This is a genomic window from Cytobacillus spartinae (assembly GCF_042865285.1).
GTDB classification, from domain to species: domain Bacteria; phylum Bacillota; class Bacilli; order Bacillales; family Cytobacillaceae; genus Robertmurraya_A; species Robertmurraya_A spartinae.
In genome coordinates, this window is the sequence record NZ_JBIACK010000002.1 from 171,648 (window position 1) to 402,333 (window position 230,686).

Annotated in this window: 224 protein-coding genes, 1 tRNA gene, 1 riboswitch and 1 other annotated feature (2 of these 227 only partly in view); of the genes, 164 read left to right on the forward strand and 61 right to left on the reverse strand. The window is 36.3% G+C overall.

Annotated features, from left to right (window positions below):
* From ACFYKX_RS06820 to ACFYKX_RS06840, 5 genes are all read left to right on the forward strand, one after another.
* On the forward strand, nucleotides 1-302 hold the 3' end of the coding sequence (locus tag ACFYKX_RS06820; protein WP_389359377.1) for a sensor histidine kinase. Its footprint begins 820 nt before the window's first position; only the last 302 of its 1,122 coding nucleotides appear in the window; its start codon lies off the left edge, out of view; it ends in the stop codon at nucleotides 300-302.
* Complete coding sequence (locus ACFYKX_RS06825; protein ID WP_389359379.1) at nucleotides 295-927, forward strand: response regulator; 633 nt, start codon at nucleotides 295-297, stop codon at nucleotides 925-927. Before ACFYKX_RS06820 ends, ACFYKX_RS06825 begins: the two co-directional genes overlap by 8 nt.
* A 138-nt stretch (nucleotides 928-1,065) precedes the next feature.
* Nucleotides 1,066-1,998: an ABC transporter ATP-binding protein gene (locus tag ACFYKX_RS06830; RefSeq protein ID WP_389359381.1), complete on the forward strand. Its 933-nt coding sequence runs from the start codon at nucleotides 1,066-1,068 to the stop codon at nucleotides 1,996-1,998.
* A gap of 12 nt (nucleotides 1,999-2,010) precedes the next feature.
* Complete coding sequence (locus ACFYKX_RS06835; protein WP_389359383.1) at nucleotides 2,011-3,252, forward strand: ABC transporter permease; 1,242 nt, start codon at nucleotides 2,011-2,013, stop codon at nucleotides 3,250-3,252.
* Nucleotides 3,249-4,343 carry an ABC transporter permease gene (locus tag ACFYKX_RS06840; RefSeq protein WP_389359385.1) on the forward strand — a complete coding sequence of 365 codons (1,095 nt, stop codon included), beginning with the start codon at nucleotides 3,249-3,251 and terminating at the stop codon, nucleotides 4,341-4,343. The genes ACFYKX_RS06835 and ACFYKX_RS06840 overlap by 4 nt, the downstream gene beginning before the upstream one ends.
* A 53-nt stretch (nucleotides 4,344-4,396) precedes the next feature.
* Here ACFYKX_RS06840 and ACFYKX_RS06845 read toward each other — a convergent pair whose 3' ends face one another.
* Entirely contained in the window at nucleotides 4,397-4,960 is a 564-nt protein-coding gene (locus ACFYKX_RS06845) for a DUF2777 domain-containing protein (RefSeq protein WP_389359387.1), read from the reverse strand.
* 308 nt (nucleotides 4,961-5,268) lie between these two features.
* On the opposite strand from ACFYKX_RS06845, the gene asnB reads away from it, so the two are divergent.
* Both asnB and ACFYKX_RS06855 read left to right on the forward strand, forming a co-directional pair.
* On the forward strand, nucleotides 5,269-7,116 hold the full coding sequence (gene asnB, locus ACFYKX_RS06850; protein ID WP_389359389.1) for an asparagine synthase (glutamine-hydrolyzing): 1,848 nt from the start codon (nucleotides 5,269-5,271) through the stop codon (nucleotides 7,114-7,116).
* 224 nt (nucleotides 7,117-7,340) lie between these two features.
* Nucleotides 7,341-8,171, forward strand: a complete 831-nt coding sequence (locus tag ACFYKX_RS06855; RefSeq protein WP_389359391.1) for a phytoene/squalene synthase family protein — start codon at nucleotides 7,341-7,343, stop codon at nucleotides 8,169-8,171.
* Between the two features lie 120 nt (nucleotides 8,172-8,291).
* On the opposite strand, the gene ACFYKX_RS06860 is transcribed toward ACFYKX_RS06855, so the two are convergent.
* Both ACFYKX_RS06860 and ACFYKX_RS06865 read right to left on the reverse strand, forming a co-directional pair.
* Nucleotides 8,292-9,644 carry an MATE family efflux transporter gene (locus ACFYKX_RS06860; RefSeq protein WP_389359393.1) on the reverse strand — a complete coding sequence of 451 codons (1,353 nt, stop codon included), beginning with the start codon at nucleotides 9,642-9,644 and terminating at the stop codon, nucleotides 8,292-8,294.
* 255 nt (nucleotides 9,645-9,899) lie between these two features.
* Nucleotides 9,900-11,657, reverse strand: a complete 1,758-nt coding sequence (locus ACFYKX_RS06865; protein WP_389359825.1) for an alpha-glycosidase — start codon at nucleotides 11,655-11,657, stop codon at nucleotides 9,900-9,902.
* Nucleotides 11,658-11,896: 239 nt separating this feature from the next.
* Here ACFYKX_RS06865 and ACFYKX_RS06870 point away from each other — a divergent pair, with 239 nt between their 5' ends.
* A complete protein-coding gene (locus tag ACFYKX_RS06870; protein WP_389359395.1) occupies nucleotides 11,897-13,390 on the forward strand; it encodes an alpha-amylase family glycosyl hydrolase in 1,494 nt (497 codons plus the stop codon).
* A gap of 223 nt (nucleotides 13,391-13,613) precedes the next feature.
* Here the strand turns inward: ACFYKX_RS06870 and ACFYKX_RS06875 are convergent, their stop codons facing one another.
* The gene (locus tag ACFYKX_RS06875) at nucleotides 13,614-14,483 is read right to left on the reverse strand and encodes an SDR family oxidoreductase (RefSeq protein WP_389359397.1); all 870 of its coding nucleotides are present in this window, start codon (nucleotides 14,481-14,483) and stop codon (nucleotides 13,614-13,616) included.
* Between the two features lie 123 nt (nucleotides 14,484-14,606).
* Nucleotides 14,607-15,098 carry a YajQ family cyclic di-GMP-binding protein gene (locus ACFYKX_RS06880; RefSeq protein WP_389359399.1) on the reverse strand — a complete coding sequence of 164 codons (492 nt, stop codon included), beginning with the start codon at nucleotides 15,096-15,098 and terminating at the stop codon, nucleotides 14,607-14,609.
* Between the two features lie 277 nt (nucleotides 15,099-15,375).
* On the opposite strand from ACFYKX_RS06880, the gene ACFYKX_RS06885 reads away from it, so the two are divergent.
* The gene (locus ACFYKX_RS06885) at nucleotides 15,376-16,242 is read left to right on the forward strand and encodes a CvfB family protein (RefSeq protein WP_389359401.1); all 867 of its coding nucleotides are present in this window, start codon (nucleotides 15,376-15,378) and stop codon (nucleotides 16,240-16,242) included.
* 221 nt (nucleotides 16,243-16,463) lie between these two features.
* Here ACFYKX_RS06885 and ACFYKX_RS06890 read toward each other — a convergent pair whose 3' ends face one another.
* The gene (locus ACFYKX_RS06890; protein WP_389359403.1) at nucleotides 16,464-16,595 is read right to left on the reverse strand and encodes a DUF3941 domain-containing protein; all 132 of its coding nucleotides are present in this window, start codon (nucleotides 16,593-16,595) and stop codon (nucleotides 16,464-16,466) included.
* Nucleotides 16,596-16,685: 90 nt separating this feature from the next.
* The gene (locus ACFYKX_RS06895; protein ID WP_389359405.1) at nucleotides 16,686-17,546 is read right to left on the reverse strand and encodes a DegV family protein; all 861 of its coding nucleotides are present in this window, start codon (nucleotides 17,544-17,546) and stop codon (nucleotides 16,686-16,688) included.
* 123 nt (nucleotides 17,547-17,669) lie between these two features.
* On the opposite strand from ACFYKX_RS06895, the gene ACFYKX_RS06900 reads away from it, so the two are divergent.
* Both ACFYKX_RS06900 and ACFYKX_RS06905 read left to right on the forward strand, forming a co-directional pair.
* The gene (locus tag ACFYKX_RS06900) at nucleotides 17,670-18,494 is read left to right on the forward strand and encodes a YitT family protein (RefSeq protein WP_389359407.1); all 825 of its coding nucleotides are present in this window, start codon (nucleotides 17,670-17,672) and stop codon (nucleotides 18,492-18,494) included.
* A gap of 18 nt (nucleotides 18,495-18,512) precedes the next feature.
* A complete protein-coding gene (locus ACFYKX_RS06905) occupies nucleotides 18,513-19,289 on the forward strand; it encodes a BsuPI-related putative proteinase inhibitor (RefSeq protein ID WP_389359409.1) in 777 nt (258 codons plus the stop codon).
* A 75-nt stretch (nucleotides 19,290-19,364) separates the two neighbouring features.
* Here ACFYKX_RS06905 and ACFYKX_RS06910 read toward each other — a convergent pair whose 3' ends face one another.
* From ACFYKX_RS06910 to ACFYKX_RS06920, 3 genes are all read right to left on the reverse strand, one after another.
* Nucleotides 19,365-19,550 carry a DUF3813 domain-containing protein gene (locus ACFYKX_RS06910; protein WP_389359411.1) on the reverse strand — a complete coding sequence of 62 codons (186 nt, stop codon included), beginning with the start codon at nucleotides 19,548-19,550 and terminating at the stop codon, nucleotides 19,365-19,367.
* Entirely contained in the window at nucleotides 19,551-19,703 is a 153-nt protein-coding gene (locus ACFYKX_RS06915) for a hypothetical protein (protein WP_389359413.1), read from the reverse strand.
* Between the two features lie 124 nt (nucleotides 19,704-19,827).
* Entirely contained in the window at nucleotides 19,828-20,649 is an 822-nt protein-coding gene (locus tag ACFYKX_RS06920) for a Cof-type HAD-IIB family hydrolase (RefSeq protein WP_389359415.1), read from the reverse strand.
* Between the two features lie 293 nt (nucleotides 20,650-20,942).
* On the opposite strand from ACFYKX_RS06920, the gene ACFYKX_RS06925 reads away from it, so the two are divergent.
* From ACFYKX_RS06925 to ACFYKX_RS06935, 3 genes are all read left to right on the forward strand, one after another.
* Nucleotides 20,943-21,731, forward strand: coding sequence for an alpha/beta fold hydrolase (locus ACFYKX_RS06925; protein WP_389359417.1), 789 nt, complete (start codon nucleotides 20,943-20,945; stop codon nucleotides 21,729-21,731).
* Between the two features lie 83 nt (nucleotides 21,732-21,814).
* Entirely contained in the window at nucleotides 21,815-22,123 is a 309-nt protein-coding gene (locus ACFYKX_RS06930) for a metal-sulfur cluster assembly factor (RefSeq protein WP_389359419.1), read from the forward strand.
* 213 nt (nucleotides 22,124-22,336) lie between these two features.
* Nucleotides 22,337-23,458: a TIGR04053 family radical SAM/SPASM domain-containing protein gene (locus ACFYKX_RS06935; protein WP_389359421.1), complete on the forward strand. Its 1,122-nt coding sequence runs from the start codon at nucleotides 22,337-22,339 to the stop codon at nucleotides 23,456-23,458.
* A gap of 27 nt (nucleotides 23,459-23,485) precedes the next feature.
* On the opposite strand, the gene ACFYKX_RS06940 is transcribed toward ACFYKX_RS06935, so the two are convergent.
* Complete coding sequence (locus ACFYKX_RS06940; protein WP_389359423.1) at nucleotides 23,486-24,181, reverse strand: Crp/Fnr family transcriptional regulator; 696 nt, start codon at nucleotides 24,179-24,181, stop codon at nucleotides 23,486-23,488.
* A 343-nt stretch (nucleotides 24,182-24,524) separates the two neighbouring features.
* Here ACFYKX_RS06940 and moaA point away from each other — a divergent pair, with 343 nt between their 5' ends.
* Nucleotides 24,525-25,541, forward strand: a complete 1,017-nt coding sequence (gene moaA, locus ACFYKX_RS06945; RefSeq protein ID WP_389359425.1) for a GTP 3',8-cyclase MoaA — start codon at nucleotides 24,525-24,527, stop codon at nucleotides 25,539-25,541.
* A 435-nt stretch (nucleotides 25,542-25,976) separates the two neighbouring features.
* Here moaA and ric read toward each other — a convergent pair whose 3' ends face one another.
* Complete coding sequence (ric, locus tag ACFYKX_RS06950) at nucleotides 25,977-26,678, reverse strand: iron-sulfur cluster repair di-iron protein (RefSeq protein ID WP_389359427.1); 702 nt, start codon at nucleotides 26,676-26,678, stop codon at nucleotides 25,977-25,979.
* 260 nt (nucleotides 26,679-26,938) lie between these two features.
* Between ric and ACFYKX_RS06955 the strand changes: the two genes are divergently transcribed.
* The 4 genes from ACFYKX_RS06955 to ACFYKX_RS06970 all read left to right on the forward strand — a co-directional run bounded on the left by ACFYKX_RS06955 (nucleotide 26,939) and on the right by ACFYKX_RS06970 (nucleotide 30,174).
* Nucleotides 26,939-28,204, forward strand: a complete 1,266-nt coding sequence (locus ACFYKX_RS06955) for a molybdopterin molybdotransferase MoeA (protein WP_389359429.1) — start codon at nucleotides 26,939-26,941, stop codon at nucleotides 28,202-28,204.
* Complete coding sequence (gene mobB / locus ACFYKX_RS06960; RefSeq protein WP_389359431.1) at nucleotides 28,198-28,722, forward strand: molybdopterin-guanine dinucleotide biosynthesis protein B; 525 nt, start codon at nucleotides 28,198-28,200, stop codon at nucleotides 28,720-28,722. Before ACFYKX_RS06955 ends, mobB begins: the two co-directional genes overlap by 7 nt.
* Nucleotides 28,723-28,886: 164 nt before the next feature.
* Nucleotides 28,887-29,306 (forward strand): respiratory nitrate reductase subunit gamma, encoded by a 420-nt coding sequence (locus ACFYKX_RS06965; RefSeq protein ID WP_389359827.1) that lies wholly within the window; start codon nucleotides 28,887-28,889, stop codon nucleotides 29,304-29,306.
* A 145-nt stretch (nucleotides 29,307-29,451) separates the two neighbouring features.
* The gene (locus ACFYKX_RS06970) at nucleotides 29,452-30,174 is read left to right on the forward strand and encodes a YwiC-like family protein (protein ID WP_389359433.1); all 723 of its coding nucleotides are present in this window, start codon (nucleotides 29,452-29,454) and stop codon (nucleotides 30,172-30,174) included.
* A 63-nt stretch (nucleotides 30,175-30,237) separates the two neighbouring features.
* Here ACFYKX_RS06970 and ACFYKX_RS06975 read toward each other — a convergent pair whose 3' ends face one another.
* Nucleotides 30,238-30,930 carry a Crp/Fnr family transcriptional regulator gene (locus tag ACFYKX_RS06975; protein WP_389359435.1) on the reverse strand — a complete coding sequence of 231 codons (693 nt, stop codon included), beginning with the start codon at nucleotides 30,928-30,930 and terminating at the stop codon, nucleotides 30,238-30,240.
* A gap of 360 nt (nucleotides 30,931-31,290) precedes the next feature.
* Between ACFYKX_RS06975 and argC the strand changes: the two genes are divergently transcribed.
* From argC to argF, 7 genes are all read left to right on the forward strand, one after another.
* Nucleotides 31,291-32,325, forward strand: coding sequence for an N-acetyl-gamma-glutamyl-phosphate reductase (argC, locus tag ACFYKX_RS06980; RefSeq protein WP_389359437.1), 1,035 nt, complete (start codon nucleotides 31,291-31,293; stop codon nucleotides 32,323-32,325).
* Between the two features lie 11 nt (nucleotides 32,326-32,336).
* Nucleotides 32,337-33,569 carry a bifunctional ornithine acetyltransferase/N-acetylglutamate synthase gene (gene argJ, locus ACFYKX_RS06985; protein ID WP_389359439.1) on the forward strand — a complete coding sequence of 411 codons (1,233 nt, stop codon included), beginning with the start codon at nucleotides 32,337-32,339 and terminating at the stop codon, nucleotides 33,567-33,569.
* Nucleotides 33,570-33,581: 12 nt separating this feature from the next.
* Nucleotides 33,582-34,355 carry an acetylglutamate kinase gene (argB, locus tag ACFYKX_RS06990; RefSeq protein ID WP_389359441.1) on the forward strand — a complete coding sequence of 258 codons (774 nt, stop codon included), beginning with the start codon at nucleotides 33,582-33,584 and terminating at the stop codon, nucleotides 34,353-34,355.
* Nucleotides 34,352-35,509: an acetylornithine transaminase gene (locus ACFYKX_RS06995; RefSeq protein WP_389359443.1), complete on the forward strand. Its 1,158-nt coding sequence runs from the start codon at nucleotides 34,352-34,354 to the stop codon at nucleotides 35,507-35,509. Before argB ends, ACFYKX_RS06995 begins: the two co-directional genes overlap by 4 nt.
* A gap of 79 nt (nucleotides 35,510-35,588) precedes the next feature.
* Nucleotides 35,589-36,665 (forward strand): carbamoyl phosphate synthase small subunit, encoded by a 1,077-nt coding sequence (locus ACFYKX_RS07000; protein WP_389359445.1) that lies wholly within the window; start codon nucleotides 35,589-35,591, stop codon nucleotides 36,663-36,665.
* Entirely contained in the window at nucleotides 36,658-39,765 is a 3,108-nt protein-coding gene (locus ACFYKX_RS07005) for a carbamoyl phosphate synthase large subunit (RefSeq protein ID WP_389359447.1), read from the forward strand. The genes ACFYKX_RS07000 and ACFYKX_RS07005 overlap by 8 nt, the downstream gene beginning before the upstream one ends.
* Nucleotides 39,762-40,721 carry an ornithine carbamoyltransferase gene (argF, locus tag ACFYKX_RS07010; RefSeq protein ID WP_389359449.1) on the forward strand — a complete coding sequence of 320 codons (960 nt, stop codon included), beginning with the start codon at nucleotides 39,762-39,764 and terminating at the stop codon, nucleotides 40,719-40,721. The genes ACFYKX_RS07005 and argF overlap by 4 nt, the downstream gene beginning before the upstream one ends.
* Nucleotides 40,722-40,788: 67 nt before the next feature.
* Here the strand turns inward: argF and ACFYKX_RS07015 are convergent, their stop codons facing one another.
* A complete protein-coding gene (locus ACFYKX_RS07015; RefSeq protein ID WP_389359451.1) occupies nucleotides 40,789-41,601 on the reverse strand; it encodes an undecaprenyl-diphosphate phosphatase in 813 nt (270 codons plus the stop codon).
* Between the two features lie 205 nt (nucleotides 41,602-41,806).
* On the opposite strand from ACFYKX_RS07015, the gene ACFYKX_RS07020 reads away from it, so the two are divergent.
* A complete protein-coding gene (locus ACFYKX_RS07020; RefSeq protein ID WP_389359453.1) occupies nucleotides 41,807-41,986 on the forward strand; it encodes a YjzC family protein in 180 nt (59 codons plus the stop codon).
* Between the two features lie 110 nt (nucleotides 41,987-42,096).
* A complete protein-coding gene (gene clpB, locus ACFYKX_RS07025; RefSeq protein ID WP_389359829.1) occupies nucleotides 42,097-44,694 on the forward strand; it encodes an ATP-dependent chaperone ClpB in 2,598 nt (865 codons plus the stop codon).
* A gap of 57 nt (nucleotides 44,695-44,751) precedes the next feature.
* Here the strand turns inward: clpB and ACFYKX_RS07030 are convergent, their stop codons facing one another.
* The gene (locus ACFYKX_RS07030) at nucleotides 44,752-44,943 is read right to left on the reverse strand and encodes a YjzD family protein (RefSeq protein ID WP_389359455.1); all 192 of its coding nucleotides are present in this window, start codon (nucleotides 44,941-44,943) and stop codon (nucleotides 44,752-44,754) included.
* A 330-nt stretch (nucleotides 44,944-45,273) separates the two neighbouring features.
* On the opposite strand from ACFYKX_RS07030, the gene ACFYKX_RS07035 reads away from it, so the two are divergent.
* The 4 genes from ACFYKX_RS07035 to ACFYKX_RS07050 all read left to right on the forward strand — a co-directional run bounded on the left by ACFYKX_RS07035 (nucleotide 45,274) and on the right by ACFYKX_RS07050 (nucleotide 48,392).
* Nucleotides 45,274-46,011 (forward strand): serine aminopeptidase domain-containing protein, encoded by a 738-nt coding sequence (locus ACFYKX_RS07035; protein WP_389359457.1) that lies wholly within the window; start codon nucleotides 45,274-45,276, stop codon nucleotides 46,009-46,011.
* Nucleotides 46,012-46,220: 209 nt separating this feature from the next.
* Nucleotides 46,221-47,051 (forward strand): hypothetical protein, encoded by an 831-nt coding sequence (locus ACFYKX_RS07040; protein ID WP_389359459.1) that lies wholly within the window; start codon nucleotides 46,221-46,223, stop codon nucleotides 47,049-47,051.
* A gap of 187 nt (nucleotides 47,052-47,238) precedes the next feature.
* A complete protein-coding gene (locus ACFYKX_RS07045; RefSeq protein ID WP_389359831.1) occupies nucleotides 47,239-48,186 on the forward strand; it encodes a BMP family ABC transporter substrate-binding protein in 948 nt (315 codons plus the stop codon).
* 32 nt (nucleotides 48,187-48,218) lie between these two features.
* Entirely contained in the window at nucleotides 48,219-48,392 is a 174-nt protein-coding gene (locus ACFYKX_RS07050; protein ID WP_389359833.1) for a ComZ family protein, read from the forward strand.
* Between the two features lie 90 nt (nucleotides 48,393-48,482).
* Here the strand turns inward: ACFYKX_RS07050 and ACFYKX_RS07055 are convergent, their stop codons facing one another.
* Entirely contained in the window at nucleotides 48,483-48,932 is a 450-nt protein-coding gene (locus ACFYKX_RS07055) for a hypothetical protein (RefSeq protein WP_389359461.1), read from the reverse strand.
* A 172-nt stretch (nucleotides 48,933-49,104) separates the two neighbouring features.
* Between ACFYKX_RS07055 and ACFYKX_RS07060 the strand changes: the two genes are divergently transcribed.
* The 10 genes from ACFYKX_RS07060 to ACFYKX_RS07105 all read left to right on the forward strand — a co-directional run bounded on the left by ACFYKX_RS07060 (nucleotide 49,105) and on the right by ACFYKX_RS07105 (nucleotide 59,455).
* Nucleotides 49,105-50,037 carry a beta-ketoacyl-ACP synthase III gene (locus ACFYKX_RS07060; RefSeq protein WP_389359463.1) on the forward strand — a complete coding sequence of 311 codons (933 nt, stop codon included), beginning with the start codon at nucleotides 49,105-49,107 and terminating at the stop codon, nucleotides 50,035-50,037.
* Between the two features lie 46 nt (nucleotides 50,038-50,083).
* A complete protein-coding gene (gene fabF / locus ACFYKX_RS07065; RefSeq protein ID WP_389359465.1) occupies nucleotides 50,084-51,322 on the forward strand; it encodes a beta-ketoacyl-ACP synthase II in 1,239 nt (412 codons plus the stop codon).
* 266 nt (nucleotides 51,323-51,588) lie between these two features.
* Entirely contained in the window at nucleotides 51,589-52,302 is a 714-nt protein-coding gene (locus tag ACFYKX_RS07070; protein WP_389359467.1) for a DUF2268 domain-containing protein, read from the forward strand.
* A gap of 169 nt (nucleotides 52,303-52,471) precedes the next feature.
* The gene (locus ACFYKX_RS07075; RefSeq protein ID WP_389359469.1) at nucleotides 52,472-53,497 is read left to right on the forward strand and encodes an ABC transporter ATP-binding protein; all 1,026 of its coding nucleotides are present in this window, start codon (nucleotides 52,472-52,474) and stop codon (nucleotides 53,495-53,497) included.
* Nucleotides 53,497-54,510 (forward strand): ABC transporter ATP-binding protein, encoded by a 1,014-nt coding sequence (locus tag ACFYKX_RS07080; RefSeq protein ID WP_389359471.1) that lies wholly within the window; start codon nucleotides 53,497-53,499, stop codon nucleotides 54,508-54,510. Before ACFYKX_RS07075 ends, ACFYKX_RS07080 begins: the two co-directional genes overlap by 1 nt.
* Before the next feature lie 35 nt (nucleotides 54,511-54,545).
* Nucleotides 54,546-56,279: an oligopeptide ABC transporter substrate-binding protein gene (gene opp4A / locus ACFYKX_RS07085; protein ID WP_389359473.1), complete on the forward strand. Its 1,734-nt coding sequence runs from the start codon at nucleotides 54,546-54,548 to the stop codon at nucleotides 56,277-56,279.
* 33 nt (nucleotides 56,280-56,312) lie between these two features.
* The gene (opp4B, locus tag ACFYKX_RS07090; protein ID WP_389359475.1) at nucleotides 56,313-57,278 is read left to right on the forward strand and encodes an oligopeptide ABC transporter permease; all 966 of its coding nucleotides are present in this window, start codon (nucleotides 56,313-56,315) and stop codon (nucleotides 57,276-57,278) included.
* A 13-nt stretch (nucleotides 57,279-57,291) separates the two neighbouring features.
* Nucleotides 57,292-58,212 carry an oligopeptide ABC transporter permease gene (gene opp4C, locus ACFYKX_RS07095; RefSeq protein ID WP_389359477.1) on the forward strand — a complete coding sequence of 307 codons (921 nt, stop codon included), beginning with the start codon at nucleotides 57,292-57,294 and terminating at the stop codon, nucleotides 58,210-58,212.
* Between the two features lie 146 nt (nucleotides 58,213-58,358).
* Nucleotides 58,359-58,613 (forward strand): hypothetical protein, encoded by a 255-nt coding sequence (locus tag ACFYKX_RS07100; protein WP_389359479.1) that lies wholly within the window; start codon nucleotides 58,359-58,361, stop codon nucleotides 58,611-58,613.
* 95 nt (nucleotides 58,614-58,708) lie between these two features.
* Nucleotides 58,709-59,455 carry a YjbA family protein gene (locus ACFYKX_RS07105; RefSeq protein WP_389359481.1) on the forward strand — a complete coding sequence of 249 codons (747 nt, stop codon included), beginning with the start codon at nucleotides 58,709-58,711 and terminating at the stop codon, nucleotides 59,453-59,455.
* 68 nt (nucleotides 59,456-59,523) lie between these two features.
* Here the strand turns inward: ACFYKX_RS07105 and trpS are convergent, their stop codons facing one another.
* Nucleotides 59,524-60,516, reverse strand: coding sequence for a tryptophan--tRNA ligase (trpS, locus tag ACFYKX_RS07110; protein WP_389359483.1), 993 nt, complete (start codon nucleotides 60,514-60,516; stop codon nucleotides 59,524-59,526).
* A gap of 151 nt (nucleotides 60,517-60,667) precedes the next feature.
* Nucleotides 60,668-60,915: a binding site (T-box leader), on the reverse strand.
* A 53-nt stretch (nucleotides 60,916-60,968) separates the two neighbouring features.
* Complete coding sequence (locus ACFYKX_RS07115; RefSeq protein WP_389359485.1) at nucleotides 60,969-61,331, reverse strand: DUF3899 domain-containing protein; 363 nt, start codon at nucleotides 61,329-61,331, stop codon at nucleotides 60,969-60,971.
* 285 nt (nucleotides 61,332-61,616) lie between these two features.
* Between ACFYKX_RS07115 and ACFYKX_RS07120 the strand changes: the two genes are divergently transcribed.
* From ACFYKX_RS07120 to ACFYKX_RS07145, 6 genes are all read left to right on the forward strand, one after another.
* Nucleotides 61,617-63,305 (forward strand): peptide ABC transporter substrate-binding protein, encoded by a 1,689-nt coding sequence (locus tag ACFYKX_RS07120; RefSeq protein ID WP_389359487.1) that lies wholly within the window; start codon nucleotides 61,617-61,619, stop codon nucleotides 63,303-63,305.
* Nucleotides 63,306-63,453: 148 nt separating this feature from the next.
* Entirely contained in the window at nucleotides 63,454-64,383 is a 930-nt protein-coding gene (gene opp3b / locus ACFYKX_RS07125) for an oligopeptide ABC transporter permease (RefSeq protein ID WP_389359489.1), read from the forward strand.
* The gene (gene opp3C / locus ACFYKX_RS07130; RefSeq protein WP_389359491.1) at nucleotides 64,383-65,408 is read left to right on the forward strand and encodes an oligopeptide ABC transporter permease; all 1,026 of its coding nucleotides are present in this window, start codon (nucleotides 64,383-64,385) and stop codon (nucleotides 65,406-65,408) included. Before opp3b ends, opp3C begins: the two co-directional genes overlap by 1 nt.
* A gap of 16 nt (nucleotides 65,409-65,424) precedes the next feature.
* Nucleotides 65,425-66,459 carry an ABC transporter ATP-binding protein gene (locus tag ACFYKX_RS07135; RefSeq protein WP_389359493.1) on the forward strand — a complete coding sequence of 345 codons (1,035 nt, stop codon included), beginning with the start codon at nucleotides 65,425-65,427 and terminating at the stop codon, nucleotides 66,457-66,459.
* A 24-nt stretch (nucleotides 66,460-66,483) separates the two neighbouring features.
* The gene (locus ACFYKX_RS07140; protein WP_389359495.1) at nucleotides 66,484-67,422 is read left to right on the forward strand and encodes an ABC transporter ATP-binding protein; all 939 of its coding nucleotides are present in this window, start codon (nucleotides 66,484-66,486) and stop codon (nucleotides 67,420-67,422) included.
* Nucleotides 67,423-67,852: 430 nt separating this feature from the next.
* Nucleotides 67,853-69,049 (forward strand): putative glycoside hydrolase, encoded by a 1,197-nt coding sequence (locus tag ACFYKX_RS07145; RefSeq protein ID WP_389359497.1) that lies wholly within the window; start codon nucleotides 67,853-67,855, stop codon nucleotides 69,047-69,049.
* A gap of 197 nt (nucleotides 69,050-69,246) precedes the next feature.
* On the opposite strand, the gene ACFYKX_RS07150 is transcribed toward ACFYKX_RS07145, so the two are convergent.
* Complete coding sequence (locus tag ACFYKX_RS07150; protein ID WP_389359499.1) at nucleotides 69,247-69,432, reverse strand: hypothetical protein; 186 nt, start codon at nucleotides 69,430-69,432, stop codon at nucleotides 69,247-69,249.
* A gap of 299 nt (nucleotides 69,433-69,731) precedes the next feature.
* Here ACFYKX_RS07150 and ACFYKX_RS07155 point away from each other — a divergent pair, with 299 nt between their 5' ends.
* From ACFYKX_RS07155 to ACFYKX_RS07175, 5 genes are all read left to right on the forward strand, one after another.
* The gene (locus ACFYKX_RS07155) at nucleotides 69,732-70,307 is read left to right on the forward strand and encodes a GNAT family N-acetyltransferase (protein ID WP_389359501.1); all 576 of its coding nucleotides are present in this window, start codon (nucleotides 69,732-69,734) and stop codon (nucleotides 70,305-70,307) included.
* 485 nt (nucleotides 70,308-70,792) lie between these two features.
* A complete protein-coding gene (spxA, locus tag ACFYKX_RS07160) occupies nucleotides 70,793-71,188 on the forward strand; it encodes a transcriptional regulator SpxA (RefSeq protein WP_389359502.1) in 396 nt (131 codons plus the stop codon).
* A 498-nt stretch (nucleotides 71,189-71,686) separates the two neighbouring features.
* On the forward strand, nucleotides 71,687-72,349 hold the full coding sequence (gene mecA, locus ACFYKX_RS07165) for an adaptor protein MecA (RefSeq protein WP_389359504.1): 663 nt from the start codon (nucleotides 71,687-71,689) through the stop codon (nucleotides 72,347-72,349).
* Nucleotides 72,350-72,430: 81 nt separating this feature from the next.
* Nucleotides 72,431-73,948 (forward strand): cardiolipin synthase, encoded by a 1,518-nt coding sequence (gene cls / locus ACFYKX_RS07170; protein WP_389359506.1) that lies wholly within the window; start codon nucleotides 72,431-72,433, stop codon nucleotides 73,946-73,948.
* 107 nt (nucleotides 73,949-74,055) lie between these two features.
* Nucleotides 74,056-75,231 (forward strand): competence protein CoiA, encoded by a 1,176-nt coding sequence (locus tag ACFYKX_RS07175; RefSeq protein ID WP_389359508.1) that lies wholly within the window; start codon nucleotides 74,056-74,058, stop codon nucleotides 75,229-75,231.
* A gap of 20 nt (nucleotides 75,232-75,251) precedes the next feature.
* Here ACFYKX_RS07175 and ACFYKX_RS07180 read toward each other — a convergent pair whose 3' ends face one another.
* Complete coding sequence (locus ACFYKX_RS07180; RefSeq protein WP_389359510.1) at nucleotides 75,252-75,545, reverse strand: hypothetical protein; 294 nt, start codon at nucleotides 75,543-75,545, stop codon at nucleotides 75,252-75,254.
* Nucleotides 75,546-75,892: 347 nt separating this feature from the next.
* Between ACFYKX_RS07180 and pepF (ACFYKX_RS07185) the strand changes: the two genes are divergently transcribed.
* The 4 genes from pepF (ACFYKX_RS07185) (at nucleotide 75,893) to ACFYKX_RS07200 (ending at nucleotide 82,027) form a co-directional block, all read left to right on the forward strand.
* On the forward strand, nucleotides 75,893-77,710 hold the full coding sequence (gene pepF, locus ACFYKX_RS07185) for an oligoendopeptidase F (protein WP_389359512.1): 1,818 nt from the start codon (nucleotides 75,893-75,895) through the stop codon (nucleotides 77,708-77,710).
* A 210-nt stretch (nucleotides 77,711-77,920) separates the two neighbouring features.
* Entirely contained in the window at nucleotides 77,921-79,657 is a 1,737-nt protein-coding gene (locus tag ACFYKX_RS07190; RefSeq protein ID WP_389359514.1) for a LytS/YhcK type 5TM receptor domain-containing protein, read from the forward strand.
* Nucleotides 79,658-80,386, forward strand: coding sequence for a LytR/AlgR family response regulator transcription factor (locus ACFYKX_RS07195; RefSeq protein ID WP_389359516.1), 729 nt, complete (start codon nucleotides 79,658-79,660; stop codon nucleotides 80,384-80,386). It begins immediately after the preceding gene.
* Between the two features lie 192 nt (nucleotides 80,387-80,578).
* Nucleotides 80,579-82,027 carry a carbon starvation CstA family protein gene (locus tag ACFYKX_RS07200; RefSeq protein WP_389359518.1) on the forward strand — a complete coding sequence of 483 codons (1,449 nt, stop codon included), beginning with the start codon at nucleotides 80,579-80,581 and terminating at the stop codon, nucleotides 82,025-82,027.
* Nucleotides 82,028-82,728: 701 nt separating this feature from the next.
* On the opposite strand, the gene ACFYKX_RS07205 is transcribed toward ACFYKX_RS07200, so the two are convergent.
* The 4 genes from ACFYKX_RS07205 to ACFYKX_RS07220 form a co-directional block, all read right to left on the reverse strand.
* Entirely contained in the window at nucleotides 82,729-83,604 is an 876-nt protein-coding gene (locus tag ACFYKX_RS07205) for a ClpXP adapter SpxH family protein (RefSeq protein WP_389359520.1), read from the reverse strand.
* Nucleotides 83,601-84,008: a globin domain-containing protein gene (locus ACFYKX_RS07210; RefSeq protein WP_389359522.1), complete on the reverse strand. Its 408-nt coding sequence runs from the start codon at nucleotides 84,006-84,008 to the stop codon at nucleotides 83,601-83,603. The genes ACFYKX_RS07205 and ACFYKX_RS07210 overlap by 4 nt, the downstream gene beginning before the upstream one ends.
* 336 nt (nucleotides 84,009-84,344) lie before the next feature.
* Nucleotides 84,345-84,956: a lytic transglycosylase domain-containing protein gene (locus ACFYKX_RS07215; protein WP_389359524.1), complete on the reverse strand. Its 612-nt coding sequence runs from the start codon at nucleotides 84,954-84,956 to the stop codon at nucleotides 84,345-84,347.
* A 21-nt stretch (nucleotides 84,957-84,977) separates the two neighbouring features.
* Nucleotides 84,978-85,559 carry a CYTH domain-containing protein gene (locus tag ACFYKX_RS07220; protein ID WP_389359526.1) on the reverse strand — a complete coding sequence of 194 codons (582 nt, stop codon included), beginning with the start codon at nucleotides 85,557-85,559 and terminating at the stop codon, nucleotides 84,978-84,980.
* A 252-nt stretch (nucleotides 85,560-85,811) separates the two neighbouring features.
* Here ACFYKX_RS07220 and ACFYKX_RS07225 point away from each other — a divergent pair, with 252 nt between their 5' ends.
* The 4 genes from ACFYKX_RS07225 to ACFYKX_RS07240 are packed head-to-tail and all read left to right on the forward strand — an operon-like array spanning nucleotide 85,812 to nucleotide 88,629.
* Nucleotides 85,812-86,189: a UPF0738 family protein gene (locus tag ACFYKX_RS07225; RefSeq protein ID WP_389359528.1), complete on the forward strand. Its 378-nt coding sequence runs from the start codon at nucleotides 85,812-85,814 to the stop codon at nucleotides 86,187-86,189.
* A 58-nt stretch (nucleotides 86,190-86,247) separates the two neighbouring features.
* Nucleotides 86,248-86,883, forward strand: coding sequence for a GTP pyrophosphokinase (locus ACFYKX_RS07230; protein WP_389359530.1), 636 nt, complete (start codon nucleotides 86,248-86,250; stop codon nucleotides 86,881-86,883).
* Nucleotides 86,795-87,709 carry an NAD kinase gene (locus ACFYKX_RS07235; protein WP_389359835.1) on the forward strand — a complete coding sequence of 305 codons (915 nt, stop codon included), beginning with the start codon at nucleotides 86,795-86,797 and terminating at the stop codon, nucleotides 87,707-87,709. Before ACFYKX_RS07230 ends, ACFYKX_RS07235 begins: the two co-directional genes overlap by 89 nt.
* Nucleotides 87,710-87,735: 26 nt before the next feature.
* Entirely contained in the window at nucleotides 87,736-88,629 is an 894-nt protein-coding gene (locus tag ACFYKX_RS07240; RefSeq protein WP_389359532.1) for an RluA family pseudouridine synthase, read from the forward strand.
* Between the two features lie 22 nt (nucleotides 88,630-88,651).
* On the opposite strand, the gene prpE is transcribed toward ACFYKX_RS07240, so the two are convergent.
* Nucleotides 88,652-89,392 carry a bis(5'-nucleosyl)-tetraphosphatase PrpE gene (prpE, locus tag ACFYKX_RS07245; RefSeq protein WP_389359534.1) on the reverse strand — a complete coding sequence of 247 codons (741 nt, stop codon included), beginning with the start codon at nucleotides 89,390-89,392 and terminating at the stop codon, nucleotides 88,652-88,654.
* Between the two features lie 459 nt (nucleotides 89,393-89,851).
* On the opposite strand from prpE, the gene mgtE reads away from it, so the two are divergent.
* Nucleotides 89,852-91,231 carry a magnesium transporter gene (gene mgtE, locus ACFYKX_RS07250; protein WP_389359536.1) on the forward strand — a complete coding sequence of 460 codons (1,380 nt, stop codon included), beginning with the start codon at nucleotides 89,852-89,854 and terminating at the stop codon, nucleotides 91,229-91,231.
* Between the two features lie 12 nt (nucleotides 91,232-91,243).
* Nucleotides 91,244-93,106, forward strand: a complete 1,863-nt coding sequence (locus ACFYKX_RS07255) for a monovalent cation:proton antiporter family protein (RefSeq protein WP_389359538.1) — start codon at nucleotides 91,244-91,246, stop codon at nucleotides 93,104-93,106.
* A 46-nt stretch (nucleotides 93,107-93,152) separates the two neighbouring features.
* Here ACFYKX_RS07255 and ACFYKX_RS07260 read toward each other — a convergent pair whose 3' ends face one another.
* The 4 genes from ACFYKX_RS07260 to ACFYKX_RS07275 form a co-directional block, all read right to left on the reverse strand.
* On the reverse strand, nucleotides 93,153-93,866 hold the full coding sequence (locus ACFYKX_RS07260; protein WP_389359540.1) for a hypothetical protein: 714 nt from the start codon (nucleotides 93,864-93,866) through the stop codon (nucleotides 93,153-93,155).
* Nucleotides 93,856-94,425 (reverse strand): sigma-70 family RNA polymerase sigma factor, encoded by a 570-nt coding sequence (locus ACFYKX_RS07265; protein WP_389359542.1) that lies wholly within the window; start codon nucleotides 94,423-94,425, stop codon nucleotides 93,856-93,858. The genes ACFYKX_RS07260 and ACFYKX_RS07265 overlap by 11 nt, the downstream gene beginning before the upstream one ends.
* A gap of 74 nt (nucleotides 94,426-94,499) precedes the next feature.
* Nucleotides 94,500-97,169, reverse strand: coding sequence for a M1 family aminopeptidase (locus tag ACFYKX_RS07270; protein ID WP_389359544.1), 2,670 nt, complete (start codon nucleotides 97,167-97,169; stop codon nucleotides 94,500-94,502).
* On the reverse strand, nucleotides 97,166-98,056 hold the full coding sequence (locus ACFYKX_RS07275) for an ABC transporter permease (RefSeq protein ID WP_389359546.1): 891 nt from the start codon (nucleotides 98,054-98,056) through the stop codon (nucleotides 97,166-97,168). Before ACFYKX_RS07275 ends, ACFYKX_RS07270 begins: the two co-directional genes overlap by 4 nt.
* Nucleotides 98,057-98,259: 203 nt before the next feature.
* On the opposite strand from ACFYKX_RS07275, the gene fabI reads away from it, so the two are divergent.
* A complete protein-coding gene (gene fabI, locus ACFYKX_RS07280) occupies nucleotides 98,260-99,030 on the forward strand; it encodes an enoyl-ACP reductase FabI (RefSeq protein ID WP_389359548.1) in 771 nt (256 codons plus the stop codon).
* A gap of 138 nt (nucleotides 99,031-99,168) precedes the next feature.
* Here the strand turns inward: fabI and ACFYKX_RS07285 are convergent, their stop codons facing one another.
* Nucleotides 99,169-100,116 (reverse strand): EAL domain-containing protein, encoded by a 948-nt coding sequence (locus ACFYKX_RS07285; protein ID WP_389359550.1) that lies wholly within the window; start codon nucleotides 100,114-100,116, stop codon nucleotides 99,169-99,171.
* A 225-nt stretch (nucleotides 100,117-100,341) separates the two neighbouring features.
* On the opposite strand from ACFYKX_RS07285, the gene ACFYKX_RS07290 reads away from it, so the two are divergent.
* On the forward strand, nucleotides 100,342-100,974 hold the full coding sequence (locus ACFYKX_RS07290; RefSeq protein ID WP_389359552.1) for a CotO family spore coat protein: 633 nt from the start codon (nucleotides 100,342-100,344) through the stop codon (nucleotides 100,972-100,974).
* Between the two features lie 81 nt (nucleotides 100,975-101,055).
* Here ACFYKX_RS07290 and ACFYKX_RS07295 read toward each other — a convergent pair whose 3' ends face one another.
* A complete protein-coding gene (locus tag ACFYKX_RS07295) occupies nucleotides 101,056-101,547 on the reverse strand; it encodes a CotY/CotZ family spore coat protein (RefSeq protein WP_389359554.1) in 492 nt (163 codons plus the stop codon).
* 134 nt (nucleotides 101,548-101,681) lie between these two features.
* Between ACFYKX_RS07295 and ACFYKX_RS07300 the strand changes: the two genes are divergently transcribed.
* From ACFYKX_RS07300 to ACFYKX_RS07410, 23 genes are all read left to right on the forward strand, one after another.
* Nucleotides 101,682-102,038, forward strand: a complete 357-nt coding sequence (locus tag ACFYKX_RS07300) for a DUF1360 domain-containing protein (protein WP_389359556.1) — start codon at nucleotides 101,682-101,684, stop codon at nucleotides 102,036-102,038.
* 460 nt (nucleotides 102,039-102,498) lie between these two features.
* A complete protein-coding gene (locus ACFYKX_RS07305) occupies nucleotides 102,499-102,963 on the forward strand; it encodes a YhcN/YlaJ family sporulation lipoprotein (RefSeq protein WP_389359558.1) in 465 nt (154 codons plus the stop codon).
* 26 nt (nucleotides 102,964-102,989) lie between these two features.
* A complete protein-coding gene (gene spoVAC / locus ACFYKX_RS07310; protein ID WP_389359560.1) occupies nucleotides 102,990-103,469 on the forward strand; it encodes a stage V sporulation protein AC in 480 nt (159 codons plus the stop codon).
* Nucleotides 103,469-104,488 carry a stage V sporulation protein AD gene (spoVAD, locus tag ACFYKX_RS07315; RefSeq protein ID WP_389359562.1) on the forward strand — a complete coding sequence of 340 codons (1,020 nt, stop codon included), beginning with the start codon at nucleotides 103,469-103,471 and terminating at the stop codon, nucleotides 104,486-104,488. The genes spoVAC and spoVAD overlap by 1 nt, the downstream gene beginning before the upstream one ends.
* Nucleotides 104,489-104,506: 18 nt before the next feature.
* On the forward strand, nucleotides 104,507-104,863 hold the full coding sequence (spoVAE, locus tag ACFYKX_RS07320; protein WP_389359564.1) for a stage V sporulation protein AE: 357 nt from the start codon (nucleotides 104,507-104,509) through the stop codon (nucleotides 104,861-104,863).
* 149 nt (nucleotides 104,864-105,012) lie between these two features.
* The gene (locus ACFYKX_RS07325) at nucleotides 105,013-105,141 is read left to right on the forward strand and encodes a YjcZ family sporulation protein (protein WP_389359566.1); all 129 of its coding nucleotides are present in this window, start codon (nucleotides 105,013-105,015) and stop codon (nucleotides 105,139-105,141) included.
* A 482-nt stretch (nucleotides 105,142-105,623) separates the two neighbouring features.
* Entirely contained in the window at nucleotides 105,624-106,832 is a 1,209-nt protein-coding gene (locus tag ACFYKX_RS07330; RefSeq protein ID WP_389359568.1) for an acyl-CoA dehydrogenase, read from the forward strand.
* 69 nt (nucleotides 106,833-106,901) lie between these two features.
* A complete protein-coding gene (locus ACFYKX_RS07335) occupies nucleotides 106,902-107,675 on the forward strand; it encodes an SDR family oxidoreductase (protein WP_389359570.1) in 774 nt (257 codons plus the stop codon).
* Between the two features lie 32 nt (nucleotides 107,676-107,707).
* Nucleotides 107,708-108,460, forward strand: coding sequence for an SDR family NAD(P)-dependent oxidoreductase (locus tag ACFYKX_RS07340; protein WP_389359572.1), 753 nt, complete (start codon nucleotides 107,708-107,710; stop codon nucleotides 108,458-108,460).
* 160 nt (nucleotides 108,461-108,620) lie between these two features.
* Entirely contained in the window at nucleotides 108,621-110,237 is a 1,617-nt protein-coding gene (locus tag ACFYKX_RS07345; protein ID WP_389359574.1) for a long-chain-fatty-acid--CoA ligase, read from the forward strand.
* Nucleotides 110,238-110,414: 177 nt separating this feature from the next.
* Nucleotides 110,415-110,981, forward strand: a complete 567-nt coding sequence (locus tag ACFYKX_RS07350) for a TetR/AcrR family transcriptional regulator (RefSeq protein WP_389359576.1) — start codon at nucleotides 110,415-110,417, stop codon at nucleotides 110,979-110,981.
* Between the two features lie 106 nt (nucleotides 110,982-111,087).
* Nucleotides 111,088-111,972, forward strand: a complete 885-nt coding sequence (locus ACFYKX_RS07355; RefSeq protein WP_389359578.1) for a 3-hydroxyacyl-CoA dehydrogenase family protein — start codon at nucleotides 111,088-111,090, stop codon at nucleotides 111,970-111,972.
* The gene (locus tag ACFYKX_RS07360) at nucleotides 111,972-112,751 is read left to right on the forward strand and encodes an enoyl-CoA hydratase (RefSeq protein ID WP_389359580.1); all 780 of its coding nucleotides are present in this window, start codon (nucleotides 111,972-111,974) and stop codon (nucleotides 112,749-112,751) included. Before ACFYKX_RS07355 ends, ACFYKX_RS07360 begins: the two co-directional genes overlap by 1 nt.
* 15 nt (nucleotides 112,752-112,766) lie before the next feature.
* Complete coding sequence (locus ACFYKX_RS07365) at nucleotides 112,767-113,171, forward strand: acyl-CoA thioesterase (protein WP_389359582.1); 405 nt, start codon at nucleotides 112,767-112,769, stop codon at nucleotides 113,169-113,171.
* A 42-nt stretch (nucleotides 113,172-113,213) separates the two neighbouring features.
* Nucleotides 113,214-114,272, forward strand: a complete 1,059-nt coding sequence (locus tag ACFYKX_RS07370) for a phosphotransferase family protein (protein WP_389359584.1) — start codon at nucleotides 113,214-113,216, stop codon at nucleotides 114,270-114,272.
* Between the two features lie 83 nt (nucleotides 114,273-114,355).
* Nucleotides 114,356-115,114 (forward strand): 2-phosphosulfolactate phosphatase, encoded by a 759-nt coding sequence (locus ACFYKX_RS07375; protein WP_389359585.1) that lies wholly within the window; start codon nucleotides 114,356-114,358, stop codon nucleotides 115,112-115,114.
* Nucleotides 115,115-115,146: 32 nt separating this feature from the next.
* Entirely contained in the window at nucleotides 115,147-116,922 is a 1,776-nt protein-coding gene (locus ACFYKX_RS07380; protein ID WP_389359586.1) for an acyl-CoA dehydrogenase family protein, read from the forward strand.
* Nucleotides 116,923-117,232: 310 nt separating this feature from the next.
* The gene (locus tag ACFYKX_RS07385) at nucleotides 117,233-118,009 is read left to right on the forward strand and encodes an SDR family NAD(P)-dependent oxidoreductase (RefSeq protein ID WP_389359588.1); all 777 of its coding nucleotides are present in this window, start codon (nucleotides 117,233-117,235) and stop codon (nucleotides 118,007-118,009) included.
* Nucleotides 118,010-118,211: 202 nt separating this feature from the next.
* The gene (locus tag ACFYKX_RS07390; protein ID WP_389359590.1) at nucleotides 118,212-118,991 is read left to right on the forward strand and encodes an enoyl-CoA hydratase/isomerase family protein; all 780 of its coding nucleotides are present in this window, start codon (nucleotides 118,212-118,214) and stop codon (nucleotides 118,989-118,991) included.
* Between the two features lie 99 nt (nucleotides 118,992-119,090).
* Nucleotides 119,091-120,074, forward strand: a complete 984-nt coding sequence (locus tag ACFYKX_RS07395) for a quinone oxidoreductase family protein (RefSeq protein ID WP_389359592.1) — start codon at nucleotides 119,091-119,093, stop codon at nucleotides 120,072-120,074.
* 89 nt (nucleotides 120,075-120,163) lie between these two features.
* Nucleotides 120,164-121,846 carry a long-chain fatty acid--CoA ligase gene (locus ACFYKX_RS07400; protein WP_389359594.1) on the forward strand — a complete coding sequence of 561 codons (1,683 nt, stop codon included), beginning with the start codon at nucleotides 120,164-120,166 and terminating at the stop codon, nucleotides 121,844-121,846.
* On the forward strand, nucleotides 121,843-122,844 hold the full coding sequence (locus ACFYKX_RS07405; RefSeq protein WP_389359596.1) for a phosphotriesterase family protein: 1,002 nt from the start codon (nucleotides 121,843-121,845) through the stop codon (nucleotides 122,842-122,844). Before ACFYKX_RS07400 ends, ACFYKX_RS07405 begins: the two co-directional genes overlap by 4 nt.
* Before the next feature lie 171 nt (nucleotides 122,845-123,015).
* Nucleotides 123,016-123,270 carry a stage VI sporulation protein F gene (locus tag ACFYKX_RS07410; RefSeq protein WP_389359598.1) on the forward strand — a complete coding sequence of 85 codons (255 nt, stop codon included), beginning with the start codon at nucleotides 123,016-123,018 and terminating at the stop codon, nucleotides 123,268-123,270.
* Between the two features lie 91 nt (nucleotides 123,271-123,361).
* On the opposite strand, the gene ACFYKX_RS07415 is transcribed toward ACFYKX_RS07410, so the two are convergent.
* Complete coding sequence (locus ACFYKX_RS07415) at nucleotides 123,362-124,276, reverse strand: glycerophosphodiester phosphodiesterase (protein WP_389359600.1); 915 nt, start codon at nucleotides 124,274-124,276, stop codon at nucleotides 123,362-123,364.
* Between the two features lie 227 nt (nucleotides 124,277-124,503).
* Here ACFYKX_RS07415 and ACFYKX_RS07420 point away from each other — a divergent pair, with 227 nt between their 5' ends.
* The 6 genes from ACFYKX_RS07420 to ACFYKX_RS07445 all read left to right on the forward strand — a co-directional run bounded on the left by ACFYKX_RS07420 (nucleotide 124,504) and on the right by ACFYKX_RS07445 (nucleotide 130,458).
* Nucleotides 124,504-125,265 (forward strand): MgtC/SapB family protein, encoded by a 762-nt coding sequence (locus ACFYKX_RS07420; RefSeq protein ID WP_389359602.1) that lies wholly within the window; start codon nucleotides 124,504-124,506, stop codon nucleotides 125,263-125,265.
* A 46-nt stretch (nucleotides 125,266-125,311) separates the two neighbouring features.
* Nucleotides 125,312-126,445 carry an ABC transporter ATP-binding protein gene (locus ACFYKX_RS07425; protein ID WP_389359604.1) on the forward strand — a complete coding sequence of 378 codons (1,134 nt, stop codon included), beginning with the start codon at nucleotides 125,312-125,314 and terminating at the stop codon, nucleotides 126,443-126,445.
* A complete protein-coding gene (locus ACFYKX_RS07430; RefSeq protein ID WP_389359606.1) occupies nucleotides 126,442-127,371 on the forward strand; it encodes a carbohydrate ABC transporter permease in 930 nt (309 codons plus the stop codon). The genes ACFYKX_RS07425 and ACFYKX_RS07430 overlap by 4 nt, the downstream gene beginning before the upstream one ends.
* A complete protein-coding gene (locus tag ACFYKX_RS07435; protein WP_389359608.1) occupies nucleotides 127,368-128,180 on the forward strand; it encodes a carbohydrate ABC transporter permease in 813 nt (270 codons plus the stop codon). Before ACFYKX_RS07430 ends, ACFYKX_RS07435 begins: the two co-directional genes overlap by 4 nt.
* 21 nt (nucleotides 128,181-128,201) lie before the next feature.
* Complete coding sequence (locus ACFYKX_RS07440) at nucleotides 128,202-129,563, forward strand: ABC transporter substrate-binding protein (protein ID WP_389359610.1); 1,362 nt, start codon at nucleotides 128,202-128,204, stop codon at nucleotides 129,561-129,563.
* A 163-nt stretch (nucleotides 129,564-129,726) separates the two neighbouring features.
* Nucleotides 129,727-130,458, forward strand: coding sequence for a glycerophosphodiester phosphodiesterase (locus ACFYKX_RS07445; RefSeq protein ID WP_389359612.1), 732 nt, complete (start codon nucleotides 129,727-129,729; stop codon nucleotides 130,456-130,458).
* A 109-nt stretch (nucleotides 130,459-130,567) separates the two neighbouring features.
* Here the strand turns inward: ACFYKX_RS07445 and ACFYKX_RS07450 are convergent, their stop codons facing one another.
* On the reverse strand, nucleotides 130,568-132,859 hold the full coding sequence (locus ACFYKX_RS07450) for a UvrD-helicase domain-containing protein (RefSeq protein WP_389359614.1): 2,292 nt from the start codon (nucleotides 132,857-132,859) through the stop codon (nucleotides 130,568-130,570).
* 205 nt (nucleotides 132,860-133,064) lie between these two features.
* Here ACFYKX_RS07450 and ACFYKX_RS07455 point away from each other — a divergent pair, with 205 nt between their 5' ends.
* Both ACFYKX_RS07455 and ACFYKX_RS07460 read left to right on the forward strand, forming a co-directional pair.
* Nucleotides 133,065-133,346, forward strand: coding sequence for a hypothetical protein (locus ACFYKX_RS07455; protein WP_389359616.1), 282 nt, complete (start codon nucleotides 133,065-133,067; stop codon nucleotides 133,344-133,346).
* Nucleotides 133,347-133,581: 235 nt separating this feature from the next.
* Complete coding sequence (locus tag ACFYKX_RS07460) at nucleotides 133,582-134,478, forward strand: MBL fold metallo-hydrolase (RefSeq protein WP_389359618.1); 897 nt, start codon at nucleotides 133,582-133,584, stop codon at nucleotides 134,476-134,478.
* 49 nt (nucleotides 134,479-134,527) lie between these two features.
* Here ACFYKX_RS07460 and ACFYKX_RS07465 read toward each other — a convergent pair whose 3' ends face one another.
* From ACFYKX_RS07465 to ACFYKX_RS07475, 3 genes are all read right to left on the reverse strand, one after another.
* Nucleotides 134,528-134,950, reverse strand: coding sequence for a GNAT family N-acetyltransferase (locus ACFYKX_RS07465; RefSeq protein ID WP_389359620.1), 423 nt, complete (start codon nucleotides 134,948-134,950; stop codon nucleotides 134,528-134,530).
* A 5-nt stretch (nucleotides 134,951-134,955) separates the two neighbouring features.
* A complete protein-coding gene (locus tag ACFYKX_RS07470) occupies nucleotides 134,956-135,468 on the reverse strand; it encodes a YjcG family protein (RefSeq protein ID WP_389359622.1) in 513 nt (170 codons plus the stop codon).
* A gap of 221 nt (nucleotides 135,469-135,689) precedes the next feature.
* Nucleotides 135,690-136,415 (reverse strand): alpha/beta hydrolase, encoded by a 726-nt coding sequence (locus ACFYKX_RS07475; protein ID WP_389359624.1) that lies wholly within the window; start codon nucleotides 136,413-136,415, stop codon nucleotides 135,690-135,692.
* Between the two features lie 224 nt (nucleotides 136,416-136,639).
* Here ACFYKX_RS07475 and ACFYKX_RS07480 point away from each other — a divergent pair, with 224 nt between their 5' ends.
* From ACFYKX_RS07480 to ACFYKX_RS07495, 4 genes are all read left to right on the forward strand, one after another.
* Entirely contained in the window at nucleotides 136,640-137,191 is a 552-nt protein-coding gene (locus ACFYKX_RS07480; RefSeq protein ID WP_389359626.1) for a phosphatidylglycerophosphatase A family protein, read from the forward strand.
* Nucleotides 137,192-137,414: 223 nt separating this feature from the next.
* Nucleotides 137,415-138,413, forward strand: a complete 999-nt coding sequence (locus tag ACFYKX_RS07485; protein ID WP_389359628.1) for a TAXI family TRAP transporter solute-binding subunit — start codon at nucleotides 137,415-137,417, stop codon at nucleotides 138,411-138,413.
* Between the two features lie 283 nt (nucleotides 138,414-138,696).
* Nucleotides 138,697-139,221 carry a DUF1850 domain-containing protein gene (locus ACFYKX_RS07490; RefSeq protein ID WP_389359630.1) on the forward strand — a complete coding sequence of 175 codons (525 nt, stop codon included), beginning with the start codon at nucleotides 138,697-138,699 and terminating at the stop codon, nucleotides 139,219-139,221.
* Nucleotides 139,214-141,172, forward strand: a complete 1,959-nt coding sequence (locus ACFYKX_RS07495; RefSeq protein WP_389359632.1) for a TRAP transporter permease — start codon at nucleotides 139,214-139,216, stop codon at nucleotides 141,170-141,172. The genes ACFYKX_RS07490 and ACFYKX_RS07495 overlap by 8 nt, the downstream gene beginning before the upstream one ends.
* Nucleotides 141,173-141,398: 226 nt before the next feature.
* Here ACFYKX_RS07495 and ACFYKX_RS07500 read toward each other — a convergent pair whose 3' ends face one another.
* Nucleotides 141,399-141,626 carry a hypothetical protein gene (locus ACFYKX_RS07500; RefSeq protein ID WP_389359634.1) on the reverse strand — a complete coding sequence of 76 codons (228 nt, stop codon included), beginning with the start codon at nucleotides 141,624-141,626 and terminating at the stop codon, nucleotides 141,399-141,401.
* A 1,113-nt stretch (nucleotides 141,627-142,739) separates the two neighbouring features.
* On the opposite strand from ACFYKX_RS07500, the gene ACFYKX_RS07505 reads away from it, so the two are divergent.
* The 9 genes from ACFYKX_RS07505 to ACFYKX_RS07545 all read left to right on the forward strand — a co-directional run bounded on the left by ACFYKX_RS07505 (nucleotide 142,740) and on the right by ACFYKX_RS07545 (nucleotide 150,496).
* Nucleotides 142,740-143,486 carry a 2-phosphosulfolactate phosphatase gene (locus tag ACFYKX_RS07505; RefSeq protein ID WP_389359636.1) on the forward strand — a complete coding sequence of 249 codons (747 nt, stop codon included), beginning with the start codon at nucleotides 142,740-142,742 and terminating at the stop codon, nucleotides 143,484-143,486.
* A gap of 30 nt (nucleotides 143,487-143,516) precedes the next feature.
* Nucleotides 143,517-143,741: a hypothetical protein gene (locus ACFYKX_RS07510; protein ID WP_389359638.1), complete on the forward strand. Its 225-nt coding sequence runs from the start codon at nucleotides 143,517-143,519 to the stop codon at nucleotides 143,739-143,741.
* Nucleotides 143,742-143,855: 114 nt separating this feature from the next.
* Nucleotides 143,856-144,401 (forward strand): GNAT family N-acetyltransferase, encoded by a 546-nt coding sequence (locus tag ACFYKX_RS07515; RefSeq protein ID WP_389359640.1) that lies wholly within the window; start codon nucleotides 143,856-143,858, stop codon nucleotides 144,399-144,401.
* A gap of 258 nt (nucleotides 144,402-144,659) precedes the next feature.
* Complete coding sequence (locus ACFYKX_RS07520) at nucleotides 144,660-145,901, forward strand: ATP-binding protein (RefSeq protein ID WP_389359642.1); 1,242 nt, start codon at nucleotides 144,660-144,662, stop codon at nucleotides 145,899-145,901.
* 220 nt (nucleotides 145,902-146,121) lie between these two features.
* Complete coding sequence (locus ACFYKX_RS07525; protein ID WP_389359644.1) at nucleotides 146,122-146,694, forward strand: sigma-70 family RNA polymerase sigma factor; 573 nt, start codon at nucleotides 146,122-146,124, stop codon at nucleotides 146,692-146,694.
* Entirely contained in the window at nucleotides 146,675-148,033 is a 1,359-nt protein-coding gene (locus ACFYKX_RS07530) for a DUF4179 domain-containing protein (RefSeq protein ID WP_389359646.1), read from the forward strand. The genes ACFYKX_RS07525 and ACFYKX_RS07530 overlap by 20 nt, the downstream gene beginning before the upstream one ends.
* Nucleotides 148,034-148,163: 130 nt before the next feature.
* Nucleotides 148,164-148,643 (forward strand): GNAT family N-acetyltransferase, encoded by a 480-nt coding sequence (locus ACFYKX_RS07535; protein ID WP_389359648.1) that lies wholly within the window; start codon nucleotides 148,164-148,166, stop codon nucleotides 148,641-148,643.
* A 95-nt stretch (nucleotides 148,644-148,738) separates the two neighbouring features.
* Nucleotides 148,739-149,104 (forward strand): hypothetical protein, encoded by a 366-nt coding sequence (locus tag ACFYKX_RS07540; RefSeq protein WP_389359650.1) that lies wholly within the window; start codon nucleotides 148,739-148,741, stop codon nucleotides 149,102-149,104.
* A 156-nt stretch (nucleotides 149,105-149,260) separates the two neighbouring features.
* Nucleotides 149,261-150,496 carry a CNNM domain-containing protein gene (locus ACFYKX_RS07545; protein WP_389359652.1) on the forward strand — a complete coding sequence of 412 codons (1,236 nt, stop codon included), beginning with the start codon at nucleotides 149,261-149,263 and terminating at the stop codon, nucleotides 150,494-150,496.
* Between the two features lie 208 nt (nucleotides 150,497-150,704).
* On the opposite strand, the gene ACFYKX_RS07550 is transcribed toward ACFYKX_RS07545, so the two are convergent.
* Complete coding sequence (locus ACFYKX_RS07550; RefSeq protein WP_389359655.1) at nucleotides 150,705-150,839, reverse strand: hypothetical protein; 135 nt, start codon at nucleotides 150,837-150,839, stop codon at nucleotides 150,705-150,707.
* A 176-nt stretch (nucleotides 150,840-151,015) separates the two neighbouring features.
* Between ACFYKX_RS07550 and ACFYKX_RS07555 the strand changes: the two genes are divergently transcribed.
* A tRNA-Val gene (locus tag ACFYKX_RS07555) sits at nucleotides 151,016-151,088 on the forward strand.
* Nucleotides 151,089-151,184: 96 nt separating this feature from the next.
* Here ACFYKX_RS07555 and ACFYKX_RS07560 read toward each other — a convergent pair.
* Complete coding sequence (locus ACFYKX_RS07560) at nucleotides 151,185-153,932, reverse strand: alpha-amylase family glycosyl hydrolase (RefSeq protein WP_389359657.1); 2,748 nt, start codon at nucleotides 153,930-153,932, stop codon at nucleotides 151,185-151,187.
* A gap of 427 nt (nucleotides 153,933-154,359) precedes the next feature.
* A complete protein-coding gene (locus tag ACFYKX_RS07565) occupies nucleotides 154,360-154,911 on the reverse strand; it encodes a GNAT family N-acetyltransferase (protein WP_389359659.1) in 552 nt (183 codons plus the stop codon).
* A 144-nt stretch (nucleotides 154,912-155,055) separates the two neighbouring features.
* Here ACFYKX_RS07565 and ACFYKX_RS07570 point away from each other — a divergent pair, with 144 nt between their 5' ends.
* The 6 genes from ACFYKX_RS07570 to ACFYKX_RS07595 all read left to right on the forward strand — a co-directional run bounded on the left by ACFYKX_RS07570 (nucleotide 155,056) and on the right by ACFYKX_RS07595 (nucleotide 161,565).
* On the forward strand, nucleotides 155,056-155,538 hold the full coding sequence (locus ACFYKX_RS07570; RefSeq protein ID WP_389359661.1) for a PaaI family thioesterase: 483 nt from the start codon (nucleotides 155,056-155,058) through the stop codon (nucleotides 155,536-155,538).
* Nucleotides 155,539-155,565: 27 nt separating this feature from the next.
* Entirely contained in the window at nucleotides 155,566-155,877 is a 312-nt protein-coding gene (locus ACFYKX_RS07575; protein WP_389359663.1) for a hypothetical protein, read from the forward strand.
* Between the two features lie 19 nt (nucleotides 155,878-155,896).
* A complete protein-coding gene (locus tag ACFYKX_RS07580; protein WP_389359665.1) occupies nucleotides 155,897-157,108 on the forward strand; it encodes an MFS transporter in 1,212 nt (403 codons plus the stop codon).
* Between the two features lie 35 nt (nucleotides 157,109-157,143).
* A complete protein-coding gene (locus ACFYKX_RS07585; protein WP_389359667.1) occupies nucleotides 157,144-158,928 on the forward strand; it encodes a S9 family peptidase in 1,785 nt (594 codons plus the stop codon).
* Nucleotides 158,929-159,415: 487 nt separating this feature from the next.
* A complete protein-coding gene (locus ACFYKX_RS07590; protein ID WP_389359669.1) occupies nucleotides 159,416-160,906 on the forward strand; it encodes an alanine/glycine:cation symporter family protein in 1,491 nt (496 codons plus the stop codon).
* Nucleotides 160,907-161,043: 137 nt separating this feature from the next.
* Nucleotides 161,044-161,565 (forward strand): mismatch-specific DNA-glycosylase, encoded by a 522-nt coding sequence (locus ACFYKX_RS07595; RefSeq protein WP_389359671.1) that lies wholly within the window; start codon nucleotides 161,044-161,046, stop codon nucleotides 161,563-161,565.
* A 13-nt stretch (nucleotides 161,566-161,578) separates the two neighbouring features.
* Here ACFYKX_RS07595 and ACFYKX_RS07600 read toward each other — a convergent pair whose 3' ends face one another.
* Nucleotides 161,579-162,505, reverse strand: a complete 927-nt coding sequence (locus ACFYKX_RS07600; RefSeq protein ID WP_389359673.1) for an endonuclease I family protein — start codon at nucleotides 162,503-162,505, stop codon at nucleotides 161,579-161,581.
* A 175-nt stretch (nucleotides 162,506-162,680) separates the two neighbouring features.
* On the opposite strand from ACFYKX_RS07600, the gene ACFYKX_RS07605 reads away from it, so the two are divergent.
* The 6 genes from ACFYKX_RS07605 (at nucleotide 162,681) to pepF (ACFYKX_RS07630) (ending at nucleotide 171,381) form a co-directional block, all read left to right on the forward strand.
* The gene (locus tag ACFYKX_RS07605; protein WP_389359675.1) at nucleotides 162,681-164,213 is read left to right on the forward strand and encodes a M1 family metallopeptidase; all 1,533 of its coding nucleotides are present in this window, start codon (nucleotides 162,681-162,683) and stop codon (nucleotides 164,211-164,213) included.
* A 171-nt stretch (nucleotides 164,214-164,384) separates the two neighbouring features.
* Nucleotides 164,385-165,068: a response regulator transcription factor gene (locus tag ACFYKX_RS07610; RefSeq protein ID WP_389359677.1), complete on the forward strand. Its 684-nt coding sequence runs from the start codon at nucleotides 164,385-164,387 to the stop codon at nucleotides 165,066-165,068.
* A gap of 1 nt (nucleotide 165,069) precedes the next feature.
* Nucleotides 165,070-166,071, forward strand: a complete 1,002-nt coding sequence (locus ACFYKX_RS07615) for a sensor histidine kinase (protein ID WP_389359679.1) — start codon at nucleotides 165,070-165,072, stop codon at nucleotides 166,069-166,071.
* Between the two features lie 96 nt (nucleotides 166,072-166,167).
* Nucleotides 166,168-166,851 (forward strand): ABC transporter ATP-binding protein, encoded by a 684-nt coding sequence (locus ACFYKX_RS07620; protein ID WP_389359681.1) that lies wholly within the window; start codon nucleotides 166,168-166,170, stop codon nucleotides 166,849-166,851.
* On the forward strand, nucleotides 166,848-169,442 hold the full coding sequence (locus ACFYKX_RS07625; RefSeq protein WP_389359683.1) for an FtsX-like permease family protein: 2,595 nt from the start codon (nucleotides 166,848-166,850) through the stop codon (nucleotides 169,440-169,442). The genes ACFYKX_RS07620 and ACFYKX_RS07625 overlap by 4 nt, the downstream gene beginning before the upstream one ends.
* 154 nt (nucleotides 169,443-169,596) lie before the next feature.
* Nucleotides 169,597-171,381, forward strand: coding sequence for an oligoendopeptidase F (gene pepF, locus ACFYKX_RS07630; RefSeq protein ID WP_389359685.1), 1,785 nt, complete (start codon nucleotides 169,597-169,599; stop codon nucleotides 171,379-171,381).
* Nucleotides 171,382-171,688: 307 nt separating this feature from the next.
* Here the strand turns inward: pepF (ACFYKX_RS07630) and ACFYKX_RS07635 are convergent, their stop codons facing one another.
* Nucleotides 171,689-173,734: a molybdopterin oxidoreductase family protein gene (locus ACFYKX_RS07635; RefSeq protein WP_389359687.1), complete on the reverse strand. Its 2,046-nt coding sequence runs from the start codon at nucleotides 173,732-173,734 to the stop codon at nucleotides 171,689-171,691.
* Between the two features lie 182 nt (nucleotides 173,735-173,916).
* On the opposite strand from ACFYKX_RS07635, the gene ACFYKX_RS07640 reads away from it, so the two are divergent.
* The 7 genes from ACFYKX_RS07640 to ACFYKX_RS07670 all read left to right on the forward strand — a co-directional run bounded on the left by ACFYKX_RS07640 (nucleotide 173,917) and on the right by ACFYKX_RS07670 (nucleotide 183,782).
* Complete coding sequence (locus ACFYKX_RS07640; RefSeq protein ID WP_389359689.1) at nucleotides 173,917-175,398, forward strand: PAS domain-containing sensor histidine kinase; 1,482 nt, start codon at nucleotides 173,917-173,919, stop codon at nucleotides 175,396-175,398.
* Between the two features lie 180 nt (nucleotides 175,399-175,578).
* Nucleotides 175,579-177,060, forward strand: a complete 1,482-nt coding sequence (locus ACFYKX_RS07645; RefSeq protein WP_389359691.1) for a PAS domain-containing sensor histidine kinase — start codon at nucleotides 175,579-175,581, stop codon at nucleotides 177,058-177,060.
* The gene (locus ACFYKX_RS07650; protein ID WP_389359693.1) at nucleotides 177,057-177,707 is read left to right on the forward strand and encodes a response regulator transcription factor; all 651 of its coding nucleotides are present in this window, start codon (nucleotides 177,057-177,059) and stop codon (nucleotides 177,705-177,707) included. Before ACFYKX_RS07645 ends, ACFYKX_RS07650 begins: the two co-directional genes overlap by 4 nt.
* 256 nt (nucleotides 177,708-177,963) lie before the next feature.
* Nucleotides 177,964-178,680 carry an ABC transporter ATP-binding protein gene (locus ACFYKX_RS07655; RefSeq protein WP_389359695.1) on the forward strand — a complete coding sequence of 239 codons (717 nt, stop codon included), beginning with the start codon at nucleotides 177,964-177,966 and terminating at the stop codon, nucleotides 178,678-178,680.
* Nucleotides 178,652-181,138: an FtsX-like permease family protein gene (locus ACFYKX_RS07660; RefSeq protein ID WP_389359697.1), complete on the forward strand. Its 2,487-nt coding sequence runs from the start codon at nucleotides 178,652-178,654 to the stop codon at nucleotides 181,136-181,138. The genes ACFYKX_RS07655 and ACFYKX_RS07660 overlap by 29 nt, the downstream gene beginning before the upstream one ends.
* Entirely contained in the window at nucleotides 181,131-181,937 is an 807-nt protein-coding gene (locus ACFYKX_RS07665; RefSeq protein ID WP_389359699.1) for a hypothetical protein, read from the forward strand. Before ACFYKX_RS07660 ends, ACFYKX_RS07665 begins: the two co-directional genes overlap by 8 nt.
* Nucleotides 181,938-181,988: 51 nt before the next feature.
* On the forward strand, nucleotides 181,989-183,782 hold the full coding sequence (locus tag ACFYKX_RS07670) for an ABC transporter ATP-binding protein (protein WP_389359701.1): 1,794 nt from the start codon (nucleotides 181,989-181,991) through the stop codon (nucleotides 183,780-183,782).
* Nucleotides 183,783-183,826: 44 nt separating this feature from the next.
* Here the strand turns inward: ACFYKX_RS07670 and ACFYKX_RS07675 are convergent, their stop codons facing one another.
* Complete coding sequence (locus ACFYKX_RS07675) at nucleotides 183,827-184,555, reverse strand: MurR/RpiR family transcriptional regulator (protein ID WP_389359703.1); 729 nt, start codon at nucleotides 184,553-184,555, stop codon at nucleotides 183,827-183,829.
* A gap of 190 nt (nucleotides 184,556-184,745) precedes the next feature.
* On the opposite strand from ACFYKX_RS07675, the gene ACFYKX_RS07680 reads away from it, so the two are divergent.
* The 3 genes from ACFYKX_RS07680 (at nucleotide 184,746) to ACFYKX_RS07690 (ending at nucleotide 187,039) form a co-directional block, all read left to right on the forward strand.
* Entirely contained in the window at nucleotides 184,746-186,074 is a 1,329-nt protein-coding gene (locus ACFYKX_RS07680) for a 6-phospho-beta-glucosidase (protein WP_389359705.1), read from the forward strand.
* Between the two features lie 465 nt (nucleotides 186,075-186,539).
* Nucleotides 186,540-186,683 carry a hypothetical protein gene (locus ACFYKX_RS07685; protein WP_389359707.1) on the forward strand — a complete coding sequence of 48 codons (144 nt, stop codon included), beginning with the start codon at nucleotides 186,540-186,542 and terminating at the stop codon, nucleotides 186,681-186,683.
* 200 nt (nucleotides 186,684-186,883) lie between these two features.
* Complete coding sequence (locus tag ACFYKX_RS07690; protein WP_389359709.1) at nucleotides 186,884-187,039, forward strand: hypothetical protein; 156 nt, start codon at nucleotides 186,884-186,886, stop codon at nucleotides 187,037-187,039.
* 339 nt (nucleotides 187,040-187,378) lie between these two features.
* Here ACFYKX_RS07690 and ACFYKX_RS07700 read toward each other — a convergent pair whose 3' ends face one another.
* Together ACFYKX_RS07700 and ACFYKX_RS07705 are read right to left on the reverse strand one after the other, a co-directional pair.
* Nucleotides 187,379-187,540 carry a hypothetical protein gene (locus ACFYKX_RS07700; protein WP_389359711.1) on the reverse strand — a complete coding sequence of 54 codons (162 nt, stop codon included), beginning with the start codon at nucleotides 187,538-187,540 and terminating at the stop codon, nucleotides 187,379-187,381.
* Between the two features lie 25 nt (nucleotides 187,541-187,565).
* Nucleotides 187,566-187,697, reverse strand: coding sequence for a hypothetical protein (locus tag ACFYKX_RS07705; protein WP_389359713.1), 132 nt, complete (start codon nucleotides 187,695-187,697; stop codon nucleotides 187,566-187,568).
* A gap of 334 nt (nucleotides 187,698-188,031) precedes the next feature.
* On the opposite strand from ACFYKX_RS07705, the gene ACFYKX_RS07710 reads away from it, so the two are divergent.
* The 5 genes from ACFYKX_RS07710 to ACFYKX_RS07730 all read left to right on the forward strand — a co-directional run bounded on the left by ACFYKX_RS07710 (nucleotide 188,032) and on the right by ACFYKX_RS07730 (nucleotide 192,922).
* Nucleotides 188,032-188,295 (forward strand): CD3324 family protein, encoded by a 264-nt coding sequence (locus tag ACFYKX_RS07710; protein ID WP_389359715.1) that lies wholly within the window; start codon nucleotides 188,032-188,034, stop codon nucleotides 188,293-188,295.
* Nucleotides 188,296-188,444: 149 nt separating this feature from the next.
* The gene (locus ACFYKX_RS07715; RefSeq protein WP_389359717.1) at nucleotides 188,445-189,080 is read left to right on the forward strand and encodes a FusB/FusC family EF-G-binding protein; all 636 of its coding nucleotides are present in this window, start codon (nucleotides 188,445-188,447) and stop codon (nucleotides 189,078-189,080) included.
* Between the two features lie 403 nt (nucleotides 189,081-189,483).
* A complete protein-coding gene (locus ACFYKX_RS07720; protein ID WP_389359719.1) occupies nucleotides 189,484-189,753 on the forward strand; it encodes a hypothetical protein in 270 nt (89 codons plus the stop codon).
* Nucleotides 189,754-189,943: 190 nt separating this feature from the next.
* Nucleotides 189,944-191,095, forward strand: a complete 1,152-nt coding sequence (locus ACFYKX_RS07725; RefSeq protein WP_389359721.1) for a lactate 2-monooxygenase — start codon at nucleotides 189,944-189,946, stop codon at nucleotides 191,093-191,095.
* A gap of 156 nt (nucleotides 191,096-191,251) precedes the next feature.
* A complete protein-coding gene (locus tag ACFYKX_RS07730; protein WP_389359723.1) occupies nucleotides 191,252-192,922 on the forward strand; it encodes a DUF6044 family protein in 1,671 nt (556 codons plus the stop codon).
* A 38-nt stretch (nucleotides 192,923-192,960) separates the two neighbouring features.
* On the opposite strand, the gene ACFYKX_RS07735 is transcribed toward ACFYKX_RS07730, so the two are convergent.
* Nucleotides 192,961-193,593 carry a YitT family protein gene (locus ACFYKX_RS07735; RefSeq protein WP_389359725.1) on the reverse strand — a complete coding sequence of 211 codons (633 nt, stop codon included), beginning with the start codon at nucleotides 193,591-193,593 and terminating at the stop codon, nucleotides 192,961-192,963.
* 169 nt (nucleotides 193,594-193,762) lie between these two features.
* Between ACFYKX_RS07735 and ACFYKX_RS07740 the strand changes: the two genes are divergently transcribed.
* The gene (locus ACFYKX_RS07740; RefSeq protein WP_389359727.1) at nucleotides 193,763-194,212 is read left to right on the forward strand and encodes an Lrp/AsnC family transcriptional regulator; all 450 of its coding nucleotides are present in this window, start codon (nucleotides 193,763-193,765) and stop codon (nucleotides 194,210-194,212) included.
* A 48-nt stretch (nucleotides 194,213-194,260) separates the two neighbouring features.
* Here ACFYKX_RS07740 and ACFYKX_RS07745 read toward each other — a convergent pair whose 3' ends face one another.
* A complete protein-coding gene (locus ACFYKX_RS07745; protein WP_389359729.1) occupies nucleotides 194,261-195,274 on the reverse strand; it encodes an LLM class flavin-dependent oxidoreductase in 1,014 nt (337 codons plus the stop codon).
* Nucleotides 195,275-195,410: 136 nt separating this feature from the next.
* On the opposite strand from ACFYKX_RS07745, the gene ACFYKX_RS07750 reads away from it, so the two are divergent.
* The gene (locus tag ACFYKX_RS07750; protein ID WP_389359731.1) at nucleotides 195,411-196,001 is read left to right on the forward strand and encodes a molybdopterin-dependent oxidoreductase; all 591 of its coding nucleotides are present in this window, start codon (nucleotides 195,411-195,413) and stop codon (nucleotides 195,999-196,001) included.
* Nucleotides 196,002-196,028: 27 nt separating this feature from the next.
* On the opposite strand, the gene trhA is transcribed toward ACFYKX_RS07750, so the two are convergent.
* Nucleotides 196,029-196,676, reverse strand: coding sequence for a PAQR family membrane homeostasis protein TrhA (trhA, locus tag ACFYKX_RS07755; protein WP_389359733.1), 648 nt, complete (start codon nucleotides 196,674-196,676; stop codon nucleotides 196,029-196,031).
* Nucleotides 196,677-196,829: 153 nt separating this feature from the next.
* On the opposite strand from trhA, the gene ACFYKX_RS07760 reads away from it, so the two are divergent.
* Nucleotides 196,830-197,402: a DUF1836 domain-containing protein gene (locus tag ACFYKX_RS07760; RefSeq protein ID WP_389359735.1), complete on the forward strand. Its 573-nt coding sequence runs from the start codon at nucleotides 196,830-196,832 to the stop codon at nucleotides 197,400-197,402.
* A 95-nt stretch (nucleotides 197,403-197,497) separates the two neighbouring features.
* Here ACFYKX_RS07760 and ACFYKX_RS07765 read toward each other — a convergent pair whose 3' ends face one another.
* Nucleotides 197,498-197,773, reverse strand: coding sequence for a YqhV family protein (locus ACFYKX_RS07765; RefSeq protein ID WP_389359737.1), 276 nt, complete (start codon nucleotides 197,771-197,773; stop codon nucleotides 197,498-197,500).
* 162 nt (nucleotides 197,774-197,935) lie between these two features.
* Here ACFYKX_RS07765 and ACFYKX_RS07770 point away from each other — a divergent pair, with 162 nt between their 5' ends.
* The 3 genes from ACFYKX_RS07770 (at nucleotide 197,936) to ACFYKX_RS07780 (ending at nucleotide 201,104) form a co-directional block, all read left to right on the forward strand.
* On the forward strand, nucleotides 197,936-198,769 hold the full coding sequence (locus tag ACFYKX_RS07770; RefSeq protein WP_389359739.1) for a manganese catalase family protein: 834 nt from the start codon (nucleotides 197,936-197,938) through the stop codon (nucleotides 198,767-198,769).
* 420 nt (nucleotides 198,770-199,189) lie between these two features.
* Nucleotides 199,190-200,467, forward strand: coding sequence for a Na+/H+ antiporter NhaC family protein (locus tag ACFYKX_RS07775; RefSeq protein ID WP_389359837.1), 1,278 nt, complete (start codon nucleotides 199,190-199,192; stop codon nucleotides 200,465-200,467).
* A gap of 70 nt (nucleotides 200,468-200,537) precedes the next feature.
* The gene (locus tag ACFYKX_RS07780) at nucleotides 200,538-201,104 is read left to right on the forward strand and encodes an LOG family protein (protein WP_389359741.1); all 567 of its coding nucleotides are present in this window, start codon (nucleotides 200,538-200,540) and stop codon (nucleotides 201,102-201,104) included.
* Nucleotides 201,105-201,210: 106 nt separating this feature from the next.
* On the opposite strand, the gene ACFYKX_RS07785 is transcribed toward ACFYKX_RS07780, so the two are convergent.
* Both ACFYKX_RS07785 and ACFYKX_RS07790 read right to left on the reverse strand, forming a co-directional pair.
* Nucleotides 201,211-201,690 carry a DUF2512 family protein gene (locus ACFYKX_RS07785; protein WP_389359743.1) on the reverse strand — a complete coding sequence of 160 codons (480 nt, stop codon included), beginning with the start codon at nucleotides 201,688-201,690 and terminating at the stop codon, nucleotides 201,211-201,213.
* A gap of 81 nt (nucleotides 201,691-201,771) precedes the next feature.
* Entirely contained in the window at nucleotides 201,772-202,527 is a 756-nt protein-coding gene (locus ACFYKX_RS07790) for an AAA family ATPase (RefSeq protein WP_389359745.1), read from the reverse strand.
* Nucleotides 202,528-202,794: 267 nt separating this feature from the next.
* On the opposite strand from ACFYKX_RS07790, the gene ACFYKX_RS07795 reads away from it, so the two are divergent.
* The 14 genes from ACFYKX_RS07795 (at nucleotide 202,795) to abc-f (ending at nucleotide 216,821) form a co-directional block, all read left to right on the forward strand.
* On the forward strand, nucleotides 202,795-203,358 hold the full coding sequence (locus ACFYKX_RS07795) for an HAD-IA family hydrolase (protein ID WP_389359747.1): 564 nt from the start codon (nucleotides 202,795-202,797) through the stop codon (nucleotides 203,356-203,358).
* A 210-nt stretch (nucleotides 203,359-203,568) separates the two neighbouring features.
* Nucleotides 203,569-204,912 carry a spore germination protein gene (locus tag ACFYKX_RS07800; protein WP_389359749.1) on the forward strand — a complete coding sequence of 448 codons (1,344 nt, stop codon included), beginning with the start codon at nucleotides 203,569-203,571 and terminating at the stop codon, nucleotides 204,910-204,912.
* A 14-nt stretch (nucleotides 204,913-204,926) separates the two neighbouring features.
* On the forward strand, nucleotides 204,927-206,033 hold the full coding sequence (locus ACFYKX_RS07805; RefSeq protein WP_389359751.1) for a GerAB/ArcD/ProY family transporter: 1,107 nt from the start codon (nucleotides 204,927-204,929) through the stop codon (nucleotides 206,031-206,033).
* Complete coding sequence (locus ACFYKX_RS07810) at nucleotides 206,030-207,130, forward strand: Ger(x)C family spore germination protein (protein WP_389359753.1); 1,101 nt, start codon at nucleotides 206,030-206,032, stop codon at nucleotides 207,128-207,130. The genes ACFYKX_RS07805 and ACFYKX_RS07810 overlap by 4 nt, the downstream gene beginning before the upstream one ends.
* Nucleotides 207,131-207,154: 24 nt before the next feature.
* A complete protein-coding gene (locus ACFYKX_RS07815) occupies nucleotides 207,155-209,017 on the forward strand; it encodes an electron transport protein (protein WP_389359755.1) in 1,863 nt (620 codons plus the stop codon).
* A gap of 14 nt (nucleotides 209,018-209,031) precedes the next feature.
* Nucleotides 209,032-210,174 carry an alcohol dehydrogenase catalytic domain-containing protein gene (locus ACFYKX_RS07820; protein ID WP_389359757.1) on the forward strand — a complete coding sequence of 381 codons (1,143 nt, stop codon included), beginning with the start codon at nucleotides 209,032-209,034 and terminating at the stop codon, nucleotides 210,172-210,174.
* Between the two features lie 108 nt (nucleotides 210,175-210,282).
* Nucleotides 210,283-211,008, forward strand: a complete 726-nt coding sequence (locus ACFYKX_RS07825; RefSeq protein WP_389359759.1) for a protein-glutamine gamma-glutamyltransferase — start codon at nucleotides 210,283-210,285, stop codon at nucleotides 211,006-211,008.
* A gap of 151 nt (nucleotides 211,009-211,159) precedes the next feature.
* Nucleotides 211,160-211,468: a metal-sulfur cluster assembly factor gene (locus tag ACFYKX_RS07830; RefSeq protein WP_389359761.1), complete on the forward strand. Its 309-nt coding sequence runs from the start codon at nucleotides 211,160-211,162 to the stop codon at nucleotides 211,466-211,468.
* Nucleotides 211,469-212,025: 557 nt separating this feature from the next.
* Nucleotides 212,026-212,226 (forward strand): hypothetical protein, encoded by a 201-nt coding sequence (locus tag ACFYKX_RS07835; RefSeq protein ID WP_389359839.1) that lies wholly within the window; start codon nucleotides 212,026-212,028, stop codon nucleotides 212,224-212,226.
* A 174-nt stretch (nucleotides 212,227-212,400) separates the two neighbouring features.
* Nucleotides 212,401-213,432, forward strand: a complete 1,032-nt coding sequence (ytvI, locus tag ACFYKX_RS07840) for a sporulation integral membrane protein YtvI (protein ID WP_389359763.1) — start codon at nucleotides 212,401-212,403, stop codon at nucleotides 213,430-213,432.
* Nucleotides 213,433-213,638: 206 nt separating this feature from the next.
* Nucleotides 213,639-214,040, forward strand: coding sequence for a hypothetical protein (locus ACFYKX_RS07845; RefSeq protein ID WP_389359765.1), 402 nt, complete (start codon nucleotides 213,639-213,641; stop codon nucleotides 214,038-214,040).
* Nucleotides 214,041-214,307: 267 nt separating this feature from the next.
* Nucleotides 214,308-214,412: a YjcZ family sporulation protein gene (locus tag ACFYKX_RS07850; protein WP_389359767.1), complete on the forward strand. Its 105-nt coding sequence runs from the start codon at nucleotides 214,308-214,310 to the stop codon at nucleotides 214,410-214,412.
* Between the two features lie 136 nt (nucleotides 214,413-214,548).
* A complete protein-coding gene (locus tag ACFYKX_RS07855) occupies nucleotides 214,549-214,704 on the forward strand; it encodes a YjcZ family sporulation protein (RefSeq protein ID WP_389359769.1) in 156 nt (51 codons plus the stop codon).
* A gap of 413 nt (nucleotides 214,705-215,117) precedes the next feature.
* A complete protein-coding gene (gene abc-f / locus ACFYKX_RS07860; RefSeq protein WP_389359770.1) occupies nucleotides 215,118-216,821 on the forward strand; it encodes a ribosomal protection-like ABC-F family protein in 1,704 nt (567 codons plus the stop codon).
* Between the two features lie 51 nt (nucleotides 216,822-216,872).
* On the opposite strand, the gene ACFYKX_RS07865 is transcribed toward abc-f, so the two are convergent.
* Genes ACFYKX_RS07865 through ACFYKX_RS07885 form a run of 5 tightly spaced genes read right to left on the reverse strand, consistent with a single transcriptional unit; the run spans nucleotide 216,873 to nucleotide 220,449 of the window.
* Nucleotides 216,873-217,646, reverse strand: a complete 774-nt coding sequence (locus ACFYKX_RS07865) for a TatD family hydrolase (protein WP_389359771.1) — start codon at nucleotides 217,644-217,646, stop codon at nucleotides 216,873-216,875.
* Nucleotides 217,647-218,384: an ABC transporter ATP-binding protein gene (locus ACFYKX_RS07870; RefSeq protein ID WP_389359772.1), complete on the reverse strand. Its 738-nt coding sequence runs from the start codon at nucleotides 218,382-218,384 to the stop codon at nucleotides 217,647-217,649.
* A gap of 2 nt (nucleotides 218,385-218,386) precedes the next feature.
* Nucleotides 218,387-219,148, reverse strand: a complete 762-nt coding sequence (locus ACFYKX_RS07875) for an ABC transporter permease (protein WP_389359774.1) — start codon at nucleotides 219,146-219,148, stop codon at nucleotides 218,387-218,389.
* Nucleotides 219,145-219,438 (reverse strand): thiamine-binding protein, encoded by a 294-nt coding sequence (locus ACFYKX_RS07880; protein WP_389359776.1) that lies wholly within the window; start codon nucleotides 219,436-219,438, stop codon nucleotides 219,145-219,147. Before ACFYKX_RS07880 ends, ACFYKX_RS07875 begins: the two co-directional genes overlap by 4 nt.
* 12 nt (nucleotides 219,439-219,450) lie before the next feature.
* The gene (locus ACFYKX_RS07885; protein ID WP_389359778.1) at nucleotides 219,451-220,449 is read right to left on the reverse strand and encodes an ABC transporter substrate-binding protein; all 999 of its coding nucleotides are present in this window, start codon (nucleotides 220,447-220,449) and stop codon (nucleotides 219,451-219,453) included.
* Nucleotides 220,450-220,565: 116 nt separating this feature from the next.
* Nucleotides 220,566-220,675, reverse strand: a riboswitch (TPP riboswitch).
* Between the two features lie 174 nt (nucleotides 220,676-220,849).
* On the opposite strand from ACFYKX_RS07885, the gene ACFYKX_RS07890 reads away from it, so the two are divergent.
* Complete coding sequence (locus tag ACFYKX_RS07890) at nucleotides 220,850-221,440, forward strand: cell wall hydrolase (protein ID WP_389359780.1); 591 nt, start codon at nucleotides 220,850-220,852, stop codon at nucleotides 221,438-221,440.
* A 359-nt stretch (nucleotides 221,441-221,799) separates the two neighbouring features.
* Here the strand turns inward: ACFYKX_RS07890 and ACFYKX_RS07895 are convergent, their stop codons facing one another.
* Together ACFYKX_RS07895 and ACFYKX_RS07900 are read right to left on the reverse strand one after the other, a co-directional pair.
* On the reverse strand, nucleotides 221,800-221,943 hold the full coding sequence (locus ACFYKX_RS07895; protein ID WP_389359782.1) for a hypothetical protein: 144 nt from the start codon (nucleotides 221,941-221,943) through the stop codon (nucleotides 221,800-221,802).
* 59 nt (nucleotides 221,944-222,002) lie between these two features.
* Nucleotides 222,003-223,085: an FUSC family protein gene (locus ACFYKX_RS07900; RefSeq protein ID WP_389359783.1), complete on the reverse strand. Its 1,083-nt coding sequence runs from the start codon at nucleotides 223,083-223,085 to the stop codon at nucleotides 222,003-222,005.
* A 324-nt stretch (nucleotides 223,086-223,409) separates the two neighbouring features.
* Here ACFYKX_RS07900 and ACFYKX_RS07905 point away from each other — a divergent pair, with 324 nt between their 5' ends.
* Entirely contained in the window at nucleotides 223,410-223,979 is a 570-nt protein-coding gene (locus tag ACFYKX_RS07905; protein ID WP_389359784.1) for an RIO1 family regulatory kinase/ATPase domain-containing protein, read from the forward strand.
* 112 nt (nucleotides 223,980-224,091) lie between these two features.
* Here the strand turns inward: ACFYKX_RS07905 and ACFYKX_RS07910 are convergent, their stop codons facing one another.
* The 3 genes from ACFYKX_RS07910 to ACFYKX_RS07920 form a co-directional block, all read right to left on the reverse strand.
* Entirely contained in the window at nucleotides 224,092-224,280 is a 189-nt protein-coding gene (locus ACFYKX_RS07910; RefSeq protein ID WP_389359786.1) for a hypothetical protein, read from the reverse strand.
* A 139-nt stretch (nucleotides 224,281-224,419) separates the two neighbouring features.
* Nucleotides 224,420-224,632 (reverse strand): hypothetical protein, encoded by a 213-nt coding sequence (locus ACFYKX_RS07915; RefSeq protein ID WP_389359788.1) that lies wholly within the window; start codon nucleotides 224,630-224,632, stop codon nucleotides 224,420-224,422.
* Nucleotides 224,633-224,784: 152 nt separating this feature from the next.
* A complete protein-coding gene (locus ACFYKX_RS07920) occupies nucleotides 224,785-225,699 on the reverse strand; it encodes a hypothetical protein (RefSeq protein WP_389359790.1) in 915 nt (304 codons plus the stop codon).
* Between the two features lie 162 nt (nucleotides 225,700-225,861).
* On the opposite strand from ACFYKX_RS07920, the gene ACFYKX_RS07925 reads away from it, so the two are divergent.
* From ACFYKX_RS07925 to ACFYKX_RS07945, 5 genes are all read left to right on the forward strand, one after another.
* A complete protein-coding gene (locus ACFYKX_RS07925) occupies nucleotides 225,862-227,004 on the forward strand; it encodes a hypothetical protein (RefSeq protein ID WP_389359792.1) in 1,143 nt (380 codons plus the stop codon).
* Nucleotides 227,005-227,106: 102 nt separating this feature from the next.
* Nucleotides 227,107-227,763, forward strand: coding sequence for a PIG-L deacetylase family protein (locus ACFYKX_RS07930; protein WP_389359794.1), 657 nt, complete (start codon nucleotides 227,107-227,109; stop codon nucleotides 227,761-227,763).
* A 41-nt stretch (nucleotides 227,764-227,804) separates the two neighbouring features.
* Nucleotides 227,805-229,091: a glycosyltransferase family 4 protein gene (locus ACFYKX_RS07935; RefSeq protein ID WP_389359841.1), complete on the forward strand. Its 1,287-nt coding sequence runs from the start codon at nucleotides 227,805-227,807 to the stop codon at nucleotides 229,089-229,091.
* A 1-nt stretch (nucleotide 229,092) separates the two neighbouring features.
* A complete protein-coding gene (locus ACFYKX_RS07940; RefSeq protein ID WP_389359796.1) occupies nucleotides 229,093-230,262 on the forward strand; it encodes a carboxylate--amine ligase in 1,170 nt (389 codons plus the stop codon).
* A gap of 5 nt (nucleotides 230,263-230,267) precedes the next feature.
* On the forward strand, nucleotides 230,268-230,686 hold the 5' portion of the coding sequence (locus ACFYKX_RS07945) for a hypothetical protein (RefSeq protein ID WP_389359843.1). It continues 646 nt past the right edge of the window; the window shows 419 of its 1,065 coding nt (coding positions 1-419); the start codon lies at nucleotides 230,268-230,270; its stop codon lies beyond the right edge, outside the window.

The window sequence follows — 230,686 nt, forward strand, 5'->3', positions numbered from 1 at the left end:
TATCTAATCAAAATAGTGTTGTTTTATATCGAGTACTTCAAGAGTCGCTAACGAATGCTATGAAATATGGACATTCCCGGGAGGTCATTGTTACGCTAGGAATTTCAGCAATAGGAGAATTGCTTTTTACAGTAAAGAACGCTTATCACCATTCCTCACAACAAATTCATGAAGGTTTTGGTTTAAAGAATATGAGACTCAGAGTTAAGGAGGTTGGCGGAAGACTAGAAATCTATCAAAGTGATGACTCTTTTGTTATTGAGGGATATATCCCACTTGAGGAGGGGAAAAAGAGTGATTAGAATTCTGTTGGTTGAGGACCAAAGTATTATAAGGCAAGGATTAAAAATGATTATAGAACAAGATCCAGAATTTAAAATTGTCGGGGAAGCGGAAAATGGTTTACTCGCTGTTCAATTCTTGGAGACGAATGCAGTGGACATCGTTCTAATGGATATCCGAATGCCTGTTATGAATGGAATTGAAACATCACATAAGATAAAAGAAAGATGGCCCCAAACAAAAATCCTTATTCTCACAACCTTTAATGATGAGGAATATGCTTTACAATCTTTACGAGAAGGCGTTAATGGCTTTTTGTTAAAGACGTCGGATGGCCGAAAACTGATTAGTTCAATTCGGAGTTGCTTGGATGGGGGAATGGCTATTCATGAACAAGTTGCTGCGAAAGTAATGCCGAGGCTATTAGAGAAAACACAAAATGAAAAAATCACTGTTGACCTTACCCCTAGAGAGATAGCTATAACAAAGTTAATTGGAGCTGGGAAAACCAATAAAGAGATAGCTAATGAATTATTTCTTTCCGTTGGGACGGTTAAAAACCATATTACACAAATTTTACATAAGCTAGACTTAAGGGACCGCACACAACTAGCCATCTATGCAGTTAAAAATGATATTCTCTAAGCGGAGGTTATGTCACTTGGCATAACCTCTTCTTTTTGCAAAATTTCTAAAATGACCGAGGTCATATTTAGAAATGACTCTAGATAGTTCCAGCTCAATCAGTAAACGGATATAGTGAGATTAATAGGAGGGGTCATTATGTTGGAAGTTGTTGAATTAACAAAAACCTTTAAAAATAAGAAAGCTGTTGACGGAATAAACCTTTATTTAGAAAGAGGAGAGACAGTTGGTTTGTTAGGTCCCAATGGTGCAGGGAAATCCACAGCCATTTCTATCATTTCCTCACTTATTAAACCAACTAGTGGTGACGTTCGAGTACAAAATAAAAGTATCTTAAAGTCACCTGAGACGATTCGGAATATTCTCGGGATTGTTCCACAAGAGATTGCCTTATATCTGGAATTAACTGCAAGAGAAAACTTAGAGTTTTTTGGTAGAATCCATAGAATTCAAAAAAAGGATTTGAAGAAAAAGGTAGATGAAGTGTTAGAACTGATTGGTTTAGAAGACAGGCAAAAGGACCTTGTTAAAACCTTTTCAGGTGGGATGAAGAGAAGGTTGAATATAGGAGTGGCACTCCTACATGAACCAGAGCTAATTATTATGGATGAACCGACAGTAGGAATTGATCCACAATCAAGAAATTATATTCTTGAAACGGTTAAAAGATTGAATACGGAAAAAAATATGACAGTCTTATACACTAGCCACTATATGGAAGAAGTAGAGTATCTCTGTAATCGCATCTACATTATGGATCATGGTGAAATAATCGCTTCAGGAACAAAGGATGAAATAAAAAGCATTTTGTCCTCAGAGCAATCCATTTCCATTAAAGTCGATATGTTAAAAGGTGAATTTATTGAGGCATTAGAGGCAGTTCCTAATGTAAAAAGAGTTTCTGTGCATGATCCTGCTATCACCGTAATCGTTCCTAAACAAGTCTACATTTTAAAGGATATTTTTAAAATTGCGGAAGATACAAATACCCAAATAACCGCAACAAATATTGAAACTCCGTCTATTGAAGATGTGTTTTTGCATCTAACGGGGAGACAATTAAGAAACTAGCGGAGGGATTATATGTTATTTCAAATAATAAAAAAAGACTTGCTTATGTTTTGGAGACGACCCCGAGAGTTAATTATATTGCTACTAATGCCCTTTGTCTTAATTTCCATCTTAGGAACTGCATTGGGTGCCATTAATAATGGTGATGTTCCGGAGCTTAATATTAAGGTGGCAATCGTTGGTGATGATGAAGTACTAGAGGGTGAACTTAAAGAAGTTGAGAATCTAGGATTAAGTAGCGATATTAAGTCTATAATCGAAAATCGAAATCCTATTAAAATCCTAATTGAAGATGTACTAGGGAGCGAGGAACTCAAAGAAAGTGTAGATGTAGACATATACCATCATGACTTGACACATGAGGAAGAACTCAAATACACAGGAGTAATTGAGATTCCTGCAGACTTTAATACAAAATACTACAGTAGTTTACTATTGCAAGAAGGGTCTACACCACAAATAAATCTTTATCTAAACGAGTCTACCTCTTTTGAAGGAGAAATACTCAAGGAAATAATCACTAGCTTTCAAGAGGAATTGTCGTGGTGGACTACTCTAGGCGCCTTAGGAATGAACATAGAGGAGATTGAGAACAAGGCCTCTAGTAATCTTGGGGAAGTTAAGACAGTGTCTGAGCGAAAGACCATCGATTCTGTAACATACTATGCAATTGGAATGAGCGTCATGTTTATCTTTTATGTAGCGTCAACTGCCTCTACCTTTGCCTATGAGCAGAAACATAATTATACCTTCGGACGGCTTCTTATCGCAAATGTACCAGGGTCTGTATTTTTTACTGGTATTTTTACATCAACGGTATTAGTTGCCTTTATTCAGATGAGCATTCTATTTGGACTGTCAGCTCTCATTCATGATGTTAGATGGCCGAGTGTAATAGATTTTATTGTTATAACCCTTCTACTTTCTATGATGATTGGAAGTTTTGCTGTACTTTTATCAGCCCTAAGTTACCGAATCAATTCTGATTCTGTGTCTAGCCAATTCTCTAATTTTCTTATACCAATTTTAGCTTTTATGGGAGGAAGCTATTTTCCAATTAGTAGACTTGGGAGTTTCTTTGAAGTTCTTTCTACCTATTCACCCGCTGGTGCTGGTATTTCTGCCTATTTCAAAATTATGCAGGGTTACTCCTTGTCAGATGTCACTGGGCAAATCATGGTACTGGTTGTCGTTTCGGTTTTGCTACTAATAGTCGCTACTAAGATCCAACCAAAAAGAGGTGAGATGATATGACAGGAGTTCTATGGGGGAAAATGCGATTATTAATTCGAAAGCCGTTGCCTCTACTTATCACTACTATTATATGTATTGCATTTGCCTATTTAACAGGGTTATCTACTTCGTCAAAAATTGAAGTCCCAGTGCACAGCTCACTACCTACTGAAACATTAAATGATATCGTCCTTAAACTAAATGAGTCAGACACCTATGAGTTCGTTCTTTATAATGAGGATGAAGTTAAGAATAAAGTTGCTGAAGGAAAAGCAGAGGCTGGGGTTTTGCTCGAAGAAGGGTCTTATACGCTTTATCAAGCGGGTGAAACACAAAACTTTCGATTGATTAATCAATATGTTTATCAGTTTTATAGAAAAATGCTGCAAGAAGAGGTTATGAAGGTAGTAACAAATAAAGAAGAGACAGAGAAAGTCCTTCTAAGTCTAAAAGAAAATCCTGCCTTTACTCTCTCTTTGAATTCATATAAAAATGAAACGGATTGGGTATATGACCAAAGTCTTCAGGCATTGTTTGGATTTGCATTATTCTTTTCGATTTTTACCATTGGGTATAATGTTGTTGAAATTTTAAGGGAGAAACAAATGGGGATATGGGATCGTCTTATATTGTCTCCGACAACGAAGACCAAAATGTACTTAGGGAATCTTTTGTATAGTTTCTTTACTGGATATTTTCAGATTGCACTTATATTCATCGTCTTTAGATTTGGTACAGGGGTAAATTTTTATGGAGGATTTATTAAAACCCTAATTCTTATTATTCCGTTTGTCTTCTCGATAGTCGCTTTATCTATTTTGCTAACAAGCTTGGTTAAAACCATGGGCCAATTTAATGCCTTAATCCCATTAATTAGTGTGAGCTTCGCGATGATAGGAGGAGCTTACTGGCCAATTGAGATCGTAACCTCTGAACCATTGTTGATCATATCAAAGTTTGTACCCATAACCTATGGTATGGAACTATTAAAGGGTGTAACTGTTTCTGGCTTATCCATTACCGATTTGTTATATCCTGTTTCCATTCTACTTCTGATGGGAGTGGTCATGATGGGAATTGGAATACGATTAATGGAGAGAAGGCATATATAAGTTCATAACATAAAAAGCGCCATCATGGCGCTTTTTGTAGTTGGGTTTCATATTTATGACGAAAGCTTTTCAATAATTGTTCTTTTTCCATCATTTAAAGTAAATTCAAATCGGTCACTTACATTCTCATAGTAACAAAAGTGATGTTGAACGCTGCATATATCTTCTTGATTATCAAATATCATGAAATTAACACCTTGTTTGCGCTCACTTTCTCTTAATAAATTCAAGTGATTGTAGCAATATATACAATCGTAAATAGAGAATTTTAATGAGTTGAGGTGTGTAATGAATTGGTAAAAAGCATCATCTGAGATTTCCTCTAACATTCTTTCTAATGAGTAGATCAAGTGTTTCCGAATTCTTACTGAATCTTGATTCTTAAGGAAAATCACTTCATCTGCAAAGCCAATTTTACCATCTTCAAATAAGATTCCTTTTTTCCAACGATTATAGTGAAAAACTTCTATTTCTTGATGGAGGAATTCGTCTAATAATGATGCTTCTTCCGTTTCGTCATCGAAGAAAACCCATTGGTTATTAATGCATTCAACGGAGCCCTCCGTAAATGCTCGGGTTTGAAATTCAAATAGTTTCAATCGTTGCTGTCTATTCATCGTTAACCTCCGTAATTCATTCCTCAACATCCTTTGTAGACATAAACGATTCTTTTTAAACTCTTGTGCCTAAAATTAGGACAATTAACCATTTTATTAGCCCAGCATAGGATGTATATATATTTCATGTTAGGCTCTTCACGTAAACGCGTTAAATAAGCTTAAACGGTATCGTGCCTAACCTCATGTGCTGACTATTCGTTCAATCACTGTGTAATTAACATACGGTATTCTCTAGAAAGAACATTAAATTTTTCGCAGACTACGCAAAAATTTTACACACTTCCCGCTTAGAAAGGATGATGACAATGTGTGGAATAACAGGCTGGGTTGATTTTCAAAGAAATATAAAAGCAGAAGAAGATACAATTGTGAAAATGGTTGAAACTTTAACAAAGCGTGGTCCAGATGATACGAATATATGGACTGATACGCACGTTGGGTTCGGTCACAAAAGGCTTATTGTCGTTGACCCAGAAGGCGGAAAACAACCAATGGCAAAAACGAAAAATGACCAACAGTACATGATCTGTTATAATGGCGAACTTTATAATACAGAAGATATCCGAAAAGAACTTCTAATAAAAGGGTATTCTTTTAAGGGTCATTCTGATACAGAAGTACTGTTAACTGCCTATATAGAGTGGGGAGAAAAATGTGTTGATTATTTAAATGGGATTTTTGCTTTTGCTGTATGGGATCAGAATAAAAATCAGTTATTTATAGGAAGAGATCGTCTAGGTGTAAAACCACTATTTTATGCTGAAGTAGGTAAGGGAATATTATTTGGCTCGGAATTAAAAGCAATTCTTGCCCACCCAGATATGAAAGCTGAAATTGATCGGGAAGGGTTAGCGGAAGTATTCGGATTAGGTCCATCGAGATCTCCTGGTACAGGTGTATTTAAAGGAATCAAAGAGCTTCGTCCTGCTCATGCTCTAAGACTTTCTACAAATGGTTTGAAGGTGTGGAGGTATTGGGACGTAGAAAGTAAGAGACATGAAGACTCCTTAGATGAGACCGTTGCAAACGTACGATATCTTTTTACCGATGCAGTTAAAAGACAATTGGTATCAGACGTTCCTCTTTGCACATTCCTGTCCGGAGGTGTAGATTCTAGTGCAATTACTGCCATTGCCGCTAAACAATATGAGCAAGAGGGGAAAGGGCAGCTTCATACGTATTCCATTGATTATGAGGGAAATGATAAATTTTTCGAAAAAAATGAATTCCAGCCAAATTCGGATGGGGCTTTTATTAAAAAGATGACGGAAACGTTTAATACTGTCCACCACAGCTCGATTATTACTCAGGAACAGCTTGCTGAACATCTTATTGAAGCCGTTCATGTTCGAGATCTACCGGGAATGGCAGATGTAGATTCATCGTTACTATGGTTCTGTAGAGAAATAAAGAAGGACTTTGTAGTAAGTCTTTCAGGCGAGTGTGCAGATGAGATTTTTGGTGGATATCCTTGGTTTCATAGAACGGATGACTTAAATCGTAAGGGATTCCCTTGGATGAGGTCTATTCATGAAAGGCAAAGCTTATTAAAAGAAAATTGGCGTAACAAATTAAAGTTAGAAGAATATATGCTGCAGAAGTATAATGAAACCATCTCTGAAACTCCTAAGCTAGAAGGGGAAAGTGTAGAGGAAGCAAAAAGAAGAGAACTGTTTTATTTAAATATGCACTGGTTTATGACGACTTTACTTGACCGAAAAGACCGGATGAGTATGGGTGCTAGCCTTGAAGTCAGGGTTCCATTTGCAGATCATCGATTAGTTGAGTATGTATGGAATATTCCATGGGAGATGAAAATGTACGGAAACAAGGAAAAGGGAATCTTAAGAAAAGCGTTAGAAGGAATATTGCCAAATGAAGTTCTTTACCGTAAAAAGAGCCCTTATCCTAAAACCCATAACCCTGCCTATACAAAAGAAGTTCAAAGTTTATTAGGAGAATTGTTAAGTGACAAAGGCTCTGTTTTATATGAATTCTTTGACAAGGACAAATTAAACCAAATTGTAGAGTCAAAGGGAGAGGCCTTTAAAGAGCCATGGTTCGGTCAATTAATGACAGGTCCACAGCTACTAGCTCACTTAGCGCAAATTCACATATGGTTTAATGATTACAACATCAATATTGTAGAATAAGTTCTTACTTTTTCTTAGTCTATACGTTCAGTATAGGCTTTTTTTTGTGCCTCTGATGTTAAGTGTACTCAAAAGTGAGGATAATAAGCATTTAAAATATAAAAGCATAAAGTAAACTTTTTTAAAAAAAACGTTTAAGACAACATTCTATAGTGGAATAGAAAGTTTAGTTGTCTTCAGAGTCATGAATCTTCAACAAGAAATAAAAAAGGATGTGTTAAAACATGAATCAATTAAAATTCTCTTACGATTATTGTGAACGAATGATTGGGATAAACGGCCTTGTTATATATAAAATTTTTAAGGACTTTCCAGAAGACTCTAGGAAGGCGCTTTCAGCGGTTCTTGCCTTTTGTAATAGGCTTAACCTAATTGTTCTTGAAAGTAATAACCCAAAGAAAGAATTACTTAAATTTGAACATGAGTTAGAACAGTTTCACAATGGAACACTACCTCAAGACCCTATGTGGATAGCCCTTGAGGATGTGTTTGAGAAATATGATTTAGAGATTCAGCCGTTTAGAAATCTCATATCCGGTCAAAAGCAGGACCTAATCAAAAATCGAATTCTATCAGTTAATGAGCTATTAGACTATTGTTATGATACTGTAGGTTCCATGGGATTGATGTTATTACCCATCTTAGCTCCCGAAAAGAAGTATGTACTGAAAGAAGAAGCTCTTAAACTCAGTCTAGCCATTCAATTGTCCAATATATTAAGAGATATTGGTGAAGATTTTATGAAAGGAAAGATCTATTTGCCAAAAGAATTATTTATAAAACATCAATATTCGTTTAAAGAATTTGTAGAAGGCGAAATCAATTCATCATTTATAAACTTATGGGAAGAAATTGCCTTGATTGCAGAATCCTATTATGAAGAAGGACTTCGTTCCATACATGAGTTCCCAACATATTCTCGAAACCTCGTTAAAGGAACCGTATACTTAAACAGAGCCATTTTAGATGAAATTCGAAACAATGGATATCAAGTATTTAAGAAACAAAATTATGTGACCAATGAAGTGAAAGATAGAGTGAAGAGTATTTTATGATAAGGAAAGCGCAAGCACCTTGCTAAGTGTTGGAGCTAGAAACCATCTAACTAGAAAAACTTATACTTCTTACTTAGTTAAAAAGCCGCCCAAAAAGGCGGCTTTAGATTTATATTGTAGTTATACAGCCTTAGCTTCAACAAAGGACTTCTTATGCCAAACTTTAGATCTCCATCTCCAAAGCATAAGTAATCCTCTCAACCATTCATCCGCAATAAACGCAATCCAGATCCCAACTAGACCAAGTTCAAAATAGATTCCTAGTATATAAGCTAACGTTACACTTACTCCCCACATGGAGATAATCCCCATGTAGACAGGGAATTTTACATCACCTGCTGCTCTCAGTGAACTAATTATGACTAAATTAAACGAACGTCCTGGTTCTAATATAATCGTTAGTAGAATGAGAGTAGTTCCGATACTAATAATTTCTTTATTATCCGTGAAAATACCTAGTAAATTCTCGGAAAAGAACGAGAATAGAAGAGCCATTAAAAATGATATTCCAATGGCTAAATATAGGCTGTTTAGACATCTTTTATATGCTTCATTAAGCTGACCCGAGCCAACCATATACCCAATCATAATCTGCGTTCCCTGGCTAATGGCTACCCCAAATAAGAGAATAAACATCATAAGATTTTGGACGTAAACCTTTGAAGTAAGCGCTTCTGTTCCGAGCATGGCGATAAAAAAAGTAATAACCATTTGTGAAGCATTCCAAGAAAGTTGTTCGCCCGCTGAAGGAATCCCAATGTTTAATAGTTTTTTTATATGAACTTTTGGGAATGAGTACAGCATCTTAATGGGCAATTTACCATCAATTCTTTTTAATAAAACAATAACAGATACAACTAGCCCTAAAATCCGACTTACTGTTGTAGAAATAGCTACTCCTTCAACGCCTAATACAGGAAAGCCAAACGGACCAAAGATAAATAAATAGTTTCCAACCACATTCAGTATATTCATCCCAATTGTGATATACATGATATCTCTAGTAAACCCGTAGCTTCGAACAATTGCTCCAATTGTCATAATAAGCGATTGAATAAAAGAAAAACCACCTACAATTAAGAGATAAGATTTCGCCTCATCCATTAGCTCAGTAGGGATATTCATGAGTAGAAGAATGGGCTTACCGAAGATGAAAATTAGGACACTGAGGAGAAGCCCAAATAATAGATTTGCACCAATTGAAACAGCAGAAATTTCTCTTGCTGTTTTTTGTTGATTGGCTCCTAAATTCTGTGCAATTAATATAGATGTTCCTGTTGCAACAAAACCAAACATTACAATAATAAGAGCGAGAATTTGATTGGCCACTCCAACAGCTGCAACGGAATCATCTGAGTACTGTGATAACATGAGGGTGTCTGCACTCCCCATTAACATATGAAGCAACACTTCGATAAAGATAGGCCACGTAAGGGCAAATAAGGTTAACTTTCTTTTATTGGTTGTTGTCATTTTTCGGGTCCTCTCTAGAACAAACACATGATGTAAGGTATTCTATTTGTAAACTTTCAGAATAAAACTATACTCGCTTTCCTTAAAAACTGTCAATCAATTTCCTGTAAAAAACGATAAAGGCTGTTAAAGGATTGAAAGGTCTATTGAACTTAAGAAAATGATAAAGCCGAGACTCTATGCCTTCTGATTTTAAATAGCGTCTCGGCAATTTCATGTGTTTATGGTAATTACACACAACTAAAAGTTCAATGATTAAAAAGACAATATAGAATAATCATATGGACCTAGATCAACTGATAAGTGGTGTGCTTCGGCTGCATATTCGCTATTGTCTTTCAGGTTCGAAATCTTTTTTCCTTTTAGGGACAATGGAATTGGGTATTTTTCCTGCATGTTGGTTGGATTAATAATCACCAGAATAGATTGATCGATTCCTTTTCTTAAGTAAGCTAGTGAGGACAGGCCCTCATGGGGTTCTAAAAAGGTAAATGAACCTTCGTTAGCTAGCACTCTTATTGTTTTTCTTAAGTGAATAAGAAATTTTACGTGTGAGAGCAATTCTTTATTCCATTCTTTTTGATCCCAAGGCATACACTTTCGGCAATCTGGATCATTTTCTCCGCTCAAGCCAATTTCGTCTCCGTAATAGATGCATGGACTTCCAAGAAAAGTTAATAAGAACGTAAAGATTAACTTTACTTTTTCTACTCGACCATCGCACTCTGTAACAATGCGGGAAGTATCATGACTCCCAATAATATTGAATATTCCTTCGTTTACGGTGTCTGGATACAACTGCATAACGGTAGTCATGTTTTCAACAAACTGACGAGTATCAATGAGTTCCTTTGCGAAGAAATGAATCAGGTTTGTTAAAAAGGGATAATTCATGACGGAATCGAATTGGTCCCCGCGCAGCCACGGCATGGAATCGTGCCAAACTTCCCCGAGGATAAATACATCAGGTTTTATCGCTTTTACTTTTGTGCGAAATTCTCTCCAAAATTGATGGTCGATTTCATTTGCCACATCTAGCCTCCAACCATCGATATCAAATTCTCGAATCCAATAGCAGCCTACTTCCATTAAATAGTCTTTTACTTCCTGATTTTGAGTGTTTAGTTTTGGCATAGTTTCAACAAATGAGAATGTGGCATAATTTGGTCTTTCTCCACCTTTTAAAGGAAAGTCACTGGTATAAAACCAATTTTTATAAGGAGATTTCTCGCCATTCTGTAAGACATCTTGAAAGGGTTTAAAATGATAACCACTGTGATTAAACACAGCGTCTAGCATCACTTTAATCCCATGTTTATGACATTTACGAACTAATAATCGAAATGTTTCCTTGTCACCAAATTGAGGATCAATTTCAAAGTAGTCAATCGTGTCATATTTGTGGTTGGAATAGGCTTTAAAGATAGGTGTAAAGTAGATGCCTGAGATTCCTAACTCTTTTAAATACTCAATATGATTCATGACTCCTTGGAAATCTCCACCGAAATAATTTATTGCTGTAGGTGATTCGCTGCCCCAAGCTTTTGTATCTTTCGAATCATTTGTAGGGTCTCCATTTGCGAATCTTTCCGGAAAAATTTGATACCAAACCGTGTCCTTCACCCATGAAGGGGGATGAGATACCTGATTTTGATGTAAGTAAGGAAAACAAAAGTATAAACCTGGGTCTCCTGGTTGAGTAGGGTAAAATCCTTTTTCTGTGTAGATGATTTGTTCTTCATTGCTTATTAACTTAAATCCGTATCTTAAACGCCGATATTCAGGTTTAACAGCAATTTTCCAATAATCAAAAAGAGAATCAGTACCTGCCTTTTCTAACTGATCTGTATAACAAATCCAATGATCATTTTCCCATTCGTACTGGTCTCCATAAATGAGTTCAATGTTTTGAACATTGCTACGTTTCGTTCGAATTTTAATATGAAGAGTGTCTTTACTGTAAGGATATGCGAATTGATCTGTTGGACGATGATAAACAGAAGATTGTTCAATCATTTAAACACCTCAAAATTATCAATTGATGACAAAATAACAGATAAAAAGGTGATGTTCAAGGTGACGTAAAATCCTTTTCTTTTCTGAATTTTTGGAATCTAAATGAATTCGACAAAAAAACTCATTATTGTTTGACTCTTTAGGACATAAAAGGCTAATCTTATAGGCGAGTATGAATTAATGAACCGCAATATTTTCAGTAACAATACATATCGAATTTTTAAGGAGGAGCGGAGATGAAAAATTTTTTAGTCATTCTTTTGTTGATTCCGTTTCTTGGTTTTTACACTTCTTCAGTAGAAGCCACCAAGAAAGAAGAACGAAAATGGCAAGATGAAACGGTTTATTATATAATGATTGATCGTTTTAATAATAGTGATTTTACTAATGACTATGATGTAGATGCAAATGATCCTATTGCCTATCATGGCGGGGATTTTAAAGGGATTATCGATCAACTGGATTACATTAAGGATATGGGATTTACAACCATAGCACTTTCACCCATATTTGATAATGAGGAAGACGGTTATCATGGCTATTGGATTAATGACTTTTATAACACGGAAGAACATTTAGGAACACTTGAGTCCTTTAAGCAACTTGTAAAAGAAGCCCATAATAGGGACTTAAAAGTTATCATTGATTTTGTCGTTTCCCATGTAGGACAAACTCATCCTTGGATTGAAGATAAAGCAAAATCAGCATGGGTAAAGGGAAAGGTTACAGAGTCTAAAAATGTCTGGGTAGAAGGTTTACCACAATTAAACTTAGAAAACACAGAAGTCGTTAATTACTTAACGGAAGCTGCCAAATGGTGGATTACAGAGACAGATATAGATGGTTATCGTTTGGAACAATTAGAAAATGTACCTGCAGATTTTTTGAATGATTTTTCAAAATCTGTTAAAGAAGAAAAAGAGGATTTTTTCATTTTAGGGGATAAGGCAGAGCTTCAGAATACAGAAGACCATATCACAGGATATTACGATTATGAACTTCAAGAACCACTATCAAAAGTTTTCTCGAAGCCAGATCAATCACTCCAACCTGTTCATAGCTTAGTTGAAAACTATGTTGAAAAGGAAGATAACCCTTATTTAAGGGGAGTGTTCCTAGATAATCAGCACACTATTCGTTTTACTAGAGGAGCGGTCAATCTAAATGAACACCCAGGCCCACGACTAAAGATGGCATTAACGAATCTATTTACGATTCCTGGAATTCCAATCGTATATTATGGGACGGAAATTGCTTTAGATGGGGGACTCGGGGATGATAACACTAAACAAATGAACTTTATGACTGACAAAGAGTTAATTGAATACATTACGAAGATTGGTGAACTAAGACAACAATTGCCGGCATTGACACGTGGAACATACGAACTATTATATGAAAAGGATGGAATGGTTGTTTATAAACGTGAAGTCGAAGAAGAAACAGCTATTGTGGCCATAAATAATACAACAAAAACACAAACCGTAGAACTCACAGGTTTGCTAGAAGGTAACAAGGAGCTGCGAGGTCTTCTAATTGGAGATTTAGTAAGAAGCAATGGTGATGAATATAAGGTGATTCTAAACCGTGATGAGGCTGAGATTTATGTACTCACTGATAAATCGGGTTTAAATATCCCGTACTTGGTTGTAATGGGAGCCGTGTATGTAGCCTTTATAGGATTTGTTATTTTATTATGGAGAAGAGCAAAGAAAAAGCGAGCATCATAAATTAAGGCTCTTTTCGTAAACTTTGTTGCTATTTAAATACATTAAACTGCTTTTGAACGGATTATGGTGCTGTTTTCTTTACTTTGCGAGAACAGATGCCACGAAACTGCATAGAATCCGTGTTGGAGCACATATACGAATAGCAACAATCTATGCGAAAACAGCCTAAATTACTTAAGGCGAAGCTAACTAGGGAGCTTCGCCTTTTTATTAACTAAAATGATTAACCGTTTATAACGGTTCCTCCGTTTACATGAAGCACTTGCCCGCTCACATAACTGGAGTCTTCGCTGGCTAAATACACATAGGTTGGTGCAAGTTCATAAGGCTGCCCCGCTCTGCCCATCGGAGTATTGCTTCCAAATGTTGCAACTTCACCTGCTGAAAATGTAGATGGGATAAGCGGAGTCCAAATGGGCCCAGGAGCTACTCCGTTCACTCGTATTCCTTGATTCGCCAAATTGATAGCTAATGAACGGATAAACGAGACAACAGCCCCTTTTGTTGAAGAATAATCAAGTAGCTTTTCGTGTCCTTTATAGGCTGTAATGGAGGTTGTATTAATAATAGAATCCCCCTTTTTTAAATGGGGAAGGACAGCCTTTGTTAAATAAAAATAAGAAAATATATTGGTCCTAAATGTACGTTCAAGTTGTTCTGAAGTGATATCTATAAGACTTTTTTGAGGATGCTGTTCAGCCGCGTTATTTACTAAAACATTAATCTTTCCAAACTGACTTATCGTTTTGCTAACAATATCTTTACAAAACGTCTCGCTCCCAATATCTCCTGAAATTGTCAAGCAGCGTCTTCCTTCTGATTCAATTAACTTTTTTGTCTCTTCTGCATCTGAATGTTCTTCCAAATATGAAATAACGACATCAGCACCTTCTTTTGCAAAATAAATGGCTACCGACTTGCCGATCCCACTATCTCCTCCTGTGATAATGGCTACTTTATCTTTTAGCTTGCCTGACCCTTTGTAATTGGGGTCTATGGAAACAGGGAGTGGCTGCATTTTATTCTCCACACCAGGCTGTACATCTTGGTGCTGAGGAGGAAACGTTTGTTTTTGGCTATTGCTATTACTCATAAAAAAAACCTCCATGTCTGGCTTGATATTTTTTTAGTATGAGGAAAAACAAAGAACTTATAAGTATGGAGGATTTTTTACAACAAAAAAGGCGAACAAGATATGTTCACCTAATGAATGAAATTAGCGGTAATTTACAAATTGCACATCTACAGTTAAGTCAGCTTCTTTAACTGCTGCAATAATCTTTTGTAGGTCATCACGGTTTTTACCAGTAACACGTACTTGGTCATCCTGGATTTGGCTTTTAACTTTTAAACCGCTATTTTTAATGATCGTATTAATTTTTTTGGCATTATCCTTATCAATACCTTGAACAAGTTTTGCTCGTTGTCTTACAGTACCTCCAGAAGCACCCTCGATTTTACTGTAATCCAAATTTTTGATCGGAACGCCTCTTTTGATTAGTTTGCTAAAAAGAACATCTTTAAGCTGATCTAATTTGTACTCATCATCTGAAACAAGAACTAGTTCTTCTTTATCTAGAGTTACATTGCTTTTACTACCTTTAAAGTCATAGCGAGTCGTAATTTCTTTCATGGTAGCAGTAATCGCATTTGTCACTTCAGGTAGTTCCACTTTCGAAACAATATCAAATGAACTTTCTTTTGACATATGTAAACCTCCCAAAATCAAATTAAATAAAAATAATATTGTTCAACTTTATCAGTATGTACATATAGCTACTAATTAAGTTTCACTTTATAGCTACATTATAGTAAAATATAGCAGTTCAAACAACTTTAGGTAAAGTCAGTTGGGGTTAACAAATACCAGTAGAAAATTTCAAAGAAGCTAGAAATAAAACTGTCACCGGTCACAATGCCTAATTGTTGGCTAAGAAGGTTAAGTTATAAATAAGTATTAGAAGAAAAGAGGAGGAGTTTAGTAAATGCCATTAAGAGAATATATAGGACAAGTAATCAATCTTGAGGTAGTTCGGAAAGCTGATTTTGGATTTTTCCTCTCCGATGGAGAAGAGGATGTTTTATTACATCAGAATGACACAGAAGGAGAGGTTATAGAAGGAGAGCACGTGGATGTTTTTCTATATACCGATTCGCAAGGACGAATAACTGCTACAAATATTATCCCGTCGATTACTGTTGGTACATATGATTGGGCAAAAGTTAGCGATGTAAACCGCGATCTTGGTGTGTTTATTGATATCGGCGTTAAAAAGGATATGCTTTTAGGAAGAGAGGACCTTCCAGTCCATAGATCAGTTTGGCCAGAAGAAGGTGATTTGCTTTATATAACCCTGAGGGTAAATCGTAATGACCGCATCTATGTAAAACTGGCAACTGATCCCATTATTCAAGAAAAAATGATTACAGCAACGAAAAAAGACTTTAATAAAAATATTCAAGGACATATCTATCGTACTGCAAAAGTAGGAAGCTGGATTTATACAGCTGAGGGCTTCAAAGGGTTTATCCATGAGTCTCAACGTAGTGTGGAGCCTCGCCTCGGACAAAAAGTAGAGGGGCGTATCATAGACGTTAAAGAAGACGGAACGATAAATGTTTCATTAGTGCCGCGGAAACAGGAAGCCTTGGATGAGGACGCAGAGCATATTTATTCTTACTTGATGTCAAGGAACGGAGCAATGCCTTACACGGATAAAAGCATGCCTGAAGATATTGAGGAGCGTTTTAATATGAGCAAAGGTGCATTCAAGCGAGCACTGGGTAGGCTAATGAAGGCAGAGAAGATTTATCAAGAAAATGGCTGGACCTATAGTAAAGAGAACAAGTGATAGGAATTGGGAGGTACTTGTTCATTTTTGTAGTAGTTGGTAATAAACTGCTAAAAATTGGTAAAAATTTAAGAAAGTTGGTAATAAGTAGTTCAAAGTGGGTAATATATTCAGAAAGTTAGTAATAAGTACCCTTATTCACCATCAGACCATTTAGACATTGGCTAAAATTAAAATAAAAAAGGGTTGATACCGCTGTTTTGGTATCAACCCTTTTCTTTTTACAGGTGATCTGTCTTCTTAGAATACTGACGTTTCCCTGCTTTTCTATTTTTTTCACGCATCATATTTTTCTCATGACGCAAGGCGTTGTTATCTTTGGCCTTTTTATCGTTATCAGAAGTATGTGGCACTATGATACTCCTTTCCTCTAACGTAATTTGCTGTAGGAATAACAGCTTCACTATATTGTCTGTCATTACGAAAAGGAGTATGTATGATATTTATGATGGCAGCTTACTTAAGAAAAAAACAGAAATGGTACCTGGTCCTGTATGGGAACCAACTGCAGCACCAATCGATGAAATATAAACATGCTCGGCACCGAACTCTTCTTGGATTAACTTCTTCATCTCTAAAGCGGTCGCTTCATCATCTGCATGACTTATTCCAATCGTTTGGGCATTTAATGAGCTTCCTCGCTCCTTCATTACTTCAATAATTCTTCGAAGTATTTTCTTTCTACCACGGATTTTTTCAATTGGGACAAGTTTTCCATCTTCAACATTTAATAATGGCTTTATGTTGAGTAACCCACCTAGAAATGCTGATGCTTTTGATACTCGGCCACCTTTTGCAAGATGATCTAAATCATCAACTGTGAAAAGATGCTCCATATGTTCACAATGGTACTTAATCTTAGTGATAAGTTCATCTTTAGATGAGCCCTCTCTAACCAGTCTGACAGCCTCCATCACGACAAGTCCGCATCCTAAAGAAGCACACTTACTATCAATAATCGTTAAATCAAAATTTGGATATTCTTCTTTTACTTGATCGCGAATCATGACCGCCGTTTGATAAGTACCAGAAAGTTCTGACGAAAAAGCGATATAAATTCCGGCTTCATTATTTTTCGCCATATCGGTAAAGACTTCTTCAAAACGAAGAGGTGAGGCTTGTGAAGTTTTCGGGATATGCCCCTCCAGAATGGCTTTATAGACAGCGTCTGGGTCAATTGTAATTAAATCCTCATATTCCTGGTCATTTAAGTGCACCTTTAATGGAAAAAGGGTGACAGCGTTCTCATTATAAAAAGATAAAGGTAAATCACTTGCACTGTCAGCTAATATTTTTACTGACATATCATACACCCGCTTTCAAACTCATATTGCTTTAAGTGTATAGAAATTAGGGTAAAAATACAATTAATTGTATTGAGAATCGGTAAATTAGGGAAAAGAAATAATAGAAGGTTGGTGAGAAGATTGTTTCAAACTAAAAAACTAATTGTGGTAATCATCGGGGCTATTTTAAATGCCATTGCAATGAATTTCTTCTTAATCCCCGCGAATGTATATGCAAGTGGATTTACAGGGGTTGCTCAACTACTATCGAGTATTTTTGGTAGTTACGTTTCAACAGGTGTTCTATTATTTATTTTAAACATTCCGGTTACGATTTTAGGATGGAAAAAGGTAGGCAAAGAATTTACTTTGTACAGTTTTATTAGCGTGGCACTTATGTCATTTTTTCTAGAAATTATACCAATTTTAAGACTCTCAAATGATATCCTATTGAATGCTGTTTTTGGTGGAGTAATTGCAGCAGTTGGAGTAGGAATTACGTTAAAATGGGGTGCTTCAACAGGTGGAATGGACATCATAGCGATGGTTTTATCGAGAATGAAAGATAAACCAGTAGGTACATATTTTTTCACACTTAATGCAATCATTATAGTAACAGCTGGTTTTTTGTATGGATGGGAGAAAGCACTGTACACACTTGTAACTCTATATGCATCGACGAGAGTTATTGACGCCATTCATACAAGGCATGAAAAGTTAACTGCCATGATTATCACAAAGAAATCTGACGAGTTGAAAAAAGCGATTTATTCAAAGATGGTTCGAGGAATCACCACGGTCCCTGCAAAAGGTGCATTTACAAATGAAAGTAAGGAAATGATGATGGTCGTTATTACTCGTTATGAATTATATGATTTAGAACAAATCATTAAAGAAGTTGACCCAAATGCGTTTACGAATGTCGTACACACAGCTGGAGTTTTTGGTTTCTTTCGCAGGGATTGAAGTTAGGAGGGTAAAAATTTGCAACGTTTATTAGCCGTTCTTTTAATAGTCCTTTTTTCTTTTCCCAATATGACATCTGGCTATGAAGAACAGAAGAAACAGGAGAACTTTGTCTTCTATGTCATTCCATATGCTGGGCCGGAAAAAGTCGAGTTAGAATTAGTTTTAAAAAATGAGGGGGAAGAACCAATCATGTTTGAGTTCTTAACTTCTCAGAAATATGATATTAAGGTGATTGATTCCAAAGGTGAAGAAGTGTATGTATTCTCAGAAGGAAAAATGTTCACTCAAGCTCTTGAAAAAGTAAAGTTAAACTCGAAGGAGCAAAAGAGATGGACGGTAAGCTGGGACTACCAATATAAAAATAAACGGGTCGAAGAAGGGGATTACAAAGTAAAAGCAGCATTAACTGCCGTAAGAATTAATGAGGAGCCAGTAAAGAAACGCGAGGCGCTCTACTCGGAGGCAGAGATGCATATTCCAAGTGTGAACCCTGTTTTTCAGGATGTGTCAGTAAAAGGGCAAAATGGGTCTTATTCGGTTAAAGGGAAAGCTAGACCAACCCAAGGAAAGATGTACTATACAGTAGAGGATGGACATCAGGAATATATAAGTGAGACGGAAATTAAAGTTAATAGTAAGTACCCTGAATGGGAAACCTTCGACATCAACGTGAAAATTGATAAGGAAAAGCTTCCAAAAAATGCTACACTTATTTTAAATTTATATGAGCGTAGTGAAAAAGAAGAAATGATCCTTCATACGTACCCCGTAATATTACAGAATTTTTATTAAGGTTTTTTGTAGTTACGGTGTTTACTACAAAATAAAATGGCTGGCACCAATTGTGCCAGCCATTTTTACTGTCTGTTAAGTTAATTGATCAAGCTCGTTTTGCATTTGTCTTAGCTGCGCTTGCTCAGCGCTTGTAGAGTTAGCGTATGCAGATGATAAAGCATTTTTAGCTCTATCTATAGCAGTGTGTTGACCACTGCCTGTTGCATTCTTCGCTAAGTCGACAGAACGCCTTGCCTCCAGAAACAAACGGTTAACCATTTATATTCCTCCAAGTGAGGATTTTTTTACATTAGCCATTTTTTGAGCTTCAGCTTCTGCATATGTGCTGTGATAAGGGATGCGTTCATCGTGCTTTGACACCGTATTTACACTATATTGTACAAAGCGCTTTGATTTATTACTTTTGCCCATTGCAAATCCCTCCCGAGCTTGTTTGAAACAGCTTTGCTGCTTCATTAACTAGTATGTACTAACTCGTCCAAGGATAAAATGGGAACATAATGGTCGAAATTGAAATTATTTTTATATAGTATATTTAATCTTTTACACGTAAATTTAAATATTCATTTAAATATTTGCCTATTCCATCTTCTTCGTTAGAAAGAGTAATTTCATTAGCTAATGATTTTAGTTGTTGAATCCCATTTCCCATAGCAATTCCCTTTCCTGCAAATTCAATCATTTCTAGGTCATTGTCTTCATCACCGAAAGCAATAATACGTTCCTTTGGTATATTAAAATACTCTGACACTTTTTTAAGGCCAACTGCCTTATTTAACCCTGATTTAACAATCTCAATAACATGCCACGGTGCTGCCCAACGTCGGTGATCAATCACTTCAGCATGAACATCGGATAGGTGATCACGAATTGATTTGACATGTTCGTCATCTGCATGAATAAGCATACTTGTTGGTGAGTCCTTTAAAAAGTTTCTTAGGTCTCCTGTTGTGATAGAAGGTTTACCGAAACCAAAAATATCCAACAATTTTTCATCATGGTAATGGAAATAAACATCATCAATCACTTCAGCAATAATATTCTTAAAGGTAAAAGAATTGCATGCATCCACAATATCCTTTGCTACCTTAAGGTCCAACGGAGTGTGATAAGCACCCCACTTATCTTCAAGTGGATGATGAATAAAAGCACCATTGAAATTAACGATTGGAGTATCCAAATTTAGCTCTTGATAGTACATCTCGCTAGAGCGGAAGGGTCTTCCTGTTGCAATCATAACAATATGACCTTGCTCACGAGCCTCTTGAATCACATTCTTCGTATATGTGGATATCGTTTTATCATCTTTCAAAAGAGTACCGTCTAAATCTAATGCAATTAAATGTTTTTCTCCCATATGGTTCTCCTTCTAAATTTAGATGAGGTTTCATGTTCGATTAGCCCCCAGTTGTTTTTAAGTGGATAGCCTAGAGTACTTATCGCCAATAAGTTAACCATCATCCAATTTTTTAATGTAAAGTTTTAGTAAAATAATGATACACATGTTAAACTTATAATAGAAAGATTTTACAATTAAATTCTTTTACCTATTTTTAATTTCTCACATATTTATTATGTTAACAGTTTTCTTTTTCTTTTGTAAAAAATAAAGCCTATTTTAATTCAGTATAAAAAGTGAGGGGAATTAACTTGATAGTAGTTAAGAATGAAAAGATTGGCAGTGTACCGACATTGCACTTGGCTCCACAAAATCAACTACATGGAAAGCTTCCGTTAATCATGTTTGTACATGGCTTTACGAGTGCAAAGGAGCATAACCTTCACTATGCTTATTTGTTAGCTGAAAAAGGCTTTAGGGTCGTACTTCCTGAAGCACTCCATCATGGTGAGAGAAGTGTAGGGTTAAGTGACCACGATTTAAATATTCGATTTTGGGAAATAGTACTTACGATGATAGATGATTTAGATATCATAAAAAGTTCCCTTGAAGAAGAGAATTTAATTGATTCCGAAAATATAGGCTTAGCAGGTACCTCGATGGGTGGGATAACTACACTAGGAGCCTTGACGAAATATCCTTGGATTAAAGCAGCAGTTAGTTTGATGGGAATGCCTTATTATGAAAAATTTGCTCTTTGGCAAATAAGCGAACTTAAAAAGCATGGAGTGAGCCTACCATTAGCACAGGAAGAGTTAGATACGTTATTTGGGAAATTACGGACTCTAGATCTGAGCTTGCAGCCTGAAAAACTTGAAAATCGACCATTGTTATTTTGGCATGGCAAGAAGGATACAGTTGTCCCTTACTCTTATACTTATCAATTTTATGAAAGCATTAGACCTTCTTATGATAAAAATCCCGAAAACCTCTACTTTATATCAGATGAACATGCTGATCATAAAGTAAGTAGGGAAGGGGTACTCAAGACGGTCGAATGGTTTGAAAAGCATTTATCCATGATTCATATCACTACTTAAGACCAAAAATAAGTGTATCCTTTTTATATTACTACTCATATTTGTTATGATGGTAATAAGGAATATGAAAGGAGTGTAAAAGTATGGATCAAGAATTAAAAGATAGTATTATGTCTGCTCTTGAACTTGTAGTAGACCCAGAGTTAGGTGTGGATATCGTTAACTTAGGGTTGGTTTATGATATAGAAATGGACGATGCAGGAAAAACAGTTGTCACGATGACCTTAACTTCAATGGGTTGTCCATTAGCTGGTGAAATCGTTCAGCATGTTAAAGAAGCTTTGGCAGATATACCAGAAGTAAAGGAAACAGAGGTTAATATTGTTTGGAGTCCACCATGGTCAAAAGATAGAATGTCTAGATACGCTAAAATAGCATTAGGAATTCGCTAAAAAGCAGGTTAAGCCTGCTTTTTTATTTTGAGCCTATATGTACACGAGCCTCTAGCAATTTCAACTACATAACATAATACCTTCACACTTTTGACAAAAAGAAGGATAAAAAGCGCTTCTTTGTGATGTATTTCACTTTATAGGAAATGAAGTCACTTTATAATACAAAGTAAGTAAGATTTACTTTTATACAGCTACAGGAGGCGTTTTACAATGTCCTTTAATAGAGACTTTAATAAAGATCCGTTTATCGTTATATGGGAGTTAACCAGAGCGTGCCAATTAAAATGTCTTCATTGCCGCGCAGAGGCACAATATAAAACGGATCCAAGGGAACTTACATTTGAAGAGGGAAAAAACCTTATAGATCAAATATATGAAATGAATAATCCAATGCTTGTTTTTACAGGTGGGGACCCGTTAATGCGTAAAGATGTATTTGATATTGCTGAATACGCAGTTAAAAAAGGGGTCCGTGTATCTATGACTCCTAGTGCCACACCAAATGTAACAAAGGAAGCGATAGAAAAGGCAAAGAATGTTGGGCTTTCGCGCTGGGCTTTTAGTTTGGACGGGCCAAATGCGGAGATTCATGATCACTTTCGAGGGACATCTGGTTCTTTTGATTTAACCATTGAGAGAATCAAATATTTACATGAACTAGAAATCCCTATTCAAATTAACACGGTTATATCGCGTTATAACTATGATTATTTGGATGAGATGGCTAAGCTAGTTGAAGATTTAGAATGTGTACTATGGAGTGTCTTTTTCCTAGTACCTACAGGACGAGGTCAGGAAAAAGATATGATTTCGCCAGTGGAACATGAAAAAGTGTTTATTTGGCTACATCAATTAAGTAAAAGGGTACCTTTTGATATTAAAACAACTGCTGCACAGCACTATCGAAGAGTATTCATTCAGCAAAAAAAGCGTGAAGAGCAAGAGCAAAATAAAGAAATTCAATATTTAGATGCTTTGACACAGCAAGGATTAACTGGATCTATTGATGGTTTAGGAAGGGCGCCTAAGGGAGTAAATGACGGAAACGGCTTTGTATTTATTTCTCATATAGGGGATGTTTACCCTAGTGGCTTATTACCTGTTAAGGCGGGGAATGTTCGGGAGCAACCATTAGCGGAAATCTATCGTGAATCCCCTATTTTTAAAGATTTACGGAACCCAGACAAATATAAGGGAAAATGTGGTCAGTGTGAGTTTAGATATGTATGTGGTGGGTCTCGCTCACGAGCTTATGCGATGACAGGTGACTATTTGGAAAGTGAACCTTTCTGTGTGTACGTTCCTAAAGCTATGAGAAAAAAGGAAGCATAAGAAAAAGGAGTGCTACAAAAGCACTCCTTATTCAATACTACAATAAATCGCTGGACAATTTTCACATCCAATAGCATCCTTTAAATACTGCAAGTCATGAACAAAAATATTTCCTTTTTTCATCGAGATGATATGGTCATTTTTAAGTTCATTTAGTATGCGGTTAGTGCTTTCTCTTGAGGTTCCACAAAAGTTTGCTAGTTCTTGATTCGTTAAGTGCAAATCAATTAAAATGCCATCTTTTTGGTGAATCCCATAGCTGTTTGTCATTCGAATTAATGTAGAAAAGAGTGCTCCTTTTTTACCATTCAAGACAAGATCACGGAACTTTGTCTGGGTTTTTCGAAAGTGGTCACTCATCCATTTCATAAATTCAAAAGCTAACTCACTATTTTGAAAGATTTCTTTTTCAATGACATCCTTTTTAATTGCAATAACTTCCCCTTCTTCAAGGACTTTTGCACTTAATAAATACTTTGGATTATCTGTAAATAATGTTAGTTCACCACATAAGTCATGTTCTCTACAAATTCTAAGTGAAAGTTCCCTCCCGTCAGAGGTAATCTTGCTGATTTGAATTTTTCCAGAGAGGATGACGTAAAGTTCTTCTGCTTCCATCCCTTCTTGAAAAAGGAATGTATCTTTCTTTGTTTTAATTACTCTATCTGCTAGATGAAGAAGCTCCTTTATTTCAACTGATTGAGTAGACTTAGTTAACGGCATTTTGTTTCCCCCTTGTTTGATAAAGATAATATATAAGCACATAATGGATTCTTTGTTTTAATAACCATAAGGATGAACGAAAACAAGTTTAGGGTCAATATAGTGCAAGTCGATTTAACAATATGTTCACCTTTTTAATATTATTAAGGGGTAGTTGTGTGACGAATTCTTGAACTTTGTTAAAAGTGACAACATGATGACAAATTCTGTGGTTTCTCCTATTTATATATTTTTTATGGTGTAATAGATATACAAAAATCAATGTGAGATTATTAACAGATATTTACTAGCATTACATTTAAACTTACTAGTAAGAACACTCTTACTTCTGGAGTTGACCAAAATGAAAACACAACCTACTTTAGATAAATTAAATAGACCACTAAAAGACTTACGTATTTCTGTTATAGATCGATGTAATTTTCGTTGTCAGTACTGCATGCCTGCGGATGTATTTGGACCTGACTTTGCATTTTTACCGCGAAGAGAGCTTTTAACTTATGAAGAAATTGAAAGATTGGCTAGACTATTTGTTCAAATTGGAGTTGAAAAAATACGTCTAACCGGGGGAGAGCCTCTTTTAAGAAAAGACTTATCGGTCCTCATACAAAAGTTATCAAGCATTGACGGTTTAAAAGATATTGCGTTAACAACAAACGGCGTCCTACTCACCAAACATGCTCAATCGCTTAAGGAAGCAGGATTGAAGCGTGTAAATGTAAGTTTGGACAGTTTGGATGATGAGCTATTTGGTGAAATTAATGGGCGAAATGTCGGAACCAAGCCCGTAATTGATGGAATTAAAGCAGCACAGTCAGCAGGCCTAGGTGTGAAAATTAACATGGTAGTCAAAAAAGGGTTAAATGACACAGAAATTGTTCCGATGGCAAAGTTCTGCAAAGATAACGGCCTTCAACTACGATTTATTGAGTTTATGGATGTAGGAAGTACAAACGGATGGAAAATGGATGATGTTGTTACCAAAAAGGAAATCTACACTCTATTAAGCGAACATTATTTATTAGAATCAGTAGATCCTGATTATTTTGGTGAGGTGGCAAAACGCTATCGTTATCAAGGATCAAATGTTGATGTAGGATTTATCCCATCTGTTTCAGAATCCTTCTGCTCAAGCTGTACAAGGTCGAGACTTTCTGCAAATGGTCAACTGTTTACCTGCTTATTTAATGGTAATGGCCATGATTTAAGAGACTTTATGAGAGCTGATGCAACAGATGAAGAAATTATCGATAGAATTGTTTCTATCTGGAATGGACGCACAGATCGTTATTCTGACGAGAGATCAGCTGAAACAATCGCCAATCGTAAGAAAATAGAAATGTCATATATCGGTGGATAAACTCCCTTTTTTAGGGGGTTTTCTTTTTGTGAGTGTAGATGAAAGACAAAATGGTTGAAAACTGAGAAGAGGATGTCCTTCATACTGTTGATGAAAGACAAAAGCAAAGAGAGTGAGAGGGAAATGTCCTTCATACTGTTGATGAAAGACAAAATGCAGAGAGAGTGAGAGGGAAATGTCCTTCATACTGTTGATGAAAGACAAAATGCAGAAAGAGTGAGAAGGAAATGTCCTTCATACCTGTTATGAAAGACAAAATACAGAAAGAGCGAGAAGGAAATGTCCCTCATACCTGCGATGAAAGACAAAACGTAGAAAGACCGAAAAAAACTGTCCCACATACTCACTAACGATCATATACAAAACAGATTAACGCTAAAAATAAAAAAGTCCTTCATAGCCACGGACTACGAAGGACAGCCGATCTATTCTGATTTAAGCTTCCATATACCTTGGGAACAAGATATTGTTTTCCAGGTGAACATGCATAAATGTATGTTCTTCCAGCATCTCCAAACGCTTATATACTAGACGGTAAGTTCCGCATGCGTCCATTGGAGGAGTAAAATCTGAGGTAATCTCTCTTAATTCTTTTAGAATGGAGCCAGCATGGTCATGCTCTTTTTCTAATTCACTAATACGACTAAGCATTTCCTCGCGGTTTTCTACTTCAGGATCTTCAAGGGAAAGTAGCATTGGGAAAACCATTTCCTCTTCCTTAGTTGTATGTTCCAATAACTCATTTTTCAATTCGTAGAATAAATCATACACTTTCATCAGTTCAGGACGATGTCCTCCATGTACTTTTGCCACTTTTGTTACATATGGACTTAGAAGTGTTAATTCTTCTCTTAATGTTTCATGATAATGTTCTTTAATATGGTCAATGATTTCATCCGATTTTGAATCAGTCCAAACACCGATATTCTCCTGTGAGTTTTTACTTGCTTCGAAAATTTGGTATAACTCTGACATTAAATTTTCCATATTTACTTCTCGCTCGGCTGCCGCATCTTTTAATGGGATGTTTCCTCCACAGCAAAAATCAATTCTATATTTTTTGAAGATGTCACTTGTTTTAGGAACTTCATTCACAATATTTTTGACTAAAGTAGATTCTGAAAATGGATATTGCATACGATAACCTCCAAAAATTTGATTTATTTATTTAACACCTTAAGAATAATGGATATTAGCAATTCATGTGGTGATGCTCATCACACTTAAAAGAATTCTTTTCTAATTAGCGTGTACACTAATTTCTCTTGATTAGGAAAAAATAACGCTAATTGTACAAATTGTTAAGTTTGTCATGTTAGTCATCTTTGTGTAAGGTTTATAATATTAGAAGGTATGAAATTAAAGGAGACCTGAGCATTAAAAGGGAGATGGATGTTTTGGTAGAAATGAGAAAGCCTATTCCAATCGGCGAAGCCGTTTTAAGAGTAATGAACCATAAGCTGCAAGGGAAAATAGAATATGTATCAATTAATGAAAGTTTTGGACGCTATTTATCGGAAGACATTGTTGCGACAAGCGATGTCCCTCATTTTGATCGAGCACCATACGATGGGTTTGCCGTACGTTCAATCGATACTATAGAAGCATCATTAACAAATCCTGTTGAATTTGAGGTAGTTGACCATATTGGTGCAGGTGCTGTTACGAACAAAGAGATAGGCCCCTTTCAAGCAGTTAGAATCATGACGGGTGCGCAAATGCCTCATGATTGTGATGCTGTCATTATGCTTGAATTAACACAATCAAGTGAGAGACATGGGCAAAGTTTCTTTACGATAAAAAGGTCCTATAAAAAAGGTGATAATGTTTCCTTTAAAGGAGAGGACGCTAAGAAGGGGGAAGTTCTCATCCGAAAGGGAACGCAAGTCAATCCAGGTATACAAGCAGTGTTAGCTACATTTGGGTATGCGAAAGTGCCAGTGGCTAAGAAACCTGTTATTGGATTGTTTGCAACGGGTACTGAACTATTAGAAGTAGAGGATGAATTAGTCGAAGGAAAAATAAGAAATAGTAATTCCCATATGATTTGTGCTCAAATCGAAAGAGTGGGGGCAGAAGCTCTTTATTTTGGTAAGCTTCCTGATGAGTTTGAAACCTGTTATCAAGCAGTTAAAGACGCGATTCATAAAGTGGATCTCCTCATTACAACTGGGGGCGTTTCGGTAGGAGACTTTGACTATTTACCTGCTATTTATGAAAAACTAGGTGCAGAAGTATTATTTAATAAAGTGGCTATGAGACCGGGGAGTGTTACAACGGTAGCAAGTTATGAAAATACACTTTTATTTGGGCTATCGGGCAACCCATCGGCCTGCTACGTCGGATTTGAACTATTCGCAAGACCCATTATTAGAACGATGCTTTTCACAAAACAGCCTCATTTACGAAAGGAAAAAGCAGTGCTTTGGGAAGACTTCTCAAAGGCAAATCCATTTACTCGTTTTGTAAGGAGCCAGTTTTCTGTGTTGGATGGAAAGCTAGTGGTTTCGCCTAGTGGAGTAGACAAATCTAACATTGTGATGAGTTTAGCGGGTGCGAATTCATTAGCCATCCTACCAGGGGGAACGAGAGGATTTAAAAAAGGAGACCTTGTAGATGTTCTTCTGTTGGAGGATCATATTGGAAGCGAATGGCCATGGTAAGACCGGTTATTTTTCAAATTGTTGGTTTTCAAAATAGTGGGAAAACAACATTTGTAAATAAACTCCTACAAAAATTGAATGAAAACGGGATAAACGTAGTTACAATTAAGCATCATGGTCATGGTGGAGTGCCTCAACTTAACGAAGGAAAAGACTCTGCTCAACATGTAAAATCAGGGGCCACCGCTTCCTTAGTGGAAGGGGAGGGGCGGTTGATTTTACATGCAGAAAGACAAAACTGGTCGTTAGAAGAAAAAATACAGTTGCTATCAATTTTTTCTCCCGATGTGATCTTGATTGAAGGGCATAAACATGAAAAATTCCCAAAAGCGGTGATTGTAAGAAGAGATGATGATATTCAACTCATAAAAACACTTACAGGCATAGAGGTAATTTTTTATTGGGAACAGGAACTTCAAGACTTAAGAACCTTTAATAAACCTTCTTACCATGTAGATCAGTCGTTAGGGATGGACTGGATTGTGCAGTATTTAAAAAATCAATTAATAAATTCATAATTGCTTCAAATTTGATCATCTTGTTCATAAAAAAGTTAAAAAAAGTTTCGAAATTTGTCATATATGTAACTTTTATCACTGTTTCAACCATACCTCCAAGCTAAAATGATAGGCAAGGGGACCTATTATGTTTGTTTATATAGCTGGAGGTGAGAATTGTGGAAATGTTTCACATCATTTTATGGATTATTTATCCGTATTCTGTTGTAGCGATACTAGGGATGGGAATCGTGTGGCAGATTGACGCAACAAAGATTCATGAAGAACACTGTTCTATAATGGAGGAGAATCCAATTTTAAGGCGCACGGTATGGAGTTTAATGACATTAAGTATTCTTTCAGGGATAGGTGTTGTTATATTTTATAGTATTTCAGATGAGCCTTTACGGTTATTTCATTGGGTTGTGAGTTTAATTGCCTTAGCACCGGATATGGAACTGATTAAAAACATTTCCTACCTTTCTCGCATTCATTTAATGCTTCTATTAACATTTTTATTGATGTTATCGTTCTCAAGACAGATTTCCTATTTTTTGAGACCACATCGATACTTTAAAAAATACATACTAAAGAGAAGTAGTTAAACCATCAGGTGCCTGGTGGTTTTTTTCGTACAATCACGCAAATATGACACTTGTGTGGCGTTCGCAAATTTGTGATGTGCTTCACTTACTAGATAATTTCTTTGCACTATATTATAGATAGTCAAGTACAAGGAGTGGTTGTAAGATGAAGCTTTTTTTACCGAAACAGCATGGTGCTTGGGCAATGTTAATCATACCATTTTGGCTTGGAGTGATATCAACAAGCTTTATTTGGGAGCATATCCCGTTTTTTATAGGTTGGCTATTCTTATATTTAGCCACATATCCAATGCTATTGTTATTTAAAAAGAAAAAAATTCCTTTTTATATGAGATGGACGTTAATTTATTTGATTCCTGCACTCATTTTACTAATAATTCCTTTGGTTCACAGACCTTCAATCATCTATTTTGGTATAGCGATGTTTCCATTCTTTATTATTAACGCTTATTTTTCTAGCAAGAATAAAGAAAGAGCGTTTCTAAATGATCTTAGTGCTATCACTGTATTTGGAATTGCAGGGCTTGCTAGCAGTTACTTAGTGACAGCTGATATTCATTCATTGGCTTTACTTGCTTTTGTAACCACCTTCTTATTCTTTGTAGGTAGCACATTTTATGTGAAAACAATGATACGAGAGAAAAAGAATCAACTATTCAAATATTTATCATGGGGGTATCATGTACTGGTATCAATTGTATGGTTATTTAGTGGACAATGGTTAATTACACTTGCTTTTCTTCCAAGTCTATACCGTGCAATCTTCTTTTATGGAAAGCCGTTATCTGCAAAAGAAGTAGGAATACTTGAAATTGTAAATGCATCATTCTTCTTTATCGTCATTTCGGTTGTTTTAATTTTCGCCTAAGATACCATAAATAAAATAAAAAGAACCTCGCCAATTGTGAAGCACTAAGCCGAGGTTCTTTTCTTATTCTATATTACAAATTTCGATAGGGCAGTTCTCACAGTCGATTTCGATTTTCAGGTAGTCAATATCGTGAATGGTAATAATCCCTTTGTCAATGGAGATAATGTCATTCTTCCTAAGTTCACTCAACAAACGATTGACTACTTCACGTGATGTTCCACAAAAATTAGCTAGCTCTTGATTGGTAAGAGGTGTTTCAATTAAGATCCCTTCTTCTGTATCTTTTCCATAACTATTGGATAAACGGATCAATGTGGAATATAAAGCTCCTTTTTTACCATGTAATACAAGATCTCTAAATTTCGTTTGAGATTTACGGTGCTGTTGACTAATCCACTTCATAAACTCTAGTGCTAATACGTGGTTTTCAGCAAGCTTATTCTCAAGTTCACTCTTATAAATAACTGCAACCTCACCGCTTTCAATCACTTTAGCGTTCAGCACATACTTTTCAGCTGAACAAAAAAGCGTAAGCTCACCAATTAACTCCCCTTCAGAACACATTCGCAAAGTGAGTTCCCGACCATCAGGGATTATTTTACTCATTTGGATTTTTCCACTTATAACAATAAAGAGTTCATGAGCGGAAGAACCTTCTTGGAAAAGGAAAGCACCTTTCTCCATTTTACGTATATGATGAACAGTTTTTAGAAGTTCTTGTAGTTCTGTTGATACTTCAGTGAATGACGGCATTCTCTAACCACCTTTGTTTGAGGAGAAATAATAAGTACTGTGGTTTTTTATAACTCTTGTGGAAAAAATATACAGTAAGTAGTAACAATATTAGTCTACATTTAATTTAAAGTTTAATAAGAATACAGTCAACCAAATTATGTGAATTTACTATTTATATATTAGAAATGTAAAAAAGTTGTCAATCTTTCCTTTTGTTTTCGTATTAAGGCAAATTGTATTTTTATTAAGTTTTTATAATATTTATAAAAATTGGTTGATTTTATCATTTCAAGTTTTTATAATAAGAGAAACATTTGGTATAAAAATTTATGAATGTGGTTAAATATACATAACAGTTCTTTTGGGAAGGAGAAAGTAATGAAAGTATCTATTGTAGGGACAACTGGATATGGAGGGGTTGAGTTACTCAGGATTTTACATCAGCACCCTGAATTCGTTATACACTCTATTCATTCCACAAAAGAAGAAGTTCCGATATGGAATGAGTACCCGCATCTTTTCGGATTAATAAATAAAAATATTGAAGAAATTGATTATGACCGAATTGGGGAAGAAAGTGAGCTGGTTTTTCTTGCTACCCCATCAGGAGTTTCAAGCAAAATAGTGGGTCAACTCATCGATAAAAATATAAAGATCATTGATCTTTCGGGAGATTTGAGGTTGAAAAATCCTAATGACTACCAGCTTTGGTACGGAAAAGAACCTCTTAATAAACATGTTACAGATGAAGCGGTGTATGGTTTAAGTGAATGGAATAGTGAGGAGATTAAACAAGCTCAATGGATTGCGAATCCCGGCTGTTACCCCACCTCAACTCTTTTAGGGCTAGCACCTGTTGTGAAAAATCGTTTGATTGATTTAAAGAGTATTGTTGTTGATGGAAAGTCTGGAACATCTGGTGCAGGTAGAGGGTTAAACAAAGGGTCTCTATATGCCGAGGTCAATGAGAACTTTAAAATATACAAAGTAAATGAACATCAGCACACCCCTGAAATCGAGCAGCAACTACAAGACTGGATTGGAGAAGCAAAGCCAATTACATTTAGTACTCATCTTTTGCCAATGACCAGAGGGATTATGACAACCATGTATGTTCAACTTTTAAAAGAATGGGAGACAGATAGGATTATAGATTTGTATAAGGATATTTATGATCAACAACCCTTTGTTAGGGTACGACCAAGAGGAAACTTTCCTTCAGTAAAGGAAGTTTGTGGCTCGAATTTCTGTGATATTGGGCTGGATGTAGACCAGAGGACCGGGAGACTAACGATAGTATCAGTTATTGATAATTTAATGAAGGGTGCTGCTGGTCAGGCGGTTCAAAATGCAAATATCATGATGGGACTTGATCAAACATCAGGGTTGAAATTTACACCATTGTATCCATAGGGGGAAAGGAAATGAACGTGATAACGGAGGCTATACAAGTAAAAGAAATAAAGAATGGTAGTATTATTTCTCCACGTGGGTTTTTAACCGGTGGAACTCATGCAGGGTTACGATATTCTAAAAAAGATGTCGGGATGATTTATAGTGAAGTTCCTGCCAATAGTGCTGCTGTCTATACATTAAATAGTTTTCAAGCGGCTCCGATAAAGGTAACAAAAGATAGTTTAGCAGAGTCCGGACTACTTCAAGCTGTTGTTGTAAACAGTGCATGTGCAAATGCTTGTACTGGTGAAAAAGGGTTAAAAGATGCTTATGAAATGAGAAAACTAGCTGCAGCAAAGCTTCAAATTGATGAGCACCTCGTTGCGGTTGCTTCAACTGGGGTAATCGGGGAATACTTAGCAATGGATAAAGTTAGTAAAGGAATTGAAGAAGTAGTTCTAGATCAAAATCAAGAAAGTGCTGCTGACTTCCAAACGGCCATTTTAACAACTGACACAGGAATGAAAAAGTGTTGCTACAGTGTTGAAATGAACGGAGTTACTGTATACATGGGTGGAGCTGCAAAAGGTTCCGGGATGATTCATCCAAATATGGCAACGATGCTAGGGTTTATAACAACAGATGCAAATATCTCTTCTAAGCATCTACATTCTGCATTAAGAGAAATAACAAATATTTCGTTTAACCAAATTACAGTTGATGGAGATACCTCAACGAATGATATGGTCTTAGTTATGGCTAATGGCGAAGCAAATAATGAAGAGCTAACCCCTGAGCACCCGGATTGGAACTTATTCATAAGCTTGCTTTCAAGTACATGCAAGGATTTAGCAAAACAGATCGCAAAGGATGGGGAAGGTGCTACAAAGCTCATTGAAGTAGAAGTAATCGGAGCTCAGTCTAATCAAGATGCTTGTAAGATTGCTAAACAAATTGTTGGGTCAAACCTTGTAAAAACAGCCATTTATGGTTCAGACGCGAACTGGGGAAGAATTATCGGTGCGATAGGGCGAGCTGGCGTAGAAATTAATAGTGAAACCGTAACGATCACAATTGGGCCTATTGTTATGCTAAAGAATAGTGAACCACAAAAATTTTCCGAAGAAGATGCTTTAGAGTATTTAAAACAGGATTTTATTCAAATTTTTGTAGATTTACAAATGGGAGATGGAGAAGGGAAAGCTTGGGGGTGCGACCTTTCCTATGATTATGTCAAAATTAATGCCAGCTACCGGACTTAAGGAGTTAGGAAGATGAAGAAGATCGTAATCAAATGTGGAGGAAGTATTCTAGACGAACTTTCATCGGAGTTTTTTCAAAGTCTTACTGAGTTAAAAAAGCTTGGCTATCAAATCGTCATCGTTCATGGTGGTGGTCCAGATATTAATGATATGCTGAACCAACTAAATGTCGTACCTGAGTTTGACAACGGGTTAAGAAAAACAGATAAAAAAACCTTTAAAGTAGTAGAGATGGTACTCTCAGGAAAAACAAATCGAAAGCTTGTTGAGAAACTAACTACTAATGGATTAGGAGCAATCGGCGTAAACGGGAGTGACGCTAATATATTATTAGGTAATTTTGTTAATCGTGAGAAGCTAGGTTTTGTAGGGAGTGTAGACGAAGTTAACACGGAATTACTTTATATGTTCTTGGAAAAGGGTCTTGTCCCCGTTATAACACCTATTGCTTGCACAACTAATGGAACTAAATTAAACGTAAACGCAGACTATGCAGCAGCAGCTGTTGCCCATGCTTTACGTGTCGATCATTGTCTTTTTGTAACAGATGTAGAAGGAATCAAGATAAATGGAAAATTTGTAAAGAGTTTACAATTAGAAGAGTTAGAGGGATATATAAGAACTGGTGAAATCTATGGTGGAATGATTCCAAAGGTGAATTCTGCTGTATCAGCCATTGAAAAAGGGATAGACAGTGTGATGATTGTGAGTGGATTAACGAGCTTTTTTCATCATCATGAATGGCATGGTACGAAAATATATGGAAAGGAGAGAGTTGCACAATGAGTTATTTGTTTCCAACCTATGCACGCTGGGATGTAGAGCCAGAAAAGGCGATTGGCAGCTATATGACTGATAAAAATGGAAAAGAATATTTAGATTTTACATCTGGGATTGGAGTTTGTAATCTGGGGCACCAGCCAGCAAAAGTCAAGGAAGCCGTTAAAAAGCAACTGGATTCTTTCTGGCATGTGTCAAATTTATTCACAATGGAGCAACAAGAAATCGCTGCAAAAATCCTTGCCTCAGCAGCCGAGATGGATGCGGTGTTCTTTTCAAATAGCGGTGCAGAAGCAAATGAAGGAGCTATTAAACTGGCTAGGAAGGCCACAGGAAAGACAAAAATCATTACCTTCGAAAATTCGTTTCATGGTCGAACGTTTGCAACGATGTCTGCAACAGGTCAAGATAAGATCAAACAAGGTTTTGGACCTATGCTTGAAAAGTTTGTGTACGTTCCATTTAATGATATAGAAGTATTAAAAACGGAGATGACAGAGGATGTTGCAGCGGTCATGATCGAAATCATTCAAGGTGAAGGTGGATTGAATGTTGGCGATGCTAGTTTCTTTAACGAATTACAAAAGCTTTGTACAGACAATCATATTTTGCTTATTGTTGATGAAATTCAAACAGGGATTGGTCGAACAGGGAAACCATTTGCATTCCAGCACTATGGATTAAAGCCAGATATTGTGACATCAGCAAAAGGGTTAGGAAGTGGATTTCCTATTGGTGCAATTATTGGGAAAGAATATTTAAAAGAGTATTTTGGCCCAGGTAGCCATGGATCAACCTTTGGAGGAAACCCTCTTTCAGTTGCCGCATCCATTGCTACAATGAACATTGTTTTTCAAGAAGCATTCTTAAAAGACGTTATCGTAAAAGCAAATCTGCTTATGACCGAATTACAAAATTCATTAACGAGTAGTCCGATCGTGAAAGAAATCAGAGGTCTTGGACTTATGATTGGCATTGAGCTGACTGTTCCAGTTCAAACAATTTTATCAGAATTAAGAAGTAATGGTCTATTGGCTTTGCCTGCAGGCGATAAAGTTTTAAGGCTACTACCGCCTTTAACAATCTCTGATTCAGAATTAGAACATGGATTATCCATTATTCAAACTGTTTTAAAGGAATATTCTAAAACAGCCGTATAAGGCATTTTTTTACGATAATTATGTATAAATATTTAATGTATAAAATAAATATACAATTATATTCTTCGAGGTGTGCGAGATGAAAGGTTATATACATTTGGAAAGTGGAGGGAAGTATGAAGGGAAATGGCTGAACCCTCCTAAACAGAATATTAGTGGAGAAGTGGTCTTTTATACAGGTATGACTGGCTATCAAGAAGTATTAACTGACCCTTCCTATAAAGATCAAATTATCGTATTTACGTATCCGTTGATTGGAAACTATGGGATTAACGAAGAAGACTTTGAGAGTAAAAAGCCACATGTAGCGGGTGTAATTGTATATGAAGTAAACCAAAATGCATCACATTATAAGGCGAATTATTCACTGCCAGAGTATTTGAAAAAATGGGATATTCCATTGATGCATCATGTAGATACTCGAGCGATCGTCAGAAATATAAGGAATAAAGGATCGATGCCAGCAATTCTATCATCCGAAAGTGAAAATATCCTATTCGTGAACAACGAAGATGGTGATAAGGTCGGGAAAGTCTCAGATAAACGGATGTCGAGCTACGGTAAGGGAGATGCCCATATTGTACTTGTTGATTATGGATTAAAAAAATCCATATTAACCTCTTTACTTAAAAGAGGATGCCAAGTAACAGTTGTTCCATATGATACTTCATTTCAAGCAATTAAAAATTTAAATCCAGATGGAATTCTGTTATCCAATGGACCTGGTGACCCAAAGCAGCTTAACCCACAGTTAGCAACAGTTAAGAAGTTGATTCAACACTTCCCAACATTAGGAATTTGTTTAGGTCACCAGCTTGTCGCTTTATCATTAGGCGGAAATACGAAGAAGTTATTATTCGGACACCGTGGAGCAAACCATCCGGTCATTGATCAGGTAACAAAAAGAGTATTTATGACATCACAAAATCACAGTTATGTTGTAGATGAAGCTAGTCTTAATGAAACGGGATTAAAGAGCCGTTTTTATAATTTACATGATCAATCCGTTGAAGGGTTAACTCATGACCAATACCTTATACAAACGGTTCAATTCCACCCTGAAGCAAATCCAGGACCAGCCGAGGGTGAGTATATTTTCGATGAGTTTTTAAATATGGTTAAAGAAAATAGTAGGAGCGCAGTTGCATATGCCTAAAGATAATAGTATTAACTCCATATTAGTGATTGGATCAGGTCCAATTGTCATCGGGCAGGCAGCCGAGTTTGATTATGCTGGAACTCAAGCTTGTCTAGCTTTAAAAGAGGAGGGTTACAAAGTAATCCTTGTGAACAATAATCCAGCAACAATTATGACAGATTCTCATCTAGCAGATCAAATCTACTTTGAGCCACTAACAGCCGATGTTCTGGAAAAAATTATTCAAAAGGAACGTCCAGATGGGATTCTTGCTACACTAGGGGGGCAAACAGGACTAAACTTAGCTTTTCAGTTGCATGAGCAAGGTATACTGGAACGTTATAACGTGAAGATGTTAGGAAGTTCCATTGATTCAATAAAAAAGGGAGAAGATCGTGAAGCATTTCGACAATTAATGAAAGAACTAGAGGAGCCAGTTCCAGAAAGTACTATTGTACATTCAGTGGAAGACGCGCTTGCTTTTGCCGACACGATTACGTTTCCCATTATTGTAAGACCAGCTTACACACTTGGGGGATCGGGTGGAGGAATTGCAGCAGATAAAGAAGAACTAGCAATCTTAGTCGCTGGAGGATTACATGAGAGCCCCATTCACCAATGCCTAGTTGAAAAAAGTATCGCTGGATTTAAAGAAATCGAGTATGAGGTAATGAGAGATTCTGCAGGTACTTGTATTACCATCTGTAATATGGAGAACTTTGATCCTGTAGGAGTCCATACAGGTGATTCGATTGTTGTAGCACCGAGTCAAACATTAACAGATGAAGAGTATCAAATGCTAAGGGCTGCTTCCATTAAAATTATATCCGCGTTAGGAATAGTTGGTGGCTGTAACATTCAATTTGCACTTGATCCTCAAAGTAAAAACTATTACCTGATTGAAGTAAATCCTAGGGTTAGTCGATCGTCAGCACTGGCTTCAAAAGCAACCGGCTATCCGATAGCGAGAATGGCTGCAAAAATTGCCGTCGGTTATACATTATCAGAATTAATCAATCCGGTCACAGGGGATACATTTGCTAGCTTTGAGCCTGCATTGGATTATGTTGTCGTTAAGTTCCCGAAATGGCCATTTGATAAGTTTCCGACTATCAACCGCAAACTAGGAACTCAAATGAAAGCAACAGGAGAAGTCATGGGAATCGACCGAAACTTTGAACGGGCATTGTTAAAAGCAATTCACTCATTAGAGTTAAAAGTTGAAGACTTAAAATATCCGGAACTTTCGACGAAATCCATCTCAGAATTAGAACAGATGGTTAAAGACCAAGATGATAAGCGCTTTTTTATCCTACTAGAGCTTATCAGACGTGGGGTAACCATTGATTCATTACACCAACAAACAAAAATCGATTTATTCTTTTTAGGATACTTATTAAACCTAGTACAACTAGAAGACCACATTACGACTAGTACTCTTGAAGATGTTTCAAAAGAAGATTTTCAACTTTTCAAAGAGAAGGGATTTAGTGATCCATACTTAGCGAAAGAGTGGAATGTAACGGAAAAAGAAGTACGCCTGAAAAGAAAAAGTCTAGGTATTACCCCTTCTTATAAAATGGTTGATACGTGCGCTGCAGAATTTGAAGCAAAATCAAACTACTTCTACTCTTCCTACTTTGGTGAGAACGAGCAAAGTCCATCTGAGAAACGGAAAATAGCTATTATAGGGAGTGGGCCAATCCGAATTGGGCAAGGAATAGAATTTGATTATTGTTCCGTTCACGGGGTTTTCGCACTGAAAGAAGAAGGCATTGAAACCATTATGATCAATAACAATCCGGAAACGGTTAGTACTGATTTTGCAACAGCGGATAAATTGTATTTCGAGCCATTGATGGTAGAGGATATCTTAAATGTTCTTGAAGCGGAAGAAACAAATGAAGTCATCATACAACTTGGAGGTCAAACGGCTATCAACTTGGCTAAGGCATTAGAGGAGTATGATATTAATATTTTGGGAACTAATTCGGGGACAATTGATGTTCTTGAAGATCGGGATTTATTTTACAAATTATTGGATGAACTTGATATACCTCGACTAACAGGTGAAATGGTTACAAGGAAAGAAGAGCTACAATTAGCTGCTCAGGAAATTGGATTCCCGATACTAATAAGACCTTCCTTTGTGATCGGTGGAAGAGGAATGGTCATTATTAAGAATCAGGTGGAACTTACTGACTTTATCGAAAGTAATGAAGCCATCTATCCATTCCTTGTTGATCAATTTTTACATGCTAAAGAAGCTGAACTTGATTTAGTAACAGATGGCAAACATGTATTGGCACCTGTTGCGATGGAGCATATCGAAAAAACAGGGGTTCATTCGGGAGATAGTATGTCCATCATTCCTGGACAATCCTTGTCAAAAGAAGTTCAGGAGACCATGCTTATTTATGCAAAAAAAATTGTTCAACATTTAAACTACAAGGGATTAATGAACATCCAGTTTATCATTGATGGCAATCGCGTTTATGTACTAGAGGTTAACCCAAGAGCTAGTCGGACCGTGCCTATTATTTGTAAAGTAACAGGTGTGCCACTAGTACGAATTGCGACAAAGATATTGCTTGGGAAATATTATTTGTCTAAAGAGGACGAAAAAAGCAGTTTAATGTCGATGCCATTTGTATGTGTGAAATATCCTGTGTTTTCAAATTATGCCTTAAAGGGATTGGATTCGAAGGTTACTCCTGAAATGAGATCAACGGGAGAAGGCATATGTATAGATAATACCTTGGAAAAAGCCCTAAGGAAAGCCTTTCACATATCGTTAAAAACAAAGAATGTAGGGACCATCATCATAAATGAAACGGAAGATTCATTAGAAAAGTTGATTCTTCCATCCGGATATTCCTTGGATAAATATGATGAATCTAATATGTTTAAAGAAAAAGACATTGTCGCATATTTTAATGATGGCAATTTAAATCAGGATAAGTATTTAAGAGAGATAGCCACCAAAAATAGAGTGTTAACCTTCACAGAAGTAGAAAGCTTAAGAGCATTTACTTCTGCATTAAAAGTTAGAGATTTTACCGTTCACTCTATCGAGGAATGGAACTTAAAAACACGAGAGGGTGTGGAGACCACATGATTTCTGTACAACAAAGCCAGTTAGATGTAGATATAAAAGGAAAAGATTTATTAACATTAGCAGAGTATTCGTCTGAAACGATAAAGGGATTATTAGTAAAAGCAAAAAAACTTAAAAATGCCCATCTATTAGGAGAGGCTACACAACCTTTAAAAGGAAAAATCCTTGGAATGATTTTTGATAAGCCCTCTACAAGAACAAGAGTATCGTTCGAAGCAGGTATGATTCAGCTTGGAGGGCAGGCATTATACTTAAATGGTCAAGACCTCCAATTAGGGAGAGGAGAACCCATTGAAGATACAGCAAAAGTATTGTCTCATTACGTTGACGCCATTATGATTCGTACTTTTTCTCACAAGACGGTGGAGGATTTAGCAACTCATGCCTCTATTCCAGTTATTAACGGGCTGACAGATTTATACCATCCGTGCCAGGCACTAGCAGATCTATTAACCATTCAAGAGGTAAAAGGAACTTTAAAAGGATTAAAGTTAGCGTATGTAGGGGATGGGAATAACGTAGCACATTCACTTATGATCGCAGCAGCGAAAGTTGGGATGCAAATCACGGTCGCAACACCAAAAGGGTATGAACCCAATAAGGAGATTACAGCCCTAGCCAGTTCGTTTGCTGAAAAAAATGGAGCAAAAGTGATTGTTACAAACGATCCTTTTGAAGCAACACAACAAGCTGATGCCATCTATACAGATGTATGGACTAGTATGGGGCAGGAAAAAGAAAATGAACAAAGATTAAAAGCATTTAAACATTTTCAAGTAAATAAAGATCTCGTTAAAGGAGCACATGAAGATTACATGTTTATCCACTGTCTCCCTGCTCACAGAGGAGAAGAGGTTACAGCAGAAATCATAGACGGAAAGAACTCCTTTGTATTCCAACAAGCAGGAAACCGACTTCATGTCCAAAAGGCTTTATTAGCTGAGATCTTAAAATAAGTTAAAAAGGCCTCCACGTATAAGTGAAGGCCTTTTGCTATATTTGATAAAATTAGACGGTGTCGTCCTAAGAAAACAACACAACAAGTGGACCAACAATAAAACAGTAAATGGCAAAATACTTTAGGTTCCCTCTAGCCATGATATTCATAAACCACTTCAGAGAAAAATATGAAGCAATTAATGAACCGAAAAAGGCAACTGTATAAGGAATTGCTAATTGCGCTAAATTTGGATCATTTATAATATCACTAGCTCCGAGAATCATTCCACCAACACTTACTGGTATATACAATAGGAAAGAATAGCGAAGAGCAGTTTCTTGTTTCATTCCAAGTCCCATTGCAGCAACAATCGTCGCTCCGGAACGACTAATTCCCGGAATTAATGCAACTGCTTGAGCTAAACCGACGATTATAGCATCTCTAAAAGTCAAATCTGCGTCATTTTTACGCCCTTTTAAATTTCGAATGAACCACAGTGCTAATCCCGTAACAACTAGAGTAATACCGACCGTTTTTATGGAAGCTAAATGTAACTCAATAAAATCTTCAAATAATATGCCAATAACACCTGCTGGAATGGTTCCTACAATTAAGTATAGGATAAATCGAAAATCTGATTCAGCTTTTTTATCTTTAGTTGTTATGTAAGCTAATCCATTTTGGATCAAGCGTAAAAGGTCACTACGATAAATAATTAGTACAGCAAACAAAGAAGCTGTGTTTACTAGGAGTGCAAAACTCATCCCTTCGATTTCTAGACCCAAAAAATATTCAGCCATTTCCAAATGACCGCTAGAGGAAACAGGAATTGGTTCAGTAAAACCCTGAAAAAGGCCTAGAAACAAATATTTAATCAATATTAATAGTTCTTCCATTCAAAGAACCTCCCATCATTTCAAAAATCCATACTATCTAATTTAACTAAATGTTCCATTATGTGTAAAGTGATAACTGTCTGATAAAAAATTATAAGGATATCAAGAGCAAGAATTCTTATTAAAGTCATCAAAACTTCAATCATGATTGAAAAAAATCAGGAAATACTAAGTGTGATTGATAAATGGAAAGGGGTGTTGATTCATGGGCCAGAGCCATCAATTCCGTGCAGGTCAAAAGGCTCCAAATAATGGAGTGTATATAGAAATTGGTGAGACAGGTGACGGAGTAATGAATCCGAAAAAAATCAAGCTAAAAGCTGGAGACCGTTTCCCTGAAAATTCAAATCATAATAGACATTGGACGTATCAAAGAAAACCTTAAAAAGAATGAATCAGCCATCCTTAATCAGGGTGGCTTTACATATGGAAAAAATGGATTATAATGAAAGTATCAAAGGTCAAATAAGGTCAAAATTTAAAGGAGGAGTAGATGTGGATCTAAACCGTATGACAGAAAGCTTACAAACAGCGTTAATAAATGCGCAAGGAATTGCAGCTAGTTACGAACATCAAGAAGTGGATGAAGCACATGTGTTTTTCGCATTGATGGAGCAAGAAAATAGCTTAACTGCTTCTTTATTACAAAAATTGCATCTCCCTTCAAGTGAATTTACCAGCCAGTTAACGACACTACTCCATAAACAACCGCAAGTTAAAATACATGGTCAAGAAGGAAAGCTCTATATTACGAATAGGGTACAGAGAATACTGAGTGCAGCAGAAAAAGAAATGAGAGAATTAGAAGATGAGTACATTTCAGTTGAACACGTCCTACTAGCTGTTTTTTCAGTGTCCAACTCAGAAGTGATGACCATTTTTAAAAGATATTCAATAAATAAAGAAAGCTTACTTAATGTTATTAAGGAGATTAGGGGGAATCAAAGAGTGACGACTCAAAATCCGGAAGCTACTTACGAAGCTCTAAAAAAATACGGTCGAGACTTAGTTGAAGAAGTCCGGACAGGAAAAGTAGACCCTGTAATCGGAAGAGATCATGAAATCCGTAATGTTATTAGAATTTTATCACGAAAAACAAAAAACAACCCTGTGTTAATAGGAGAGCCAGGGGTTGGTAAAACCGCGATTGTCGAAGGTTTAGCGCAGCGGATCGTGAGGAAAGATGTTCCTGAAGGATTAAAAGATAAAACGATTTTTGCTTTAGATATGAGTGCATTAATAGCAGGTGCTAAGTTCAGAGGGGAATTTGAGGAGAGATTAAAAGCTGTCTTAAACGAAGTAAAAAAGAGTGACGGTCGAATTCTTTTATTTATTGATGAATTGCACACAATTGTTGGGGCTGGTAAAACAGAAGGAGCAATGGATGCTGGAAATATGTTGAAGCCAATGCTCGCCCGTGGTGAACTGCATTGCATAGGGGCAACTACATTAGATGAACACAGGAAGTATATTGAGAAAGATCCTGCTTTGGAAAGACGTTTTCAGCAAGTTTTGGTTGAAGAACCGGATGTTGAAGATACGATTTCCATTTTACGTGGGTTAAAGGAGAGATTTGAGATTCATCATGGGGTTAACATTCATGACCGTGCGATTGTCTCAAGCGCAACCTTATCTGATCGATATATTACTGAACGTTTTTTACCTGACAAAGCGATTGATTTAATTGATGAAGCGTGTGCCATGATTAGAACAGAAATTGATTCTATGCCGACAGAGTTGGATGAAGTAACGAGAAGAGTCATGCAACTTGAGATTGAAGAAGCCGCTCTCCAAAAGGAGCATGACGAACAAAGTAAAAACAGGCTCATCACTTTACAAAAAGAATTGGCTAATCATCGTGAAAAAGCAAATTCAATGAAGGCGAAATGGCAATCAGAAAAAGAGGGAATTCAAAAAGTTCAGGAGAAAAGAGAGCTTCTAGAAAAATTACGTAGGCAGTTAGAAGAAGCTGAAAATAATTACGATTTGAATATAGCAGCTGAACTACGACATGGAAAAATTCCTTCATTAGAGAAGGAATTAAAACAACTCGAAGAAGAAGTCAATCGTCAATCTGATGAGAGATTATTACGTGAAGAAGTAACAGAAGAAGAAATTGCGAATATTGTTTCCCGATGGACAGGTATTCCATTAGCTAAGCTAGTCGAAGGGGAACGAGAAAAGCTTCTTCGTCTAGAAAGTATTCTACATGAACGTGTTATTGGACAAAATGAAGCGGTCGAGCTTGTTTCTGATGCCGTACTCAGAGCAAGGGCTGGGATAAAGGATCCAAATCGTCCCATTGGATCGTTCATCTTTTTAGGACCAACTGGTGTTGGAAAAACGGAGCTCGCTAAAGCGTTAGCTCAATCATTATTCGATAGTGAAGAGCATATGATTCGAATTGATATGTCTGAATATATGGAAAAGCACGCTGTTTCAAGGTTGATTGGAGCACCGCCAGGCTATGTTGGGTATGAAGAAGGTGGGCAGTTAACTGAGGCTGTTCGGAGAAAACCTTACTCTGTTATTTTACTAGATGAGATTGAAAAGGCTCATCCTGAAGTGTTTAATATCCTTTTACAAATGCTTGATGATGGAAGGGTAACAGATTCACAAGGTCGAACGGTTGATTTCAAAAACACGGTGATTATTATGACCTCCAATATAGGGTCTCAATATTTATTTGAAGATAATAAGGGGACTGACCAAATCAGTGAAGAAGCAAGAAACCTAGTAATGTCCCAGCTAAGAAGTCATTTTCGCCCAGAGTTTTTAAATCGTGTCGATGAAATCATTTTATTTAAACCGTTATCGCTTATTGAAATAAAGGAAATTGTCTCAAAACTTATTGCTAATTTGCAACAAAGATTATCCGATCAACAAATTAATATAAGCATAACGGATGAAACAAAGGAATATATTGCAGAAAACGGCTTTGATCCTATTTATGGAGCTAGACCATTGAAAAGATATATCCAACGGCATGTAGAAACCCTTATTGCAAAAGAACTTATTGCAGGGAAGATTAGGGATAATAGCACTGTACAGATCATTTTAGAAGAGAATAAAATAAAATTAAAAAGCGACTAATTCAAAAAGTCATCCTGATCTCGAAATCAGGATGACTTTTCTAACTAGTCTTTTGGATTAATGATGCCCATGATCACCAGACGGCTCATTCGGGATAACTGTAGAAGCAATAAACACTAGAATTGTAGTTCCAACAGCTAGAATGGTTCCGGTTACAAAATTAAAAGGGTATCCAATCATCGAACTTACAACGTAAGTTACCATTTGAATTAAAAGAAATGTCCAGAAAAAAGTCCAAAAGTATTGCACCGTTTTCACCTCTTACTTTTTAAAATCCTTATCCATCTTATCATATTGCTTAGAAATAATAAATGCATTTTCAATAAATCCTTAGAAAGTGTATCATTCCTGGTTGATAATTTAAATATGAGATACTGAAGTCATTCAACTATACGGCTAAAGTTAAACAAAAACTTTTAATAGGCATTATTCCCACCCTATCTTATTTTTCTACAAAATATATGATTCTATCCTTTAGAAATCTTCATTGTTCACCGCATAAATAGGCAAACTCCCTTTCATTTTAATTTAACCTTCATACATTATTATGAGCAAAATATGCTAAAGGAGTTTTTTAGTATGGAGAACCGGAACTTTAAACTGGATACCGAATGGAATATGATTCATTATCCCGAGAAGCCAAAGGGTTTCGGTATCCTTATAATTGGTGATGAAAGACATTTTGTGGATGAGAAGAGCAGTTTTTGGACACAAAACGAAGGAAAGCTTGCAGTTATTGAAAAATTCAAAAACGAGGGCTATACCGTTTTTTACTCCAATTTATATGGTAAGAATTGGGGGAGTGAAAAAGCAGTCCAACTAGCCAAACGTCTTTATCAGTATATTATGAGAACAGAGATCATCAATGATAAAATACACGTAATTGCCGAGGGAATGGGAGCGTTGGTCGCATTAAAGTTGTTGCAAGAAATGGAAGGAAACATTCGCTCAGCAATCCTAGTAAACCCAGTATTGTCGCTTAAAAATCACTTAGAGCAAGAGAAGGAGCATAAGTTTTTCTATAAAAAGTTGTTAAAAGAACTCTCATCTTCATATGAAAGAGAGGGGAAGCATGTAGTTGAAATGATTAGTAATAAACAAGATTCACCTGAATTGGTTTCCAATGTACCAATAAAAATCATTCATGTATTAGCAGGAAATCGAGCTTATAAACAATCCAATTTATTGAAAGAATTATCCGTAAAGTGGCAAGATGAAAAAGCACCTATCACAGTTTGCTATATGCTTCCAGAAAAAAAACTTGGAATAGGTAGTCAGATGATTAAGTTTCTACGAAAACATGAAAAAGTTTTGTAATGAGAGCCTGAATCTATAAGCAAGGTCACCCCTTTAAGATTGTAGTTCAGACTCAGTCTTTTACTAATATCCTTAACTTAACTTCTAATTTTTCACAGGATATGTTTTGCTATCATCCGACAACACCATTTATGCGAATGCTGTAAAAAGAAATATTCATGACTCCCTGAGCATAGAATGAACTATCGAGTTTCAGGGAGGCTTTGAAAATGGACAAGGCAGTTATCGTTGGTACCTTTGATTTCATGGGGTTTCACTTCTGTACAACTTTATTAGAAAAAGGCACTGAGGTTTTCGGGATTGCATTTGGTGATTGTGAACCTTACTCGTTTAATGAAGAGAAGCGTTTGGAAATTGGTCGGAACGCAAACTTTATTGAAACAAGTTTATCAGACTGGCATGTCACGTTCGGGAAAGACCCTGAGGATATTCTTGTAGTAATAGACTATTATGACTTAAGCTTGAGAGCTGAAAAATATCACATATTTAATAGTACCGTTTTTGAACAGTTCATAAATTCCATAACAGAAAACAGTAAAGTGATCTTGTTGGCACCGATTCAATTGTTGGTTCATAAACACTGTGAGCAAAAAGAAAAGTATACTAAACTATTGAATTCGTTAAAAACAAAGGGTCTATTGATCAATGAATTTTATTTACCCACTGTATACGGACCGTGGCAATCAGATCATTTTACGTTTACAAAACAATTGATAAAGAATCTTTCTGATGGTGACCAAACGAAAGACCGGTTCAACGAATGGAAACAGGATGCTTTATATGCAAGTGATGTAGTAGAAACGATTCTAATTCTTGCAGATCAAGCCGAAGATAAATATATTTTAAGAAGTAAAGAAGGTAACCTTTGGGCAAATTGTGCGGAATATTTATCGATTGATTTCAAAGAAAAGGATATTGATCCATTACCATCTATCTTTAATGAGTGTGAGCGGACGGTAGTTAAAGAAACACCTTATCAGGTAGGCCTAGAAACTCAAAGAGCACATTTGAAATCACTTCTGGAAGATATGGAAATGTAAAGTTAGAGCTATGAAAAACTGAATTGAATCGCCAAATTTTTATAGGGTTCGAAAAAAATCTTTTAAAATATAATCTGTACAGGTAGAATAAAATAGATGAAAAAAGTCGAATCTTGACGAATTATTTTCATGATAAAGATAGAATATGTTTACCTTGACTTTGAGAGGCGGAACAAAGATGTTTAAGATGGTAACACGCTTTGGGATATTTCTTTTATGCCTTGTAATGTTGTCTTCCTGCGGACAGTCCCTTTCTTCTGGAGAACTAAAAAAAGTTGGACTGTTAGTTCCAGAAACTGTGAATGACCAAGTTTGGGGCACAAAGGGCTATAAAGGAATGTTAAAAATACAATCTCGATTTAACGTGGATGTTTATTATAAAGAAGGAATGAACTCCGAAGCAATTGTTGGTAGAGCGGTAAAGGAGTTTAATCAAAAAGGAGTTAACTTAATATTTGGGCATGGTAACGAGTATGCTGAATATTTTAATAACCTCTCAGACAAGTATCCGCATATACATTTTATTAGCTTTAATGGCGATGCCATCAATGAGAATACAACCAGTTTAACTTTTGAAGCATATGCGATGGGCTTTTTTGGTGGAATGGTCGCAGGTCACATGACAAAAACGAACCAAATTGGAATTATCGGGGCGTATGATTGGCAACCTGAAATAAGAGGGTTTTATGAAGGCGTTAAATATATGAATGATCAAGTTAATGTAGATATACAGTACACCGATAGTTGGGACAATGATCAAAAAGCATTATCCATTCTTGATCAAATGTTAAAAAATGACATTGATGTTGTATATCCAGCTGGAGATGGATATAATGTTCCTGTTATTGAAAAAGTAAAAGAAAACGGGTTGTTTGCTATTGGCTTTATCTCTGATCAATCGGATCTTGGACAATCAACTGTTTTAACAAGTACCGTTCAGCACGTAGATCATTTATATGAGGTTGTAGCTGAAAAGTTTAACAAGGGTGAACTAAAGTCTGGTAATTTAGCATTTGATTTTCAAGATGATGTAATTTCCCTTGGTAAATTTAGTCCGCTAATAGACGCCGAGTTTGTCAAACTTATCAATGACTCTATTCAAACGTATAAAAAAACAGGAGAACTACCACAATAGGGGGCCTTTCAGTGAGTAACCAAGATAAGACAATGGAATTTATGCAAATTGCCATGAAGTATATGCCTGAAGCAAAGGAACAGCTTCAATCTGCTGGTATAGAGCTTTCCATGGAAATGATTCAACCTTTCATGACTTTATTTACAAAAGTGATGAATGATGCTTATGAATTAGGAAAAGCAGATGCATTAAAAGAAATCGAATAATTAAAAAACAAAAGCTGCCATTTTTAAGAAAATAGGCAGCTTTATTTATTCTAATAAAGTGTAACCAAAATTTATAGAGTGAACGAAAAGTTACTTCTTGTTTGTGAATTGATCAATCAATGGTCGGACTTTGCTTAATAGTGGCTTTAACTCTTTAGCGGAATTCATTAATGTGTCCATATGCTCCATAAGTTCGATGTAATTTACATTCTGAAGTATGTTTCCTATAGAGTTCTTTTGCTCGCTCTTTTGCGATTGTCTAGGGTGTAAGCTAAAAAGATCAATTCCCCCTCTATCTCGTTGGTCATCATCGTTTGCTGGGGATCTTCTTCCGAACAACCATTCATTATTGTTAAAGGATGAGGATTCTTTTTCATTTCTCTCTCTATAAATAGTTTTTCCAAACATAAATTGTGAAAATGGGTCAATTTCATTAGCTTCATCCTTATGATCTTCTGACTCCATTAGCAGTTCATCTTGAATGGGGTTATCCTCACTAAAGTCAAAATAATCATCATTCTTATTTATATCTCTTTCCATAAGACAGTATCCTCCCTTCCTCTTTACTCGCTATAAATTATGAATAAACGTGATAGCATGTATAGACGTTTGTTGAAAAAATTAAAATGTTGCGGGAAGTAGTAGTTCTTTGATAAAATTTTAGTACCAAGTCTTAATATTTGATAATAAAAGTGATGAGGGAGATGACTTCATGGGTGCAGGAGTTATTGGTTTAGGTAGATACACTCCAGAAAAAATAGTCACAAATTTTGATTTAGAAAAAATAATGGATACTTCTGATGAGTGGATTCGGTCTCGATCAGGTATCGAAGAAAGAAGAATTGCGGGTAAGGACATGGACACTTCGCATTTAGCCTATGAGGCAGCAATAAAAGCGCTCGAGAATGCCAACATCTCTGCTGAAGAAATCGATTTAATTTTGGTTGCAACTGTTACTCCTGATCAACCATTTCCTTCCGTAGCATGTATGTTACAAGAAAAGTTAGGAGCAAAAAAGGCTGCTGCGATGGATCTAAGCGCGGCTTGTGCTGGTTTTATGTACGGGATGGTCACTGCTAAGCAATTTATTGAAAGTGGAGCCTATAAGTATGTATTAATAGTAGGTGTTGAAAAACTTTCGAAAATAACGAACTGGGAAGACCGAAATACTGCGGTCCTTTTTGGGGATGGTGCAGGTGCCGTTATTATGGGAGAAGTTTCAAAAGGTCGTGGAGTACTTAGCTTTGAACTTGGTGCGGATGGTTCAGGAGGAAAATACCTATATCAAGACGAATACATCATGATGAATGGGCGTGAGGTATTCAAATTTGCTGTTCGTCAAATGGGAGAAAGCAGTATAAATGTGTTAGAAAAGGCTGGACTTTCTAAGGAAGATGTTGATTTCTTAATTCCGCATCAAGCAAATATTCGAATCATGGAGGCTGCAAGACAACGTTTAGAACTACCTGAAGAAAAAATGTCTAAAACCGTGCATAAATACGGTAATACGTCAGCAGCATCCATTCCTATTTCCATGGTGGAAGAGCTTGAAGCTGGCAAAATTAAAGATGATGATTTGATTGTTATGGTTGGTTTTGGTGGAGGGTTAACATGGGGGGCAATCGCCTTAAGATGGGGTAAATAAGATACAAATCATAAGTTAACTATAAGATGTAAAGGAGATATTTAATATGAATAAGAGAAGAGTCGTTGTTACTGGCCTAGGTGCCGTTACTCCAGTTGGAAACGATGTCGATACAACGTGGAAAAATATCCTTGCCGGTGTTTCGGGGGTTGGGCCATTAACTAGACTGCCGGATGAATATCCTGCAAAGGTAGTTGCAGAAGTAAAAGATTTTAATGTAGAAGCTTTTATAGAAAAGAAAGACGCTCGAAAGATGGATAGGTTCACTCATTACGCAGTAGCAGCGTCTAAAATGGCTGTTGAAGATTCAGGGTTACAGATCACAGATGAGAACTCACACCGCGTTGGTGTTTGGATTGGTTCTGGTATTGGCGGTATGGAAACATTTGAGCAGCAATTTGAAACCTTCTTAAATAGAGGGTACCGTAGAGTAAGTCCTTTCTTTGTACCAATGATGATACCAGATATGGCAACAGGTCAGGTTTCGATTACATTAGGTGCAAGAGGGTTTAACTCATGTACGGTAACAGCATGTGCAACAGGTACCAATTCTATTGGAGATGCATTTAAGGTAATCCAACGTGGGGATGCAGATGCGATGGTGACTGGAGGATCAGAGGCACCGATTACAAGGATGTCAATGGCTGGATTCTGTGCCAATACTGCTTTATCTACTAACCCAGACCCACAAACAGCAAGTAGACCTTTTGACAAAAATCGTGATGGATTTGTAATGGGTGAAGGAGCAGGGATTCTTGTTTTAGAGGAACTAGAACATGCTTTAGCCCGTGGAGCAAAAATTTATGCTGAAATTGTCGGTTACGGTGCTACTGGAGATGCTCACCATATTACAGCCCCAGCTCCTAATGGAGAGGGAGGAGCACGTGCCATGAAAATGGCTTTAGAAGATGGAAATTTAAACCCAGAAGATATCGGGTACATTAATGCTCACGGTACAAGTACAGATTATAATGATAAATTCGAAACCTTAGCCATTAAAGAAGTGTTCGGCGATCATGCCTATAAATTAGCTGTGAGCTCAACAAAATCCATGACAGGTCATTTACTAGGTGCAGCAGGTGGCGTGGAAGCTATCTTTACCATCCTAGCATTGAAAAATTCTGTATTACCACCAACCATTAATTTAGAGACTCCAGATCCCGAGTGTGATCTTGATTATGTACCAAACCAGGCAAGAGAACAGGAAATCAAGGCAGCGATTAGCAACTCCCTAGGCTTTGGCGGACATAATGCAACAATCGCATTTAAAAAATATGAAGTTTAAAAAAGAAGGGGATTTCCCTTCTTTTTTATATAAGTCATAGTCCAACATTCTAGACGTCAATATTACTTAAAGGTATTATCAATTTTTCTTTTTTGAAACGTGTACCACATTTATTAGAACCATGACCTTTTAACTCACATATAAAAAGGTCTTTCATAAACTACCTTAAACATATTTTATAAGAGGTGAAATATGATGGGGTAATTGGGACTGATCATTGGCTTGATGATTCTTTTCGAAGACCACTTAATCTATGTGAGAAATTGATGAAAGAATTTGATGATGACCATCCTAGTATGATTTATGATTATTTGGTGAGTTTCGGAATGTATAGACCTAGTCCAAGAAGCTGGGGTACTTTCCAGGAAATGAAGAATGAGAAAATCTGGGAAAAAGTTAGCGCACTTTTTGAAAAGTACAGTAAAAAATGGAACGGCCCTGATATACCTATTTATATTTTCCCAATAAATGAAAGGATGAGCCTTCAAGAAAATGAAGGAAATAATAAATCAGGTGTTTCATTTAAAGACAAAATGTTTCTATTTGTAAAAGCTTATGAGGATGAAAAAGAGTTGGAAGCACTTTTCGTACATGAATATCACCACGTATGTCGAATGAACAAGCAAAAAAAACAACTTAAAGATTACACACTATTAGACTCTATGATTCTTGAAGGTTTAGCGGAGATAACAGTCGAAAAGTATTGTGGGAAAGACTATCAAGCTCCATGGTGTAATTATTATACAAATAAAGAAATAAAAAATTTTTGGAATAAATTTCTTGAAAAAGAAATAAATGTAATAAAAGAAGAGGATAAGCATGATCGGCTATTATATGGTTTTGAACCTTATCCAAAGTTGGTTGGCTATGCAGCTGGCTACCATCTCGTGAGGAAGTTAATAGACTCAAAAAACTTTTCTACAAAAGTTTCTTTTGCTTTGCCGTCCGAAATATTTGTCGGAAAAAACAAGAATTTTTAATAGTAGAAAACGCTTTAAAGCCCTAAAGAACGGGCTTTTTTTATGTGTACCAAAAAATGAAAGTTAGCAATTGTGAAAAAAATCTTGCAATTGTAACAAATCTGTAATAGTATTTTAATCAAATACAATGAATTAACAGAATAATTCAAAAAAATGTAAGAGGTGTCCTATGAGCGCTAAAACTCAATTGCATAAAGAAACACCTTTGCTAGAGGTGAAAAATCTAGAAACAGCTTTTTCAATTGAGGGAACATACTACAATGCTGTAGATAATGTATCATTCAATGTTAAGCCTCGTCAGATCGTCGGTATTGTAGGGGAATCTGGCTGTGGTAAATCAGTAATGAGCCTTTCAATTATGAAGTTGTTACCAAAGGGTATTGGAAAAATCCGTTCAGGAGAAATACATTTTGACGGAGTACAACTAGATAAAATGTCTGACAAAGAAATTAATAAGATTCGTGGTAAGGATATCGCTATGATTTTCCAAGAACCAATGACATCTTTAAATCCTGTTTTCTCTATCGGTTTCCAATTACAAGAGGTTCTATTCAATCATATGAAGATCTCTAAAAAGGAAGCTAGATTAAAGAGTATCGCTCTATTAAAGAGTGTTGGGATATCTCGTCCTGAAAAAATAGTTGATGAATATCCTCACCAACTATCAGGTGGTATGAGACAAAGGGTAATGATAGCAATGGCAATTGCATGTCAACCAAAGCTATTAATCGCCGATGAACCAACAACAGCACTTGACGTTACGGTTCAAGCACAGATACTGGATCTACTAAAAGAGATTCAACAAGTGAATGATATGTCAGTAATTCTAATCACACATGACCTTGGTGTTGTAGCTGAGTTATGTGATGAAGTAATCGTTATGTATGCTGGTAAAATTGTTGAGCGTACTGACGTTGATACACTATTCCATGATCCAAAGCATCCTTATACGAAACTATTAATGGGTGCTATCCCTAAAATGGACGAAGAAGTGGAAGTACTAAGTACCATTGAAGGAATTGTTCCATCCCTGAAAAATATGCCTAAAGTAGGCTGTAAGTTTGCTGCACGTTGCCCTCAAGCAATGCCAGAGTGTACGAGTGTTTCTCCTGTTTTAGCAGAAACAGATGATGGACATGAAGTTTCATGCTTGCTTTATGAAACTAGCAAGCCGAGAGAAGGAGTGCAGGCATAATGAGCACAGAATTAAAAGAAACACCGAAAAAGAAAGATAAGAGCCTTAATGAGACTCTATTAGAAGTAAAGAATCTTAAAACCTATTACCCTATCAAAGGTGGAATACTTCGCAGAACAGTAGCGGTAGTTAAAGCGGTTGATGATATCTCTTTCGAAATTAAAAAGGGAGAGACACTTGGATTAGTAGGAGAATCTGGTTGTGGGAAATCCACAGCTGGAAGAACAATCTTACGTTTGCTTGAGCCGACAGATGGCCAAATCATCTTTGACGGACAAGACATTACTAATGTTAGAGGAACTTCATTAAGAAAGATTAGAAAAGACTTCCAAATGGTTTTCCAAGATCCTTATGCATCATTGAATCCAATGATGATGGTAGGACACTTGGTATCAGAACCTATACGAAACTTTAATAATAAATCAGAAAAAGAACTTAAACCTGAAGTAATGGAACTACTTAAAAAGGTAGGTTTACCAGAGGATGCTTACTATAAATATCCTCACGAATTCTCAGGTGGTCAACGTCAACGTATCGGAATTGCTCGTGCTTTGTCCCTAAGACCAAAGCTAATCATCGCTGATGAGCCCGTATCTGCATTAGACGTTTCTGTTCAATCTCAAGTTCTTAACTTGTTGAAAGAACTACAAGATGAATTTGATTTAACTTTCCTATTCATCGCCCATGACTTAAGTGTTGTAAAACATATGAGCGATCGAATTGGAGTTATGTATTTAGGTGGACTAGTAGAGGTAGCTGATAAAGATAGTTTATATGCAGAACCTCTTCATCCTTATACTCAGGCACTTATTTCTGCAATTCCTGAGCCAGATCCAAGGAAGAAGAAAGAACGTATCATCTTAGAAGGTGATGTTCCAAGTCCAATTGATCCTCCAAAGGGTTGTACATTCCATCCGCGTTGTGCGCATGCTAAACCGGAATGTCAGAATATTAAGCCTACATTAAAGGAGGTGAAGCCTGGGCATAGGGTCGCTTGTCACTTATATAATTAAGCTTAGTCAAAAAAACTATTTCCGGGGGGAAAACAATGAAAAAGTCAACATTATGGCTAGTTTCAATCATGCTAATCTTGTCACTTTTCTTAGCGGCATGTTCTAGCGATACTAGCAAAGAAGAACCAGCTGATACTGATAAGGAAGAAGAACCAGCTGATACTGGTGAAGCTAAAGAAGGCGGAGTTGTAACATTTGGTTACACACAACCATTCAAAGGTGTACTTTCTTATGCATACTACGAAGGTGAAGATGATGCAAACGCACTTCAATTCATGCATGAAGGTTTAATCGCAATTAATGATGAGTTATTACCTGAAGCAAACTTAGCTGAATTTGAACTTAACGAAGATAACACAGTTTTAACATTCAAACTTAAGCAAGGTGTTAAATGGCATGATGGCCATGAGTTAACTGCTGAAGATATGGAGTACGCTTGGTACTTAATCGCTGACCCTTCTTATGAAGGTGCTCGTTTTGCTAACGTAGCAATGATCAAAGGTGCTCAAGAGTACAAAGATGGTAAAGCTGACACAATCGAAGGTATTAAACTAGTTGACGATTACACAATCGAAGTAACTGTTACAGAACCTTCTGTAAACTTAGTAGATAACATCTGGTCAATTCCAGAACCAAAACACTATTATGGTGATATTTCTTCTAAAGAACTTCCAGATTCAGAGCAAGTTCGTAAAGCTCCAATCGGTGTAGGACCATTTAAAGTTAAGAACATCGTTCCTGGTGAAATGATTGAATTCGAACGTTTTGATGATTACTGGAGAGGACCTGCTAAATTAGATGGCGTTGTTTACAAAATCATCGACGGTTCATTAGCACAAGGTCTAGTTGAAAACGGTGAAATCGATGTTATTGAAGCTCCAAAAGATCAGTGGGCTCAAATTAAAGAACTTCCAAACGTAAATCCTGTTGAAGCTGATGCAATGTCTTACAGCTACATCGGATTTGACTGGGGTCACTATGATACTGAAAAAGGTGTAAACGTATCTGACAACCCTAAATTCCAAAACAAAAACCTTCGTCATGCTATGGCATACGCAATCGACCGTCAATCTTTCATTGATGGATTTGCAAACGGCTTAGGTAAACCATTAAATACACCATTCCCATCAGTTTCATGGGCAAAAATTGACGATTCTGAAATTAACACATATGAGTACAATGCTGATAAAGCAAAAGAATTACTTGACGAAGCAGGTTATGTAGATGTAGATGGCGACGGCTTCCGTGAAGATCCAGAAGGAAAACCATTCACAATCAACTTTGATGCAATGAGTGGAGCTGAAACTTCTGAAGCACGTGCTCAATTCATCCTTCAATCTTGGCAAGAAGTTGGCTTAAACGCTAAGTTAAACGGTGGTTCATTAAAAGACTTTAACTTATTCTATGACACAATCGAAGCTGATGATCCATCAGTTGAAACATTCATGGGTGCTTGGGGACTTGCAGCTGACCCAGATCCAGCAGGTATCTGGTTATCTACTGATAAGTGGAACATGTGGAGATGGTACAGCGAAAAGTCTGACGAGTTAATCAAGAAGGGTGTTACTTTCCCTGAAGATGCTAGTCAAGACGTAGTAGAACACCGTCAAGCAATCTATAACGAGTGGCAAAAACTTGTTAACGAAGAGTTACCAATCATCTTCTTCGAACAACGTGTTGATCCTTGGGCAATTAACAAGCGCGTTGGTGGCGTAGTAGTAACTCCATTCGGAACTGACGAGTTCTACAACTGGCACATCGTAGAGTAATACAGAAATTTGTTTTGATAAGGGGAATGGAGAATGCTACAATACACTATTCGACGAATATTAGGCATGATTCCAATAATTTTCCTTATCTCAGTAGTGGTATTCACCCTGGCGAAATTAATGCCAGGGGATGCCCTATCTGGGAAGATTGACCCTCTAAACTCTGATCCAGAATACATTGAAGAAATGCGTGAGAAAATGGGGCTAAATGACCCTATTCACATTCAATATATTCGTTGGATGAGCGGAGTGGTACAAGGAGATTTTGGAGATTCATTTGTTCATAAGCAACCAGTAATGGAGTTAGTCGGAGATCGTTTACCAAATACCATCATTTTAGGTATTTCAGCATTATTAATTACTTACTTTTTAGCATTTTTAATGGGATCTTTCTCAGGAAGGTTTGCATATAGTCCAGGAGACTATTTAATAGCCGGAATGAACTATTTAGCATTAGCAATACCAAGTTTTGTTGCTGCACTAGTAGCCATTTATGTATTTGCAATCGAGTTAAGATGGGTTCCTGCTACGGGAAGTATTGGTAGTGGTATTGAACCTGGAACAATAGACTATGTTTTGAGTAAAGCGAAACATACAATTTTACCAGCACTAGTATTAGGTGCTATGGCGACTGCTGGTTATACTCAGTTTTTACGTAATGATATGATCGAAAGCTCTCGTAAAGATTATGTTCGTACTGCAAGAGCTAAAGGTACGAAAGAATCAGCGATTTATAATAAGCACATTTTAAGAAACTCTGTTATTCCAATTATTACACTGTTAGGTTTCGATATTGCGGGAATTTTCGGAGGAGCAATTATTACAGAAACAATCTTTACTTATCCTGGAATCGGATATCTTTTCGTTGAATCTGTAAACTCTCGAGATTATTCAGTTATGATGGCAATTGCGATGATGTTAACGATCTTAACATTAATCGGAAACTTAGTAGCAGATTTACTATACGGTCTAGTAGACCCACGAATTCGTTTAAGTTAGGTAGGTGAGAGTTATGGAACCATCAGTATCACAGCAAAGTTCGACGGCTATTATGGAGCCTGTAAAGCCTCCTAAAAGCCAATCACCTTGGGCTCTCGCCCGCCGAAAGTTTTTGAAAAATAAAATTGCAATGGCTAGTCTTATATTTCTTATTACAGTAACCGTTATGTCACTCTTAGCTGAGCCATTAACCGTTCCGGTAGAAGAAACAAATAAAATTAACTTTACTCAAATGAGTAAGGAACCATCTGCAGAGCACCCTTTCGGAACAGATAAGTCAGGAAGAGACGTGTTTGCGAGAACTCTACATGGTGGTCAAACATCATTATTACTAGCATTTTCGATTACGATTACCGTTATTACAATAGGAACAATTGTAGGTGCAACAGCTGGATTCTTTGGAGGCTGGGTTGATAACGCATTAATGAGATTCACTGATTTTATGATGAACTTCCCATTCTTACTATTCGTTATCGTTTTAAAGTCTATATTCTTAGAATCTAGTACAGGAACATTGATTTTCGTAATAAGTGTACTCAGCTGGACCGGTGCTGCTCGTCTAGTACGAAGCAAAGTAATGGCCGAAAAAGAGAATGAATACATTATGAGTGCAATCTCAATTGGATGTTCACCAGCTAAAACGATTTTTAAACACTTGTTACCAAACGTAATGTCAACCATCATTGTACAAGCTACTCTAATTCTTGCAAGTATGATCGTAGCAGAGACGGGATTAAGTTTCTTAGGATTCGGAGTTCCAATGAACATTCCAACATGGGGTAACATGCTACAAGAAGCAAGAAGTCCAGATGTATTAACAAACAAATGGTGGATTTGGATCCCACCAGCTGCAGTATTAACATTTACAATCCTTTCAATTAACTTTATTGGTGAAGGTCTAAAAGATGCCTTTAACCCTAAATCGAACAGATAAAAATCTACCATCCTGATATGGTAGATTTTTTTTTTCTCTCTTTTTTCTTAATAAATTTGCATCCTCTAACACCCATATTGATTCATATCTTGTCCCATTTTTCATATATATGTATAAATGGACAAGTCCAGAGGTGATGTGGATGTATGGAAAAGATAAGACAACCTTTGTTTTTAAGGATTGCGGACATGCTTTTTAGAATATTTGTTCTACTAACAGGGTTTGGCTTAGCTGTTTCAGGCGGTGTTAGTACCATTGCTTATTTGAATTTGTTAACTACTGGACACAACATGGTTGAGTACTTTAATTATATATCTACACGAATTGAATGTTATCTTCTGCTGATTGGTATTATTCTAATTTGGTTAAGTATCTACTTCCCGGGGAATAGAAATGTATAGGTTAAAAAATGGCTAAAGGTTGTATTTTAGGAATAAATTAACGTATGTCTGCCCATACTGAGTGACAAATAGTTTCTGAAGTGAGGGGTTAATACATGTTGTATCTTCATGATGTTTGGGTGAATTGGTTCGAAGGTGAAGAGAACGGATACAATGTATGTCATTTCCATGAATGGAGAAAAGATGATGGAGTTGAACTACTAGATCAAGTTCCTTTATTAAAATTAGACACAGTTCTTTTTAACTACATAGAGAATGACTTATCGGAGCTACCTCAGCAGCTACTGGATGATATTTATCAAAAGGCATATTTAAGAAAAAATCATGAACGAATCCAATTAGATTATTGTTTTGTTGCAACGGATGGGACCGGAATTCTAGTTGTGGATACGATAGGATATAACATACCAATCAGAAAAAGTAGGTTAATACCAAGACAAGAACAGTTAGTGTATGAAATGATTGAGAATCATGAACCTATCCAATACAACTTTAATGACCAATCTTCATTAAAGGAGTTTCATATTCTTTCACCCGAGCCACAGCTGATGAATGGGTTAACAAGAAAAGAAAGACAACTAAAGCAATTATTATTTATGGCACTTGATCAACTTCACTCTTCAAAGAATGTCGCTGAAGTAAGGTATTGGTACACAGAGTGGAGCCCAGAGAGGTACATGGATATACAAAATTTAAATTTTGAAAGTGCTTGGAATCAACTTTTCGAACAAACGAAATATGGATGGACAAGCAAGCATGAGCATTTTTGCGAAAATTTAATTAAAGGACAACCCTTTTTTGAGAAACTTTGGGAAATGGAGCATGGTCCAAAAGTGAATTAGTTATATTGAAACGGAAGTTTACTGAAAAATATACTTTAAAAAGGAGCTGAAATCTCAGCTCCTTTTGCTTATTTCTTCTTTTTTCTGCCAAGACCCATAGCGTTTTCCATTTTCTTAAGCATTTTACTAGCGACTCTATCAGCTTTTTCAGCTCCTCGGTCTAGTATTTCATCTAACTCGGAGGAATTCATTAGTTCATGATATTTTGTTTGGATTGGTTCCAGTGTGTCGATCACTACTTGAGCTAAATCTGCTTTAAAATCTCCATACCCTTTTCCAATATAATCTTTTTCAATATCAGCAATACTTCTATTTGAAAGGATTGAGTAAATAGATAGAAGGTTTGATACTCCAGGCTTATTTTCCTTATCATATTTTACGATTCCTTCTGAATCGGTAACAGCACTCTTAATTTTTTTCTCAATTTGTTTTGGTTCATCTAAAAGGGATATAAATGCTTTGTTATTTGGATCTGATTTGCTCATTTTCTTTAGTGGATCTTGTAATGACATAACACGTGCTCCAACTTCAGCAATTCGAACCTCTGGAATAGTAAAAATGTCATTATATTTTTTGTTAAATCGTTCGGCTAAATCGCGAGTTAATTCTAAATGTTGCTTTTGATCCTCTCCAACTGGAACCAAATTTGTGCTATATAGCAGAATATCTGCAGCCATCAGTGGTGGATACGTTAAAAGTCCAGCAGAAACCCCATCTTTACCAGCAGATTTATCTTTAAATTGAGTCATTCTTTCTAGTTCACCGATATAAGCTACACATTGCAGCATCCATCCTGCTTGCGCATGAGCTGGAACTTCAGATTGTATAAATAAAGTAGACTTTTCCGGGTCAATTCCACACGCAATATATAATGCAGCAAGACTTCGGATGTTTTTTCGGAGTTGTTGAGGGTCTTGAGCTATGGTTATCGCATGTTGATCAACGATACAAAAGTTGCAGTTGTACTCATGTTGAAGCTCAACAAATTGCTTCATTGCCCCGATATAATTCCCTAGGGTAATGGTTCCACTTGGCTGGATGCCAGAAAAAATATTTTGCATAGATTTACTTCCTCCTAAAACTATTTTATTATAATTTGAATTTGTTCCTAAGCTAAAGAAAGAGTTGAACCAACATGACGTAGAATAGTTCAGAAAATAATATACGTAAAATGGTCCATGAAAACACAAAAAGACCACTCGTCTCCTAATTGTTAGGGACGAATGGTCCGTGTTGCCACCCTATTTACTCCGCGAAAGAGTCACTTTGCTCCACAATATGTGATATCATGGAATCTTTAACGCAGATTTACGTCTACTACTACTATTGTTATTTGGAAATAACAAGTTCACAGAGAAGCTCAAAAGTCCATTCCATTTATTTGGATGTTTGTTTACACCAACCACAAACTCTCTTTGAATCCACAGGATAAATGTACTACTCTTTCTCATTGCTAAAATTATTTACTTATTTTGCATTATAAAAAAAAACGCGATAATTATCAAGGGTTTGGTTAAATATAATAGATGCTTAAAGCAATTAGCATAAGAAAAGTATTCAAAATTCCATTCATTAAAATAGGGGAGTAGTTAAAGCTGATTACTTGAGACAGTGGTCTCATCTCTTCAACCATTTCTTTAGTCACATCTTTCCCAGAGAAGATCAATCGAAATGATTTAGTAATTCGATCAAAAAAACCGGTATTAACGGTAAAAATAATTAAAGAAGTAAATAAAAACAAGCATGAAATATAGAATGAGATATTTATGTAATGCAACAAAGTGACACTCTGGTAATTAAAAATTGATATTAAAATAATGGCTAACTGGGAGATCAAAAAGAGAAAAATGGTTGGTCGGTATTGGGATTTTATCATGAAAACTCTCCTAAAAATATTATTGACTTCACAACATTAAAGCGTGAAAAAAGTAAAGTAATTCCAATAATAATAAGAATTTCAGTGCATGGAAATTACTTAGATAGGCGACAAAGCTTGATATAAAGCCATTTATGTATTATACCATATTATTTTATTTATATTATTGTGGTGTTTTATGAATAGTGTAAAATTTTTTTAAAAAAATATGTACAATGATTTAATTATATGTATAATAGGCAATGTAGTAATTTTTCAGAAAATAGATAAAAGGGAGGTCTTCCAGTGAAAAACAAATTTTCATGGCTTTTAGTATTAACACTAGTACTAAGCATGTTCTTAGCGGCATGTTCTGGTGGTGGAGATACTGAAAACGAAGCTGGAGATAACGAAGGTACTACAGATACTGAAGAGTCAGCATACGCTGATGTACAAGAAATTACTGTATTAGAATCAGCAGAGATTCCATCAATGGATTCTGTTATGGCTGAAGATACAGTTGGTTTCTCAATGTTAAACAACACAAACGAAGGTTTATACCGTATGGATCCGGAACAAAATCCTATCCCTGCATTAGCAGACGGTGAGCCTACTGTTAACGAAGATTCAACAGTTTATACTTTCAAAATCAGAGATGCAAAATGGTCTAACGGTGACGCTGTTACTGCACATGACTTCGTATTTGCTTGGCAACGTGCTATTGCACCAGATACTGCATCAGTATACGGTCCTTACATCATGCCTGGTGTAATTAAAAATGCTGAATCTGTATATAAAGGTGAAATGGAGTTAAGCGAACTAGGTGTTAAAGCTCTTAGCGATAACGAACTAGAAGTAACTCTAGAAAAGCCAGTACCATATTTCTTATCTTTAATGGCTTTTGGTACTTTCTATCCTCAAAACCAAAAGTTTGTTGAAGAAAAAGGTGAAGCATTTGCTTCTAACGCAGAAAATTTAATTTTCAACGGACCATACAAAATGACTAAATGGGACGGCGTTGCTGCAACTGAATGGACTTTAGAAAAGAACGAAGATTACTGGGATGCTGAAAATGTAACCCTTACAAAAATTAACTTTAACGTATTAAAAGATCCACAAGCAGCTGCAAACGCTTTCGAAGCGGGAGAAGCTCATGTTACTACAAAACTTTCTATGCCAGCGGTAATCTCTCAATATGAGGGTGACCCACGTTTAGTTAAATGGTTAGAGCCAACTGAATTCTGGTTAAAGTTTAACCAAGAAAACGAAGCTCTTAAAAACAAAAACATCCGTGCTGCACTTGCTCTAGCATTTGATAAAGATGCTATGGTTAACGATGTAATTCAAAATGGTTCATTAGCTGCTAACTATGCTATGCCTGCAGAATTTGTTAAGCACCCTGAAACAGGTGCAGATTTCCGTGAAAAACACGGTGATTTTAACACTTATGATGCTGAAAAAGCTGCTGAATATTGGACAAAAGGTTTAGAAGAACTTGGCAAAACTGAATTAACTTTCACTTATGTTGCTAGTGACTCTGAACTTGCTAAAACAATCGATGCTTTCATTAAAGATCAATTACAAACTACTCTTCCTGGTTTAACGATTGACCTTCAAAGCGTACCTTTCTCTGTACGTTTAGATCGTGAAGATAGTCAAGATTATGATATCCTTCACTCTGGTTGGGGTCCTGACTACCTAGATCCAATGAGTTTCTCTGACCTTTGGGTAACTGGTGGAGGACATAACAAAATGTCTTACTCTAATGCAGAATATGACAGATTAGTTAAAGAAGCTCAAACAACTCTAGCTGACAAGCCAGCTGAGCGTTTCGAAGCATTACAAGATGCTGAAAAATTATTGTTTGATGACTTTGCAATTGCACCTACTTACCAACGTGCAGCTAACATTCTTGTAGATGAAAGAATCGAAGGCTTCACTTACCACCTTGTTGGTGCTGAATTCAGCTGGAAGTGGGCTAAGCTTAAAAAATAATTTCCAATGAAATTATTTGGTTAACCCTTTATAATTAGGAATAGAAGAGAGTATATTGTCTCAAATATACTCTCTTTTTCCCTGTTTGAGAATTGTCGAAAGATGGGGAAAATTCAATATTTTCTAATATTCCATAGGAGGTGCGAGAATGGTAAAATATATAGCTCAGCGTGTATTTTATATGATAATAACGTTATTTATTATCGCTTCATTAACATTCTTTTTAATGAAACTAATTCCTGGTACACCATTTAAGAACCAAGCAAAATTATCCCCTGCTCAGCTAGAAGTCATGCTTGAAAAGTATGATTTGGATAAGCCAGTACCAGTTCAATATGTTAAATATATGACAAACCTGGTTCAAGGTGACCTAGGTACATCATTCCAATTTAGTAATGCTGAGGTTACTGACTTGTTAATGCAACGTATCGGTCCTTCTGCACAATTAGGACTTCAAGCGTTAATTTTTGGTACTATTGTTGGAACATTACTCGGAATAGTAGGTGCTCTAAGGCAGAACACATGGGTTGACTATAGTGCAACATTTGTAGCAGTTATAGGTAAATCCATTCCTAACTTTGTATTTGCTGGACTACTACAGTATTATATTGCAGTTAAACTTGGTTGGCTTCCACCAGCATTCTGGAAGGGCTTCGAATATACTATTCTGCCTACTATTGCTTTATCTATGTTTACAATTGCGATCACAGCTCGTTTCATGAGAACTGAAATGATTGAGGTATTAAGCTCTGACTACATTACTTTAGCTAAGGCTAAGGGTGCTAGTTACTTTGAAATTGCCTTTAAGCATGCGATGAGAAATGCTTTAATTCCTGTAATCACAGTTTTAGGTCCTCTTGCAGTAGGTCTTATGACTGGTTCTCTAGTTATTGAGAAGATTTTCGGTATCCCTGGTTTAGGAGAACAGTTCGTTAAAGCAGTAATGGTTAACGATTATCAAATTATTATGGGAACAACTTTACTTTTCTCATTCTTATTTATAGTTGTTATTTTAGTAGTGGACATTCTCTACGGATTAATTGATCCACGAATTCGTTTAGCGGGAGGTAAGAATTAATGAAACAGAATGACAAAATCAACAAAGAACAATTCGAGCCCGCGATTATTGATGCCTCTAAAAGTGAAGAAATTTCAAAGCCAAGTCTTAATTATTGGCAAGATGCATGGCTGAGAGTTAAAAAGAATAAAGCAGCTATAGTTAGTTTAGTTGTGATAGCGTTTCTTATCGTCATAGCATTAATTGGACCAGGCTTAAGCAAATATGAATACGATAAACAAAATACGAAGCACGCGAATCTTCCTCCACGTGTTGAAGCCTTAGAAAATATTTCTTGGTTACCTTTTGATGGGACAAGAAAGCTTAAGAATGGTGACATCGTTAATCCTTATGAGCAAAAAGGAATTGAAGAGTATTATTGGTTCGGTACAGACAATTTAGGACGTGACCAGTTCTCTCGTGTATGGAAAGGTACTCAAATCTCTCTATATATTGCCTTTTTAGCAGCATTTATCGATATGATTATTGGTGTTGCATTTGGTGCTATTTCAGGTTATTTCGGTGGTAGAATTGATAACATTCTTCAACGTGTAATTGAGATTATTACCGGTATTCCAAATCTAGTTATAGTTATTCTTATGATTCTAGTGTTAAAACCTGGTATTATATCAATAACAGTTGCTTTAACGATTACCGGTTGGGTTGGTATGGCCCGTGTTGTACGTGCACAAGTACTGAAATTAAAGAATCAAGAATTTGTTTTAGCTTCTAAAACCTTAGGAGCAAGTGATGCAAAAATTATCTTTAAACATCTTCTACCAAACCTAGTTGGTGTTATTATCATTAACACAATGTTTACGATTCCTAATGCTATTTTCTTTGAGGCTTTCTTAAGTTTCATCGGTTTAGGTTTACAAGACCCATTAGCTTCGTTAGGAACGTTAATTGATGAAGGGTTCAAATCAATGCATGCATTCCCACATCAAATGTTTATCCCAGCTGTAGTAATCAGTGTTATCATGGTTGCATTTAATATGATTGCTGACGGATTACGTGACGCATTAGACCCTAAAATGAGAGACTAAGGCAGGTGATTGATCAATGGAAAAAATGTTAGAAGTTAAAGATTTAAATATTTCATTCCACACCTTTGGTGGTGAAGTAAAGGCTATTCGTGGCGTGAATTTTGATTTATACAAAGGTGAAACATTAGCCATCGTTGGTGAGTCTGGCTCTGGTAAATCTGTAACGACCAAATCAATCATGCGACTACTTCCTGAAAGCAACTCAGAAATCAAAAGCGGACAAATCTTATTTGATGGTAAAGATCTAGCGAAATTAACTGATAAGCAAATGCAGAAAATTCGTGGTAAAGATATTTCTATGATTTTCCAGGATCCAATGACATCACTGAATCCTACGATGATTGTTGGTAAACAAATCATGGAACCTATTATTAAACATCAAAATATGAGTAAATCTGAAGCTAAAGAAAGAGCAATAGAATTATTACGTCTTGTAGGAATTCCAAAGCCTGAAGATCGTTTCAAACAGTATCCACACCAATTCTCAGGTGGTATGAGACAAAGGGTTGTTATTGCGATAGCTCTTGCTTGTAATCCAAGAGTCTTGATTGCAGATGAACCAACAACTGCACTTGATGTAACCATTCAAGCTCAAATCTTAGAGCTTATGAAAGATTTACAACAAAAGATTGATACGTCCATTATTTTCATTACGCATGATTTAGGTGTTGTTGCGAATGTTGCTGACCGTGTTGCTGTAATGTATGGTGGTAAAATTGTAGAAATTGGTACTGTTGATGAGATTTTCTACAACCCTAAACATCCTTATACGTGGGGACTAATTAGTTCAATGCCAGATCTTGATACAGGTAAATCAGAATTATATGCAATTCCTGGTTCACCACCTGATCTTTTAAACCCACCAAAAGGTGATGCTTTCGCACCGCGAAATCAATTTGCAATGAAGATTGATTTAGAACAAGAGCCTCCTATGTTTAAAGTATCGGATACTCATTATGCAGCAACTTGGTTGTTACATCCAGATGCACCAAAGGTTGAACCACCAGCAGCTGTATTAAAAAGAATGGAACAGTATCCAGGAGTTAAATAAACCTAAAAGGAGGGACTCGTTTAAATGGAAAATAGAAAAAAGCTTGTTGAAATTAAAAACTTAAAACAGTATTTTAATATGGGTAAACCCAATGAAGTTAGAGCAATTGACGGCGTTTCCTTCGACATCTACGAAGGTGAAACATTAGGTCTAGTTGGTGAATCTGGCTGTGGTAAATCTACAACTGGTAGAACGATTATTCGCCTGTATGATGCTACCGATGGTGAAGTAATATACGATGGCGAAAACGTCCACGGTAAAAAATCAAAAGCAGATTTAAAGAAATTTAATCGTAAAATGCAAATGATATTCCAAGATCCTTATGCTTCATTGAACCCAAGAATGAAAGTCGCTGATGTTATCGCAGAAGGTATTGACATTCATGGGTTAGCTAAGACGAAGGAAGAACGTATGAAAAGAGTTCACGAGCTTTTGGAAACGGTTGGATTAAACAAAGAACATGCTAACCGTTATCCACATGAATTCTCTGGTGGTCAAAGACAACGTATCGGTATTGCTCGTGCGCTAGCTGTTGATCCAGATTTCATTATTGCTGACGAACCAATTTCGGCTTTAGACGTTTCCATTCAAGCTCAAGTTGTAAATTTAATGAAAAAACTTCAGCGTGAAAAAGGGTTAACGTATTTGTTTATTGCCCATGATCTATCGATGGTTAAATATATTAGTGACCGTATAGGTGTTATGTACTTTGGTAAATTAGTTGAGCTCACTACAGCTGAAGAATTGTACTCAAATCCATTACACCCTTACACACAATCACTACTATCTGCCATCCCACTTCCAGATCCTATTTCCGAGCGCAGCCGCAGACGTAAAACGTACGATCCAGCAATGCACAATTATGATGAGAACGATGTGGTCGAATTACGTGAAGTAAAACCTGGTCACTTTGTTCTTTGCTCAGAAAAAGAATTTGAACAGCTAAAATCTCAGAGTAAATAATAAAAAACGATCTCTAAATGGGATCGTTTTTTTTATTTGGGTCCAATTAGATTTAGATATTGTTTATCGAAAATTGAAAAATAATATCTAGTATTGTGTTAGACCTAAAGAAGTAAACGATCAAATGTTTCGAATGTAGAAATATATCTTTACTACTGTTGTACGTTAACGTAAATTGCTCATTATTATCATACAATAACTTAAGGAAGAATTCCATTGTAAATTTTCAATAATTAGATAATTTTTAATAATTGTATAATAACATGTCTCATATCCTATTAAAGAAGATATTTCTAATTTTTTTATTTTTATAGAAACATAGATTTCAGATAATCATTAAGGGTAGAATATAGATAGTGTTACAGAAATCGACATTTATTGCGTAGTTCCTTTGTTCTTCTTAGATAGACAAAAGAAGGGAGAGTTTATTTTGAGAAAAGTTAAATATGTCGTTTTATTTATTATTCTCTTTTTTACACTACCTATTAGTATTCAAGCTAATGATGATTTTTCTGGTTTTGCATCAAAGCAACCATTTAGAGAGCATATCTCGTTGGTGAAAGTGATCCCAAAAGAAATGAAGAGGTTTGTTTTTGATTCTGGCTTTCACTTTACATATCCAGATGCAGTTAGAGGAATTTATGTAACTGGTCACTCTGCTGGGGGAGAAAGGTTAAATAATTTAACACAATTAATTGACACGACGGATTTAAATGCAATGGTTATAGACGTCAAGGATGATTGGGGAAATCTTACCTATGAACCGGAAGCTGACTCTCCATATAAGCAAATTGGAAAGCGTTATATAAAAGATCCGCAAAAGCTGTTGAGGGTCTTGGAAGAAAAGGAAATTTATCCGATTGCCAGAGTAGTTGTGTTTAAGGACTCTGTGCTATCTAAAGCTAAACCAGAGCTATCTTTTAAAGAAGGAAATACCGTTTGGAAGAACGGTAGAGAGGAGTCCTTTGTTAATCCATTCTTAAAGGATGTTTGGGATTATAATATTGGGATTGCTATTGAAGCAGCAAAAATGGGATTTCAAGAAATTCAATTTGATTATGTACGCTTTCCAGAAGGGTTTGAAACGAGAGACACAATATTAACATACTCAATGGGCGATTATAAAGATATGGATATGGATAATGTTCAAAAACGTGTTCAGGCTGTAACAGATTTTGTCGCATACGCAAAACAAAAACTGGAACCGTATGGGGTTCAGGTATCTGTCGACATATTTGGTTATACAGCTACACTTCCAGAGGCACCTGGAATAGGACAAAACTTCTCAAAAATATCTGAGCATGTAGATGTCATTTCTTCAATGATTTATCCAAGTCACTGGACATCCTATTTTGGAATACCTAAACCTGATATAGAGCCTTACAAACTTGTATCGGAATACGTTAAGGTAGAAAAGAAGAAGTTGAGCCAACTACAAAACCCACCTGTATCGAGACCGTGGATACAGGACTTTACAGCATCTTGGCTTGGCAAGGGAAATTATAAGGTTTACGGAAAAGAAGAAGTAGAAGCCCAAATAAAAGCGTTGAATGACCATGGGATAAACGAGTACCTACTATGGAATGCTGGCAATCGTTACACTACAAATGTGGATTATACTCCTTAGTTGATTTAAAGTATTAAAGGTAAGTGGTGTCTGCTGCGTAAATTAACCCCTTACATTAAGTTGAATAATAAAGTAAAAACCGAAGAACAGATAGTTCTTCGGTTTTTTCCATTATGGTGTATCTCCTATAAAAGTGGCTTATTGTAGCACATATATCTGATATAAGGTATCATAGTATATGGGTAAAGAAATTGATGTTATTTCTTGTTGCCGCCCACACTTTTCCATCCGGTCTGGAAACTTTCTGATCGATCCACGAATTCGGATTTACGTTTACCGCCAAAGAATTTTTCTCCGATTCCATTTGTTAGAACACCTAAAACCGCTGTAAGCCCAATTACAAGTACAGCAACTATTGTTAAATCCATTATGTATCCAACCATGATAAACCTCCATCTTTCTTTTTCACAAGAATGCTCTGTGAGTAATATGAAGTAATCCCCTATCCTTATTGTAAAAGAACTTTATTCGTATTGAAAGGGGAAAATCTACAAATACTTCCGATAATGAGTGATTTCTGTTCCTATACCGTTTAAAACTACTGTTTCAGAAGAAAAAACCGGTTCTTTGAATAGTTAGTTTAACGAATCGTACTTACACATCCTATTGATTAATCGTGTGGGTAGGATAGAGAAAGCTGGGAGCTTATCAGGATGGAAATAGATATTAAAGGAGTAGAAGTATGCACTGGTATGAAAAACTAAATCAGTATTTTCCAATTGAAGAGATGAAGTCTAGAGAGCACATGGAAACACTTTTAAAGGAGCGTTCTAATATTTACCATAAGGATGAGGGCCCTCTACATGTTCTTATGTATGCAGAACTTGATAATTTTGTTTTTATTGATTATTTATTCGTATCTAAGGATGCTCGTGGTCAAGGACTAGGTCATAAGTTAATCGAAAAACTGAAAAGAAAGCAAAAACCAATCATATTAGAGGTTGAGCCTGTCGATTATGACGATACAGATACCGAGAAGAGACTGCGTTTTTATAAGCGAGAAGGATTTGAACATGCACAGTCCATTGGATATCAGAGAAGATCTTTAGCCACTAAAGAAATTAATACAATGGAAATATTGTACTGGGCTCCTAATCAGGAAAGTGAAGAGGTTGTTTTCGAGGCGATGAAAAAAACATACGAAATGATTCACACGTATAAAGATAAACATTTTTATGGACAGTCTTATCAACCTGTCGAAGAAGTATTAACGTTTGAAGAAGATAGAGATACAGAAAATTTATTAAGGGATTTGTAATCGTGTTTATTTTGAAAGCGCAGTCATATACAGGATGACTGCGTTTTCATTTTCATTAATTAATTGAGAATGAAAAAATTACGTAAATATATGTTTAGGGTCAATATATTGGGGTAATTAAAAAGAAATTAAAGATTTGTAATTCTGACCTACATAATCTTCATGATTCATTCGAAGTGTATAAAATATAAAGGATTATTTTAAAAACTATTAAAATAAATGAAACTTTTCTCGTTCTTTTTCGTCTAATATAGTAGAGACATTAATATTGTTTAAGTGTTGTATAACAATTATAAAAGTTAATTTCTTTCTAAAAAAACAATACCTTTTTACAATAGAGTATTGTATAATAAATAATATAAATTACTTATTTAAAGTAATTTTAATTAGGAGAGGTACTCAGTTAAGAATTAATGCGCATGCTTAAATCTCTAAATAAAATATAAATGTTAGATTTTCTATATTAAAGGAGTGTGAATTTTTAAATGGTTACATTATACACTTCACCTAGTTGTACATCCTGCCGAAAAGCGAAGGCTTGGCTTGAAGAACATGAAATTCCTTATACGGAAAGAAATATTTTTTCTGAGTCGTTATCTATTGATGAAATTAAAGAAATTCTTCGCATGACAGAGGATGGAACAGATGAAATTATCTCTACAAGATCAAAAACGTTCCAAAAGCTAAATGTGAATTTAGAAACAATGCCTCTTCAAGATTTGTTTGAGCTTATTAAAGATAACCCTGGTTTGCTTCGTCGTCCGATTATCATTGATGAGAAGCGCCTACAGGTAGGTTATAATGAAGATGAAATTCGACGTTTCCTTCCAAGAAAGGTTCGTACATTTCAGCTTCGTGAAGCACAGCGCCTTGTAAACTAAGCATGAAGGACCTTCGTATATTCGAGGGTCCTTTTATTATTTCCACATTCCTATGATGATCCGATTAATAAAAATTGAGTGTCGGTCAATTTTCTGTTAAGATACAACAAATACTCTTTTTAAACAGATTTTGTGGTAGTCGAATCTTGTATTGACTGGCGAAATAATATGAGCATCTCCCGCGAGGCTCCATAAAAAAAGGGGTATAATGAAAAGTGTAGGTTATGATTTAAGTGAATTTCATGTCGACTTAACTGTTTTACAAGTGACATTACTGGATATTTATTATTCATATAGGCATTCAATGGTTTTTTGAAAAGTGCAACATTTTGTTTCCCTTTATTCTATTTTTATCATAAAATGAAAGTACAAGGTAAGAATACAATTTACCGCATAATTTATATGATTAACCATAGAAATGATGGGTAAAGGGTAACACGTTTTCTGCATGGGGGTATTGATTCCCTTCCAAAAATGCAAGAAGGGAGAGGTTACTGGATGGAGATTGAAAGAATTAATGATAATACAGTTAAGTTTTACATTTCATATGGTGATATAGAAGAAAGGGGCTTCGACCGCGAAGAGATTTGGTATAATCGCGAAAGAAGTGAGGAACTTTTCTGGGAGATGATGGATGAAGTCCACCAAGAAGAAGAGTTCATGATCGAAGGACCTCTCTGGATTCAAGTCCAAGCCTTAGACAAAGGACTAGAAGTTCTCGTTACTAAAGCTCAATTAACAAAAGATGGGCAAAAATTCGAATTACCGATTCCTGAGGATAAGTTTAAGGATTTACCTGTTGATGAGAGAATTGAAGATCTTCTTGATCAGCACTTTCAACCTAAATCAGGTGAGGACGACTCATATGAAGATTCATTAGAATTTCTAATCACATTTAAAGACTTTGAGGATTTAATTTCTCTTGCTAAACGAAATATATTAGATACGCTACAAACAAAACTTTTCAGTTTTGAGAACAAGTATTATCTGCATGTTGAATTTCCAGAAGATGAATTTGAAGAAGATGAGATTGATAACAGTCTAAGTCTGCTACTTGAATACGGAATTGAAGCTCAAGTGACCATTTATCGTGTTGAAGAATATGGAAAACTGATTATTGCAGAGAATGTCTTTGAAGAATTAAGAAAACACTTTAACTAAAAAATACCGATTTCAGGAATGAAATCGGTATTTTTAATATCTTTAAGCAAACTAACTGGTGTTTCGCTGGAGGTGTTCGGGATGAAAAATACAGTTAGAGTGGCTCTGTTTTTAGGCGGTTTAACTATTTTATATTATCTATTCAGTGATTATTTAGAAGGTGGTTTACTTAGTTACATAAGTATTATTACAACCCTTTCTGTCATTTTTATTGGGTTTGTTATTTTCTTAGAAAATCGCCATCCAACTCAAACGTTAACTTGGATTATTGTGCTTGGAAGTTTTCCTCTTGCAGGATTTATTTTTTATTTACTTTTCGGAAAAAACTTTAAAAAAGAGAAAATGTTCAGGAAGAAGTATTTTCTTGATAAACAAGCTTTTACGAAATTTGAAGGAGATTCGGGACCTCCAATAACTGAAAAGCTCGAGCGGTTAGGAGAAGACCAGAGGAGACTATTTAATTTAGCCCATAAAATTAGTAATAGTCCAATCTCATTTGGAACAGAGACGAAGGTGTTAACGAATGGGGAGGAAACGTTTCATCATATTTTGGAAGCACTGAGAGGTGCAACTCACCACATTCATCTAGAATACTATATTGTTCGAAATGATGAGATTGGACAGGAAATTAAGGAAGTGTTAATTCAAAAGGCAAAAGAAGGTGTGGAAGTTCGGTTCCTCTACGATGCAGTAGGTTCATGGAATTTATCAAGAAGGTATATCGTAGAGATGCGAAATGCTGGGATTGGAATCGTTCCATTTGGGCCAGTTAGGGTACCGATGCTTAACAATAAAATCAACTTCAGAAATCATAGGAAAATTATTGTTATAGATGGTGCGGTAGGATTCGTTGGCGGTTTGAATATTGGAGATGAGTACCTTGGAAAGAATAAAGCGATTGGATTTTGGCGGGATACCCACTTGTTAGTACAAGGTGAGGCGGTAAGGACTCTTCAATTAATTTTCTTGCAGGATTGGTATTACATGACCAATCAAAGCTTTCTAAACCCTAAATATTTGTCTCCACCTCTAAAAGAAAATGATTCTTCTGGTGGTGGTGTCCAACTTATTGCTGGAGGACCAGATAATGAGTGGAGTGTTATTAAGAATATTTTTTTCTCCATGATCACATCCGCTAACAAATCCGTCTGGATAGCATCTCCTTACTTTATTCCTGATGAAGATATATTTTCAGCGATTAAGATTGCAGCACTGAGTGGGATAGATGTTCGAATATTAGTACCAAACAAGCCTGATAAGCGAATTGTCTTTTACGCTTCCCGTTCTTATTTTCCAGAGTTGTTGGAAGCAGGGGTAAAGATTTATGAGTACGAAAAAGGTTTCATGCATAGTAAGTATATTGTCGTAGATGATGAGTTAGCTTCTATTGGAACTTCGAATATGGACATGCGGAGTTTTCATCTAAATTTTGAAGTGAATGCCTTTCTATACAAGACATCAAGTATTGAAGATCTCTCTAGAGAATTTTTAAAGGACCTAAAAGATTCAAAACTCATTGATTTGTCGGAGTTTAAGAAGAGGAATATTGGATTAAGATTGCTTGAATCCACTTCTCGATTACTATCACCACTACTGTGAGCTTGGTATATAGCCAAGCTTATTTTTTATGAACAAAGGAAAAATATGCTGTTATATCGAATTCATATTTGAGGCTATCACAATAGAAAAAAGAAAGGAGAGAATGTATGCTAACTGCAAAAACGGATAATGGACAGACAATTAGTTTAGGAGACATTATTGTTAACAAACAGTCTTTACTGCCTTTGAGAGGAAGGTTATTTTATTGTCCGCAATGCTCTAATAAAGTCATATTAAAAGCTGGTCCCAAAAAAGTTGCACATTTTGCTCATGAAAAAGGTGCTGATTGTACGGATTATTATGAAAGAGAAACTGAATACCATCTTTTAGGAAAGTTGCGTTTATTTGAATGGTTGAAGAATAAAGGACTGTCTCCGGAATTAGAACCATATTTCAGTCATATTAGACAAAGAGCTGATATTTCATTTGTCTACAATAAGAAAACCTATTGTATAGAATTTCAATGTTCTCCCATTCCAGAAGAACTATTTATAAAGAGAACGACCAACTATTTGAAGAATTCTCTAATCCCCATTTGGATATTGGGAGGCAAAAATATTAAGCGCTCGAATAATCATAGGGCCACTCTTAGTAGCTTTGACTATCTATTTTTAAGAAAAAACGCTAATCAGAATTGGTTTATCCCCGCATTTTGTCCAAACAGTAATCAGTTGATTATCCTCAATAATCTCTATCCCTTTTCGATAAGACATGCAACTTCTGCTTTTTCGATAACACCCATAACAAAGATGAACCTAGAGGATTTACTAAACCCTCCTATAATCACTAGGTGTAATTATGTGGACTGGCTTTCAGCAATTCAGCGATATAAGACATCGCTTATTACAAATAGTAGGGCTTTTTCTAATCCATTCTTGTTAGAACTTTACCATCGCTCCTTATCCCCTCAACTTTTACCACCCTATATTGGCTTTCCATTAAAAAATCATATCGCTATAGAAACCCCACCGTTTATTTGGCAAACATACTTAATCATTGATAATCTCGTTTCCTTAGAAGTGGGGGAAGTAATTAATTTTCAACATGTATATCTATCTCTGTTAAAAAGGATTAATAAGAACGAAGTAAGAGTAAGAAGGTTACCCCTAATCAAGGAGAATACACTACCTTTTCTATTAAAAGATTATCTAATTTTATTATCTAAATGGAACATAATAAGACAGTTAGACAACAATCATTTTATCCTTGTAAGTGCTATTACCTCCTCTAAAAATGTACTTGATGCCATAAAAATAGAGGAAGAATTCTATCGAAATCAATGACAACTCATAGACTTGTCGTATTAGGTTAGTACAACATAGGTCTTACGTAAATGACTCAACAGATCTTTCATATCTTTCTGTAATGGGAGGCAAGGTTGTTGTCCGAAGGGGGTAGGGAATATCATCTTTTGACAAATATTACAATGCTCCTGGTTTTTAAAATAATGCTTAATATTTAATGGTAATAGCTCTTCTGATTTCCCAATCAAGAAGTGAAAGGTTTGATTTTCTATAACAAAGCTAATCTCATATCCGTTAAATATGTCAAGTGCTTTTACTGTAACGTGCTCAAATGGAAGTTCCTTAATATTCATCTTCACTCATCCTCATTTTTTATTAAGTCTCTATCTATTTTACCTAATCTTTAGAAATTAGGATATTAAGAAGGTATTTTCCATTTATATGCTGAAGAAGAAAAGATACGCTGAAGGATCAAGGATCATACAACTACCATAATTTAAGCTAAATACATCCTAAAAAATTCTTGAAAAAAATTACTGATATATGAAATATAGGAATAAACATAAACTATGTAGGCAGACTTTTTTCTACATGAATTTATTTGTGTAGAAAGAAGGAATTAGGCTACATTGATAGAATACTCAAATAGGAAAAGGCTTTTTTCGAAATTCGAAATAATTTTTTCAAGGAGGAACGCTACATGACCAATGAAACAGCTGTAAAAAAACTTCCCTCTAGAAGTGAAATTAAGATGGAAGATACATGGAGATTAGAAGATATATTTCCAACGGATCAAGCTTGGGAAAAAGAATATCAAGCTGTTAAAGAGCTAATTCCTGAAGCTAGCCAATTTCAAGGGAAATTAGGAGAAAGTGCTGAGACACTATACACTGCACTTCAATATCAGGATCAAGTCCTAGAGCGAATTGGAAGACTATATACATACGCTCATATGCGCTATGACCAAGATACAACAAATTCTTTTTATCAAGGGTTCGATGACCGTATTAAGAATTTATACTCACAGGTTGCGAGTAGCTTAGCTTACATCGTACCAGAAGTTTTGTCTATTGATGAAGATAAAGTAAAGGGCTTCTTGAATGAAAAAGAAGAGTTAAAACTATATGAGCATGCATTAGAGGAAATCAATTTACAGCGTCCACATGTACTTTCTGCAGAGGCGGAAGGTTTGCTTGCTCAGGCGTCTGAAGTAATGAATGCGTCAAGTAATACATTTGGAATGTTAAATAATGCTGATTTAGAGTTCCCTAGTATAAAGGATGAAAATGGCGAAGAGGTTGAAGTCACTCACGGCCGTTACATTCGTTTCCTAGAAAGTTCTGATCAAAGAGTCCGTCAAGATGCATTTAAAGCAGTTTATGATACGTATGGTAAGTACAAAAATACGTTTGCAAGCACATTAAGTGGAACAGTAAAAAAAGATAATTTCAATGCAAGAATAAGAAAATATGATTCAGCACGCCACGCAGCTCTAGCAGCTAATAATATACCGGAAAGTGTCTACGAAAACCTAGTCAACACGATTAATGACAACCTTCATCTGTTGCACAGGTATGTAAAGCTTCGTAAAAAAGTACTGGGTGTCGATAAGCTTCATATCTATGATCTATATACACCTCTTGTGAAGGATGTAAAAATGGAAATCCCATATGATGAAGCTAAGGATCTTATTCTAAAAGGTCTTGCTCCGTTGGGAGAAGATTATCAAAATGTATTGAAAGAAGGTTTTGCAAACCGTTGGGTAGATGTTCATGAAAATAAAGGCAAGCGAAGTGGTGCATATTCATCTGGTGCTTACGGAACAAACCCATATATATTAATGAACTGGCAAGATAATGTAAATAACTTATTTACACTAGCTCATGAGTTTGGGCACTCGGTTCACAGTTACTACACACGCAGAACTCAGCCATACCCATATGGTAGCTATTCTATTTTCGTAGCTGAAGTTGCTTCTACTTGTAATGAAGCACTACTCAATGATTATTTATTAAAGACGATTGATGATGAACAAAAGCGTCTGTACCTGTTAAATCATTACTTAGAGGGCTTTAGAGGCACTGTGTTCCGTCAAACAATGTTTGCTGAATACGAACATCTAATTCATCAGAAAGCACAAAATAACGAAGCATTAACCGCTGATTTATTTACGAAAGAATATTACGATTTGAATAAGAAGTATTTTGGAGAAGAGGACATCGTCATTGACGAAGAAATTGGCTTAGAGTGGTCAAGAATTCCTCACTTCTATTACAATTACTATGTGTACCAATATGCAACAGGGTTTAGTGCTGCAACGGCTCTTAGTAAGCAAATTTTAGAAGAAGGTCAACCAGCAGTAGACCGTTATATCGAGTTCTTGAAGTCAGGAAGCTCTGACTATCCAATTGAAGTACTGAAAAAAGCTGGAGTCGATATGACGAGTTCTACTCCTATTGAAGAAGCTTGTAAAGTGTTCGAACAAAAGCTAAGTGAAATGGAAAGTATTCTTTCTTAATAAGTTTGTAAAGGATCAATCAAATTTATGGTTGGTCCTTTATTATTTTTTCTAACAGAAGCTAAAGCGCTTAGAAAAGGATACCGAAAACTCTTCTCTTTAAATTGTAAACTGTGATATTCCTCATGCTTTGTGCTAAAATTTTTACAACACTAGAATCTCAATTCATTGAGTAAATACATACTTAAAATTGAAAAAGGGGTCTTTCATGTGTTTGAGCTCTTAATTACCATGTTTGAGCGGCTTGGGATTATCGTTACCATCGCTTTAATTTTAACTAGGTTCAAGTTTTTCCGAGATATGATTTATAAGGAAAAGCTTTCTACCAAGCAACAGTACAATGCTATTCTATTTTTTGGTTTCTTCGGGATTATTGGGACATATACCGGGTTAGCATTAAGTACGGAAACTCTTGAATTTAATCGGTGGGCAGTTGAACTTACAAGTGACGAGGCAATTGCTAACTCGAGGGTTATAGGGGTTGTTTTAGCGGGATTGCTAGGTGGCTATAAAGTCGGGATTGGTGCAGGACTAATAGCTGGAATACATCGATTAACATTAGGTGGGTTTACAGCAGTTGCTTGTGGAATTGCTGCTGTAATTGCTGGTGCGATTGCAGGAGCTTTTTATAGAGAAAAAAAGCACCCTAAGCTACCAGTTGCATTTTTAATTGGAGCTCTCGCAGAAACCATTCAAATGATGGTTATTTTACTAATGGCCAAGCCATTTGAGAAGGCGTTTGCACTTGTTGAGATCATTGGAGTTCCAATGATTGTTGCCAATGGTGTTGGATGTGCACTATTCTTATTAATTTTAAAGACAGTTGTGAATGAGGAAGAGAAAGCTGGTGCACTTCAAGCACAGAAGACACTCCGCATAGCGGACCAGACTTTAGTATATTTACGAAAAGGTATAGACCATCATTCTGCCAAAGAAGTTTGTAAAATACTGCATCGTGAAATTGAAACAAGCGCTGTAGCTATGACAAACGAAACGGAAATTTTAGCACATGTTGGCGTTGGAGATGACCATCATCGTCCTAATTTGCCTATTCAGACAAACGTAACACGAGATGTTATTCAATATGGTGAATTATTGATTGTTAGGGATCAAACGATTCACTGTCAGATACAAGACTGTCCACTAGGAGCAGCAATAATTGCCCCTTTAAAACTAAGAGGCAAGACAGTGGGTACCTTAAAGTTTTATTTTGATTCAGAAAAGAAAATGACGAATGTGATTGTTGAACTAGTATCTGGCCTAAGCGTACTGTTAAGTAATCAATTGGAGATTGCAGAGGCGGAAAGATCGTATCAACTAGCGAAGGAAGCAGAAATTTCGGCATTACAGGCACAAATTAGCCCTCACTTTCTTTTTAATACTTTAAATACAATCGTTTCTCTAATTCGAATTGATCCTATGAAGGCAAGAAAGTTATTAATCTCACTCTCACACTTTTTGCGCCAAAACTTAGCAGGCACAACTGTACAAACCATCACGCTAGAACAAGAGTTAAAACATGTACAAGCCTATTTAGCAATTGAAGAGACGCGCTTTGTGGATAAGTTAAAGGTTGAATATGAAATTGATGAAAGTGCTTTAATAGAGAAAATTCCACCTCTTACTCTCCAGCCCATAGTCGAGAATGCTATAAAACATGGAATCCATAATAAAGAGACTGATTGTGTGGTTAAAATTACTGTGAGAAAGACAGATGTAAATACTCTCGTCATGGTTGAAGATAATGGTCAAGGAATGAATAAAGAGAAAATAGAGCAATTAGGAGTAGACCGTGTCGAGTCTGAGAAGGGAACAGGAATAGGATTGTATAATGTCAATAGAAGGTTAACGATGATGTATGGCCGTGAAGCAATGTTAAACATTGAAAGTCAGGTGGATATCGGAACAAAAATCACCTTCAAAATTCCCCAGTTGGAGGATAAATAAATGGACAAAATGCGTGTTTTAGTGGTTGATGATGAGCATTATAGTCGAGTTGAATTAAAGCATTTATTAGGAGAATTTCCTAATGTTCAAGTAGTCGGGGAAGCGGATTCCGGTGAAGGTGCAATCATGAAAGTCATTCAGCTTCAGCCAGATGTAGTCTTTCTTGATGTCGAAATGCCAAAATTAAATGGAATGGAGGTTGCCAAGTCACTCTTAGAGTTGAAAAATGTTCCCATCATTGTTTTTGCAACTGCCTATCCACAATTCGCTGCTGAAGCATTTCGATACGAAGCAATTGACTATTTGCTAAAACCTTTTGATGAGGACCGGCTAAGTCAAACGGTCACAAGAATAGAGAAGCTTCTATCATCAAAAGTTGACCGTAAAAAAACAAAGCCAATCGGGAAATTGGCCGTTGAAGGAGAAGGGGAAATCCTCTATATAGAACCTAAAAATATTAAATATATTTACAGAGAAGAAAAGGTTTCAAAGATCATTACTGTTGAGAAAGTTTATGAGGTGAAATTACCACTTAAAGATTTAGAGGCAAGACTAGCTCATTTTCCCTTCTTTAGAATCCACAAAAGCTATTTGGTGAATCTAGATTATGTAACTAAACTTACTCCATGGTTTAGTGGGACCTACCAGCTTGAAATTGAAAATAGTTTAGAAAAACTGCCTGTGAGTCGAAACTACTTGAAAGAATTAAGAAGCATGTTAGAAATATGAGTTGAACTGTCTATTTGGATCAAGTGATTTGCAACTTAGTTCCATATGAGACAGTTTTTATTGCATTTTAATCCTAATTTTAGACATGTTAATCTGGATTTTTAACATCTTAGTCCTAAACACACCACCTTCAGCTTTTTCCCTATTATAATGATGAAAACGCATTCAATTATCAGATAAAGGGGGATTAATATGTTTACGTTTTTAGGTGGAATTATATTATTAATCGTTGGTTATTTTACTTACGGTAAATTTGTTGAAAAAGTATTTGGTGTAAAAGAAGCTAGAACAACGCCTGCATATGTGAACCAAGACGGTGTTGACTACCTTCCAATGGGGATAAGTAAAAACTCATTAATTCAATTATTAAATATCGCCGGTGTTGGTCCTATTTTCGGTCCAATTATGGGAGCGCTTTACGGTCCAGTAGCATTTATTTGGATTGTTGTTGGATGTATTTTTGCAGGAGCGGTTCATGATTATTTAACAGGTATGATTTCTATTCGAAATCGTGGAGCTCACTTACCTGAGCTTGCTGGTAAATTCTTAGGAAAAGCGATGAAACACGTTGTAAACGGTTTCGCGGTATTATTATTATTATTAGTTGGTACAGTGTTCGTGACTTCTCCAGCTGGCTTACTTCATGGCTTAATGAATGGCTGGATGGCAATGGGACTTATTCTTGCTGCAATTTTCATCTATTATATCTTAGCAACTCTACTTCCTATTGATAAAATTATCGGTCGTTTCTATCCAATTTTCGGAGCACTTTTAATTATTAGTGCTGTGGGTGTTGGTGGTGGATTAGTCGTAACAGGTGCTGATATTCCAGAGCTTACACTAGAAAATATGCACCCAGCTGGCGCAGCAATTTTCCCATTATTATTCCTAACGATTTCTTGTGGTGCTTTATCAGGTTTCCATGCTACACAATCACCAATCATTTCTCGTACAACTCAAAATGAGAAACAAGGGCGTAAAATTTTCTACGGAATGATGATCTTAGAAGGTATTATCGCTATGATCTGGGCAGCTGCGGCTATGAGCCTATTCAATGGTCCAGTTGGCTTAAACGAACTTCTTGCAAGTGGTGGACCTGCTGCAGTAGTAAGTGAAGCTTCTAAGTTAATGCTAGGCGCAATCGGTGGTACATTAGCAATCCTTGGAGTAATCATCCTTCCAATTACATCTGGTGACACTGCTTTCCGTAGTGCTCGTATGATCATTGCTGATTACTTTAATTTCTCACAAAAGAAAATCGCTAATCGTCTAATCATTGCTCTACCTTTATTCGTAATTTCTTTCGGTCTTACTAAAATTGACTTTACATTATTATGGCGCTATTTCTCTTGGGCAAACCAATCTACAGCAGTAATCGCACTGTTTGTAGGAGCAATGTTCCTTTATGTAGCGAAGAAAAATTACTGGATTGCCCTTGTTCCTGGTGTGTTCATGTTAATGGCAACAACAACTTATATTCTAAACGCTCCAATTGGCTTTAGATTACCATTAAACGTTTCTTATATTGGTGCAGCAATTGTAACGATCCTTCTTACAGCTCTATTCTTTAAAGCAGCTAGAAGTGCTCGTGCTAACCAAATTCCACTAGAAGATGATGTTTCGAGCTTTAAGGCAGCTTAATTGAATTTTTTGTTGAAAGAGGAGGGAGGATTCGGTGCCTTCCTCTTTTGTTTGCGTACGCCGGAGTGGTGGAAGAGTTGGTTAAAAATGGTGGTAAGTCGGTTAATTAGGACTCAAACTCGGTTAATTATAAGCTCTGTTAAAAAATGAAAGACTACAAAGCTCTTACTAAAGGAAATTTGTCTAAACACAATAAAAAGAGGCTTTCCTATTTTAAAAGCCTCTAAATCTTTTCCTCTCATTCAAATACACGATAAAGATTAATAAAGAAACGAATAAAATGGGGGAAGTAATGAAAATTGACACTAAATTCATGAGTCCAAGGATGTTAAAAAAGAAGGAAATGATGATTAATACAATCATAATCCATAAAGTTATGTTCATAAGCTTTCACCCCGGTAGTTTTAGCGCTTTATAAATGTATATTCAGTTGTCCAACAAATCATTCTTTGTTTTTGACAATATTGTGAAATAACACACAAGGTTGTTGTCAGAGGAAATTCATTCATGGTATATTACAAATGTGAAGTTGATCACCAACAAACATAACCCCTTTGTTTGAGACCGTGAAAAATTTCTCCCATCCCCTTTGTTCGTATTTAATAAAGAAAAAGACCTACGCAAACAGACAGGTTTGGTAGGTCTTTTTCATGTTTAAATATTCTATAAATAACCTTGTATAATTACACACGGTTTAAGCATTAATTATTATAGCGCCAAAATATCCCGTACTTTACTGGAACTTGTTCAACAAGTTGTTTAAGCTGAAGCTTTTTCATCTCTTTCTCAACTTCACTTACGGACATATTGTAGACTACAGCAATTTCTTGAGAAGCCACTAGTTTAAAATATTGTAAAAAGGCTTCAATCGGTGGAGGATTCGATCTTTCAGGTTTAAAAGGCAACATTTCCTCGAGTACTTGTTCATATACCTCGTATGGATAATACCCAGTAATTTTAATTCCTTCATCCTCGATATTCTCGTTAAAAAAGACAAGAGTAGGTATTTCTTGTACTTCCATCTCAGCTGTAATTTTTAGATCACATTGAAAAGCTTTTGCAGCACTCTCAGAATGAATGTCTGATATAAATTCATCCACATCGAGGCCTGCTCCCTCGGCACAATCCTTTAGTACCTCAATGCTAGAAATATTTTGTTTTTCTAAGAACAATCCTTCTTGCAACTTCCGTAAAAATCGAATTCCCGATCGGCGACCTTGTAGCTCAGCTGCCTTAATCGCAACTGATACGATATGTGGTGACGACACAGGGTTTTCGAACCATAGACTGCCATCACAAGACATACCTGTTCTACTAGCTGTTTTCTCCCATAAATCCGCGATGCTTCCATATTTTTGCTTTTTTCCAAGATTTAGTGTTGCTAGTCTACCACTAAGGACATATTTTATGGAAAAATAGCGACCATATTCTATTTGTAATTTCTTTAAAATCGGCTCAAGTGCCCAACACTCAGGACATAGAGGATCAATAAACATGTAGATTTCAATCGGCTTTTTTTCATTCCCATGGCAATGATGAGAAGATGTTGACGATGTAAATGCTTCTTGTTTCCTCACGTGTTCTCACCTTTCAAGGATTGATTTTCTGGTGTGTTTATCATATGTTGGGCTGTTAACACTAATCTAGAGAAAAAGTCTTTCCGCAAAGGACCTTCTAATCCAACTTCGTCCATCGCATCATTCATGCAAGCTAACCAAGCCTTTGCTCTAGTTTCAGTAATTTCAAATGGTATATGGCGAGCACGAAGCATTGGATGACCATGTTCTGATGTATATAAAGCTGGCCCTCCTAAATATTGTGTTAAGAATTGCTTTTGTTTCCTTGCAGTTTCCGTTAAGTCGTCAGGAAATATAGGAGCAAGGAGGGGATCGTTACCTACACGGCGATAGAATGCGTCTACTAAACGGTTTAGCGTTTCCTCACCTATTGCATCAAACGGCGTGTGTATTTTCTCGTTCATTTATGAAAACTCCTTAAAATGACTTATATAGCTTAATGTTTATTTCCCTAATGGCTTGCCAATGTAATTTTCTTTATTTTAACAACGAGCAACTGATATCTCAAACAATAGGCTCAAAAACTCACCCAATATGTGTAAAATTAGAAATAAAATAGTTGGATGTAAACTCCTCAATGCAGAAATCTTTCTTTGAACTAAAGTAATTCATTCTTCTAATTTACACAAAAAATCCGTCTGTTACCAATAAACAGACGGATTTTGGAAGATGGAAATTTTTCCAATTTATTTTACTTTTTTTCAAGCAAATCATGATTCTAAATTCAAGAAGGAATCACTTTATACAAACATAGAGTTTGTAACTTTTTTAACGTAGTTTTGGGTTTCTTTAAAAGGAGGAATTCCACCGTGTTTTTCTACATTTCCGGGACCGGCGTTGTATGCTGCAAGTGCCAATTCAATATTATTATCGTATTTATCAAGCATTTGTCTCAAATATTTACTTCCACCAAATATATTTTCCCTTGGGTCAAATACATTATTAACTCCTAGACTCTGGGCAGTAGCAGGCATAAGTTGCATTAAGCCGGAAGCACCAGCGTGACTAACCGCGTTTGGGTTAAAATTCGATTCTTGCTTAATCACAGAATAAATTAAATTAACGGGCAATTGATAGGTTTTAGCCGCATCTTGGATGATATCGTCAAAGTTTGATGAATGATTATTGGCAAGTTTTGTTAATTTAACGGGTGGCAAAGAAGCCAGGTTTGTAAGTGGGCCGGTGTTAATCACTTTACTTGGTTCAGTAACGGGTGAAGTTCCCTGCTCTAATAGAAGCTCGTCCATTAATTCCTGAAACAAGGAACCAGAAGAGCTTACATTTGAAGTAGATGAGTTAAAATTTTGTAGAGCCTGAAGTTGAAGCATGACTTTAAGATTTTCTATATTCATATGTGTTCTCCTAAATAAGAGTCATCTTAATTTTTTCAACGCATGGTAAAATCTGCGAATTTTATTGTCCGTTTTTCTAACAGGAATGTCTAGGGTATGTAATAATTCAAGGAAGTGTTTCTCTCCTGTTTCAAAATGGTTCACTTCATATTCTAACTCATAATCATGGTGATTTAAATAGGAACTGTAGTCTAAAACAATTAATCCATTAAGATATTCAGTCTCAGCTCTTTCTGTCGATAACGATCCAAAATACACAATTTCTTGAAGAGCTATGTTTAAACGGTCTAGTTGGTCCTTTACTGCTCCGTCTGGAATGAGTCCCGTTTTGAGCATTACATCTGCTTCTGTAGAGGTTAAAGTTTGATTTGTTTCAAGGAGCCCCTCCAGAGCGGGTTGTTTAAGTGTCATTTCATATGTGCTATTTTTTTCTCTTATTCTTAAAGCACAGCCTAGTTCTTTCAGTGAAAAGGTAGGGGTGTCAAAATAATGATTAATCTGCTTAACGAACATGGAATCTTCTATTTGAAAGAAAGATTTTAACTTTGTAAACTCCTCTTGCGTCAGTAAGTTCTTAAATTCTATTTCTATATTTTGAGACAAGACATTTCTTCCCTTCTGCTTCATTTATTTATTATACGTTACAATGTCTAATTCATATTATCTCTTTCTTCCTAATACAATTCAATTTGTTAGAGCAGGTGAAATATTCATTTTTAAGAGTTAGACTATGGCTTGAATGATTTGGGGAATGTCTCTAATCTGCTTAGTGTTTTTGAAATTGTGGGGCAGCTTGTAAGTTGGGATAAATGTTTTACATATGGTAAAATAAATGAAGTAATGGAGGTTGAACATATGCGCAATAAAATTCAAGTAAAAAGTGCGAGTATAAGTGATAACAAGGAATTTTTATTATACATAGGTGAAGAGGTTACTCTAGATGGTTTGAATCCGAGTGGGACGATGCTTGTTGATTCTGACCAATGTTCCTTTATATATCTTGCGGAAAATGAAGACGAAGACTATACATATATCATCCTGGATGAAGCAATTTGGGGAGAAATTAAAACGAGCTTAGAAAATCCAGAAATGAAAGCTTATATTGCTCATAAGGATGGGAAGAAGCTTGAATTAATTCATTTCCAAGAAGAACTTTTATATTTAATAGAAAATATTAAAGGGAATAGCAACTATGGTGATGAGATGGTAGGGAAAGTTGAGGCCACATTTTAGTTAGGTTTTAACTTTCACCGGTATATATGAAGAGAGAGAAACCGGATGAGGTGACAGAATGAAACATTGGGATCAGTTTTTATTACCTTATAAGCAAGCGGTTGAAGAACTGAAGATTAAATTAAAAGGTATGCGAGGACAATTTGAATTAAATTCAACTCACTCTCCCATTGAATTCGTAACAGGTAGGGTCAAACCTATTGCAAGTATTTTAGATAAAGCGAACCAAAAGGGGATACCACTTGATAAATTAGAAACTGAAATGCAGGATATTGCTGGACTTCGCATGATGTGTCAGTTTGTGGATGATATTAAAAAAGTAGTTGAACTTCTAAGAAAACGCAATGACTTTGAAGTGGTAGAGGAAAGAGACTATATTTCTCACAAAAAGGCTAGCGGGTATCGTTCTTATCATGTAGTCATACGATATCCAGTTCAAACAATTGATGGAGAAAAGAAAATCTTGGTGGAAATTCAAATTCGAACACTAGCCATGAACTTTTGGGCAACCGTGGAGCATTCTTTAAATTATAAATATAAGGGACAATTCCCAGAAGACATCAAACATCGTTTACACAGAGCAGCGGAGGCTGCCTTTAGGCTTGATGAAGAGATGTCTCTCATTCGCGGAGAAATCCAAGAAGCACAGGTCTTTTTTACGAGAAAAAAGGAACTCAAGCAAGGAGACAACTAATCTGGATTCCAAATTAGAGGAGAAGGATACGATGAAATTTGCGATTAAATCAAAAGGGGATTCAAAATCAAATACACTAATGCACAAAATGAAAACGTATTTACTTGATTTTGATCTTGAATACGACGAAGACCAACCTGATATTGTTATATCGGTTGGGGGAGATGGTACACTTTTATATGCTTTTCATCGATATAGTAGCCGACTCGACAAAACCGCTTTCGTTGGGGTTCATACAGGCCATCTAGGTTTTTATGCGGATTGGGTACCAGAGGAAATTGAGAAGCTCGTGATAGCAATAGCTAAGACTCCTTATCAGATCATTGAATACCCGTTATTAGAAGTCATTATCCGATATCAACATGGAGGCAAGGAAACCCGATACTTGGCATTAAATGAATCCACTGTAAAAAGTGTTGATGGTACACTTGTCATGGATGTTGAAATACGGGGACAGCAATTTGAGCGTTTCAGAGGCGATGGACTATGTATTTCAACACCTTCTGGAAGTACAGCTTACAATAAGGCATTGGGTGGAGCTATTTTGCATCCTTCCTTACCAGCGATCCAAGTAGCTGAAATGGCATCGATCAATAATCGAGTTTTTAGAACGATTGGCTCGCCGCTTGTTTTACCAGACCATCATACTTGTATGCTAAAACCAGTAAATCGACTAGACTTTCAAATTACCATTGATCATTTGACGTTATTACATAAGGATGTTAAATCCATTCAATATCGAGTTGCAGATGAAAAAATTAGGTTTGCGAGATTTAGACCGTTCCCATTCTGGAAAAGAGTGCGAGATTCATTTGTTTCTGACTAATCAGGTTTTAGATAGGGGCAAGATTTATGTCACGGTTTACGATACAGTGGGAGATTGAAGAGGACGAAGGAAAGCTAATTAAAGATTTCTTGAAAGAAAACGAGATTTCTAAGGCGAGTTTAACAGATATAAAAATCAATGGTGGAAACATCCTTTTAAATAACCAAGAGGTAACGGTTCGGAAGGTGCTAAGTAAGGGAGACCTATTAAAGGTTATTTTTCCTTTAGAAGAACCGAGCGAAGGAATGTTACGGGAAGACATCCCTTTGGATATTTTGTACGAAGATTCATTTATACTAGTCGTTAACAAGCCAGCAGGGATGAGTACGATTCCATCGAGAGAGCATCCAACCGGAAGTCTTGCAAACGGGCTGGTAGGGTATTATGAAAAAATTGGATTACAATCCACAGTCCATATTGTTACAAGATTGGATCGAGACACTTCAGGGCTCGTGTTAATTGCCAAGCATAGACATATTCATCATTTGTTTAGTAAGCAGCAAAAACTTAGGAATATCAAAAGAATGTATGAAGCACTTGCAGAGGGCACTTTTTATCAGGTACAAGGAACGATTGAGAAGCCTATTGGTCGTAAAAAAGATAGCATTATTGAAAGAGAAGTGACAAGTGAAGGACAGTACGCATGTACGCACTTTAAGGTGCTAAAGCAGTACACTTCATTTGCACATATTCAATTGCAACTGGAGACGGGAAGAACTCACCAAATACGTGTTCATTTATCTCACATGGGTCATCCATTAATAGGGGATGACTTATATGGAGGCTCAGTTTCACTACTGGACAGACAAGCGCTTCATTGCTGTCAGATCTCGTTTTATCATCCAATCTTAAATGAGGCACTATTTTTTGAAGTTCCTTTGGCAGAAGATATGAAAAATATAATAAAAGCTAAGGAGTGAGACTCCTTAGCTTTTATTATAACTATAACTCTCTAAATTTCTCCGGAACGTATGGCATCGAATGAACGGGAACAGAGACAATACTTAGTTCAGGGTATCGAAGGGCAGTTAATTTGTTTCCAAATACAGCACCTGTATCAATGTTGTATGTTTGATTAGTTACTCTAACCTCTTTTACCGGAGTATGCCCGTACACAATGATCGCTTTGCCTTTATACGACTTTGCCCAATCACGACGAACTGGTGTACCATCTGGATTTTTCTCACCAGTTATATCCCCATATAGAACAAAAGTTTTAACCTTTGAACTATTTCTACCAATGTAATCTTCGCGAATTCCTGCATGAGCGATGACCAGTTTCTTTTCATCTAGTGCTTGATAAAGAGGAGCTCGTTCATAAAGCTCTATAAACTTTGTTTTTATGGATTTTTGTTCTGGTAACGATTTTGCCTCATATTCAGCAACAGTTGTTTCTAGGCCATGTGTTATTTGCACTTTATTTCCTAAAAAGTAGCGATAAAGTTTATTACAATGGTTACCTGGAACATAATAGGCTGCGCTTTCTTTAACTGCTAGTGTCCAGACAATTTCGATAACCTTCAATGATTCTGGTCCTCGATCAGTCAAATCACCAACAAAAGCCAGCTTTCTGCCTTCAGGGTGAACCGGATAACCTTCTTTCCAGTTATATCCAAGTTCAGTAGTAAGGTTATAAAACTCTAGATAGCACCCGTGTATATCACCAATTATATCTAGTTTCATTAAGCTAACTCCTTCATTTCATTTACGGTTTAGATAAATCACTTACTTACCATTATATATATTTTGACAATTACGGGTCTTTTTATGTTAGGCTGTTTTCGCATAGATTGTTGCTATTCATATATGATTTCTAACACGAATTCTATGCTGTATCGTGGCATCTATTCTCCCTAAATAAGAAAACAGCACAATATTCGTCCAAAAAACAGTTTAAAGGATTTAAATAGCAAAGAAGTTTTCGAAAAGAACCTTATGTTATGATTCTGATTTTCGAAATGAATAAGTATATACTTTCCATTTTTAGTTTTATAGGAAAAATTAAGGGAATGATAAGGTTAAAAATATGCAATTTGATCATTGGGATGATACGAGAATTAATTCTCAAGGGGTATGCCGCGACAAAGAAATAAAGTTTTGCTAGTATAATTAAAGAGTTGTCAAAGAGAGAGGAGGTATTTTATGGCAGGAGCTAACTTGGAAAATTCAAATCATCATATCAACGAGGGTTTATTGCTCCAATCTTTAAAAAATGAAGACATTGATGTTTTTCGTAGTGAATTTCTAGAATTACACCCTTATGATCAAGCCTCATTTTTTAAGGATCTGGACGAGGAAACACGGGCAAAGATATACCAATATCTTTCTCCAGAAGAAATGGCAGCTTTATTTGAGAATCTTGAGGTTGAGGAAGAAAACGTCAGTGATGTCCTCTCAGAAATGTCTCCTGATTATGCAGCTGAAATGCTTTCAAATATGTATGCCGATGATGCTGTTGACGTGTTGAACGAGCTTGGTAAAGACCAAGTAGCCAGCTATTTAACGATAATGGACGATGAAGCTGCACAAGAAATAAAAGAGCTCCTCCATTATGAAGAATATACAGCTGGAAGTATCATGACCACGGAGTTTATTGCTATTGCTGAGAACCAAACGGTTAGATCGGCCATGTATATTTTAAAGAATGAAGCCCCTACAGCAGAAACGATTTACTATATCTATGTGATTGATGAAGATAAGCGGCTAACAGGTGTTATATCCCTTAGAGATTTGATTGTAAATGATGATGATGTCATGATTTCAGAGATTATGAACGATCGTGTATATGCTGTTTCAGTAGCTGAAGATCAGGAAGAAGTTGCTAGAAAGATGAAGGATTATAACTTCCTAGCCTTACCAGTTGTGGATTTTAAACATCATCTACTTGGGATTATTACAGTTGACGATGTAATGGACGTTATGGAAGAAGAAGCATCCGATGACTACTCGAAACTTGCCGCTGTTACGGATATGGATACAATTGATAAAAGTCCAATATCTGCTGCTCGAAAAAGGTTGCCATGGCTTGTGATTTTACTTTTTCTAGGAATGCTGACAGCAAGCTTAATAGGTCGTTTCGAAGCTACATTGGATCAGGTGGCAATTCTTGCAGTTTTTATCCCATTAATCGCGGGGATGGCTGGAAATACTGGAACCCAGGCTCTTGCGGTTGCGGTTAGAGGGATTGCTACTGGCGATTTGGAAAAAGAGAGTAAGAAAAAGTTGGTCATTCGTGAAGCTGGAACTGGTTTAATAACCGGAGCAACTTGTGGTCTATTAGTAACCCTGGTTGTGTATTTATGGAAGGGGGATCTCTTTTTAGGATTCTTAGTGGGAATCTCCATTCTATTTACATTAATTGTTGCAACATTAGCAGGTGCTCTTATTCCTTTACTCATGCATCGTTTGAATATTGACCCAGCGGTTGCTTCGGGGCCGTTTATCACAACGATTAATGATATTATTAGTATTCTTATTTATTTGGGAATGGCAACTTTATTTATGAGTTATTTAACAAATTAGGGGGGATTAAGAATGGAACATCATGGTGCATCCGTAGCATCCTTAGTTATTGTTATTATCGTCGCATTTTTGACTCCAATTATCTTACATCGGTTTAAACTTAACTTTATCCCCGTGGTAGTTGCGGAAATTATTGTAGGTTTAATTATCGGAAAAAGTGGTTTTGATATCGTACATGAAGATATGTGGCTGGAGACCTTGTCTACACTTGGTTTTATTTTCTTAATGTTTTTAAGTGGATTGGAAATTGACTTTTCGGCCTTTAAAGGTGGCAAAAAGAAAGAGAAGCTGCCAAACGGTAAGCATGAGCCCAATGGATTTTTTGTCGCAACACTTGCCTTTATAGGTATCTTTGTTGTTTCTCTAGGGCTATCTTATCTATTCGTTTTAGCTGGCTTCATCGAAAATGCCTTTTTAATGACATTAATTATTTCCACGATTTCTCTTGGGGTAGTAGTACCAACCTTAAAAGAAGCGCATTTAATGAAAACCAATATTGGTCAGATCATCTTGCTTATCGCGGTTATTGCTGATCTAGTAACCATGATATTATTAGCAGTTTTCGTGTCCCTATATGATGGTGGACAAGGAAACACATGGCTATTATTATTGCTATTTGCTGCTGGGGTAGGATTGTATTTTGTCGGGAAGAGATTTAAAAACAATAAGCTTTTAGATCCTCTTTCGACTGGTACCATTCAAATCGGAACAAGAGCTGTTTTTACATTAATTATTCTTTTAGTCGCATTATCTGAAACAGTCGGAGCCGAAAATATTTTAGGAGCATTTTTGGCGGGGGTATTAGTGTCTTTACTCTCACCAGATCAGGAGCTTGTTCATAAACTTGATTCTTTTGGATATGGATTCTTGATCCCTATATTCTTCGTTATGGTAGGGGTAGATTTAAACATTTGGGCATTGTTTAGTGATGCTAAATTACTACTACTGATTCCATTGTTACTAATTGCGTTACTATTATCTAAGCTAATACCTGTAGGGATTTTGAAGATTTGGTATGACACCAAAACGGTTGTTGCATCTGGGTTCTTGTTAACCTCAACTTTATCTCTTGTAATCGCAGCAGCAACTATTGGAGAGAGAATGGGTGTTATTTCAGCAGAAATGAGCGGAACACTTATTCTAGTTGCCGTCATTACATGTGTGCTGACGCCTATTGTATTTAAAAAGCTTCTGCCGAAAGAATCAGTCGAACAGAAGAAAGTTAAGGTTGCTTTTATTGGAGCAAACCAAATTACACTCCCTATATCAAGAGAGTTAAAGTCATCCTTATATGAGCCGATTTTGTTCCATAAAAAGCAAGAGAAGTCTGAAAAACAAATTGCAGACTCACTATTTGAAATTCATGAAATCGAAGACTATTCTCTAGAAACGTTAGAGAAAACAAACGCACTAGAAGCTGATGTCGTGGTCATTTCGACAGGTGATGAAGAAGTGAATGCTACACTAGCAGTAGCCGTAAAGGAGAAGGGAGTAGATCGAGTTATTGCTCGAATTGAAAGTCCGGATCTCGAAGAAGGACTCAGAGAGCAAAATGTAGAAGTATTCTCTGTGTTCTTATCAACAAAAACTCTTTTCAGAGCACTTATCGAATCACCAAGTGTTATGAACCTTTTTACAAACCAAGACACAGCATTATATGAGATTCGTCTTCTTAACGAACAATTCGAAGGCATGACATTGCGAAAATTCCCTTTCACTGGAGATGTCATTTTTGTCCGCATTTTCCGAGGGAAAGATTCCATTGTCCCACATGGTGACACAGAGTTGCACTTAAATGATCGTCTAATTGTAACGGGATCAAAAGAGTATGTAGATGAACTTAAACGGGAATTAGAATTTTGTGAGTGGTGTTAAACACTATAGAAAAGACAGTTCATTGCGAACTGTCTTTTTTGAAAAATTATTTTAAGAGTCTTTGACTAGGAGAACTGATCGTCCAAAATCTAGATTCATCCCAAAATCCAGGGGCAAATAGATTTATTTCTTCAAATACTTTTCCAATTTTCCTCTCGAATTCAAAAAATACTTGCTCATGCCGTACATCACCATAAACATTTTTATCAAGATGGTTATACGTCTCAGCATTAAGAGTTAGGTAATACTCTCTTTTTAATTCAAAAGAATGAAATAAGATTTCTAGACTTTCTTCAATCTCTTCTGAATATGTGGACAGCTCTTGGGGAATAGGAATATCCTTAATCTCTTTTACTATATGATCAAAAGTAAGAATAAGCTCGTCTCGATATTCCTCCCTTGGAGTATCGTATTTATATACTAACGTAGATAGAAAATCGATTTCTGGTTCCTCTTGGGTTTTTAGGATAGACATAACCTTTTCCTGGTAATGAATAATAGCAACTTGCTTTTCTCTTAGTGTTGGTTGTTTTGCTTGATTCATTTCAAGGTGACCCTGAATAAGAAAGGTGACAAATAGAAACAAGCAACCAGTAGCTAACACTACACTAGATAAAAACTTGAAATGTGAAAAAAGGGTTGAATTTTTTTGTTGGGCTGTCTTTTTTAGAATTTTCTTTTTCAAAGACTTTGACAAAACGATTTCCTTTAAATAAGTTTCGTCTAGACTTTCCTTTAAAGATTTAAGCTCATTGTCCATATTCATCCCTCTTTTCTTTTAAATAAGCTTTTTTTAATAATTCTTTTGCTCTTCGTAATCTAGTTCGAAGTGTATTTTCATTTGTGTTCAAGAAAGTAGAAATCTCTTCTATTGAATAATCTTCATAGTAAAATAAAATGAGAACTTCTCTATACTTGATGGGAAGATTTAGAACATGAGTAGCAAGTCTTTTTTTCTGGGATTTTTCAAGTAAGAGATCTAAAGCATTCTCCCCAAATCCATCTTGTCTAGTAGTAAAATCGTAAAATAATAGATTTCTAAATGACCAGCTTTTTAGGTAGTCTTTACATAAATTGATCGTAATAGAATAAACCCATGTCTTGATGTTAGAGTCTCCTCTAAATTGATCCCACTTTTGAAAGCACTTTAAGAAAACTTCCTGTGTAATATCTTCTGCTATTTTTTTGTCCTTTACATATGTAAACGCGAGTCTTAAAATATGGGTTCCAAGTGTGTCCACTAGTTCTTCAATCATTCTTTCTTTATCTATCGATTGAACGTCCACCTGTTTTTGATGTTTCTTATGATTCAGCCTCATCTTGTTCTCCTTCATTGGCCTGTTTATCAATTTAGACGAAGAATAATAACTTTTTCATTCAATTAAAATAAAAATTATTCTTTTTTTATTTCAAAAGTAGTCATTCCGTCGTTTAACCATTTATTGAAATATTCTCTAACCTCAGGACCTAGTACTTCAACAAAACTGTCTATTAATTCCTCACCAGAGCCGTTAACGTTTTGGTATCTCTCATAATAGTTCTTTAAAATAGGATCCATTTTCTCCCGACCTATTGCCTTCTCTAGTTCTGAAAACATTTGGGGCCCCTTAAAGTATAGTAAATCATAGTAGCTATTGATATCTTTAAATTTATCTATAGGACTACTTAAGTAGATCTCCTTGTCCTCCCACGGCTGTATAATCGCAAGAACATCACTTGTTTTTACTTCTTGAACACTTCCTGGTTGATATATTTCCATAAATCTCTTTGTAGCGTAATCACTTAAAATAGCGTTAACCCAAGGCTCTTTAACTTTGTTACTCCCTATAATACTGCCCCACCACTGATAAGCTGCTTTACCAGGGATATCTCGAAAGCCGGTAGGTGAGCTTTTCTGAAACATATATCCGGGTGATTGAATTAGACCAGGGAATGCAAAGCCATTTGAAAAATCTCCAATCCGAACAACATCAAATTGTTGGTGGGGGTATTCACCATATAAATTACTAAAAAAACTTATCGCTGCCACTGCAGTTTGATGGTTAGATACTGCTAATTCCTCGTTATCAACATTGGTAAACCACGTATAGACATTGATACCATTAACCTCAGAGCGTATATTCTTATATTTATTGCTCAAAATAGACATCGCAAAATCTCTTACATTCGTTGCACGAACTTGGAAAGATTCTGAACTCCCGTGATTTTTAGCCATGTGTTCATCGTTTCCTGACGTTACTACCCAATAACCTTTTGGAACTTCAACATTTAGTTCGTAATTGGCTGTTTCACTATAAAATGTGTCCCCAAAAGGGTAGTAAGGATCCTTATTCCATCCATTTTCATCAAAAACCGCTTGAACAGGTAGCCAGTTGCTTAACCACATAGCACGCTCATCAAAAGAAAATGAACCATTATTAGAAGGAACTTGCAGATCGAAGCTTATTTTGATATTTTTTACTTCATTCACGTTCCAACTCTTTAGTGGGATTTCTAGAATGGTTCCATTTACTGTAAAATCAGTTTCCTCATCTTCAACTCTAACATCCTTAATATCAATCCAACCTTGAACGGGTTGATCGCCTAATAGGTTTACCCAGTTTTCATCGGTCAATTTTTCACGAAATTGATTTGGATATAAGTGGAAATAAATTACCTCTTGAACTTGGCCAGTGTCGTTAGTTGTTTTAATATTTACATCGCCAGATAGAGTGTAATGTTCTATATCAACCTTTACATTTGCTTGGTATAAGACGGGAACAGATTCAAATTTATTAAATTTGTTCGTTGGTTTCTCGTTTGTTACTGCTTGTTTAGTTTTCTCTTCCCCAATTAAGAACCCTCCCTGAGAAATTGAAACAACCGATATAATAATGACGAAAACAGTACTTAGTCCCAAGATAAGTTTTACACGATACTTTTCTGTTAAAGGAGTAAATTTTTGATTATTGATGACCATTTTATTTATATAAAACTTAAGATTTTCATTTATAGTTGAAGAGAAACTTAGAGACTCATGCTTTTCCTTTCGGGTACCTAGATCAACCCCAGCAGGCGCCATTTGAAAGGAATCCGTACTGACAGGTACATGTTGCATAGTTACTGTTCTTTTAGAATGCTTCCAATATCTTTTGCTCCTAGAGGGGAGAACAATCTTGCTATCATTGAGCTGATCCTCAATTTCCTTTTTCATCATATTCACAATCAAAATAATTAAGAAGATCCCGAGAATGGAACTCACGACAATCCATGGAGCCCATCTAATGACCCAGAAATTCTGTCCATTTAATCCTGCTAATTCACTTGTCATGGAGCTGAATTTTTCTGGTTTCGTATGCATAATGGCGGATGGTCGTGGTCCTCCTAAATATAAACCGAATACTCCCAGATACATCATAACTTGAAGAGTCTGAAGCATCTGTTGAACTGCTAATAATGGAATATGTGGTTTTAGATTAGGTAAGATATGCTTCACTAATATATGTAGATTTCTGCCCCCCATTATGTAAGAACTTAATATAAAATCTTTCTTTTTAATTTCCTCCACAAATTCGGCCGTGTAAAAAAGAACTGTAGGAATACCAATGATTACAAGGACAATGATCTGATAGGTTATAAGGTTTTTAATGGGTATACCTGAATAAAATAAGGCAACAGGAGACATTAAAACAATTCCTAATAGTAAACTAGGAATATATTGGAATGGTAAAAATAATGCTTTAAAAAAGGGTTTACTTGCTGGTATCCACACGGAAACAAATAGACCTACTATAGCACCGAGTAGTACACGAAAAAATGAAACTCCTACTGCAACTAATAACGTATATTTAATTCCATCTATTAATAGAGAAAGATTGTCTCTCCCATCTAAATCTGTACCTAATGGGTAATCCTTTGAAGGAGGCATAGGCGGAACACCTATGATTTTTCCTTCTTTATCATATACAAATCTAACTTGCTCATGAACTTCACCACCATCCATGGTGTATATGAAACTTAAAGCGAAGAAAAATAGAAGTAGGAGAGTACCGAATATGGTCTTTTTGTAATTTAGTAATTTCATATACTAACTCCCACTTTCTTTGACTTAACCTTTCCTATTATTCCAATCAATAACTCCAACACCAAGACTGGAATGATAAGTAGGAATAGCGAATAGATGATGGTTAAAACAGTAGATCTTGGATGGGTTAAGGCAACAAATAATTCATGAGTGTATCCGCCTAACCCAAACATGTATTCAATTAGAACTAGATTAGATAAAATCATATAAAAAATGGTTTTAAAATGGATGATTATGAAAGGGAAAATGTTTCTTAATAGGTGATTTACATAAATATAAATCTTTGATAATCCTTTTGCTTGCCCTAACAGAATATAGTTCTTTTCTTTTTCCTCTTCCATGATATTGATAAGGAACTGTGCAAAAAATAAGGAAGGTAGGATACTAGTTGTTATCGTTGGAAAAAACAACGGTTGAGCTTCCCCGAATCCATATAACTGAAATAATTTAATACCGTAGTTTTTAAAAACAATGATGACTGTAAATTGGAGAGTGAAAATAATTAATAAGTCTGGTATTCCTTCGAAAAAATTCAAGAAGTTTTTAGCAAGATTTCTTAGTTTAAGGGGCATGATGATGACTGCAAAAGCTATGATACTGCCAATGGAAATGACGATCAATGTAGAGATGCTCATTATAGTTAACGAATATTTATATCCTTCTAATAAACTACCTTGAAGTAGAAAACTTTCGAATGATTCATAGGATAGTTCAGATAAATGAATAAAGATTACTTTTAAGGTAGGGATGATCTGATCCCACTTTATAGAAATGTCCTCCTCCTTAAGATTAAAAAGTCTTGGAAATATCATAAAAAAAATAAAACCGAAAACGGCTGTAATAACTAAGAGTAAAAATTTAATTATTTTCATTGCAATTATTTTCAACGTTAGTCACCCCACATTTTTTTGGAAATGGATATTCTTTTAGACGATTATGTCCAATCATTTTGTTCATTTATTTAAGAGGTGAAGAGGGTCAACCTGAAGTGAAAATAAAATAGTTGTTTCAACACTTTCATTTTTTTTAACAATCATGTAATATTAGTACTAGGTACTAATAACTTGTATTAAAAATGGAGGATAATTAGATGAATCTTTCTTTAGAGGGAAAAAATATAGTCGTAATGGGCGTAGCGAATAAACGCAGTATCGCTTGGGGTATTGCAAGAGCGTTACATAATGCAGGTGCTCGATTAATTTTCACTTATGCAGGTGAAAGACTTGAAAAAAGTGTTCGTGAATTAGTAGAATCGCTAGAGGCAAGCAACTCACTTGTGTTACCTTGTGATGTTACGGTTGATGAAGATATTGCGAAGTGCTTTGCAACTATTAAGGATGAAGTAGGGACGATTCACGGAATTGCACATTGTATCGCATTTGCGAACAAAGAAGAATTGCAAGGCGAGTACATGAATACAACACGTGATGGCTTCTTACTTGCCCACAATATTAGCTCTTATTCATTAACGGCTGTAGCAAAAGAAGCAAGAGGTTTAATGTCCGAGGGAGGAAGTATTGTTACCCTTACTTATCTTGGCGGTGAGCGCGTTATCCAAAACTATAATGTAATGGGTGTTGCTAAAGCTTCTCTTGATGCGAGCGTCAAATATTTAGCAAATGATTTAGGTCCTTCAGGAATCCGTGTGAACTCTATTTCTGCTGGTCCAATCCGTACGCTTTCTGCAAAAGGGGTTAGTGACTTTAATTCGATCTTAAAGGAAATTGAAGAGCGTGCTCCTTTGAGAAAAATAACAACACAAGAAGAAGTAGGAGACACAGCACTATTCCTATTTAGCGAATTATCACGTGGAATGACAGGTGAGAATCTACACGTTGATTCCGGGTTCCATATTTTATAATGTTATAATCGATAAAAAATGCCCGCTTCAATTGAAGCGGGCTAAAAAATATATAAAAGGGGGGTAAAACCAGAAAAAGTGTGATTTGGTCAAGTATGGTTACCCTAACCTGACTTGCAATAAAATAGTTAAATAATTTTATAATAAACGATTTATAATCGATTTTTTTATGACTCGATCTTGCTCCATAATGATAATTTCATCATCTATTTGTGCCACAATGGTTTTGCGGCTAGCTCTATTGTCCATTGTCTTTTGGTTAAATTGATGTATTTCTTGTAGTACGTCTACTGGAATGTTTTTTGTTGGATAATCTGGATATGCCAAGTAATAGCCTTGTCCAACACTAATTCCTAGCTGCATAACGGTTTGTAGCTCTTCCTTTGTTTCAATACCTTCTGCGATAATCGTACTGCCTGTCTTTTTTGCCAAGGTAACAAAGGCGTGTAGAATATGCATCTTTACCTCGTTATTATGAATCCCACTAATTAATGATCGATCTACCTTTATATAATCAGGCATGAGTTCAGTTATGGCTTGTAAGGAGGAGTATCCTGCGCCAGCATCATCTATAGCTATTTTAAATCCTTGGGCTCGGTAATGATTTAGGACCTCCTTAAAAGCTTGAAAATCCTGAATTGCATTCCTTTCAGTTATTTCGAAAACCACATTTGAAGGCGATAAATCCTGTTGTTTTAACAAGGAAATGGTATGTCCGGGTGTGAAGCCTGGATCATAAATAACTTGCGAATTTATATTAATAAAAAGCTTTTGTCCCTTTTTTATCACGGATTGACTATATTGAAATGCTAGTTCTCTTGCTGTTTTTTCTAATGGGTAAAGTGAACCACATTGTTCAGCGTAGCTAAAAAGATCAATGGGCGAGTGAAACCTACTCCCTCTAGGACCTCTTGTAAGTCCCTCATAGCCAAGAAGACTACCGTCATTTAAATTGACGATGGGTTGAAATAACATGTTTAGGCTTTTATTAACTAAAAGGGTGCTAAATTCAATTTGTGTTTCCTTATCATCAGTTACTTTAAACAAGTTAGATGAGATTCTACGGTCGTAAAGTATTGAATTCATGGTTTAACTCCTTCTTAAAGTTTCCGGAAAACCCTTAATTCGACAATACCAAAGAATTGTTAAGATACAGTGTAAAAATTGTAAATTTATCGTTATGTCACGGAGGATTATTGACTTCTGTAAATATAGGACATGCGGTTTTTGAACTTTATCAGGAGACATGGAAACGAAATAGCCATTTATGCATACATATAATTGTGAATTACTGTGTATGGAGGTGGAGAAATGAGCAACCAGAAAAAGTCGCGTGAACCTCTGTTGTTTATTCAACAGCCCAAAATGAAACCTGGAAAATATAATATGCAAGAAACCTACTCCTCAAAAAGGGCAGAGGCGAAAAAGCAAGAAGCGATTCAACGTCGATTAATTGAGGCCAAGGCTAAAGAAGAAAACGAAATAAAAAAAGAAGTGAAAAAGAAAAAAATACAAGTAGAAGGTCTAGGTCTAGATCAAGAATATAGTATTTTTGGATCTAATAAAGAGTTATCAGAAAAGACACAAGAGAATCTGCAAAAAGTAGAAAAAACACCAGAGGATATTCAAAATACAATCAATGATTATGAAGAACAAGTTCGCTCAGGAGTAGAAAAAGAGGAATATGAATCTGAAAGTTTTACAAAAGGGCTTAGAAAAGTGAAAAGTTTTAGAGAAATGAATACGGAAGAGCGTATTCAATATTTAGTTAATTTCCCTAAACAGCTTCCACCAGTTCCTTGTATGGTTTATACATTAAGTGAGACCTATAGGGGATTTATTACGGGAAGAACAGAAGGAGAAATTAATTTAAAACTGATGGACCAAAAAAAGAAGTCCATTTTAATTAAAGAAATTAAAGAAATAAAAATGGCTGGTTTTTAATTTCCAGCCTAAAATTAGATAGAAGCCAGTCATTGTTCGACTGGCTTCTTTTAATAAGTGCTTTTTTAGCTACTTATTAGGTTAGTCTTCGCAGATTCCTAAGTCTACATCTGCGATACATTGAATTGCACAGAAACAAGTTAAATCAACTGTGATGCAATCATTTGTTGCTGCAAATCCGTCTACTTTACAAACCGCGCTTAAATCAATGCCGCTATCTTCAGTTAGATCAACTGTCTCGCCACCGTTCTTAACAGGGCGGATAACACGTAATGTTGCACAGCAGTTATCGAAGATCTCTTCTACGCGGAAGAAGATGGAAACGCATGCGCAATCGTCACCTCTGAAGAATGCATGGAATGGGGAGCCATCTTTTGTCTTAAGAACGAATACACGAGTATCAGCTCTTTGAGTGCGAGCTGGAGCTACAAGTGCACCTAGTGGTTCTTGAAAACAGTTAGTTGGACATTCACAAATATCTTCAGCAGCATCCTGGATGTCTTTTATAGCACGAACTACTTCACATACACAGTTAGTTGTTCCTAATACGTCGTCTTTTTTTCCACAACCCATTGGAAAATTCCTCCTTATTTTTCTTTATAAGTTATTACACTAATAACATATTGCTGAAGGGTCGTTTGGGTAACGGACAATCGCCTTTTTTCTTAAAATTGGGCGGGGAATTTGACTAGGAGGTATAAACCTAGATGGATATTTCTTTCATTGAGCTTGTCATGATCTCGCTAGCAAGCTTTCGACTAACAAGATTAATTGTATTTGACAAAATAACGGAGTTTATCAGATCGCCTTTTTTTGTTGAGGAGGAGGAAGTCAACGAATTTGGAGAAACAGAAGTGTACTATGTACCAAAGAAGGGAGGATTAAAGGGGTTTTTAGGAGAGTTATTGAGTTGCTATTGGTGCACAGGAATTTGGTCAGCCACTTTCCTTTGTATTCTTTATATGATTTGGCCATCAGTGACATTCCCTATCCTTTTGATTCTTTCCACAGCAGCAATTGCTGCAATCATTGAAGCATTAATACAACGCATAATTAGTGAATAATTTCATATCCATAGGCATGGTAATTACACAAGCTATATACAAACAACATATGTTATCATACCGAACTAAATATTTTGGTATGGAGGCTTGAACATGTTGAAGAAAAAAGAGAATACCGCAAAGATAAAACCACAAACTACGGTCAAAAAGAAAAAGGGCTGTGGATGTGGGAAAAGGAAGAAAAAACTCCAAACTGATAAGTAACGACTGCTTAGATTTAAAGGAACCTACCGCTTAGAACGGTAGGTTTTTTTGTATTTTCATCCCCAAATGCGCAAAAGCTACGTTAAATAACCCTAAAATTACATTTCAGTTTGCGGATATTTTGAGGTGAAACCCATTTCAAAAAAGTTTTATTCCAATAGTTGGAAGTCTCATTCTGTTGGAATTCATTCATATTTTATCAAGTTGCCGACGAAAATAAGCTTATATTTAAAGCCACATATAGGAAGGGAAGCAAATGAGAATAAAAATCATCATTCTTTTGCTAATTATTTTCTTAACAGCCTGTAACAATGATGGCACGAAGGATACTGGAATGGCCCTACTACAGACAACACATCCTAGTCCGGCAGTAATTGAAAGAAACACGAAGGAAAACTTGGATTTAGTTTCTTCTATTGAACACGATGTAGAAAAGTTTGAAGAACTATACGATGTTGCTGTTGTAAAGGGGAAGGAAGATATCCTTGTAGCCTATAAGGTAAAACACCTCCAGCGCTTTCACATGAAAGCAATTGAGAAAAAAATCAATAAAATGTTGGAAAAAAAGTATCCTAAAGAGAACTTTATTATTTCTAGTGACTATAAAATCTTTCTTGAAGCTTATGAATTACATGAAAACATGAAGAATCCGAATTTCTCAGAGAAGAAAGCAGAAAAGAAATTACAAGAAATTATCAAGATGAAAAAGGAACTAACTTAGGATTCTTTACAGAAAGGAGTCAGGAGATGGGGAGTAAAAAAAATCAAAAAATGACACCACAACAACAGCAATATAAAACGCTAGAACAAAAACATGAAACGAAAAGACCTGTTTTAAAAAATTGCATTAAGGCGTTTCTTGTAGGTGGTTTTATATGTACGCTTGGACAGGCTCTGACCTATTTTTATATTTATTTTTTTAACTTTACTGAACAAACAGCAGGTAACCCGACTGTTGCAACGATGGTTTTTATATCGATGCTACTCACTGGTTTTGGTGTTTATGATCATATAGGTCAATTTGCGGGAGCGGGAAGTGCTGTTCCTGTAACCGGGTTTGGTAACGCTGTGATTTCAGCTGCGATTGAGCACCGAACAGAAGGCTTTGTTCTTGGGGTTGGTGGGAACTTATTTAAGCTTGCTGGCTCTGTCGTATTATTTGGAGTATTCTCAGCCTTTGTTGTTGCTTTAATCAAAACAATTTTAGTTCAATGGGGGGGCTTATAATGCTAAAGGGAAATCAATCCTGGATTTTTCCGAATCGCCCAGTCATTGTATCAACAGGTGTATCCGGTGGACCGTTCGAAGCAAGGGGAAACCTTGCAAAAGATTTTGACATTTTGCATGATGATCTTTGGATGGGAGAGGACTCCTATGAGAAAGCGCATAGAGTTCTGATGGATGAAGCAGCGAAAGTGGCTATTCAGAAGGCAGAAATTAAGCAGGATCAGATTCAATTCCTAATAGCAGGGGATTTAATTAATCAGATTACACCAACTAGTTTAGCAGCAAGAACTCTTCAACTCCCTTATTTCGGAATTTTTGGAGCGTGCTCAACGTCAATGGAAGGCCTGGCTTTAGCCTCTTTTATGTTGAATTATCAAGGTGCTGAGTACATCTTAACAGGTGCAACTAGTCATAACTCAGCTGTAGAAAAACAATTTCGTTATCCAACGGAGTATGGAGGTCAAAAGCCGCCAACGGCTCAATGGACGGTAACTGGTTCAGGTGTCGCTCTTTTAAAGCAAAATGATGGGAACAGTAAAGGCATGCCTGTCACTACTTCTGCAACCATTGGGAAGGTAATAGATATGGGTCTTACTGATCCATTCAATATGGGTGGGGCGATGGCTCCTGCTGCTGCGGATACGATTACCGCCCATTTTAAGGATTTTCAAATTGATCCTTCCTACTATGACTTAATTGTGACAGGTGACCTCGGAAAAATTGGTCAAGAAACAACATATGAACTCTTACAAAACAATGGACTTAATATTGATCGTCAAAAGTTTAGAGATTGTGGATTAATGATTTATAAAGAAGATCAACCAGTACAATCTGGCGGAAGCGGTGCAGGTTGCTCCGCAACAGTTTTATATGGTCATCTCTTGAATGAAATGAAACAGGGGAATTATAAGCGCATCCTTGTTGTGGCTACCGGTGCATTATTATCTCCATTAACATTCCAACAAAAAGAAAGTATCCCTTGTATCGCTCACGCTGTTTCTATTGAAATGGATGATTAGAAAGGAGGATGTTGTCCTATGCTACCAATGTTTTTTTGGGCGTTTGTAGTAGGAGGTCTTATTTGTGTAATCGGCCAGCTGATGTTTGATGTATTAAAACTTACGCCTGCACACACTCTGAGTACTTTAGTAGTTCTAGGTGCAATATTGGACGGGTTTGGATTATATGAACCATTAGCTGATTTTGCTGGTGCAGGCGCAACTGTCCCAATTACGAACTTTGGAAATACACTCGTACATGGAGCTCTACAAGAAGCAGAAAAACATGGAATTATTGGAGTTCTGACAGGAATGTTTGAGGTGACGAGTTCGGGGATATCGGCTGCTATCGTTTTTGCTTTCATAGGTGCACTCATTTTTAAGCCTAAAGGATAAAGGATTGTTTCGGACTTGCCCCTTAAAAATGTGCATATCCTTAAATTAAACTAGGCGTTAAATAAGGGAATAGTTAGGACAAAGCCTATACACTTTAAAGATGCCTTACATATAGTATTAGTGATACTAAACAAAGTGAGGTGTCTAATATGGGCTACGGATATGGTGGTTATGGTTATGGTGGCTACGGCGGTGGTTCTTACGGAGGTTCTACTTTCGTACTAATCGTTGTATTGTTCATCCTATTGATTATTGTTGGTGCTAGCTTCTATAACTAAAAAGCTTTAAAGTAAATACCGCTTGATTCAGGCGGTATTTACTTTTTTAAATATGAACAAAGGTCATGTTTATATGTTCCCTGTTTTAAGCAAGTTCTTCCGGGGAAAGTTACATTCATATTTAGTGATGTAATTTAGTTACATATCTTGACCACTAGAAGTTTTTTTGTGACATGACAATATGAAATTTATTTGTGAGTATATGTGAAATGATATGAACAAGTGAGAATAACTAGGTAATATTGCTACAAGATTTTACTTGCTCCTAACATAAAAGGGTTCAGTCTAAATATATTTTAAAAGTAGGTTGTTTAAGTAAAAAATCTAGTAGGTAACATCAATGTTTGTACAAGCCACTATTTAAAAATATTTAGAATTTTTAGATTAATAGTTGAATAATTTAGTAGAAGGAGTATACTATTAGGTAGGAGCATACCGACCGGTTAGTAAGTGTTTTAATTATATATAAGGAGATGATTAAAGTGAATTTTTCATATTCACCAAAGGTTAAAGATCTTCAAGCAAAATTAAACACGTTTATGGAAGAATACATTTATCCAAATGAAAAGCTTTACGAGGAGCAGTTAAATCAACAGCCTGATCGTTGGAGTAGTGTTCCTCCAATTATGGAAGAATTAAAGGCTAAAGCAAAAGAACAGGGTTTGTGGAATCTATTTTTACCAGAGAGTGAATATGGGGCAGGATTAACAAATACAGAATATGCTCCACTCTGTGAAATTATGGGTAGATCACTGATTGCTCCAGAGGTTTTTAACTGTAATGCTCCTGATACTGGGAATATGGAAGTGCTTGTACGTTATGGTACAGAAGAGCACAAAGAGAAGTGGTTAAAACCTCTATTAAATGGCGAAATTCGTTCTTGTTTTTCAATGACGGAACCAGCAGTTGCTTCATCCGATGCTACGAACATTGAAGCGAGTATTGTCCGAAATGGTGATGAGTACGTCATCAATGGTAGAAAGTGGTGGTCATCAGGTGCAGGGGACCCACGCTGTAAAATTGCAATCGTAATGGGGAAAACAAACCCTGAGGCAAACCGTCACGAACAGCAAGCAATGATTCTAGTACCACTAGACACACCAGGAGTTAAAATTGAAAGAATGCTGCCTGTGTTTGGGTATGATCACGCTCCACATGGCCACGGAGAGATTACATATGATAATGTTCGTGTTCCAAAAGAGAACATTTTATGGGGTGAAGGGAAAGGCTTTGCAATAGCTCAAGGTCGTCTAGGACCTGGAAGAATCCATCACTGTATGAGACTTATCGGTGCAGCTGAGCGTGCTCTTGAAGAATTATGTAAGCGTGTTCAAAACCGCGTCGCTTTCGGAAAACCATTAGCAAGTCAAGGTGTAGTGAAAGAGTGGATTGCAGATTCAAGAATTGAGATTGAGCAAGCAAGACTACTAACATTAAAGGCAGCTTACATGATGGACACAGTCGGAAATAAAGAAGCGAAGTCAGAAATTGCCATGATTAAAGTAGTTGCGCCGTCAATGGCTTTACGCGTACTTGATAGAGCAATTCAAGCCTTTGGAGGAGCGGGAGTTTCTGATGATTTCCCATTAGCTGCTCAATGGGCAAATGCAAGAACTTTAAGACTTGCTGATGGTCCAGATGAAGTTCACCGTGCACAAGTTGCCAAGCTAGAATTAAAGAAATATAAATAAGGATAGGTTTTTGCGGATAGAACCCAGAGTTGGTTTTTTGTTAAAAACAGACAGAAAGTAGGGAAATAGATGAAAGTCCAAGAACTATTTGATCTAACAGGTAAAACAGCCATTATAACAGGAGGTGGGAGAGGACTAGGAGAACAAATTGCAACAGGCTTTGCAGAAGCAGGAGCAAACGTAGTTCTTTGTTCTCGTAAAGTTGAAGCTTGCCAAGAAGTTGCAGATAAACTACAAGAATTAGGAGTGAAAACTCTTGCCCTAAAGTGTGATATAGCAAATGCAGAAGACGTTCAAAATGTTGTTGATGTAACGATGAAAGAGTTTGGATCGATCGATATTTTAGTAAACAATAGTGGCGCGACTTGGGGCGCACCGGTTGCAGAAATGCCTTTAGAAGCATGGAAAAAGGTAATGGATGTCAACGTAACAGGGACATTTTTAATGAGTCAGGCCGCAGGTAGAGAGATGATTAAACAAAAGTCTGGAAAAATCATTAATATTGCTTCTGTTGCGGGTCTTGGTGGTACGGATCCAAGATACATGGACACTATTGGTTACAATACGAGTAAAGGGGCTGTAATCACTTTTACAAAGGATTTAGCGGCTAAATGGGGTCAATACAATATTAATGTAAATGCGATTGCACCTGGTTTTTTCCCAACAAAAATGTCTAAAGTTCTGATTGAACTAGGGAAAGAACGAATTTTAGAAGGTACACCTTTACGCCGATTTGGTAGTGATGATGACTTAAAGGGTGTTGCTCTCTTCCTAGCGTCTAATGCTTCAAACTATATCACGGGAGACACGATTGTGGTTGATGGAGGAACGCACGTACTATAACCTGAAAATTTTATACGAACTGGGGGAGCTTTATGAGATTAGAAAATAAAGTTGCCATCGTTACAGGAGGAGCAAGTGGGATAGGTCGTGAAACGGCCATCCTCTTTGCTAGAGAAGGGGCTAAGGTAGCGGTTGCTGATGTAGATCTAATCGGTGGTGAAGAAACGGTTCAGCTAATCAACGAAAACGGTGGACACTCATTCTTTTTGCAAACCGATGTTACGAGTTCAGAGCAAATTAAGTTATTAGTAGATGAGACGGTAAATAGGTTTGGCTCCCTTCACATTATGTTTAATAATGCGGGAATTGGAAATTCAGAGGTTAGAAGTGTAGATATGAGCGAAGAGGAATGGGATCGAGTCGTCGACATTAATCTTAAAGGTGTCTTTTTAGGAATTAAGCATGCAGTTCCTGAAATGGTGAAAAGTGGCGGTGGCTCTATCATTAACACTTCTAGTTTACTAGGTTTAAAAGGTCAAAAATATATGGCTGCCTACAATGCTTCTAAAGGTGGAGTAGTCGTATTAACAAAAAATGCAGCACTAGAATACGGTAAGCAATCCATCCGTGTGAATGCAATTGCTCCTGGTGTCATTGATACAAAAATCATTGAAGGCTGGAAACAAAATGAATTTAAATGGCCGATTATTTCAAAGGCAAATGCGCTTGGTAGAATTGGTCAACCCAAAGAGGTAGCAAATGCAGTCCTGTTTTTGGCATCTGATGAGGCCTCTTTCATAACAGGAACCACTCTATCAGTTGATGGGGGCGGACTTACTTTTTAACGAGAGAGATAGTTAGTTAGTAGATTTTTTTGCTAGACATGTCTAGTTTAGCGTCTAGAGACTACAATAGGCAAAGACTGAGAATCTCAGTTGCTGTCCTTCCAGTCCTTTTGTACGCTAAATAGGACGCTTACACTTTTTCAAATTTGGAGGGAAATTTATGAGTGAAAATAAAGCATGGTTAGCCCACTATCCAGAATCTGTTGCAAAAGAGGTAGAGATTCCAAACATTGCTATACCGCAAATTTTATTAGATTCTACTGCAAAGTTTCCACAGAATAACGCTATATCTTTTTATGGAAAAAAGATTACGTTTCAGGAGCTAGCTTTCACTGCTAATGCTTTTGCTTCAGCACTCCAGAAGTCAGGTGTCCAAAAAGGGGACCGTATTGCAATCATGTTACCAAACTGCCCTCAATATGTAATCTCATATTACGGTGCTCTTACAGCTGGAGGAATTGTGACACAAGTGAACCCAATGTCAGTAGAGCGAGAAATTGAACATATTCTAAATGATTCTGGGGCAGAAACGATTATCGTTTTTGATCCATTATACCCTCGTGTAAAAAGCGTTCAGCAAAATACGAAACTTAAAAATGTTATTGTTGTTAGTTTACAGCCTTCCACTCAATCCATTGGAGATGACTTCACATTTGAACAATTTATGGCAAAAGCAGATGGGAAGGTACAGCCAGTAGATATTGATCCAGCTCATGATGTAGCTGTACTTCAATATACTGGTGGAACGACTGGCCGTTCAAAAGGGGCTATGTTAACACACCGTAATCTATTAGCTAATGTTATTCAATCTCACGAATTCTTTAAAGAGTCAACTGAGACGGGGAAAGAAAAATGCTTAACCGTCATACCTTTGTTCCATGTTTTCGGGATGACGTCTTGTATGAATCTATCAATCTATAATGCTGCAGAAATGATTATGCTTCCACGCTTCGATTTAGAAGAAGTATTAAATACGATTAAGAACGAGCAACCAACCATCTTCCCAGGTGTGCCAACGATGTATGTAGCGATTACAAGCCATCCAAAAGCAGAGGAATATGGAATTAATAGTATTGAAATTTGTAATAGCGGTAGTGCTCCCATGCCTCTCGAGCTAATGAAGAACTTTGAAGGTAAAACGGGTTCTAAAATTCTTGAAGGGTACGGATTATCAGAAGCTGCACCAACAACACACTGTAACCCACTATTTGCTGATAGAAAACCAGGTAGTGTTGGAATAGGCTTCCCTTCAACAGACTACAAAATTGTTGATTTGGGCACCGGAACAGAAGAAGTACCTGTTGGAGAATTAGGAGAGGTCATTATAAAAGGGCCACAGGTCATGAAAGGCTATTGGAATATGCCTGAAGAGACTGCTAATACTCTTCGGAATGGATGGCTTTATACAGGTGATATTGCTAAAGTCGATGAAGATGGCTACCTATATATTGTCGACCGTAAAAAAGACATGATTATTGCAAGCGGTTACAATATCTATCCTCGTGATGTGGAAGAAGTCATCTATGAGCATCCAGCCGTACAAGAAGCTGTTGTAATTGGGGTGCCTGACGCCTACCGTGGCGAAAGCGTAAAAGCTGTAGTTGTTTTAAAATCTGGGCAAACAGTCACTGAAGAAGAAATGATTTCATACTGCCGTGACAACATGGCTACTTACAAAGTGCCAACAATTGTTGAGTTCAGAGAACAATTGCCAAAAACAAGTGTTGGAAAAATCCTTCGCCGTGCATTAAGAGAGGAAGTACAAAATACAAAATAATGTCTTTAGAAATTTGCCATAAAAATAGTTTTGAAGCTAGATACGGATGTCTAGCTTCAAAACTTATCAGTGGGTAAAGTTCAAACTTTGGTCATTGATATCAAAAAGCCTCCTCGATTGGAAGGAAATTTTTATGGTATAATTTCGAGGACATTAGAATGATTGCGAGGATTTATTGTGAAAGAGAAAATAACAGAACAAAGCATACGACTATTCGAAAAGAAGGGGTTTAGCGAGACTTCTATTCAAGATATCGTTGACTCACTTGGTGTGACGAAAGGTACTTTTTATTATTACTTTTCCAGTAAAGAAGAATTATTGATGGACATTCATCTTCGTTATATAGGTGATATGTTAAACCATCAAGAAGAAATCTTATCCGATGGATCAAAGGATTGTAAAAGTAAGTTGTATGACATTGTTTATATGTTAATTACGAATATACGAAAACAAGGATTAAGTGCCAAAATCTTCTTCCGCGAGATGAAAAATTTAAACGAAGAAAGATTAGCACGTATTATTCCAAAGCGCGATTTATTTCGCTTAAATATTGAGAAATTAATTAAAGAGGGAATCGAGAAAGGTGAATTCCGCTCAGATTTAAATGCATCTATTGTTACATTTGGTGTGTTAGGCGTGGCGAATTGGAGTTATCAATGGTTTAACCCGAATGGCAGTGTTTCAGAGGAGCAAGTATCTGAAATATTTGTCGATATGATATTAAAGGGAATAGAACAAAGATAGAAGAAATATTTAATAAGGGGATGGCAAATTAGAGCTTCATCATCCCCTTTATATACTTGAAAACTTTACATACCAACTAGTCAGTATTGATGAGGAGGAATGGTTCATGGAACTACAAGATATTAGACGAATCACAATTATAGGAGCAGGTCAGATGGGGCATCAAATTGCGATGCTATGTGCACTTGGTGGGTTTGAAACGACGATCCAAGATGTTCAAGAAAACGCGTTAAAACAAGCAGAGCAAAAGTTGCAGGGGATCATGGACAAATGGGTGCAAAAAGGGAAACTTTCTGATGATCAAAAAGCTGCTGCATTTAGTCGATTATCGTTTACGACAAGCCTAGAAGAAGCTGCTTCAAAGGCAGACTTTATTATAGAAGCAATTGTTGAGAAATTAGACGTGAAAAAGGAAGTTTTTACGAAGTTAGACCAACTAGCACCGGTACATGCCATTCTAGCAACGAACAGCTCTACTATTGTTAATAGTTTAATAGCGGAAGTAACAACACGTCCAGAAAAGGTAGTTAACATGCATTTCTTTTTCCCTCCACTTGTCATGGATTGTGTAGAAGTAGTAATGAGCGAGCAAACCTCTGATGAAACAGCAAGATTGACGATGCAGGTTTCTAAAAAGATTAACCGTACAGCAGTTCTTCTGAAAAAAGAAATCTCTGGATTTATAGCAAACCGTATTTTAGGGGCACTTCAAAGAGAAGCAGTTTCGTTATATGAAGAAGGAATTGCTGATTTTAAAGATATCGATATTATTTGCCGTAAAGCATTAAACCACCCGATCGGGCCGTTTGAATTAATGGATTTATCCGGAATTGATGTCGGTTATTTTGTAATGGAACAGCGCTTTAAAGAAACTGGAGATCCTGCTGATAAGCCTTTCCCTTGTATTGAAGAAAAAGTGAAGGCTGGGCATTTAGGTAGAAAAACAGGTAAGGGCTGGTATGAGTACAATCGTGAAGGAGTGAAGGGTTAATGAGAAGATTTCTACATGTTGAAAAAGAAAACCATTTAGCCGTTATTACGATAGATAATCCACCATTAAATGTATTGAGTAAAGCTGTATTTAAAGAACTTCATGAGGTTTTCTCGGAACTGGAGAGTGATCAGGAGGTTGTAGCAGTTGTAGTTACAGGAGCTGGAAATCAAGCCTTTGTTGCAGGAGCTGACATTAAGGAGTTCCCACAAATGATGGGGAAAACAAACATGGTTGAAGATGTAATGGAAGGACACAGAACTCTGAACTTCATTGAAGAATTCTCAAAGCCAACAATTGGAGTTCTTAACGGTCTAACTTTCGGTGGAGGCTGTGAATTGGCTCTAACATTTGACATTCGTATTGCTGAAGAGCACGTTCAAATCGGACTTCCAGAAGTAAAGCTAGGGCTTTTCCCTGGTGGGGGAGGAACCCAGCGTTTACCTAGACTAGTTGGTACGGCAAAGGCAAAGGAGTTAATGTTCACTGGTGATCCAATTACAGTTGATGTTGCTGAGAAAATCGGACTTGTAAACCATGTTGTCCCAACAGGTGAAGGGTTAAACGCAGCAAAAGTACTAGGTAAAAAGATTACTAGACATTCCTTACAGGCACTTTCACGTATTAAGAGAGCGGTTAATGAAGGAGTAGAAAAGCCGTTACAAGAAGGAATTGAACTAGAAGCAACTCTTTTTGCAGAGATTTTCCAGACGGAAGATATTAAAGAAGGCGTTCAAGCATTTATTGAAAAAAGAAAGCCTGCGTTCCAACACCGCTAAAAAGGAGCTGTCTAAATGCACGAAATTCAAGTTACTGTTCGATTTGGTGAAACCGATGCTCTTGGCCATATAAACAATGCTAGTTATTTCATTTACCTAGAAGAAGCGCGGATTCGTTTTTTTGAATCTGTAGGTTATAACATGAACGTGAAAAGCTGGAACTTCATTCTGGCTTCTACAAAATGTGATTTCGTTAGCCAAGGATATTTTAATCAAATTTTAACGATTAAGACGTACGTTTCTAAGATTGGCACAAAAAGTTTCCAACTTGAACACGAAATCATTTGTTCACAAACAAATGCATTGATTGCAAAAGGAAATGCGATTATCGTGTATTTTGATTTTGTAAATCAGAAGAGCGATGTGATCCCAGCTGAACTAAGAGAGGGATTAGAATCGTACCTAGTATACGCGGAGTAATCTGAATTTTTAATAAATAAGGATTTTGTAAGGAGGAATAAGATGCCGAAGGATACGATTCCTGTTAGAAAAGGCGAGGAGCTGAATGTTGAAGCTCTAGGGTCTTTTCTAAAAGAACATATAGATTTGCCAGATCAACCTCTAGAAATTGATCAGTTTTCAGCCGGCCACTCTAACTTAACTTATCAATTAAGAGCTGGGGATTGGGAAGCTGTTTTAAGAAGGCCACCACTTGGACCAGTGGCACCAAAGGCACATGATATGGAAAGAGAGTTTAAGATTCTATCAGAAATTCAGCCCTTATTCTCACCAGCACCAAAACCGATTCTTTTTTCAAATGATACAAATATCGTTGGTAGTCCTTTTTTCCTTATGGAGAGAAAGCATGGTGTAGTCATTGATTCAACATTTCCAGATCACATCGAGGTTACTATTGATTTGTGTAGACACTTGTCAGAGGTAATGGCAGAGAAACTAGCTCAATTGCACTCTATTAATTATAAGGAAACGGGATTAACGGAGATTAGCAAGCCAGATGGCTTTATGGAAAGGCAAGTGCACGGATGGATTTCTAGATATGAGCGAGCAAAAACTGATGACATTAAAGAAGCTGATACAGTTATGCACTGGTTAGCGAATAATGTTCCAAAGCAAAAAGAAGCAACGATTATCCATTACGATTTTAAATTTAACAACGCAATGTTTAGTGATGACTTACAAACGATGGTTGGACTGTTTGATTGGGAGATGACAACAGTTGGTGACCCACTTGCTGATTTAGGGGTGGCGATGAGCTATTGGACTCAATCAGATGATCCGGATTTACTGAAGGCAGGTTTAGGTAAGCCGCCGATTACATTGCATGATGGCTTCATAACTAGAAACGAATTTATTGAGTTATATAGCAAAAAAAGCGGTAGAGATGTTACGGACATGAATTTTTATTTAACGTTTGCTTACTTTAAATTGGCGGTTATCTGTCAGCAAATTTACTATCGATACAAAAAAGGGCAAACACAAGATAGTCGCTTCTCAAAGTTTAATTATACGGTTAAAAGTTTAATGGTTCATGGAACACAGGCTGTTGCTAATAATGCTTAAGAATGGTTTATAGGGCTGTATGCTTGTGCGACCCTGGCTTTCTTGAAGAGGCAGCCTAGAATGAAAAATTCCGAGGTGAAAACATGACGAAGATTCACCTTCTTATTCGAAAAGAAGACATTGACGAAGAGAAAGTAAAAGAAGGTAACAAAATTGCAGTTGTACTAGATGTCTTATTAGCGACTACGACAATCACTTCCGCTCTTAATGATGGGGCAACCGAAGTGATTCCTGTTATGGATCGCCATGAGGCACTCGAATTTGCAAAAGGTTATGATGAGTCTCAACGCATCGTGGCAGGGGAAGAGAAAGCAAAACCAATTGACGGGTTTGTTTATCCAAGTCCAAAAGTAATAGGTAAACTCATTAAGGATAAAACTCTAATTTTATCAACGACAAACGGTACGGTTGCTTTAAGAAAGGCATCTCAAGCTAAAAAAGTGTATGTTTCTGCGTTAATTAACAATCTTACAGTTGCAGAGCGCATCCATGAAGAAAAGCTTGATGCAGACACCATCTTGGTTGTATGTTCGGGTAACTCTGGTGAACTCAGCTTAGAAGATTTTTATGGAGCAGGCCATTTTATTAGCTGCCTTTTGGAGAACGATACATCTTATCAATTAACAGATGCTGCAAAAGCAGCGCTACATTTTTATACCGGTAGTTCAAATGACTCTTATGATATTCTCCAATCTTCATATGTTGGTCAATTATTTGATAAGCATGACGGTGTGGATGAATTGCTTTTTGCCTCTAATAAAGGTGCGGTTCCAATTGTCCCTATTCTTGAAGGTAGAAAAGTCGTTATTGAAAATCCAGTCAAATTACACTCAACACAATAATATCTGCAGCAACTAGCAAGGAGGGAATCATAATGGAAAAAACAAATGAAAAAAATAGAGGTGCTAGCTTTCTATTTTCAAAGATTGACACAGCACAACTTTTTACACCTGAAGACTTTACTGACGAACATAAAATGATCGGTGCAACTGCTAAGCAGTTTATTGAGAAAGAGGTAGTTCCAAATAAGGATGCTATAGAAAATCAAGATTTTGAATTAGTTGTTTCATTGCTAAAAAAAGCAGGTGATTTAGGCTTATTAGCTCATAGCATTCCAGAAAGCTACGGTGGACTTGGGTTAGATAAGATTAGTAAAGGAATCGTCGGTGAGATGGTTGGCCCTTCAAGTGGGTATGGTGTTGCGCACTCAAACCATACGTGTATTGCAACCTTGCCAATTACCTATTTCGGAACTCCTGAACAAAAGTCAAAGTATCTACCTAAAATGGCTTCTGGTGAATTTATTGGTGCCTACTGCTTAACAGAGCCTAATGCAGGATCAGATGCCCTAGCTGCTCAAACAACTGCTCGTCTCAATGAAGAAGGCACATACTATGTGTTAAATGGTTCTAAACTCTATATCACAAATGCAGTGTTTTCTGACACTTTCATCGTGTACGCAAAAGTGGATGGGAAAGACTTTACTGCGTTTATCGTGGAAAAGGACTTCCCAGGGCTTTCACTAGGACCTGAAGAAGACAAGATGGGGATTAAAGGGTCATCGACAAGAACAGTCATATTTGAAGATTGCTTGGTTCCTGTAGAAAACCTTCTTGGTGAAGTAGGAAAGGGTCATGTTATTGCTTTAAATGTGCTGAATCTAGGTCGTTTCAACCTTGGATCTGCGTGTATGGGTGCTGCAAAATACAGCCTGAAAAGAGGAGTACAATTTGTTCAGGAGAGAAAGCAGTTTGGAAAAACGATTGGTGAATTCTCTGCATCTAAAGAAAAGATTGCAAAGATGGCTTCTCAAGTATTTGCTGCTGAATCCGTACAGTATCGAACTGCGAGTTTAATTGAAGAAGCACTCGAGGGCTTATATGAATCCCAGGACCTTAAGTTAATAGGTAAGCAGTTAAGTGAATACGCAACGGAGTGTGCAATTTGTAAAGTATTTGGTTCTGAAACATTGGATTATGTAGCAGATGAAACTTTACAGCTTCACGGTGGCGCTGGTTTTATAAAAGATTATGGAATCGAACAGATTTATCGCGATTCAAGAATCAATCGTATTTTTGAAGGTACGAACGAAATTAATCGCCTTCTAATTCCAACCCATCTATTTAGAAAAGCAATGAAGGGTGAAGTTAATCTCCAAGTAAAAGTAGAGGAAGCAGTACTTCAGCTACAAAAACCTTCCTCTCCATATGAAGGCGAGTTCAGTAGAGAGCGAGAAGCTGTGGATCTTTTAAGAAACGTCTTCTTATTAAGTGCAGGTCTTGCGTACGAAGCTTATGGTCCTACTCTTGTGAATGAACAAGAAACGTTAATGAGATTAGCAGATTTAGCTATCTACCTTTTTGCAGCTGAGTCTGTTGTGTACCGTACTTTTAAAACGATTGAGTCTAAGGGTGCCGCTGGAGCAGAAATAAAAATGGGCTTAACTAGAACATACTTAGAGAATGCTGTTTCTCAGGTAGAACGTATTTCTCGTTCATTAGTGAATGAATTTACCTCTGGAGAAAAACAACAGCAGTTAACAGGGCTGTTATTTAGAGAATGCAGCAAGTATAGCTCATTTGGGAAAGCGTTTGAGCGAAACCGTGAAATTGCTGATAAGCAGTATGAAGGAAACCAGTTTGTTTGCTAGGATAAGGCACCACGGTGCTGGCTTAGTACCGAAAACCTTTAGACTTTTTGAAAAATGGGTATTAAAAGAGCTTCTTAGTACCTGAAATCTACCGAAATTTTTAAAATAGGAATCAATATAGAATGTTAATGCAAGAAATTATCGAAATTACCTAAAAATGTGTACTAACTTAGGATATTAATACGTAAAGTACAAGGTTTTTAAGAAAACAGGTATGTATTCATCAAGATGTGCTGCATGAACGCTTTGATTTTAGTGGTTGTTTTCAATGGTCACGGTCTAACTTTACTTTTTATAAGGGGGATTCCAAATGCGTTTTTCTCAATCAGTTGCACTGATTACTGGTGCTGGTAGCGGAATCGGAAAAGCGTCTGCCATTCGACTTGCCAATGAAGGCGCGAAAGTCATTTTAGTTGGAAGAACAAAATCAAAGCTAGAGGAAACAGCACAAGAAATTAACGAAACGAAGAAAATTCCAATGGCTGAAATTTTTCCAGCGGACGTTACGGATGAAGAGGATGTTCAAGAGCTTGCTCAATACGTCCAGGAGCAGTTCGGTGATTTACATGTTTTAATCAATAATGCAGGTGGTTCTAAACATGGGAGAATTTTAGAAACATCAGCAAAAGATTGGGATTATGTTCAATCAGTGAATTTAAAGAGTGTGTTCCTTGTTACAAAATGGCTTGGAAAAATTATGGTAGATAAGGCTAAGGAAGAAAATCAAAAGGAATTCCGCTCAATCGTAAATGTTGCGTCATTATCTGGTCATCAAGCAGGTGCCCTCATTCCTCATTACAGTGCAGCAAAGGCAGCTGTTATCAACTTGACAAGGTCTCTTGCACTAGAGTTCGCTCCATACGGAATTAATGTCAATTCAGTTTCACCAGGATTTGTTGAAACACCTCTTACAGAAGCAGGTCTACAAAACGATCAATTTGTAAAAGCAATCGAGAGAAATACTGCATTAGAAAGAGTAGGTAAAGCTGACGAAATTGCAAATGTCATCTCATTCCTAGCTTCTAGTGAAGCATCGTATATGACAGGGTCAGATGTCCTTGTTGATGGTGGCTGGTTAATTAAGTAGGGCTTCAACCGCCCTCATAAAAATAAATCTATGTTCTGTCTTCAGTAGCAAGAATCATAGAATGGTAGAGGCAATCAACAAATGGAACTCGTTGAAAAAATATGTTTCAGCGCGTTCTTCTTTAATCTAGCATTTCCAATGTTTACAAAGGGGATATAGAGAGAAATGAAGCCTGTTAAAATTAGAAAGGGGAGTTTATAAAATGAGTGAACAACATTTATTAGTGGATGTAAAAGGTCCTGTTATGACATTAACATTAAACAGACCGGATAGCTTGAATGCTTTTAGTCCTGATATGATTTTATCTTTAACTAACACACTTCGTGAAGCTCAAACGAATGATGAGGTACGTGCAATTGTTTTAGCTGGAGCGGGACGATCATTCAGTGCTGGTGGCGACGTTAAAACAATGGGGCAAGCAAAGCCAACAGATGTTTACGATCATATTGGTAGACTTAATGAATGTATCTTAACGATGAAAGAAACCGAAAAGCCCATAATTGCTGCTGTTCATGGGTTTGCAGCTGGAGCTGGTTTTAATCTTGCCTTAGCTTGTGATTTAATTATTGCGGCAGAGGACAGCAAATTTGCATTAAGCTTCTCACAGGTTGGATTAATTTCAGATGGTGGTGGCTCTTATTTTCTTCCAAGATTAATAGGTCCTCACCTTGCAAAACAATTTTTCTTTAGTGCAGAACCAATTTCTGCAGAAAGACTATATCAGTTAGGTGTTATCAATCACCTCGCTCCACTTGAAAACTTACAAGAGGAAGTTACAAAGTTTGCTACTAAGCTAGCACACGGGCCTAGCAAAGCATACGGAAAGATTAAAAAGATTGTTGACCATTCTTTTACAGCAACTTTAGAAGAAATCCTTGAACAGGAACGAGTAACACAAACTTTAATGGTTCAAACGGAAGACCATTTAGAGGGTGTAGCAGCTTTTAAAGAAAAAAGAAGACCGGTTTTTAAAGGAAAATAAAATAATCATCTAGAAGGGGTATATAGTATTTAATATGTGTTTTTTGAAATGCATATACAGCCTTAAGATGCCAAAAACGGATGAAAATAGGAGGAGACTATGAAAGCAGTTCAATTTACTGAATATGGTGGACCAGATGTATTAAAAGTCGTAGACGTTGATAAACCAACTCCGAAAGAAAATGAAGTATTAATTGAAGTACATGCAATTGGTGTAAACTACGCGGACACGGCTAGACGTGAGGGGCAGTATGTTGTGCCAACTCCACTGCCATTTGTACCAGGTGCTGAAGTAGCTGGAGTAGTAGTTGAAGTAGGTGATAAAGTAACTAATATTAAACCGGGCTCTAGAGTGGTAACGCTAATTGGATCTGGGGGTTATGCAGATTATGCATTAGCGGACGCACGTTCAGTGATTCCATTAGTTGAGCAACTAAGCTACGAGACAGCAGTGGCTCTTCCTCTTCAAGGTTTAAGTGCTTATCATATTTTAAAAACAATGGGTAGATTAGAAGAAGGTGAAACGGTTCTAGTCCATGCTGCAGCAGGTGGTGTAGGAACGATTGCTGTTCAACTAGCAAAAATTTTCGGAGCAGGAAAAGTAATTGCAACTGCAAGCTCTGATGAAAAGCTATCACTTGCTAAAGAGCTAGGAGCCGATGTGCTTATTAATTACACAAAGGATGGCTGGGAGAAAGAAGTACTAGAAGCCACAGGTGGTAAAGGGGTAGATGTTGCACTTGAAATGGCCGGCGGTGATGTATTTAATAAAACACTAAAATGCCTAGCTACATTTGGTAGACTAGTGATCTATGGTGTAGCAAGTGGAGAACAAGCTAGTTTCCATCCATCTTTATTAATGGGAAGAAATCAGTCTGTAATTGGTTTCTTTTTACCGCAAATCATGAGAAAGCCACAGCTTCTTCAAGCAAGCTTACAAGAGTTATTTACTTATCTTGGTGATGGTAGACTTCAATTAAAGATTGGAGAAGTGTTCTCTCTTGATGAAGCGGCAAAGGTACACGACCTAATGCAATCTAGAAAAACGACAGGGAAGCTAGTCTTAGTGCCTAATAGAGGGTAAAAGTTTTAAATGAAGCGGGCGTCATACAATCGTCCGCTTCTCAATAAAATGATTATGTATGCGCTTTCATTACTAAGGGAGGGACTTAATTGAATACAAAACATCTAGCTTTTTGGCCTAGAATTACAAAATCTTTGACAGTACCCGAAACGACTTTATATGATAATCTACTTGTTTCTGCGAAAAGGTACCCAAACAAGCCTGCCATACATTATTATGGTGCATCTTTCACTTACAAAGAGCTATTGCAAGAAGTAGATGCTCTTGCTGGATATTTGGAGAATAAATTAAATGTTAAGCAAGGTGATCGAATTGCATTATTTATGCAAAACTCACCACAGTATATGGTAGCGTTTTATGCTATTTTACGAGCAAGAGCCGTTGTCGTCCCTATTAATCCTATGAACACCCAAAATGAGTTAGAGTTTTATATTAAAGACTGTGATGTGAAGACGGCCATTGTTGGTCAAGAACTCTATAAAAACATAGCTCCACATCAGAATCATACTTCATTACAAAATCTTATCATCGCTGCCTACTCAGATTACATTCCAACAGACGAAACCAACCCTACACTACCAGCTGAAGTAACTGCACCTAGACATATTTTTAATCAAGAGAACCATTACTTATGGAAAGAAGCAATCGATGCTAATCTGAATCCATCCACATATTCAGGTGAGCCTGATGATATGGCTGTGTTGCCATATACATCGGGAACAACTGGAATGCCCAAAGGATGTATTCATACGAATCGTACCGTTCAAGCAAATGTTGTAAGTGCGTACCATTGGTCTGCTACTACATCTGACTCTGTTCATTTAGCAACTCTTCCATTTTTTCATGTGACTGGGATGCTTCATAGTATGCATGCACCACTTTTTGGCGGTGCTGCACTAGTTATTTTAACGAGATGGAATCGAGACTTTGCAGCTAAATATATTGAAGAGTATAAATGTACACATTGGGTTAACATCAGCACCATGGTGATAGACTTTTTAGCAAATCCTAAATTAAAAGACTATGATATCTCTTCTTTACTAAGCATTTCTGGCGGAGGGGCTCCATTGCCAGAAGCTGTTGGGGAGAAATTAAACCAACTGACTGGCATTAAGTTTGTAGAGGGCTACGGTTTGTCAGAAACAATCTCTCATACACACTTTAATCCACCTGAGCGTCCTAAGTTACAGTGTCTAGGAATTCCTTCTTTTGATACAGACGCTAGAATTGTTGACCCAACTACATTAAAAGAACTTGGGATAGGTGAGATTGGTGAAATCGTTGTAAATGGCCCGCAGGTGTTCCAAGGCTACTACAACCGTCCAGAAGAAACAGTACAGTCCTTTTTTGAGATGGATGGAAAGAAATTTTTCCGTACAGGAGACATAGGTCGAATAGATGAAGAGGGATATTTCTTTATTGTTGACCGTGTAAAAAGAATGATTAATGCTTCAGGATTTAAAGTATGGCCAACCGAAGTGGAATCCCTACTTTATAAACATCCTGCTGTTCAGCAAGCATGCGTTGTCGGTGTTCCTGATGAGAAAAGAGGAGAAACGGTAAAAGCGTTTGTCATTTTACACGCAGATTCAGTTGGAAAAGTGACTGAAGATGAATTGATTGAATGGGCAAAAGGTCAAATGGCAGCTTATAAATATCCTAGATTTGTAGAATTTAAGGACCAGTTCCCAACAACAGCAAGTGGAAAAATTTTATGGCGTAAGCTTCAAGAAGATGAGTGGAATAAAATGAAAGTGGGGGAGAATTCATGAGCAAAACAGTAGAAACAGTAACAGGTCCAATTCCGGTTGAACAATTAGGAAAAACATTGGTTCACGAACACTTTATTTTTGGATACCCGGGTTATCAAGGAGATGTAACATTAGGTCCATTTGTTGAGGAAGAAGCTCTAGAATATGCGATTGGTATCGCTAGACAAATGATGAGTCACGGAGTGAAAACAGTAGTGGATCCAACACCAAATGAGTGTGGACGTAATCCTGTATTCTTAAAAAAGCTATCGGAAGCAACTGGACTTCAAATTATTTGTGCTACTGGCTATTACTATGAAGGAGAGGGAGCACCTCCATACTTTAAGTTAAGGCAAGCACTTGGAACGGCCGAGCAGGAAATCTATGAAATGTTTAAGAAGGAAATTACGGAAGGTATTGCGAATACAGGTATTAAGCCAGGAGTTATCAAGCTTGCTTCAAGTAAAAATCAAATTACAGATTATGAACAAATGTTCTTCCGTGCTGCAGCTAAAGTTCAACAGGAAACGGGCATTGTTATTCTAACTCATACGCAAGAAGGAACAATGGGGCCTGAGCAAGCCAAGTTGTTAATTGAATTTGGTGCTGATCCAAGTAAAATCATTATCGGTCATATGGATGGAAACACGGATCCTGAGTATCATAAAGCGGTCATGGATCAAGGTGTGAAAATTGGCCTGGATCGTTGGGGGATTCAAGGAATGGTGGGAGCACCACCTGACCAAGAGAGAATTGAAACACTGTTAGAGCTACTTGACGCTGGATATGAAGATCAGATTTTACTGGCTCATGATTCAGTAAATATTTGGCTTGGGCGTCCGCCGGTTATGCCAGAACCTATTATGAAAATGATGGAGAATTGGCATCCAGGTCATTTATTTGATAATATTCTGCCAATTCTAAGTGAGAGAGGCGTTTCTGACGAACAAATTGAAAAAATGTTTGGTACGAATGCCAAGGCTTTATTTTCTGGGAATACAACAAAAATTACAACTTAGGTTTTTGTTCTGTACTTTTTAAATTTTTTTAGGCTCCATGTAAAAGTGGAGCCTAACTTCCCTTAAAACTAAAAACTACATGAATGAAAATTGGACATCCTATTAAATCACCTTTTTGACCTTCTATCATAAGATAAAAGTAGGTTCAAAAAGGAGGCGTGGTTTTTACTCATGGATAATCATTTTTTCAAGAATGTTGAAAAGAAAACTGGCGTAAATATGAAGGATATTTTTGATTTAGCAAACTCTTTACAAAGTGCAAATTTTAAAGACGAAAAAACTGTTAGAAACGTAATTAGAAGAGTTTCTCAAATTGCAAATAAACCAGTTTCTAAAGAAATGGAAGATAAAATTGTAAAATCCATTGTCAACGAAGGAAAACAATTGGATTTTAATACGATCTCCAAAATGATTAACAAAAAGTAAATTTACACATACGCAGTGGGATGGAATCAAAAGAATATTTGCCAGCGAAAATACACAAAATAAAGAAGCTTACATCATAACGTAAGCTTCTTTATTTTGTTTGTTTAAGGATGTTATAAAGCGTGTCTGAGTAATTTGTAAACGCTCCGGTGGCACCCCAGTCTATTAATTTCTCCATGTCGTTAGTTTGGTTAACGGTATATGGATGAACAAGTAAGCCAGCAGCTCTTGCAGTTTTAATGTACTCCTCGGAAATCATATCGAAATTAGGTCCAACTCCTACAGCATATTCCTTCAACTTTGTTAATTCATTTTTCGTTAACATAGCAGGTTGCTTGTAGGAAAGTAGCTGTATTAAAGGAATGGTTGGCTCCATTTTATGAATATGATTTAAGCTTTCTGGACTAAATGACTGCAATATAACTTTAGAGTCATGAATTTGTTCTCCAATTAGGTTGTATTTTCTAAGGAGTTCAACAAGTTTTTCCTCCATGCCAGGATAAATAGAAGGTTTTTTTGTTTCTATATAATATAGGACGTCATCTCCGAAGTATTGAAAAATTTCTTCAAGTGTCGGTATTTTTAGAGACTCAAAGGAAGGATTAGCTTGTGAAGGAAATTCCTCATTAAACCAGGATCCAGCATCAAGGTTTTTAAGCTCCTTAAGAGTATAGGATCGTACATGGCCCTTTCCATTCGTGGTTCTATCAACTGTATGATCATGTAATGCCACAAGTTCCCCGTCTTTTGTCATTTGTAAATCGATCTCAATATAGTCTGCACCTAATTCCAACGCCATTTGATAAGAGTCAATGGTGTGTTCAGGAGAATAAGCTGATGCACCCCTATGGGCAATAATGATAAATTGATCATTCATTTTTTCTTGTGTAGTAGTAGTAGTAGTAGTAGTTGTTGTTGTTGTTGTTGTTGTTGTTGGCGTAACAGAACAACTGGTCAAAAAAATGAGAGTTAAAACGGAAAGTAGTTTAAGACTAATTTTTAACATAGAGGCCTCACTTTTAATGAATTTGGTATAGAGATATCTATGGTTACTATTAACATTTTATAATATAATTGGGTAAAATACTTATAAATTACTAATTTAGATTTATAAGTAAATTATAAATTAAATTGACAATATTGTCATAATTTTGTAAAATATATTTAAGTTAATATATTTTGTGATGGAGATTTGGAGCGCACACAAATTGCTTAGCAAAACTAGGCATTTTTGTGGGCGCTTTTATTTTTAACAGAGGGGAGAGAAAAATAACGATAACTATATCGACACTAACCATCTTAGAACGATTATTTTTAGCTGCCTTACTGGGAGGATTAATAGGATGGGAACGTGATTTACGAAATAAACAAGCCGGATTTAAAACTCACCTTTTAGTATCAGTGGGTTCGGCATTGATTATGATTCTCTCAATCTACGGATTTAATGAAACGATTAATCATATTAACGCAAGATTTGACCCTGCAAGACTTGCTCACGGTGTTATTAGTGGAATTGGTTTCTTAGGTGCGGGAGCTATTCTGAGACACTCTAACAACTTAGTTACGGGAATTACCACAGCTGCTACTTTATGGGTAGTTGCAGCGATAGGTCTAAGTGTTGGAAGCGGTTTTTATTTACCAGCTTTAATTACAACAGGGATTGTATTAATTAATGTTTTTCTACTAAGAAGTCTTGAATTTAAGTTTTTAATCCCTAAAAAATATGTGACCATTAGTTTAGTTGTTTCGGAAGAAGCTAAGGTGCTCGGAAAAGTGAACAAATTACTAAAAAATGAAAGCGCTGTAATCAAAGGCATAACGATGTCGGATGAGTATTATTTTCTTGATGAGGGATTTTTATCTTTTGATATCGACATTAAGTTATCTACCAGGAAGAATATATTACTAATTTCGCAAAGGCTAAGTGCCTTAGAGGGTGTGAAGCAAGTGAAAATAGATAATATAAATGTGCAGTCTCCTCAGGAAGATTTATAGAAAAATTTTTTATGTAGCTTTTTACAACAGGAAGGGAAGGGTGTAAGTGAAGAAAGTTGAACTAATCAATATCTCTAAATCCTATGATAAGAAAAATGACGTAATTTCCAATATTAACGTAACGATTGAACCAGGTGAGTTCTTCGTTCTAGTTGGGCCTTCTGGTTGCGGAAAAAGTACGATGCTTAGAATGATTGCTGGCTTAGAGGATATTACGGGTGGAACGTTAAAAATTGGTGAGAGTGATGCTACTATGCTTCCACCAAGTAAACGTGACATTTCAATGGTGTTTCAGAATTATGCATTATATCCACACTTAACTGTAGAAGAAAATATTGTATTTGGCCTTCATGTGAAAAAAATAAATAAAGTAGAAAGAAAAAAACGCTGTGAAGATGTAGCAAAAATGTTAGGGTTGTCCGACTATCTCAAAAGAAAGCCTAGAGAATTATCAGGTGGTCAAAGACAGCGTGTCGCACTCGCGAGAGCAATTGTCAATCAAGCACCAATCTGTCTGATGGATGAACCACTTTCTAATCTTGATGCGAAACTGAGAGCACATATGAGATCTGAAATTAGACAAATTCAAAGACGACTGGGTATTACGATGATCTATGTAACACATGACCAAGTTGAAGCTATGACCATGGGAGATCGCATTATGATTCTCCATGACGGAAAAATACAGCAAATTGGAAAACCAATAGATATCTACAATAATCCAGCTAACCCATTTGTTGCAACCTTTATCGGTTCACCGCCGATGAATATTGCGAAGGCAAAAGTAGACAAGGGGACTTCGGAAATTATTTTAAGTGAAACTGGTCGTATTAAAGTACCAGTTGAGGAGTCACATCTACTTAAAAACAATGAAGTGATTGTAGGTATTCGTCCAGAGCATTTAAAAACACCTTCTAAGGATAAGAAGGATGAAGTTAAGACGCATGTTGAGGTAATAAATGTAGAGGTTCTTGGTACGGAAACCATCTTCTCTTTTAAACTAGGGGAAAATGAGTGGCTAGCAAAATGGAACGGACAATGGAGTATTCAAGTAGGAGATGTCATTCCTGTTGTCATTAACTATGAATCTATTTGTTTATTTGATAGTCAGACGGAACAAACGATCAAGACACCATCTGATATTGAGAACCATGTGTTTGATAAAGAGGTGCTCATATGAAAGCAGAAGTAAATAATAGTGTAGTCTATTCGAGACCTCAGTTAAGTATCTGGAAGCGATCACTAAATGCAAGAACAGCACTGTTGTATCTTTTGCCTTCCATTTTATTGTTTACTGTTTTTATCTTTTATCCGATGTTTAGAACGATATATCTTAGCTTTTTCTTAACAGATCAGCAAGGGGTTGCGGCATTATTCGTAGGTTTTGAAAACTACACTTACTTATTACAAGACCCGAGTTTTAGAAATAGTGTAAAGGCAACAGCACTGTTTGTTCTTTACACTGTACCTACCGGAATTATTATTGCTCTTTTCTTAGCGTTGCTAGCAAATGAAAAGTTAAAGGGAATCGGCTTTTTTAGAACGATTTTCTCTTCTACAATGGGGATCTCAGTTGCAGCTTCCTCAGTAGTTTGGCTATTCTTATTTCACCCAAGTGTGGGGATGTTTAATCGTTTATTAAGTGTATTAAATCTTCCACAAGTCCAATGGCTTTTAGATCCTGAATGGGCACTAATCTCTGTTTCTATTTCAACCATTTGGCTCAACACAGGATTTACCTTCCTAATTCTTTTAGGAGGACTTCAAAATATAGATGAGCATTTATATGAAAGCGCTAAAATAGATGGTGCTAGTTACTGGTATCAATTAAGAAGAATTACTTTACCCATGCTTTCACCGACATTGTTCTTTATTATTACGATTACCCTTATTAACGCATTTCAAACCTTTGGGCAAATTGATATTTTAACAAAGGGTGGACCTTCGCAGGCTACCAACTTAATCGTTTACTCTATATACCGTGAAGCATTTATCAATTACCAGTTTGGTACAGCAAGTGCTCAAGCAGTTGTGCTCTTTATCTGTATCTTGGTTATTACGATTCTTCAATTTAAGCTAGGAGAAAAGAAGGTGCATTATCAATGAGCCTATCAAGAAAAATACTTCTATACATTTTGTTAGCGCTGTCAGCCTTCCTAGTGTTTTTTCCGGTTTTATACGCATTCATGATTAGTTTTATGACAGGCGGAGAAATCCTACAAGGGAAATTTTTTCCTAAGGCTATTACGTTTGAAAACTATGCAAAAGTTTTCGAGCGTCTACCCCTGTTTAAATATTTGATTAATAGCTTTGTAGTTTCATTTGGTGTTATGTTAGGTCAGTTAGTGGTATGTAGTATGGCAGCATATGCATTCGTTTTTATCCCTTTTAAAGGTAGAGATTTTATTTTCTTCCTATTTATATCAACTATGATGATTCCTTGGGAAGCGACGATGATACCAAACTTCTTTACAATCACTAAACTGGATTGGATGAACACATACCAAGGCTTAACTGTTCCATTCTTTGCACTTGCTTTTGGTACATTCTTACTTCGTCAACATTTTAAGACAATACCAAAAGAATTACATGAGGCATCTCAAGTTGCAGGTCTTAGTCGTTTTGCATTTTTCTGGAGAGTTATTCTACCAGTCTCCAAAACGAGTCTTGTAACTTTAGGAGCATATGGCTTTTTAACTACATGGAATATGTATTTATGGCCGCTTTTAGTAACTACGAATGATCAAGTTAGAACGGTTCAAATTGGATTAAAGCAATTGCAGTCTCAAGAAATGGCAACCGAATGGGGGGTGGTTATGGCAGGGGTTATTGTTGTAATAATTCCTACATTAATTCTACTTTTCCTAGGTCAAAAGCAATTGCAGAAGGGCCTTACTCAAGGGGCAATCAAATAACCAAAAGGAGTGTTTTGCTGAATGAAGAAATTCTTTAAACCTTTGTTTTTATTCACATTAATTTTTAGTATGGTAATTATGACTGCATGTTCAAACAATGAAAGTACTTCTAAGAATGAAGATGAGCCAGAAAAAGATGCAGGTGAAACTGAAACTACTGGACCAGTAGAAATTACTTTCTGGCATGCTATGTCTGGTGCTGGTCAAGAAGCGTTAGACGGAATCGTAGCAGACTTTAACAACTCCCAAGAAGATGTTGTTGTAAAAGCTGAATTCCAAGGTACTTATGAAGAATTATTAACCAAATTACGTAGTGTTGGTGGAACTGACAATGCACCAGCGATTACACAGGTATTTGAAGTTGGAACTAAGTACATGATTGATAGCGGTTTCATCGAGCCTGTTCAAAAGCTAATTGATAAAGACAACTATGATGTTTCTCAATTAGAAGAAAATATCTTAAACTATTATACAATTGATGGTCAGCTTTACTCTATGCCATTTAACTCGTCAACTCCAGTAATGATTTACAATAAAGATGCATTTAAAGCTGCTGGACTAGATCCAGAAAAAGCTCCTGCAACTTTTAGTGAAGTAAAGGAAGCAGCTGAAAAATTAACGATTTCTGGCAAGCAATATGGTTTCTCTATGCTAACTTACGGTTGGTTCTTTGAACAATTAGTAGCTACTCAAGGCGGTTTATATGTTAATGAAGAGAATGGCCGTGCTGCAGATGCAACGAAAGCTGTTTTCAATGGTGAAGAAGGATTAAGAGTATTTAAATTCTTAGACGATATGAACAAGGCAGGTACTTTTGGTAACTACGGAACGAACTGGGATGATATCCGTGCTGCATTCCAATCTGGTCAAGTAGCAATGTACATGGACTCTTCAGCTGGTGTAGCTGCAGCAATCAACAACTCTCCACATGAAGTAGGAGTTGCATACATTCCTTACGCTGATGAAGCAGAAAGACATGGTGTTGCAATCGGTGGAGCGTCTCTATGGTTATCAAAAGGTATTGGTGATGCGAAACAAGACGCTGCATGGGAGTTCATGAAATTCTTAGCATCTCCTGAAAGTCAAGCAAAATGGCATGTTGGAACTGGTTATTTTGCAATCAATCCTGCAGCGTATGACCAAGAGTTAGTTAAAACTGAGTGGGAAAAATATCCACAATTTAAAGTAACTGTTGATCAATTACAATCAACGAAAAAATCAGTTGCAACTCAAGGTGCATTAATTTCAGTGTTCCCTGAGTCTCGTCAGCAAGTGGTTACCGCTTTAGAAAATCTATACCAAGGTATGGATCCTCAAGAAGCACTAGACCAAGCTGCTGCTGGTACAGATCGTGCAATCGAAATTGCTAATAAAACAAAGTAAAATAGAAATAGTGTGGGCACCATCTTACAAATAGATGGTGCTTTTACTGTAAAAATTGCAAAGATCATGTAAAGTTATCTATGTGTGGTTGATGGAATTCAGAATGTAAGCGAAAATAATGAGGAAATAGCAATATTATAAAATACATATCGAGGTGTAAAGCATGACCAATACATTAATTTATGCCCACCGAGGGAGTAAAGGAACACATCCTGAGAATACTCTTCTAGCATTTGAAGAGGCAATTAGGCTTGGGGTTGATGGAATTGAACTTGATGTACATTTAACGAAGGATGAGCAACTTGTTGTTATTCATGATGAAACCGTAGACAGAACGACAAATGGAAGTGGAAAAGTTAGGGATATGACCTTAGAGGAAATTAAGAAGCTAGACGCTGGATCATGGTTCTCGGATGAATTTAGTCATGCAACTATCCCAACGTTGGGAGAAGTTCTTGAATTATTAAAGGATACAGATATCCGATTAAATGTAGAAATCAAAAATGATGTTGTACAGTATTTGAATATAGAAGAGGTCGTTTTAAAAGAACTAGAGACCTATTCTTATAAAGACAAAAGTATAATATCTTCTTTTAATCACTATACGGTGAAAAAGGTTAGTCAGCTAGATCCTGAGATTGAAACGGCTATTCTTTTTATGGAGCTTTTGGTAGAACCGTGGAAGTACGCAAAATCAATTGGTGCTTCAGCTTTACACGTATACGTACCAGTTGCATTTGCAGATATGAGCAGAAAAGCACAAGATAGTGGGTACCCAGTTAGGGTGTTTACGGTGAATGACGAGGCATTAATGAGTCAATTAATGGATCTAAATATTGATACGATCATGACTGATTTTCCGGAAAAGGCAATGAAAATTAGAGATGCTAAATAGTTAAAGGAATAGCTTTTCTTTTAAAGCAATATTTAGGGCATTAAATCCTAGTGATTAATGCCCGGTTTAATAGGTAAAACACTTCTATTTCATCACATGTTCATGAACATTAGAGCTTCCTAATCGGAGCTAGCAGCCTTGATGGGTAAACTTTTCGGCCTCTGCGTTTCTCCGGAATTGAAATATAAAGGTGTTGCATGGCCCTTGTAATGGCTACATATAACAATCTGCGCTCCTCTTCTAGAGGGGCTTCATCACCATTTCTAAAGGAATCTAGCGCATAGTCATGAGGAATACTTCCATCGACACCACCTATTATATACACCACCTTATATTCTAAGCCTTTTGCTCTGTGGATCGTGCTTAATGTAATAACATTTTCCTGATGCTTAGAAAGGTTCTTTATTTCTTTATTCATAGCCGTCATATGGTCAACATGATCGAGAAAATCCGAAATGGTATTAAATGCTTTAGCAGCCACCTTTAAATCCTTTATATCATCAGATCCCTTATCGAGCTTATTACCTTCATTCCCACGCTTCTTAATAAAATCACCAAACCCCAATTCTTTTTCGACGATTTCAATTGCAGTTAGAGGAGAGAGACCCGAGAGCGATCTTATAACAGGTACCACTTTTTTTAGTTTCCTTTCTTGAAAAGCGAATCCAGTCTTAACTTTGCTTAAGCATTCCATTAAAGAGCAATCCTCTAGAATGCTAGTTGCCTTTAAATCCTGCATCACATTTTGCTTTATAAACATAGAAGGCAATATCTGTTTAATAGCTTGTTGATTATCTTCGTCAAGTGATAATTGGAGAAAGGATAGCATCCCCTTTACAATAAACCTTTCATAGAAAGGCTCCATATCGAGGTCTATTCTAAATGGCAGACTTGAATTGGCTAGTCTTTCAAAAGCGGCTCGACTTCCTGTGTTTGTTCTGAAAAGAATAGCGAAATCTTTAGGCTCAAAACCTTCCTCTATTTTTTCTCTTATATCCTGAACAATCATCGTGGCCTCTTCCTCTTCATCGATAGGAAAGAACAAAGTAGGTGCTAGTTCAGTTGAGAATTGAGCATTCATCTCTTTCGGTCGGCGGTCTCTATTCTTCTTAATAACCCGGTTGGCTGTCTCTACAATTTCATAGCTTGAACGATAATTTTCGTTTAATATAACAAGTTTACTATTAGGGAAATCCTTTTCAAAATGAAGCAGGTAATTGGGGTCGCTTCCTCGAAATGAATAAATAGATTGATCATCATCCCCAACAGCACAAATATTTTTAGATTTTGATGATAATAGCTTTATGAGCTCATATTGAACTTTATTAATATCCTGAAATTCATCGATAAGAAAGTATTCAAAACGCTTCTGATAGATTTCAAGGATAGTAGGGTTTTCTTTTAATAAATAATAACAACCAAGAAGCATATCATCGAAGTCGAACAACTGTCTCTCAGATTTAACATCTTCATAATTTTTATATAAAATGGCAACTTTTTCTTCCCACGCTGATTCTGGTTTTACTTCATGAGGGGAGATAAGGGAGTTCTTCCAAAAACCAATTTGCTGAATAGCTAGATCATAGGCAAACTCCTTCTCATCTAAGTCTAATTGTTTTCCACTATCCTTTAGTATTTGCTCTTTCTGCCAATCTTTCTTTAATAGTTTTTCAGAGCTCCATTTTTCACGATCATGGAAGGAGAGGATCCTATAAAAAATACTATGAAAGGTTCCAGCTAGTAGTTGGGTAATATGAGACTTATTCATACTAGGGTACTGACTTAACCGAGCCTTCATCTCGGCAGCTGCTTTTGCAGTAAAAGTAACTAGCATAATCGAGCGTGGATCAATATTTCTCTCATTCAGCATATAGGCAGTTCGAGTTGTTAAGACACGTGTTTTTCCACTACCTGCTCCAGCAACTACTAGCAATGCTCCATCAATATGAGATACAGCTGAAAGCTGATTGGAATCTAGCTTAACTCCATTTTTCATAAGTAAATCCATGTAACCTGATGAGTGAGTAGTAGATACATGAATCGTTTTTTTGCCAAATGGAGAAGGAATCTTTACTCTTCTAGGTCTATTAAATTCACTAGTTTGCTGTTCAGCAACAATGGACCTAGACTTAGGAATCTTAAATCCATTCCGTTCAACGTATTCAATTTTAGGTGAAGCCTCTTCCGTTGTGGGAATTACTTGGTCTTGGCAGGGCGGGTTTTTCTTTAACAAATGATTAAAATGAGGTTCTTCCCTTATTCCGATGTATAAACGGACACTTTCGCGACAGACAGGACAACAAAGGTTTCCCCTTTTTCCTTCATCGTATATTCTCTGATAATCCTCACGATCAAGCTGATTTATATTTAATAATTTCTTATCATGTATAGCAGTTTTCATGACTAACTCCTTATGTATAAACCTTCAAGTATGATTGTACCCCTATAAAATCTTAATCTAATTCGAATGGTGTAAAAAACATGACAACTTCTATCATATCAAAACATATACATATACTAAAGGGAATCTATGAATTGTTTCATTTTTCCTGCCATAGGGTATAGATAAGTATACCTTCTATAATATGAAAAAGTAGGTGAGACAGATGGGTTATATTGCTCCTGTAACACATTACCAGTATCAACAGTATGCTGAAAGAGATATTAAGAAGGATTACGATCCATTCCATTTTGTTCCTATTAATAAAATAAACCCGGCTTTAAATGAGCAACTCGCTTCTCAAGCACAATACAAAGCTAATTTGGAGAAACCTATAAAAAGGAAGTTGGCTTTAAATCAACGAGCTAAAACCATCAATGATAAAACAATTGAACACACATACAGTGAGCTTACAGGAAAAGGAAAGTATTTTAGCGAATGTATATAATAAAGGAAAAAGTGCTAGCTTTATAATAGGCTAGCATTTTTCGTTTGAAGAGGCTCTTTTCGTAAACTTTGTTGCTATTTAAATGCGTTAATCAGCTTTTGAACAGATTATGGTGCTGCTTTCTTTATTTTTGGAGAAAAGATGCCACGAAACAGCATAGAATCCGTGTTAGAGGCATATACGAATAGCAACAATTTATGCGAAAACAGACCTTGCCAAAAAGGGGTTGGTGATATTGAAGCTTTTAAGGATTAAAGGGGATTGCTACTATTTTCAAGGTGCAGTAAATATTGGGTATATTTTAAAAGATGGACAAGGTTTGCTTATTGATACAGGACTAGAAGCGAGTACAACGAAAAAAATAGTGAAACAACTAAAAAATGAAAATCTACCGTTAAATTATCTAATTATAACGCATGGCCATGCTGATCACTACGGAGGAGCCGCTTATCTTCATAAAAACGAAGGTATTAAAATCTTTGCGCCAAAGCTAGAAGCAGCTATACTAGAAAATCCAATATTAGAGCCCCTCTATCTATTCCATGGTGCAAATCCATTACCCGAATTTCGAAACAAGTTTCTTGAAGGGGAAGCTGTCCAAATCGATCATCTTTTAGAAGAAGGACATTCAGAAATCGGTCCTTTTAAGCTTGAAGCAATTTCCTTACCAGGACATAGCTATAATCAAATGGGAGTCCGAATCGATGACATTCTTTATGCCGCAGATTCTTATTTCGGAATAGATGCACTTAAAAAGCATAAGATTCCATACATTGTTGACTGTCAGGAAACCATCCAATCGTTAGTAAAATTACAAAGTTTAAATATTTCTGGAGCAGTTCCAGGTCACGGTCATTTTGAAGAAGACTTTAAACGGACTGTTGCTGAGAATTTAAAGGTTCATGAGGATGTAATAGTAAATATAAAAAAGATCCTGAAGATGTCCAAAGACGGAATTTCGTTTGAGCAGTTAATGAAGGAACTGTGTAAAATATATGAAGTGTCACTACCGAATGTTCCTTCATGGATGCTTTATCGGACGGCAGTGACCGCCTATGTAACAAAGCTTGTGAAGGCAGGGGAGGCACAGTTGTCTGTGAAAGATTATACTCTAAATATTTACATGGTTTAGTTTAGATAGCAAAAAAGAAGCTTAAGGTATAACCTTGAGCTTCTTTATATTAAACATTCTTCTTCATAGTTTTATGAGGGATTCCGGCATCTAAAAACTCTACAGAGATTACCTCATATCCAAGGTTTTCGTAGAACGGAATCGCATGTGTTTGAGCATTAAGCTTTAGAGCGGATACTCCACTTTCTATTGCAAATTGTTCTATTTTTAACATAATTGCTTTACCTGATCCACTTTTACGCTTATCCTTCATCACACAAATTCGTTCTACTTTTCCGTACCCATCGACGACGCGAAAGCGACCGGCTCCAATAGGTTCTTCATTATCATAAAGTACAAAGTGAGTGGATTCAGATTCAAACTGATCAATTTCTTCTTCCATCGGTACTTGCTGTTCATTTACAAATACAACCTTGCGAACTTCTAATGCATCTGCAAACTCTTTTTCATTCGTTACAATTTTTACTTCCAATTCCATTATTCCTTTCCAAGACGAAATGTTTCGTAAACGGTCCACATTCCATTATCTAGTTGATATAAAAGGTGAAAACGATCGACTGTTTCCTCGTGATTTATTTGGTGCATTCTTAATGAGCCGTAAACGTCTGAATGCTCGTCATTTGAAAGCTGTTGGCCAACTGTAATATGAGGAACAAAAGCGAATTCAGGTTGTCCTCCAAAAGGTAGGGCATGAAGGGCTTCATGCAAATCTTCTAGTTCTTGTGTAGGCTCGACTTTTAAATAAATGACATTGTTTACAGGTTGAAAAGAGCTAAACTTAGGAACTGTCATATTAAATGGAGGAAATCTTTTCGCCACTTCTTGAAGCTTACTAGCTATTTCTTTTCCATCTTCATCAGGTGCTTCAAAAGGTCCCTTTAATGTCAAATGTGGAGTAATTAAGGCATAATGAGGGTCATAACGCTTTCGGTAAGAATTCGCTAAGTCCTGTAGCTTTTTTGTAGGGAAAATAACAATTCCAAATTTCATCACAATACCTCCATTTTTCATGACGCTTATTTATTGATCCATTCAATAGGTAGATTACGCTTGTCTTTAATTATTCATCATTATATCAAATATTCAATTTATATTACATATTTATGCCTGTTGTTTCATAAATAATGTCAGGATTTTTTTACCCTTCTACAAAGTCCTTATACCCATAAATGGCGGAAAACATTCCTCTTGTAAAGGATTGCATATTTTTACTAGGAGAACATTTTCATTAATGCTCTTTTTAAGTCTGGTTGCCAGTATGTCCATGTGTGGTTCCCTGCAAATTCTTCATAAAAATAAGGAAATGCTTTGCTTTCGATTAGAGTATTAAGTTCGCGGTTAGGGGTTAAAAAGTCCTCAACCTTATTAGCAGTTGTTTTCACTTCTGTTTCTTCAGTTCCAATGACATGATAAATGGATAGGAGATGAGGCTGATCAAACTTTTCTACCGCCTCTAAAACTTCGTCATTTACATAAGGTGACTGAAGAAGGACTTTCCCAAAAGTGTTCGGGTAATTTAAAGCAGCCATTAAAGATACTGTTGCGGCTAAGGAGTCCCCAATCAGTGCTCGTCCCATTCCCATTTGATAAGTTGGGAATTCTCGATCTAGAAAAGGGACTAGTTCATGAGCTAAAAAGCGAATGTACGCTTCGTTTTGTTCCCCTTCTGGATGATATTTTCTACGTCGATCTTCAACATCCTTATAAGGGACTCCAATAATGATTGTGTTTTCCATTTCTTTATTTTCGATTAATTCATCTGCAATACGCCCGATTCGACCTAGTTGGAAATAATCACGACCGTCAGCGGCAATTAATAAGGAATACTTATATAGAGGTGAAAAAGAAGCAGGGAGATACACAAGAATGGTCATATCCTCGTTTAACTCTTTGCTCTTGATGGTTATATCTTTTATCGTACCCTTCGGAAAATTCATTGTTAATTCCTCCAATTGTTCGTATGTAAAATGTAGGTTTACAATCAAGAAAATTGTAACATAAGAATATGAGAAATTCCCGTTCGGAATGATGCTTATACTTTGAACTAGCATACATGCTATAATATGGATATTATTTTTTAATGAAAAACGATTTTTCCGAAAAATTTTTTAGAGGTTCGATTTTCAGGTGAAAAACATAGTTTGCGAGAGGAGCGAGATTTATGAAATATGTTCATAGTCAAGTAGTAACGGAAGCTGCGAAAAAAGCCTTATTTGAACGGGGAGTGTCATTAGAGGAAATTGCTAAAATAGTGTTTGAAATGCAAATTCCTTATAACGAAGGTCTAACCATGGAAGAATGTCTAGATAGCGTGGAAAAAGTATTATTGAAACGTGAAATTCAGCATGCCATTTTGGTTGGGGTCGAGTTGGACAGGCTTGCGGAGGAAAAGAAATTATCTGAACCATTACAAACGATCGTTGAATCAGATGAGGGTCTGTTTGGAGTGGATGAGACCATTGCATTCGGTGCTGCATTAGGCTATGGAACCATAGCGGTTACTACTTTTGGCCATTTAGACAAAAATAAAATTGGTATTATTAAAGATTTAGACACTAAGATGGGTAAGGGAGTACATACCTTTTTAGATGATATGGTTGCTGCGATTGCCGCTACTGCAGCATCTCGACTTGCTCATAGACTTCGAGATTTAGAGGAAGCTCTTCCGGAAGAAGAAGCTTTAATTAAAGAGGGAGAAGTTGTAGCTAAGTAAAGCTGTTAAATTATAAAATACCAAATGGATACCATAGGAACAGGGTTTCTGTTGCATGTATAAAAGTTGTATAAACTGCATAGTTTTATACAAGGGGAATTTTACCTATTTTAAGATTCAAGCTTTACAGTCGGCATAAAATATGAATTATTTGACAACTGTCCAAAGTTATATGATAAAATAGAATTCGAAGTTATGTAAATTTATTAAAGGGGGAAAAGAAATGAAAAAGAAAAGTTTTCTTCTCACTACTATTCTAATCATGACTCTTTCCATGTTTTTAGCTGCTTGTGGCGGCGGAACTGAGAAGGAAGAGGGTGGAGCAGCAGACGGCGGAGATGCTGGAGCTGATAAACCACAATTCATTAGTATTGTAACTGGTGGTACTGGTGGTACATATTATCCACTAGGTGGCGCTTTTGCTTCGATTATCTCTGACGAAACTGGTATCGAAACAAATGCTGAAACATCTGGTGCTTCAGCTGAAAACATGACAACATTAAAAAATGGTGATGCTGAAATTGCGTTCACTCAAACCGACATCGCTTCTTACGCGAAAGATGGTAAGTTAATGTTTGAAGGAAATGCAGTTGAAAACGTTCAGGCAATTGGTACTTTATATCCTGAAACGATTCAAATCGTTACAACGGCAGGGGCTGGAATTACTTCTGTTGAAGACTTAAAAGGTAAGAAGGTTTCAATCGGTGCTCCTGGATCTGGTACAGCTGCAAATGCTGAGCAAATCCTTGAAGTTCATGGCATGACTTTAGATGATATTGAAAAGCAAGATCTTTCTTTCGATGAATCTACTGCAGGTATCCAAGATGGTACAATCGACGCTGCATTCGTAACTGCTGGTACTCCTACTGGTGCTGTTGAAGGTCTATCAGCTACAGAAGACGTTGTAATTGTTCCGATTGCACAAGATAAAATTGATGCTTTAATTGAAAAATATCCTTTCTACATTCAAGATGAAGTTCCTTCTGGAACATATGGTTTAACTGATGCTGTATCAACAGTAGCGGTTTCAGCGATGCTAGCTGTTAAATCTGATCTTTCTGAAGATGTAGTATATGACATTACAAAAGCAATTTTTGAGAACCTTGATCAAGTAACTCATGCTAAAGGCAAAATCATTAGCGCTGAGAAAGCTGTTAAAGGAACTGGAATCGAGATTCATCCAGGTGCTCAAAAATACTATGATGAAAAAGGTTTTAAGTAATTTAATTTAAATTAAATAAGTTAGAAAATATGGCCGGCTAAATAACTGAATTATTGGTTATTGGCCGGTCAAATTTCCTTTATGAGAGTATTTTATTTTATCTAGGCTGTTTTCGCATAGATTGTAACTATTCGTATATTGTCTTTAAAACGGATTTATGTTACTTCGTGGTATCTTTTTTTATCAGCATCATAATTCGTTCAAAAGAAGTCTCAAATATTTTAATAGCAACAAAGTTTACGAATAGAGCCTTCATCAAAAAGTTTAATTAGGCGGGGTTTACATGAAAAAGAAAATAAAGTTTCAAACCATCTTTCTGTTAACCCTCATTTTTACATTCATCGCCATATTGATTGTCATCCCTTATAAACAAGCACTGGTGTTTCAATACCAAAACACCGGAAAAGTGCTTGCCTACATTCCTTTATCTGAGGATAAAACATTTAAAATCAAGTATACACATTCCATTCATTTATCCGACGTAATCGAGAGTTATCAAATCACAAATAACGGACAAATTAAGCAATACGAACTTGAATTCGAGCATTTTTCAATTGGCATGCCAGAAAATGCGTCTGAAGGTGAACGATTTGAACAAAAGGATGGAAAATATTATATTAAGAATATGAACAATTTGTTTCCATCGTTTGATTTGAGGATTGGACAGGTACGTGCCAATCATACTGTAATTTTTCAGAAGAAAGATTACCCTCTTTCAAAAACTATTGAACCTGGAACATGGGTCCGCATAAAGGCGGAAAAATTAAATATTATTCAGCAATTGAAAGGAGTGAACATCCTTGAGTAATAATGGAGAAACTTTATCTAAAGAGCAGCAACAGGAATTGCTTGAAAAGTATGATCCAGAAGCTGGTACTAGACATTTGACTGGTATCTTTGGCTGGATTGTATTCTTTGGCCTTCTAGCGTTTTCCTTGTTTCAACTTTATACAGGGATATTTGGAGTTTTTACTGCACAAATACAACGTACGATTCACTTAGGGTTTGCTTTAGCTCTTATTTTCTTATTATTCCCAGCAAGGAAAAAGGACAGAGGAAGAAACCATAAAGTAGCTTGGTATGATGTCATCTTAGCTGTCATCTCTATTGGAGTAGGGGCGTACTGGCCAATTATGATTGATGAGTTGGTCAATCGAGTAGGGATTATGACGAACCTAGATTTCTATGTCGGCTTAGCAGCTATTATTTTAGTGTTAGAAGCAACCCGTCGAGCAGTAGGATTGCCAATCACAATTATAGCTGGACTATTTTTGCTCTATGCTCTATATGGTCCTTACATGCCGAGCTTTTTAGCGCATCGTGGTTTATCACTAGAAAGACTCGTACAAACGATGTTCTTCACAACTGAAGGGATATTAGGTACACCGCTTGCCGTATCATCTACTTTCATATTCTTGTTCTTATTATTTGGTGCTTTCCTCGTCAAAACAGGTGTTGGTCAATACTTCAACGATTTAGCTGTTTCGATTGCAGGTAGAAGTACAGGGGGACCAGCAAAAGTAGCCATTTTCTCGAGTGCTCTACAAGGAACAATAAGTGGAAGCTCAGTAGCAAACGTTGTAACATCAGGTTCATTCACAATCCCAATGATGAAAAAGCTTGGGTATAAAAAAGAATTTGCCGGTGGAGTAGAAGCAGCTGCGTCTACTGGTGGACAGCTAATGCCTCCAATCATGGGTGCAGCAGCGTTCCTAATGGTAGAATTTATCGGTGGAATTACGTATTGGGAAATTGCAAAAGCAGCAGCGATTCCAGCACTCCTTTACTTTGCAGGAATTTGGATCATGACTCACTTCGAAGCAAAGAGAATTGGTCTTCGTGGTTTAACAAAAGAAGAAATGCCTGATCGAAAAGCAGTGCTTAAGCAAATTTATCTATTAACGCCAATACTGGCGGTTATTGTACTCTTAATGTCAGGAATGAGTGTTACTCGTGCTGCGTTATGGTCAATTTTAATTACTGTTTTAGTAAGTGCAATTCGTAAAGAGACTCGTATCGGTTTTAGAGGGATTATTGAGGCTCTTGTTGATGGTGCACGTACAGCCCTAGGGGTTGCTGCAGCTACTGCAGCAGCAGGTATTATCGTTGGGGTTGTAACAAAAACTGGCTTAGGCTTAAAACTTGCTAATGGTTTGTTAGATCTTGCTGGCGGATTATTAATTCCAACCTTAATGTTAACGATGCTTACCGCAATCGTTCTAGGGATGGGATCGCCAACGACTGCAAACTATGTTATTACATCTACAATAGCAGCTCCTGCGATTATTTTACTAGGTGTTCCAGATTTATCAGCTCACCTTTTTGTGTTCTATTTCGGTATCATTGCTGATATTACACCACCAGTTGCATTAGCAGCCTTTGCAGCAGCTGGGGTTTCAGGTGGAGAACCAATAAAAACAGGGGTTAATTCAGCAAAACTAGCCATTGCTGCATTTATTATCCCTTATATGTTCGTTTTATCTCCTGAACTATTAATGATCGATACAACTTGGACATATCTCATTTGGGTTGTGTTTACAGCATTATCAGGTATGATGGCCATTGGTGCTGGGATTATCGGTTTCTGGATGAGAAAGCTTCATTGGCTAGAACGAATCGGTGGGATTATCGGAGGTATTTTGCTAATCTATCCAGAGGGTTACACAGATATAGTTGGATTGCTTATGTTCATTGCACTTGTTGCTCTGCAATTTATCTTAAAAGACAAAAATACCATCAAACCACAAACAGCTAACTAATTTTACGATGAAAAGAGGTTCTCAGTTATGAGAGCTTCTTTTTATTTGGCTGTTTTAGCATAGATTGTTGCTATCCGTATATGTTCTATAACACGGATTCTATGCTGCTCCGTGGCATCTTTTCTTCCCAAAATAAAGAAAACAGCACCATAATCCGTTTAAAAGCAGTTTAAAGTCCTTAAGTAGCAACAAAGTTTACGAAAAGAGCCTTTTATTTTGTGATGAATTAACTAATTCTCCAATTGGTTTGATATTTGGATTGAGAAATAGAAAGGATGTTTTCCTTTTTAAAGATTCTAGTTTGCTTGCGTAAGTAGCAAAAAGCTCTGAATGAAGAATCTTTATTTTCCCTCACAATAATTCTTCTTTGTGTAATTTGATTCTGATTGGAAAGGTAGATCATTTCCAAAACGATATTTTCCCTTAATGAACGCTCTAATAATCCGTTGACCATGTGTACTCACCTCTTATCTGTTTTTTATTAATAGTATATACGAATATATGTTCTTTATTCAATATTTATACGAATGTTTGTTCTGTTTTTATTTGGTAATAAAATAGGATACTTTTTCGCGCCTAATTGGAATGAGACACGTTTGGTTTCAGTTGCTGATCCAAATTAACTTCCTATGAATAGTTAATGTAAAAAGAGTTAAATAGAAAAACAGCCACAGTATAGTGCTTGTGGCTGTTAAGGTAAATGTTATTTATAAAAATAAGGTTGTTTGTGCAATTTATATTAAGAAACAGAAATAAAATGGGTATAATTGGTGTTAAGCAAATTGTCTCATCATTTTAATTGCGTTAGCTTCTGACAGGATTGCCATTTATCAAGTATCTACTGTCCGAAGTTGGAATGACTTTAGACAGAAATAAGCTAATACCAGAATCGTGAGTTCAAAGTTGGCATGCCTTCAGACAGAAAAATGCTAATTTCAGCATCCAGAGTTCGAAGTTAGCACTCCTTTAGACAGTGTTCCACTAATCTCAGCATCCAGAATTCGAAGTTGGCATGACTTCAGACAGAGTTATGCTAAATTCAGCATCCAGAGTCCGAAGTAGGCATGACTTCAGACAGAGATACGCTATTCCCAGCATCCAGAGTTCGAAGTAGGCATGCCTTCAGACAGAGTTCCACTAATCTCAGTATCCAGAGTCGGAAGTTGGCACGACTTCAGACAGAGATACGGTATTCCCAGCATCCAGGGTTCGAAGTAGGCATGACTTCAGACAGAGTTCCACTAATTTCAGCATCCAGAGTTCGAAGTTGGCACGACTTCAGACAGAGATAAGCTAATCCAGGCATCCAAAGTTCGAAGTTAGCAGGACATTAGACAGAGATACGCTGATCATAGCATCCAGAGTCCGAAGTTGGATTGCATCATCCAACTTATGTAGAAACAAAGCTTAAGAGTATAGCCAAAAATAAAAAGCCCTTTCCAAGCAGGAAAGGGCTTTTTGGATAGAATCCTATGTTATATATTACCATTTATTGAATTATAAGTCTATATTTTTACTTGATTTTAGCTCAAGATTAGGAGGAGAACAAGAAAGAAGAGGTGATTCTATGTTTAGTCAATCTCCCTATAAATGTAGAGTGGAATGGGGCAAACGTGGGGCCAGAGAAGCAGCGGAGAGAGGAGATGTTACTGTTATTGTTGATGTCCTTAGCTTTTCCTCAACAGTCATTTCTGCCGTTCACTTTGGTGCAGAAATCTTCCCATACCCGCCATCTTTAGATGGTCAAAAGTATGCGAATGATAACGAGGCTGAGTTTATCTATGGAAGGGCAGAGGCGGCAAGTGAAGGAAAGGCAACATTATCTCCAATGAGTTTTAACTCTTCCCATTCTAATAGAAAATTTGTCTTATGTTCACTTAATGGTGCTTACTGTACTTGGATTGCATCGAGGGTACCAGCACTATTGGTGGGATCTTTATTAAACGCATCATCGGTGGCAAGATGCGCAAGTGAACTAAGTAATCGAACCAAATCCAATATAACGATTATACCTTGTGGTGAAAAATGGCAAGATAGTAAAGAGAATGAAGATAGCTTGAGACCGGCCATTGAGGACTACTTAGGGGCAGGAGCCATATTATCCTATTTAGAGGGAGACAAATCTCCAGAAGCGTTTGTGTGTATGAGTGCATTTAAAGGTGTTGAAAGCCAAATTGAGAACATAATATGGGATTGCGGAAGTGGAAGAGAGTTACGTGAAAGAGGCTTTTCTAAAGATGTTAAACATTGTAGTCGTTTAAATGTTCTTGAAACGGTCCCATTATTAAAATACGACCATTTTGTTAAGTTATAGTTTAAACATTCACTAATAAAGAGGTGCAATATGAAAATTGTTGAAACAGAGTACTCAGTAATTATCAATGGTACTGAGATTGAGGGGTTTATTGATAAAGAGCAAACTTGTTCTAACTGTCAGGCAAATCTAATCTATTATGATGAGTTTGATGCTTACTTTTGTGCATATTGTAATGAATGGAAAGAAAGTAAGTGCGAAGATCCAACTTGTTTCTATTGTCCCAATAGACCTAATAAACCTCTTAATAACTAATAACAAGATTATCCGTAGATCTCAAAGATTTTTGTTCCCAACATATTCACCATATGATAAACTATTCTTTCCGTTATTTACCATAGAAATTAACGTGTGAATTGAGGGAATAGGATGATTATCGAAAAGCAGCAATATTTTGTAAATGAGTTAAATTATATTGTTAGATCTGCGTCTGAAAAGGATGCGAAGCAGCTAGCAGATTTAAGATTGCAAATTGATGGAGAGACAGAATTTCTAGATAGAGAACCAGGGGAAGCATTTATAGATCAAGTAGGATTTGAACAACTCATTAAGAGAGATACAGAAAATCCTAGAAATCTGTTTTTAGTTGCAGAAGTTGGTGATAGACTAGTAGGGTTTTCAAGATGCGAAGGAAGCCAATTAAAAAGATTTTCTCATAAAGTTGAATTCGGAGTAGGTGTATTGAAGGAGTTTTGGGGATATGGGATTGGAAAAAACTTATTAAGTGAATCAATGAATTGGGCGGATCATAATAGTATTAAGAAAATCACCTTACAAGTTCTAGAAACAAATGAGAAGGCCATTAGATTATATAAAAAACTTGGATTTGAAATTGAAGGCACCCTTATTAAAGACAAAATACTCTCCGACGGCAAATTTTACAATACAGTAATCATGGGGAGAATTAACGATTGAAATAAAAGTTCGTGTTACATAACAGATTGTTTTTAAAAAATTGAATTAATAACCATAAATTACAAAAAATGATATAATAATAAGGCTGGTTGGATTCAATCTTTTTTTGCCGGTCCACCGTCATACAAATAACTCTAGTTGGAGGTGTAGTACACCTCTATTTTTTAAGTGGAAACTTGTCGAATGGTGTAGTTTTTTATTTGACTGATTCATTTTATCGTTCTTACTTTTATTTCAACAAGTTATGAGGTGTTTAATTTGATAGATACTAGCCCCATAATTATGAATATATTAATTGTACTGCTATGCATATTTTTTATTCATATATATTGGTCAAATCCTAGAAGGAAAAAGAATAATAAAAATGTATTAATCCTTGCCACAGGGGCAATCTGTATATTTTTTGTGATGACCTATCCTTTTACACTAGAGCCAGGGAATATTTATGATCTTAGAAAAATTCCAATCATATTAGCAACCTTTTATGGAAGTATCCCGATTGGACTTACGCTCACGATTGGGATGCTCATTTATCGAGTCATGATAGGTGGAATAGGTGTTATTTTAAGTTTCATTGTCTATGCATTAATCTTTATCGCTATGATCCTATTAAAAAAGAAATTTGATGAGTCAGGCTTGAAGAAAAGAATTGTCATAGCTACTTCAATAGCTGGAATAAGCTCTTTTTTAGGACCCGTTATGGACAAATTTAGTGGTGTTCCTATACTTGAAAATGAATTCATGAATTTTTACATAATATTTGTCCTTATCAACAGTGTAGTCATTGCTATTTGTGTATACATCGTTGAAAGAATGTTAGAAGGTTTCCAATTAAGGGAAACGATGGTCAATAACGAGAAGCTCCATGTAATTGGCCAATTAGCAGCTTCATTAGCACATGAGATTAGGAATCCCCTTACAGCAAGTAGGGGCTTTATTCAATTACTAGAGGAGATCGTCCCAGATCATTGCAGGAGGTATACAAAGATCTCAAGGGATGAAATGGACAGAGCACTTTCTATTATTGATGACTATCTAACTTTTGCAAAACCTGAAGCACATAAAAGGAAAAAAGTAAATTTAAAGGAAGTACTAGAGCAAGTTACACAATTACTTTCACCATACACGCTGTTACATAATGTAACGATTGTATTAAACCTTAAAGAAGGATGGGTCGAAGGAGACAGAGATAAATTACTTCAATGCTTTGTGAACCTTGTGAAAAATGCAATAGAATCCATGCCAAATGGCGGAGATGTTCGAATAAGTTTGTTTCAGAAAAAGAATCATGTGGTCGTTTCAATTGAAGATCAGGGAATAGGAATGACAAAAGAAGAAATTTTAAGACTAGGGACTCCCTTTTATTCTATGAAAGAAAAGGGTACTGGGCTTGGTATGATGGTAGTAATGAGTTTAATTAAAAATATGGATGGGTCCATTAACTTTAAAAGCGAACCTAACAAAGGTACCGAAGTTAAAGTATTAATGAATAGCATCTAACAAAGCATTACACTTGAGGTAATGCTTTTTTCTCGTTCTTCGCTCTGGGAAGCCTACTAATGATTAAAATATTCAGAATGTATCGTCGAACGAAAATTGTTACATCTATTCATGTATGGACAACGTGAATTTGCAAACCTAAAAAATGATTTATAAAAATGAACTCCTATTAATCATCTGTACCGTCTAAATTATGAGTTCAATAAAGGAGGACAGTTACATGGCTTTTTCAACCATAGATACACTGATCACGGAAGATATCGAAGACCTCGACGCTCTATTAGAGGAAATCATGGTTACGTACGGAACAGAGCTCGGTATTCTCGCTTTTTCCTATGTAAAGAACGTAGAAACCGCAAAAGATATTGTTCAAAATGTTTTTATTAAATGTTATTACAACTTAAAATCATTCCGTAGAAATTCAACCATCAAGACATGGCTATATAGAATTACGATTAATGAGTGTAAAGATCATCTAAGGTCATCTTTTTTTAGGAGGGTTATCCCAAGTGGTTTTATTAAGGACCAAACAGCTTCAACCATAGGTACACCTGAAAGTACCTTCTTCGAAAAGGAGAATAGGGAGAGCCTTATAAATGCTGTCATAAAGTTACCGGCAAAATATAGAGAGGTAATCTTTCTTTTTTACATACAGGAACTATCACAAAAAGAGATTGCTGATGTATTAGGGATTACCATTAACACGTTGAAGACTCGTTTAAGAAGGGCTAAATCGAATTTGAATCTTATCTTATTAAAGGAGGGTTTATCCAATGAATGGGAATTACAATAACTTAAAAGAAGAAATGATTAATAGCAATTTGCAAGAAAAACTTACCTTTACGAAAGAGGACCGAGAAAATGTTTTTGCAAGCTTAAATCGCAATAAATCAAAGGAGTCTAGTACTCGATTAAAGAGGCTATTTCCAAAAGTAGTGATTCCAGCCTTAACAGCTACATTCTTAATGATCGGATCAGCCATCTTACTTAATCAGGTTATTAATAGCTCAAACGGGACGCTAACTAATAAAGATTCAAATTTAACGTCAGGAAATGGGGACATTAATCATACATTTAGCATGCTAAACGAAGCGATTACAGACAACGGGATATCGGTAACGGTAAATAATGTACTTTTTGACGGAAAATTTATTTACCTTCATTACACTGCAAAATCAGATAGTAAAACTGTAACAGGTGAAAATAGTGACCCTGGAAATTTAAAAATAAAGGTAAATGGTGTGGAGAAATCTTTTAAACTAGAAGGATACGGGGACCATACACTTTTGCCTAATGAAGAAGAAGTTATCGCTCAATTAAAACCAAAGGGAAATCTCCCTGATACTTTTCAGCTTGATGCTTCCTTTCAAAAAATAGGCCAAACTGAAGGGGATTGGGAATTTAGTATTCCTGTTGCAAAGTCGGATTATTTAGTTAAGAAATTTAAGCCAAATGTTAGTTCAACCTACGCTAAGACTAATACGAAGATGTCCGTTAAAGAAGTGATCTTCTCACCAACTCAAACAAAAATTTATACAAGTGTGAAGAATCCTATCTATCATACTGATATTGTTCAAGAAATGATTACTGATGAGAGTGAACCAATGATGATGTATGAGGTTTTGAATGAGTTTAATGAAGTTATCCCTGTCTATCATACATTAAGTGATAACTATTCACCGATCTTAACCATTGCCCCAACTAGAAATTTAGAGAAATTGCCTGAAAGTTTAACATTGAAAACAATCGTTATGAGAACATGGGGAGGCTCTTATGAAGGGAAGCCGCACGAGCTAGAAAAAAGTGCCCCACTTTCCACAACTACACCTTTCTTAGTTGAACAAGAAAAAGATGCAGGAATTCGAATTCAGAAGGTAGAAAAAAAGCAGGGAGAAATTTGGATTCATTACGATATCGAGGGGAATCTTCCATTATATCGTAACTCTATCTACCTAATGGGAGACGGGCAAACAACAATAAATCCTACAAATTATGGGGATATGAATTATTATCAAAGATCACATATAGCGAAATTTAAAACAGATGAACCAATAGAAAATTTAAGAGTTGGAACATTTGCAACAGATTATCGTGAGATTAAAGAACTAGAAGTGAAAATTCCTATAAAGTAAGAAACAGGGCTGCAGTTCAAAGTTGCAGCCCTGTTTTATTAGGAGAAATTCAAATTAGTAGCTTAAAACCTAAAATCTAGTTACAATACAAAAGGAAATAATATCCTATTTTTAGATGGAGAGGTTTAGGATGAATAGTCAAAAGCAAATCAGGTTAAAAAGGTATACTGCAGAATTTAATGAAAAATTAGGTGAATTTGAATTGCCAGCTGAGCAAGAACAGTTTACAGCGATGCCTATTGAAATGTTAGAAGTTACAGAGGAGAGACATCCAATTGTCATCTTAAGTGATTGGGAGCCAGTTGGCTTCTTTGTCCTTCACTCTAGTGAGCGAGTGAAAGAATATAGCGATAATCCGAAAGCGATGCTACTAACGGCTTTGTCCATTAATTACGCTCAACAGGGGAAAGGTTATGCGAATAAAGGGATGAGTCTATTAAGAGATTTCATCACTCAAGAATTTCCTAATTGTAATGAGGTTGTTCTAGCCGTTAATCACAAGAATATTCCAGCACAAAAGCTATATGAAAAGGTAGGCTTTACAGATACATACAGAAGAAAAATCGGACGCATTGGTGAGCAATATATCTATAGTCTTACATTAGGATAATTTTGTACTAAACCTAAGTCACTCAAAAAAAGATTAATAAAACTGCCTATTCTTGCGAAAAATAAAATGATGAATAATATTATGAAGGTGACACTATGAGAAGAGTACTTGTATCCTTTATTTTCGTATTTTTATTTTCGCATTTATGGGGATTTTCCGCTTTAGGTGAGCAACCAGATAAAAAGTTAATGGAAGAAATCATCGTTCAAGGATTACATGGGGAAATTTCAAAAGCTATTAAGGAAAAGTACAATATGAAAGTTGCTCAGTATGACGGTGTTGAAATCGTTTCAATTACAAAAGAAGCTCAGTACGAACCTTCAGAAGAAATGAAGCCTGGGATGACTTACGAAATAGTAATCAAGCTGTCGGCATTAATCAATGAGGATAAAAGGTCGTTGGAAATTACATTCGTTAACGGGGAAAATGGATTTGTTGCAACCAAAGTTAAACCTTATTGAACAACAGGCCAGACTTTAACAGAGAGTTATTTCCATCTCGATGGGAGAACTCTTTTTTTATAGTAGCTAGGTTTTGATTTAACCAACCTGTTTGTGTTATATATAGGGAATCAATACATATTTTTGGCAACTTATACATGATATGGAGGCTTTTTAGTGTTTATTGCGATCATCTTTTTTTTACTAATGTCTTTTTTCTTGTCAGGAAGTGAGACCGCACTTACGGCTGTTAATAAAATGAAGCTTAAGACGAAAGCGGAAAACAATGATAAGAAATCAGAGAAGTTATTAAATCTTGTGACTAGACCGGACGAGTTGATAACTGCAATATTAATTGGAAACAACATAGCAAATATTATGCTACCAACATTGGTGACAATCATTGCCATTCAATATGGGTTTAATGTTGGGATTGCGACTGGGATTCTAACAGTTGTATTAATCATTTTTGCAGAAGTGTTGCCTAAATCCATTGCAGCCACTTTTGCTGATAAAATCGCTTATATTGTATTTCCTGTGATTCGAGTATTAATGCTAATCCTTAAGCCATTAACGTTTCTACTGTCCATGTTTACTCGTGCAGTTATAAAAATGATTTCAAAAGGTCAGGAAACAGAGGTTTCTTTTTCGAGAGAAGAGTTAATCACCATGGTTGACATAGCTTCAAGTGAAGGAACATTTCAAAACGAAGAAACAAAGAGAATAAAAGGGGTTATTGATTTCTACGACTTAGATGTTCGTGATGCATTAAAAACTCCTCGGGTCGAAATGGAAGGAATTCCGTTAGAGTCCACTTTTGAGGAAGCAAGGGAGATTGTCATGAATCACCGCTTCTCGAGATATCCTGTTTACAAAGATAATATGGATAATATTGTAGGAGTTTTCCATTCAAAACAATTGCTCTCTTGGTCCATTGAAGAGGATAAAACGATCGAGGATTATATGGACGATGAGCCGTTATTTATATTTGAATTTCATTCAATTGAAAAGGTCTTTAAGAAAATGTTAAAAGAACGAAAGCACTTGGCAGTTGTCCTTGATGAATATGGGGGTACAAGAGGACTCATAACTAACGAAGATATTATTGAGGCCATGATTGGTCAAGAAATTAAAGACGAGACAGATGAACATGAGGAAGTTCTTATTGACGAACTAACAGATTCACATATTATTTGTAACGGAAAATTATCATTACATCGACTTAATGAAGTGTTCAAGACGAAGATTCCAGAGGAAGAAGACATTCTTTCCGGATTTCTTTTAAAAGAACTCGGCCATTTTCCTGAAGAAGGCGAGACGCTTGAGTATCATCACTTACATTTCACGATTCAAAAAATTGATGAAAATCGAATTAAGCAAGTAGAGATTAAGAAGAAAATAGCTACTGCTTAGGACGACTTTTTACGAAGGACGCGCAAAATATCACTGTGATAGAGTTTAAAGGTCGGACAGCTTGGTTTGACTTAAACCCGTGTACAAAGCGATTCATTTGTAACGGATTCTTGAATAGTTTTAGACTTAAAAGGAATGCCAAAAGGTATGGGGTATTACAGTGTGAGGCTAAAGTATAAAAGCAACCTAAATGGTTGCTTTTATACTTCTAGTTTGTCTTAAAATCCTTATCGTTGTCACCGATTTGATCTCTTCTTTCAGGCCCTTTGTTATCTTTCCCTTTGTCTTTAGGTAGCTTTCCTCCTAAGCTTACATTAGGAAAAAATGTTTCTTTCTCACGCATTTGTGCTCACCTCCATTTATAAAATGCCCAATATTGTAACAATCTTGTATTTTTTATAAGCGAGTGTACATTATAAAGTCTTGGGTGATAAGTAGATAATCATTGACAATTAAAGAAAAAAATAATATATTATTTAATGTCCTCATAACAACGTTAGGGACAAAAATTAATACCCAGATTCCGTAGCTCAGCTGGGAGAGCGCTACCTTGACAGGGTAGAGGTCGCTGGTTCGATCCCAGTCGGAATCATACTTAAAAAAACTTACCTTTAGTGAAAGGTGAGTTTTTTTCATTTACTTTATCATTCAAAAAAAGTGCCCCTTCTATAAAGAGGCACCTTCTATATTAACGCACTTTTCTTACTTCCACTTTTCGTTCGTCAAGAGCATTAAAAACAAACACATACTCACCATCTGTTTCTGGAGTGTAGGAGAGATTATCTCCATCTAACCAGTTGCCATCCATTACGTATTTAAACTCCACTCTTTGACCTGCAGTTAAAGCGATCTTATCACTTTGCCAAACCTTCTCGTTCATATTATAAGATAGTGAGAAGTTATTTCCTTCCCAACTAAGAGGTTCGCTTCCTCTTAAAACTACCTCATAATACTTTTTACTATCATCCGTAACCTTTACAAGCTTACCAGTTACTTTATAAATCGCAAACGATTTATCATCTACTGAAAGTGATAATTGTCCCTTATTATTCTTAGCAAAGTCTTTTTTATCTAATGCATTTCTAAGGTTGACTGATTTTAAGTTTGGTTGATTGTATAGTTCATTGATAGATAGCTCTCTAGCGTCACCTTTATTGACAACTACTAAGAATTTATCATTCTTGTAGTTACGTTCATATACAAATACATCACTAGTGACATGTATTTCTTCGAAGCTTCCTGTGCGTAGAGCTTTTTCCTTATTTCGTAATTGAATAATGTCTTGATAGAATTTCTTTAAGTCTGTATCTTGATCTTCTTTATTCCAAGGCATCATTTCACGATAGTAACGATCTTTCCATTCGTCCACGCTATTGTGGTCTTTACTTTGTGATAAACCAACCTCTGTACCATAGTAAATCGCTGGGGCACCAGGAAGGGTAAATTGAGTGGCTGCAGCAAGCTTCAGCTTATCAACATCTCCACCTGCTTCATATAAAAATCTTGGCTTATCGTGATTGTCTAGGAACGATATCGTTACATATTCTTCTGGATAAGTTGAGAGATTATCCTGGATCGTGTTTCTAAGTTCAAGCATAGAATGATTTTTTGCAAATACATTAACCAACGCATCTGACATACCAAAATCAAGAGCACCATCTAATTTTCCAGCATATGAGTTGATTTTTTCACGACTATCCCAAACCTCACCAAAAATAAATGCGTCCGGATTTAGCTTTTTAACAGTATGACGGAAATCCACCCAGAAACTATAGCTAGGACCTTTTGCATAGTCTAGTCTAAATCCATCAAAATCTAGTTCTGTTAACCAGTAAGGAGCTACATCATTAATCATGTAATTGCGAGTTTCTTGGTTATCGTTGTTTAGTTGTGGAAGCTCTTGAACACCATAAAATGTTTTATATTCATTCGGCCAATCTGTGAAAGTGTACCAGTTGTAAAACGGACTACCTTCACCCTTTGCTTTAGCGTCTTCGAAAAAAGGATGCTTGCTGGAAGAATGGTTTGGAACAAAGTCATAGACAACTTTTATCCCCTGATCATGAGCTTCTTTAATAAGCTCCTTCATTAATTCTTTGTCACCGAAACGAGAATCGATTTCTTTAAAATCTGTTGGGTGATAGCCGTGAGAATATGGACCTTCAAAGACAGGGGAAATCCAAATCGTATTAATTCCAAGCTCTTTGATATATCCAAGTTTTTCTTTAACCCCCGCAAGGTCTCCACCCATCCAGCCTTTTAAACGCTCATCATAGGATAAGTCAGGATCTACAGATGAATCATTGTTTTTCGGGTTTCCATCACGGAAGCGATCTACAAAAATATGATAGATAGATGCATCTTTAGCCCATTGTGGTGATTGGAATTTGTCCACGTAGTAAGCAAATTCAGTTGCATCCTCTGCAGCAAAACTATTTGTATCAGCAAACTGAGATCCCTCACCATTTGTATACCAAACATCTAATTTATATTTAACTCGAGTTTGATTTGCTTGTTTTGGAATAACCCCTGTTAAAGTAGATACATAGATTCCATTTTCTCTTTGTTCTGTAGAAGCTACTGTCGCTTCTGCTACTGTTCCGTTAGATACAACTCCGCGTTTTCCAGCTGGAGAGGATCCATCTGTTGTGAAGTAGATAGCCCCTGCATTAATCGGGCCATAGTGTTCTACAGTCGTTGTTACTGTGACATCATCTGTTTGCGAAGGGACAAACGGACTATGATTAAAATTGTGAGTTACATTTTCGGCGATTGGAATAGCTGCCCATTCAGTGATGACATCCTCTACAATGGTTCCTTCCTTAGAGAACGTCGCTTTACGATTTGTAGAACGAAGCTCTTTGTATTTATCTGATCCTAGTGCATATTGATATTCAATTGATTCCCCTGGGACTCCGCCAATTTCAAGCTCCCACTCATTTTCTACAGAGGTTTTTTCTAAGGAAGTTAATGAGTAATTAAAAGCGTTTAGACTTGAACCCAAAGTTAAGACAGCCCAATCAGGAGTTTCTTCGGGCACTTTTACCTTTAACGTAATACTTCCTTCAAAGCTATCGGCAAAATGAACATCTACTCTTCTTTCATCATGTGGATAGAAGGTAAAGATGTAGTTTCCAGTTCGATCTGGAGTGAAGGATAAGTTGCTTCCTGGCATCCAATTTCCGTTATATACATACTTGAATTCAACTGTTTTTCCACCAGTTAGTGGAATAGGGTTACTGTTCCAGACTTGATTTGTCTCATCATAAACTAATGGATTATTATTTGATGCCCAATCTAGAGGTGCCTCACTTCCTCTTAACACAACTGTGTCATATGTACCGTGATCTGCTGAGGCTTGTTGTGACACAAACGTTGGGTTGAAAAGGCTGAAAAGCATGATTAACGTTAAAAATACTGCTGAAAATCGCTTCACTAGCTATCCTCTCCTTTAATGTTTTGATAGTGTGCAATCGATTGCATTTTTACGGGTAGTGGACTATAAGAATTCTTTTGAAAAATCATAAAGAACCGCTTATAAATCAGTAAAAATAAACCAATCCACACTATCAATGTATCACAAACAAATATTTAAGAAAGCGTTTGCATAAAAAATGGGAAATCAGTCCTTTATCATAGTAAAGCTTGTACAAAATATGGATTACTATTGACAAATCAACTTTTTCCATCTGTTTAAGTTAATAATTTTTTCAGAAAAATTATACTATTTGCCTAGTTCTGGGGGGAGCGTTTTGCATGTATTAAAGTAAATTTTATATTTTGTAAACATTTAGAACTATTTTCATTAACCTGATAAGACTAAAAAACTGCAACCTCTTTTCAAGGTGCAGTTGGGGGAAGAATTATTTTTTTGTGAGACTCTTGGTTTTATGACTCCTTAAAACAGTAATAAATCCATCTAATATATCATGGCTAACGTTAAATCCTTTTCTCTTATAAAACTCTAATGCGTCAGCGTTGCCGTTTGACACAAATATAAAGTAATCTTCAACCTCACTAAATTGCCTCAACCAATCCATTGACATACTGAATAACATGGATCCGACTCCATATTTCCGATACTCTTCCTTTATATAAAATTGTGATAGGCAACCAACTAGTTCACGTTTGACAGATGCCATATCAAAGAAAGTGGCAAAATCATTTGAGTAAGCCTCTTTGGGTGAGATATTGGAATACACATAACCAACAGTCTTCCCATGATCTTTAACCACAACGATATAATTATGTCTAGCATTTTTTATAGACGGAAGCATTCGAGTTTCAAAATTCATAGAATCAAATAATTCCGGTGTTATATATGCTTTAGATTTTTGAAATGCCATTAAATCATTACAGACATCTCTACATTCTTCAACTCTTTCAACAGGTAGAACTTCATAGGTTATATTCATATTCATCAACTCCAATACCGGCTAATCAACCAGATCTATATATTAAATAATAAATGATAAATGGCTCTTTTTATACTATTAGAATCATGTTTAGCCTATATATCTATTAATATGTTAAAATATTCAAAAAAAGGAGTGGTGATAATGGAGCAAGTTGTAAAAGCAATTCAAGATGATTACCCAGATGATTTTGCGTGGTGTTATGGTTGTGGACGCCTAAATAAAGATGGGCATCATTTCCGTACAGGTTGGGATGGGGAAAAGACCATTACAATCTATACACCAAAACCTGAGCATATAGCAATTCCAGGTTTTGTATATGGTGGATTGCTGGCATCCTTAATCGATTGCCATGGTACTGGCTCAGCTGCTATTGCATTACATCATAAAAATGGACATGAAATAGGAGATGAAGCGCAACCACCACGATTTGTTACGGGCTCTTTGAATGTCAGCTTTCAAAAACCCACTCCTCATGGTGTGCCTTTAAAGGCTATTGGTACCGTTCATGAAATTCACCCAAAGAAGTGGAAGGTAGAGGCTGAAGTCTATGCAAATGACGTACTAGTTGCTACAGGGGAAGTCATCGCTGTGTTAGCACCAAAGACCTTTACAGAAAAACAGTAACCAAGGAAATGAAAGTCAGGTAAGATTATGATGATACAAATTCAAAATCAGATTGAGGAAATGTTTAATCGTATTGAGATTTTCCCAGAGTACTCGGAAGATACTATAAAAATAAGCAGATTTTCCTGGAACAACGATGTAGTTGATTTTCTTGTTGAATACTATATTGAACATCGAAAGTTTGTATTTCATTATAGTGACTTGTTAGCTCGTGACTTAGATATTGAGCCTGTAGATCCTCTTAAACAATTAGAGTGCGAAGTAAAGTATATAAAAAGAATGGTTGAAAGAGGAATCGGAGCCAAGGAGTTCTATCCTTTTACAAGAATAGAAGATTGAAAAAAACTAGGAGCATCTTATGAGAACACATACCCTTTCCTCGCATAATATTCGAGTCATGTTTTGGGTCCGTTTTTTTGGCACCATCAATTTTATTGCACCCGTACTTACGTTGTTTTATTTAGGTCGGGGATTAGAAGCTTCACATATCCTATGGCTCCAATTGTTCTGGAGTGGAGCAGTCCTCATTGGAGAGGTTCCAGGGGGCGTGGTAGCAGACAGGTATGGTGCAAAAGTATCGTTCCTCATCGGGGTAGTTATTAAAATTATAAGTATTGTAGTGTTAATATTTGCCCATGATCCATGGATGTTCTTCTTATTTAGCGCATTAAATGGATTCTCCGTAACCTTTTTCTCTGGAGCAGATGAAGCGCTAATCTATGAATCATTAAAAGAGGATAACCAACATCACCGTATGGATGTTGCGATGGGAAAAATCCAATCTGCGGGATTTATTTCTATGATCTTAGCAGTTATTTTTGGTGCATACTTTGCAAAAGATTTAAAGGATGAACAGTTTGTTTTGTTAATTATTCTCGGATTGATTTTTCATCTATTTGAATTTGTACTGATCTTCTTTGTGAAAAGCCCACAGAATACAGGGTTTTACAAAGAGAACCCATTTAAGCAAGTGGTTTCAGGTGTAAGGGCAATTCGAAAAGCACCAACTTTACTTCTATTATTTATCAACTTTACCCTGGTGTTCATCCCAGCGGACTCCGTGTATGAAGCATTCAATCAACCTATCTTTACTGGGGCAGGACTACCCGTTGTGATGATTGGGGTATTATACGCATCAGCCGCTGTTCTAGGTTTTATTACGTCGCGGTCAGTAGGTTGGTTTACAGAGCATTTTTCAAGGAAGACTTTAATGACCTTGACGGGAGCTCTAGCAGCTATAGGTCTATTTTTATCCGCAATGATGGGAGAGTCTCTTTGGATTATCATAGGAGCATTCTTTGTGTTAAGAATGGGCCAAGCGATAAGAAGACCAATTTATTCACAATTGAAAAATGATTTAATTCCGTCAGAAATTCGTGCTACTACTCTATCGCTCATTTCTGTTTTAGACTCTGCATTTGACCTTATCGTATTTGGGTTATTATCTGTTGTCGCCCTAAAAGGATTAACAGGGATTTTGATAGCGAGTAGTGTAATTGCATTAATTGGAACGATTACTCCTATACAGTGGGGTAAAAATAAAAAGTCATCAGTACATAGAACGGCTTGAACCACTATAAAGAAAAGATTCAAAGGAGAACAAACATGATCAACTTTCCAAACCCAAGCATTGAGAGCTTTTTCCGTACGCTAAATATTTTAGATTTTGACGTAGATCCAAATGAAGAGAAGATTGTCTACTCTACTAACTTAAACGGTTACTATAATTTATGGGAATTAAAGATTGGACACCCTTATCCATACCAAATGACAACGGCAAATCAGATGAACTCATTTGTAAAATACGACCCCAAACATCATCATATTTTAACTGGATATGATCATGATGGAGATGAGGATTATCATATTTATGCGATTCCTCCCAATGGTGGAGAAACTTCAGCCATTTTAAAACAAGATGGGGAAAAGTTTTATTACGGCGATCTATCCGAAGATGGGAAAACTCTTTACTACATAACAAGTGTGGATAATCCAAACTTCCTCAATATTGGTCGAATAAATCTTGAATCTGGTGACAAAGAGATCCTTATTCGTGGCGAAGATGGACCAAGTTATTTATATGCGGTCAGCCCAGATGAGTCTTCGTTTGCGTATTCAAAAGAAATTGGAAATACTAGCTCATTTGGTTATATAGCAAGCAACAATGAACATATTCCAATTACTCCTAGTCAGGAAATATCACACCGAGTGAACGAAGTAGTTTATCTTAATACAGATGAACTGTTAGTACTTACAAACTTTGAGAGTGAATTTAGTTATCTTGCCAAGTTTCAAATAAGTACCCGTACTTTTGAGAAGGTTGTTGAAATAGAGGGGCATGAATTATCTAGTCTAACATTAGATAAAAAGAAGAAAAGAGTATTTTTCGTGGCAGAACGTGGCGTAGAAGATTACTTATACCATCTCGACCTTTTCGATACTAAGTTAGAAAAGCTTGATAAACCCTTTGATATGGTTAACAAGCTACTTGTTGGCGAGAAGGGGACAGTATTTGCTTTAGGTCGTTCAACAACAACGCCTGCTAACCTTTTCCGCAGCTCTGATTTAAAAACTTGGGAGAAGCTAACGGACCATCGAATTATTGGTGTTGGGAAAGAGGATTTAACCGAGCCGGAAGTACTAACATACTCAAGCTTTGATGGAAAAGAGATAGAAGCTCTTTATTTTGCTCCAGCGAAAGAAATAGATAATGGATTTACGGTCCTTTGGCCACATGGTGGGCCACAGCATGCTGTACGAAAAACATTTAGTCCATTGTTCCAATACTTATGTACACAGGGATTCAGAGTGTTTGCTCCGAACTTTAGGGGTAGCACTGGTTATGGAGAAAGCTTCATGAAGCTAGTAAACAAGGACTGGGGCGGTGGCCCAAGATTGGATATCATTGCAGGGATGGAATGGTTAGACCAACAAGGAAAGTCAGAAAAAAATAAATGGTTCTGTGTCGGTGGTAGCTATGGAGGTTATATGACGTTGCTCCTTCACGGTCGTCATGCGGATCAATTCAAGGCATTTGTTGATATATTTGGTCCAAGTAACCTATTTACAACGATTGAAACAGCTCCTGAACATTGGAAGGCTGCAGACAAAGAGCTAATTGGAGATGCTGTATTAGACCGTGAAAAATTAATTGAAGATTCGCCTATGACATATATTGATCAAATGACCAAACCAATGCTCGTCATTCAAGGAAAGAATGATCCTCGCGTGGTAAAAGTAGAGTCAGATGTCATTGTCGATGCCATGAAGCAGCGAGGTCAGGATGTAGAATACCTTGTGCTAGAAGATGAGGGACATGGTTTTTCAAAAACTGAGAATGCGATTAAAGTATATAAGTTACTCGTTAGCTTTTTACAAAGGTATGTTTAAAGTTAGTAGAAGCTGGGACATAAGTATCTAAGTCAATGCTAAACCCGAAGTATTAGGTGATATTTTAATGGATATTTCGCCTAATAGTTCGGGTATTTATTTGTTTTCAATAGATTTGTTGCTTCTGCAAACCATTATTAATAACTAGTGGAATGGAGCGGAAGCCACTCGACTCCTGCGGGAAGTAGAGGAAAGGCTGAGACCCCGGAGGCGTAGCCGAGGAGGCTCAGCTTCCTCCCCGCGGAAAGCGAGTGGCTGCAGCGCAATGGAACGAACTTATTCTTCCAACTTAACTCATTGATAAGTAACAAAGTGTATTAAGATTTGTTCATCTTTCATTATAGTTTATTAAGTTATGTCCCAACCTCTTCTTTTTGCCGTTACGATTATATTACACTTATCAAAAAATTTAAAATATTTATAAAAAACTTGTTCCAATTTGTGACAGGTTTAAATTATAATTAAGAAAAATAAAGGAGGGATACTTTTGGAACAATTTGCTAACTGGCTAAGTGGTATTATCTGGAGTCCAGCACTTATTTATTTATGTTTAGGTACAGGTTTATTCTTCTCCCTAGCAACGCGTTTTCTTCAAGTTCGTCACATGGGGGACATAGGGAAATTAATGTTTCAAAAAACGAACTCATCAGCAGGGATTTCATCCTTCCAAGCTCTAACACTAGCCTTATCGGGCCGTGTTGGAACTGGTAATATTGCTGGGGTTGCAACAGCGATTGCTTACGGTGGTCCAGGGGCTGTCTTCTGGATGTGGCTTATTGCCTTTTTAGGAGCTGGATCCGCATTCGTTGAGGCTGCATTAGGGCAAGTTTATAAACAAAAGCAAGATGGACAATTCCGTGGGGGGCCTGCTTATTACATTGAAAAAGGGCTAAACATTAAATGGTACGCAGTACTATTCGCTGCTGTTACGGTATTAGCGACAGGTGCGTTACTACCAGGTGTTCAAGCTAATAGTATTGCCCTTGGTATGGAAGAAGCATTTGGTATTAATCCGTGGATAACAGGTCTTGTCATTGTTGCAGTCCTTGCGTTCATCATTTTAGGTGGAGTTAAACGTATTGCAAGGGTTGCTGAGTTCGTAGTACCATTTATGGCTGCAGGCTATATTATCGTTGCACTCATTATCGTATTCTTAAATATTTCTCAACTTCCTGATATTCTAGCACTTATTTTCTCAAGTGCATTTGGTCAAGATGCAGCCTTCGGTGGAATTATCGGTGCTGCGATTGCCTGGGGAGTTAAACGTGGGATCTACTCAAACGAAGCGGGTCAAGGGACTGCTCCACATGCAGCATCAGCTGCTGATGTATCTCACCCAGCAAAGCAAGGGTTAGTTCAAGCATTTTCGGTTTACATCGATACATTATTTATCTGTTCGGCTACCGCGTTTATGATTTTAATTACAGGAATGTATAACGTAACTCCTGAAGAGGGTGCGCCAATTGTTACGACACTTGGTGAAATGGAACCTGGACCAGGATATACACAATCAGCAGTTGAGTCTGTAATGCCAGGTTTCGGTGCTCCGTTCGTTGCGATTGCACTACTATTCTTCGCTTTCACAACCATTATGGCTTACTACTATATGGCTGAGACGAACTTAGCTTATATTAATCAAAAAACAAAGCGGGTTTGGACTGAATATGTTTTAAAATTTGTCTTACTTGGCATGGTTTTATACGGAAGTGTTAAAACAGCTGGTCTTGCCTGGACATTAGGTGATATTGGTGTTGGAAGTATGGCGTGGTTAAACATTATTGCCATTCTACTTTTAACAAAACCTGCACTTAAGATTCTTAAAGACTATGAAGCTCAGAAAAAAGAAGGCAAGGATCCAGTCTTTGATCCAGTGAAGGTTGGAATTACAAATGCTGACTTCTGGGAAAAAGAATATAAAGCAAGTAACAATCAAGTAAACACTCCTGTTTCATCTCCAGGTACCCCAGTGGATAAATAAGGTACCTAAAAACCAGTGTGACTCTATTATTTCAGAGCCACACTGGTTTTTTGTTTTTAGAGCGGGTCTTCATGTTGTTTGTAATAAATACTTAAAAAAGTTATAGTACAATAAACTAATTAAAGCGGAGGTCTCTAATGAAGCCTATTGAAGACCGTATTAAAAAGCAATTAGATGTTCTTTTTGTTGGTTTCAACCCAAGTATAAAATCTAGTGAGACTGGCACCCATTTTGCGAATCCTACAAACAGGTTTTGGAAAATTCTCTTTGAAGCAGGGATTACACCTAGAAAGTTTGATACATCGGAAGATCGCTCGCTTTTGAATCTTGGTTATGGTCTTACCAATATTGTTCCAAGACCGACAAAGGCAGCCGATGAGATTACAAAAGAAGAGTATAAATTGGGGAGAGAGCAGTTAAAGGAGAAAATTCTAACTTACAAGCCAAAGATTGTGTGTTTTGTTGGAAAGGGCGTCTATCAGGAGTATAGTGGAAAAAAGAGTCTTCCATGGGGAGAACAAGAAGAGTCAGTAGTGCCTGGAACGATTGATTTCGTAGCACCATCATCTAGTGGTTTAGTGCGCATGCGAATAGGTGAGGTCATTGAGATCTATAGACAGTTACCAGAGCTAGTGGCTACGATTAAGTCAAAAGCTTGAGTTTCCCATTTACTTACCCAATGGGAAACTCTATTTTTTCAACAAGTTCCGGAAAATCAATAAAAGGATTCCGATTACCTTGTATTCGGTAAATAGCTTGATTCCGGTGTCTTTCATATAAGGATACCTCGAACTCCTGATTCCATCTTAAAAGAACGGATAAATTCATTCGTTTTAGAGTCGATTTTTTTATCGCTTTAGGATAGCGCAATAGAAAATAAAGCATGGCTCTCGCAACGACCCCTTTTCCATATTCCGGCTCAAACAAGCCCTCCATGGCTAGTCCACATTGATTTTGAATCCTTTCATTAGGTGATTCAGGCACATAAAACGAAAAATCGGTATACGGAAAATTGGAACGGCTGGTATTGCAATCTCTTTGGCAGGCAAACAGATGATGTAAATCTCCCTTCATTGGCTCTCTTCCACCAAACCAAGATTGTGGAACAATATGTTCCGTATTCATTTTTAATTCCCATTCAATTCTTTTTAACTTTAAGTTTATTTCAGCCTTGCTCATTGTACTCATTAGAGCGGTTTGAAACATCTCGTGACGTTGTTTAATCGTATTAAAATCTTCCCTAATAAGTGTTTGAGGGTCTTCAACCATACCTGAGTAAATACTTTTTACTGTCCCATTTGGTTGAAGATCAACCCAAGTATATAAATACATATCCTTACTAAGAAAGTATGGAAGTTGGTTTTTATGAGTTCTCTTAACTAACTCATGTAACTTGTTAAATGAATAGTTTAGATTAGAGCGTGTTTGATAGTAGTGTTTTATATCTCTTTGGTCTATCTGTTCATCGTAATAGATGTTCAAATTTTCCTCGATTTTCATTCTATTTTTCTTAAGAATGATTAGAGGTTTTTGTAGGTTTTTATAAGCGTTCATTTTCTTTGAAATTTTAAATTTACCAGTTCCTTTCACTCGCTTCATCTCCCTCCCTTCTTATATTCTTGTAATCTTATTTTATGGTAAAATGTTTCATTTCAACAACACTAAAAACTAGTAAAACGTTTTTGTGTTTATTTGGTATAAATTTCTAGTAATGTTGTATAATGGAATTCTGATAAAAAATATATAGATAAACAGATTAAAAGGGGAGATATTGTTGAAGAGGGTCCTGTTTGCTTTTATGGCTTTACTAATCCTAGTTGCAGGATGTAGTAAAGAAACGAATGGTAAGAAAGAAGAGGAAGTAAATCAATCAGAGGAGAATACGGAAGTTAAAGATGGTGAGAAGGAACAGGTAGAGGAAAAGCATGTAGAAGAGGCTATTGTCTTCAAGAAATCCTCTCCTATCAAAATGGATAAAAGCCTTCCACTTGAAACTCTTGATGCTTTTAAGGTTCAAACGAGAGAAAATGAAAATGAAGCTTCCTATCATCTAGATCTTACTTTGAAAGAGGACGATGTATTTGATGTAGTGGCAACGATTAACGTTAAAAATTTATCACAGGATGTATGGGATGATATGATTTTTCATTTTATTCCGAATGCTTTTACAGAAGAAAACAAGCCAGAGTACTTAGAAAGCAAAGCGGACGTGAGTATAAGAGAAATTTTAATAGATGATAATTCAGTTGACTATCGTTTGCAACACGATAATCTACAAATATTACTTGAACACCCTTTACATCAGAATGAGGAACAGGAAGTAAAGATTTCGTATAGTTTTACAGTTCCTACTGATGGAATTCGTCTTTCAAAAATGGGAAAAAACTTTTATTTAGCACAATGGTATCCAATGTTATCTCCTTATCATTCTGGTTGGGATAAGATGGACTATGGGGCGGGGGAGTCGTATCATAGTGATTTTAGTAACTTTACAGTGGATTACCATCTGCCAGAAGATTTTATCATTGCAAGCTCAGCTGACAATGATCCGATTCAAAAAAGTCGTGAAGGAAAATTAGCGGGAGAAAATATAAAAGAGTTTTATATGACCTTTATGAAAGACATGAATGTTTCAAAAAGAGAGGTTGATGGAACCGAAATAAGGGTTTTTAGTTATCCAGAAGATGATTCGCATCGTGAAAAGCATCTGGAGTTAGCTGCCGAAACACTTCTCTTTTTTAATGAAAACTTTGGCCAATACCCACATAAACAATTAGATATTATTATGGATGAAGGTGGAATGGAATACCCTGGAATTGTTACAGTTTCTAAAGGTGGCCCTAACGCACACACAGTTATTCATGAAATAGCACATCAGTGGTTTTATGGAATGGTTAGTAATCACCCATACTATACCCCATGGATTGATGAAGCCTTAACAAACTATGCCACATATCTGTTTTTTATGAAAGGTCAGAACCAAGGGCCAGGCACGGCGTTTACGCGAGCGAATGATCTCTTACAAATGGGAAAATCGCATGGTCCAATGAAACCATCTAATTTACACACTGTAGATTATACAGGTCAACCAATGTCTTATGTGGTATCTGTATATGAAAATTCTTCTCTGGAGCTGTGGGAACTTTCTGGAGAAAATGCTGATGTAGGTTTAGATTATTTAAGAAAATACTTTAACCTTTATGCGTATAAAGAGGTTGATGCAAACGAGTGGCTAAGATATACGAGAGCCTTTTTCCAAATTGAAGATGTTAGTCAGTTAAGTGATTGGATTTCTTTTGAGGAGTAGGAATGCAAGTTGAATAGTACCACTTAGAATAGAGCCAGAGAACATGTTGGCTCTATTTCTTTTGGAGCATAAATGTGAAACTATCTCCTAGGATAAAACGTCGTTAATAGGGAAGTGGCTTTCTAAGAAACGATAATAATGAAGTAATAAAACGTAAGGATGATGATCTTCATGAAAGTATTGCTTGTAGAAGATGATAAGACGATTGCCTCAGGGCTTCAATATTCACTTGAGCAAGACCAATTTCAAACGGTTCTTTGCCATGATGTTCAAGCAGCCAAGAAAGTGTTAGAAGAAGATTTGGCTTCCATTTCCCTTTGCTTGTTTGATTTATCATTACCGGATGGAAGTGGGTATGATCTATGCAAAATGGTAAAGGAACGAAGTGATAAACCCGTTATATTTCTTACAGCCATTGATGATGAGGTGAATGTCGTGATGGGTCTAGACATGGGGGCGGACGATTACATAACAAAACCTTTTCGCATAAGGGAGCTTTTATCGAGAATTAAATCTGTATTAAGAAGATACAACAACCAAGCTCAGCCAAAAACAGTTATTGACATACATGATATAAAAATCAATACGCTTGAAGGAAAAGTGTATAAGCGGGATGAAGAAATTCTGGTTACTGCTTTGGAATATCGTTTGCTGCTCATTTTTGCAAACCATATAGGACAAATCCTTTCTAGAAATCAGTTGCTAGAACAAATATGGGATGTGGCTGGTGACTTTGTAAATGATAACACACTAACTGTGTATATTAAGAGATTACGAGAAAAACTAGAAGACAATCCTCAGGCACCTACTATTATTAAGACAGTTCGTGGTTTAGGCTACAAGGTTGGTGACTAGCATGCTGCGCAATAAAGAGATACAAATTCTATTATTATTTATGTGTACAATTAGCTTGGTAGCAATTGTTATAAGTGCTTATTTGGCACCAGCAAGTGTATGGCTTATCGGAACCACTTGTTTGCTACTAACTGTCTGTAGCATTCTTTTTACTAGATGGAGATACAACGAAATAGAAAAGCTATCTAGCTATTTACGACAAATCACTAATGGCAATTATTCACTTGATGTTCGTGATAATCGAGAAGGGGAACTAAGTATCTTAAAAAACGATATTTATAAGGTGACACTTATGCTTTCAGAGCAAAGCTCCTTTCTTCAAGAAGATAAATTAAAGCTGACGAATGCTATCTCTGATATATCGCATCAACTGAAAACCCCTTTGACTTCCATGTTAATGATGGTAGATTTACTAAGTGATACAAATCTATCATTAGAACAGAAAACTGAATTCACACGTAATATTCGCATTCAACTCGAACGAATAGAGTGGCTTGTATCATCTTTACTTAAAATCTCAAAGATTGATGCAGGATCAGTACTTTTTAAAAGAGAGCATGTATCCGTAAACAAGCTAATTCAAAAAGCTTTAGAACCCATCCTCATTCCAATGGATATAAAGGAGCAAACCGTTTCTATAGAAGGAGAAGAAACGGTTTCGTTTGTTGGAGATTTAAATTGGACATCAGAAGCCATAATCAATATTTTGAAAAATTGTGTTGAACATACACAAAATGGTGGAGAGATTAAGATTTCACATCAAGAAAACGTATTATTTACTGAGATTGATATAACAGACAATGGGAAGGGAATTCCTAAAGAGGATCTTCCTTATATATTTAAACGTTTTTATAAAGGTAAGAACTCTAGTGAAGAGAGTGTTGGAATTGGACTAGCGATGGCACATAGCATTATTACGAGTCAAAACGGAACGATAGATGTGAGTAGTGAGGTAGGAAAAGGTACAAAATTTCTTATCAAGTTCTATAAGCAAATCATTTAATAGCGCTTAAGTGACTAAATTGTCATTTAACAGTCACTTGATAGTCATTTTAGGCAGATATACTAAAGCCAATCAACAATAATTGGAGGATTTATCATGGAAATTTTAAAAATAGAAGGTCTGTCTAAAGTGTACGGAAAAGGTGACACAGCTGTTAAAGCTCTTGATAATGTTTCATTTTCAGTTAAAAAGGGAGAATTTGTTGCAATTATTGGGCCGTCGGGTTCAGGGAAGTCAACGCTGTTACATATGTTAGGTGGGGTTGATCGACCAACGAGTGGAAAAGTATGGGTGGATCAAACCGATATTTATAACCTTAACGAAACTCAATTAGCCATTTTTAGAAGAAGGCAAATTGGATTAATCTATCAATTTTATAATTTAATACCGGTCTTAACGGTTGAAGAGAATATTACATTGCCTATGCTTCTTGATGAACATAAAGTGGATAGGAAACAATTAGAAGATATCCTCAAAATTCTTGGTCTAGAAAAGCGCCTGAATCACCTTCCCAATCAGTTATCAGGTGGACAGCAGCAACGTGTTTCGATTGGGAGAGCACTTATTAGTAATCCAGCGATTATGCTAGCTGATGAGCCTACCGGTAACCTAGATAGTAAAAATAGCGCTGAAATCATAGAATTACTTAAAATGTTTAATAAAACCTATAAACAAACGTTACTAGTAATCACTCATGATGAGCGAATTGCCCTTCAAGCAGATCGAGTCATTAGTATCGAGGACGGAAGAATTGCCAAGGATGAGGTGATTCGACCATGAATATTGTAAATAAATTGACCATTAGGCATCTTAAGCAAAATAAAAGAAGGACGCTAGTGACCATAATTGGGGTGATCATTTCGGTCTCGATGATAATGGCGGTTAGCACATTGGGGATATCTTTTTTAGATTTGTTAAAGAGACAAACGGTTGCCACAGAAGGAGAATGGCATGTTCTTTACCAAAACATTAACAAAGAGCAACTAGAAGTTATTCAAAGTGATTCTGATACGGAAGCATTGGTTATTTCGAGAGATAAAGGATTTGCAAATCTAGAAGGGGGTCAGAATGAAAACAAGCCGTACTTGTTTATTAAGGAGTACAATACGGAAGGTTTTAAGAGATTTCCTATAGAACTTAGCAAAGGAAGACTCCCAAAAGCAGAAAACGAGATTCTTTTATCAGAAGATATTGCTACCATTGGGAAGGTGAACTATGAAGTTGGGGACACTATCACACTTAACGTTGGTCACCGTTCATTAAAAACATCCCAAGGTACAGTAGTAGAGTTATCTCCATATGATCCTTTAGAAAGGGATAATGGGAAGGTTATTGAAAAGCTCGAAGCAATAGAAGCTAGTAACTTTAAGGTCGTTGGGTTTATGAAAAGACCGACTTGGGAGCCGGCGTGGTCACCGGGTTATACCGTTATTAGTTATATTGATGAAAAAATAATTGGGGCCAACGACTATATTAATGCTTCTGTTGTCTTAAAAGAAATAGATCGTTCTCTTTATGATCATGCGGAAAATTTAGCAAGTGCTGCAAACATTGATTCACTGTTTTTTAATAATGGATTATTACGCTATTATGGAATAACAAACAACGACGGATTAAGAAGTTTATTGTTTTCGCTATCTGCAGTGATTATGGGTGTAATTATCATTGGCTCTGTTGCGTTAATTTATAATGCTTTTGCCATCAGTGTGGCAGAACGTTCTCGTCACCTAGGTATGCTTTCTAGTGTAGGTGCGACCAAAAGGCAAAAGCGGAATTCTGTATTCTTCGAAGGAGCAATCATTGGTCTGATTAGTATTCCAATCGGAATTGTGTGCGGATTAGCGGGGATAGGTATTACGTTTTATTTTATTAACTCAATCATCCAAGGTGCTTTAGGGATGACGGAGAAGTTAACCGTTTCTGTTACACCTCTATCTCTTGTAGTTGCCTGTGCTGTGTCAATCTTGACTATTTTTATTTCAACTTATCTTCCGGCACGGAAAGCCTCAAAGATTACGGCTATTGATGCAATACGACAAACGACTGAAATCAAATTAACTGGCAAGGCAGTTAAGACTTCAAAAGTAGTTCGAAAGCTATTTGGAATTGAAGCTGAAATCGGTCTAAAAAACTTAAAGAGAAATAAGCGTAGGTATCGAGTAACCGTATTTTCATTAGTGATAAGTATTGTTCTTTTTCTAGCAGTTTCTTTCTTTACAGCTAATCTAAAAAAATCACTTGAACTATCACAGGATGGTGTCAATTTTGATATTCAAGTTACTTTTCATGAAGACATAGATCATCAATTAATAAACAAAATCTCATCCATTAACGATGTTTCGGAGACCGTATTTTCCAAGGAGCTTACATTGGTTTCTTGGATAGAAGAGTCCTCAATTGCCGATCAGTTGAAAGAGAATACGGAAAACAATCATTCCTTCCTTGAAGATGGGAAATATCCTTATAATATTAGGCTACATGGTTTAGATGAGGAAAGTCTAAAAGCTTATGCAAAAGAGGTAGGTGCTGACTCTAAACAGTTACTGGATCCGAATCAATCAGCAGCTATTGTCATAGATACGATTCCATTTGAGGATTTAGAAACGGAAAAATACGTAGAAACAAAGGTCATTCATACGGAAGTTGGTAAAAGTCTAGAACTATCTTACACAGATTATGAAACCGATGAAGAAAAGCATGTAGATAAATTGGAGATTGCTGCATTAACCGATAAATTTCCTATGGGCGTAATGCCAATGGGGCTTGGTGCATTAGATGTGATTGTTTTGGATTCCGTATTGGAACAATATGTGAAAGAAAACACGATTTTGTCTGCTCAGTCCTTCCTATACTTGAAAAGCGCTGACCCTATGGGAACACAAAGAGAAATTGAAGAAATGAAGCAAAGTAACGTATCACTCTATAATGTATATCAAGTTAGGCAGCAGGAAGAACAGATGATTTTACTAATGTCAGTCTTTACGTACGGGTTCATTGTATTAATCACCCTTATATCAATAGCAAATATTTTCAACACAATTTCTACGAGCATATCTCTACGAAAAAGAGAATTTGCGATGTTAAAATCTGTGGGAATGACTTCAAAAGGGTTTAACAAAATGATGAATTATGAAAGTATCTTTTATGGGTTAAAATCACTCCTTTACGGATTACCAGTTAGTGTATTAGTCATGTATTTAATTCATAGATCATTGATGAATAGCTTTAACTATGGATTCTCTCTACCGTGGTTAAGTATTTTATATGTGATTGTTGCTGTATTTATCATCGTAGGATCATCGATGCTTTATTCAATTTCTAAAGTGAAGAAAGAAAATATCATAGATGCATTGAAGCAGGAGAGTATATAAATTCACTTCTTGTTGGCAACTATATATTTTAGAACCAAAGAGTGAAAAGAACCAGACCCTCAATCTGGTTCTTTTTTAGCTATTAAGCATTAAAATTTAATAAATTCAGATAATTTTAGTACAATAAGGATAGCTAAACATAAGGAGTGTTATCATGATTACTTATAAATCAAGAGCTGACGTACCCACTCAAGAAAAATGGAATTTAGAAGATCTTTATTCAGATTTAAATAAATGGGAGCAGGACCTTTCTCAGATTGAAAAAATGGCAGCAGATCTTAAACAATTCGATGGCCAGATACATGATGGAAAAAGCCTATACCAATTCCTAAAACTACAAGAGGAATTGTCCTATAAATTTAATCACGTATATGCATACAGTATGCTTCAAGTAGATCAGGACACAAGAGAAACGAGTTCCCAATCCTTATTGGACCGTGCCAAAGGGTTAAGTGTTAAAGTTAGTTCTGCAACTTCATTCTTTATGCCTTTCTTATTAAGCTTAGATGAAGAAACCTTAAAGAAATATATTAACGAAGAGAATGGGTTAAAGTATTTTGAAGATGATTTATTTGAATCCTTTCGTTACAAAGCGCATGTTTTAAGCAAAGACCAAGAAGAGGTTCTCTCTCAGTTAGGAGAGGCTTTATCTGCACCTAGTAACACCTTTGGTATGATAAATAATGCCGATATCAAGTTTGGTGAAGTAACAGGTGAGGATGGGGAGAAAGTCGAGTTAACTAGAGGCATGTACTCAAAGCTAATGGAGAACGAAGACCGTGAAAAAAGAAAAGAAGCATACAAAGCCTTTTATAAGCCGTATCTTCAATTAAAAAATTCGATTGCTTCCACGCTTTCTGCTGCCATAAAGAATAACGTAACGATGGCGAAAATTCGTAAATATCCTTCAGCACTTGAAAAGGGATTGTTTGGGGATAATGTACCGAAAGAAGTTTATGAAAACCTGATTCAAACAACGAAAGAACATATTGCTCCATTTCATCATTATTCTAAAGTGAGAAAAGAGAAATTAGGTGTTGATGAGCTACGTCAGTACGACTTATATGTTCCATTAAGTGGTGTAAAACAAGAAATTTCTTATGATGAAGCCTATGAAACAATGATTAAAGCTTTAGCTCCTCTAGGGGAAGATTATGTTGAAACATTAAAGCAATTTAGGGATTCTCGATATATAGATGTAAGGGAAACACCAGGAAAACGTTCAGGTGCTTATAATTTAGGTGTTTATGGCGTACATCCATATATCTTGTTAAATCATCGCGATGATTTAAATAGTTTATTTACATTAGCACACGAGTGTGGACATGGAGTTCACAGTAAACTAAGTTCACAGCATCAACCACAGATTACTGCACGTTATAGCATATTTGTAGCAGAGGTTGCATCGACTGTTAACGAGGTATTGTTAATCAACTATTTATTGAAAAATGAAAAGGATGAGGAAGTACGAAAGCATCTTCTTAATCACTTTATTGATCAATTTAGAGGCACATTCTTTACACAAGTGATGTTTGCAGAGTTTGAAAAGTTAACTCATGAAAAGGCAGAAGAGGGTTCACCGTTAAATGTAGAAGTATTCAATGAAATATTTGAAGGTCTCTATAGAGAATATTACGGGGATGAAATGGTGTTTGATGAAGAAGTGAAGTATGGTTGGTCTAGAATTCCTCACTTCTACCGTCCATTCTACGTTTACAAATATGCAACTGGATTTGCGTCGGCCATCCATCTTGCGACAAGAATTTTAGAAGGGGATCAAGAGACATTGGAAAACTATCTCGAATTCTTAAAAAGTGGAAGCTCGGACTACCCACTAGAGTTATTAAAGAAAACGGGAGTAGACTTAACAACTCCATTGCCCATTGAAAATTCACTTAGAAAATTCTCAGAGCTTGTTGAGGAGTATTCTTTATTATAATTCCACCAACTATTTTCGGACAGTTATGAACTGTCCGGTTTTTATCTTTTAGGTTGAAAATGTCTGTTAGTCTAGTATTGTAACTGTGAAAAAATTAAATACAGGATTTTTCTATCGGGTGAACCTCGTAAAAAATGTCGAATAATCGATAAATTGAAAAATTCGAACAAAAAAATTCATTTTTCAAAGATAAAAAGAAAAAACGTTATTTTCGAATAAAATAATAAATGTACTGATTAAAACATACAGAAAAAGCTAAAATGTAGACCAACGAAAAAGAACCAGACAATACCTGGTTCTTTTTCTATTAAACTACCTTTTCTACATCTACTCTACCTGAAAAGAATGTAGCACCATTTCCCATATCAGCGACACGATCAGGGGTCAAGGTGTTTACTAGTTGCTTTGTCCCTGGTAAATCAGCCCATAGTCCTTGAGTAACGGCTACTCCAGGAAGCACGCTTTCACCAACTGAAGCTTTGAGGATACATTCTCCTCGATTGTTCCACACCCGTACTTGATCTCCGTCTGTAATTCCTCTTACTAAGGCGTCCTTTTTACTAATAAACACACGAGGTTCTTTTTCAAGTGTAATATGTTTTTTATTGTTAGAGAAGGTCGAGTTCAAGTAATTATGATTCGGACCAGGTACAAATAATAAAGGGTAGTCACCATCATCTTCCACAAGTGGGATATAAGTTGGAAGTGGAGGATATCCATCCTTTTCCATCTGTTCAGAGTAGAGTTCGATTTTTCCGCTGGGAGTTAATAATTTCCCAACTACAATTTGTGTTACATTCGCCTTTACATATTTTTCTTCAGATAGTCTTTCAAAAGTAATACCCTCGAAGTGTGGATTTCTCTTGTAATCTAGGGCCTGGGTAATCATCTCAACTTCCGAATCAAATAAGCTGGAATCCACATATCCCATTGCCTCAGCTAGTAATTGGAACACTTCGACATTGGACTTAGATTCGCCATACTTTTCAATAGCTGGTTCTTGTATTTGAATATAGTGATGCCAGTACGATGTATAAAAGTCTGTGTTTTCAAATGCAGATGTTGCTGGAAGGATAATATCAGCGTATTTTGCCGTTTCTGTTAAAAATAAATCATGAACGACAATGAATAGATCCTCTCGTTCTAGGCCTTTTTTTACTTTATTAACTTCTGGCGTAACAACTGCAGGGTTAGTCCCGTATACATACATGGATTTAACTGGTGGATCTAGTTCTAATAATGCTTGACCAAGTAGGTTCATGTTGATAACTCGAGTATCTTTATTTTTTAACAGATCAGGACGTTGAAGGATTTCCGCATTATGAGCTAAGTACCCTTTATTGGATTTTATTGCTCCGCCACCTTTGACAAGCCATTGTCCAGTTAGAGCAGGGAGACACGCAATTGTTCGAATACACATTCCACCATTATCGTGATGTTGTGGACCATTTCCAATACGAATAAAGGAAGGGGAGGTATTACCATACATACGAGCGAGTTTATATATATCCTCTACTGGAACACCTGTAATATTTGAAACAGTGACGGGGTCATATTGAACAACATGTTCACGTAACTCCTTATATCCAACTGTATAGTTCTGTAAAAAATCCACATCAGCCATTTCTTCTGCAAACAAAATGTGCATCATTCCGAGTGCCAGAGCTGCATCCGTTCCTGGCTGGATAGGAATAAACCAATCAGCAAATTGTCCTGTTTGATTCTTGTGAACATCAATGACAACGATCTTTGCACCATTTTTACGGGCTTTCTGGGCGAGAGCAATCTGATGCATATTGGTGCTTACTGCATTAATTCCCCAGAAAATAATTAGTTTTGATTCAACCGTTTCTTCTGGGTCAATTCCAAAGCTACCACCCATCGTATATTTATAGCCTTGTGCACCAGCAGCCGAACAAATTGAACGATCAAGCTGGGATGCTCCTAGCCGGTTGAAAAAACGTCGGTCCATTCCCTCAGCACTAAGATTTCCCATGTTCCCATAAAAACTATATGGGAGGATACTTTCAGGGCCGTAGTCTTTTATAAGTTTCTTCCATTGGTAAGTAATGGTTTCAATGGCTTCTTCCCAGCTAATTTCCTCAAAAACTCCTTCTCCTTTTACGCCAGTACGCTTAAGAGGATGTTTTAAACGATTTGGATCATAAATTCGCTCTGTCATATTCCGAACTTTATTGCAAATATTTCCTTTAGTTACAGGGTGATTAGGATCTCCTTGCATCTTTATAATTTTCCCATCCTGTTTATGTACCAGCAAACCACATTGATCTGGGCAGTCAAGAGAACAAACAGAAGGGAATACGCCAGTTGGTTCGTTCACAAAAGAATTCATGAAGCTAAAACTCCTTTCGGCCAGTCATATATTAATAGCTTATCATGTATGTTATGTACATGATTAATATAATAAAAGATTGGGAATAGTTAGGCAATTAAATTTAATTAATGAGTTCACAAAATGGATCTATACTGTAGAATGTAACTTAAGGAAAATTTATCCTAATGGGGGTGTGTATATTGGAGACAGTAAGCCAGTTTAACTGGGGATTTGAACTGATTACAAAGCATATGATGGATATCCTATTAATTGTTGATAGGAATCAATCAATTATTTTTGCCACACCTTCTATAGAATCGATGTTAGGTTATTCCATTGAGGGAGTAATAGGGAAAAACGCATTTGAATTTCTTCACCCTGAGGACAAGAATGAATTAATTAAATCGCATCAAGAGGTTATACGTCTTCAACAATCTGTTACAAATGAATATAGAGCCTACGATAGTAAAGGTAATATTAAATATTTAGAATCTCGAGTAATGCCAGTTCCTAATCATCCTGAGCAAATTGTTGCTGTTACGATAAGAGATGTTACACTCCGTAAAAATATTGAAAATGAGATACAGAATAGAAGAAATAGGTATCAATTACTACAAAATAGCTTGAAATCCTATTCGCAGGAAGTATCAAATACGATGAGGCTATCCGAGCTTGAAGTTAAACTTGTTAAAGAACTAGAAACGGTTATTACAAATTCAGAACCCAAAGTTATCATTTATAACCGTGAAAGCGAAACTTTTGTAGGGGATTCTTCTTTAAAGATGTGCATCTCCCATTTAACGGTTGGTAAGCAAAAAGCGTTTGATGATCGAGTGTTTATCTTAATAGGTGATCGTAATCATCTATCTTATTTTCTTACAATTGATGCAGCAGCAATTGAAGATAAAATGGAAAGTATCTATGTTGATACATTGGTCTATTATACGGTAATGGTCTTTGAGAGTTTGAGTGTAATTGAGAATTTAATGAATCAATTAGAAACAGCTCTCAAATGGAAGGAAAGGCCACAATGGATCTCAAGGCTTTTATTTAACTTATCTGAGAAACAAAGATTAGAGTTGTCTAGCAATTTACATCATACAGTCTTATTAGACCAATTCACTTTATACAGAAGGCTAGAAGTCATTCTTAAGGAGCAAAGCTTTAACCGAGAAGTTAAGGAGGAGCTTATTGATGTTAGTCAGGGGCTGCTAGATTCCATTCATCAAATTAAAATAACTTGCAATGACCTACGACCACCCTTATTACGGGAAATTGGATTAGTTAGTGCACTAGAGAATATTTTTGAGTTTACACAGGTTTCTTCAACCTATAAAATAGCATTTACGACAAAAAACACTTCAAATCTTTCTTTAGATGACGAACAAACAATAGGAATCTATCGAGTTGTTCAAGAGTTGCTTAACAATGCTACCAAACATTCAGAGGCAACGAATTTACATTTTCATTTGTCACAACTAGAGGATCAACTAATCCTTCAATATTTAGATAATGGAAAAGGGTTTAATGAATCTGGAATTACTCCATCCTTTAATAGCATGGGGATTTCTGGTATGAGAGAGAGGGTGCAAAGTTTAAACGGTAGTATAAAATTCCACTCAAAACCAGGAGAGGGACTCTTAGTGCGAATCAAGATTCCTTCAAGGAAAATTACTCTATGAGTCTAACTATTATGAAATAAAACCATCCACGGTGGTTTTATTTTTTTATATGTACCATTAGTACAGACTTTACCCCAAGAAAAAATCGTTCGCACGCAATAATTTTTCGGGCTAAGTTTGTTTAATTCATTGTAAACTTAATTTAAATATCATTCAGGCAGAATACTAGGTGGTGTAGTAATGGAATTGGAAGAAACGTACCGTCAGATATTTAAACTGATGCTAAATGAAACGACGGTCATGCTTTACATTGTGAATCGTGACCGCCATATGGTTTTTTCGACACCTAACATGAGTGAGATTAGTGGTTATAGCCTTGAGGAACTACGAGGTATGGACACTTTCACTATGGTTCATCCGGATGACTTAGAACATTTGAAACAAAGGCATATGAACCTGCTTGCGTCCCAAACAAATAATTCTACGGAATTCCGAATTGTGAATAAGAATGGGGACGTGCGTTATGTAGAATGTAAAACAACCCCCCTTCCAGATACAGAAGACTATCTCCAAGTTGTCTCAACAAGGGATAATTCAGAGAGAAAATTAATGGAGATGGAACTCGAAAGACAAAAGAGTCGGTACGAAGTTTTACAAAATAGCTTGAAAAACTTTTCGCAAGACTTAACTGCTGTTATGAAATTAGCTGACCTTGAAGAAAGATTGTTAAAAGAGGTTAAGACCATTCTTCCCGAATCTAAACCAAAACTATTATTGATATGTACTGGGGAGACTGAAGAATTTGCTGAATCAAGACCAAATATAGATGAATTATCAATAGGAAAAATAGTAACTACGAATGATCAATTACTGATTAAGATAGGTGAATATCAGAATAATGTATATGTTCTATCAGTATCAGCAGGCGACATTAAAGAAGAAATGGAATCAATTTGGCTAGAAACTCTATCATTTTATACTGTGATGGTTATGGATAATTTAAATGTCATAGCCAATTTAATTGACGAATTGGATTCGGCATTAAAGAAAACGGAGACACCACAATGGGTGTTGAGGTTGTTGTTCAACCTCCAGGAACAACAGCGATTAACTCTATCTAGTGATCTACATGACACCGTGTTGCAGGAACAAATATACCTATATAGAAAAATGGAGTCTCTAATCAATCGTTATGATTTTGGAAGTGAGGATAAATCCAAACTCATTGAAATTGAACAGGGGTTATTAGACAACATTCATCAACTACGAATGACATGTAATGAGCTACGTCCCCCGTTGTTAAGGGAGCTAGGACTTGAAAGGGCTTTGGAGAACTTATTTGAACATATTCAGGTTTCATCTACGTATAAAATTATTTTTACCTCCAAAATGATTCCAAGTGTACCATTGGATGAAGAGCAAACCATTGGAATATACAGAATTGTTCAGGAACTTCTTAAAAATGCAGATAGTCATTCAAAAGCCTCTTTAATCCACTTCGATATTCATTTTGAAGATGCCCTATTCAAAATGGTTTACAACGATAATGGGGTAGGTTTCGGTCAAGACAGTCTCAAGCCTTCATTTAATAAATTAGGATTAACGAGTATTACACAAAGGGCCAAAAGCCTGGGTGGGAATTTTGAATTTTTGTCAGAGCCAGGAAATGGGCTTAAAGCATCACTGGAAGTTCCGATTACGAAGGAAAGGAGTCAATTATGATTAACATCCTTATTGTTGATGACCATTTATCTATCATAGAAGGTACAAAGATGCTGCTCGAACAGGAGCCTGATTTTAATATTACGGTTGAAAGCAGCTCTTTAAATGCAATGAATCTTATTAAGCTAAATTCGTATGATATATTACTCTTTGATTTATACATGCCACACCTAAACGGTCTTGAATTATCAAAGCAAGCCTTAGCATATAATCCTGAGCTGGTTGTGTTAATTTACACAGGATTTGACATAAAGCCCCATTTTAACTTGTTAGTTGAAGCAGGAGTATCAGGCTTTTTATCCAAGACCTCTTCAAGGGATGAGCTTGTAGTAGGAATAAGAAGCGCATTGAAAAAGCAAGTAATCCTTCCACTTTCACTAGTCAGAGAGTTAAAAAGGCCAGGAATCATATCAGATGGTACAACCAGCAATCAAAAAGTGATTTTAACTTCATTAGAAGAACAGATTCTCCTTGAGCTTTCCAAAGGTAAGAGTACGAGGGAAATTGCAACTAGCTTGTCTATGAGTCAAAGATCTCTAGAATATAACTTAACAGCCCTTTACCAAAAATTTGGAGTAAGAACAAGGGTCGATACTATAGCTAAAGCAAAAACTCTGGGCCTAATTCCAGAGGAAGAGCTAAAGTGAATAAGGTCAGTAAACTGTCAGGAATACCCTCCTGGCAGTTTTTTTTATGGTGAATTTCATCTGCTTTTTGTTTTTGAATACAATGAGCTCAATAATTGCTGCGATCATCGGCTGTACCCCAAAATCTTGCGGGGGTCCTCCAAAACAGTGCGGAAGTCCTCCAAAAAGTGTGCGGTTTAGGTAATAGCTAAACTCAGTACAATGAGGATGTATAAAACGAATCAAACAGCAAAATCAAAAAATGGAGGAATTCTTTATGATTTCTATATCAAATGTATCAAAGGTTTATTCATTAGAATCTGGTGATTTTTATGCTCTTAAAAACAACAATATCAACATTGAAAAAGGAGAATTTGTAGCAATAATGGGTCCGAGTGGATCGGGGAAGAGTACACTTCTTCAATTATTGGGAGGGCTCGATACACCGACATCCGGAAAAGTAACGGTTGATGGAGTTGAGTTGAATGCACTCAATGAGAAAGAACGTACTCTATTCCGACGCACAAAGGTAGGCTTTGTATTTCAAAACTATCAATTGTTACCAATGATGACCGTCGGAGAAAACATAGCACTATCCCTATCAGCCAACAATACAAGTCAATCTGAAATAAAGTCCACCGTTCAAAAATTAATTGTGGATGTAAACCTTGAAGGAAAGGAACCACAATTCCCTTCTCAATTAAGTGGTGGGCAACAGCAAAGGGTAGCTATAGCGAGGGCTATAGCCATGAAGCCAAGGTTAATTCTAGCCGATGAACCGACTGGAAACCTAGATCAAAAAAATGGGATAGACATTTTAAAACTCCTCTCAAAACTTAACAAAGAAGAACAAATTACGATTGTGATGGTTACCCATGACCTACAGGCAGCACAAATAGCAGACCGAATTATTGTCGTCCAAGATGGACTAATTATAGATGAAGAAAACAAGGGAGGTTATAGAAATGAAACAGTGGCAGATCGCATGGCGTAACTTGATGAGAAGAAAGCTTCGAACTTTTCTTACCATCATGTCGATTGTCATAGGAGTGGCTTCAACATTTGCTGTAATTGCAGCCGTTGATTCTGCAGAAAAGTCGTTTCCTATTTATCTTAAAGAGGCCTTTGCCAAAGCTGACTTTAGTTTATCAGGTACCGAAGCTTATTTTTCAGAAGAGGTTCTTAGGGAAATAGAGAATAACAGTGATTCGACTTCCATCGCAATGTTGAAGGAGAATACAAAGCTTGTTACTAAAGAGGAAGGAATCTCTTCAATTCAAAAAAGAGTCGTGCTAACGGGTTATAGCCAGCTCGATACCTCGGTTACAAAATTTAAAGTCATTGAAGGAGATTTAACCACAGACGGAGCGGTTATAACGGATCGGACGGCAAAAGTATGGGGCTCAAAGATTGGGGATACCATTTCTTTTGATACGGACCAAGGAGTAAAGCAAATAAAAATTACTGCAATCGTCAAGTATACACAGGAGCTAATGGGGCCATCTAGTTGGAATATGGCTAAATATCACCATTGGGCTGTGGCTGTTCCTCTTCCAGTAATTCAAGACTGGTTTGAATTAAATGGAAAAATTCAAAATGTGTTAGTTAAAGCCGAAAGTACCGAAAAATTAAAAGCAGTAGAGCATGAATTAGAACACATTGTTAAGCATCATGAAGGTATATATATGCAGCCAATTGTGGTTAATTTCGATCTCCAGTTCAAAGATTTAGACACATTCTTCCTAGCTCTCTATATGGCAGGTTTTCTCGGAATTGCTCTAAGTGCTTTCATTATATTTAATTCCTTATACGTGAGCGTTAAGGAACGAAAGAATGAATTCGCGGTTCTAAAGACCATTGGTTATACGCCAGGTCAATTACAAAAGATGGTACTCTCTGAGGTTATTCTCCTTGCTTTGATAGGAACTGTTTCTGGTCTAATAATCGGCTATGGTCTCGCGACCGGACTTAAATCACTGGTATTTATGCTCTTTGGAGTCCGAGATCAAAGCGGAATGGTCATTACAACTGGAGTAATCGTTTCTATTGTGGCCGGATTCATCATTCCGATCTTGGCTTCGTGGTACCCAATTAGAAATGTGGGTAAGATCAGTGTTATTGAAGCACTAAAGGAAAACAAAGCAAAATCCAATGGAACAAATAAGTGGCTAGGATTTATAGGAACCTTACTTATTGGAGCTAGTTTTCTAATTGATCATCTGCTCTTAGTTTTACCTCTAATGGTAGGAATTGCTTTAATATTCCCTTATTTATTTAAGATGTTCGGGTTTGTGTTAAAAGGGATATATCGTATTTTCTTTAAATTTCCAGGTGATATGGCTATAAGAAATTTAAATCGTAATCTCTCTCGTACCTCAATGACTTCTGTTGTCCTTTGTCTAGGTATAGCCATGATTGTCCTGATGAGTTCACTAAACTCTGCTCTATTACAAACATACGAAAGAGTCATTCATTCCTCTTACGGTGGAAACCTTGATGTTATGTTTCACCATATTGAAAAGGAAGACCTCAGTATTCTTAAAAATACGAAAGGGGTAGCAGATGCTGAAACTTACTCTTTACAATTTGTAACCTGGACCCTAAATAGTGAAAAGCGAATGATTCCAGTATTTGGAGTAGGGGAAGAATGGATAGATCGTTTCCCATTATTTACTGGGGATAAAGGAACACATAGCAAACTGATAAAGAGCTTGAAGCAAGATGAAATTATCTTAGATAGAATCTCATTTGGAGTATGGGGTGGGAAAATTGGTGAAACGGTCACTCTAGACGCATTAGATGGTCCAAAATCGTTTAAGGTTGTTGCAGTCGTGGACACGATGAAAAACAGGGGTTATAGCGCTTTTATGAACGAAGATCATTTTAAAGAGAGTATTGGAGTGAAATATGAAAGAAATGCATTAGTGATTAAGGATGAAAAAACAAGTCCATTACAACTGCGGGAGAACATCTATGGGCAATTTGGTGAACGAGTAGAAGAAATGTGGGGTCCTGAGGATTGGGTAAGTGTAATTGGTGGTACGATTACGGGATCATTCAGCATTGTTAACGCTCTTGTTGTTCTTGCCATCATTGTTTCAGGAATCGGAATTACAAACACACTATTAATTAATATTATGGAGAGGATTCGGGAAATTGGAATGATGCGGGCAGTTGGGGTCACCAGAGGTCAAATCATTAAAATGATATTACTAGAAGGCTTTGGTATAGGTCTTGCTGCAACTGTTATCGGAATTGGATTTGGAATCCTGCTACTCTATATGTCTTCAGGTCTGGTAGCAATCAATTCTTTAACATTTGAATTCGGGGTTTCCCCAATCATAATTATGTTAATCTTCTTATTTGGTATTGTTGTTAGCTTAGTTTCTAGTTTTACACCATCAAGGAAAGCTGCAAAGACTCCATTAAATGAGGCGTTGAGATATGAATAAGCTGGTGTTATTTTTGTTGCTAATTTCCTCTCTTCTATTTACTGCTTGTGGAAGTGGTCAATCCTGGGAAAAAGAAGAGGAAACTATTGAGGTAAGTAATAGGATTATATCGGATGATGTTAACGTAGAATGGGAGCTTGTTGAAAAACAAGCTTCCGATGAAGAAACATTAATCCGTTTAAAAATCTCTTATAACGGTATTCCCATTCAGGATTTTGATGTAAACCATGAAAAGCTACTTCATTTAATAATTGTAAGCGAGGATTTATCCTATTTTAATCACATTCATCCTGAATACTTGGGTGACGGTGTGTTTGAAATTACAAATCAATTTCCAGCTGGAGGTAAGTACAGAATGGTCGCTGACTTTAAACCGACTGATGGGAGCTCTGTAAGCAAATTAGAGTGGATTAATGTTAAAGGAAAAGTTGCTGAGCCAGTACCAATAAATGTAGATAACGTTTTTGAAAGGGTAGTGGATAAAAAACACGTGTCTATGTCGATAGAGCCTCAGATTGAGGCTGGAAAAGAGCTTACAATGAAATTCTCTCTAACAGATGAAATTACTAGACAGCCAATTTCCAACCTTGAACCGTATTTAGGTTCAATCGGGCATGTTGTGGTGTTATCAGAGGATGGAGAACGTTACCTGCATGTCCATGCTTTGGAGAATCAGGGAACAGGACCGGATGCTCTTTTTGAAACAGAATTTCCGGAAAGTGGTGTTTACAAAGTTTGGGGGCAATTCCAAAAGGACGGTCAAGTATTTACTGTATCTTATGTTGTTAAGGTACCATGAGAATTTGGGCGGAAATCTTTTCCGCCCTAAAATTAAGGGGGTGTGATTCTTTTGAGTGAATATAGATTGTTTTTTCCTTATGTGAAAGAACAGTTAAAGTTATATATTTTTGGATTTATAGGGAGTTTGTTTCGGTTTTTAATTCCTCTTTCAGTGCCATTAATTATTAAATATATTTTTGATCATTTGCTACAAAACAAGGGGCTTTCTTATTCAGACAAAATAGAAGAGTTATTATCAATTGCTGTAATCATGCTAGTAATCTTTCTTTTGTTAAGAGCGCCAATGGAATACGCAAGGCAGTACTTTATGCATAAGGCCAATAATAATATTATTAAGAGTCTCCGAATAGATGCATTTAAGAAGGTACATTCTCTAGACGCAAAATACTTTACAGAAAATAAGAGTGGAGAAATTGGAACACGATTTTTCGATGATATTGAAAAAATAAGAGGCTTTATGACTGCGGCATTCTCAAACATTTGGATAGAGATAGTTGTACTAGTTTGTGTTATAGGGGTTATGCTTACGTTAAATATTCAGCTTACAGTTCTTGCAGTGTTATTAGTAGGATTTCAGTTTCTTATCGCACATCTTCTTTCAAGAAGATTAAAAGACTCAACACGGAATATGATGAACTTTCGCTCCGTCTTAAGTGGATTTATTTTTGAAAAAATACAAGGCGCGATTATAGCAAAGTTATTCTCGTCAGAAAAGAGAGATCAAAAGGATTTACATCGACATTTGGATGCTTATGAAGTACTAACAGAAAAAAATAGTAGAATTAATGCAATCATGCTATCGTCTGTTAATGTCCTAAGTGATTTGACTCCGTTTGTGATTGTGCTTGTTGCTAGTCTTTTTGTTATAGAAGGCCGGTTAACATTAGGGAGTCTAATTGCATTTTTCGCTTATGTAGATAAAATGAGAAGTCCTGTTGCTGCTTTGGTACAGGCAATCCCCACTATTACGGAGGGGAGAGTTGCACTAAAAAGAATTTTTGACTTTTTCAACACCCCACAAACAATTAAAGAACAAGAAAATCCCGTAGAACTTAAGAATTTCTCCAAGGAGATTAAGTTCCAGAAAGTTTCTTTTTCTTACAATAAAGATAAGAAGATACTAAACAATGTCTCTTTCACACTTGAGAAAGGAAAAACCTACGCCTTTGTTGGTGAGAGCGGTGGAGGTAAGAGTACCATTTTACAGCTATTAACGAGGATGTATGATACTAACAGCGGCGAAATATTAATAGATGGAGTAAATATTAAAGAGTATTCCTTGTTAAGCTTAAGGAACCATATGGGAATCGTCACACAAGACAACTTTCTATATAGCTCTTCTGTTAAGGAGAATTTATTGACGGCAAAATTCGATGCAACTGATTTTGAAATTATTTCTGCAACTCAAAAGGCATTTGCCCATGATTTCATTTCAATGCTTCCCAAAGGGTATGAAACAGAAATTGGGGAGAGAGGAGTGAAGTTATCTGGAGGACAGAAACAAAGAGTTTCCCTTGCACGTGTCTTTTTAAAGAATCCATCTATCATTATTTTGGATGAAGCGACTAGTGCACTAGATAACGAGAGTGAAAAGTTAGTACAGTCATCAATAAACTCATTAGATAATGAAAAAACAATAATCATGATCGCACACAGGCTTACTACCATCCTCCATGCAGATACCATCTTTGTAGTGAAAAACGGTGAAATCATTGAGAGTGGTAACCACCAAAGTCTACTTTCCTTAAATGGATATTATAAAGAGTTATATACGAAGCAGGCCGAGCAAAATGAAGCTGACAAACAAACAAATGAAAATGTGCGGTCTAGGAAAATTTCATAAAACTAACCGACCCAGTCTAGTTAGGAGGAAGGCCGGTTTCTACATTAATTTTCTGAAAGCTTATGCACCTCACGCGCCGTTTCCTCTAAAATGTAGACAACGGGAATTTGCGTTGTAATATTCGAGGTTTTATACCATTCTTCAGTAACATAGTAAGAAATATTAATGTCTGCCATTTTTGCAATGGGACTATGTTTATTATTTGTAATGCTTATAATGTTACTTCCCTTTTGTTTTAATTGGTTCAAATGGGAAATGGTAAAGCTATTTTCTCCGGATACAGATAGAGCAATTGTTGTACTGTTATGAAGGTAATTAGCATGAATTGGAATATAAGGGTCTTTAACATACATGGAAAACTTCCCTAGACTTGAAAAATAGCGTGCTCCATATTCAGCTAATATCCCAGAACTACCAGTGCCTATAAAAATGACATTATCAGATTTTACAATTAGGGATGCTGCATCTTTAATAACTGTTTCAAAATTTCCTTTTAACGTACGTTCCATAAACTCAGAGAGGGAGTATTGACTGCTTTTAACCTGGCTTTCTTTCGTCTTATCTAAATAAAGTTTTAACTTTACTTTAAATTCTGAAAAGCCCTCACAGTTTAATTTCCGACAGAATCTCAGTATGGTGGAGGTCGATACATGGGTCTCATCAGCCAAATCACGGATCCGCATATATATGACTTTATCAGCATTTTTAATAATGTAATTATATAAAGAGGTTTCTAATTCGTTAAAAGACGATATCATTTCGCTTGTAAACATAGTCATTTTTCTCCTATTAGAAAGGTAATAAGACTAATCATATCATATCTTGGAACAAGGTGTTACTCTCATGTAACAAGTACCTTTCAACGGAATAAAAATCTAAATGGCATATTGCTATTCCCGATTGTTAGTTAAGCTATTACAATTTAACTGTAAATAAAAAATTCATTTTTGGAGGTTTTCCAAGATGTCAAAAGGAATTAAGATTGTAACTATCGGCGGTGGATCTAGTTATACACCAGAATTAGTAGAAGGTTTTATCAAGCGTTATGATGAGCTACCAGTAAGAGAACTTTGGTTAGTTGATATAGAAGAAGGTAAAGAGAAGTTAGAAATCGTAGGAAACCTAGCTAAGCGTATGGTTGAAAAAGCAGGACTTCCGATTGAGGTTCATTTAACAATAGATCGAAGAGAGGCACTTAAAGGTGCTGATTTCGTTACAACACAATTCCGTGTAGGACTATTAGCTGCACGTGCAAAAGATGAAAGAATTCCTTTAAAATATAATGTTATTGGTCAAGAAACAAATGGACCAGGAGGCTTATTTAAAGGTCTTCGTACAATCCCTGTTATCCTTGATATTTGTAAAGACATTGAAGAGCTTTGCCCAGACGCTTGGTTAGTAAACTTTACAAACCCAGCTGGAATGGTAACAGAAGCGGTATTACGTTATAGCAATATTAAAAAGGTAGTAGGTTTATGTAATGTTCCGATCGGAATGCGTATGGGAATCGCAAAAGCTTTAGATGTGGATGCAAGCCGAGTACAAGTAAATTTTGCAGGTTTAAACCACATGGTATATGGTCTTGATACGTTCCTTGATGGTGTAAGCGTACAAGAACAAGTGATTGAAGCAATGGCAAATCCTGATAACGCAATGACGATGAAAAATATTTCTGGCCTATCATGGGAGCCTGACTTCATTCGTGCTCTTGGGGTAATTCCATGTGGATACCACCGTTATTACTACAAGACAGACGAGATGCTTCAAGAAGAATTAGAAAAAGCAGATACAGAAGGAACTCGTGCTGAAGTCGTTCAAAAATTAGAAACTGAACTATTTGAGCTATACAAAGATCCAAACCTAGATATTAAGCCACCACAATTAGAAAAACGTGGAGGAGCATACTACAGTGATGCTGCTTGTAGCTTAATTAACTCTATCTATAATGATAAGAGAGACATTCAGCCGGTGAACACACGTAACAATGGTGCGATTGCTAGCATTGAAGACGACTCCGCAGTTGAAGTAAACTGTGTCATCACAAAAGATGGCCCTAAACCTATCTCAGTTGGAGACCTTCCAGTGGCAGCAAGAGGTCTAGTACAACAAATCAAGTCATTTGAACGTGTAGCTGCAGAAGCGGCTGTAACAGGTGATTACAATACAGCTTTACTTGCAATGACGATTAACCCACTTGTTCCATCTGATAAAGTCGCAAAACAAATCTTAGATGAAATGTTAGAAGCACACAAAGAACATTTACCACAGTTTTTCAATAAGGTTGAAGCTTAATATCGATAATTGAGGTGTCCCAGTAGATTGGGGCATCTTTTTTATCTCGGTAAGGTTGATTAAAAAAAATTAGATTGTGGTTAATACTCAAAATTACCGAAAATTTTAAATAGTTGTAACTAACATGGGTGGTTAATACCAAAAAAGATTAGAATGTGTAACAATCTGTAACTAAAACAGAAGGTTAATACCAAAAATTATGTCAAATCATAAAAAACTGTAACTAACTCGGGATGTTAATACCTAAAACCATTGATTAGCGTAAAATCTGTCATTAATACACCACTAGCAAAGTTGACTTATACTATAAAAGCAAATGGATAAAGTTGTAGGAGCAGGTCTCAAAAAGCCCAAGGTTTCTTTAGCTAAGACATAAAGCAAAAGTCTCACACTCACTATAACGTTAATTTCATCAGAAGAATAGTTTCTCTTTCCTCATCACACATTAAAATGGGGGTGATGTATGTGAAGAATAACGGAGTATCAGATCAAAAAGAAATGAAAAGAAACTCATATGAATCTGAGAAGCAAACAAATGGAGTGACTCATCTTAAACATGCTCCAAAACCTCATGGTATTGATGTTAAGATTACAGAGGATGTGGAGTAAAGAAGCTTAGGAACTTCTATTATGGTTCAAACTGGTAAGATGATGAAGATGTTGAATTTAAGCTTTCTTGATTATTATGTAATCATATAATCAAGAGATCCCAACATAGTACACCTTAATTAGTCATGCTTAAAATTGACGGACTAAATCCATCAATCAAAAGTATTACTAAGAACTTTCAACTTACTTGGAGGAAAATAATGAGTGAGAAACTTTTTAACTGTCATCGAATTTCTAAGAGAAAAGACATTAATAAGGCGGAGTTAAATGATTATTTAAATGACGGCTGGAGACTCATCAAGGTAACGGTAGGTCAAAACGATAAGCCGTATACTGTTGGTTTGGAAGAAGAATAATCATTACACCCGACGGAAAAAATTACTATTGAATAAGCCCTTAAAAATGAGTATTATAGTAATCAAGCTACGTTGTTCGTATTCATAATTAAGTTTTAACCTTTAAGCTGTAATAGGGAGTTTAACATCGAGACAGGAATGACAAGCCTCTGTCTATATGACGAGGAGGACATGCAGGATTGTTTTTGCGAACACCCACTTTGAGGAGTGGTGGTTTAAAACTTTCTTATAACAGATACGGCAATGGTGGCTACATATACCACACTATACCAAACCAGTTTCCAGTCGGGGGCTGGTTTTTTTGCGTAGAAAAAATGAAAAACGCCATATAGGCTGGCGTTAGTTGTTTGTCATTGTTTTATAAGCGTCCGTTTTCACAACGTTTAAAGAAAAATCATCAATCGTTTGAGCATCTTTATGTACAATATGGATTGATCCATCCTCTTCCACTGCACGATTGATTATTCCTTTTATTCTAGAGGATTCTCTCTCTTGTTTCATATTTTACTCACCTCCAATATTTGAATCATTTCGTTTCTTTTTTATTCTCATCTAAAAGGTTTCTTACGTCTTTTGACATTTGATTAAACACTTCGTTTACTCTATTCATAATATTTTCTTCCCCATTTTGCTTTTGGTCAGTTAGATCTTTTTCCATAAGAAACACCTCCATTCATATAGTGTGTAGATTTTTTAAAACTAACCTAGAATAACAACTGGTTTCTTTTCCATTCATTCACATATTGATGTTTTTTGCTATAATGTTGAATAGAGAGAAATTACTCGTTAAGTTTCAAAAAGGTGGTGTAGACATGGCAAGTAATAACAATAATTTGCCAAATACTTCAGCAACTCATGCAAAGCCAAGATTAGGGCGATCCTTTGCATGGGGTAAAACGATAACGAATTAAAATCGTCCAAATGCATATTCCCTAAGTGCTAGGCTTTGCACCTTATTCTTTTTAAAAGTAAAAAATAAGGGGCTGGCACAAATGAAATATGTAAACGCAACTGCTATTTTACCGGAAAGTTTAATAGTAGAAATACAAAAGTATGTCCAAGGTGACACAATCTATATTCCTAAACCAGAAAAAGATTATCAAAAGTGGGGTACCCGCTCTGGGGGAAGAAGGCTAATTGATGAACGAAATAACTCCATTAAGAGTAAGTTTAGGAATGGAGTATCTATTACAGAATTGGCTGATGAGTATTTCCTGGCTGTGGAAACCATTAAGAAGATTGTCTATTCAAAATAAATAGCAATGTAAAAGGCTGATAAACACAGAAAGTTGTTTATCAGCCTTTTATGTATAGTTTGATTTATAACCATTTGTTACATATTAATAAAATGTCTAACCGTATACAATAGAAAGGGAACATGCAACAGTAGTAGGAGTGATTAAAAATGGAACCTTTTATAAGAAACGAACAATATAATTTTATAAATGCTCAAATTAAGAACCAAATTAATGGGCATTTAAGTGTGAATGATATAGATGTTCTTAATGCGCTAAAATCTTTGACAAAGGAAAAAGTTCTGAACCTGTTTAGTGAACTCAGTACTGAACAAAAACGATTATTAAGCGAAATTATTCAAGTAAAAGATAAAGCGGGTGCTGAAGAGTATTTATCGACTATTCACCCGTATGTAATTCCCTTTAAACAAGTATCAGAGCAAACGATAAAAAAATTATTCCCAAAAGTAAAGAAAATGAGGTTACCTTCGATCGAGGAACTAGACTTTAAAGCATTATCGTACTTGGGGTGGAATGATAAAGGTACAAATCGCAAGTATATAATTGTCCCTCATGAAAATAAGTTAATAGGAATTCAAGGGAAATTCAATCATTCTTCCCATAAAGGAATATGTACAATCTGTAATAAACATGAAGAGGTAGGGCTATTTACCTCAGAAAAGAAAGGGGCTGTTTTAGGGACCTTTATTCAGAGAGGGAATTATATTTGTGAGGATAGTCAAACATGTAACAAAAATATAATGAACCTGGAAAAACTTAATGATTTTGTGTTAACGGTGAAATAATATGACCATAAAGGTGGAGATGGATATACAGTAGACTAGTAAAGGTGACTGGTCTATTTTTTAAATACCTTTCAGAACTCTTGTAGAACTTCAAAATGATGCTCATTTTTATACGAATAAGGGGAACACAAAATACGGCCTCGAATATTATTTTTATATATAATACAAATGCAAGCATCTCCTGAAAATTAACAACATCTATAGGATTTGATATGTTTACAGGCTCTAAAAAACAATATCAGAAAAATGAAACTTTTCCTCTTACTCATTCGTCTAATTTAATGTAATCTATATTTTGGTAAAAATGGTTGTATATAGGTATAGCGCTTTATACTAGACTATCAATCACAATACCAGGTAAAAAGGCAAAAGAGAAAAAAGCCGATATTAAGGAGATTTAAGAATGGTAAGAAGAATCGTTCCAAGTGAATTAAAAAAGCAAAGTAAAAGTATACACTTAGAAAAGTGGGTTTGGGATTTTTCTAGTGAGTTAGAGCCATGTAGGTCTGCTTTTGTGAAGGAGTTAATTATTGAGGAAATCAGAAGAGGGCTAATGAAAGAAGGCCTTGTAGATGAAGATACTAGAATTACGAAGGAACACGGTGACCTTTACTTGAATTTAAACCGTCAGAGAGCAAATGTTTCTTTAAGAAGAGTAAGTTCCTTTGAATAATCAAGAAGATGTATTCAGGAAAAAGTGATTCTATAAATCGGAATCACTTTTTTTATTGACTTTGTTACTAATCATCATCAGAGAAGTAAAGATAGATTTTTCTAAAAATTCCCTAAACTTAATTGACCTATTTTGACTTATAAGTCTATAATCGAATATGAAAGCGCTTTTAATAAGGGGAGGTCATTACATGAGTTTCGGTAATCAAGTCCAATTGAAGGTATATCAAAATCTTGAAGAAAACATTATACCCGTGTCCTTTGAGGAACTAGAGGAAAAAGCAAAAAAGGTTTTAGATGCTAAGCCTTTTGACTATGTTGCTGCTTCAGCTGGTGCTGAGGTAACGGTTAAAAACAATAGTAAATCTTTTGAAAAATGGCAGATTGTACCTAGAATGTTGTGTGATACCTCAAAGAGAGACTTAAGCATAGAGCTGTTTGGGAAGACGTTATCCTATCCTCTTTTATGTGCACCGATAGGCGTACAGTCCATTGTACATCCAGAAGGAGAATTAGCTAGTGCACGTGCAGCGGCAGCTATGGATGTACCTTTTATCTCAAGTACCGCTTCTACATACAGTTTAGAAAAAACAGCCGAAGCAATGGGGGACCGTAATAGATGGTTCCAGTTGTATTGGAGTAGTGATAGAGAAGTTGCTGCTAGCATGGTAAGAAGGGCAGAAGCAGCTGGTTATAGTGCGATTGTCATTACGCTTGATACACCTATGATGGCTTGGAGAGAAAAGGATATTGAACATGCATATTTACCATTTCTTCAAGCAGAAGGAATCGGAAACTATTTATCAGACCCTGTTTTCTGTTCTCGATTAGAAAAGTCTCCACAGGAAGACATCAGATCTGCGATTATGCTTTGGGCTCAAATCTTTGGGAATCCAGCATTGACTTGGAAAGACTTAGAGTTTATTAAAATGCAAACCTCATTACCTATTTTATTAAAAGGAATTTTACATCCAGATGATGCAAAGCTTGCAATCGAACATGGTGTGGATGGAATTATTGTTAGTAACCATGGTGGTAGACAAGTGGACGGAGCAATTCCTGCGATTGATGCTCTTCCAGAAGTGTGTGATGTTGTGAATGGGCAAATCCCAGTCTTAATGGATAGTGGAATTCGTAGAGGGGCGGATATCGTAAAAGCCTTGTCCCTTGGAGCTAAAGCTGTATTGGTGGGCCGACCATACATGTATGGTTTAGCACTAGCAGGTGAAGCGGGAGTTAAGCAGGTACTAAGAAATTTAATAGCAGATTTTGATTTAACCATGGCCCTCTCCGGGAAAAAGTCAGTTCGTGAATTAGATCGGTCATTACTTAAAAGAATATAAGGTGATAGAAGGACAAGAGACATAATTTCTCTTGTCCTTTTACTATTTTCTATTAGCTTTTATTGACTTGGATACTATATTTGGCAATGAAGGGGATAGTTTTTAACGATATGCAAATTTTAACTATATAGCTTTAATGATAGTGAGGTGTAGGAATTGATTCTGAACGAAAGAAAACTAATTACATTATCATTCATCATTATTGGAATATATGTATCCCCTTTATTTCTATTAGGAGAAAACGCACATATACGTGTTCATGATAATCTTGATTCTAATCTTGCATGGTATAAGGTATTAGCGAGTAGTGGTCAGATGGTAGGTCCCATTAATGCACAAATTCCGCAAGTGATAAATGGTCATCTATCTAGAAATGCTTATGGAAGTGAGTTTAGTTTAATTGTTTGGCTTTATTCAATTTTTCCGACGATGATTGCCTATGCGTTCAGCCAAACCATTACGAGAGTGGTAGCTTTTATCGGGATGTATTTGCTTTTAAAAAAGCATTTTTTACCGAAGAAAGAATGGCTACCTATAGTGGTAGGAGTTTCTCTAGCATTTTCACTTACTTTGTTTTGGCCATCAGGTATGTTAAGTACACTAGGAATGCCTTTGGCCCTTTGGGCTTTCCTAAATATAAGAAATGGTGAACGGCGTTGGACAAACTATTTAGTACTGACTTTAATTCCCCTTTATTCTAGCATTGTATTAGGATTTTTCTTTTTATTATCAGGTTTAGGAGTACTTTGGTTAGTAGATAGTATCCGTAAAAAGAGATGGAACCTCCGCTTTTTGTTTTCTATCGCATACATGACCATCATTTATATGATTGTTGAGTACCGATTATTTTCTTCGTTTTTTCTAAGTACCGAGCCTAATAGTCGAGATGAATATTTCCATGCAAGACTCACATTCTGGCATTCAGTAAGGCTGTCTTTTAAGAATTTCGTATTAGGTCATCATCATGTAATGACCGCCCATGCATTTTTTATATTACCTATATTATTGGTTGCTCTATATCTCATATTTTATAAAAAACGATGGAAACGTGAAAAAGTGTTTTTATTTTTGTTCGTTTTTAACTTTGCTCTTTCCGTTTGGTATGCCTTTTGGTTTTATAAAGGGTGGCTGCCTTTAACAGAGAGATTCCATTTTTTAGATACATTCAATTTTGCTCGCTATCATTTTCTACGACCATTAGTTATTTATGTATCATTTGCAATAGGACTAAAAATTCTCTGGAAACAAGGTCTAATTTGGAGAAGAGTAGCAAGTAGTTTTTTAATTCTACAGATTGTCTTTCTATTTTTTATAAATGAAGAAATCGTTTTTCACCGAGAGCCGACTGTTAAAGCATTTTTTGCTGAAAAGCAATTTAATGATATTAAAGAGTATATAGGCTTACCATTAGAGGATTACCGTGTGGTAAGTATAGGGATTCACCCTGCAATCGCCCAATATAATGGGTTTTATACACTGGATACGTATAACAATTTTTATCCACTATCATACAAATATGAATTTCGAAAAATCATTGAAAGGGAATTAGAGAAAAATAAGAAGATTCGAATTTACTTTGATGAATGGGGGGGAAGGTGTTATGTTTTCACCGCAGAACTAGGGAAGCACTATATGTTTAGGAAGGATTCCAATAAGGTGTTAAAAAACTTAGAATTAAACACAAACCAATTTATGAGAATGGGTGGCCGATATATTCTATCTGCGGTTCCTATTCTAAATGCGAAGGAAAATAACTTAACATTAGAAAAGGAATTTGATTCAAACGAATCTGCTTGGGAAATTTATTTGTATAGAGCCGGAGAATAAAAGAAGCCTAACTACGAACTTAGTAGCTAGGCTTTGTCTTATGAAACAGATACTTCAGATTTCAATGATTTGTAGCTAGATACTTCTTTCTTACTTGTAACAGCATTTCTGTTCGCAATTTCATTTTTAAAATACCCAATAATTCTTGAGGTAATGGCAATAGAAAGAATGGAACACAATCCTTTTAACCAACCGATTGTTAGGAAGCAAGACATAACCACTATGAAATCAAACAGAAAGTTAATCGTGCCTGGATTCGTGCCGAATCTCTTTTGCAAAAACAATGCGAGAATGTTTGCTCCTCCAAGGGATGAACCGTTCATAAAAACTATGGATAACCCTATTCCAATCAACACCCCGCCTAATATAGATCCAACAAGAATGGGGATGGTAAAGGCAGGTAAAAAATGATCAACACTAGTCATTAGTGTTAGTACTGAAACTGAAAATATCGTATTCAAAGTAAATTTCCAGCCCATTCTCATTACGGAAAATATATAAAATGGAATATTTACTAGGAAAAAGATAAGGGCAAACGGGAGAGTTATTAGATAAGAAATACTTAAGGAGAGGCCAGCTGTTCCACCTGTTACAATATTGGAATGCTGTAGGATAATAACTCCTATACTAGTAATCATGCATCCTAATAGGATGTTTACTATTTTTTTCATCTTAAATATCACCTTCAATTTCCACTATGTATAGATATTTTATTCTCTCATTAATGATAAAAGATAAAACGAAACATTTACATATCAGTATGAAGGAATTAGTATTGAATTATATTCATTTTGTAATATATTTATCTGATTAGTGTTCATATTGAAAGGAAGCGTTTACATGGATCTTATTGATATTCAATTATTAGAGCTTTTACAGAAGAATGCGCGTATGACAATAAGCGATTTATCAACTGAACTAGCACTTAGTCGACCTAGCATTTCAGAACGCCTGCATCGCCTGCAAGAAAAAGGCGTCATTCAAGAATATAGTGCAAGAGTGTCTCTGTCAGCAGTGGGACGAGAGATACTATTAATTATTCTTGTAAGTAACTTAAAGGTATCGGTACGTGAATTTGAAGAGATGATTAAAGAGGAAGAAGAGGTTATTGAATGTCATCGAGTAACTGGTGAAGTTAGCTATTTTATCAAGGCTGCAGTTTCCAATATGAACAATATGAGACTACTAATCGATCGACTCATTCCATACGGCAATATCAATACATCAACCGTATTATCTTCACCTGTTGCTTATCGATATATTTTACCTATAGATGAGAAGGTCGAATAGTAGCTGATACATGCAAAAAAGACAGGAATTAACCCTGTCCTTTTCACATTATTTGCTAAGCTCTGAAACAATCTCATAAGATCTCAGTCGCTCTCTATGATCATATATCATCGCATTGACCATGATTTCGTCTGCTTGTGTATCATCTAGGAACGTTTGTAGCTTATCCTTTACAGTTTCAGGTCCTCCTACAAGAGAGGTTTGGAATCTTTGCTCAAGCAAGCTCTGTTCGTATGGGGTCCAAATATTGTTCATATCCTCCACCGGTGGCTGAAGCTTACTAGGCTTGTTACGAATAAGGTTTAAGAATGATTGCTGCATGGATGTAGAAAGGAAATTAGCTGTCTCATCATCATCAGCTGCAATTACATTCACACAAACCATTGCATAAGGTTGGTCAAGTACATTCGATGGTTTGAAGGATCGACGATAAATATTTAAAGCAGGTAGTGTATTTTCTGGTGAAAAATGACTGGCAAACGCAAAAGGTAAACCGAGTTCCCCAGCTAGTTGTGCGCTAAATCCACTTGAACCTAATAACCAGATTGGGATATTTAAGCCTTCACCTGGAATGGCACGAACATGTTTTACATTAGGATTTAGAGTGGGATCAAAGTACTCCTGCAACTCTTGTAGCATGTATGGGAAATCCTCACCAGTACTGCCATGTTGCCTTCTTAATGCCTGAGCGGTTAATTGGTCGGTTCCTGGTGCGCGACCAAGACCAAGATCAATTCGGCCAGGGAATAAAGATTCAAGCGTGCCAAAATGTTCTGCAATTATAAGTGGAGAGTGGTTCGGTAACATGATTCCGCCTGAACCCACTCTTATCGTTGATGTTCCAGCGGCTACATGCCCAATCACCACCGACGTAGCAGAACTCGCTATTCCAGGCATGTTGTGGTGTTCTGCTAACCAAAAACGGTGGTAGTTCCACTTTTCTGCATTCATTGCTAAATCTAATGTATTTTGCAATGATTCCGTTACAGTTCCGCCTTCAACAACAGGAGCTAAATCTAAAACAGAGAACGGAATATCGGCAAGTTTCTTATTTACTGACATACTTTCATCTTCTTTCTCAACTATAATGATTAATATTGACACACAATATATTTTAACAATGTAACTTAGTCTCTCAAAATTAAATGCTTTTTATGATGTTTATAAAGGGAAAACAAAAATGGGAGGGAGATTAACCATGAAAAATCATTTACCACCTGGTCAATTCGAAACAGAAAGTTGGCCTGTACTTCATCAAGGCGATGTATATGATTTTAATGAAGAGACTTGGAACTTTAGACTTTTTGGAGAGGTTAAGGAAGAGATAGTCCTATCTTTTAAAGAGGTAATGTCACTTCCTAAAACGATATCATCGATTGATATGCATTGTGTCACCACCTGGTCTAAGTTTGCTACTACATTTGAAGGAATTAAGCTAATAGAATTTTTGAAGTATGTAGAATTACCGGAGGATGTTAATTACTTAAAAATCTACGGATATTACAATGGAGACCGTTTTGGCTATTCTGCGAACCTGCCACTTGATAAATTACTAGGGGATGATGCACTTTTTGTGTATCGTTGGAAGGATCATGCTCACGAATGGCAAGATATAAGCCCAAAACACGGTTATCCGTTAAGATTTATTCCACCAGCATCCTTTTATTTATGGAAGGGATCAAAGTGGGTTTCAGGAATTCAGTTTATGAAAAGGGATGAAGCAGGATTTTGGGAAGAGTTAGGCTACTCTATGACTGCCAATCCTTTTAAAGAAGAGAGATATAGATAAAAAAAGATGCGAAAAATCGCATCTTTTTTACAGTACAAACATAAACACACATAAGAAATGAGCAGTACTACCAAGCATGATAAAAATGTGAAAAATCTCATGAAATCCCATGTATTTAGATTGAAGGAACTTAGGCTTTGCTCCGTAAATAATCCCACCAATTGTATATAAGACGCCGCCTAGTACTAGTAGGAACAACCCCTTAATACTTAGAATGGATGAAAGTGGAGAGGCAACGAATACAACCATCCATCCCATAATGATATAGATAGAAGTTGATAACCATCTAGGGCAATTAAACCAAACCATCTTAAAGATGATCCCGCATACCGCGACAAAAATTATTATAGAAAATAAAACCCATCCTGTTACACCATTTAAGCTTATTAGACAAAAAGGAGTATATGTTCCTGCAATTAACACAAAAATCATCGAATGGTCTAAGCGTCGTAAGAAGGCGATTACTTTATCTTTTGCAATAACCATATGATAGGTTGCTGAAGCTGAATAGAGAAGAATCATGCTAATTCCAAAGATAATTACTGCTGCAATTGCTAGAGCAGATGATGTAGTGATGGTTGCCTTAATGACCATGGCAATTAAAGCGACAAAAGATAGAATAGCGCCAGCTAGGTGTGTTAGTCCATTAATTGGTTCACGAATGAAACTTCCCATTATAATTCCTCCTAAACTGTTATGTAGTTTCAATAACTACTTATAATAATATACGTATAACGTCAACTAGTCAATGTTTCATTTTGAAGAAATTTCATGTAAAATAATCATGTATCGAGGTTCGATAAAATAATTTAAAGTTGAGGGATACATATGGAAAACTTAAATAAACTAATTGACCAATTAAATCTTAATAAAAATATTACGTTAGAAGACATTCCGAATATAGATTTGTACATGGATCAAGTCATTCAGTTATTTGAAAATAAGTATGCTAGTTCTTTAAGAAATAGTGACGATAAAGTTTTAACGAAAACGATGATTAATAACTACGCTAAAGGAAAATTATTCGTTCCTATTAAAAACAAAAAATACTCTAAAGAACATTTAATACTAATTAGTCTTATTTACCAGTTAAAAGGAGCATTATCCATTAATGATATAAAAGCCACTTTAGATGGAGTTAACAAACATATTCTAAGTGAAGAGGTAGAATTGGATCAGTTTTATGAAAGCTATCTTCACCTTAATGAAAAAAACGTGGAGGAGTTTAAAGAGAATGTTCCACTACATGCTAGTAATGTAATAGAAGAAATCAAAAGTTTAAAAGAGGTAGATCATGAATATTTCGAAAAAGTTTTACTCATTACTTCATTCGTTCACATGAGTAATCTCTACAGACGATTAGCGGAAAAATTAGTAGATGAAATAATAAATGAAGATTAGATTCATATAGAACGGCATGCACACCTCACTAGTTTTACTTTTAAGAACTCATTCAACAAGCAGGAAAGACGAGTGGAATTTACACTCGTCTAAAATCAACTACTCTTTACTCCGTACAAAATGCACCCTACCCCACAAAAAATCCACAATAATTTAGTAAAAGAAACTTTCTCAGCTATCCCTACAAGACCAATCGTTGTTGTTGCGATAAGGATTAGTGGTCCGATCAATGCAAGCGAGCTGTTTATCATTAGTGCTTTATCCACCTGATTAACTTTTAATATGAGAATGGCTGCGATCACTTCAATACTTCCGGAAAGAAATCTCAACAGGGCCATACCAATGATTGCTTTTTCAAAAAGATTAAACATGTTTGAACCTCCTATAAAAACATTGCTTTTCTATCCTATGCACAAGTTCTTAATAGAAGGACAAGTTATGTTGTTTTTTTAGGTGAATTGGTTTGTACATGGTACAAAAATGGATGCATTGAATATGGTGTATTGATTATAGATATAGCGGAGGTGCGCTTAATGTTTTATCATATTAAGGAATTACAATATGAGGCAAAACCAACTAGACCTGATCCGGTATACGCTAAGAAATTACAAGAGATACTGGGCGGGCAATTCGGTGAAATAAGTGTAATGATGCAATATTTGTTCCAAGGCTTTAACGGCAGAGCTGATGCCAAATACCGTGATTTATGCTTAGATATAGGAACAGAAGAAATGGCCCACGTAGAAATGTTAGCAACGTTGATCGCTAGGCTACTCGATAATGCCCCAGTTAAAGATCAACAAGCTGCATATGCTAGCAATCCAGTTGTTGCTGCAGTGATGGGTGGAATGAGTCCACAACATGCAATCGTTAGCGGTCTAGGGGCTCAGGCAGTAGATAGCGTAGGATACCCTTGGAATTCTAGATATATCATATCGAGTGGAAATCTTCTTGCAGACTTTAGAGCTAATTTAAACGCGGAATCTCAGGGACGATTACAAGCTGTTCGTTTATATGAAATTGCAGAGGATCCAGGAGTAAAGGATACTCTTTCTTTCTTAATTGCAAGGGATACTGCTCACCAAAACCAATGGGCAGCAGCCATTGCAGAGTTAGAACAGAGAGAAAAGGATATTGTTGTACCAACCACATTCCCTAGACAACTTCAAAAGAACGAAGTGGCGTATGATTTATACAACTTGTCTAGAGGGGAAGAAAGTGCGAAGGGAAGATGGGCAAAAGGACCAAGTATGGATGGTAAAGCAAACTTCAGATATGTATCAGAGCCAGTTCCTTTCGGTCCGAAACCATTTTTAGTGCCTGCTCCAGTTTATATCCATAATACATTGCCAATGTTTAAACATTAAAATAGGGTGAAAAAGTGACTTAACTTTATGTTGAGTCTTTTTTTTAGGAATAAAAGGATGGGTACTATGTTTCGGTGGTGAATGATGCAGCTTGTGACTTGCCGAAATACCCTTTAAACTTTGCCGATTTGTATAAATAATTGCTGAAACCGGTGGGAAAGTAGCCGAAATATCCCGAAAAGTAGCTGATATATTTTAGAAGTAGCCGAATTCAAATGAAAACAGCTGAAATTAGTTTCCTATGCTCTTTTCTCGATTATTGAAACACAAAAAAACAACCTCTACATAAGGATTGACGGAAACCCTATTGCTCCAGTAGTATGAATTTGTTAAAGAATGTAAACGTATTGGAAGTGACCGACACTGAATGATTATCATTTTACAAAAATGGAAGTAATAAGGCTTATTTTTATTACCTTGATGGGAATATTGCTTGCTGTTATCGCACATATTCCTTTGTTAATCGGATTTATGCCAGGGTTTCTTTTCCTAGTCCATTTGGTTAAAAGCAGAGATGTTCCCCTTAGACAAATCACAAAAATTTGTATGAAAGGCATTAAAAGAACAAGTACTGTTATCACCATCCTGTTTCTAGTAAGTTTTTTATTGCCTTCGTGGTTTATTTCTGGGACGATTGACGAACTTGTTTCTATCTCGTTACACGTGATTACTCCACAGCATTTTGTTGTCCTATCATTCATTATAGCTCTTATTTTTTCAATGATATTAGGAACTAGTGTTGGAACCCTTAGCTCAATAGGAATTCCTATCATAAGTACAGCGATGAGTATCGGCATACCTCTTGAAATGGTTGCAGGTGCCCTTATTTCTGGCGCATTTGTAGGTGATCGGACATCTCCATTTTCAAGTGCCCATCAGCTCCTGTCGCACACACTTGAAATACCGGTTAAAAGACAATTCAAGTCAATGATGCTTACCACAGTCCTTGCTGTCGGTGCATGTTTGATCATTTATGCCTTCCTAGACTTACGAATAAATGTGTCAGACCTTCCTCCTTCACAAGATTCATTTAATTGGAGCGAATTATCATTAGTAAAGTTCTTGCCTCCAATCAGCTTAATACTATTGGTGTTGTTTCGAATCAAGATTGTATATGCGTTTATTTGTAGCATAATCGCAGCAAGTTCAATTGCTTTTCTTGAAAAGGTTTCTATCGGAAATTTACTTTCCTCCTATTTTTATGGAATAGAGGGCATTGGTGGCGGAGTTAGTAATATGTACTTGCTTTTATTATTTCTTGCACTAGCCGGAGCATATAATGGATTGCTTGAAGAATATAAAGTAATTCAACCTTTTCTAAATAGTTGGTTAAATTCATCATCTAATTTATTGGGAGACACTTGGAAAACCATCATTGCTACTTTTGGAATTACTTTAATTTCTGCTAACCAAACACTCCCTATTATCCTAACAGGGAGATCTTTTTTAAATCACTGGTCTACTAAGCACACTACAGGACAATTGGCTCGAGTAATGGGGGACTCAACGATGCTTTTTCCAGGAATGATTCCTTGGAGTGTCCTAGCGATTATGTGTAGCACGATAGTAGGAGTTCCCTTCCTAGAATACTTACCTTATGCTGTTTTCCTTTGGATTTTACCTGTTTTAACTGTTCTTAGTTCTATTGCTGGTAATTCACGGAGTCAAAAACTAAGAAAGGTTTCAAAGGCTAGTTAAAATAACTCTTGCTCTCTAAACTTCCAATATATAGAATGAAAAATGGAATATTCTGAGAGGAATGAGAAGTTTGAAGACAATAGCAGTATTTTGTGGGTCAAGTAGTGGAAACGATCCAATTTATATGGAAGAGGCAAGAAAGTTAGGAAAACGACTTGTTGAACATGGATTGGATCTAGTATATGGTGGCGCGACAGTTGGGTGTATGGGTGCTGTAGCAGATGCAGTTATGGAGGCTGGCGGTAAAGCGATTGGTGTTATACCTGAAAAATTAGTTCGTGTTGAAATTGCTCATAATCATTTAACGGAACTTCATGTCGTAAAGGATATGCATGAAAGAAAAGCTTTAATGGCAGAATTATCTGATGGGTTTATCTCTCTACCGGGAGGAACCGGTACACTAGAAGAGTGGTTCGAGGTATTTACTTGGTCGCAGCTAGGTTATCATAACAAACCGTGTGCACTGCTTAATATCAATCAATATTACCAACCTTTGTACTCACTTTTTGATCACATGATTGAACAAGGCTTTGTAAAAAAGGAATATAAAGATCTTATTCTTATAGAAGATGATTCAGAAAAACTAATTGAACGAATAAAGAATCATAAAGGAAACTATATTCATAAGTGGGGATAACTCAAGCGATTATTCTTAAAGGTTGAGTATGATATCCCAGTAATATGAAACCGTAAATAGCAGAAAAAGGTATTATGACTGTACCTTTTTCTGCTATTTTGATTTTCTACTTCTTTTTAGCTCTTTTTGCAACGAGGTTAATATCCACTTCATCGGCAAATTCAGTCATGTAACGAACAGGGCTAAATCTTGGTTTGCTTACAGCAGGTTGTACCGCTAAATCTTTTTCAGCTGTTTCTGCTCTTTTGAAGAATCTTGCAATAAACAAGCTATGGAACAGGGCTTCTACTAATGAAATCACAAATGCAGTGGTAACAGAAGCAATTACACTATTGGCTGTATTAGCTGTAAAAGAATAAATGATGAACCAGAAGGCAATGGTATATAAACCGAAATCTGCTGCAGTAGCTACTAAGTTCCCAAATCTCGGATAGATAATTAAATCGCCTAGGAAATACGCTGCTACCGAAACCACGAGAGCAAACATTAGGATGGATCCAATGGGAATATTAAACACCCATAGGAATGAAGTAAGGATAATTCCAACAAAAATGTATTTAATAGATAAAGCAAGTAGGTGTTTCATGCTATGGCTCCTTTTCAGTTTAGTCTTTCACTGTTAAGGTTCCACAATTTAAGAAAACTATGAATATAAATTTCAACATGATTATTGATTCAATAAATGATGAAGGAGTCTTTCTTTATCTTCAAAAAATTGCTTCATAATTTTGTAATGATTGGTCTCTTCTAAAGTTCTTTCTTCGACCCCTTCTTCTGAAAACTCAAAAATGGTAGAAGAAGGATAAGCCATAATGATAGGTGAATGGGTGGCTATAATAAACTGTGAGCCTTCTTTGACCAACTCATGAATTCTGGATAGCATAGATAATTGTCTTAGTGGGGAGAGCGCTGCTTCAGGTTCATCTAAAATGTAAAGACCATTTTCACCAAATCGATTCATAAACGTAGCAAAAAATGCCTCACCATGGGATTGCTCATGTAGTGAGACTCCCCCAAAGGAATCAATTACTCGTCCACCACCTAATGGATCACTATCTAATTCCTCAATATTGGAGGCTAAATTATAAAAGGTTTCAGCTCTTAGAAAAAAGCCATCCTTTGGTCGATTAGTACCTCTCATCACTCTTAAATACTGTTCTAAACTAGAGTGAGAATCATAGGTGGAAAAGCTGAAATTAAGAGAGCCTCCCTCAGGGTTAAATCCAGAGGAAATAGCAATGGCTTCAAGCAATGTTGATTTCCCCATCCCATTTTCTCCAATAAGATAGGTTACATTAGGATGAAATGTGATGTCTTTAAGTAATTTAATACTCGGGATATTAAAGGGATATTGGTTAAAGGTTGGTACTTCATCCCTTTTAATTTCAATCCTTTTGAGAAATTGATGGTTAATAAAATCCATAGTAGGTATACCTCAGTTCTAACAATTTGATATATTTCATCTATTTTAACAAATATTTCTTATCTAACGGCATTTATAGAATCTTTTAAAAGGTATTTATCTAAATTACTAAGCATAGGAGGCACATTAAATGCCTGTAATATAAAAAATAGTTCCGTTTCATACGTTAGAATCATATGGTCACCCCCTTTTTAAAAAGAGAGGGTAGTTTTTTTATGGATAATGGTAATGTTAGTAGGGAAGAAACCATTCAGGAGAGGTGCTAAAGTGAATATTTTATGGGATTTTGATGGAACGATATTTAATACATATCCAGCGTATACAAAGATTGTGAAAGAAGTATTGGAAGACCGTGTGACGGAAGATGAAATATATAAGCTTTTGAAGGTCTCTTTCTCACATGCTCTAAAATATTTTAATCTCACTGATGAAAAAGAAATCTATATTCGAAGTAGGGTTAGAGAACTGAAACCAGATGATTTGTATCCATTTCCTCATGTTGAGGATATTCTGAAAAATGCAAATAAGAATGTCATTATGACGCATAAAGAGAGAGAAGATGTTATCAACATTTTAACTTTTCATAGGCTTGAGCATTATTTTGTCGACATGGTTGCAGGTGATGATGGATTTCCGCGAAAGCCGGATTCAGCTTCATATAAACATCTTCATGACAAACATCGTATCGAACTTGCTATCGGAGATCGTGAGCTAGATATTATTCCTGCCAAACAATTAGGAATGAAGACCTGTCTATTTCAAAATAATACCGTAGGGGCAGATTTCTATTTAAATGATTATAAAGATTTCAATTCAGTTATTAAACTGTGATTCTTAATTCCCTTTGAATATTGAGTTTTGAATTATACCGAACATTTAGGGGAAACAAAACAAAAGAAGTAAAAAGCCATTCCAACTAGATTTGGATTGGCTTTTTACTTTACTTAATCTACAAATTGGCTACAAATGGATGATTTAAGTGTTCTTGAACATACTAAGAAATATATGCAAAAAATCCAAAAGCAGCCAGGTGAGTCTTCTATGATTAAAACAAAGAATGAGAAAGTTAAGCAGTTTTTTAAAGATAATTTAGCGGATTCCCTAGATGCAAAATACCAGGAGCTATCCCTACAAGGGCAGAAAATCGAGTTTATATATATAACAAGTATTTGTGATGTTGATAAGGTTCAAGAGATACTTGTTAAGCCGTTTTTTGAATTAAGTGACCCAAGAAAATTTGAAGGGTATGTTAAGTCTCTAGAAGCATATAAGGAATACACAACGGATGATGACGCCCTAAAAGAAATCCTAAGAGGGGGCCTTGTGTTATTAGGACCCCATTCAGTCTCGATTATTTCCCTAAAGAAATATGTAAGCCAGGGAGTTGGGGATGCTTCAGTTGAAACAACTATCCAGGGTCCGCAAACGGCACTAAGTGAAGATCTAGTTACCAATCTAAATATTATTAGACATCGATACCATCAACCTACTTTAAAAATTGAGAAAGACGAAATAGGATCGCTTACTCAGATGGAGCTAATGATTCTATACGATGAAGGCAAAGTAGATGCCGAGGTCTTGAAAAATGTTAAAAAGAAAATAAGTTCAATCAAAAATTCTCAGGAAGTGATCCAATCTGCAGGGGAATTTCAAAGACTATTAACACCTCGTAAAAGAACTCTATTTCCGGTGTTTATGATCACAGAGCGGACAGATAGAGTGGCTTTAAATTTATCCGAAGGTAAAGTCGTGTTACTCATTGAAGGTTCGCCATTTGCACTTGTGTTGCCAGCTGTTTTTTTTGATTTTATGAGTTCGATGGAGGATTTGTACCAACCTTATTGGGTAGGTAAGTTTCTCATCACCTTGCGTTATATAGGATTATTTATCAGTATTCTGTTACCAGGATTTTACGTGGGTGTTACTGCTTATAACCCTGAAATTTTTCAGGTACAACTGGCATTCGGGGTTGCGGGGAGTCGGGCTTCTGTACCATACCCTGCTTATATAGAGGTATTCTTCATGCTCTTAATGATGGAGCTACTGACTGAGGCATCGATCAGGTTACCGAAATCCATTGGTTCGACAGCTACAACGGTTGGAGGGCTCATCCTAGGACAAGCAGCAACCCAAGCGGGATTGGTATCAAACATTATGATTATCATTGTTTCTGCAGTGGCAATTTCAAACTTTGTTATTCCGATCAATGAGATGAGTTTTGCCATGAGAGTTGTTAAATATATTATTTTATTGGTTACAGCCATGACAGGAATGATAGGTCTTGTTGTGAGTTTTATGGGACTTATTGTCTTTCTGGTAGGACTTGATAGCTTTGGACAACCATATTTAAATATCACTGCGGGGGAAGCGAAAAAAAGTAGTTAAAGGGGGAACAATATATGTTCAAGAGCAGATACTTTTATTACTTAATATTTTTGAATATGCTTGCGAATATAATTGTTTTCGTTCCTAGAATTTTGATTGACAATCGAAAAGATGGGGCTGTAATGGCGATCTTAATTGCTATACCTATTGGGTTACTTATGGCTTATTTGTTTGCTAAGTTCATGTCTAAAGTTCCTAGAAAAGACGTCAAAGAGATTTTGGATGAAGCCAAAGTTTCTAAATGGATATCACGTCCCCTTTTGATTTATCTTATAATAATTTGGTTTTCGGCGGGTATTATTGCTCTTTTGGCTTTTACGGATATAACCAAAAGGTTTATCAATCCAGATATAGATGTGATTTACATTGCAATGCTGTTTTTAGTGTTTGTATCATGGTCTTCGGCACTACCATCCAAGAAGGTTTTATATGTTTTAGAGCTCATATTATTAGTTAACCTTCCGCTGACTAGTTTTATTTTCTTCAAGGCATTTGTAAATGACAATTTAAGCTGGATGAACATGTTAGAGGCAGGTACACATATAGGAAATATTCCTACCATCCATTCCATAGCAGCGGCAACATATGTTTTTACCGGTTATATTAACCTGGTTATCTTTAACCGACTGTTTTCCAAAGGAATTAATTTAAAATATTTTTGGTTACTAATCCCTGTTGGTTTCGGAGTATTATTTACAACGTATTTTCTCCCCATTGGTTATTACGGATTTGATGGGATTGGGGAGTTTACATATCCATGGTTAAGTACAGCCGATGCGATTAGGATTAAATTTTTCTTTGTGGAACGGGTCTTTTTCATATTCTTATTGATGTACGTTGGAATTTCACTTATCAATGTCATTGTTCATTGGCATGTCGGTTTAGAAATGATTAAAAGTCTTTTACCTAAAAAAGTAGATGACACTAAAGGGATATTGAAATGGGTAAAACTAGATTACCTAATTCTGTCATTCTTTTCAATCCTCTATTTATATATCCAGTTTTATGTAGATGAATTAACTGTATTTAAAATGTCTGAATGGTGGTTGGTCATCCGCTTGCCAAGTGAATATATAGGTGCATTGTTTATTATCTTTATTATCTGGAGGAATACGCGATGAAAAAATATACTTTTATATTTCTTCTATTAGTAGTTATTTCTCTATTAGCCGGCTGTGGATATAAAGATATTGATAATCGATTCTTTGTCGTAACGATGGGAATTGATAAGCCGGAAAACGAAGAAAAGAAGTATAAAGTACATCTTAAGCTCGCCATTCCTAGTGCGGAAATTCAAGTTGGGGAAAGTGAGTATATTATAGAAAGCGAGGAATCCAATTCAATTTCGGAAGCTGTTAGAATCATTAAGGCAAGATCGGATAGAGAAATTGACTTTGCCCACATGAAAGTTTTCTTAATAGGGGAGGAAATGGTTAAACAGCCAATTCAGGAAAACTTGGACTGGTTATTAAGAAGACGTGATATTCAAAAGATATCATGGATTGGTATCGGCAAGCCTTCTGCACTGGAAGTTATGAAAATTACGCCAGAAATCGAAAGGATTCCTTCTAACTCACTTTTCTTAACGTTAAGTTTAAAGGGATCTGAAACTCCCTATACGATTCCAAAATACTTATTTGAATTTCATCGTGAAATGAAAACTGAAGGGCAAAGTGCAGTCCTACCGATTATTGAAAAAAGGGAAGAGAAAATGTTCCAAGTTCAAACAGCAACAGTGTTTGATCAAGAAAAGGGTGTACTAACCCTTAATGCTGAGCAAACGAAACTGTTTAATGAGATAGATACTGGTTTTGAAAAAGTGGATATAAGAGTCGAGGAAGAGGGGGAAGACTTTTTTATTCTTGCTGCAGAGGTATTTAAAGGAACCTATGCAATCCATGATGAGAAGGGGAAAAAGCCTTATATTGATTTCAAGGTTGATGTCGAAGGAATTATTGAAGAGTCAAGCATGCAAATACAGAACGAGAAGTTAAAAGAGTACGGTAAAAAAGCAGAAAAGCAGTTAAAAGAGGAGATTGAACAATTTCTAATAAAGCTTCGAGATCTCAATTTAGATCCTTTTGGATTTGGCTTACAATATCGTGCAACCCGTTTTAATAACAAAACAGAACTTGAAAGATGGAACGAAATTTATCCTGAAATTGATTTCAATGTAATAACAAACGTTAAGGTTAAAGGTACCGGGGTAATTGAGTAAATATGGTAAGGGAGTTTACTTGCGATGAAAAAAAGGATAATAGCCAGCTCAATAATATCAATACTCCTAATTGGTGGGTATTTTCTCATTAAAAATATTTCGCTTGAATATGCGTTCATTCCAGAGGATGATAAAACGTTAAATCAAGAGATTTCCATTTCAAAGATTCAATCATTAGGTTCTGAAGAGGAAACGGGTACTCGAACACAAATTGAATTGGGTAAAGAAAAGTTTTTCTCTGAGACTTTTGGTAATGAGGTATTTTTCTCTGATATTCTTGGCATGTTTGATGGCGCTTTTACCCTAGGAAACATTGCAAAAGCTATTCTGAAATTAAAAGGAGAAGGGACCTCTAATCTTCAAGTCGAAGCAGCGACGGACTTTGAAGCAGGTGATCGAAAAATTAAAAAAGGTGAATTGATTGATACAGGTTTAGATGTTGCAAAAGGCTCTCTTACCCCATTAGGAGTAAAAGTAGTATTTGACGAAGGGCGATTAAAAGCTGGAATTAGCTGTGCAGTATGTCATGCTTCGGTTGATTCGAGGGGGAATGTGATAGAAGGCATCCCAAACAGCGATTTAGATGTAGGGCTAGCGCTTGCAATGGGAACCAATACCGCCTCTTATTTTTCGCATACAGAGTTAGCTAATCTTAAGCTTTTTATAAAGGATGCAGATCGTAAAATAGAAACCTCAGAGGGAGAGCTTGCTGTTCTCCCAGATCCAGTGGAATTAGAAAAGTTTACAGATTCAGAATTTGTAAAATGGCCAAGGGGTAGTAATGATACGACGATTGACCTTAAGAATAACCCCGTTCAATGGCCTGATACGTTCACATTAGGAGATCATCCATATGGTTGGAGTGGGCAAGGACAGGCAGGATCTTTTAAGGGGTTAACTGCAGCAATTAATAATGCACATGCTCAGAATATGGACGCTCTTTCTGCCACAGAAATAAGTAAGGCGGTATTAGACATTGATAAAGAGATCTATCTTGGAACTGCTCTTCAAAATGCGGCTAATCCAAAATTTCGTTATAAGCCTAACTTGGATGAAAAGCCGACTGAATTTTTCGCGAAAGTCGATCCGACACCAGGAGTACCTGGGGTGAATAAACTTATCCCAGCCCCCACATACCCAAAAATTTCTTTTATGACAAGTGTAGGAATGTTATCATCTACACCAGGCTTTCATGTATGGGAAGAAAAAAATGCGATGTCTGCTTATATGAATTCTCTTCAACCAGTCAAAACTGGTTTGGAAGTTGATAAAGAGAAGTACAAGAAAGGTAGAAGAGTGTTCGAGGCTGCTGGTTGTATCTCATGTCACGCTGGGCAATATTTGACTAGTAATAAGTTAATCAAGAGCGAAGAAATTGGGACAAACCCCTCAAGGGCTAAAGCATTTAAAAAAACAGAAGAATTTTTCGCAGAACCTAGTCTGTATTCCGAAGACACTCCTGTTCCGTTACCAAAGGATCCAAAAATCGAAAAGGTACCTTTAACAGAAGAAGAAAGGGAACAGCTCAAATTGGGGTGGGCACACGGAACTTCAAATGGTGGCTATAAGACCATTAGCCTTTACGGCCTTTATTGGAGTGCACCATACTTACACGATGGTGGCATTTCAGTTGGTGAGAATATGGAGTTAGGTTTGCCGAATACATTGATGAAAAAAATCAAACCAGACCCATATAACAGTTTAAAAGCAGTAATGGATTCACGATTAAGAAAAAGGGTAGTTGAAGCGAATCTAGCATCTAAATCAATGATCTCATCACATATTTCAGGAGATGGACATGAGTTTTGGGTTGACGAATCAACCGGTTTTACAGAGGATGAGCAAGATGCAATCATTTATTATCTGTTGAGACTGACAGACAAATAGTTGGAGGCCGAAAGATGAAGGCTGTTACGTATCAAGGTTTTATGAATGTCAAAGTGAAAGAAGTTCCTGACCCAAAGATTGAGAAAGATGAAGATATAATCGTTAGGATTACTGCTTCTTCAATTTGTGGCTCTGATCTACACTTTTATCATGGAATGCTTCCAAGCCTAGAGAAGGACTATGTTATAGGGCATGAGGCAGTTGGGGTTGTTGAAGAGGTTGGTAAAAAGGTTGAAAGTGTGAAAAAAGGGGACAAGATTGTCATTCCATTTAACATTGCTTGTGGACATTGTGTTTACTGTGAAAGTGGACTTGAGAGTCAATGTGATGAATCAAATCAGGAACCTCAGGCCGAGGTGGGTGCATACTTTGGTTGTTCCCGTTTGTTTGGGGACTATCCTGGGAGTCAAGCAGAGATGGTGCGTGTGCCTTTTGCAAATTTCACCTCATTTCGGGTGCCTGAATCTAGTGAGCTAACAGATGATTTATTAGTTCTATTAACAGATGCCATTCCAACAGCCTATTGGGGTGTAGAAAATGCAGGAGTAAAACCAGGAGATACCGTTATTGTATTTGGAAGTGGTCCAATTGGTCTTTTAACTCAAAAGTTTGCCTGGCTCAAAGGTGCCGAAAGAGTTATTGCGGTAGACTGTGTTCCATATAGGCTTCAGCATGCAAAACATACAAATCATGTTGAAGCTTATAACTTTCAAGAAATACAAGACTTACCCAATGTCTTAAAGGAGTTGACTAAGGGCGGAGCAGACGTTGTTATAGATTGTGTTGGGATGAGTGGAAAAATGAAGCCCTATGAACTTGTTGAATCAGCACTTAGGCTACAAGGGGGAGCAATGGGGTCTGTAACTTCTGCAATTGAAACGGTGCGGAAGGGTGGAACCATTCAGCTTATTGGGGTTTATGGGTTAAGATACAACGGCTTTCCTCTAGGTGATCTTTTTTCTAGAAATGTAACGCTGAAAATGGGCTATGCTCCAGTTATTCGTAGCCTTCCCTATTTATATAATCTTCTCCAAAAAAAAGAGCTTGACCCCAGCGACATCATCACCCACCATCTCTCACTAAATGATGGAGAGAAAGCATATAAGCTTTTTAATAAAAAACAAGAGGGTTGTTTGAAAATCATATTAAAACCCTGAATCTGGATATGTATACCAATTATAGGAAAAGAAAAGCAACTCATTTTTACAAACGACTTTAGATGTTTTGCATAGCATGGTAGTAAAAGTAAGAATGAGGTGCCTTCTATGATTTCAGTAAAGGGTCAGATCCTTCAGAATGTTCCTTTTCAATTATCCATTAGGCAGCAGGTGATATTTAATGCTCTAAAGAAGAGTGAAAATGTTCATCGCTATGATACGATATATTTATTGGCGTTTGATTTGATGCTAAGAGAAAAAATCATTGAAGCTTCGCTAAAGCTTTACGAGAGTAATATTAAGTTTGCGCCTTTTAAAATTTCCAAGTTTAATACCGCATTTTGGATTAAAACACCAAGTGGGTATAGACTGAGGCCCAATGTACGACCATCAGATGCAATAAGAGATATTTATACTAATAGTCATATGTATGCATTTGAATGTTCAACAGCGATTGTAATCATCTACTACTATGCTGTGTTACAGGTTATTAATGAGCAGGCATTTAATCAATTATTTAGCCAATTGCTGGTATGGAATTGGAGTTATGATGAGGATTTAAGAATTATCACAAGAGTCGGTACTGATTTTATCCCTGGAGATGTCTTGTATTTCCATAATCCCGATTACGCTGACCCAGTTTGGCTAGGCGAAAATGTTGTAATGTTAGATGATCACACGTATTTTGGACATGGAATTGGGGTTGGACCAGCGGAATATATAATTCAGGGTCTGAATACGCTAAGAAAGCCAAATGCGACTAGGTCGGCTTACTTGTTGTCTCAATACAGCAGGCTGGACTTTCGATATTTAGCGCAATTTTCAAATATGTAATTTCTTCGACAATCCTGTGAAAAAATAACGAATAAGTTCTTGTACTTTCCGTGAATTGTGATTTGGTTAACATATAACAGCTGCTTTTATAGGGTATTATAGTTGTGAGAGAACATAGAGAATACCCTCTTAAGTGGAAGGAGCAGCTGATTTGATTAACCCAACAAAACAGAAGATCTATCAAGCATTAGAAGATGTAATAGATTTAGAATTAGGAATTGATGTTGTTAATCTTGGGCTTATATATGAAGTAAATATAAATGAAGAGAATGAATGCGGAATCGTTATGACAATGCCATCTAAAGGAGAAACCATCGCTTCAACTACTGTTCAGACCATAAAGAGGACGGTAGAACGTAAAGTGAAGGATTTAGCCGCAATCAAAGTGGAGATTGTTTGGAATCCTCCTTGGACAATGGAAAGAATGAGTCCCTATGCAAGACTGGAGCTTGATTTGTAAAAGGTGCAGAAAGTGAGAGTAATGTTTGTTACTCACTGTCTGTACCTTTTGTCTTTTTAAAAAGAGATTTTTCATTGAATCTTGCTATTTGGTAACACATGTTCTACTTTGAAATAATTCTACACTTCCAAAGTAACGATACGGTGCGCTATATTTTGTAAATCTCAATTTATACTACTTCAAAACGCCTTATGTCTGTCCAACCTATAATAACCCCCATTTAGGTAATCTACAAAATAATAAAAATTCCATTTTAATTAAAAATAGAATAAACTATCCTAAAGGACATAACCAATAGTGTAATCAGTCAGATTTTTGTATCAGTTTCCTACAACCCTAAAATTCTTAAACTAATAAATAATGAGGACATTCACCCAAGAATTTTACGAACATTGAACATATCCTTTAGTGAGATTGTTTTTTGCTTTTGTTGTTTAACTTTTGTTTTTCTGCTTTTTCGGTAAAAGATTACAAAATAAACAATGATTTTATAACAGTCTCTAGAAAAAATAGGGGAGGAAATTGAGTTGAATACTGGTTATCAGTATGTGCCCACTATGTACCGTGGTGACGAAAGGATCTTTTTTGGAGGACCGTTCTTTGGAAGACCTTTTTTTGGAAGACCATTTGGTTTTGGCTTTCCGTTTTTAGGGGGGCTATTAGGTGGCTTGGCAATAGGTGCCCTTGCAAGGCCGCCAATATATCCTTTTTATCCAGTGCCATATTATCCAGTACCTTATGGGGGATTCTGGTATTAACAAGTGGTAAGCTTTATTAATGCTATTCCGAAAGAAAAATTGTTTTTTCAAAAGCTGCAATGTAAATTCATATTCTAACAAAACCAGATAGAGCCCTATCTTTACGATGGGGCTTTTTGTAAATAGTTTGTAAAGACAATCCATCTATTCGATTACCAAACAGGAGAGAAATTCATGAGGAAGAATATCATCATTATTTTAGTTGGGCTCATTATTGGCGTAGTATTTATCCCGTATACCATTACGCTAATCTTAGCTTTAGTCACAGCACTTTTATTAGAAGGTTTGGTAAATTGGTTTGAAAAAAAGTTTCGCTTAAGCCGAGTAAATAGTGTAATTCTAGCTTTTATTAGCTATATTTTAATACTAATTGGGATCGGGTATCAGCTTCTGAAAATCACAATAGAACAAATTACGAGCCTATCTGAAAACACCCCAACCTTAGTACAAGATTTTTATTTGTCTACCCTTTTACCGATTATAAGACAGATGTACCAATACTTAGAAACCTTACCAAGTGAGGTGGTACTATCTGTAGAAAATACGATTGAAAATAGTGTTAATTCGCTAGATTCCTTTTTACAAACCTTGTTTTCGTCTGCATTTAGTTTAATTACAGCAATACCAGGCTTTTTAATAGAATTTTTAATTTATCTAATTGCTTTATTTTTAATTACACTGGAGCTTCCGAATTTAAAGCAAAAATTATCCCAATATTTAACCATAGAGACAAAAACTAGAGTTTCATTAGTTACCAATAAGTTAACTAGTGCAGGAATTGGCTTTATTAAAGCTCAAATTATACTAAGCGCTCTTACTTTCATGTTGGCCTTTGTGGGACTTGCAGTACTAGGCGTTTCCAATAAGGTCTTAATTTCTTTGTTAATTGTTATAGTGGATATTCTACCTATTTTGGGGACAGGCTCTGTATTAGTGCCTTGGGGAATTGTAGCAATCCTGCAAGGGGATAATTTCTTAGGCATTGGTTTGATTATATTGTTTGTTGTTATTACGGTCATTAGACGAACAATAGAGCCTAAGGTTTATTCTACAAATCTAGGGATTTCCCCATTAGCTTCACTTATTAGTCTATATATAGGATTTAAGCTATTAGGATTTATTGGACTATTTGCAGGTCCAGCAGTTGTGATCGTGTTTGATACGTTAAGGAAGGCAAATATTTTAAAAATGAATTTTAAAATATAAGGGATTTAAATCTTAGTACCTATACTAAAATAATAAACTTAGTTATTTTGGCAATGTTATAGAACCATCATACTATGATATGTTTATACGTAAAGAATCCAAACAGAGATCAAGCAATAACTAGTAAGTTGATATGGCGATATAATATCAAACTCAATTGAGGTGCTTGGGGAATTTTTCAACTAGACATGGAGGACTATCGTAACATGATTTGGAACAGTTTAGAAGGAATTAACATGTGGAAGCTAAATCGGATGCTTAAAAAACTAGCATATTCAAATCTAGCTTTAAAGGAACAAATTAGAGATAATGCTTTAATAATTCCTTTACCATCAAAAACAGAACGAGTATTAACAAGCCAATCAATGAAGGAAGAAATCGTTAATACAATTAAGAGCCTTGATGGATTTGAAACGTTAAAGGTGTGTTTACTAGAGAATTGTAAGCCAGTATACAGGGAGCAACTGTCCCAATACGGGGTAACCAGATGGCTAGAAATTCCCTTACAACAAGTAATAGAGTACGATTTTAGTTTTACAAACATTAAGCAAATAAATCCTAAAACTTACAAACTTAGCTCCGTTAAATCTCAATATGCATCGAGATAATAAAGAGATCCCTTGTGGTATTACACAGAGGGATCTTTTTTGTTTTTCTAGAGGACAATATTGATTGATTTTACAGACTGAATATCAGTTTAAATAAGCCCATTTTTGAGAGGGAGAATGATTCAATAAACGCCTACTGGATAACCTTTTTTAGCCTGTAGGCAAATCAACATGATGAAAAAGTCTAAAAAATGTGCGTTTGTCTATTCGCACTTTTTGGGTCAAATGAATAGGATATATTGACTCAAAATAAGGAGGTAATAAAAAATGTCAGGTACTGTTGGATACGGCGGCGGATTCGCGCTACTTGTTGTTCTGTTCATTCTTTTAATTATCATTGGTGCTTCTTGGGGCTACGGATACGGTTACTAATAAAAGGTTCTAAACTAAACTCATTCGTGTGTGTAAACAGTTAGAAACCTAGCAGTTTCAGGCTAATGTGTTTTTCTATTATTAAATAGAACATGTTCACGAATTGAGGCCTATTTAAAAGGAGGGGATATTAAACATGTACGGATATGGCGGATATGGTGGCTATGGATACGGTTGTGGCTATGCAGCGCCAACGGCAGTTGGAGGAGTTGGCTACGGTGGAGGCTTCGCGCTGATTGTAGTTCTATTTATCCTATTAATCATTGTCGGTGCTGCTTGCTTTAAGTGGTAATGAGATAAGGTTAGGGTTGTAAAAAGCAGAGGGGCTAACCTCTGCTTTTTATGTTGACAATTAGTGGAAGGATTTATATACTTTAGGTAATTATTTGAAGGGAATGATAAAGGGGAATGAAGTATTAATCTTATTTTTTAGGAAGCGTATGAAAGGATTTATTTCATAAGGATTTTAGGTTGATAGCGATAAGAAATTTAGCTGTTTGCCTGTGATCACTATAACGCAAATTTCCGAAGAATAGGATTAGTATGCCCTTTTTTGTAAATGTATTTGAGCAAGTAAACGCTAGGTTTTTGCATGGCCTTTTTTTGCTCTATATATTTTTATATTTGGCGAACTATATCCTCTTCGGGCTTCCGGAGAGGATTTCTTATGTCAAATTCTCTCCGGCATTAGGAGAGGTGATTTTTATGACGATGATGAAAGTAATCGGAATTCATAAGAGCTTTGGTGACAAAGAGATATTAAAAGATATTAAATTTACAATAAATGCGAACGAGCGAATTGGGATAGTCGGTTATAACGGAAGCGGTAAAACGACCTTAGCGAATATCCTATTTGGAAAGATTGGTTTTGATAAAGGTGTTATTGAAACACCAAATGGTTCACTTAAAATTGGCTATTTACTTCAATCTGTGGACTACACAGTGAATGATTTTCAGCAAGTTTATACTGACTTAGAGAATCATGAATTATTGATTCATACGAGTCAACTAGGCTTAGGGAATATTTCTAAATGGAATCCCAGTAGGGCGGAGCATTTAAGTGGCGGAGAAAAATTAAAGCTTTCTCTTGCTAAGGTTTGGGCAACAAAACCTGATATGCTTATTTTAGATGAGCCTACAAATCATTTGGATTTTAAAGGTTTAAATTGGCTAGTATCCCAATTGAAATCATTTGATGGTCCTGTCCTCATCATCTCACACGATCGATCATTTCTCGACCAAACCGTCAACCGAATATTTGAAATAGAGGATCGTGAGTTGGTTCAGTACAGTGGGAATTACACCGAGTATCGGGAAGAAAAGAAAAAAAGGAGGGAGGTACAGGAACATCAATATACAAATCAGCAACGATACAAGGCCAAAATTGAACAACAAATGGAGAATCTTTCTAGATGGTCTGATAAAGCACATCGTGAGTCAACGAAACAGGATGGATTTAAAGAATATTTCCGAGTGAAGGCAAAAAAGATGGATATTCAGGTCAAGTCAAAGCTGAAGCGGTTAGAGCAGGAACTGGAAAAAAACAAAATTGATAAACCTAAAGAGGACACGAAGATTTTGTTTCAGTTCGATTCATCTGGTAAGCGCGGGAAAAGAGTAATAGAGGCCAGTGGTATAGGGAAAAACTACGGAAATAACACATTATTTACCGATTCGAATTTTTATATTAAATACGGAGAAAGAGTAGGAATCATAGGTGAGAATGGGGCCGGAAAGACTACTTTTATAAGGTTATTGCTCGGAGAAGAGGAATTAACAAAAGGTGAGCTCTGGAAGAGTGAATCATTGAAAATCGCTTACTTAAGTCAAGACGTTCATGATCTACCAGGGGATATGAGTGCCATAGACTCGCTACAGTTATCCCATCAATCTGAGATTTTCAGAGCCCGGACGATATTTGCAAATTTAGGTTTAAAACAGGATAAGATTATACAGAAAGTCAATTCTTTAAGTCTAGGTGAACGAATTCGTGTCAAGCTAACTGATATTCTAATGAAGAACTATGATTTATTGATACTCGATGAACCGACAAATCATTTAGATTTACCAAGCAGGGAGCAACTAGAGGAAACGCTTTCTGAGTTTACAGGTACCATTTTAACCGTTTCGCATGATCGCTATTTTCTTGAAAGACTCAGCGATAAGCTGCTAATTTTTGAAAATAAACAAATCAAGCGATTTGAAAAGGGGCTTAAACAGTATTTAGGAACCGAAAAATCAAAAAAGTCCAGAGATAGTCATAAGGAAGAGGAACTTATGGTCATCAATAACCAAATAACGGCGATTTTAGGTGAACTAAGTTTTCTTACGCCAGGGGAAGAAAAATATTTGGAATTGGACCATCAATTTAAACAGCTTATGGAAATGAAAAAGCAATTATTAGGTTAAAGACTCAACCCCAGCAAGGATACTTCTAGCTGGGGTTTAGGATTAACGTATTTAGAGCCCATAAAAATCTTTTGTGTTCCTATAAATTTGCTCTAACACCTCAGGTTCAGTAAGCTTCTTAATTTGTGATATGACCTTAATAGATTCCTTCATCATAGTCGGGTTAGTAAGAGTACCCTTAAATGGCCCTTCAAATGCCCATGGACCATCGGTTTCAACCATTATTTGTTCTAGTGGGTAACAACGAACCAGATCTTGAATTTCTTTTTCATATACAATATCAGGAGTAACTGAAACAAAGTAACCATTATTCTTCATTCTTTCAAGAGTTTTGTAATCGCCTTTAAACCAATGAAAATGTGCTTTAGTTACAGAATGCTTTTCAAGAAGGGTACATGCAATTGGAGCATCATCATATACAGCGTGAAGAACAATTGGTTTATCCAATTGTTTACTTAAGAGGATAAACTGCTCCAATACCTCTAAATATCTTTCTAATGAAAAATTAACAACGTTTTTACCTGTTCTTAAGTAGAATGGGAGACCAACCTCACCAATTGCAACCATTTTATCTTGATTTTCTTTAATCCAATTGAAAAGTTCTTCAAGCTCCTGTCCTGGTGGAAGAGCCTGTTCAGGGTGAAACCCAAAAGCTGGTTTCACTTTCTCGAACTTTTCAGCTAAAAGCAAATTTTTCTTACAAGAATCCAAATGAAAAGAGACAGAAATTATGCTTTCTACTTGATTGGTCATGGTCATGAGTTGTTCTAACTCATCATCTTTATAAAGATCAAGATGCACATGAGCATCAATTAAATTAACCAATTAATCACTTCCTTTTAGAGAAAAGTGTACTTTCTTTTTCCAGTGTAAGAAATCTTCTTGGAGTAGAAGCTCTTCTGAACGAGGTCTATCAAAAGGTACCAAGAAATCATCTTTTACATTGGCAGGTTTATTAGACAATATGATGATTCGGTCAGATAGGAATAAGGCTTCTTCAATGTTATGGGTAATAAATAAAATCGTTCTACGATACTCTTCCCAGATAGACAACAACCATTTTTGCATATCAAGACGAGTTAATTCATCTAAGGCAGAAAAGGGCTCATCAAGGCAAATGACTGGCTGGGGGCTTTGGAGTGCGCGAATAAAGGCTGCCCGTTGTTTCATACCTCCAGAAAGTTCATGGGGAAATGCATCTATATACTGCTCAAGACCAGCTATTTGTAACATCTCTTTTGCTTTCTCTTTGTCTTTTTTTCCGTGCAATTCCTGTCCTAATAGTACGTTTTGCAAGACGGTTCTCCATGGAAGTAGAGAAGGAGTTTGTGGCATGTAACTAATATGGCCACGATTCCCCGTAATTTCTTGATCTGCTAATTGAATCGAGCCTGTGTTGGGGGAAAGGATTCCTCCGATGAGATGAAAGAGGGTACTTTTTCCACTACCCGATGGACCAAGAATAGAAACAAATTCACCTTCATTTATCGAAAAACTTAAGTGTTGGATGACCGGGTTATTCCCGAACTGTTTTGTTAGATTCTTTACTGTTAAGAGACTCAAGGTTATTCATCCCCCTTATTCTGCCATCGAACAAGCCTATTTTCTGCAAGTTTTATCATTCCAAAAAAGATTAAGCTTAGAATCATAATTGCAAAGATGGCTACAAAGACTCGATCTGTTCGGAAGGAGGAGGAAGAAAGGGTCATATAAACACCAATACCGCCTTTTGCACCTAGCCATTCGGATATGACAGCGCCCATTACACTATAAGTAGCAGAAATTTTTAAACCTGAAAAAATAGAAGGTAGGGCGTACGGAAATTCAAGCTTCCAAAATAATTGACTCTTTGTTGCTCCTGCCATTTTCATATAATGAGTCAATTCCGGGGCTGTTTGCTTAAAGCCATCTAAAGCTGCGACGGTTATTGGAAAGAAACATACGAGTGTTATAACGATTATTTTCGGTAGCAATCCAAATCCAAACCAAATGACAAGCAGCGGAGCAAGGACGATAATCGGTACATTTTGAGACAGGATTAACAATGGATAAACAGATTCTCTAATAAATGGAATAAGATGTAGAATAATGGCAGTAACTAAGCCAATGCATGATCCTATCAATAGACCGAGGAGAGCAAGCTTTGTTGTTGAAAGTAAATGTGGAGAAAAATTACCCCACCCAATAATTGCTTCACTTCCTATTTTTGATGGAGGAGGTAAAAGCCAGTCAGGTACTTCAGCTACCTTTACGATAATTTCCCATAGAATGAATAAAAGGAGGAGAACCAGTGCAGGTCTCCATCCTCTTTTTAACGAAGTCTTCATGGACGATATTTCTCCGTAAGTTTATCCATGGACACTCCATCAGGCTGATACAAAATTTTTACCTGAGAAATTACATTGCTACTTCCTATTTCAATCATCCTCTCATTCATCTGAGTGATGATTTGAAGTAAATGTTCAAGATTTCCTTCCATGGTTGTTTCTAATGGATGAACCTCGTATTTAACACCAGATTCTTGAATAATTGATATTGCCTCATCAACGTAGGGGATTACACTTTCCCCATTTTTTGTTTTCGGCAGTATTTGAATACTAACAAGCGCATTGCTCATTCAAATGCCTCCTTACTCAGGTAAAAATTCGTTTGTGAATGCTTTTTCAGCTTCCAATTCTTTTTCTAATAATCCATTTTCATACATCCAAGAAGCATAGTTCTCCCAAACTTCTTGTTTTTGTACTCCCCATCTATTTGCATCATCTTGATATTTTGGGGATAGCCATTCTTGACTTGCTTTTACTAAATCAGCATCTAGGTCAGGTGCAGCAGCTAATAAAATTTCTGCAGCTTCAGCAGGATTGTCAATCGTAAATTGATAGCCTTTAGAAACAGCTGCTACAAATGCTTTAACGGTTTCAGGGTTGTCTGATATCATTTTCTCATTTGTTGTTAAAACTGGCGTATAATAGTCTAGTTTCTCCGAGTAGTCCGTTAAGTAGACCATATTAATTTCTTCTCCGCGTAGCTCTGCCTCAACACCAGTCCAACCATAATAAATCCAAGCAAAGTCAATATCTCTTTTAACAGCTGTGAAAAAATCGGAATCACCCATGTTTACAAAAGAAACTTTACTTACATCTGAATCTTGTTGTTGCATCAGTGAAGCGATAACAGATTCCTCCACGGGAGAGCCCCAACCACCATACGTTTTGCCTTCAAAATCTTTAGGTTCTTTAATATTTTTCTCTACAGGAGAGGCAAAACCAGACGTATTATGTTGAATAATAGCTGCAATTGACACCAATGGTACTCCTTGAACACGAGCCTGTGTAACACTTTCTTGGTAACCTATTCCGAATTCAGATTGACCTGAAGCTACTAGCTGATCTGCTCCAGCTTCACCAGGCATGATAATCTCAACATCTAGGCCTTCTTCTTCAAAGTAACCCTTATCAGCTGCTACATAAAGTCCCGTATGATTGGTATTCGGTGTCCAGTCAAGTACGACAGTAACTTTCTCTAGTTCTTCTTTCTTCGGGTCGTTTGCAGATTCATTTTCTTCGTTTGCGCCACACCCAGCTAATAAGAATGCAGTGGATAAAATTGCTAACCATTTTTTCTTCATATAGTACCTCCTAGGTTGTTCATGCAAGAATAGAAGAGGATAAAAGGAATGACCCTAACAAAAAAGCACCCAAGGTAAGAACCTGGGCGCATATTTACAAACAATATATGTACAACATTGTTTTAGAATATGTTTCCTACGCTGGTTTTAACCAGATCAGGTTCAAAGGGTCAACATCTTAAGGATGAAATCTCAACCGGCAACACCGGTCCCCCTACTATTCTTACCTATTTAATTGCATTTTCATTATAACAGATTCTTTTTTTTTGGCTAGCAAAATGAATGTATTATTTTAGAAAATAGTTCTTTTATCTCTTGTGGTAAAAATTGGCGCGAAAATTCAGGGGGAAAGTATGTTACCGTAGTAGGTATGTTAAATTAAAAAAATGGAGGAGATACGATGAAGAAGATTGTAGGTTTACTTACAATTATGATCATGTTCTCATTCCAACTAATGAATGTTGGTTCTAAATCATCTGCCCAAACGATTGATGGGATTGATATATATACAGTTAAGGATGAGGACACATATTTTAAAATTGCCCTTGAACATGGAGTATCTGAAATCGAGCTACAACAAATAAACTTTAATAGCCATTTAAAGGCCGGAGATAAGATTATTGTTCCTAAAGGAATCACAGAAAAGGAAAAAGATTTATTAGCAAGGCTAGTTCATGCGGAAGCAAAAGGGGAGCCATATGCGGGGAAAATAATGGTTGGATTAGTTGTATTAAACCGTATGGAAAGTGATGAGTTCCCAGATACGATTAAAGATGTTATTTATGAAAAAAGACAATTCCAACCGGTTGATAACGGAATGATCAAAGATCCAGCTGGTGATGAGTCAAAAGCTGCTGTCGAAGCTGCAATTGCCCTTAAAGGACAAGCTACTGACGCTTTATATTTCTTCAATCCAGATCAGACTAGCAGCAAGTGGCTTCGTACAAAAACAGTTACGACTGAAATTGGGAATCATCGTTTTGCGAAATAGTTGTATTTGTGGCAGGCTCTTTTGGCTTGCCTTTTGCGGTTTTGGTTTGTCGGATTTAGTCGAATAATCGATAAGTTGAAAAAATCGTGCATATAAATCTGAAATTCGTTCATAAATTTAGAAATTCGTGCATATAATCGGAAATTCGTGCATAAGTGCTTGATTTTCTTATACAAAATTAATTAAGCTTATCAAATTGACAAAACGTCCTAATTTTAAAAAGAAATCTTATGCAAATCGATCCACTAGCACAAAAATTTCCGTATTCATACATTAAAAAAGTCACTCATCTGAACTTCGTACTAAATACCAATAATATACAGAAAGAACAAGGTCAAATATGCCTTGTTCTTTTCATTTTATTCAACCGGTTCTGTAGTTTTATTTTCTTCCTTTGGAGTGATATGAGATTCAAAACCATATCCTGTAGAGCTTATTTCTAAGACCTCTTTTTTTTCGTCCTGTTGATTCTTTTTATAATCTTCGTTCGTATTGTTTATCATTTAGCTAGTCACCTCAAGGTTAGGATACTCCACGAGCAAATAACTATGCTAGCTCAGCTTCATACATCCTTATTAAACTTTTGAACAGGAACGGTAATGGCTTGTTGTTTCCACTCGCTTTTATGTATTTTCTGAAGATCCTGTGCTAAAACATCGATTGAAAGCAGTTCGAAATAAATGATTGCTTTAGAAGGAAAGTGTTGATGTTTAGTAGTATGATCTTGAACATCTATTTTTTTCCTCATCTGCCAAAACTCTTCAGATAGATCATTAATTAATATTGAATGCTCTTTTGGAATATTGTGATTCTCAGAACTTAAAATATTTGATATTGATTTGATGGTATGATTCACTTTTAGTTTTTCCGTCGAGTTGAAGATATCTTTTTCTACGGGCATATAAATTAAATTTCCAATATGGTAAAGGATTTGTCTTATAACAAAAAGTTTTTTATGCTCATAATGATACTCACGCATTTGTAGCTTTGTATGGCGATGGTACTTCCATTCCTCACGCTGAAATTGGCAGAGTTGCTCTGTCTTCTCAACTTGCTTCATTAATTTTTCAAACGTTAATAGATTATTTTTATTGATTTTGCCATTCATCATTTCCTTTATTCGTTCCATCAATAAATTGGCTGATTGTTCGTATAAATGAGCCGTATTTTTAACAATATCTTTTGAATAGTTAGGTGGAAAAATAAAAATATTAACAAGAGTAGAAACAGCCAGGCCAATAGAAGTAGTCGTTAATCTTACAAAGAAAGACTCTAAATAATGGTCATGTGTGGTTGGAATCATATTTACTGCTGTTAGCGTTGCAACGAGAATCCCAGCTTCTAGTTTAAGCTTGTGACAAGTAATAATGGTCAACACGGCAGATAATGCGTAGGTGATAGCTTGGTCACCAAATATATAGGTGAAAATCATAGAGTAAGCAGCCCCGATAGCTGAAGCCGGAAAACGAACTACTCCTTTTTTTATAGAATCAGATGCAGTAGGTTCAATGGTAACAATCGCCGTTATTACTGCAAAAATAGCTGGAAGGTTAAAGTATTGGCATAGGGCTGCAGTTACAAAAACGGCAATTCCAGTTTTGTAAATACGCCCACCGACAAACTTGGCTTTAAAAAACTTCTTCATTGAGCAAAACCCCATCACATAAGGAATTGAAAATGTACATATGTTAATAATTGTTAGTATGTGCAATTTATATGATTTATAGGCATTTAAGAGATACTTTAAATACTATTAGTAATACCTTAAAAAGAGGAATGTTCCATACAGTATATTTTACTAAATTACAAATGAAAAACATTTAAAATGTAAAATGATACAGTCAAATTGACGACCACGAAAAAACCTAGCAAATCTTGATTGAAATTATACTTTTGTCCGCGTTTCCTACTACAGTGTATTTTCATAGGATAAAGGAAAGGAAATCAATGAAGCTAGGGAGTGAAATCAGTGGAGAGTTATTTTAAAAAAGATAACACGGATCGAGAAGGAAGGATTACTAGAAAAGAGTTAGCGGAATATACTCTTATAGGAGACGGGAAAGATGGCGAGGTGTACAGAATTTCTGATGATAAGTGTGTAAAACTATTTTTTAAAGAAGATATTCAAGAAAAGGAATTAGAAGCGCTTCAAGCCGGACAATCGTCACCAGTTATCCCTCGTTTATACGAATATGGCAAAAATTATATCGTGATGGAATTTGTAAAGGGTACTTCACTTGCACGTATTTTAAAAAAAGAGCAGCAAATTACGGAAGAGTTAACAAATAAAATTTTACTTATGCTCGATGAATTAAAAAAGATCGGATTTACGAGATGGGACACAGAAATACGACATGTACTTATAAATGAAGAAGGAAATCTAAAAGTAATCGACCATAAAAGAGCCTTTTCTTCGGAAAGTCCGGTTCCAACAAAGTTATTAAAAGGGTTCAAAAAGTATGGACTCTCAGGTGATTTTTTAGCACATGTTAATCAACTAAGACCCTCTGTCTACTCTGAATGGAAAAAATATAAATAGGAAAACTAGGTTTAATCTCTTTTAGGACTTTCATATATACAAGCATAGATATGTATCCACCTTTCCAAAGACTTTGCTAGGAAAGGTGATTTTAGTTTCTTTAATAGTCTATTTATAACTTTTTAATGGTTACTCCATCCAATTGGGTGAACAGAACATCGCCTTCTTCATTTGCCCATACTAGGAACTCATCTTCTACAGAAAGGAATATTCCCTCGCAAAAAAGTTTCTCTGCTCCTGACAACACTTCTAGTTTATCACCTATTGTAAAGACCTCGTTCAACTTGTGTGCTAGACTCATGGATTAGCCTCCTATATATGAATTTATTAGTCTATATATAGTATTAAAAATTGAATTGAGTGTAAGGGCATAGACCTATTTTCGAGATAAGTATACAAATAAAAAATGACTGGGGATTACCCAGCCATTCTAGTAAAGACTATATTTTGCGGACAGTGATGTTATCTAAATTAGTTGTATTTAGATCACCATCATCGTCAACCCATACAAGGACATTTCCACTTGCATACACAAATGAACCTTCGTCGATGTCGTCATCACCAGATAATACCTCAATTTTGTCCCCTAATGTTAAAATTCTATTTAGAAACTCAGCCATATTATCGATGTCATTCCCACCGAAAAATGTCATGTTGTTTCCTCCTTTCTTTTTAGTATACTCTATCTTTATGCCGTTTTACGAAAAGTGGAAAGGGCGAATCATCTATTTTTTGCAATATTAGTGAATATGGTCATTTTTACTAGTTTTAAACTTAAATTGGTTAAAAGACTATTAATGATAGGCTAGTACTTTTGTCCTTCTCCATCATCGTCCTTTTCTATATGATCTCTTTCTTGAAAAGGCTCCTCAAAATGACTAGAAGATTCAGGTTCGTCAATCACTTGAAGAAGTTGATTCTCAACTGATGGGGATTCATCTGCTAGGGCATCTTGATAAGATAAATAATCGTTTTCAATAGGCTCAAAGGAGAGATCGTGAGGTAGCTCTAAAATCGATGAATGATTGTCGTTCTCTAAGCTGTGTTCCTCGGCATCCGCTAATTCACTAGATTCCACTTCAAGTGAGTTAGTTCCACTAGATTCCTCCATTAAAATATCTTCTTGTCCTTCATCAGTTATGAGATCCTGCTCAAGTATAGGTTTACTATCTTCGTGAATCTCTTTATCAAAAGGATCTTGAGTAGCTATCAACACCTCGGTTAATTCATGGTTCAGATTAAAATTTTCATCCCTAGATACGCTTTCTTCAATATCATTCTCTATTTCAGATTCTAATTCTGGGTCAGAATCCTGTTCGAAGTTCCCCTCGTACTTAGCAAAGGTTATGATTTCTTCGTCAACTGTTTGACGGTCATCCTTTATGTGTTTTTGTTCTTTTGATTTATGATTTTTATAACTTTCTTTATTCTTTTTACGGTCCTTTTTTTTAGGGTCGTGAACCTTCCGTATGCTTATTGGACCTCCAAGGTGCTGAACATTCAGTTCACCTGAGCTATTAACCCAAATTAAAAGATTATCAGTCGCCACAACAAATGAGCCTTTATAGTCTAGTCGTTTATCACCGGAGAAGACCTGAATATGATCCCCCATACTAAAAATGAAGTTAAGTGCTTCAGCAGCAGTTAAGGATTGCAAAAATGATAATTGATTTTTGAACTTAGATGAAAAAGGATTTTCCGAATCATTCCTTTCTACCATATTAATCACTCCTTTATTAAAAATAGGTTAAAACCTTTATCTATATATATGTCTAGAATAATGGAGAGTTCAGCCTATTTTTCCATTATTATACATTCCTAATCACCTATATTTTGCATGGGAATAAGTTGGTATTAATATAAAATCTTTGGAGTGAAAATAATGACAAATTGTTATTTATATATAAATGAATATATTACGCCGAAGATCTATTCTGAGTACTTGCTGAAGAAATTTATAAGGGAGCTCTCGTGTCATAATCAATCGATCTACATCAGTTACCTACACAAAAATGTTTTATCTAAGAGGACGAGTACGAAAGACGAGCTTGGTGGGAAAGTCTCAACCAGAACGGGCATGGATAATGGGGAAGGGCAAATGACAAATCGTAAAAAAAATCCGAAAGCTTATGGACATCGTAAAAGGAAGAAGAGGTTCTCATTTAGGCGTTATAGAAATCAATTTGAAGTAAGGTATATAGGAAGAGAAAGTCTCAACCAATTTAAAATTGACTTTTTGTCTCCACCTATAAAAGAATCGGTAAAATATGATATAAAAGACAGCACTTTAATCTTTGAAGTGAAAGATTCAAATGCCCTCGAACCTAAAGAAGATGTCAAGGAATCAAATTTTAGACCAGTGTTTAGTGTAAAGCCAGTTCAAGAGAAAACTGTTATACCTTCTAAAGTAGAAAGCGTGGGAGAATATCAAGAAGAAGAGATGCAACCTATAAACGAGGAAGCCCAGGTAAATTCGGCTGATCCTCTAAATATAGAAGGAAAAGTGGAATTTCAGGAGGATAGATTGATCCATCATATAAGTGAGCAAAGCCCGGATGAACCTAAGGATGAATGGGTGGAATCTAATGATAAAAATAGCATTCCGGACTCTCTCATTAATTGGGACCATTTGACAAATGTTATACAAGATAAAATGACATCATCACCAAATATGTTAGATTTCAATTTTCTAGAGGAAATCTCTTCAGGTTCTCTAGAAAATCAACCTGAAGTGGTTATTGAAGTAGATCAAGTGGAAGACCAATCTATAGAAGAGTCATCCTTTGAACTGGCTAACACTTCTATAGACTATAGAGTTAACCATGTACGTGAAATTCCTTTTCTCGGTAGAGCACTTACATTAGGAGATAAAATCAAAGTGTTTTATGGGAAGGAACTAATAGACTCAGGTTCATTTGTTACGACAGGGCAAGACTATTTTATATGGGTAGATTCAGATGGTTCTTTAAGACTCCAACTTATTAGTGGAGGAATTACAATAGGCAAAGGTAGAAGTAAAAATTAAGATTTTGTAAAGAAAGGCACTAGCCCACGGCTAGTGTCTGTTTCGTCTAATAGACCTATTACATATATTAACCGTAATACAAGATTTATAGGAGTGAAGGGAATGAGAGAGTGTGTGTTAGTCATTGCTGCCCATCCAGATGATGAACTTCTGGGGTTGGCTGGAACTCTAAAAAGACTAGTAGATAGCGGTTGTAAGGTTGTTTCGGTCATTACAGCATTAGGGAGAAAAGAAGAAGCTCACCACATACAAGATATGGGACGGTTAGCAAATAAAGAGATTGGGATAGATGAGGTTATTTTTCTTGAATATCCTAATCTAGAATTAGAAATGTTGCCACTTCACCAACTAAATAAGGATATTGAAGACTTAATAAATAAGTATAACCCTGATAAAATTTTCACTCATCACTACGGTGATTTGAATCGTGATCATCAAATAACCTTTCAGGCAGTGTTAACAGCGGCAAGACCACTTCCAAACAGGAAACCCATTGAATTACTTACCTTTGAAACCGTTTCGTCAAGTGAATGGAATATTCATACGAACGATAAGACATTTAAGCCAAATTATTATGTCGATATCACAAGTACCATTGATGACAAGATAGCGTCACTTAAGTATTACGATGTGGAAATGAGAGACTACCCTCATCCACGCTCATACGAAGGTGTAAAACATATGGCAAATGTTAGGGGAATGACTGTCGGGGTACCATATGCAGAAGCATTTGAAATGATAAGGAGGATTTGGAAGTGAAAGCTGAGTTAATTTTTCCATACCCATACATCATCGAAAAGATGGATCGTTACTACCGAGTAAAATCAACCTCATTTGAAACGATAAACAAGGAGAAAATCGGAAAAAGAAAAGAAAAATCTAAAAAGAAAAAGAAGTCCAAAGAAAAGCCAGGAAAAGCAAAGCTATCTATTCTAATTGCTACGTTCTGGGACTATCCGCATACGGGAGGCTTATCGAATTATATTACCACCCTCAGTAACGGACTGAAAAAACAAGGACACAAAGTAGACATTGTGTCACCGAATCAATTTTCAAGTGCGAAGGTTGGAGAGTTAAGAGAAGCCGTTGTTCCTGAACTTAAGACATTCTTTCATAATCGATATGGAACAAGCAATAGCAAAATTATTCAAAGCTCACGACTTTTGTACATTTATGAGGAAATGTTGAAAAAAATGGACTTGAGCAAATATGATATATTCCACGCTCAGGACCTGTTTACAGCTAATATACTAGGTCGTTTTAATGAAAGCTATGGAAAACCGCTGTTTTTTACTCCGCATGGGATGTTCACGTTCAGTAGGCTACAGTTTAATAGAATCGAAAAGGGTTCAATTGAAGAAGTCTACTATACTGAAATGGAGAGAAAGGCCATTCAGTTTGCCAGCCATATCATCATTTTAAGTGATTCGTTCCGTGAACCTTTGAAAAAGCTTGGAGCCATAGAATCAAAAATGACTACAGTGAATACGGGAATTGATTTTGATGATAAAGCAGCAAAAAAAGGAGCGAAAAAGAGTAATAGCCTCGTGATTTCAACCGTAGCTAGGTTGGGACCTAGAAAGGGGCATAAATATTTACTAGACGCACTAAATCAAGTCAGAAAACATATTGCTAATGCTGAGGTACTCATCGTAGGTGATGGCGAAATGAGAACTGAATTAGAAGAACAAGCAAAAACATTAAACCTAACTAATGTTAAATTTCTTGGAACCAGGGATGATGTTCCTAAGATTCTTGGTCAAACAGATATTTTTGTGTTACCTACAATCAACGACAACTTACCAATATCCATCATAGAGGCAATGCACAGTGGAACAGCCATTATTTCCACTAATTGCGGAGGGATACCAGAAATCATTAAGAATTACCAGACTGGAATTATTGTAGAGCCTGGAGATTCTAAGGCACTTGCTACAGCCATTAGGTATCTACTTAATAATCCAACCAATAGGGAGAAAATAGCTACTAATGCTTATCAATATGCAAAAAAACATTTAACGAGTGATGCCATGCTTTTAACTATTGAAGATATATATAATAGATTTCTAGATAGGGAGAAGGGGTAGAATGGAGCATGAACATCCTGCTGTTGTTCTCGATTTTAGCGCAAACGGAGTTGGGATAATTCGAAGTCTTGCGAGAAAAGGTATAAAAGTTTTTGCGTATGACACAGAAAGACCTTTTCTTACCGGGAAGTCTCGGTTAGCCCAATGTGGGGTGTGCCCAAGTCCATTAAACGAGGAGAAGGAACTACTAGATTTTTTGATTGATTTATCCAATCGTTGTCCCGTAAAACCCGTATTATTTGCGGGTGCTGATGACTATGTTATTTTTATTTCTAAATATCGAGAAGAATTGAGTAACTATTATCTTTTCTTGTACCCCGAACACGACATGATTGAAGCAGTACTAGATAAGAAGAAATCTTATGAATTGGCTGTAAAACATCATATTCCATGTCCGAAAACTTACTTTGTAGAAGGGGAGGAACAGTTAGAAAAGGCGATTGAAAAGCTTGATTTTCCTTGTATTCTAAAGCCTGTACATGGGCATGAGTTTCGGAAAAGTTTAAATAAAAAAGCGATTTTAATTGAGAATTCGGATCAATTAAGAATTGAATATCAGATGTATAGAGATTTAGGGGAGCTAATCATACAAGAAATTATACCAGGGGATAACCAATGCTTTTATAAAGTGGCGACTTTCTATGATGACCAAATGAATCTACTTGCTTTATTTACACTCCAAAAAAATCATCAGTTTCCGATGGATTTTGGAACAGGGGCACATATTGTTAGTAAACGAATTCCAGAACTGGTTGATATTACACTACCTTTCTTTAAGGAGATTTCCCTTAAAGGAATTGGAATGGCAGAGTTTAAAAAAGACCCGAGGGATGGAATATATAAGTTTATCGAAATTAATCCTCGATTTTGGTTAACACATAGTATTACTGAAAAATCAGGAATTGATTTTGTCTATATGTATTATCTCTACCTAACCAATCAGAATCCATCCCCTAGGCTTGAACAGATTGAAGGTGTCAAGTGGATATATCTTGTAAGATACTTTTTAACCTTCCTTGAAAAAAGAAAACGGGGACTCATGACTGTACGAGATTTCTTTACGGGCTTAAAAGGAAAAAAGGAATTTGCTTTACTAGCGTGGGATGATCCTATGCCATTTATTAGAAGCACATGGTCCCACTTAGTTAATTATTGGAAAAGAAAGGAATGAAAGCATTGTATGACTCCAAAACTTTATATGGATCTTTTCAGAAATTAAAGACTGACGATAAGCTATCCCAATCTATAGGGAAAAAGGTATCAATAGAACCTAGTATAGAGTGTTTAAAGTCCACAAAAAGAAGCAGTATTTATAAATTGTCTGTCAAAGCAGCCACAGGACCATTCCCTATAATTTTTAAAATCTATAACTCCACTAACTATAAAAACGAAGTTGAAATTAATTTATACCACAAGGCCTACCCAGTTATGAGGGAGTTTTTACCTAAAATTTACCTTATTGAAGAAAAGGTTAACAAAGACGAGACATGGGTCTTCATGGAGTTTGTTCATCAAATTAGAGGACAATTAACCTTTACGCCGAAGCACTTTGACTACATTATTCCAACCCTCGCAAAACTACATGCCCATACCTA

Coding starts and splice junctions, on each gene's coding strand:
- ACFYKX_RS06830 (WP_389359381.1), top strand. CDS start 1,066: ATGTTGGAAGTTGTTGAATTAACAAAAACCTTTAAAAATAAGAAAGCT.
- ACFYKX_RS06835 (WP_389359383.1), top strand. CDS start 2,011: ATGTTATTTCAAATAATAAAAAAAGACTTGCTTATGTTTTGGAGACGA.
- ACFYKX_RS06840 (WP_389359385.1), top strand. CDS start 3,249: ATGACAGGAGTTCTATGGGGGAAAATGCGATTATTAATTCGAAAGCCG.
- ACFYKX_RS06845 (WP_389359387.1), bottom strand. CDS start 4,960: ATGAATAGACAGCAACGATTGAAACTATTTGAATTTCAAACCCGAGCA.
- asnB (WP_389359389.1), top strand. CDS start 5,269: ATGTGTGGAATAACAGGCTGGGTTGATTTTCAAAGAAATATAAAAGCA.
- ACFYKX_RS06855 (WP_389359391.1), top strand. CDS start 7,341: ATGAATCAATTAAAATTCTCTTACGATTATTGTGAACGAATGATTGGG.
- ACFYKX_RS06860 (WP_389359393.1), bottom strand. CDS start 9,644: ATGACAACAACCAATAAAAGAAAGTTAACCTTATTTGCCCTTACGTGG.
- ACFYKX_RS06870 (WP_389359395.1), top strand. CDS start 11,897: ATGAAAAATTTTTTAGTCATTCTTTTGTTGATTCCGTTTCTTGGTTTT.
- ACFYKX_RS06875 (WP_389359397.1), bottom strand. CDS start 14,483: ATGAGTAATAGCAATAGCCAAAAACAAACGTTTCCTCCTCAGCACCAA.
- ACFYKX_RS06880 (WP_389359399.1), bottom strand. CDS start 15,098: ATGTCAAAAGAAAGTTCATTTGATATTGTTTCGAAAGTGGAACTACCT.
- ACFYKX_RS06885 (WP_389359401.1), top strand. CDS start 15,376: ATGCCATTAAGAGAATATATAGGACAAGTAATCAATCTTGAGGTAGTT.
- ACFYKX_RS06895 (WP_389359405.1), bottom strand. CDS start 17,546: ATGTCAGTAAAAATATTAGCTGACAGTGCAAGTGATTTACCTTTATCT.
- ACFYKX_RS06910 (WP_389359411.1), bottom strand. CDS start 19,550: ATGGTTAACCGTTTGTTTCTGGAGGCAAGGCGTTCTGTCGACTTAGCG.
- ACFYKX_RS06915 (WP_389359413.1), bottom strand. CDS start 19,703: ATGGGCAAAAGTAATAAATCAAAGCGCTTTGTACAATATAGTGTAAAT.
- ACFYKX_RS06920 (WP_389359415.1), bottom strand. CDS start 20,649: ATGGGAGAAAAACATTTAATTGCATTAGATTTAGACGGTACTCTTTTG.
- ACFYKX_RS06930 (WP_389359419.1), top strand. CDS start 21,815: ATGGATCAAGAATTAAAAGATAGTATTATGTCTGCTCTTGAACTTGTA.
- ACFYKX_RS06935 (WP_389359421.1), top strand. CDS start 22,337: ATGTCCTTTAATAGAGACTTTAATAAAGATCCGTTTATCGTTATATGG.
- ACFYKX_RS06940 (WP_389359423.1), bottom strand. CDS start 24,181: ATGCCGTTAACTAAGTCTACTCAATCAGTTGAAATAAAGGAGCTTCTT.
- moaA (WP_389359425.1), top strand. CDS start 24,525: ATGAAAACACAACCTACTTTAGATAAATTAAATAGACCACTAAAAGAC.
- ric (WP_389359427.1), bottom strand. CDS start 26,678: ATGCAATATCCATTTTCAGAATCTACTTTAGTCAAAAATATTGTGAAT.
- mobB (WP_389359431.1), top strand. CDS start 28,198: ATGGTAAGACCGGTTATTTTTCAAATTGTTGGTTTTCAAAATAGTGGG.
- ACFYKX_RS06965 (WP_389359827.1), top strand. CDS start 28,887: ATGTTTCACATCATTTTATGGATTATTTATCCGTATTCTGTTGTAGCG.
- ACFYKX_RS06970 (WP_389359433.1), top strand. CDS start 29,452: ATGAAGCTTTTTTTACCGAAACAGCATGGTGCTTGGGCAATGTTAATC.
- ACFYKX_RS06975 (WP_389359435.1), bottom strand. CDS start 30,930: ATGCCGTCATTCACTGAAGTATCAACAGAACTACAAGAACTTCTAAAA.
- argC (WP_389359437.1), top strand. CDS start 31,291: ATGAAAGTATCTATTGTAGGGACAACTGGATATGGAGGGGTTGAGTTA.
- argJ (WP_389359439.1), top strand. CDS start 32,337: ATGAACGTGATAACGGAGGCTATACAAGTAAAAGAAATAAAGAATGGT.
- argB (WP_389359441.1), top strand. CDS start 33,582: ATGAAGAAGATCGTAATCAAATGTGGAGGAAGTATTCTAGACGAACTT.
- ACFYKX_RS06995 (WP_389359443.1), top strand. CDS start 34,352: ATGAGTTATTTGTTTCCAACCTATGCACGCTGGGATGTAGAGCCAGAA.
- ACFYKX_RS07000 (WP_389359445.1), top strand. CDS start 35,589: ATGAAAGGTTATATACATTTGGAAAGTGGAGGGAAGTATGAAGGGAAA.
- ACFYKX_RS07005 (WP_389359447.1), top strand. CDS start 36,658: ATGCCTAAAGATAATAGTATTAACTCCATATTAGTGATTGGATCAGGT.
- argF (WP_389359449.1), top strand. CDS start 39,762: ATGATTTCTGTACAACAAAGCCAGTTAGATGTAGATATAAAAGGAAAA.
- ACFYKX_RS07015 (WP_389359451.1), bottom strand. CDS start 41,601: ATGGAAGAACTATTAATATTGATTAAATATTTGTTTCTAGGCCTTTTT.
- ACFYKX_RS07020 (WP_389359453.1), top strand. CDS start 41,807: ATGGGCCAGAGCCATCAATTCCGTGCAGGTCAAAAGGCTCCAAATAAT.
- ACFYKX_RS07035 (WP_389359457.1), top strand. CDS start 45,274: ATGGAGAACCGGAACTTTAAACTGGATACCGAATGGAATATGATTCAT.
- ACFYKX_RS07040 (WP_389359459.1), top strand. CDS start 46,221: ATGGACAAGGCAGTTATCGTTGGTACCTTTGATTTCATGGGGTTTCAC.
- ACFYKX_RS07045 (WP_389359831.1), top strand. CDS start 47,239: ATGGTAACACGCTTTGGGATATTTCTTTTATGCCTTGTAATGTTGTCT.
- ACFYKX_RS07050 (WP_389359833.1), top strand. CDS start 48,219: ATGGAATTTATGCAAATTGCCATGAAGTATATGCCTGAAGCAAAGGAA.
- ACFYKX_RS07055 (WP_389359461.1), bottom strand. CDS start 48,932: ATGGAAAGAGATATAAATAAGAATGATGATTATTTTGACTTTAGTGAG.
- ACFYKX_RS07060 (WP_389359463.1), top strand. CDS start 49,105: ATGGGTGCAGGAGTTATTGGTTTAGGTAGATACACTCCAGAAAAAATA.
- fabF (WP_389359465.1), top strand. CDS start 50,084: ATGAATAAGAGAAGAGTCGTTGTTACTGGCCTAGGTGCCGTTACTCCA.
- ACFYKX_RS07070 (WP_389359467.1), top strand. CDS start 51,589: ATGAAAGAATTTGATGATGACCATCCTAGTATGATTTATGATTATTTG.
- ACFYKX_RS07075 (WP_389359469.1), top strand. CDS start 52,472: ATGAGCGCTAAAACTCAATTGCATAAAGAAACACCTTTGCTAGAGGTG.
- ACFYKX_RS07080 (WP_389359471.1), top strand. CDS start 53,497: ATGAGCACAGAATTAAAAGAAACACCGAAAAAGAAAGATAAGAGCCTT.
- opp4A (WP_389359473.1), top strand. CDS start 54,546: ATGAAAAAGTCAACATTATGGCTAGTTTCAATCATGCTAATCTTGTCA.
- opp4B (WP_389359475.1), top strand. CDS start 56,313: ATGCTACAATACACTATTCGACGAATATTAGGCATGATTCCAATAATT.
- opp4C (WP_389359477.1), top strand. CDS start 57,292: ATGGAACCATCAGTATCACAGCAAAGTTCGACGGCTATTATGGAGCCT.
- ACFYKX_RS07100 (WP_389359479.1), top strand. CDS start 58,359: ATGGAAAAGATAAGACAACCTTTGTTTTTAAGGATTGCGGACATGCTT.
- ACFYKX_RS07105 (WP_389359481.1), top strand. CDS start 58,709: ATGTTGTATCTTCATGATGTTTGGGTGAATTGGTTCGAAGGTGAAGAG.
- trpS (WP_389359483.1), bottom strand. CDS start 60,516: ATGCAAAATATTTTTTCTGGCATCCAGCCAAGTGGAACCATTACCCTA.
- ACFYKX_RS07115 (WP_389359485.1), bottom strand. CDS start 61,331: ATGATAAAATCCCAATACCGACCAACCATTTTTCTCTTTTTGATCTCC.
- opp3b (WP_389359489.1), top strand. CDS start 63,454: ATGGTAAAATATATAGCTCAGCGTGTATTTTATATGATAATAACGTTA.
- opp3C (WP_389359491.1), top strand. CDS start 64,383: ATGAAACAGAATGACAAAATCAACAAAGAACAATTCGAGCCCGCGATT.
- ACFYKX_RS07135 (WP_389359493.1), top strand. CDS start 65,425: ATGGAAAAAATGTTAGAAGTTAAAGATTTAAATATTTCATTCCACACC.
- ACFYKX_RS07140 (WP_389359495.1), top strand. CDS start 66,484: ATGGAAAATAGAAAAAAGCTTGTTGAAATTAAAAACTTAAAACAGTAT.
- ACFYKX_RS07150 (WP_389359499.1), bottom strand. CDS start 69,432: ATGGTTGGATACATAATGGATTTAACAATAGTTGCTGTACTTGTAATT.
- ACFYKX_RS07155 (WP_389359501.1), top strand. CDS start 69,732: ATGCACTGGTATGAAAAACTAAATCAGTATTTTCCAATTGAAGAGATG.
- spxA (WP_389359502.1), top strand. CDS start 70,793: ATGGTTACATTATACACTTCACCTAGTTGTACATCCTGCCGAAAAGCG.
- mecA (WP_389359504.1), top strand. CDS start 71,687: ATGGAGATTGAAAGAATTAATGATAATACAGTTAAGTTTTACATTTCA.
- cls (WP_389359506.1), top strand. CDS start 72,431: ATGAAAAATACAGTTAGAGTGGCTCTGTTTTTAGGCGGTTTAACTATT.
- ACFYKX_RS07175 (WP_389359508.1), top strand. CDS start 74,056: ATGCTAACTGCAAAAACGGATAATGGACAGACAATTAGTTTAGGAGAC.
- ACFYKX_RS07180 (WP_389359510.1), bottom strand. CDS start 75,545: ATGAATATTAAGGAACTTCCATTTGAGCACGTTACAGTAAAAGCACTT.
- pepF (WP_389359512.1), top strand. CDS start 75,893: ATGACCAATGAAACAGCTGTAAAAAAACTTCCCTCTAGAAGTGAAATT.
- ACFYKX_RS07195 (WP_389359516.1), top strand. CDS start 79,658: ATGGACAAAATGCGTGTTTTAGTGGTTGATGATGAGCATTATAGTCGA.
- ACFYKX_RS07200 (WP_389359518.1), top strand. CDS start 80,579: ATGTTTACGTTTTTAGGTGGAATTATATTATTAATCGTTGGTTATTTT.
- ACFYKX_RS07210 (WP_389359522.1), bottom strand. CDS start 84,008: ATGAACGAGAAAATACACACGCCGTTTGATGCAATAGGTGAGGAAACG.
- ACFYKX_RS07215 (WP_389359524.1), bottom strand. CDS start 84,956: ATGAATATAGAAAATCTTAAAGTCATGCTTCAACTTCAGGCTCTACAA.
- ACFYKX_RS07225 (WP_389359528.1), top strand. CDS start 85,812: ATGCGCAATAAAATTCAAGTAAAAAGTGCGAGTATAAGTGATAACAAG.
- ACFYKX_RS07230 (WP_389359530.1), top strand. CDS start 86,248: ATGAAACATTGGGATCAGTTTTTATTACCTTATAAGCAAGCGGTTGAA.
- ACFYKX_RS07235 (WP_389359835.1), top strand. CDS start 86,795: ATGAAGAGATGTCTCTCATTCGCGGAGAAATCCAAGAAGCACAGGTCT.
- ACFYKX_RS07240 (WP_389359532.1), top strand. CDS start 87,736: ATGTCACGGTTTACGATACAGTGGGAGATTGAAGAGGACGAAGGAAAG.
- prpE (WP_389359534.1), bottom strand. CDS start 89,392: ATGAAACTAGATATAATTGGTGATATACACGGGTGCTATCTAGAGTTT.
- mgtE (WP_389359536.1), top strand. CDS start 89,852: ATGGCAGGAGCTAACTTGGAAAATTCAAATCATCATATCAACGAGGGT.
- ACFYKX_RS07255 (WP_389359538.1), top strand. CDS start 91,244: ATGGAACATCATGGTGCATCCGTAGCATCCTTAGTTATTGTTATTATC.
- ACFYKX_RS07260 (WP_389359540.1), bottom strand. CDS start 93,866: ATGGACAATGAGCTTAAATCTTTAAAGGAAAGTCTAGACGAAACTTAT.
- ACFYKX_RS07265 (WP_389359542.1), bottom strand. CDS start 94,425: ATGAGGCTGAATCATAAGAAACATCAAAAACAGGTGGACGTTCAATCG.
- ACFYKX_RS07270 (WP_389359544.1), bottom strand. CDS start 97,169: ATGAAATTACTAAATTACAAAAAGACCATATTCGGTACTCTCCTACTT.
- fabI (WP_389359548.1), top strand. CDS start 98,260: ATGAATCTTTCTTTAGAGGGAAAAAATATAGTCGTAATGGGCGTAGCG.
- ACFYKX_RS07285 (WP_389359550.1), bottom strand. CDS start 100,116: ATGAATTCAATACTTTACGACCGTAGAATCTCATCTAACTTGTTTAAA.
- ACFYKX_RS07290 (WP_389359552.1), top strand. CDS start 100,342: ATGAGCAACCAGAAAAAGTCGCGTGAACCTCTGTTGTTTATTCAACAG.
- ACFYKX_RS07295 (WP_389359554.1), bottom strand. CDS start 101,547: ATGGGTTGTGGAAAAAAAGACGACGTATTAGGAACAACTAACTGTGTA.
- ACFYKX_RS07300 (WP_389359556.1), top strand. CDS start 101,682: ATGGATATTTCTTTCATTGAGCTTGTCATGATCTCGCTAGCAAGCTTT.
- ACFYKX_RS07305 (WP_389359558.1), top strand. CDS start 102,499: ATGAGAATAAAAATCATCATTCTTTTGCTAATTATTTTCTTAACAGCC.
- spoVAC (WP_389359560.1), top strand. CDS start 102,990: ATGGGGAGTAAAAAAAATCAAAAAATGACACCACAACAACAGCAATAT.
- spoVAD (WP_389359562.1), top strand. CDS start 103,469: ATGCTAAAGGGAAATCAATCCTGGATTTTTCCGAATCGCCCAGTCATT.
- spoVAE (WP_389359564.1), top strand. CDS start 104,507: ATGCTACCAATGTTTTTTTGGGCGTTTGTAGTAGGAGGTCTTATTTGT.
- ACFYKX_RS07325 (WP_389359566.1), top strand. CDS start 105,013: ATGGGCTACGGATATGGTGGTTATGGTTATGGTGGCTACGGCGGTGGT.
- ACFYKX_RS07335 (WP_389359570.1), top strand. CDS start 106,902: ATGAAAGTCCAAGAACTATTTGATCTAACAGGTAAAACAGCCATTATA.
- ACFYKX_RS07340 (WP_389359572.1), top strand. CDS start 107,708: ATGAGATTAGAAAATAAAGTTGCCATCGTTACAGGAGGAGCAAGTGGG.
- ACFYKX_RS07345 (WP_389359574.1), top strand. CDS start 108,621: ATGAGTGAAAATAAAGCATGGTTAGCCCACTATCCAGAATCTGTTGCA.
- ACFYKX_RS07355 (WP_389359578.1), top strand. CDS start 111,088: ATGGAACTACAAGATATTAGACGAATCACAATTATAGGAGCAGGTCAG.
- ACFYKX_RS07360 (WP_389359580.1), top strand. CDS start 111,972: ATGAGAAGATTTCTACATGTTGAAAAAGAAAACCATTTAGCCGTTATT.
- ACFYKX_RS07365 (WP_389359582.1), top strand. CDS start 112,767: ATGCACGAAATTCAAGTTACTGTTCGATTTGGTGAAACCGATGCTCTT.
- ACFYKX_RS07370 (WP_389359584.1), top strand. CDS start 113,214: ATGCCGAAGGATACGATTCCTGTTAGAAAAGGCGAGGAGCTGAATGTT.
- ACFYKX_RS07375 (WP_389359585.1), top strand. CDS start 114,356: ATGACGAAGATTCACCTTCTTATTCGAAAAGAAGACATTGACGAAGAG.
- ACFYKX_RS07380 (WP_389359586.1), top strand. CDS start 115,147: ATGGAAAAAACAAATGAAAAAAATAGAGGTGCTAGCTTTCTATTTTCA.
- ACFYKX_RS07385 (WP_389359588.1), top strand. CDS start 117,233: ATGCGTTTTTCTCAATCAGTTGCACTGATTACTGGTGCTGGTAGCGGA.
- ACFYKX_RS07390 (WP_389359590.1), top strand. CDS start 118,212: ATGAGTGAACAACATTTATTAGTGGATGTAAAAGGTCCTGTTATGACA.
- ACFYKX_RS07395 (WP_389359592.1), top strand. CDS start 119,091: ATGAAAGCAGTTCAATTTACTGAATATGGTGGACCAGATGTATTAAAA.
- ACFYKX_RS07405 (WP_389359596.1), top strand. CDS start 121,843: ATGAGCAAAACAGTAGAAACAGTAACAGGTCCAATTCCGGTTGAACAA.
- ACFYKX_RS07410 (WP_389359598.1), top strand. CDS start 123,016: ATGGATAATCATTTTTTCAAGAATGTTGAAAAGAAAACTGGCGTAAAT.
- ACFYKX_RS07415 (WP_389359600.1), bottom strand. CDS start 124,276: ATGTTAAAAATTAGTCTTAAACTACTTTCCGTTTTAACTCTCATTTTT.
- ACFYKX_RS07430 (WP_389359606.1), top strand. CDS start 126,442: ATGAAAGCAGAAGTAAATAATAGTGTAGTCTATTCGAGACCTCAGTTA.
- ACFYKX_RS07435 (WP_389359608.1), top strand. CDS start 127,368: ATGAGCCTATCAAGAAAAATACTTCTATACATTTTGTTAGCGCTGTCA.
- ACFYKX_RS07440 (WP_389359610.1), top strand. CDS start 128,202: ATGAAGAAATTCTTTAAACCTTTGTTTTTATTCACATTAATTTTTAGT.
- ACFYKX_RS07445 (WP_389359612.1), top strand. CDS start 129,727: ATGACCAATACATTAATTTATGCCCACCGAGGGAGTAAAGGAACACAT.
- ACFYKX_RS07450 (WP_389359614.1), bottom strand. CDS start 132,859: ATGAAAACTGCTATACATGATAAGAAATTATTAAATATAAATCAGCTT.
- ACFYKX_RS07455 (WP_389359616.1), top strand. CDS start 133,065: ATGGGTTATATTGCTCCTGTAACACATTACCAGTATCAACAGTATGCT.
- ACFYKX_RS07470 (WP_389359622.1), bottom strand. CDS start 135,468: ATGAAATTTGGAATTGTTATTTTCCCTACAAAAAAGCTACAGGACTTA.
- ACFYKX_RS07475 (WP_389359624.1), bottom strand. CDS start 136,415: ATGAATTTTCCGAAGGGTACGATAAAAGATATAACCATCAAGAGCAAA.
- ACFYKX_RS07480 (WP_389359626.1), top strand. CDS start 136,640: ATGAAATATGTTCATAGTCAAGTAGTAACGGAAGCTGCGAAAAAAGCC.
- ACFYKX_RS07485 (WP_389359628.1), top strand. CDS start 137,415: ATGAAAAAGAAAAGTTTTCTTCTCACTACTATTCTAATCATGACTCTT.
- ACFYKX_RS07490 (WP_389359630.1), top strand. CDS start 138,697: ATGAAAAAGAAAATAAAGTTTCAAACCATCTTTCTGTTAACCCTCATT.
- ACFYKX_RS07500 (WP_389359634.1), bottom strand. CDS start 141,626: ATGGTCAACGGATTATTAGAGCGTTCATTAAGGGAAAATATCGTTTTG.
- ACFYKX_RS07505 (WP_389359636.1), top strand. CDS start 142,740: ATGTTTAGTCAATCTCCCTATAAATGTAGAGTGGAATGGGGCAAACGT.
- ACFYKX_RS07510 (WP_389359638.1), top strand. CDS start 143,517: ATGAAAATTGTTGAAACAGAGTACTCAGTAATTATCAATGGTACTGAG.
- ACFYKX_RS07515 (WP_389359640.1), top strand. CDS start 143,856: ATGATTATCGAAAAGCAGCAATATTTTGTAAATGAGTTAAATTATATT.
- ACFYKX_RS07525 (WP_389359644.1), top strand. CDS start 146,122: ATGGCTTTTTCAACCATAGATACACTGATCACGGAAGATATCGAAGAC.
- ACFYKX_RS07530 (WP_389359646.1), top strand. CDS start 146,675: ATGAATGGGAATTACAATAACTTAAAAGAAGAAATGATTAATAGCAAT.
- ACFYKX_RS07535 (WP_389359648.1), top strand. CDS start 148,164: ATGAATAGTCAAAAGCAAATCAGGTTAAAAAGGTATACTGCAGAATTT.
- ACFYKX_RS07540 (WP_389359650.1), top strand. CDS start 148,739: ATGAGAAGAGTACTTGTATCCTTTATTTTCGTATTTTTATTTTCGCAT.
- ACFYKX_RS07550 (WP_389359655.1), bottom strand. CDS start 150,839: ATGCGTGAGAAAGAAACATTTTTTCCTAATGTAAGCTTAGGAGGAAAG.
- ACFYKX_RS07565 (WP_389359659.1), bottom strand. CDS start 154,911: ATGAATATAACCTATGAAGTTCTACCTGTTGAAAGAGTTGAAGAATGT.
- ACFYKX_RS07570 (WP_389359661.1), top strand. CDS start 155,056: ATGGAGCAAGTTGTAAAAGCAATTCAAGATGATTACCCAGATGATTTT.
- ACFYKX_RS07575 (WP_389359663.1), top strand. CDS start 155,566: ATGATGATACAAATTCAAAATCAGATTGAGGAAATGTTTAATCGTATT.
- ACFYKX_RS07580 (WP_389359665.1), top strand. CDS start 155,897: ATGAGAACACATACCCTTTCCTCGCATAATATTCGAGTCATGTTTTGG.
- ACFYKX_RS07585 (WP_389359667.1), top strand. CDS start 157,144: ATGATCAACTTTCCAAACCCAAGCATTGAGAGCTTTTTCCGTACGCTA.
- ACFYKX_RS07595 (WP_389359671.1), top strand. CDS start 161,044: ATGAAGCCTATTGAAGACCGTATTAAAAAGCAATTAGATGTTCTTTTT.
- ACFYKX_RS07600 (WP_389359673.1), bottom strand. CDS start 162,505: ATGAAGCGAGTGAAAGGAACTGGTAAATTTAAAATTTCAAAGAAAATG.
- ACFYKX_RS07610 (WP_389359677.1), top strand. CDS start 164,385: ATGAAAGTATTGCTTGTAGAAGATGATAAGACGATTGCCTCAGGGCTT.
- ACFYKX_RS07615 (WP_389359679.1), top strand. CDS start 165,070: ATGCTGCGCAATAAAGAGATACAAATTCTATTATTATTTATGTGTACA.
- ACFYKX_RS07620 (WP_389359681.1), top strand. CDS start 166,168: ATGGAAATTTTAAAAATAGAAGGTCTGTCTAAAGTGTACGGAAAAGGT.
- ACFYKX_RS07625 (WP_389359683.1), top strand. CDS start 166,848: ATGAATATTGTAAATAAATTGACCATTAGGCATCTTAAGCAAAATAAA.
- pepF (WP_389359685.1), top strand. CDS start 169,597: ATGATTACTTATAAATCAAGAGCTGACGTACCCACTCAAGAAAAATGG.
- ACFYKX_RS07635 (WP_389359687.1), bottom strand. CDS start 173,734: ATGAATTCTTTTGTGAACGAACCAACTGGCGTATTCCCTTCTGTTTGT.
- ACFYKX_RS07645 (WP_389359691.1), top strand. CDS start 175,579: ATGGAATTGGAAGAAACGTACCGTCAGATATTTAAACTGATGCTAAAT.
- ACFYKX_RS07650 (WP_389359693.1), top strand. CDS start 177,057: ATGATTAACATCCTTATTGTTGATGACCATTTATCTATCATAGAAGGT.
- ACFYKX_RS07655 (WP_389359695.1), top strand. CDS start 177,964: ATGATTTCTATATCAAATGTATCAAAGGTTTATTCATTAGAATCTGGT.
- ACFYKX_RS07660 (WP_389359697.1), top strand. CDS start 178,652: ATGAAACAGTGGCAGATCGCATGGCGTAACTTGATGAGAAGAAAGCTT.
- ACFYKX_RS07665 (WP_389359699.1), top strand. CDS start 181,131: ATGAATAAGCTGGTGTTATTTTTGTTGCTAATTTCCTCTCTTCTATTT.
- ACFYKX_RS07675 (WP_389359703.1), bottom strand. CDS start 184,555: ATGTTTACAAGCGAAATGATATCGTCTTTTAACGAATTAGAAACCTCT.
- ACFYKX_RS07680 (WP_389359705.1), top strand. CDS start 184,746: ATGTCAAAAGGAATTAAGATTGTAACTATCGGCGGTGGATCTAGTTAT.
- ACFYKX_RS07690 (WP_389359709.1), top strand. CDS start 186,884: ATGAGTGAGAAACTTTTTAACTGTCATCGAATTTCTAAGAGAAAAGAC.
- ACFYKX_RS07700 (WP_389359711.1), bottom strand. CDS start 187,540: ATGAAACAAGAGAGAGAATCCTCTAGAATAAAAGGAATAATCAATCGT.
- ACFYKX_RS07705 (WP_389359713.1), bottom strand. CDS start 187,697: ATGGAAAAAGATCTAACTGACCAAAAGCAAAATGGGGAAGAAAATATT.
- ACFYKX_RS07710 (WP_389359715.1), top strand. CDS start 188,032: ATGAAATATGTAAACGCAACTGCTATTTTACCGGAAAGTTTAATAGTA.
- ACFYKX_RS07715 (WP_389359717.1), top strand. CDS start 188,445: ATGGAACCTTTTATAAGAAACGAACAATATAATTTTATAAATGCTCAA.
- ACFYKX_RS07720 (WP_389359719.1), top strand. CDS start 189,484: ATGGTAAGAAGAATCGTTCCAAGTGAATTAAAAAAGCAAAGTAAAAGT.
- ACFYKX_RS07725 (WP_389359721.1), top strand. CDS start 189,944: ATGAGTTTCGGTAATCAAGTCCAATTGAAGGTATATCAAAATCTTGAA.
- ACFYKX_RS07735 (WP_389359725.1), bottom strand. CDS start 193,593: ATGAAAAAAATAGTAAACATCCTATTAGGATGCATGATTACTAGTATA.
- ACFYKX_RS07740 (WP_389359727.1), top strand. CDS start 193,763: ATGGATCTTATTGATATTCAATTATTAGAGCTTTTACAGAAGAATGCG.
- ACFYKX_RS07745 (WP_389359729.1), bottom strand. CDS start 195,274: ATGTCAGTAAATAAGAAACTTGCCGATATTCCGTTCTCTGTTTTAGAT.
- ACFYKX_RS07750 (WP_389359731.1), top strand. CDS start 195,411: ATGAAAAATCATTTACCACCTGGTCAATTCGAAACAGAAAGTTGGCCT.
- trhA (WP_389359733.1), bottom strand. CDS start 196,676: ATGGGAAGTTTCATTCGTGAACCAATTAATGGACTAACACACCTAGCT.
- ACFYKX_RS07760 (WP_389359735.1), top strand. CDS start 196,830: ATGGAAAACTTAAATAAACTAATTGACCAATTAAATCTTAATAAAAAT.
- ACFYKX_RS07765 (WP_389359737.1), bottom strand. CDS start 197,773: ATGTTTAATCTTTTTGAAAAAGCAATCATTGGTATGGCCCTGTTGAGA.
- ACFYKX_RS07770 (WP_389359739.1), top strand. CDS start 197,936: ATGTTTTATCATATTAAGGAATTACAATATGAGGCAAAACCAACTAGA.
- ACFYKX_RS07775 (WP_389359837.1), top strand. CDS start 199,190: ATGGGAATATTGCTTGCTGTTATCGCACATATTCCTTTGTTAATCGGA.
- ACFYKX_RS07785 (WP_389359743.1), bottom strand. CDS start 201,690: ATGAAACACCTACTTGCTTTATCTATTAAATACATTTTTGTTGGAATT.
- ACFYKX_RS07790 (WP_389359745.1), bottom strand. CDS start 202,527: ATGGATTTTATTAACCATCAATTTCTCAAAAGGATTGAAATTAAAAGG.
- ACFYKX_RS07800 (WP_389359749.1), top strand. CDS start 203,569: ATGATTAAAACAAAGAATGAGAAAGTTAAGCAGTTTTTTAAAGATAAT.
- ACFYKX_RS07805 (WP_389359751.1), top strand. CDS start 204,927: ATGTTCAAGAGCAGATACTTTTATTACTTAATATTTTTGAATATGCTT.
- ACFYKX_RS07810 (WP_389359753.1), top strand. CDS start 206,030: ATGAAAAAATATACTTTTATATTTCTTCTATTAGTAGTTATTTCTCTA.
- ACFYKX_RS07815 (WP_389359755.1), top strand. CDS start 207,155: ATGAAAAAAAGGATAATAGCCAGCTCAATAATATCAATACTCCTAATT.
- ACFYKX_RS07820 (WP_389359757.1), top strand. CDS start 209,032: ATGAAGGCTGTTACGTATCAAGGTTTTATGAATGTCAAAGTGAAAGAA.
- ACFYKX_RS07825 (WP_389359759.1), top strand. CDS start 210,283: ATGATTTCAGTAAAGGGTCAGATCCTTCAGAATGTTCCTTTTCAATTA.
- ACFYKX_RS07835 (WP_389359839.1), top strand. CDS start 212,026: ATGTACCGTGGTGACGAAAGGATCTTTTTTGGAGGACCGTTCTTTGGA.
- ytvI (WP_389359763.1), top strand. CDS start 212,401: ATGAGGAAGAATATCATCATTATTTTAGTTGGGCTCATTATTGGCGTA.
- ACFYKX_RS07845 (WP_389359765.1), top strand. CDS start 213,639: ATGATTTGGAACAGTTTAGAAGGAATTAACATGTGGAAGCTAAATCGG.
- ACFYKX_RS07850 (WP_389359767.1), top strand. CDS start 214,308: ATGTCAGGTACTGTTGGATACGGCGGCGGATTCGCGCTACTTGTTGTT.
- ACFYKX_RS07855 (WP_389359769.1), top strand. CDS start 214,549: ATGTACGGATATGGCGGATATGGTGGCTATGGATACGGTTGTGGCTAT.
- abc-f (WP_389359770.1), top strand. CDS start 215,118: ATGACGATGATGAAAGTAATCGGAATTCATAAGAGCTTTGGTGACAAA.
- ACFYKX_RS07875 (WP_389359774.1), bottom strand. CDS start 219,148: ATGAAGACTTCGTTAAAAAGAGGATGGAGACCTGCACTGGTTCTCCTC.
- ACFYKX_RS07880 (WP_389359776.1), bottom strand. CDS start 219,438: ATGAGCAATGCGCTTGTTAGTATTCAAATACTGCCGAAAACAAAAAAT.
- ACFYKX_RS07885 (WP_389359778.1), bottom strand. CDS start 220,449: ATGAAGAAAAAATGGTTAGCAATTTTATCCACTGCATTCTTATTAGCT.
- ACFYKX_RS07890 (WP_389359780.1), top strand. CDS start 220,850: ATGAAGAAGATTGTAGGTTTACTTACAATTATGATCATGTTCTCATTC.
- ACFYKX_RS07895 (WP_389359782.1), bottom strand. CDS start 221,943: ATGATAAACAATACGAACGAAGATTATAAAAAGAATCAACAGGACGAA.
- ACFYKX_RS07900 (WP_389359783.1), bottom strand. CDS start 223,085: ATGAAGAAGTTTTTTAAAGCCAAGTTTGTCGGTGGGCGTATTTACAAA.
- ACFYKX_RS07910 (WP_389359786.1), bottom strand. CDS start 224,280: ATGAGTCTAGCACACAAGTTGAACGAGGTCTTTACAATAGGTGATAAA.
- ACFYKX_RS07915 (WP_389359788.1), bottom strand. CDS start 224,632: ATGACATTTTTCGGTGGGAATGACATCGATAATATGGCTGAGTTTCTA.
- ACFYKX_RS07920 (WP_389359790.1), bottom strand. CDS start 225,699: ATGGTAGAAAGGAATGATTCGGAAAATCCTTTTTCATCTAAGTTCAAA.
- ACFYKX_RS07925 (WP_389359792.1), top strand. CDS start 225,862: ATGACAAATTGTTATTTATATATAAATGAATATATTACGCCGAAGATC.
- ACFYKX_RS07930 (WP_389359794.1), top strand. CDS start 227,107: ATGAGAGAGTGTGTGTTAGTCATTGCTGCCCATCCAGATGATGAACTT.
- ACFYKX_RS07935 (WP_389359841.1), top strand. CDS start 227,805: ATGGATCGTTACTACCGAGTAAAATCAACCTCATTTGAAACGATAAAC.
- ACFYKX_RS07940 (WP_389359796.1), top strand. CDS start 229,093: ATGGAGCATGAACATCCTGCTGTTGTTCTCGATTTTAGCGCAAACGGA.